Here is a 229606-nt window from a genome sequence, read left to right on the forward strand (position 1 = left end):
CTCCAGTAGCGCCCCAGGCAGCGGCCGTTGATCCAGACGACACCCTGGCCCCAGCCGGACATGTCGAGGAAGGTGTCGCCCGTCTGGGTGACATCAAAGCCGCCGCGCCAGAACGCCGCGCCTTGCGTGCGGCCGGTCTTCCACGTCAGCGGCGGCAGCACGCCGTCGGCGTCGAAGTCGATGGCGCGGATTTCCCAATTCTCCAGCGGCTTGCCATTGAGCTGCACCGGTCCATGCAGGCCCTTGCGGTCATGGATCTCGACGCCGAAGTTCACGCGGGCGATGGTGTACAGCAGGATTTCAAGCGTCGCCGGCTTGCTGCGCGCCGGCAGGTCGACGCTGAAGCGGCGATGGCGCGTGTCCATGGTGCCGACTTGCTTGCCGTCGATGCTGACCCACGCGAGGTCGCGCACCTTGGCCGCTTCCAGCGTGCCGGCCGGGCCGGCGGGCAGGGTGACGCGGTAGGAGACCAGGCCGCGGCTGATGTCGTACTGCTCGATCGGCTGCGGCGACACCGCGCGGATCACGTTTGCCGGCAGCGCGTCTGCCACGGCGCAGGACTCCTTCAGCGCGAATGGCTTGATGGCGATCAGCGGATTCGGTGCGGGCGCGGGCGGCAGCGTTTCGCCGGCCTGCAGGAAGGGCTTGATGCCCTCACGGTAGGCGGCGAACTTCTCGCCGGTCCATCCGGCTTCGCTGATCGGCGCGTCGTAGTCGTAGCTGCTGGTGTCCGGACGGAAGGGGCGGTCGCAACCGCCCCACAGGCCGAAGCTGGTGCCGCCGTGCGCCATGTACAGCGAGAACGAGCCGTTCATCTTCAGCATGGTCTGGATGTCGGCCACCGCGCCGGCCGCCGATCCGCGGCGGTGCGGCGCGCCCCAGGTGTCGAACCAGCCGGAGTAGTATTCGCCGCACATGCGCGGGCCCTTCTGCACCTGGTCCAGGGCCTTGAAGCCGGTCAGCGGATCACTGCCGAAGTTGGCCACGTTGAACAAGCCGTCGATGTGCGACTTGACCACGGCGTTGGTCGGGTTGCACTGGAACAGCGGCACGTCGAAGCCCGCGTCCTGCACCATGGCGCGCATCTCGCGCATGTACGACAGGTCTTCGCCGAAGAAGCCATACTCGTTCTCGACCTGCACCATCAGTATCGGGCCGCCGTGGGTGATCTGCTGCGGGCCGAGCACGCGGCCCACTTCCTTCAGATAGCGGCGCGCCGGCTGCACGAAGTTGGCGTCGCGCGTGCGCAGGAAGGCGTCGCCCGGCTTTTTCAGCAGCCACCATGGCAGGCCGCCCATTTCCCACTCGGCGCAGGCGTACGGGCCGGGACGCAGGATGACCCACAGGCCTTCCTGCTGCGCGAGCTTGCAGAACTCCGCCGCGTCGCGCTGGCCTTGCCAGTCGAAGCGGCCTTCGCGCCATTCATGGTAATTCCAGAACAGGTAGGCGCAAACGGTGTTCAGGCCCATGGCCTTGATGGCCTTCAGGCGGTGCTGCCAGTACTCGCGCGGCACGCGCGCGAAGTGCATTTCGCCGCAGCGGATTTGCAGGCGCTGGCCGTCCAGCAGGAAGTCGGTATCGCTGATGGTGAAGCGTGCGGCGGCTTGCGCGGACAGTGGCAGCATCAGGCTGCCGACGGATGCGGCGGCCGCTGCGCCAGCGCCGCGCAGCATGCGGCGACGGGATGCGGAAGTAATCGTCATTAGTAGTTCACCGGGTAGTCTTTAGGGAAGCGGGCGCCCGCGAAGGCTTTTTTCTGGGTCCAGTCCTGCGCTGGCGCGGTCCAGTAGCTGTCGTTTGGCGGCAGGCCAAGCGGCAGCAGGCTGGCGGAGGCGATGTACATGCTGCCGTTGTTGGAATACCAGTCGCCCAGCTCCGGTTGATGGCCGACGAAGCCGATGGTCAAGTAGCCGTCCTTGGTGAAGTTGGACGGCGCCGACCACACGGCCTTGTGCACGGCGTGCATGGCGGCGCGGATCTGGCCTTCCGGCAGGCTTTGCGGCAGTTGCTTGCGCAGCGCCAGCAGCGCCAGCGGCTGGAACGCGGCGGTGCGGTAGGTGAGCGAGCGGCCGATCGGCGGGAAGCTGCCGTCGGTGGAGATGAAGCGCTCCAGGTGCTCGCCGTAGCGCTGCATGCGCTTGATGGCTTGCGCGCGCAGCTCTTCCGGCTTGCCGTTCCAGAACGCGCCTTTTTTCGCATCCAGCACGTCGAGGATTTCGACCAGCATCGGGTGCATGACGAAGGCGTTGTAGTAGTCGAAGTGGAAGGCGTCGCCGTCCTTGATCCAGCCGTCGCCGACGTACCATTCGTTGATCTTGCGGATGGCGACGTTCATGCGCATCGGGTCGAATTCCTCGCCGATGGACATCAGCCACGCCTCGTTCATGGCGGCGAACAGCATCCAGTTGATGTAGGGCGGCTCGATGCGGCGCAGCGATTTGATCTCGGCGATGATGCGCTGCTTGGTCCTGGCGTCCAGCGGCTCCCACAAGGCTTGCGGCGCGCGCATCAGGGCGTTGGTGAAGTAGGCCGAATCGACCAGCGTCTGGCCGGGGCCTTTCCACAGCAGGTAGTCCGGGCTGGCCGGGTCGACCGAGTTGGTGTAGCTTTGCAGCGCCAGTTGGTGCAGGCGCTTGCGGGTGCGGCCTTCGGGCGTGCCGTCGTCGGGCAGGGCCAGCCATGGCGCGATGCCGGCGATCAGGCGGCCGAAGCATTCAAGGTAGGTCACGCCCTTGTCGCGGCCATCCCAGGTGGGGCTGACTTCGAGCGCGAAGTTTTTTTTCAGGGTGCCGGCGGCCATGTTGGTGAGCACCGGCTCGGACATTTTCTGCGCCAGCGCCGCCAGTTGGGCGCGCGCTTCGGCGCCGCTGGCGCCTGCGTTGGCTGCGGTGGCTGCATTGGCGGTTGCTGCAGCGGCGCCTTGGCTCGCCGCGATGCCGCCGGCTGCGGCGCCGGCGGCCAGTGCCTGGATAAAGTTACGTCGTTCCATTCAGTCTCCGTTGTTATTGACGCAGCAGGCGCACCAGCTCGGAGGACGCCAGCAAGTAGGCGCCCACGCCGAACGCCGTGGTCGAATTCTGGTCCACCACCTGTCCCGGTATGGCGCGGTCGCCGATCGGCTGCACGTAGCCGACCTTGCCGTCCGGCTGCAGGGCGGTGGTGCTCAGGTAGCGCCAGCCCTTGCGCACCACCGGCAGGTATTCGGCACGGTCCAGCAAGCCGTTGTTGATGCCCCACAGGTAGCCGTAGACGAAGAAGGCGGTGCCGCTGGTCTCCGGTCCTGGCGCGTGCTGCGGATCGAGTAGGCTGCGGGTCCAGTAGCCTTCCTCCGTTTGCGCTGCCTTCAGCGCCTGCGCCATCTGCTGATACTTGACCAGGAAATCGGTGCGGTGCGGATCGTCCAGAGGCAGGTCCTGCAGCACCTTGGCCAGGCCGGCGAACACCCAGCCATCACCGCGCGACCAGAAGTCCTTCTTGCCGTTCACGCTCTGGTGCTTGGGATAGACGTAGCGCGCGTCACGGTAGTACAGCTGCGCGTCCTTGTCCCACATGATGCTGTTGGAGTAGTCGAAATACTCGTACAGCTTGGAGAGGTATTGCTTGTTGCCGGTGATTTTGTACATCTTGGTCATCACCGGCATCACCATGTAAAGGCCGTCCGACCACCACCAGTAATCCTTGTTCGGAGTGCTCATCTGATACTCCATCACCTCGCGCGCGCGGGCGATTTTTTTCGGATCTTTATCGAGCTGGTACAAGTCGGCATAGGTTTGGAAGCAGATCTGCCAGTCGCCGAACAGCACATGCTCGTCGGTCTCGCCGTACTGGTACTTCCATTTGCTCTTGTCGGTGGATTTGGCGCCTTGCCAATCGTTGTGGGCGGCCCAGTCCTGCGAGTACTTCAGCCAGGCCTTGTTGCCGGTGATGCGGTAGGCTTCGATGTTGCCGGTGTGGTAGGCGGCGATGTCCCAGAACGCCCACTTCTGCGCCGGCTCGCGCTGCTGCCAGTAGTTGTTAACCTTGTTCATAATGCCGACAACCTCCTGTTCGGAGGTGTCGACCGCCGGCGGCGCCGAAGCGCAGCCGGCCAGGCTAGCCGCCAGCAAGCCGGCGGCGTAGAGTCGTTTCATCATAGTTTAGAGTTTCCCCCGGATGCCGATTTTGATCGTGCGGCCATCATACTTCGCATAGTCCATGCGCGTCTTCTTGCCGCTGCCGTATTTGCCGCTGGCGTCTTCGAAGTAATCGTACGCCAGCGTGTTGCTCAGGTTGAGCGCATCCAGACGCAGTTCCAGCTTGTCGTTGATCTTGTAGCTGATGTTGGCGTCCAGGTAGCCGCGGCCTGCGCGCCAGCGGATCAGGTCATCACCGAGGTTGCGCGGGCTGTCCGGATGCAGCGACTTGTCCTTGTAGTTGTAGGACATGCGCGCGGCCCATGGGCCCTGCTCGAAGTAGACGGTGGTGCTGTAGGCGTACTTCGGCACGGAGTTCACATCGATCACCTTGCCGGCGTTGGTCACCCAGGGCACGCTGTTGAAGGGATTGATGTGGGTGTAGCTGGCCAGCGCACCGAGGCCGTTCCATGGCGCCGGCAGGAAGCTGAAGGCCTGCTGGTAGGCCAGCTCGTAGCCCTTCAGCGTTTGCTCGCCGGCGTTGGTGTAGGTGCGCAGCGTCATCGCCAGGTTAGGATCGACGTGGCCGTTGGCGTCCTGGAACAGCGGGCCGAGCGCCGTATCCGGCAGGCCCAGCGAACCGAAGGTCACCACGCGGGTGTTGGCCACGGTGGCGTCGGTCAGCTTTTTCTGGAACACGGCGGCCGACAGCATGCTGCCCGGCTGGAAGTACCATTCCAGGCTGGTGTCCAGGTTCTTCGACTGCTGCGGACGCAGGTTCGGATTGCCCGAGGTGGCGGTGGTGTCGAACTGGTTCGGGATCACGGTCTGCGCGGCGATGATGGACAGCGAGGCGCGGGTGATGGTCTTGCCCCACGAGGCGCGCCACATCAGGTTGTCCGTCACGTCGAAGGCGCTGCTGATGGCCGGCAGCACGTTGCTGTAGGAGCCTTGCTCGTGATTCGGCGAGTAGACCAGGCTGGTGCCCTTTTGCTTGAAGTTGTCGATCTTGGTCTCGGTCTTGGAGAAGCGCACGCCGGCGTTGATGCGCAGCTCGTGGCCGGCGATCTCGCCCTTGAAGTCGGACTGCGCGAACGCCGTCTTCACGTCCTCCTCGGCCGCGAAGCTTTGCGACGGCGTGAAGGTGGAGTCCGGGTTGTACACGTTCGGATCGAACTGCGAGTAGAAGTAGCTGCTGTTCCAGGTGGCCCAGCTGTGCGGCCAGCCGGCGCCGAAGTCGAGGTTGTCGATCGGCAGCTGCGAGGTCATGGCGCTGCGCAGGCCGGCCGCGCCGATGCTGTTCAACTTGGCCGTGGCCAGCGCGGTGCCGTTGCGCTTGTCGACGCCCTTGATGGTGGCCACGTAGGACAGGCCGGTCTTCAGGTGGCCGGTCCAGCCGCCGGGCAGGTCGTAGTCGTAATCGGCGCTCACGCGCGCCTGCTTGCCCTTGTCGGTTTCCTTGGTGCGGCCGCTGCTGATGGTGAAGCCGCTCCAGCTGTTGGGATCGGTGTAGCTGGTGGGCGAGGAGATCGATGGGTAGACGTGGTCGTCGCCGTAGTCGATGGTCGAGGTGGCGCCATAGATGTAGCCGGACAGCTGGCCGGTGGCGCTGGTGGCGGTGCTCTGGTTCAGGCTGGCCTGGCCGCTCAGGGTCAGTTTCGGGCTGGCCTTCCAGCTGGCGTTCAGGGCGCCGTAGCCGAACTTGGTCTCGTCCTCGGTGTAGCCGGCGCCGGCGTTGTAGGTGGTGTTGCCGAAGGTGCCGGTCAGCAGGTTGGTGGCCGGGTCGATCTTCACGTTCAGCGGGATCAGGCCGTTGTTGCCGGACGCGCCCACCGGGGCGTTGCGGTTGGTGGTGGCGGTGCTGCGGATCAGGATGCCGAACAGCTGCTCCTTGCGGGTGTTCTCCAGCTTGGAGTACATGGTGTCCAGGCTGACGTTCAGGGTCGAGGTTTTCCACTGCACAGACGACACCAGGCCGTCACGCGTGCGCTCGTTTTCCGAACCGTAGAAGCGATAGATGCGCGGCAGGAAGGCGTTCGCCACCTGGGCGCGGGTGTAGCTGCCGAGGTTGGCCAGCGGGCTGTCGAAGTCCAGCGCCAGGGCGAAGTTGCCCTTGACCGGGCTGGAGCTGCCGTTGGCCGAGCTGTTGTAGCCGCCGGTCGCCTCGAAGCCGGAACGGGTGTTGACGTTGCCCGAGTGCGAGGCGCCGATCAGGAAGCCCAGGTTGTCCCAGGTGTTCGAGTACAGCACGAAGCCGTTCGGGTCGTTGTGCTTGGAGGCGGTGTTGTAGGTGTCGGTCAGGCCGTAGCGGATGGTGCGCTTCGGATTGTCGAACGGGCGCGGGGTCTGCAGGTCGACCACGCCGCCCAGGCCGCCTTCGGTCAGCTCGGCCAGCGGCGACTTGTAGAAGTCCACGCGGCCGAACAGCTCGGAGGCGAACACGTCGTAGTTGAAGCCGCGCGCGGCCGAGCCGATGGTGGCGGTGGAGGTGGTGTTGACCGGCGCGCCGTTCAGGGTGGTGACCGAGTATTCGGTCGGCAGGCCGCGGATCGAGATGCGCTGGCCCTCGCCGGACGACTCGTCGCGGTTCAGGATCACGCCCGGCACGCGCTGCAGCGATTCGGCCACGTTAGCCTCGGGGAATTTGCCGATGTCCTCCGCCACGATGGAGTCGCGCACGCCGATGGCCTGCTGCTTGAGGTTCAGCGCCTTTTGCAGGCTGGAGCGGAAGCCGGTCACCACCACGGTGGTGGTGGTGGCGGAGTCGTCGGCGGCGGCCGGAGCCGGGGCGGGAGCTTGTTCCTTGGTGGTGTCCTGCGCCAGCGCCGCAGGTGCATACATGGCCGCCAGTGCGAGCGGAACCAGAGTCTCCAGTATTTTCTTTTTCATGTCTTCCTCAGTGATTAGTTCTGGGATGGTGCAGGTTGTCTGATGACCTGTCAGAAGCAAGACTAAACACTTCGCGTTGCGTGAGCAATACGATTAGAAAACGTTTTATTGCGGTGTTGGAATGGACGCAAACGGGCGGCAAGGCCCGGTTTATCTATGAACGAGGGTTTTCCGACTATATGGTGAAAGTGGAAACGCTCAAGATGGTGATTATTTAAACGTTCTGGTATGCCGACATCGTATAGACCAATGCAAAATTTCTATACGATTTGTGGAAAAAAACCTACGAGGGCAGGGGGCGGACGTTGATCACGCGGGTGGTGGAAACAGTTTCCAGCTCATAGGGAATACGGACGTTCGGTCCTTTGAAATCCTTTGTGTTGCGGGTAACGACAAGAAGGCGATACGCTTGCGCAGTCGCCATGATGATGGCGTCAGGAAGGGCAATTTTGCGCCGTTTGCGTACGCTAGCATGCCTGAGTGACGTTGCAAGCATCATGATCAGGTCGTCTGTGTGAATCACTTCAAAACCAAAGTGGTTCATGAATTTTTGGATCCGAAGCGCCTCGCGGGGAGTGGTGCCTGCATAAACCTCAGCAAAAGTGATGACGCTGATCGTCGGCGTCCCCCATGCTGAAAGTTCGTCGAAGGCTTCCTGATGCGAGTGAAGCGCATCGATCAGGATGTTGGTATCGAACAGGACTATTCCCATTCTTCCCTCATCATGCGTTGATACTCAAGGCCGTCATTAGGAATGTCGTTGCGCCCTGTCCACAATCCAAATATCTCTTTCAGTGCTGCTATTCGACGGATGCGGTTAGTCTCGTAGTCAGGATCCTTTTTCATCTCCCGCACGATCATAGCCAAGTCTTCAGAAGATATTTCGTCTTGGACTGGATCAGGCCAGTCCCATGGTTCAGGTCGGTCGTTCATGATGTACCTCCTTGGAGAGGGACATTATCGCGCCGCCGATCTGCGATTTGATTGATCCAAAACGAAAAAGCCGCAAATCACACGCGTGATTTGCGGCTTCCGGATCTGGTGGTGATAGGTGGACTTGAACCACCGACCCTAGCATTATGAATGCTATGCTCTAACCAACTGAGCTATATCACCGAAACTGTCGCTGAAACAAAATGGCCTGTGCCGTCGCCGGTCAGGCCATTCGTCATGAAATTCTGTGGTGGTGATAGGTGGACTTGAACCACCGACCCTAGCATTATGAATGCTATGCTCTAACCAACTGAGCTATATCACCTGCAACGCCCGATATTATCGGGGGTGATGTCCGCAGTGTCAAGGAACCAGCCCCACTTTTTTCAAAAAAGTGACCCCCTATCGTGCTAATGCCGTTCAGTTTGCGCTTAATTCGTCATTCCGGCGCAAGCGGACGGTCCGGCGATGCGGTCCATACAAAGCATGCGTTACCAGAGTATATGCGTTCTATGGGTTCCGGCCTTCGCCGGAACGACGCCGTTTAACTGAACGACATGACCGCTATCGTGCGGCTGTCGTCAAAACCTTGGCATATTGGTATTCTGCCGTGTGAGCAGAATTTTAACGGGGGCGACATGGCGACCAATATCTTTGTGAACCTGCCGGTGCGCGATTTGCAGAAATCGATCAAGTTCTTCACGCATCTGGGCTACAGCTTCAACCAGCATTACACGGACGAGTCCGCCACTTGCATGATCGTGGCCGAGAATATTTACGTGATGCTGCTGACCGAAACCCGCTTCAGGGAGTTCACGCCCAAGCCGGTGAGCGACGCGCGCACGTCAACCGAGGTGCTGACCTGCCTGCAGCTGGAGTCGCGCCAGGCGGTGATCGACATGGTGGCCAAGGCGGTGGAGGCCGGCGGCCGCGCCTACAAGGACCCGCAAGACCACGGCTTCATGTACGGCCACGGCTACGAGGACCCCGACGGCCACCTGTGGGAACTGGTGCACATGAGCGGCGAGCCGTCCAAGCACTGACGTTTCTGCGGACTAAGCCAGCCGTTCGGCAATCTGCGCCAGCATGGCGCCGGCCGGATTCGGGCCGAGGCAGTCCAGCACCACCCGCTCCGGCATCGAGCGCAGCCACGTCAGCTGCCGCTTGGCCAGCTGGCGCGTGGCGATGATGCCGGTCTCGCGCATGGTTTGATAGTCGATGCTGCCGTCCAGGTATTCCCACGCCTGCCGGTAGCCCACGCAGCGGATCGACGGCAGCCCGAGGTGCAGGTCGCCACGCCTGCGCAAGGCCTCCACCTCGGTGATGAGGTTACCCTGCGGGCTTTCTTCCAGCATGATGTCGAAACGGCGCGCGATGCGCTGGTGCAGCACCGCGCGATCGGACGGCTCCAGCGCGAACGACAGCAGCTCGAACGGCAGTTCGGTTTGCTCACGCTGCGCCAGCAGTTCGGACATGGGCTTGCCGCTCAGCGTGTGGATTTCCAGCGCGCGCTGGATGCGTTGCGAGTCGGCCGGCGCCAGCCGCGCGGCGGTTTCCGGGTCGACCGCGGCCAGGCGCGCGTGCATGGCCGGCCAGCCGAACCGGGCCGCTTCCTCATCCAGCGCGGCGCGCACGGCGGGATCGGCGCCGGGCAGGTCGTCCAGCCCATCGGCCAGGCCCTTGAAGTACAGCATGGTGCCGCCGACCAGCAACGGCAGTTTGCCGCGCGCGTTGATCTCATCGACCAGGCGCAGCGTGTCCTTGCGAAATTGCGCCACCGAGTAGGAATCCAGCGGGTCGATGATGTCGATCAGGTGGTGCGGCACGGCGGCCAGTTCTTCCCTGGTCGGCTTGGCGGTGCCGATGTCCATGCCGCGATACACCAGCGCGGAATCGACCGAGATGATCTCCGACGGGATGCGCTCCGCGATCGCCAGGGCGGAGGCGGTTTTGCCCGACGCCGTCGGACCCATGATGGCGACGGCCAGTGGTTTGGTGCTCATGATTATTGGCCGCGCAGGAACAGCTTATCCAACGCGCCGATCTCGACCTGCACCCACGTCGGGCGGCCGTGGTTGCACTGGTCGGCGCGCTCGGTGCTTTCCATGTGGCGCAGCAGGGCGTTCATTTCCTGCAGCGAGAGGATGCGGTTGGCGCGCACGGCGGTGTGGCAGGCCAGGGTGCCGAGCAGTTCGTTCTGGCGTTCGATCAGCACGCGCGAGCCGCCGAATTCGCGCACGTCGCGCAGCACGTCGCGCGCCAGCGTCTGGGCGTCGGCGTTTTTCAGCAGGACCGGGACCGAGCGCACCGCCAGCGTGGTGGGCGAGAGGACGGCGATGTCGAAGCCCAGCGCCCGCAGGGTGTCCTGATGCTCTTCGGCGGTGCCGACTTCCACCGCGTCCGCGTAGAACGTGACGGGGATGAGCAGCGGTTGCACCTGCATTTCCTCGCCGGCCACGCGGCTGTTCAAGGCGGTTTTCAATTGTTCGTACAGGATGCGCTCGTGGGCGGCGTGCATGTCGACCAGCACCAGGCCCTTGGCGTTCTGCGCCAGGATGTAGATGCCGTGCAGCTGCGCCAGCGCGAAGCCGAGCGGGAATTCTTCCTGCGCCATGGCGGCGGCGGAGACGGTGAAGCTGCTGGCCTGCGGCAGGGCCAGGTCGGATTCGTTGCGCGCGGGCGGGGCAGGGCGGTCGTCGGCGCGGAACATGGCGCCGTAATTTTCAAGGCTCTGCGCGACGCCGCCTTCAGCGGTGAAGCGTGGCGGCGTGTAGGAGGTGCTGACACTGCCGGTGTCCGCGCCGCGCGAGCCGAACGGCGATGGCGAGAAGGTCGGCGTGTAGTCCGGCGCCAGCAGGGAGCCGAACGAGGTTTGCTCGCCGCGCCAGGCCGGGGTGGCGTTCAGGCTGTCGGCGGCGGGCAGCGGCGAGGGCACGCTGCCGTGCGCGGTGGCCGAGGTTTGCGCCAGCGCGCGCTGCACGGCATGGAACACGCACTGGTGCACCGCGCGTCCATCGCGGAAGCGCACCTCGATTTTCGAGGGGTGCACGTTGACGTCCACCAGCGCCGGGTCCATGTCCAGCGACAGCACGTACGAAGGGAAGCGGTCGCCATGCAGCACGTCCTGGTAGGCCGCCTTCACGGCGTGCACCAGCACCTTGTCGCGCACGAAGCGCCCGTTCACGTAGAAGAACTGGCCGTCCGCGCGCGCCTTGGAGGCGGTCGGCAAGCCGATGTAGCCGTGCAGGCGCAATGGCCCCACCGTCTCGTCCACCGGCAGGCGCGCCTCGGCGAAGCCATCGCCCAGGATCTGCGCGCTGCGCCTGGCGATTTCGCTCACGTTCCAGTGGTCGACCGTGCGGCCGTTGTGGGTGAGCGAGAACGACACGTCCGGCCGCGCCAGCGCGATGCGGCGCACCACTTCCGCGCAGTGGCCGTATTCGGTCTGCTCGGATTTCAGGAACTTGCGGCGCGCCGGCGTGTTGTAGTACAGGTCCTTGACGTCGATGGTGGTGCCCAGCGCGCCCGAGGACGGGGTGGGCGTGGCGTTGTGCGAGCCTTCGATTTCCCACGCGTGGGCGGCATCGGCGGTACGCGAGGTGATGGTCACCTGCGCCACCGAGGCGATGGAGGCCAGCGCCTCGCCCCGGAAGCCCAGGGTGCCGACATTTTCCAGATCGTGCAGCGAGGCGATCTTGGAGGTGGCGTGGCGCGCCAGCGCCAACGGCATCTGCTCGTGCGGGATGCCGCGGCCGTTGTCGGTGATGCAAATGCGTTTGACGCCGCCTTCCTCCAGCCGCACCGTGATCTGGGTGGCGCCGGCGTCCAGCGCGTTCTCCAGCAGCTCCTTGACCACCGCCGACGGCCGTTCCACCACCTCGCCGGCGGCGATCTGGGAAATCAGCTGGTCAGGCAGGGCCTGGATAGGGCGTGGGGCGTGGGCGGAGGTGTCTGGCGCGTTCATCCCGGGATTATAACTTGCCCGCTTCCCGCACCGGGATGGCGGCGTTGCACAGCTCCACGTAGTTGGCCGCGTATTTATTCCACGGGCCGCCGCGATTGCGCTGCGCCTCGATCACTTTCTGGTAGATCGGCGCCTCGCTGCGCATCACTTCCAGATGGCTGCGTTCCGTCTCCGGCACATCGGCCGCCAGCCGCACCGAGATGATAGGCGTGCGCGCCTCCTTGGGCCCGTAGAAGCCCATGGTCTCGCCGCCGCGCGGCAGGGTGGCCAGCAGCGGCATGCCCGATACCACCCGTCCCACCACGGTGATGTTGCGGTCCAGGTGGCGCGGCGCGTGGCCGTTCACCGCGTACAGCTCGGCGCCGGTGCCGCTGTCGGTGTCGTTGTCGCGGCCCACGCCCACCATGCCGTAGCAATGCGCCAGCCAGGTGGTGCCGGCCTTGGGATCGCGCCCCACCGGGAAACCGTTGGAGTGGCCGATCTGCGGCGCGTAGCCGTCGAAATCCTTCTGGCGCACGAAGCGCTTGTCGTTCGACATCGGCACCGTGAACTCGCCCGGCACCTTGGTTTTGGCCGAACCGAGGGACTTGGGATTGGTTTCCGCGTTCGGGTCGCCCCACTGCGCCACGTAGTTGTCCTGCGAGCGGTTCACCGCCAGCCCGTCGAAATAGCGTTCCTTCACCAGCGTCTTGATGTTGGCGATGGCTTGCGGCGCGAAATCCGGCGCCAGCTCGATCACCACGCGTCCGCCCGGCAGCTCCATGTACAGGGTGTTTTGCGGGTCCAGCGGGCGCCAGTCCGACGGTTGGGAGGTCTTGACGATTTCGCCGGCGCTCGGGCGCACCGGCAGGTCGGCGGCGGTGGCGGCCAGGGTCGCGGCCAGTGCCGGCAGGGATAAAACGCGTAAGCTGCGGAATAAAGTCATGCAAACTCTCCTAGGTGGGGCCAACCATTGTAAACTACGTCCGCCGGGCCGCAGGTGGTGTATGATTCTGGCGCTCACTTTATGGGAAGAATATGGATTTTATGCAATTTTTTGACATGATTCTTCATGTCGACAAAACACTGGAAGTGCTGATCCAGCAATACGGAACGCTGATCTACGTCGTACTGTTCGCCATCATCTTCGCCGAGACCGGCCTGGTCGTTCTGTTCTTCTTCCCCGGCGACACGCTGCTGTTCATCGCCGGCGCCCTGTGCGCGGTGGGCGAAATGAACCTGCCGCTGCTGATGTTCCTGCTGACCACCGCCGCCATCACCGGCAACACCTGCAATTACTGGATAGGCGAGAAGGTCGGGCAAAAGGTGTTCACCCACGATTACCGCTGGATCAACAAGGACGCCCTGAAGAAGACCCACGATTTCTTCGAAAAGCACGGCGGCAAGACCATTGTGCTGGCGCGCTTCGTGCCGGTGGTGCGTACCTTCGCCCCGTTCGTGGCCGGCGTGTCGGACATGACCTTCGCCCGCTTCCAGCTGTACAACTTCGCTGGCGCGATCCTGTGGGTGGTGCTGCTGACCACCGCCGGCTACTTCTTCGGCAACATCCCTATCGTGCGCGAGCACCTGACCGAGATCGTGCTGGTCGGCGTGGGCGTGGCGGTGGTGCCGATGGCCATCGGCGGCGTGTACAAGCTGTCGCGCCGTCTGCAAAGCCGCTGAAACCCGCATGCAGTCACGCTGCGCCGGCGCCGCAGCGTGACGTTTTGACAGTTTCCCCGCGCCTCACCCTCAAGTTTTTCCCTAAAGCATCCGTATACCAGACTGTAATTGTCATCTCTGGATACTCATGCGCTCTCTTGCCCTCACCCTGATTGCCTGCTGCTGCGTTGCGAATGCGGCCGGCGGCGCAAACGACCCGCTCATTTCGCCATCGACGAAATCGGCGGTGGGCGGTGTGGCGGGCGCGCTGTCGTCGTCGGCCTCCGGTTCCTCCTCCTCGGCCCCTGCCCGCAAGCTGACCGAGCGCGAAAAGGAAGCGCAGGCGGAAGCCGACCTGTCGGCCCGCATCCAGGAGCGGCTGGCCATCATGCGCGCCAACCAGGCGGCGCGGGTGGCGGCGGCGGCCAAGGCCAGGAAGGCCGCCGAGAGCAAGGCGGCGGTGGAGGCGGCCAGGCCCAAGGTGTACAGCAATGAATGGTCGTACGAGGGCGAGAACGGCCCGGCCAACTGGGGCAAGATCAATCCCGCGTGGGCCAAGTGCGGCAGCGGCAACCGCCAGTCGCCGATCGACATCCGCGACGGCATGAAGGTGGAGCTGGAGCAGATCGCGTTCGACTACCATCCCTCGTCGTTCAATGTGACGGACAACGGCAAGACGGTGCAGGTGATGGTCGGCGGCGGCAACTTCATCACCGTCGGCAACCGCATGTATGAGCTGATCCAGTTCCATTTCCATCGCCCGTCGGAGGAGCGCATCAACGGCAAGGGCTACGAAATGGTGGTGCACATGGTGCACAAGGACGGCGAGGGCCGCATCGCCATGCTGGCGCTGCTGCTGGAGCGCGGCAAGTCGCAGCCGGTGATCCAGACCGTGTGGAACAACCTGCCGCTGGAAAAATACGACACGGCCGCGCCGTCGACCGTGCTTGATCCGATGGAACTGCTGCCGGGGCGGCGCGACTACTACACCTTCATGGGCTCCATGACCACGCCGCCATGCCAGGAGGGCGTGCTGTGGATCGTGATGAAGGAGCCGGTGCAGGCCTCGCCGCAGCAGATGGCGCTGTTCAGCCGTCTCTATCCGCTGAACGCGCGGCCGGTGCAGCCGGGCTCCGGCCGCATCATCAAAGAATCGAATTAAACGCTGATCTGGTGCTTGCCGGTCCAGGTGGCGCCGGCCTCCAGCGGACGCTGGTCGATGCGCGCCGGTTCGATGCAGACAAAGCGCAGATACTCCTCGTCCGCCAGGTCCACCAGCGCCCTGGCATCTTCCCGGCCCGGATTCCACACCACCCATTCGCTGAAGCCCTGCTGCTCCAGGCGCAGGGTGGCGTCGGCCGTGTTCAAGGTCAGCGACGGCGTCGACTTGTACAGGCGGTCGTGCTTCTCGGTGAAGTGCAGCGCGGGGTACTCCTGCGTCAGCGTGTTGAGGTGATGGTCGGTGTATTGCTGGTGCTGCAGGCCGCTGATGCTGGTGGCGTCCAGGTGGCCGACGTCGTAATAAGTGTGCAGCGCGACGCCGAACGGGAAGGCCTGCTGGCCGCTGTTGTGCACCGTGTAGTCGAATGCCAGCGCGTCGCCGTGCAGCGTGAAGCGCAGGGCCAGGTCGAACGCGTGCGGCCACGCCTCGGTGTGCTCAGGTGACAGGTCGTCCTGATTCAGGCGGAATTCGAGGAAGGAGCTGCCGCCATCGCCGCCGCTGCCGTCCAGGCGCCAGGTGTTCACGCGCGCGAAGCCGTGGCGCAGGCCGGGGCCGCGCACGTTAAACTGCGGGAAGATGACCGGCACGCCGCCGCGTATGGCCTTGCTGCCGTCCAGCGGGGTTTGCGCGCTGACGAACAGGCGTTCCTTGCCATCGGCGGTTTTCCACGACAGCAGGTGGGCGCCAAACAGGGATACGGTGATTTGCGCGCCATCGGCGGCGGTCAGGCTAACGGCGGGCAGGGCGCCGTATTCGGTCATCGTTACTACAGCCATGTCTCTCTCTTAGGTAAGCCGGTTCTTCGCCAGCGGTGGATTTTTCGCGAAATAGCGGCGGATGCCGGTGACGATGGCATCGGCCAGCTTGTTCTGGTAGCCGTCGTCCAGCAATTTGGCCTCCTCCTCGGGGTTGGAGATGAAGGCTGTCTCGATCAGGATCGAGGGGATGTCGGGCGCCTTGAGCACCGCGAAGCCGGCCTGCTCGACCGAGCCTTTGTGCAGGCGGTTGATGCCGCCGATCTCGCCCAGCACGGAGCGGCCCAGCTTCATGCTGTCGTTGATCTGCGCCGTGGTGGACAGGTCGAACAGCACGCTGGCCAGCTGCTTGTCGTGGCTCTTGACGTTGACGCCGCCGATGGTGTCGGCCAGGTTCTCCTTGTCCGCCAGCCAGCGCGCCGCCGACGAGCTGGCGCCTTTTTCCGACAGCACGAACACCGACGAGCCGCGCGCGGTCGGCTGCACGAAGGCGTCGGCGTGGATCGAGACGAACAAATCGGCCTGCACCTTGCGCGCCTTTTCCACCCGCGTGCCGAGCGGCACGAAGTAGTCGCCGTCGCGCGTGAGCATCACGCGCATGTTGGGCAGGTCTTCCAGCTTGGCCTTCAGGCGCTTGGCGATCGCCAGCACAATGTCCTTTTCGCGGCTGCCGTTCTTGCCGGAGGCACCGGGATCCTCGCCGCCATGGCCGGGATCGAGGGCGATGGTGATCATGCGTACCAGCTTGCCGTTCTTGTCGACCTTGTCGGCGGCCTTGGTTTGCGCCTCGGCGGTTTTGAGCTCGTTCTTCAGCTCCTCGCGCGGCTCGGCCTTGAGGTCGGGCTTGAGTTCGGCCAGCTGCTCCTTCGGTGTCGCTGAGGGCGCGGGCGCGGGATCGGACCAGTCGCCCTTTTCAATCATGGCGGCGATCGGGTCGACCTGCCTGACCGGGTACAGGTCGAAGATCAGGCGGTGCTTGTAATTGCCGGCCGGCGGCAGCGTGAACACCTGCGGCGTGACTTCCTCTTTCAGGTCGAACACCAGCCGCACCACGTTCGGGCGGTTCTGGCCCACGCGCACCTGTTTGATGTACGGGTCGTTCGACTGGATCTTGGCGACCAGCGATTTCAGCGTCGGATTCAGCTCCAGGCCTTCGATGTCGACCACCATCCGTTCCGGATCCTTCACGATGAAGTGGGTGGCCTTGAGGTCGGTGTCGTTTTCCAGCGTGACGCGGGTGTAGTCCTCGGCCGGCCATACGCGCACGGCCAGGATCTGCGCCGCGTTGGCGCGCAGCGGCGCGGTGACCGACAGCAGCAGGGTGGCGCCGGCCTTCAGGACCGTGCGGCGGCTCACATGTTGGGCGCGAATTTGAGGCGTTGAAGGCATGAGTTACCCAAGGCGGTGGACGCCTGCAATTCTACATCACGACCGAGCCCGGCCACAGTCAAAAACACGTTCAGGTCAGGCGGCGGCAGCACGCCGTCGGCCTTTTCCGGCCATTCGACGATGCAGATGTTGTCGCCGTTGAAGTCCTCGCGGAAGCCGGCGTCGAGGAATTCCTCGGCGCTGGCCATGCGGTACAGGTCGAAATGGATCACGCTGACGGCGCGGCCGTCGAGCTGGATGCTGTACGGTTCGGACAGGGTGTAGGTCGGGCTTTTCACGGTGCCGGTGTGGCCGGCCGCGTGCAGCAGGGCGCGGGTGAGGGCGGTCTTGCCGGCGCCAAGGTCGCCGTGCAGGTGGATCGCCAGGCCTGGCGCGAGCGCGCGCGCCAGCGCCGCGCCCAGGGCGGCTGTGCCTTCTTCGTCATGGAGATGGGCTGTGAAGTGCTGCATCAATTAAAATGTCGTATGGTTGGAACGCCAGCCATTGTACCTTTTAGCCCGCGCCGATGTCCCTCAATGAAACCAATTTAGCCGAACTTGCCCTCAGCATCAAGCGCTGGGGCGTGGAGCTGGGCTTTGCCGAAATCCGCATCACCGACGTCGACCTCAGTCACGCCGAGGCCGGCCTGCAGGCCTGGCTGGACGCCGGCATGCATGGCGAAATGGATTACATGGCGGCCCACGGCATGAAGCGCGCCCGTCCCGCCGAGCTGGTGCCGGGCACCATCCGCGTGGTCAGCGCCCGCATGAACTACCTGCCGAGGGACACGGAAAACGACTGGCGCGAGCGCGAACAGGCGCGTCTGGCCGATCCCGGCGCCGCCGTCATCTCGATCTACGCGCGCGGCCGCGACTATCACAAGGTGCTGCGCGCCCGCCTGCAGCAGCTGGCCGACAAGGTGAAGGCGGAGATCGGCGATTTCGGCTACCGCGTGTTCACCGATTCGGCGCCGGTGATGGAGCTGCCGCTGGCCGAAAAGGCCGGCCTGGGGTGGCGCGGCAAGCACACCTTGCTGCTGTCGCGCGACGCCGGCTCGATGTTCTTCATGGGGGAGTTCCTGGTCGACCTGCCGCTGCCGGTGGATGAGCCGACCGGCGCGCACTGCGGCCAGTGCGCGTCCTGCATCACGGCCTGTCCGACGCAAGCCATCCTCGGGCCGGGGCGGCTGGACGCGCGCCGCTGCATCTCCTACCTCACCATCGAACTGAAAAACGCCATTCCGCTGGAGCTGCGCCCCCTGATCGGCAACCGCGTCTACGGCTGCGACGATTGCCAGACCGCCTGCCCGTGGAACAAGTTCGCCCAGCGCGCCGTGCTGCCGGACTTCGACGAGCGCCATGGCCTGGGCCAGGCCTCGATGGTGGAACTGTTCGCCTGGACCGAGGATGAGTTCAACCGCAAGATGGAGGGCAGCCCGATACGCCGCATCGGCCATGAGCGCTGGCTGCGCAACCTGGCGGTGGGGCTGGGCAACGCGGCGGCGGCCGGCGCCAGGGGCGACGCCGCCATCGTGGCGGCGTTGTTGGCGCGGCGCGACGATCCCTCGCCGCTGGTGCGCGAACACGTGGAGTGGGCGCTGGCCTGTCATTTCGTCCAGGACAAAGTGATATAATTGGCAAGACATCAAGGGGAAGATTAAGGGGGGATCTTGTCCAAGCCTGACGCCGAAGTGCAACCATACCGCGAATTATCGCCCTTGCGCCTGTGGCGCGGCGGCAGCCGCCGCCAGCAAGCCTGCCTGTTCGGCGGCTGGCTGGCGGCGCTCGCCCTGTGCGTCGGGCTGGGCGTGGGCATGGTGGTCTGGCGCTGGTCCGGCATTCCCTTCGAATTTGGCGGCGTGGCCATCTACCTCACGGTCTACCCGCCGCTGTGGATTTGCCTGCTGCTGACGCTCGCGCTGGGCTGGTGGTGGGGCGCCATTCCGGCCTACTGCGCCACCCTGGCGCTGGGGCTTTACTCCGGCATGCCGCTGCCGTGGGCGCTGCTGTTCGGTCTCGCCAATCCGCTCGGCTTCGCGGTGATGGTGATCGGCTACCAGGCCATCTCCATGCGGCGCGACCTGCGCGGCCTGAGCGCCTTGCTCTTCTACGTGCAGCAGTCCTTCGTGGCCAGCGTGTTCAGTTCCAGCGGAGCGCTGATCTGGAGCTACACCAACGACTATGACCGCACCGCGCTGCTGCCGGTGTGGCAGGGCTGGTGGCTGGGCGCCTTCCTGCAAAGCGTGTTGATCGTCGGTCCGCTGATGGCGATGCTGTGGCCGCGCGCCGAGCGCTGGCTGGCCGCTCACCCGCAACTGATGCGCGATACCCCGGCGCGGTCGCGCGTGTCGCTGCTTGGGCTGCTCGCCTCGATCACGCTGGGGGTGGTGGTGTACGGCTACGCCACCTTCAGCCTGGCCGAGGCGCAACTCAACCACGACGCGCTGCGCCAGACCATGTGGATCTTCTACTGGGTGTTCGTGGCCATCGTGCTGTTCATGGCGTTCTTCGGCTACCAGCTGTTCACGCATTGGCAGAAGTCGCAGGACGTGCTGCTGGAGGCCCTGCAAAAGCTGGCCACCACAGACGCGCTGACCGGCTTGCTGAACCGGCGCGAGGCCGACCGCCGCCTCGCCGCCGAATGGGAGCGCACGCGGCGCTCGGGCCACAGCACGGCCATGCTGCTGCTCGATATCGATCACTTCAAGCAGATCAACGACCGCTATGGCCACCCGGCCGGCGATGCCGCCCTGCGCCAGCTGGCCAATGTGATGCGGTCGGTGATGCGCAAGGTCGATTTCGGCGCGCGCTACGGCGGCGAGGAATTCCTGATCGTGCTGCCGGAGTCGGGCCAGCGCGGCGCGCACGCGTTCGCGGAGCGCCTGCGGCAGGAGGTGGAGGAGGCCGTGGTGCGGCATGAGCAGCTGAGTTTCCAGATGCGGGTCAGCATCGGCGTGGCGATCGTGCGGCAGGACGAGGCCAGTTACGAGCGCTGGTTCGCGCGCGCGGACCAGGCTCTGTACCGCGCCAAGCAGGGCGGGCGCAATCGCACCGAACTCGATCGGCCGGCGGTTGAGAAGCTGGCCTGAGTGGGCTACACTCGTTGGGTTCTTTCCTCACAAAGGCCCAAGTAATGCAAACTTCAATTAGATTCATATCGCTGCTGGCCGGCGCATCGATGACCCTCGCCGCGCACGCCGTTTCCTTCGACGATTGGGCCGACAAGGTCGCCAACGCCAAGGTGCGCAACGATCCGGAGCAGGCCACCCAGAAGCAGTACTTCGAGGGCAAGGAGCAGGATGCGCTCGACCGCAAGCTGACGCCGAACACGGTGGTGTTCCGCGCGGCCGAAGTGGCGGCCGCCAAGAAGTCGCTGGCGCAGCTGGCGAAGATCGACCAGTCCGCGCTGACGCCGCAGCAGCGCGCCAGCGCCGCCACCATCGCCTGGAGTTTGCAGGGCACGGTGGACGCGTATCCGTACCGCGACTATAACTTCGTGTTCAACCAGTTCACCGGCCTGCACGTGCAGATCGTGAACTTCCTGTCGCAGCAGCATCCGATCCGCAACCGCCGCGACATCGAGAACTACCTGGTGCGCCTGAAGGCGGTGGCGGGCAAGATGGACACCGGCATCGTGCAGGCGCGCGGCGCGGCGGCCAACGGCATCCTGATGCCAACCTTTATCACCCAAGCGTCGATCGGCCAGCTCGATCGCTTCCTCGACGGCGCGCCGGACGGCAATGTGCTGGTGGCCTCGCTGGTGCAGCGCATGGGCGCCGTGAAGGACCTGCCGGCGGCGGACCAGGCCAAATTCGCGGCCGATGCCACCGCCATCGTCAAGCAATCGATCATCCCGGTGTTCCAGCGCACCCGCGCGCTGCTGCAGGAGCAGCTGCCGCGCACCAACAACGACGCCGGCTTGTGGCGCCTGCCGCATGGCGACCAGGCCTACGCCGTCGTGCTGCGCCAGATGACCTCCACCGACTACACGCCGCAGCAGATCCACGAGATCGGCCTGCGCGAAGTGGCGCGCATCGAGAAGGAGATGAACGGCCTGCTGGTGTCGATCGGCTACAGCGAGGGCAGCATCAAGGAGCGCATGGCCAAGCTGGAAAAGGATCAGCAGCCGAAGGAGGCGGACCCGCGTCCGCAGCTGCTGGCGCGCTACGACGCCATCATGCGCGACGCCGAGGCGCGCGCGAAGGAATTGTTCGACATCGTGCCGAAGGCGCCGGTGGTGGTGAAGCGCGAGCCGCCCTTCACCGAGAAGACGGCGGCGGCGCACTACACCGGTCCGGCCAAGGATGGCACGCGTCCGGGCATCTTCTGGGCGCCGCTGCCGGGGCCTGAGTTCCGCATCGTCGGCATGCGCACCCTGGTGTACCACGAGGCCGTGCCGGGCCACCACTTCCAGGTCGCGCTGCAGCAGGAGAACACCGGCCTGCCGCGCTATCGCCGCGACCGCGTGTTCGGTGTCGGTTCGGCCTATGGCGAGGGCTGGGCGCTGTACGCCGAGCAGCTGGCGGCGGAAAACGGCTGGTATGGCGACGACGTGGTGGGCCGCCTGGGCCAGCTGGACGCGGAACTGTTCCGCGCGCGCCGGCTGGTGGTGGACACCGGCCTGCACGCGATGAAGTGGACGCGCCAGCAGGGCATCGACTACGGCATTCCGCCGGCCGAGGTGGACCGCTACGTGGTGATGCCGGGCCAGGCCTGCGCCTACAAGATCGGCATGATCCGCATCCTCGACCTGCGCGCCAAGGCGCAGAAGGCGCTGGGCGACAAGTTCAACATCAAAGGCTTCCACAACACCGTGCTGGAAACCGGCAACGTGCCGCTGTCGGTGCTGGAAAAGGTGGTGGACGAGTGGATCGCCAAGCAGAAGGGCTGATGCCTGCCATGGTTCAGAAGAGGGTTTTTCTTGGGAGCCCTAGGCTTCAAGCTCTTTAGAAAGTTTCACTGCATGCCGCTTGCCGTGGATTCTCCACAATGGATCTTGATGTGGATGGCCGCCAGGGTATGTGACGATGCCGCTTGATAAGTATGCTTTCACCTCTTCCTCATTGTTGGGGTTATATGGGCTGTCTGGGTCGTAGACGTATTCAGGGGCCGCTGCGATTGCTGCTTCAATTTGCTCTTTAGTAAAGGATGGATTTGAAATATTTTTGGGTGTCATAACGATCTCCATATCTGCAAGAAATAATTCGCGCATCATCACCAACCGGCGTCCAAATCAGGAGGACAACGCGGCCATGTAGTAATCCCAAGCTGCGGATGCGAAATTCTGTATGGTGGGCCGACCTGTCTTCTTCAGAATTCATCGCATGATCAAAAACAGAATCAAGGTTTGCAAAGTCAATGCCATGACGTTTCAGATTCTGGACCCTCTTGTTTTCATCCCAGGTAAGCATGGGACGATGTTGTCACTTCATGGTAGGCCGCCGTTTGAGGCGAATCAAGCGGGGTGAGGTGCGATTTATTGTTTGCGGGATAGCAAGAGGAGAGTGACGGGGGCCATACTAACAAGGCGCCGGCACCAGCAAACTGTTGCCAGCACTCTGCGAACCACCGATCTTATTTCAGCAGGCCGGCCAGCTCCACGGCGGTTTTGACCTGCATTTTGTCGAAGATGTGGGCGCGGTGGACTTCCACCGTGCGCATGCTGATGCCCAGCTGGTCGGCCACCACCTTGTTCATCTTGCCGGCCAGGATCAGGTCCAGCACCTCGCGCTCGCGCGTCGACAGCGTGGCCAGGCGGGCGTGGACGGCGGCGGTTTCGCCGGCGCGGCGCGAGGTGGCCAGCGCTTCCTGCACGCGGTCCATCAGCTGGTTGTCGTTGAAGGGTTTTTCGAAGAAGTCGAAGGCGCCGCGTTTCAGCGTGTCGACCGCCATCGGCACGTCGCCGTGGCCGGTCAGGAAGATCACCGGCATGCGCTGCGCCAGGCCGCGCGCCAGCAGCTGGTCGAACACCGCGACGCCGTTCATGTCGGGCATGCGCACGTCCAGCAGCACGCAGTCGCCGTCGGCGTCGAGCGCGCCGCCGCCGGTATGTTCAAGGAAGCGCGCGCCCGATTCGTAGGCGCGCGCCGGGATCGCCCGCGAAGTGGCCAGCCAGGTCAGTGCGTCGCGCACGACCGCTTCGTCGTCGACGATATGCAGCATTGCTTGGTCTCCTGTGCCGTTGCCAGCGGCTAGGCCGCTGGCACGAAACGTTAATATCGGTCCCGCCAGGGCGGGCCGGCACGGAAACGCTCCGCGCCAGAGCGCATTTTAGCGCAGTCCGGCGCAGGGATCGGCGGCCGCCCGTTCAGTCGCTGACCTCGAAGGCGGCCGGATCGAGTTCGCTCAGCCTGGCCGGGGCGCCGTCGCGCGGCGGCTGCAAGGCCTGCTGGCTCAGGCGCGCGCGCAACTGGGCCAGGTAGTCGGCGCGGCAGCGGCGCAACACGTAGTCGCGGAAGTTGTCCTGTTCGAGGTCGCGCCAGGCCCGTTCGCGCCCCGCGTCCGAGCGCGCCACGGCCGCGTTGCGCTGCGCGGCCGACAGGTCGGCGTCGCCGGCCGCCAGGCGGGTGTAGCCATAGCGGTCCATGTAGTCGCCGGTCAGCGTTTCAATCACGTTGATCTCGTCGGCCGACAGCTGCTGCCGGAACTTGTCGATGTTGGCCACGATCGGCGGGTAGCAGTTGGACGACCACAGCGCCGACAGCTGGGCGATCTGGCGCGCCTCCTGCGAGGCGCCGATGTCGAGCATCTGCGGCAGGAAGTCGATGTCGAGGAAGCCGCACAGCGCCTCCAGGGTGGCGCGCTGCTGCGACAGGAAGTCCTCGTAGCGGATGGTCAGCACGCGCTGCGGGTAGCGCTGCATCACGCGGTCGGCGGCGCGCTGCGCGGCCACCCAGGTTTCCGCGTTCAGGCGTGTGTCGAAGTCGTGGATGATGGCGCGGTTCATCGACGCCACCTGGGCGCGCGGATCGCGCACCACGTTGATGAACTGCATGTCGGGCAGCAGCTGCATCAGCTCGTCCGCGTAATGGACGTTGTCGAGCGACTTGTCCATCACCACGCGCGCGCCCTGATGCTCGCCGGCGCGCAGCAGCAGTTCCCAGTGGATGCGGTGGATGCTGCGCGGCTGGTGGCGCAGGGCCTCGAAGATCTCCACCGGGTCGAACACCATGCCCGGCCATTTGACCATGCTGACCGCCTGCAGCCCGCACAGGTCGGTCACCAGGCGGAAGTAATGGCGGTCGTCGCCGAGGTCGCCATACAGGGGCAGCAGCGGCATGAAATCGACGATGTGCAGCGGATACGGCGAATAGAATTGCGGCGCCATGTTCAGCCGCAGGCGCAGCGCGTGGCTGCCGCAGCGGCGCAGCGGGATCATCATCACGGGGCGCGGGCGCGCGCCGGCCGCGGTGGTGGCGGGGGTGTTGGGGGTCATGCTTGTCTCCTCAGAAAAATAGCCAGCCGCCCAATGCGGCGGCCAGCACGATCAGGGCGGCGTCCAGCCGCAGGCGCAGCAGCGCGAACAGCGCGGCCGCGCACCACGCGACGGCCAGTGGTTGCACGGGATGGGCGTTGCCGATGGTGAAGGCGGCCGCGAACACCATGCCGGCCAGCGCGGCGCGCATGCCGCTCAGCGCGGCCTGCACCGAGACGCTGGCGCGCACCCGCTGCATGGCGCCGCTGGCGGCGATCATCAGCACGGCGCTGGGCACGAACATGCCGATGGTGGCCGCCGCCGCGCCCGCCAGGCCGGCCACCTTGAGGCCGACCAGCGCCGAGCTGATCATGGCGGGGCCGGGGCTCAGCTGGGTGATCGCCAGCGCGTCGACGAATTCGCGCGGCGTCAGCCAGTGGTAGGCGTCGACCACGGTGTGCTGCAGCAGCGGGATGAACACATAGCCGCCGCCGAAGGCCAGCAGGCTCATGCTTGAGAACACGCCCAGCAACTGCAGCAGGATGGGCGAGGCGCTCAGCACCGCCAGCGCGCCCAGCGGCAGCACCAGCAGGGCGGCCAGCCGCTGCGGTCCGCGCCGGCGGCCGGCCGGCGCCATGGGCGACATGGACGACAATGGAGCGGCGCTGGCCGCGGTGCCGGCGCTGGCGGCCGGCGTGTGCGCCGGGGAGCCATAGCAGCGGTAACCGATGGCGGCGGCGATGGCCATCACGGCCAGCGTGGTGGCCAGCCCGGGCAGCGCCACCATCACCACGGCGGCGGCCACGCCCAGCGCGGCCTGGCGGCGGTCGCGCACCGCGCTTTGCCACAGGCGCCAGCCGGCGGCCAGCACGATGGCCACGATGGCCGGCGCGATGCCGCGAAACACCGGGCCCAGCGCCGCCATGCCGCCGTAGCGCAGGTAGAGCGAGCCCAGCGCCACCATGCACAAAAACGCCGGCAGCACGGCGCACACGATGGCGATGGCGGCGCCGGCCACGCCGCGCAGGCGGTAGCCGGCGTAGGCGGCCACGTTCACCGCCACCGGGCCGGGCAGCACGGACGCCAGCGCCAGGCCATCCAGCAGTTCGGCCGGCGCCAGCAGGCGGCGCCGCTCGCACAGCACCTGCTGGGTGACCGAGACCATGGCCATGAAGCCGCCAACGCTGGTGCAGCCGATGCGCAGGAACAGCAGCGCCAGCATGGCCAGGCTGACTGGCGCGGCGGCCGTCAGCGCGGACGGCGGCGCCTGCAGGGTGAGGGGATCAGGACGCATGGCGGGGCGGCGCGTCCGGCGCGAAATAGGCGCCGAAGCGGCCGATGAACTGCGCCAGCTCGGCGGCCGGCAGGCGGTTGATGCCGGCCGCCGCCTTGCGGCCGCCGCCGCTGTCGAATTGCTGGCACAGCATGCAGGCGCTGCGCGCCAGCGGCTGGCCGGAGCGCACGCTGATCAGGTAATCGCCGTCGCTGCGGGTCAGCACCACGGCGAACGCGGCCTGCGGCGCCGCCGCCGCCAGCCGGTTGGCCAGCACGCCGCTGCCGCGCCGCGCCCAGGGCGCCGCCGGCAGCAGGTAGACCGCGTTGCCGTCCTGCTGCCAGTGCGGTTGCAGTTCCTGCAGCCGCGCGCAGTCGGCGCGGTAGGCCGCGTGCAGCTCGCGGTACAGCGGGGTTTGCATGAATTCGAACGGGTCCTCATACGCGTGCAGCGCCTGGTACAGCGCGGCCGGGGCGATGTGCAGGTCGGCCTCGGATTCGCCGTAGGCGTTGTAGTTGAGCGTCTGGCCCAGCTCGGCCAGCGCGGCGGTGCTGGCCGCATCGAGCGCCATGCTGTCGGCCAGCGCCCGCGCGGCGGCCGCCAGGTTGTCGCCAAACGCGGCCGCCACCGCCCACGGCCGGTAGCGGCCGCCGAGCTGGCGGTCCACCAGGATGCTGGTGCAAACCTCGGGCGCGCCGTCGCAATGCAGTTCCAGCCGGGGATGCTCGGAGGCGCAATCGGCCGCGTGGTGGTCGAACCAGGTGACGCGGGCGCCATCGTCCAGCAGGCGCCGCAGTTCGCCGGCGTTGGCGTCCAGCGATATGTCGAGCACCAGCAGCGCGCTGCCGGCGCCGTCCGGAACGCGGCGCAGCAGTTCGATGTCGCGCTTGGCGCCGGTGATCAGCGTGCGTTGCGCCGGCGTGTGCAGGCGCAACATATGCAGCGCGCACAGGCCATCGGCGTCGCCGTTGAAGATGTCGTAGTCCATGGTTTCAGCGCAGGCGTGGGGCCAGGTGGCGCCGCAGTTCGGTGCAGGCCTGTTCGATGCTCAGCTGGGCCGTGTCCAGCGCCAGCGCCGGCGCCGTTGGCACCTCGTACGGCGCCGAAATGCCGGTGAACTCCGGGATCAGGCCGGCGCGGGCTTTCTGGTACAGGCCCTTGGGGTCGCGCTCCTCGCACACCGCGCAGGCGGTGCTCACATAGGTCTCGATGAAGTTGTCGGCGCCGATGATGGTGCGGGCCAGCTCGCGGTCGCTGCGCAGCGGCGAGATGAACGCGCAGATCACGATCAGGCCGGCGTCGTTCAGCAGCCGCGCCACCTCGGCGCTGCGGCGGATGTTCTCGCGGCGGTCGCCGCTGCTGAAGCCGAGGTCGCTGTTCAGGTGGTGGCGCAGGTTGTCGCCGTCCAGCACGTAGGCCAGCCGGCCCTCGCTGCACAGGCGCCGCTCCAGCGCGTAGGCCAGGGTCGACTTGCCGGCCCCGCTGAGGCCGGTCAGCCAGACCGTGGCGGCCTGCTGGCCCAGTTGCTGCAGGCGCTCGTGGGATGTGACGGCGCCAGTGTGCCAGAAGACCTGGGGTAAGGTCTGCAGTTGTTCAATGCTGCCCATGTAAGCTCCCGGAGAGTATCAGGTATCAGACTTGTTCCCAGGCGTCGGCTGGCGCCTGCTGCGATTTGGTGGCGCCGTGCGTCAGGCGCGGCGCCGGCTTGTTGCGGCCCAGCGCGGCGACGCTGGCCGGGCGCTGCGCGACAGTGCTGAGGCGGAAGGTGCTGACCACGTCGTTCAGGCTGTTGACCTGGTCCTGCATCGCTTGCGCGGCGGCCGCCGCCTCCTCGACCAGCGCGGCGTTCTGCTGGGTGACGTCGTCCATCTGGGTCACGGCGTCGTTGATCTGCTCGATGCCGGCCGTCTGCTCCTGGCTGGCCATCATGATTTCCGACATGATGTCGGTCACGCGCTTGACGCTGGACACCACCTCGTCCATGGTGGCGCCGGCCTGCTCGACCAGCCGGTTGCCGGCCTGCACCTTGTCGACCGAGTCGCCGATCAGTTCCTTGATTTCCTTGGCGGCGGCGGCGCTGCGCTGGGCCAGCGTGCGCACCTCGGTGGCGACCACGGCGAAGCCGCGTCCCTGTTCGCCGGCGCGCGCCGCCTCCACCGCCGCGTTCAGCGCCAGGATGTTGGTCTGGAACGCGATGCCGTCGATCACGGCGATGATGTCGACAATCTTGTGGGCCGAGGTGTCGATGGCGGCCATGGTGTCGACCACCTGGGCCACCACCGCGCCGCCCTTGGCCGCCACGTTGGAGGCCGACGCCGCCAGCCCGTTGGCCTGGCGCGCGCGGTCGGTATTCAGGCGCACGGTGCTGGTCAGCTCCTCCATCGAGGAGGCGGTTTCCTCCAGCGTGCTGGCCTGCTGTTCGGTGCGCGAGGACAGGTCGAGGTTGCCGTTGGCGATCTGGCCGGCGGCGCTGGCGATGGTTTCGGTGCTGACGTACACCTGGCCGACGATGCGGGTCAGGCCGTCGCGCATGTCCTGCATCGCGTGCAGCAGGCTGTGTTCGTCGCCGCGGCGCGTGTGGATCGGCACGGTCAGGTTGCCGGCCGCGATTTCCGCCGCGATGGCGGCCGCCTGCTCGGGTTCGCAGCCGAGCTGGCGCACCACGCTGCGGGTGATCAGCCAGGCCGCCGCCACGCTGCACAGCAGGGCCAGCGAGCCGGCGATCAGCATCTGGTTGCGGGCGCGCTCATACGCCGCCTCCGCCTGCGCCACCGCCTCGGTGTTCTGCTTTTCCTCCAGCGCGATCAGCTCGCGGATCATTTCCCACCATTTCTTCTGCACGGGGCGGAATTTGTAGCGCAACAGCTGATAGGCCTCGTCCTGCTGCTGGCCCAGCGCCAGTTCCTGCGCCTGCTTGTAGAACGGCGCCGCCAGTTCGGCCTGCTGGCGGATTTGCTCCAGCAGTTGTTTTTCCTCGGCGGTGGTGATGCTGCCGTCGCCAAACATGCGCGTCATGGTGGCGACGGCGTCGGCGAATTTCTTTTCCTGGTCGCCAATGCGCTTGATCTCGATCTGGATTTCCTTCTCTTCCTTCAGCAGGATCAGGTTGCGCAGCGCCAGCGCGCGCTCGGTGACGGTGAGGTCCATGGTCTGCGCCAGCCTGGTTTCCACATCGTTCACCTTGGTAATTTCGATCATGCGGTCCTGGATCTGCCGCATGCTGGTCAAGCCCAGCAAAATGACCACCAGCAGCAGCGCCGACACCAGGCCGAAGCCCACACCCAGCCGCTTGGCTACCGTCATGTTTTGTAACTTCATGTTTTTCCCCTAACTCAAAATACATTTGCTGCATACACATATGCGCAATTCGCATATGACATCTTAGGGGGTGTTTTCGTTTGAATTGTCTCCATTAATCACTTTTAGCGCGGGCGCAACAAAAGAAATAACCGGAAAAGGTATTGACGTTTCTGTGTGGAAACTGTATATAGCGGGGCGTGCAACGTGAGCGAAGTGTTAACTATCGGTTACTTTTATGTGTGAAGTGTGGAAGGGAACATAAGGACGCGGATTCAGGCGGCGTCGGCGGCCGCCGGCAGCTGGAAGGTGAAAATGGTGCCACCTTGCGGGTTGGCGCGGGGCGTTCTAGCGCGGTTGCGTGGCCAGGTGTCTCCGGGAGCATCAGAATGGTCCCATCCGGTGCGGTCTGGTTCAAAATGATCCAGGTACGCGAGAATTTCTTATCATTCGATACCAAGCCCAAGCCCCAGTAGCCACTGGCAGACATTCTGGCCAGATTGCGGTCCGGCCGATGCTCATGCTTTCGCTGACGTTCCGGACGCTCAGGCCCTGTTCTGTGATCATCCGCTTCGCCGTGTGCACCGCTCCGCGCCACGCCGATCGCACACAGATCCAATGCCCCCTCGGTACGTCCTGATGTTGTCCTATCGCCGCGCTCGCCGGTTGCGGTCAACCGACCAGTTACTCACTCTGCTAACTCGTTGCAAAGAACCGGGCCATGCAAGACGGTATCTGACCCCGTGCGCCCGTGCATGGGCACCGGCCCGGCTGGTTTGATAGTCGAACACAACGATGGGTGGGCCGGCGTCGTGCACGCCGGAGCGGTAAGCCCACAGATAGGCGTGTTTGGTTTTTCCGCTACCGGGATCGGGTTGGCGCACCGGTGTTTCGTCGGCAGGCACGCCTGTTGCCGCAATAGTTCGGCGAGCCGGTCGGCCAGCGGCTGGAGGGCCACGCCGATGCGCCCGATCCATTCGGCCAGCGTCGAGCGCGCCAGCGGCACGCCCTGGCGCGCGGCGATCTGCTCGATCCGGTACAGCGGCAGGTGATCGAGATATTTGCAGGCCGTGATCCACGCCAGCAGGCCGGTGGCGGCCGGCGGGATAGTCGTGGCCGTCACCGTCTCGCACGGACGGCACGCGTACTGCGGGCGGATGTGGCGATGCACGAAGAAGCGCGCCAGCTCCACGTCCAGTTGCTCGCTGACGTCCTCGCCTATCTTGACCAGGTCGGCGCCGTAGCCAAAGTGGCGGTGCTGGTCGTTGGCGACCGTGCTCCATGTGCTCAGCCGGTTGCTCTGGCTGTCCATCACCAGGTTGAAGTTGCCGGCGCCGCTGTTGTGCGAGGTGCGGTTGCCCACCAGGTCCGCCGTCGTGCTTTCAGACAGCGGTTGAGCGCATCATGCCCCAATCGCCCCTCGGTCCCTGCAACAGCGGGCCGCGCCCTGTTGAACGGCTCGCTATGCGATATGGTGTGCTTTTAGAATTGCCATACTTAATGCTTTCCGCCAGCAGCCAGCACTGCATCTTCCGCTCGCTTTGCGGCGACAGGATCGGTTTTGCTTATTTCCTGAATTAACCGCCTGATCTCCTCCCTGTGCGCTGGATCTTGATCACCCATCAATAAGGCGATCAATTCTAGCTTGGGATTCGTCTCCGGACATTTGGCCGCCTGACGAAACCAGCGGATTGCATCCTCTGATTTAAGCGTGAAATTGCTGTGGTATCTGGCCAACTGATAAGCAGCTTGGCAGTCCCCACCGCGTGCGCGCGCTTCTAGGCCCGCGATGTCTCGCGGAGATAAATTGAATTCCGCACTCGGACTTACGGCCATCGCATCACGCTCCTTTTCCAGAAGCCCATATCCGGCCCACAGGGCAAACAGAAGGCAGATAACCACAGCAAGTGTTTTCATTGGCGTGTAGGCGAGAACGATTTCCAAGGTCCAGGCACGCCTTGAGAAGGTCCGCTTGGATAAGGACCCGCCCCACGCAAACCTGACAAGTCATACCATGTGAAATCCATGGGGGCGGTAACATCGACTCCAAGTTTATCAGCCAACTGCTGCGCAAATGCCGGTTTCCCATTGCGTGATAGTCCCGTATTACATGCGCCAAGAATGACAGGCCGACCATTCCAGTTGGGATCATTGCGAATCATTTGTGCGAGATCGCTGGGAAAAATCGGCTTGATACCATCCCGTCGATCCTCCATATTTCCAGGATTGCCATGGCCTGCCACAGTGTAGGCCCAAGGTACAGACCATGCATTCCCTCCCGGATAAGTAACAGCGTCATGAAAAAGGCCTTGGGGATTGAACAGGTTCATATTCGCAAGACCCAGTGGATCGATATTGCTGAGCGGGTTGCCGCCGACATACGCATAGGTGTTAATGCCACCAGCTAGTCCGATCGGATCGCTTTGGATGTAACGCCCCAGCGTCGCGTCGTAATACCGATGCCAGTTATACCACAACCCTGACTCCGCGTCGTACTGCTGGCCCGGGAAGCCGATGTTCAGTGGCACGGTGTTGACCGTGACGGCGCGGTCGAACGCGCTGTTGTTGGCGCGCCAGACCACGTTGCCGGCACTGTCGGAGAGCGCCTCCGGACGACCAACCTGGTCGTTGTGGCTGGCGTAGAACTGCCCACCGCGGGCGATGCCCAGCAGTTCGCCGCCCAGCCACACATACTCGGTGGCCCCCGGGCCGGTTTCGGCCAGCAGTTGGCCCGTCGGGCTGTACACGTAGCGCGAGACGCCGGCCGCCGCCGTCTTCTCCACCCGCAGGTCGAGCGCGTTGTACTTGTAGCTGCCCAGCGCCGCGCCGTTCTGCCGGAAGGCGCTCATGCGGCCGAACAGGTCGTAGTCGTAGCCAATGGTCGACAGCACGGCGCCGTTCTTGCGCTGTTCCGTGGCCAGGTTGCCGACGTTGTCGTAGACGCTGAAGTTACGGTAGCGGTCGCCGCTGGCGGAGGCCCAGTACTGCAGACGGTTGCTGGCGGTGTCGTTGGTGTAGTTGAACGCGCCGGCCGGCCCGGTGTGCGAGGTGCGGTTGCCCACCAGGTCCCAGCTGAACAATTCGCCGCCGGCGGTGCGCGCGGCCGAGGTCACCCGGTCGGCGCTGTCGTAGCCGTAGGTGTCCGACTTGCCCGCGTCCAAGCCGTCAGCGCGGGTCTTGAGACGGTCGGCCAGGTCGTAGCCCAACTGTAATTTCTGCACCGTCAGGCTGTCGATTGTGGCCAGCCGCCCGTCGTTGTCCAGCGTCAGCAGGCGCGGCTTGTTGTTGCCGAAGCGCCAGGCATATCGGCTACCGTTGACCGGCTGGTACTGGAACGAGTCGGCCAGCGTGCTCCAGAGTCCGGCCAGGCTGCTGGTCACACTCGCCAGCCTGCCAGTGGCGGTGTAACCGTAGGTCAGCTTGAGGCCGGACGGGTAGGTCAGGGTCCGCAGCCGCCCCACCGTGTCGTAGGTCCATCCGGTCGAGTAGGTTTGCCCCGTGATCGTCGCGGTCTGCGTGCTCAGTTCGCCCGCTGCCGTGTAGGTGTAGCTGGTCTGGCCGCTCGCGTTGCTGATGCCGGTCAGGTGACCGATGCCGTAAGTGCCCTGGTCATAGGTCAGGGTTTCCGTGGTGGTGCCGACGGTGCGCGAGGTCAGGCGTCCGAGACCATCCCAAGCATATTGAATGAGGGGGCCGTTGGCCCGCTGTTCGGTCGCCGTGCGGCCGCCCTGGTCGTAGGTGTAGATGGTGGTCCCGCTGTCGGGGCTGGCCACGGTCAGTACCTCGCCGAAGGCGTTGTAGGTGTAGTTGGTCTGCACCCCCCTGGCGTCGCGGATCCAGTCGCGGTTGCCGGCGGCATTGTAATGGAACTGCGTGGCGCTGCCTTCGGGCAGCACGGTGGCTTTGGACAGGCGCCGCTGGGCGTCATACTCAAAGCTCTGCGAGTTGCCGTTGGCGTCGGACAGCGACAGCAAATTGCCGTTCTTGTCGTAGCGGTAGTTCCAGGACTGGCCATTGTTGCCGGTCTTCGTGTACAGCCGGCCCAGCGAGTCGTCCTTGGCGGTGGCGACGAAATTGCCGTTCGCCACGGCCGAGGTGGCACTGCCCGTCCAGCCGGGCGTCTGGCGCGCCGAGCTGGTGGTGGTGGTCAGCGTCGGCACGTTGTAGGCAATCGTGGCGAAATTGTTCGCGGCGTCGCCCACCTGCTGCAAGCGGCCGCTGGCCGTGTAGCGATAGCGGCTGGCGCTGCCGTCCGGGTACAGGATGTCCGTGACCTGGCGATCGCCGTTGTAGCTATATGCGGTGAGGCGATTGCCGGTGGATAGGTTGTCGGTGCGCGACTTCAGGGTGGTGTTCAGGTTGTACGCCAGCGTATGGCTGATGCCGTTCAGATCCACCGCCGTTGCTGGCCTGCCCAGCTTGTCGTGGCCGCTGAACGACACCGGCTGTCCCAGCCGGTTGGTCACGCGGATCAGGTTGCCGAACGCGTCATATGCGCTGATCTCGGTCTGGTTGCCGGACGCCAAATAGTAGGTTGTGGTTTGGGTCGCCAGCAGGCCGTCGGGATGGTAGGTATAGGTGTAACCGACTTTGCGCTGCTCGCCGCTGATCAGGTCATTATCGGTCACGGTGTCGAGCAGCCCGTAGTCCGGCACGGCGCCGTCGTTCTTGTAGCTATAGTCGATGCGGCGGAAGGTACTGCCGTTGGCGTCACGGAATTCTGTCGAGGTGAGGCGGTTGTTGGGCCCCCAGTTGTTAAACTTGGTCAGCGCGTTGGCCGTGCCCGCTGCTGTCGTGACGCTGACCAGCGCCTTGGTGGCGTCGAAAAAGTATTGTGTCTTGTTGCCTTCCCAGTCCAAGGTGTAGTCGATGTCGCCGTTCACCGTATAGTAGGTCGAGGCCACCGACGCCGGGCAACTGGCGGTCAGGCTGCGCGATTGCGAGGCGATGCGCTTCTCGGTACGGTACGCGGTGTAGCTATAACGCGTGGTCTGGCCGCGCGCGTCCGTGACATCGGTGTAGTTGCTGCCATATACAAAGGATTCGAATTCCTCGCGGCCCGCCAGCGCGCTGTCGGTTACCCGCTTGCTGGCATCGTACTGGTAGGTGCTGTAGCGCACGCCGTTGATCTTGATGCCGGTGAGCAGGGTCGGGTCGCGGCCGTCCTCGTACACATACTCGCGGGAGTCAGCCGGCAGGCCGCTGGCCGCGTCCACCGGGGCGGTAACCTTCACCAGCATGTTGTTGCCGTCGTAGGCGTATTTCCAGCTTTGTCCGTTCGGGTCGGTCAACTGCGTCACCCGGTTGTTCACCCAGGTGAACTGGATCGATTGCCCGGCGGCGTTGGTGATCGACCCCACTTGCGTGGTTCCGTTCCAGTTATATTGGAGCAGGATGGCGCCGGTGCTGGCGATGAGCTTGTCAAACCGGCCGTCGGCAAAATAGCTGGCCCGCTGATTATTCTTGTATAGCGTGTACTTGTTCTGGGCGACGTCGAAGGTTAAATAGCCGACCGACGCCGGACCGGGATACAGCCTGAGCCCAGGCGGATAGCCGGGCGGCGAGGTCACCTTGTTCAGGACGTGCTCCGCCCCGGTCGAGTCAATCACGGTGACCGAATCGGGAACGCCATTGGTAAAGCTGTAAAACACCAGGTTCGGCTGTTCGATGCCGGCCAACCAGTTGGGACCGAACAGACGGCCCGCCTTGTGCATGCTGCGATAGGTGCGCTCCATCGACAGCCCCGACGGCGACTCGGCAACAAAATCCGTCTCCAGCTTGAACTTTTCACCGGTGGCGATCACCACAGGATTCGGCGTGGTCGGACTGGTGGTGGGGATGGCGTTTTCTCCCGGGCATAAGGGGTCAGTCAGCCCGCTATCGTTCTGCGCGTTGGGCAGCATGTTTTGAAAGGACGGGAGCCTGAGCGACGGCAGGTCCACTGGCGCCGACGGCCTGGACCAGCCGGGACTCTTGTCAGGGCCATCGCCTTTTATTTCGACCGTAGGGATGTCCGGGGCCGGGGGCGGCACTACCTGGGGAACATCGTTTTGCGCGGAGGTGCTCAGGCTCCCGGTGGTCAAAACCAAAGCGATGGCGGCGTGGTGCAGACGCGGATGCGGTGTCATGGATTTCCTCATTATGCCTTCCCGGATGCGGCCGGGACGGACCGTGTTACTTTTGTGGTTTAGGCCGTTTCACCATGACCTTCTGTCCACCCTGCTTGACGCAGCTGTCACGAGGCACATACTGGAATTCCGTGCCATCCTTGGGTTTCTTTTCGGATGCCTTGCAGTCATCCGAATTCGCGTCAGCCACGCATTCCTTTGGCTTGGCGTCAGGCAGTCCGAAGCACTTTTCCAGCTTCGCCTGAACGCCGACGGTCAGGAAGTAAGGCATCTCCTCGGCGGCGACCGACGGCGTTTCCTGGGATACTGCGGCAGCGGTGATCTGAACCAGGAATAGCAGCAAGCATCCCGTGGCGCACGTAGTCTTTCTTACCATCGATCGTTCCTTGTTCGGCTGTTAATGATGGCAAAACCGGCGGCGCGCAAGGGCGCGGCCGGAATGTCCTGCTGCGCAGTCTGGCATAACTTAAAAACAATCTTTCTATCCGATTGTCACAATTTGTTTTTTATTTATTCGGAACAGTGACCGGCAACTGGAAGGTGAAAATGGTGCCGCCTTGCGGGTTGGCGCGGAAGGTCAGGGCGCCGCCATGGAACTCGATCGCCGTGCGGCAGATGTTGAGCCCCATGCCCATGCCCTCGGCCTTGGTCGAGAAGAACGGCGAGAACAGGCGCTGCGCGACGTCGTCCGGAATGCCGTGGCCGTGGTCGATCACCGCCACGCTGACCTGCGCCGTGGCTTCGTCGTGGGACGCCACCACCTTGAGGATGCGGCGCTGCGGCGGCACCTGCGACATGGCCTCGATGCCGTTGCGGGTGAGGTTGAGCAGCACCTGCTCGATCATCACGCGGTCGGCGCGCACCGGCGGCAGGTCGGCCGGAATCTCCGTACGGAAGGAAACATAGCTCTGGCGCGCCTGCAGTTCGATCAGCGTGTGGATGCCGTCCAGCAGCGAGCCGATGGCCACCTCCTGGCGCAGCGGTTCGCGCTTCTTGACGAACTCGTGCACGCTGCGGATGATCTGGCCGGCGCGCTGCGCCTGCGCGCCGGCCTGCTCCAGCGCCGGCTTGAGGATGCCGCAATCGACCGTGTCGCCGCGCTCCAGCAGGTTGAGAGCGCCGGTGGTGTAGCTGGAGATGGCGGCCAGCGGCTGATTCAGCTCGTGCGCCAGCATCGACGCCAGCTCGCCCATGGTGGCCAGGCGCGCCGAGGCCTGCAGCTTTTCCTGCTGCTGGCGGTTGACCTCTTCGATGCGCTTGCGGTCGGAGATGTCGAGGATGGAGCCCATCCAGCCGGTCTGCTTGCCGTGGTTGTCCACCAGCGGCGCCTCGAACACCAGCACCGGCACGCGCTCGCCGTCGGGGCGCTGGAAGATGGTCTCGAACTGCGGCGTGACCTTGCCCGCCAGGACCGAGGCGAAGCGCGCCTCGTACTCGCTCATCGCCTCCGGCGCCCAGTAGGGCATGGGCGGCAGCTTGCCGACGATTTCCTCGGCCGGATAGCCGACGATCTGGCAGAAGGCCGGATTCACGTAGGTGATGCGGCCTTCCAGGTCGCGCGCGCGCAGGCCGGTCACCAGCGAGTTCTCCATCGCCGTGCGGAACGACATCTGCTGGCGCAGCGCGCCTTCGGCCGCCAGCCGTTTCGAGATGTGGCCCCACAGCGCGAGCAGGCTCCATAACAGGCCGAGCGACAGCACGATCACCGAACCGACCAGGAGATTCGGCAGCAGCTGCGGCTCGCTCTTGACGCTGTCCGTCACCAGCGTGACCGAGGCGCCCGGCAAATCGAGCGCGCGCTTGTGGGTGTAGACGCCGTGTCCCGGACCGGCGGCCGCGCGCCGCGCCAGCACCTTGTCGTCGCGGTCCACCAGCGTGACCTGGTTGTCCTGCGCGAACCACCACGGCACCATTTCGTCGAGCAGGGCGCTGGTCTGGTAGGTGGCGACCAGGTCGCCCAGGTATTCATTGCCGCGGAAGAGCGGCACGTGGTAATCCATCAGCACCGCCGACGGCGCGGCGGAGGGGACGTGGGTCTGCGCCTCCGGCTGGGTGTACATCGGGCGGCGCGTCTTGCGCGTGATTTCGGCGGTGGCCTTGGAGGCGGCCGACAGCTCCACCGGCGTGGCCAGCGGATCGCTGCTGCCGGCCAGTTGCCCGTCCGGCTTGATCCACACCACGCGCAGCAGCTCGTGGCCGTTCTTCAACAGGCGCGCCATGCGCTCGTGCAGCTGCGATGGCGCCAGGTGGCCGGCGGACAGTTCCACCGCCAGCGCGCGCAGGCTTTCCTCGTCGCGGGCCAGCTGGAAGCGGATGGTTTGCTCGACCCACAGGGTGTCGGCGATCAGCTGCTCCTGCCGCTCGTTGCTCTCCATCTGGCGCGCCTGCCAGGGCAGCCATATTAATATCGCCAGAAAAAACAACACCAGCACGATCGGCAGCAGCCAGCGCAGCGCGGTGCTGGAATGGAGGCGGCGGCGCGCGGCGGGCGCTGTGGCGGCGTTTGAGCTCATGGAGTCCGAGGTTAAGCTGGTCAAAAAGACGGGGGCATTGTGGTTTTCCACAGTTGTCACGCTTGCCGCATTTGATAAGAATCGACCAAAATAGAATAAGTTTAACTCGTTCCATCACATCAGGAGACTTCATGAAACTGAAACACGCCCTGCTCGTCCTGAGCGCGGCTCTGAGCTTCAACGCCTATGCTCAAGCGCCTATCGTCATTAAATTCAGCCACGTGGTGGCCACCGACACGCCGAAAGGCCAGGCTGCGGAGCGTTTCAAGCAACTGGCCGAGAAAGCCACCAACGGCCGCGTGAAGGTCGAGGTGTATCCGAACAGCCAGCTGTATAAGGACAAGGAAGAGCTGGAGGCGCTGCAACTGGGCGCGGTGCAGATGCTGGCGCCGTCGCTGGCCAAATTCGGCCCGCTGGGCGTGAAGGAGTTCGAGGCGTTCGATCTGCCGTACATCTTCCCGTCCAAGACCGCGCTGTACAACGTGACCGAGGGTGAGATCGGCAAGTCGCTGCTGAAGAAGCTGGAGCCGAAGGGCATCACCGGCCTGGCGTTCTGGGACAACGGCTTCAAGGTCATGTCGGCCAACAAGCCGCTGCGCGCGCCGGCCGACTTCAAGGGCCTGAAGATGCGTATCCAGTCGTCCAAGGTGCTGGACGCGCAGATGCGCGCGCTGGGCGCCAACCCGCAGGTGCTGGCGTTCTCCGAGGTGTACCAGGCGCTGCAGACCGGCGTGGTGGACGGCACCGAGAACCCGCCATCCAATATGTACACCCAGAAGATGCACGAGGTGCAGAAGTACGTGACCGTGTCCAACCACGGCTACCTGGGCTACGCCGTGATCGTCAACAAGAAGTTCTGGGATGGCCTGCCGGCCGATATCCGCACCGCGCTGGACAAGGCGATGAAGGACGCCACCACCTTCGAGAAGGCGATCGCGCAGCGCGACAACGACATGGCGCTGGACGCCATCAAGAAGACCGGCAAGACCGAGATCTACACGCTCAGCGTGAAAGAGCAGGCAGAGTGGCGCAAGGCGCTGCTGCCGGTGCACCAGCAGATGGAAGGCCGGATCGGCAAAGACCTGATCTCGGCCATCAATAAAGAAGCAGCCAAGTAAGGCTGCCGGCGGGGCGGCGCAAGGCCGCCCCGTTTTTTTTTCCTCCTTGGAGATAATATGAGATTCCTCGATAAACTCGAAGAATGGCTGATCGCGTCCCTAATGGGCGCGGCCACCGTGCTGATCTTCGTGGCGGTGGTGCACCGCTACCTGTCCGGCCTGCCGATTCCGGGCGTGCAGGATTACATGATCCAGCTAAACACCAGCTGGGCGCAGGAAGCCTGTATCTATATGTTCGTCTGGATGGCCAAGTTCGGCGCCGCCTACGGCGTGCGTACCGGCATCCACGTCGGGGTGGACGTGCTGATCAACCGCATGAACACGCCGTGGCGCAACAAGTTCATCGTCTTCGGCCTGCTGGCCGGCGCCCTGTTCACCGGCATCGTCGGCACCTTGGGCGCCAGCTTTGTGTGGGAAATCGCCCACACCGACCAGACCTCGGCCGACCTGGAAATGCCGATGTGGATCGTGTACCTGGCGGTGCCGGTCGGTTCCTATCTGATGTGCTTCCGCTTCCTGCAGGTGATGGTGGCGTTCATCCGCACCGGCGCCCTGCCCAAGCATGACCACTCGCATGTCGACGGCCTGGAAGACGAGCTGTCGGCGCAACAAAAAGGAGCGCATCCATGAACTCCCTGATTATCTTTGTCCTGCTGCTGGGGCTGATGCTGACCGGCATGCCGATCTCGATCTCGCTGGGCCTGACGGTGCTGACCTTCCTGTTCACCATGACGCAGGTGCCGATCGAGTCGGTGGCGCTCAAGCTGTTCACCGGCATCGAGAAGTTCGAGATCATGGCGATTCCGTTCTTCATCCTGGCCGGCAACTTCCTGACCCACGGTGGCGTGGCGCGGCGCATGATCAACTTCGCCAGCTCGATGGTGGGCCACTGGCATGGCGGCCTGGCGCTGGCCGGCGTGCTGGCGTGCGCGCTGTTCGCGGCGGTGTCCGGCTCGTCGCCGGCCACGGTGGTGGCGATCGGTTCCATCATCCTGCCGGCCATGGTGCGCCAGGGCTATCCGAAAAGCTTCGGCGCCGGCGTGATCACCACCTCGGGCGCGCTCGGCATCCTGATCCCGCCGTCGATCGTGATGGTGATGTACTCGGTCACCACCAACACCTCGGTGGGCAAGCTGTTCATGGCCGGCGTGGTGCCGGGCGTGATGCTGGCCTTCTTCCTCGGCCTGACCACCTGGTGGCTGGCGCGCAAGCACAACTATCCACGCATGGCCAAGGCCAGCTGGGGCGAGCGCTGGCGCACCTTCCGCAAGAGCGCGTGGGGCTTGGCGCTGATCATCGTGGTGATGGGCGGTATCTACACCGGTACCTTCACCCCGACCGAGGCGGCGGCGATGGCGGCGGTGTACGCCTTCATCATCGCGGTGTTCGTCTACAAGGACCTCAAGCTGCGGCAGGTGGGCAAGGTGTTGCTGGACTCGGCGGCGATGTCGGCCATGCTGCTGTACATCATCACCAACGCCGTGCTGTTCTCGTTCCTGATGACCAGTGAGAACATCCCGCAGGCCATGGCCGAATGGATCACCGGCCAGGGCCTGGGCGTGGTGACGTTCCTGCTGGTGGTGAACATCCTGCTGCTTTTGGCCGGCAATATCATGGAACCATCGTCGATCGTGCTGATCATGGCGCCTATCCTGTTCCCGGTGGCGATGAAGCTGGGGATCGATCCGGTGCACTTCGGCATCCTGATCGTGGTGAACATGGAGGTCGGCATGTGCCATCCGCCGGTGGGCCTGAACCTGTATGTGGCGTCCGGCATCACCAAGATGGGCATCACCGAACTGACCGTGGCGGTGTGGCCGTGGCTGCTCACCATGCTCGGTTTCCTGGTGCTGGTCACCTACATACCACAAATTTCCTTGTGGTTGCCAAATTTGATTTACTCTTAAAGCAGTTCGCTCCGGGCCGCAAAAAAATTTGCGAAAAAGCGTAATGGATACGTTATGATGGCGTCGCTCTCAGGGAAACGTGCATAACGATATGCAGCCCGGTAGCAAAGAATTGTAAGTGGGGAGTGTGTATAGAAACGGTACTCAATACCGGCACTAGATCGAGGAGACACACGTTTTACAGAATGTCGCTGTTATAGGGTCTGCAAGCCGCCACAAGCGCGCTACGGAACCAGGCAAGCGACCGGGAACGTGAAGCAGGATTTGAAAACGCACCGAACGGTGCGTTTTTTTTTGCCCGCGCCCTTTACAATGCATCCGGTGTGGCTTTTTTGCTGTAGCAGAGATGCAACATAATGGTGCGTACGAACAACTTTTTGGTGCATGCAACTGTGATGAAAATACAACAGGGTGGCGAGCTGTTTTCCGTGGTGGCGACACTACCGTTTGGCAAGCTGGGGGTGCGCACGGCCAACGGGGTGATCGTCGAGATGAGCTACCTGCCGCCCCATTTTGATGCAAAGGCGCCACAGGACGCGACCGCCGAGTTGGCGCTGCATCAGCTCGAAAAATACTGCGCGGACGCCGACTACCAATTCACCCTGCCGCTCAAGCGCGCCGGCACGGCGTTCCAGCAGAAGGTGTGGGACGCCATCAGCTCGATTCCGCGCGGCAGCGTGCGCACCTATGGCGAGCTGGCCAGGCACCTGGGCTCGGCGCCGCGCGCGGTGGGACAGGCCTGTGGCGCCAACTGGTTCCCGATCGTCGTGCCGTGCCACCGGGTCACCGCCGCCAGCGGCCTGGGCGGCTTCTCCAACAGCGACGACCCCAACGGCTATCTGCTGGGCGTGAAGCGCTGGCTGCTGGCGCATGAAGGTTCCAGCGAATACGCATGGCAGCAGACAACCTTGCTTTGATCGACGAGTTCTGCGACAGCCTGTGGCTGGAGGACGGGCTGTCCAAGAACACGCTGGAGGCGTACCGGCGCGACATGCGCCTGTTCGTGCAATGGCTGGAGAGCCAGCGCGCGCAGGTTGACGGCCTGCTGGCCGTGAAGGGGCACGATATCGAAAGCTATATCGCCGCCCGCCACGCCCAGGGCAAGCCGACCTCGTCCAACCGGCGGCTGTCGGTCATCAAGCGCTTCTACCAGATGATGCTGCGCCAGCGGCGCATCGACGACGATCCCAGCCTGAAGCTGGCCTCGGCCAGGCAGCCGCAGCGCGCGGTCAACACGCTGAGCGAGGCGCAGGTCGAGGCCCTGCTGGCCGCGCCGGATGTGAATACGCCGCTCGGCCTGCGCGAGCGCACCATGCTGGAGCTGATGTACGCCAGCGGCCTGCGGGTGTCGGAGCTGGTGGCGCTCAAGCTGCTGGAGCTGAGCCTGAACGACGGCGTGCTGCGCGTCACCGGCAAGGGCGCCAAGACGCGGCTGGTGCCGTTCGGCCAGCAGGCGCGCGCGTGGCTGGAGCGCTACCTGAAGGAGGCGCGCGGCGTGATCCTCAACGGCCAGCAGGACGACGCCCTGTTCGTCACCGGGCGCGGCGCCGGCATGACGCGGCAGATGTTCTGGGTGTTGATCAAAAAGCACGCCCTGAAGGCGGGCATCACGGCGCCGCTGTCGCCGCACACGCTGCGCCACGCGTTCGCCACCCATCTGCTGAACCACGGCGCCGACCTGCGTGTTGTGCAATTGCTATTGGGGCATTCCGATATTTCCACCACCCAGATCTATACCCATGTCGCAAGGGAGCGTTTGAAGCATCTGCATGCGCAACATCATCCTCGTGGTTGAGCAACTTGCGTCATAATGAAGACAGGGCAACGCTTTCTTTAGAAGGAGTGGCAAATGGCCAAAACGAACTTCGCGTATGAAAAGCGGCAGCGGGAACTGGAAAAGAAGAAAAAGCAGGAAGAGAAAGCCCGGCGCAAGGCCGAGCTGAAGAACAATCCGGGCCTGGCCCAGGAGAGTGAGGAAGACCTGGCCGAGGGCGAGACCTCCGGCCTCGCCCCCGACGACGATTAAGCGACTTCCGCCGCGTCCTTGCGCACCTCGTGCAGCGCCGGCTCCTCTTCGTGGCGGCCCTTGAAGAAGCGCGCGCAGCGTTTGCCGAGGTTGTCGAGATAGGTGTAGGCCACCGGCACCACCACCAGCGTCAGCAGGGTCGAGGTCAGCACGCCGCCGATCACCGCGCGGCCCATCGGCGCCTGGGTCTCGCCGCCTTCACCCATGCCGATCGCCATCGGCAGCATGCCGAACACCATGGCCAGCGTGGTCATCAGGATGGGGCGCAGGCGCACCTGGCCGGCCGTCATCAGCGCCTCGTGCTGGCTCTGGCCTTCCTTCTGCGCGTGGTTGGTGAAGTCCACCAGCAAGATCGCGTTCTTGGTCACCAGGCCCATCAGCATGATGAAGCCGATCACCGAGAAGATGTTGAGCGTGGTGTGGGTCACCAGCAGCGCCACCAGCACGCCGATCAGCGACAGCGGCAGCGACATCATGATGGCCACCGGCTGCAGGAAGCTGCCGAACTGCGAGGCCAGCACCAGGTAGATGAAGATGATGGCAATGCCCAGCGCGATCATGGCCGAGGTCATCGACTGCTCCATCTCCTGCGCGTTGCCGCCGACGTCGAAGCGCACGCCGGACGGCAGCTCGATTTCCTTCATGGCCTTCTTGACGTCGCTGTCGACGTCGCCGCCGGGACGGCCCTCGGTGCTGGCGTACACCGCCACCCGGCGCTGCAGCGCCTGGCGCTTGAGCACCTGCGGGCTGAAGGCCGGCACGAAGTCCACCACCTGGCGCAGCGGCACCATCACCGGACGGCCGTCCGGGCCCAGCTTGCTCGACGCCAGCGACAGGTCGGCCAGGTCGGTCACCTTCTGGCGGCCCGATTTCGGCAGCTGCACGTTGACCTCGTAGTTCTGGCCATCGGCGGCCAGGAAGTGCGAGGTGGTGTCGCCCGCCACGAACGGACGCAGCGCGCTGCCGATCTGCTGCGTGGTCAGGCCGAGGTCGCTGGCCAGCTCGTTGTTGATCTTGATGTTGGTCGACGGGTTGGCGCCTTCCTGGCTGTATTCCAGGTCGACCAGGCCCTTGATCTTGCGCATCTTGTCCATCAGGCGGTGCGCCACGTCGTCCAGCTTGGCCTCGTCGGTGCCGAGGATGGCGATGAAGATCGGCTTCATGCCGGCCGTCAGCGTGATGCCGGCGATCTGGTTCAGGCGCGCGCGGATCGCCGCCTCCATCTGCTGCTGTGAGCGGCGGTGATGGAATTTGCGGTCCTTGAGCTTGATGTCGATCTGCGCGGTGTTGCGGCCATCCCAGGTGCCGACCACGGCGATCACGCTTTCGATCTCCGGGAAGGCCTTGAGCGCCGCCTCGACCTGGTGCACCTTGTTGTCGGTGTAATCCAGGCTGGAGCCGACCGGGGTCTTGACCAGGAAGTTGACCCAGCCGTTATCCTGCTCCGGCATCATCTCGCCGCCGATCATCGGCACCAGCATGATGGAGCCGGCGAACAGCGCGAAGGCCAGGGCCAGCGTCATCTTCTTCCAGCGCAGCGCCAGCGCCAGCACCTTGCCGTACACCTTGTGCAGCCATTCCACGCCGCCCTCCAGCCAGTGCATGAGGCGGCCCAGCCACGGCAGGTATTTGAAGCGGTCCTGCACCGGGTCCGGCCACACCGACGACAGCATCGGGTCCAGCGTGAACGAGACGAACAGCGACACCAGCACCGCCACCGCCACCGTGATGCCGAACTGCAGGAAGAAGCGGCCGATGATGCCGTCCATGAAGGCCACCGGAATGAACACCGCCACGATGGCGAAGGTGGTGGCCATCACGGCCAGGCCGATCTCGTTGGTGCCGTCCTCGGCCGCCTTGCGGTGGTTCTTGCCCATGCCGAGGTGGCGCACGATGTTCTCGCGCACCACGATGGCGTCGTCGATCAGCAGGCCGATGCACAGCGACAGCGCCATCAGCGTCAGGAAATTGAGCGTGAAGCCGAAGGCCTTCATGGCGATGAAGCTGGCCAGCACCGAGATCGGCAGCGTCAGGCCGGTGATGATGGTCGAGCGCCACGAGTGCAGGAAGAAGAACACGATCACCATGGTCAGCACCGCGCCCTCGATGATGGTTTTCTTGACGTTGTCCAGCTGCGCCTGCACCTTCAGCGATTCATCGTTCAGCACCGCCACCTTGATGTCGGCCGGCAGGGATTTCCGCAGGTCGGCGGCGACCTGCTGGATGCGGCGGCCCACTTCCACCACGTTGGCATCCTGCACCTTGGTGATGTCGAGCGTGACGGCACGCTGGCCGTCGATGCGCGAGATCGACAGCTCCTCCTGCGCGCCATCCTCCACGGTGGCGACCTGCTCCAGATAGACCGGGCCGTTGGCGCGGCGCGCAACGATGATCTTGTTGAAGTCGCGCGGGTCCTTCATCTTGCCCTCCACCCGCACCAGGCGCTCGCTGGCGCCATAGCTGATGAAGCCGGCCGGCAGGTTGGTGTTGGTGTTCTGGATGGCGTTCAACACCTCGTCCACGCCGACCGCCTGCGCGGTCAGGTCGTTGGGGCGCAGCTGGATCAGGATCTGGCGCGCGGTCATGCCGTTGACGCGCACCTGGCCGACGCCCGCCACGCCCTGGAAGCGCTTGGCGATGATCTGGTCGGCCATGGTGGACAGCTCGCGCAGCGAGTGGTCGCTGGCGGTCAGGCCGATCTGCGCGATGGGGCGCGCGTTCTCGCCCTCGAAGCGGACGATGAACGGGTCCTTGGCCTCGCGCGGGAAGCGCGGCCGCACCTGCGCCACCTTGTCGCGCAAGTCCTGCATGGCGCGGTCCATGTCGGTCGACAGTTCAAAGTCGACGTAGACGCCGGCGCGGCCCTCCCACGAGTTCGAGCGCAGCGTCTTGATGCCGCTGACGGTGTTGACCGCCTCCTCGATCGGGCGGGTGATGTCGTTCTCCACCGCTTCCGGCGAGGCGCCCGGATACTGCACCTCGATGGCGGCGCCGGGAATGTCGACGTTGGGCATGGCCTCCAGGCCGAGGCCGCGATACGAGAACAGGCCCAGCACCATCAACCCCACCATCACCATGGTGGCGAACACTGGATTCCGAATGCTGACTTTGGTAATCCACATGATCAGCCCTTCGACGCTTCAGCGGCCTTGGCTTGCGCCGTCGGCGGCAGCTTGACCAGGGCGCCGGGCTTCAGGCTGTCCAGGCGCGAGACGATGACGTGCGCGCCTTGCGCCAGGCCTTCATGCACCTCGGCGTAGCCTTCCTCCTCATTGCGCAGGCCGATCCTGACCGGCTGCGCCAGCAGCTTGCCCTGTTCGACCTTGTAGACGATCTGCTGGCCGTCCTTGTCGTTGCGGATGGCGGCCAGCGGCACCACCGGCGCCACCGGCGAACGGTCGGTGACGATGCTGCCCTTGGCGAACATGCCGGCGCGCAGCGCGCTGTCCTCGTTCCTGACCGAGATATAGACCAGCATCGCGCGCGAGCCGGCCTCGGTCGATGGATTGATGCGCGCCACCTTGCCATGGAAGTCGCGCTGGGCGAAACCATCGACGCGGAACTTCACGTCCTGGCCGACCTTCACGCGCGGGATTTCCGAGGCCGGCACCTGCGCCTCCAGCGTCAGCTCGGACAGGTTGACGATGCTGTACACCGGCATGTCCGGCGCCAGCTTCTCACCGGCCTGCACGTGGCGCTTGCTGATCACGCCGTCGATCGGCGCCTTGATCACGCCATCGTTGAGGGCGATGCGGGCGATGTCCACCATGGCCGCCGCCGACTTCACGGCGGCGCGCGCCAGGTCGACCGTGTTCTGGGTGGAGTCGTAGGCGTTTTGCGAGATGTATTTCTGCTTGAGCAGGGCCTGGCTGTTGGCTTCGTTCTTGGTAGCCATGGCCAGCTTGGCCTGGGCCTCATCCAGCATGGCCTGCTGCTGTTGCAGGCGCGCGCGCAGGTCGGCCTGGTCGATACGGGCCAGCACCTGGCCGGCGTGCACCGCCATGCCTTCCTGCAGCGTGGTGGCTTCTACCACGCCCGAGACCTTGGACTTGATGGTGGCCGAACTCAGGGGCGCCAGCGAGCCCGACAGGGGCAAGCTGACCGCCAATGAACGGGCGTCGACGGCGGCGATGTCGCCGCTCGATAATTCGAAGACCTCTTTCTTTTCCTTGGCCGCCGCCGGGGCCGCGGCCGGTGCTGCCTCCTGCTTGCCGCGCAGGACGGTCCAGCCGCCACCGGCCAGCGCAATCACGACCAGGGCGATGGCCGGCTTGCGCCAGCGTTGTTTGCGCACGGTGGGCTGGGTGTACGGGGGGAGGGTTTCAAGTTTCATATCGTTCTTCTAATCAGGATGGCGCATGGTGTCACTTTAGGCCGTTGCAAGAGTGACAGCCAGTGAAATGCGATGGGCGGTGTAAAACCGCGCCTGAAATGCAGAAAAACGAGATTGGCGGTGTGTTTTAGTGCAAGCGCAGCCGCACCAGCACCTGGCCGTGATCGGAAGCGCCCGGCTGCTGAGGCTGCAGGTGCTGGTTGAGGTAGCTGACCTGCACCACCTCGCCCAGCGCGTGGCGCGAGGCCGGGTGGAACTCCTCCGACACCAGCACGTGGTCGATGGTGGCGTGGCGCCCTTCGTGGGTGATGGTGTAGCCGCCATCGCCGCGCTGCTCCTCGCCGGATTGCAGGTGGCGGCAATCGAACAGCTGGCCGCGCAGCTCCTCGCCCGGCTCGCAGGCGGCGCCGGCGCCCATGACGATGGTGGTGGTGACCGCGTCGACCGTATCGTTGAAGTCGCCCAGCACCACGCGCGGGCGGCGCTGCACCTTGTCCATGGCGCTCAGCAGGGCGCGCAGCGCCACCGCCTCGGTGCCGCGCCGGATCAGCGAGCGCAGGTTGGCCTGGGCGTGCAGCATGGGGATGTCGCCGGCATCGCCGCTGTGTTCATTGCGGTAGTCGGGGCGCTTGGATTTCAGGTGGACCACGATGACGTCGACGATTTGCTCATTCGGCAGCACCACTTGCGCGTGCAGGGGCGCGCGGGCGAAGCGGTCGGCGTCGCGACTGCCCTCGGGCAGGGCCACGCCGTCGGGAAACATGATGTAGGCCTGGGCCGGGGCGGCCAGCGGCAGGCGGGTGATCAGCGCCACCTCCGGCGTCAGGCGCGGCGCGCCCGTGACGGGATCGGGCGGCGGCTCGAAGCCGGCCAGGGTGGCGTCGCGGTAGCGCTGGCTGCGGGCCAGCACGTCGCGCAGGGCGGCCAGGGAAAAGATTTCCTGCAGGCCGATGACGTCGGCGTCCAGGGCGTCCAGCTGCCGCGCGGTCCAGGCGACCTTCGCTTCGTACTCGGCCTCGGTCAGGGGCGCCAGATTGTCGTACAATTTCGCCCCAGGCTGGGAAAGATTGCATACATTGAAAGTGGCAAAGCGAATTTCCTGCTGCATAATGGACAACTCCCCCAGATACTCACCATGGCGAAAAAAGAGCATATCTCCGAAACCCCGGCCACCCAGATGCTGCGCAAGCACAAGGTGGCGTTCACCGAGCACCCGTACGACTACGAGGAGCACGGCGGCACCAGCGTGTCCTCGCGCGAGCTGGGCGTCGACGAGCACCACGTGGTCAAGACGCTGGTGATGCAGGACGAAGCCGCCAAACCTTTAATTGTGCTGATGCACGGCGATTGCAAGGTCTCGACCAAGAATCTCGCCCGCAACATCGGCTGCAAGTCCGTCGAACCGTGCAAGCCGGAGGTGGCGTCGCGCCACAGCGGCTACATGATCGGCGGCACCTCGCCATTCGGCACCAAGAAAAGCATGCCGGTGTACGTGGAGGATAGCATCCTTGCGCTGGAAACGATTTATATCAATGGCGGCAGGCGCGGTTATCTGGTCGGCATCCAGCCGCGGGTGCTGACCGAGCTGCTGAACGCCAGGCCGGTGCATTGCGCGCTGGCCGAATAAGGCTGTATATTCAGCGGCCCCGCGCGCGGGCACAGAACGATAAATAGAGGAAAAAGATGAATACAGTTTGGATGACCGTGGCCGCCTACCTGATCGGCTCGATCTCGTTTGCCGTCGTCAGCAGCAAGTTGTTCGGCCTGGCCGATCCCCGCACCTATGGTTCGAAAAATCCGGGCGCCACCAATGTGTTGCGAAGCGGCAACAAGGGCGCGGCCATCGCCACCCTGATCGGCGACGCGCTCAAGGGCTGGATCGCGGTATGGCTGGCGATCCGCTTCCAGGAGCAGCTGCGGATCGGCGACGCCACCATCGCGCTGGTGGCGATCGCCGTCTTCCTCGGCCACCTGTGGCCGGTGTTCTTCCGCTTCGTCGGCGGCAAGGGCGTGGCGACCGCGGCCGGCGTGCTGCTGGGCTTGAATCCTTGGCTGGGCGTCGCCACCTTGGTGACCTGGCTGGCGGTGGCATTCGCCTTCCGCTACTCGTCGCTGGCGGCGTTGGTGGCGGCGGTGTTTGCCCCGTTCTATTATGGATTATTGTTTGGCGTGGAACCGCAGCTGGCCGCCGTGGCCGCCATGAGCGCGCTGCTGGTGTTCCGCCATTCGAAGAATATCTCCAACCTGATCGCAGGCAAGGAGAGCCGCATCGGCAGCAAAGCGAAAGGCAAGTAAAAAAAATGGCAACTCCCCTGAAAATCGATTTCGTCTCGGACGTCTCCTGCCCCTGGTGCGCCATCGGCCTGGCCTCGCTGAACAAGGCGCTGGACGCCATCGGCGACGAGGCCGAAGTGAGCATCCACTTCCAGCCCTTCGAGCTGAACGCCAACATGCCGCCGGAAGGCCAGGACATCGGCGAGCACCTGACCGAGAAATACGGCTCGACCGCCGAGCAGCAGCAACAGGCGCGCGAGATGATACGCGCGCGCGGCGCCGAGGTCGGCTTCGAGTTCGCCATGGACAAGCGCGGCCGCATCTACAACACCTTCGACGCCCACCGCCTGCTGCACTGGGCCGGGCTGCAGGGCAAGCAGAAGGAACTGAAACAGGCACTGTTCAAGGCCTATTTCACGCAGGGCCTGGACCCGAGCGCGCACGAGGTGCTGATCTACCTGGCCGGCGAAGTGGGGCTGGACAAGGACGCCGCGCGCCAGGTGCTGCACACCGGCGAGTACGGCGCGGAGGTGCGCGAGGCCGAGCAATTCTTCCAGCGCCACGGCATCAACTCGGTGCCGGCCGTTATCATCAACGAGCGCCACCTGATCTCCGGCGGCCAGCCAGCGGCGGTGTTCGAGCGCGCGCTGCGCGAGATTATGGCCAAGGCATAAAAAGTAGCATTCACAGCGCTTGTTTTGCTATAAACTCCCCGGGTAAAAACGATAAGATTCTTGTCACTCTACTCAGGGAGGCCCATGCTGGCCGTAGAAAAAGTACACACGCTGCGTACCGCGCGTCCACCGGCGGACCAATTCCGGCTCGCCGCGCTGCATCGTTACCACATCCTCGACACGCCCGCCTGCGCCGACTTCAGCTTCCTGACCGAGTTGGCCGCCAAGGTGTGCGAAGTGCCTTACGCCTTCATCTCGCTGGTCGACGCCGACCGCGTATGGATCAAATCCTGCGCCGGCATGCAAATCGGCGAACTGCCGCGCGGCGAAAGCTACTGCTCGCTGGCCGTGCTGGGCGAGGCCGCCACCGAAATCCCCGACCTGAGCGCCGACCCGCGCACCGCGCACATGACGCTGACCGTGGGCGAGCCGCACATGCGCATGTACAGCAGCGTGGCGCTGACGTCCTCGGACGGCCACGCCATCGGCACGCTGTGCGTGATGGACACCAGGCCGGGGCGCCTGAGCGACGACCAGCGCGCCATGTTGGTCAAGCTGGCGCGCCAGGTGATGGCGCTGATCGAGCTGCGCGCCAACGAGCGCAATCTGGAGGCGGCGGTGCGCGAGCTGGAACTGCTGGCCACCACCGACGACCTCACCGGATTGCACAACCGCCGCTCGCTGCTGCACCGGCTGAAGTTCGAGGTGGCGCGCGCGCGCCGTTTCCGCGCGCCGCTGTCGGCGCTGATGATCGACCTCGATCACTTCAAGAAAATCAACGATGAATACGGCCACGTGGTCGGCGACCAGGTGCTTGCCGACGTCGGCCGCCTGCTGCGCGAGAACGTGCGCGTGATCGACATGCCGAGCCGCTACGGCGGCGAGGAACTGTGCGTGATCCTGCCGAACACGCCGGCGGAAGGCGCGCGCAAGCTGGCCGAGACGCTGCGCGCCAGGATCGAGGCGCAGCCGCACGCGGCGGGCGCGCGTCAATTCCGGGTCACGGCCAGCATCGGCGTGGGCTCGTTCAATCATATGGAAATCGACGATGCGGAAAGCCTGCTCAAGCAGGCTGACGACGCGCTGTACCGCGCCAAGCGCGCCGGCCGCAATCGTGTGGAGCATGGATCCGACTGAAAGGAGAATGGTTATGCCGACTGCCAGCTGGAACGGTGTCGTCATCGCGCAGGCGAATGATGACGAGGTCGAAATCGTGGAGAACAACGTCTACTTCCCGCCGTCGAGCGTGAAGCGGGAATATCTGCAGCCCAGCAGCCACACCTCGCGCTGCCCGTGGAAGGGGCTGGCCAGCTATTACTCGCTGAACGTCGACGGCAAGATCAACGAAAACGCCGCGTGGTACTACCCGGAGCCTTCCGAAAAGGCCGCGCAGATCAAGGACCACGTGGCCTTTTGGCGCGGCGTCGAGGTGCGGCGCTAGTTGGACAATCTCACCCACAGCATCATCGGCTTCGGCGTTGGCGAGGTGGTGCACCGCGGCTTGCCGGCGGAGCCCGGGACGCTGGCGCAGCGGGTGCGGCATCGGCTGTTGCTGGTGTCGTGCGCGCTGGCCAGCAATTTCCCCGACCTCGACCTGTTCCTGACCAGGTTGTTGCCCGATCCCCTGGGTTACCTGCTCAATCATCGCGGCCACACGCACACGGTGTTGTGGGCGGTGCCGCAGGCCGTGCTGCTGGCGGCCTTGCTGTGGCTATGCTGGCCGGCGGCGCGTGCGCTGTTGCGCGACAGCCGCGCCGCGCGGCTGGGGCTGGCGATCAGCGTCAGCGTCGGCCTGGCGCTGCATCTGCTGATGGACTTCACCAACTCGTATGGCGTGCATCCCTGGTATCCGTTCGACGGACGCTGGTTGTATGGCGACATGGTGTTCATCATCGAGCCGCTGTTCTGGGTGGCGATCGGGGTGCCGATGGCGCTCATCATGCGCTGGCGCTGGTTGCGTGTCACCGGCTTGCTGGCCTTGTTCGCGGCGCTGGTGTTGTTCGCGGCGCGCGGCTATATCGGTTGGATGTCGTTCGCGGCGCTGCTGCTGATCGCCGCGGTGTGCGGCGCGGCGCAGTGGCGCGCGGGCGAGCGGGGACGTGGAGGGCTGCTGCTGGCGCTGGGCGTCAGCGTCGGATTCATCGCGGTGCAGGGCGTGGCCTCGCATAAGGGCAGGGCCTGGCTGACGGAGGAGTTGGAGCGCGCCGACCCCGCGTCGCGGGTGCTGGATGTGGCGATGACCGCGTTCCCTTCGCAGCCTCTGTGCTGGGCCTACGTCAGCATCGAAAGCAATGGGACGCGGTACCGCTTGCGGCGTGGCGTCCTGCCGCTGGGGGCGGTGGCGTGCCCGGCAGGCCTGAGCGCGGCGCCGGAGACGGTCAGCGGCAGTGTGCAGGAGCTGCGCGCGCTGAAAGCGTCCGACTGCCAGGTCGACGCCTGGCTGCGCTTTGGACGCATGCCTATCCTGGCGAACGGCGAGCTGTCCGACTACCGCTTCGCCACCACGCCGCGCGGCAACTTCACCACCTTGCGCATCGGCCCCGCCGCCTCCTGCCCGCAAGGCATCCCCGCATGGGGCTATCCCCGCGCCGATTTATTCGGGGTCAGCTCTGACATTCGGACAAAAGGGAACTAATCAAAAAGTTTTTAGTTCCCTAATGTCCGAATGTCAGAGCTGACCCCGAAGTTTAGACCCCGAAGGTTAGGCGGCTTTTTTCAGCACGTCGTCGTGGTCGGTGGAGAGGGCGACGTCCAGCCATTCGGCCATTTCTTTTTCCACGAACTGGTTTTTGGCGCGTACGCGTTGGACGGTGTCGGAGCCGAGTTGCAGGCGCACCGGCGGGGTGGCGCTGTCGGCCAGTCGCAGCAGGGCGCTGGCCAGCTTGACCGGGTCGCCGGGCTGCGCGTGGTTGACGTCGGCCGCGAAGTCACGCATCGCGCCAACGGTGGCGGCGTAGGAGGCTATGCGGTCGCGCGTGGCGACCAGCGACGTCGCGTCAAGGAAGTCGGTGCGGAAGAAGCCTGGTTCCACCACCGTCACTTTGATGCCCAGCGGTTCCAGTTCGATCGCCATCGCTTCGCTCAGGCCTTCCACCGCGAACTTGGTGGAGCCGTACACGCCCCAGCCGGCATACGAGGAGTAGCCGCCCACCGAGGAGATGTTGATCACGTGGCCGCTGCCTTGCCTGCGCATCACCGGCAGCACGGCGCGGCTGACGTTCAGCAGGCCGAATACATTGGTTTCATACAGTGCCCGCACTTCTTCGGCGTTGGCTTCCTCTACCGCGCCCAGCAAGCCGTAACCGGCGTTGTTGACCAGCACGTCGATGCGGCCGAAGCGCGCCACCGCCTGCTGCGCGGCGACCACGGCTTGCGCTTCCAGTTTCACGTCCAGCCGCAGCGCCAGCAGGTTGGGATGTTCGCCCAGCGCCGCGATCACTGCCTGCGGATCGCGCGCGGTCGCCACGACGAAGTCGCCCCGCTCCAGCGCCTGTTGCGCCGTCAGTACGCCAAAGCCACGCGATGCGCCGGTGATGAACCATACTTTTTTCATGATGATTTTCCTTTCGAGGTGAGTTGATGGAGTCCAGTTTAGGCCGCCTCAACCTGCTACACTAGCCATAGGAAAGCTGTTTGATTTTCATCTATTGGTTGATAATATGGATAAAGCCCGGGTCATCAGTCTGTTCATCGGCGTGGTGCGCGCCAAAAGCTTCAGTCAGGCGGCGGTGGATGCCGGCCTGACGCCGCAGGCGGTCAGCAAGGCGGTGCGGCAGCTGGAGGAGCATTTGGGCGTGCGCCTGTTTCACCGCACCACGCGCAGCCTGAGCCTGACCGACGAGGGCACGCGCCTGTTCGAGCTGGCCAACCCCGGCTTGCGCCTGCTGGATGAGGCGCTGGAGCAGATCCAGAGCAGCCGGCTGGAGGTGGATGGCCTGATCCGCGTGGCCGCGCCGATGTCGATCGGCACCGCCATCATCGTGCCGCTGCTGCAGGAGTTTCAGCAGCGCTATCCCGGCGCGCATTTCGACATGCAGCTGGACGATCATTTCGTCGATCTGGTGGAAAACAAGATCGATGTCGGCTTCCGCGCCGGCAGTCCGCCCGAGCGCAATCTCATCTCGCGCAAGCTGGGCGAAATCACGCTGCTGACCTGCGCCGCGCCGTCCTATCTCGAACGCCACGGCACGCCGCGCAAGGTGGCCGATCTGGCCGGACACCGCTGCACCGGTTTCCGCCAGCCCAACACCGGCCGCCTGCTGCCGTGGGAATTCCACGTCGACGGCGCCACGGTGTATCAGGAGGTGCCGGTGGTGGCCAGCTTCAATACGGTGGAAGGGGAGTTGACGGCGGTGCTGAACGGCATGGGCATCGGTCAGATGCCGGTGTTCATGATCGAGCGCGAGCTGGCCAGCGGCGCACTGGTGCCGCTGCTAACGCCGACCGTCACGGCCAACAATGGCGTATTCATGTATTACCAGCAACGAACGCAGATGCCGCTGCGGGTGCGGCATTTCATCGATTTCGCAGCCGAGCAGGCGCCGTTGCGGCTACAGGCGCAGCGCAAGGCTGTCAATGCCGCCAAGGGAAGATAAGCCAGTTTAAGGTGCGTGTGTGCACGGTTTCGGCACCTGATGCGTTATATCGTGTGGCTACTTCGCCACAAAAGCGCCTAGAATCAAGCTGTATAGGCCGCTTTCTGCCTATTTGGTTGGCACAACAATTGCATTGCCCTCCAGAAAGGACGATGATCGATTTACATGGAGGCTGTTATGAATACCGTAACTGATAAAGATAACAAAACCGCAGTACATCACGAGTCGCCGGCCGATGAGCATCGCCTGCGCAGCGAACGCATTGCCGCCCGCGGCGTCAGCCTGGGCAACGGCAAGGCCAAGTACCTGATCCCGCTGGTCGGTCTGGCCGTGCTGGCGGGCATGGCGTTCGCGTCGAATTAAACGACCTTGAGCTCGTCGAGCGGCCAGCGCGGCCGCACATTGAACGAGTAATCCTTCTTCGCCGCGTCCGGGTTGATCATCAGGCGCATCGCGCCGGCGAAGGCGATCATGGCGCCGTTATCGGTGCAAAACTCCAGTTCCGGGTAGTAGACCTTGAACTTCTTCTTGGCCGCCGCCGCGTTTAACGAGGCGCGTAGCTGCGTGTTCGCGCCCACGCCGCCGGCGATCACCAGCCGTTTCAGGCCAGTGTGCTTGATCGCCGACACGCATTTCGCGGTCAGCACGTCGACGATGGCGTCGACGAAGCCGCGCGCGATGTTGGCCTTGTCCTGTTCGCAGATGTTGGCGACGACCTTTTCCTCGTGGTTCTTCACTACCGTCAGCACCGCCGTTTTCAGGCCGGAGAAGCTGAAGTTGAAATCCTTGGTGTGCTTCATCGGACGCGGCAGCTGGTAGGCGTCCGGATCGCCAAATTCGGCCAGGCGCGAGATGGCCGGCCCGCCCGGGTAGCCCAGACCCAGCAGCTTGGCCGACTTGTCGAAGGCTTCGCCGGCGGCGTCGTCCAGGGTTTCGCCCAGCAGGGTGTACTGGCCGACGCCGTCCACCCGCATCAGCTGGGTGTGACCGCCCGAGACCAGCAGGGCGATGAAGGGGAATTCCGGCGGCTGCGAGGCCAGCAGCGGCGACAGCAGATGGCCTTCCAGGTGGTGCACGCCCAGCACCGGCTTGTCCAGCGCCAGCCCGAGGCTGCATGCCACCGACGAGCCGACCAGCAGCGCGCCGGCCAGGCCAGGCCCTTGGGTGTAGGCGATGGCGTCGATGTCTTGCGGCGTCTTGCCGGCTTTTTCCAGCGTCTGCGTCAGCAGCGGGATGGCGCGGCGGATGTGGTCGCGCGAGGCCAGCTCGGGCACCACGCCGCCGTATTCCTCGTGCATGGCCACCTGCGAGTGCAGGGCATGGGACAGCAGGCCGTGTTGCGTGTCGTACAACGCCAGGCCGGTTTCGTCACAGGAGGATTCAACGCCAAGAACGATCATGGAAGCAGCAGATTTCAAAAGGGGAATCCGCCATTGTAATGGAAATGGCGTGCAAGCATGCACCAGCGCAGTTCCGGCCTGCACCCGCGGGGTGCGCATTTTTGCCAAATGGTCAGGGTTTCGATGGCATCGCTTTTGCTTGAACAGGGCCGGGAGGGTAGGCCATGGACAGGCAATGGAAGCTGATATGCAAATTGAAGGATGTACCGCTGGGCGGTGGCGTGCGCCTGGTGCCGCGCGGGCTGGCGTGGCAGGAGTTGCCGGGCGTGGCGTTGTTCCGCACGGGTGAGGAGAGCGTGCATGCCGTGCTGGCCTGCGATAGCGCGCGCCGTTACTCGGTGAAGGTGGAGGGCATGAAGGTCTATCTCGACCTGGAGGAACTGAGTGCGCCCGCCAGCCAGGCCGAGGCGGCGCTGGCGGGGCAGTTTGGCGTGGCCACCAGCATGGTGGCTTACTGCTACTAGCGTGTCATTCCCGCGCAGGCGGGAATCCATGCTGAGCAAGCGTTCCATGGGTCCCCGCCTTCGCGGGGACGACGGGTCAGGGGCGGTTTTTTAGCTGCTGGTGCGCGTCGCGCAGCATCTTTTCTGTGGTGTCCCAGTCGATGCAGCCGTCGGTCACCGAGCAGCCGTACACCAGCTGGCTCAGGTCGGCCGGGATCTTCTGGTTGCCGCCGACGATGTTGGACTCGATCATCACGCCCACCAGCGACTTGTTGCCCTGCACGATCTGGTGGATGACGTCGGCCATCACCAGCGGTTGCAGCTCGGGCTTCTTGTAGCTGTTGGCGTGCGAGCAGTCGACCACCAGATTGGCCGGCAGCTTGGCCTTGGCCAGCGCCTGCTCGGCGATCGCGATCGACACCGAATCGTAGTTCGGACGGCCATCGCCGCCGCGCAGCACCACGTGGCCGTAGGCGTTGCCGCGGGTACGCACGATCGACACATTGCCCTGCGCGTTGATGCCCAGGAAGGAGTGCGGATGCGCCGACGACAGGATGGCGTTGATGGCGATGCCGATATCGCCATCGGTGCCGTTCTTGAAGCCGACCGGGGTCGACAGGCCGGACGACATTTCGCGGTGGGTCTGCGATTCGGTGGTGCGGGCGCCGATGGCGGTCCAGGCGATCAGGTCGCCCAGGTATTGCGGCGAGATCGGGTCGAGCGCCTCGGTGGCGGTCGGCAGGCCCAGCTCGCACACGTCCAGCAGGAACTGGCGCGCCTTTTCCATGCCGACGTTGACGCGGAAGGAGTCGTCCATGTCCGGATCATTGATATAACCCTTCCAGCCGGTGGTGGTGCGCGGCTTTTCGAAATACACGCGCATCACTAGCAGCATGGTGTCGGCCACCTCGGCCTGCAGCGCCTTGAGGCGGCTTGCATAGTCGAGGCCGGCTACCGGATCGTGGATCGAGCAGGGGCCGACCACCACGAACAGGCGCTTGTCCTTGCGGTCGATGATGTTGCGCAGGGCTTCGCGGCCCTTCATCACGGTCTCGGAGGCGGCGTCGGTCAGCGGCAGCTTGCTGTGCAAGGCTTCCGGCGACGGCATCGGCGCGAACGAGGTGACGTTGACGTTTTCAATGTCTGGGGAAATCATGATCTTTACACTGGTTTCATTTTCGGGAGCCAGATAGTGTAGCCGAAATGCGCCGTAGTGGTTTAAGCTGCTGCCATGACTACAACACATGAACCATTCCCGGCCGCGCGTTTCATCAAGGAAATCGGACGCGGCAAGAACGGCGCCCGCAGCATGACGCGCGATGACGCCCATGATCTTTATGAAGCCATGCTGAATGGCCGCGTCTCCGATCTGGAGCTGGGCGGCATCCTGCTGTCGATGCGCATCAAGGGCGAGTCGGTGGAGGAGATTGCCGGCTTCCTCGACGCGGCCGAGGCCAGCTTCGAGCCGTTCAACGCGCCGCCGGGCCAGTTCGCGCCGGTGGTGATCCCGACCTATAACGGCGCGCGCAAGATGGCCAACCTGACGCCGCTGCTGGCCATGCTGCTGGCGCGCGAGGGTGTGCCGGTGCTGGTGCACGGCGTGGCGACCGACCTGGGCCGTGTCGCCACGGCGGAGGTGTTTGCCGAGCTGGGCGTGGTGGCGGCGCGCCATCGCTCGGAGGCGGAGGAGTCCATGTCGCAGGGCAAGCCGGCCTTCATCACCATCGAGACCATGGCGCCCAAGCTGGCGCATATGCTGTCCTTGCGGCGCATTCTGGGCGTGCGCAATTCCACCCATACGTTGGTGAAGATCATGCAGCCGTTCGCCGGTCCCGCGCTGCGGCTGGTGTCGTACACGCATCCGGAGTATCTGGAGATGCTGGGCGAGTATTTCACCACCGCCGCCCTGCACGAGCGCGGCGATGCGTTCCTGATGCGCGGCACGGAAGGCGAGACGGTGGCCAATGCCAACAAGGCGCAGCAGATTGACTGGTTCCATGGCGGGCTGCGGACCACGCTGGTGCCCAAGCAGACTCTGGTGGGCGAGTTGCCGCTGCTGCCGGAGGATAAGAGCGCGGCGGCCACGGCGGGGTGGATACAGTCGGTGCTGAAAGGCGAGGTGGCGGTGCCGCCGCCGATCGCGGAACAGGTGGCGCAGTGTCTGCTGGTTTCGCGGACCGTGGCCTCGCGCCAGCATGTGAGCGAGCCGATAGCGTAGAATCTCGCCCTTTCGCGTCGCACGTCATTCCGGCGAAGGCCGGAATCCATAGAATGCATGCTCAGCATGGATTCCGGCTTTCGCCGGAATGACGGAGCAGCGGTGGCGATTTGAATCTGACGGGAACAACATGGCAAAGTTTGATGTGGCGGTAATCGGCGCGGGCGCGGCCGGGATGATGTGCGCGGCCACGGCCGCCCAGCGCGGCCTGCGCGTGGTGCTGATCGACCACGCCGCCAAGCTGGCCGAGAAAATCCGCATCTCGGGCGGCGGCCGCTGCAACTTCACCAACATCAACGCCGGCCCGGCCAACTTCCTGTCCGAGAACCCGCACTTCTGCAAGAGCGCCCTGTCGCGCTGCACCCCGCAGGACTTCCTGGCGCTGGTGAAAAAGCACCGCATCGGCTACCACGAGAAGCACAAAGGCCAACTGTTCTGCGACGACTCCGCCGAACAGATCATCGACATGCTCAAAGACGAGTGCGCCGCCGGCGACGTCCATTGGCGCATGCCGTGCAAGGTCGAGTCGCTGGAGCAGGGCGCCGAAGGTTTCGTCCTGCAAACCGACAGCGGCACCATCGAAGCCCCCAGCGTGGTGATCGCCACCGGCGGCCTGTCGATCCCGAAGATCGGCGCCACCGATTTCGGCTACCGTATCGCAAAACAATTCGACCTGCGCCTGGTCGAGCCGCGCCCGGCGCTGGTGCCGTTGACTTTCGACCCGCAACAGTGGGCGCCCTTCGTTGAAATGGCCGGCATCGCGCTGGAAGTGGACGTGGAAACCGGCTCGCTGAAAGGCCGCAACCCGAGCGGCGCGCGCTTCCGCGAAGACTTGCTGTTCACCCACCGCGGCCTGTCCGGCCCGGCGATCCTGCAGATTTCGTCCTACTGGCAGCCGGGTACGCCGATCGTGATCAACCTGCTGCCGGAACTGGATCTGGCCGCCACGCTCATCGAAGGCAAGAACACCATCAAGAAACAGCTGGGCAACGTGCTGTCCCAGTGGCTGCCGGCGCGGCTGGCCGAAGGTTTGCTGCTGGCCCACGGTTTCGCGCTCGACGCCCGCCTGGCCGACATGCCCGACGCCCAGCTGCGCAAGCTGGGCGCCGCCATCAACCAGTGGACCCTGACCCCCAACGGTTCCGAAGGCTACAAGAAAGCCGAAGTCACGCGCGGCGGCGTCGATACCCGCGAACTGTCGCAGCAAACCATGATGGCCACCAAGGTGCCGGGTCTGTATTTCATCGGTGAAACGGTCGACGTGACGGGGTGGCTGGGAGGCTACAACTTCCAGTGGGCATGGGCCTCGGGTGTGGCGGCGGGCCAGGCGGTTTGATATACTGGCGGTCTGCACGTTGTTGTTTTTCCTATGAAAGCCGCATGGCAGGCTGTGTTCAACGGCCTCGGGCTTCCATTTTCCGGAAAAAGATGCTATAGTCTCTGTCTCCCTATAACCTCCAACGGTTTGAATTTTTACATGACCACTATTCGCCTTAAAGAAAACGAGCCGTTCGAAGTCGCAATGCGTCGCTTCAAACGCACCATCGAAAAAACCGGTCTGCTGACCGAACTGCGCGCGCGCGAGTTCTACGAAAAGCCAACCGCGGAGCGCAAGCGCAAGCTGGCTGCTGCCGTTAAGCGTCACTACAAGCGTATCCGCAGCCAACAGCTGCCGAAAAAACTCTTCTAAGATCGCTTACGCAGGACAACCTGGCCTTGCCGGTTGTGTTTAGCGGCATCTAAGAGATACCCGCTCCAGCTTTTTAGCTGCGGCGGGTTTTCGCATTTTTACTCCACTATTTTCTGAAAGAAACGCCATGGGCTTGAAAGCACAGATTACCGAAGACATGAAAACCGCCATGCGCGCCAAGGAAGCCGGCCGCTTGGCGACCATCCGCCTGATCCTGGCGGAAATCAAGCGCAAGGAAGTGGATGAGCAGATCGAGGTCGACGATGCCCAGACCGTGGCCATCGTGGAAAAAATGATCAAGCAGCGCAAGGATTCCATCACCCAGTTCGAGGCCGGCGGCCGCGCCGACCTGGCCGACATCGAAAAAGCCGAACTGGCCGTGCTGAGCGCCTACATGCCCGCCGGCCTGTCGGACGAGGAAATCGCCGCCGAAGTGGCCGCCGCCGTGGCGGCCTCGGGCGCCGCCGGTCCGCAGGACATGGGCAAGGTCATGGGCATCGTCAAGCCGAAGCTGGCCGGCCGCGCCGACATGACCGTGGTGTCCGCGCTGGTGAAGAAAGCGCTGTCCCCGGCAGCCTAAGCAAGTCCGCCGCCGCGGCTTGATGTGCGTCAAAGCACATTGGCCGCGGCGGTATAGTCTGATCTACAACAAGACCGTTCAGCCCCCTGTGATCCCACAAACTTTTATCGCCGATTTGTTGAACCGCGTCGATATCGTCGACGTTGTCGGACGTTATGTGCAGCTGAAAAAAGGCGGCGCGAATTACATGGGCTTGTGCCCGTTCCACAATGAAAAGTCGCCCAGCTTCACGGTCAGTCCGACCAAGCAGTTTTACCACTGCTTCGGCTGCGGCGCGCATGGCACCTCGATTGGTTTCATGATCGAATACTCCGGCATGGGCTTTGTCGATGCCGTCAAAGAGCTGGCGCAAAGCGTCGGCATGGTGGTGCCCGAGCAGGACGACAAGATTCCGCCGGCGCAGCGCGCGCAGATGCAGGCCCAGACCATGGCCCTGACCGACGCCATGACGCGCGCCAGCGACTTCTTCAAGCTGCAGCTGCGCAGCGCGCCGAACGCCATCGCCTACCTGAAAAACCGTGGCCTGACCGGCGAGATCGCCGCCCGTTTCGGGCTGGGCTATGCGCCGCCGGGCTGGGACAATCTGCGTTCGGTGTTCCCCGACTACGACGCCACCGTGCTGGCCGAGTCCGGCCTGGTGATCGACCGCGTGGACGAGGATGGCGGCAACAAGAAACGCTACGACCGCTTCCGCGAGCGCGTCATGTTCCCCATCAAAAACACCAAGGGCCAGGTGATCGCCTTCGGCGGCCGGGTGCTGGATCAGGGCGAACCTAAGTACTTGAATTCCCCGGAAACGCCTTTATTTTCAAAGGGCTTCGAGCTGTATGGCTTGTTCGAGGCGCGCCAGGCGATCCGCGATGCGGGTTACGTGCTGGTGACGGAAGGCTATATGGACGTGGTGGCGCTGGCACAGATGGGTTTCCCGCAAGCGGTGGCGACCCTCGGCACGGCTTGCACCACCCACCATGTGCAGAAGCTGTTGCGTCAGACCGACACGGTGATCTTCAGTTTCGACGGCGACAAGGCCGGCCGCCGCGCCGCACGGCGCGCGCTGGAGGCCTGCCTGCCGCACGTGACGGACAACAAGACCATCAAGTTCCTGTTCCTTCCCACCGAGCACGATCCGGACAGCTATGTGCGCGCCTACGGCAAGGAAGCGTTCGAGCGGGAAATCCAGGAAGCCATGCCGCTGTCGCAGTTCCTGATCAAGGAAGCGGTGGGCGAGCATGACATGAGCAGCCCGGAAGGCCGGGCGCGCGCGCAGTTCGACGCCAAGCCGATGCTGCAGGCGATGACGCCAACCGCGTTGCGCCTGCAAATCGTGCACGCGCTGGCGCAGGTGACCATGACCTCGACCTACGAGATCGAATCGTTGTTCGAGTTGTCCCGCCCGGTGGCGCCGGCCAAGATCGCGCCGCCGAAAAGCGGGCGGCCGCAGCCGAAAGGGCTGGAGTTGCAGATCGTGCGCCTGCTGGTGGCGCACCCGTCGCTGGCGCTGGACGTCGACGCGGCGGCGCTGGCGGCCTTCCAGTTCTTCGGCGCGGAACCGGCCGAGCGGCTGGCGCAGCTGGTGGCATCGGCGCAAATGCTGGGGGAAGGCGGCAATTTCGCGGCATTTGCGCAGCATTTGAAGTCGCAGGGCGACGAGTACGACGGCATCATCGCGGAAATCGTCAAGGACCCGGAGTCGGAGCGCGACACCGAGCGGCTGGTGCTGCGGGCGGCGATCCGCCAGGTCAAGCACGACGCGCTCAAGCAGGAGTTGAGCCAGTTGTTCGCCTCCGGCCTGACGTCCGACGAGATCGGCGTGCGCTACCGCGAGCTGACCGCCCAGCAGGACCAGCTGCTGCGCGAGGCCCAGGCGGAATTGCCGAACCGATAAGTGTTGTTGTACGGTTTGTGACGTAATGTTTCTGTCATCATTCCAGCGGCGGACGTGGCGGTCTTCCCTCTGGAAATTGAAAAGTGACGTGCTATAATAAAACGCTAAGTGTTGTAATTTTTGGCATCGTTTTTCTGTTCAGAGTGTGTTTGTTTTCAGTGAGTTAGGCTCTTGATCGACGCGGAAGGACGGGTGTCGGCGGCCAGGGCCAGCCACGGTTGAGCAACGAGTCTGTTTGCTACCTAACCGAGTCGCGGTTTCTTGCCCCCACGCACGTGTCCGATGCAGTAGAATTCCTTGGAATTCTCTATAGACTCGGTCGGCCTGACCCAGGTGTAAGTAAGTCGTAGTATTGTCGGACTTGTGTAGTCGGCAAGTTCGAAGACGTAGTGATCCCGGAGGGATCGAAACTTTATCCGTAATCGAAAGCGCCTGTGCCAATCAAGAAACCTGAATCCAAAGCGGCTGAAAAGCCGACTAAAGTGAGCGCCAAATCCGCCAAGACAGCGGACAAGCCGGAGACGCGCGTTGCCAGCAAACCGCCAGCGGTCAGCCAGACCACGGACGCGGCCGCGCTGGCGGCGATCGACACGTCGGGTTACGTGCTGCCCACGGTCAAAGTGCCGGGCCGGCGCGGGCGCAAACCGAAAGAATTCCAGCCTGAGAACGACGAAGTCGCCGCGCTGAACGCGGTCGAGCGCGCCGAGCTCAAGGCCGTCGACAAGGCCAAGGCCAAGGACCGCAAGGCCAAGGAGAAGGCCCTGCTCAAGGACGCCTTCTCGTCCGACACCGAGGCCACCGAGGAAGAGCTCGAACGCCGCCGCCAGAAACTCAAGACCCTGATCAAGTTCGGCAAGGAGCGCGGCTTCCTGACCTACGCCGAGATCAACGACCACCTGCCGGACAACATCGTCGATCCGGAGGCGATCGAAGGCATCATCGGCACCTTCAACGACATGGGCATCGCCGTGTACGAGCACGCGCCCGACGCCGAGACGCTGCTGCTGTCCGACAATGTCGCCACCGTCACCAGCGATGACGAAGCCGAGGCGGCCGCCGAGGCGGCGCTGTCCACCGTCGACTCCGATTTCGGCCGCACCACCGACCCGGTCCGCATGTACATGCGCGAGATGGGCTCGGTCGAGCTGCTGACGCGCGAGGGCGAGATCGAGATCGCCAAGCGCATCGAGGATGGCCTGAAAGACATGATCCAGGCGATTTCCGCCTGCCCGGTGACGATCGCGGAAATCATCGCCGCCTCCGACCGCATCCGCGCCGACGAGATCAAGATCGACGAGATCGTCGACGGCCTGGTCGACGAAAACGAAGATGCCGCCGCGCCGGCGCCGACCGCCGCGTCGGACGAGGAAGAGGAAGAAGAGGACGAGGAAGAAGAGGAAGAAGAGGAAGAGGAAGAAGCCAGCCCTTCGGGCGCCGCGGCCGGCTACTCGGCCGAACAGCTGGAAGCCATGAAAGCGGCCTCGCTGGAAAAATTCGACGTCATCTCCCTGCAGTTCGACAAGATGCGCCGCGCCTTCGAGAAGGAGGGCTACAACTCCAAGGCCTACGTCAAGGCGCAGGAAGCGATCTCGGCCGAGCTGCTCGGCATCCGCTTCACCGCCAAGGTGGTCGAGAAGCTGTGCGACACCCTGCGCGGCCAGGTGGACGAGGTGCGCCACATCGAGAAGCAGATTCTGGACGTGGCCGTGAACAAGTGCGGCATGCCGCGCGCGCACTTCATCAAGGTCTTCCCCGGCAACGAAACCAATCTGGACTGGGTGGATGGCGAAGTGGCCGCCGGTCACGCCTACAGCGCCATCCTGGGCCGCAACATCCCGACCATCAAGGAGCTGCAACAGCGCCTGATCGACCTGCAGGCACGCGTGGTGCTGCCGCTGCCGGACCTGCGCAACATCAACCGCCAGATGGCGGCCGGTGAAATGAAGGCGCGCAAGGCCAAGCGTGAGATGACCGAGGCCAACCTGCGCCTGGTGATTTCGATCGCCAAGAAATACACCAACCGCGGCCTGCAGTTCCTCGACCTGATCCAGGAAGGCAACATCGGCCTGATGAAGGCGGTGGACAAGTTCGAATACCGTCGCGGCTACAAGTTCTCGACCTACGCCACGTGGTGGATCCGTCAGGCCATCACGCGCTCGATCGCCGACCAGGCACGCACCATCCGGATTCCGGTGCACATGATCGAGACCATCAACAAGATGAACCGCATCTCGCGCCAGATCCTGCAAGAGACCGGCGCCGAGCCGGACCCGGCAACGCTGGCCATCAAGATGGAAATGCCAGAGGACAAGATCCGCAAGATCATGAAGATCGCCAAGGAACCGATATCGATGGAGACGCCGATTGGCGACGACGATGATTCGCATCTGGGCGACTTCATCGAGGACAACAACACCCTGGCGCCGTCGGACGCGGCGCTGCACGCCTCGATGCGCGGCGTGGTGAAAGACGTGCTCGATTCGCTGACGCCGCGCGAAGCCAAGGTGCTGCGCATGCGCTTCGGCATCGAGATGTCGACCGACCACACGCTGGAAGAGGTGGGCAAGCAGTTCGACGTGACGCGCGAGCGCATCCGCCAGATCGAGGCCAAAGCCTTGCGCAAGCTGCGTCACCCGAGCCGTTCCGACAAGCTGAAGAGTTTCCTGGAAGGTAACTAAGGCTTGACTGGGGTAGGGGGAGCCTATATGCTCCCGTGTTCTTCGGGCCCTTAGCTCATGCTTGGTTAGAGCAGAGGACTCATAATCCTTTGGTGCGCGGTTCGACTCCGCGAGGGCCTACCAATTTGCTTAAAGCTTGAAATCAAGCCCTTACGAGAAATCGTGAGGGCTTTTTTTTCGCTTTCATATTCCGTCTGTTAGGGTTTGAGATGTCGTCGTTGTAGCATGGCTTCCAGATCCCGGCTGGTATGGCAAACCAAAGGGATGGTGAACGCTGTGGGTGTCTGTTCGAAAATTATTCTGTGAGGACCGGCGAGTAGCTCACGGTACGTGTTGATGTTTAAATCGGCCAGCTTGAATGGGAAATTCTTTGTTCCTTGATGGGCTGTGTTGCCACTACTTCGCTGCTGCCTAAGGTAGTCATGGATTTCACGGACGTCTTCCTTGGCGGCGTCAGTCCAGTAGATTTTCATCTGCTGGATTTCCGGTCTTCCTCCGCCAGCTCGGCAAAGAAGTCATCGTGATCGGTGATTTTTCCTTCTTCGATTTCTCTTTGGCCGTGTGCAAGTATGCGCAGTTGGAAGTCAGGAAGCTGACTGGATGAGAGTTGGGCTGTGAGCTCATGTTTGGCACCTCTGATGCAGAATGGTTTGTCAATCGTAGCACTGTTTTTTCCGGCTCCGCATGATGCAGGGCAGCGTATTGATAAAGCCCAGTCATGTGACTGTAATGCCGTTCAGTTAGCGCTTAATTCGTCATTCCGGCGAAAGCCGGAATCCATAGAACGCATGCGTAACCACAGCGCATGCGTTCTATGGGCCGCGCCGGCGGACCGTCCGCCTTCGCCGGAACGACGCCGTTTAACTGAACGGCATTCCAGTCATGTGACTGGGCTTTGTTTTATCGAGTCACTTTGACTGGGTCGGGCTGTCGGTAGCGGCGCTCTTGGTCCCGCCGTTGGCGGAGCCGTTGCCCGACGCCGAGCCGCTGGCATTGAACGATGGCTGTACTGCGCTTGCCGCGTCGGTGGTGTCGCGCGCGCCGCTGACGGCGGATTGTTTGCTGCCCTTGGCGGTGTCCGATGCGGTGGCCACGCTTGACTGGGCGTAGCCGCGGGTGTTGTCGGCCTGGGTTTTGACGCCGTCGCGAACCGGTGCGGCGGTGCCGCGCGCGCCTTGCAGGGCGCTGCCTGCCACTTGGCCGATGCCGCCACTGTCCGCGTTGGCCGAGGCTTGGGCGTTGCCGCTGCCACTACCGCTACCGGTGACGCCGCTCAGCAAGCCGCCTTGCGCTGGCGTAGGCGCCGACGTCGCGGCAGGCGTCGGCGTGACCGATTGCGCATTGCCGCTTGCTGCGTTACTGTTTGTCTTGTTGGCGTTGCGCGTCGCGCGCAGGTCGTCGGTGTTGATCGCGCTGGTGGCGGAGCGGCTGCGGTCCAGCAGGGCGCTGTTGCCGCCGATGTTGCTCATGCCGCTGAGCTGGCCGCCGAAATTGCCGGCGCCGCCGATCATGCCGCCGACCGCGCCGCCGCGACCCAGCAGTTGTGCGTGGGCCGAGCAGGCCACACCGATGGACAGGGCGATCAGCAGGTGTTTGGCGATGGTGGTGTTTTTCATGATGTTCTCCTTGATGTCCGCCGCAGACCATCTGCGGCGCTTGTAAGGAAAACGCGTGGGCTCAACGGTTTAATCCATCGTCCTGAAAAAAATTTTTGAATTAACGGAATGCCGAGGGATCGGCGCGGTATTTCGCGCCCAGCACGCCATAGCCGACCTCGGGATTTTGCATGCCGGACGCGTTGCCCGATGCGCTTTTCACCGCGTCGGCAATTGCCCGCTTGGCGCCATCAAGCGAAGGTTGGCGCAAGTCGTTGGCCAACAGCGCCGCCACGATGGGCGACGCGAACGAGGTTCCGCGCACGGTGCGGTAAGGCGGGCTGCCGATGGCGGCGCTGACCATCTGGTTGCCCGGCGCGGCAAACATGACTTGCGGACCGCGCGCCGCTTCCGGCAATGGCTGGCCGCGCTTGTCGACGCCGCTGACGCCCACCACGCCCGGATAACTGGCCGGATACAGCGGCGCCGCCGCCGGCCCGTCATTGCCGACCGCCGCCACCAGCAGGTGGCCGCGCTTGACCATGCCGGCCACCACCCGTTCCAGTATCTGGTTGGGCGGACCCACCAGACTCAGATTGATCACCGCCACCTGCTCGCGGGCCATCCAGTCCAGCGCCGCCGCGATGCGCGCGGCTGAACCACCGGTCGCGCTGTCGCAATAGATATCCGCCGCGTACAAGGCCGCCTGCGGCGCCACGCCGCGAAATCGATCGGAGCGCCCGACCATTAGCGCCGCCACCGCCGTGCCGTGCGCGCTGGGATGATCCTTGCCGTCGCAGCCCCATGGCAGGATGCGGGCGTCCGAGAACACCTCATGCTCACGCGCGATGCCGCTGTCGACCAGCCCGACCTTGAGGGCGTTGGCCGCGCGCGGCAGGGGCTGTGGCGCGCCGGATGATGGCTGCTCCATCGGCTGCGCCGCGCTGCCGGTGTAGACGTGGTTGAAGTCGTACACGCCCTCCGGATCGAGCTGACGCAAGCGCTCCAGCATGGCGGCGGTATCGATCTGGCCGGGCACGCGCAGCACCACGGTGGATGCTCCCGCCTCCGCTTCGACCACGATCAACCCGGCGGCGCGGGCCGCGGCCAGGCTGGCGTCGCTGGGCGACCACGCAAGTATTTCGTGGCGCACCACCGGCTCGCCACGCGGGTCGGGTTCCAGCACGTCGCGATGCTGGCGCAACAGGTTGGCGACCTGTTTCAGGCGCGCGGCGCCGAGGTCGCCGATGTCGGTGCGGTCCAGCAGGCGGCCGCTGTCGCGCAACAGTGGATTGAGTGTATCGGTCACGCGAGGCAATTGCGGCAGCTGCACGTTCGGCAAGCGCAGCTGGGCGCTGGCGTCGGCGGCGCCCAGCAGGCATATGGCGGCAACAAGTAGCGTTCGTATCGGCATGATGACGGATGATAGTATAAGCATGGGACTGCATGATGAATAAACGTTTGAGACAGGGATTAAAATCCCTCGCGCCGTCGTTAACCAGATAACCATGATCCAACAAGAGATTGCCGCCTTGCTGCCGCGCCTGCGCCGCTTCGCCCGCACCATCACCTATAACCGTGAGGATGCGGACGATCTGGTACAGATCGCGCTGGAGCGGGGCCTGGGCCGCAGCGAGCAATGGGAACCAGGCACGCGCCTGGACAGCTGGCTGTTCCGCATCATGAAGAATGCGTGGATAGATGAGGTGCGCTCGCGCATGCGGCGCGACGCGGTGTTCGAGCCGGAGGAGGCCGGCGAGCATGTGGGCGACGATTACGCCGAGGCGCACCAGCAGCGCATGGCCATCCAGCAGGCGGTCAGCCGCCTGTCGGACGAGCACCGGATGGTGGTGGCGCTGGTGCTGGTCGATGGCTTGCCGTACAAGGAGGCGGCCGAGGTGCTGGAGATCCCCATCGGCACCTTGACCAGCCGCCTGGTGCGCGCCCGCGCGGCGCTGCAGGAACTGTTATCCGATCAAGCAAGGAAGGTGTGATGAAATTTTCCGACGAAACCCTGATGGCCTACGCCGACGGCGAACTGGACGGCGCCGAGCGCGCCGAGATCGAACGCGCGCTGGAGGCCGATCCGGCGCTGGCCGAGCGCGTGGCGCAGCATCAGTCCTTGCGCTCGGATGTGTTCGCGGCGTTCGCGCCCATCCTCGACGAACCGGTGCCGCCCGCGCTGACGGCGGCGGCGTTGCCGGGCAAGGTGGCCGACCTGAACGCGGCGCGCGCCGCGCGCGAGGAACGGGCCGCGCCGGCGCCGCGTCGCTGGTCGTGGCCGGAGTGGGGCGCGATCGCGGCCACGCTGGCGGTTGGCGTGCTGGTCGGCGGCATGATGGGCGGTACCGGCGGCGGCACCGCTTTGACGGTGGCGCAGGGCGCCGGCGGCAAGCTGGTGGCCCAGGGGCCGCTGGCGATCGCCCTGTCGCAACAACTGGCGGCCGGCGAAGGCGCGGTGCGCATCGGCGTCAGTTTCGCCGCCAAGGATGGCTCGCTGTGCCGCAGCTTCATCATGAACGGCACGGCGGGACTGGCCTGCCGCAACGGCGACGCGTGGCAGGTGCCGGTCATCGCCGAGGCGGCCGGCGCCGCGGCCGGCGATTACCGGCAGGCCGGCAGCGCCATGCCATCGGCGGTGCTGGACGCCATCGACGCCCGGATCGCCGGCCCCGCGCTCGATGCGAATGGTGAGCAGGAGGCCTTGCGGCGTGGCTGGCACGCCAAGTCCGCGCAATGATTCATGATTCTGATTGCGCGGGCCGGCTTTTTCGGTTGCGGATACATTAAAATTGCCGATATGAGCACTACAACCAAAGGAGACAGGAATGATCAACAGGAATCGACGGGATCTTGCAATCGCCGCTGGTAGCGCTATCACTATGGCGGCCATGGGCTTGCCGGTGATGGCGGCCACGCCGGGACGCAAGCTGGGCTATGCGATAGTCGGGCTGGGCGGGTACGGGCTGGGCGTGATCATTCCGCAGTTCAAAAACTGCCAGCACAGCAAGCTGGTGGCGCTGGTCAGCGGCGATCCGGCCAAGGCCAAGCGCGTGGCCGCCGAGTATGGCGTGCCGGAACGTGGCATCTACAATTACCAGAATTTCGACAGCATCAAGGACAATCCGGACATCGACATCGTCTACGTCTGCCTGCCGGTGTCGATGCACGCCGAGTACACCATCCGCGCCGCCGCCGCCGGCAAGCATGTGATGTGCGAGAAGCCGATGGCGGTGTCCTCGGCCGAGTGCGAGGCCATGATCGCCGCCTGCAAGAAGGCCGGCAAGAAACTGATGATCGGCTATCGCTGCCATTTCGAGGCCTACAACCTGGAAGCGGTGCGCCGCGCCCGCGCCGGCGAGATCGGCAAGCTGCGCTATTTCCGCTCCGAGCACGGTTTCACCATGAACAACCCCAACGCCTGGCGTTTGAAGAAGGCGCTGTCTGGCGGCGGTTCGCTGATGGATATCGGCATTTACGCGCTGAACGCGGCACGTTACATGACGGGCGAGGAGCCGGTCTCGGTCTACGCCAAGGAGACCACCGACCGCAACGATCCACGCTTCCGCGAGGTGGAGGACATGATCGAGTTCCAGCTGGAGTTCCCGTCGGGGGTGATCGGTTCCTGCATGTCGATGTACAGCGCCAACCAGAACCATATCCTGCTGATGGGCGACAAGGGCCGCATCGACATGGAGCCGGGCACGCGCTACGACGGCAACCGGCTGTGGGTGGGCCAGGATCGCAGCAACGAGATCAAGCCGGCGCCAGGGCCGGGCGCCACCCAGTGGGCGGCCCAGCTGGACCACCTGTCGCTGTGCGTGATCAACAACCGCGAGCCGATCGTGGCCGGCGAGGAGGGCCTGCGCGACATCCGCATCATCGAGGCGGTGTATCGCTCGGCGCGCGAGCAGAAGCGCATCGCGCTGGGATAAGCCGTCAGGCGGCGCTTTCCTCCGCCGCCCGCACGTCCACCATGGCGACCACCAGGTCCGCCGTGGTCAGGAACTCTTTCAGCGGGAAGCCATCTTCCAGCGCCACCACGGCGCCGTCGGCGATGGCGGCGTCGCCCTCGATCTTGTTGGCGCTGTAGGGCATGTAGGCAAACTGCGGGAAGCGGGCCTGGCCGCGCTTGGCGATGTCGGCCACGGTGCGCGGCGCCGCGCGCAGCAGGCCGTTGCGCACGCGCCGCTGGCGCTCGTCGCGGCGCTGCTTGAGCTGTTCGGTCAGGCGCGGGATCTCCTCGCTCAGCCGGTCGGCCTCCGCTTGCTGGCTTTGCAATTCCTCATCGCTCAGCGCTTCTTCCCATTGCGTCAGCTTCAGCAGGCCGCGCTTGTGCATGGTTTGGCGCTGCAGGTCGATTTCCAGCGTGGACAGGCGCGTCTTGTGCTGCTCGAGCATTTGCAGCACGCCGGCGTCGCCGTTGGCGCGGTGCCATTTGTCGTTGAAATCGAACACCAGGCCGTCGAAGTAAAAATACATCGGCAGTGCGCGCGGGGATTCCAGCACCTGCTGCGGGCTCATGTTCCAGCGCTCGGCCAGTTCGGCCAGCGTGAGAGTCAGTGGTTCTATGGTAGGCATGGCGGTATTTTCGCACCTGAGACAGTAAAATGTCACTCTTGCCGCAAGGAGTGATCGAAGATGATGTTTTTAAAAGTGCCGTTCGCGGAAAAAGATGAAGCCAAGGCGCTGGGCGCACGCTGGAACAATGAGCGCAAATCGTGGTACGTGCCGGACGGCAAGCCAGTCGAGGCGTTCGAGCGCTGGCTGCCGCCGGGCGGCGCCGATTTCGTGCCGGCCGTGGCCAAGCCTTCCATCAAGTCACGCCCGGTGATGACGGATTCGTACGCCGGCAAGCCGGTGATTGGCCGCTATTACGTGGAGTTGCAGCACGATTGCGATCCGTTCGAGGTTTGTCCGGTATGCGCGCCGAAACTGGCCAGTTCCGGCTGGCAAGGCCACTACGATGATGTTGCAAAGATGCTAAAGCCGTTGCGGCCGGCATAGGCTTCCTTTATTCTCGTGCCATGGATAGCACGAGCCTGCAACCGACTTTTCGTACCGGCAACCGCCCGGCCGCGCCGGTCCAGCGCTTCCGGCATCCGGCCGATATCTTCGAAGCGCTGTTCCAGAGCGTGCAGGGCGGCGAATCGCATGCGCGCCCGACGCTGGACCTGAATCCCGACTCGCCGTTCCTGCCGTTCCTGGAAATCGGCTACGCGCTGCGCGCCTGCCTGGAAAAACCGGCCCGCCACGATTATCTGTTGCAGCGGCTGCGTCCCCACCTGAGCGTGATGATCGGCACGCTGCCCGCCAGCATCCTGCCGATGGGCATGCTGCCCAAGCTGGCGCCGCTGCCGGGCTTCCGCAAGCTCGAAGAGATCGCCGATGAGGAAATACGCGATTGGCTGATCCAGGAAGGTGGTCTGATCTACGGCGAAATGCAGCGCTTCGAGCTGGAAAACTACTTTGACGCGGTCAAGCCGTTCTTGCCGCCGGGCGGTGTGATGGTCGACCTCGGCAGCGGTCTCGGCAAGGTGGTCATGACTGCCGCGCTGACCTTGCCGTTCACCCGCTGCATCGGCGTGGAGTTGCTGAACTATCGCCACCGGCTGGCGCAGGAACGGCTGGTGCGGCTGCTGACGCTGGCGCGGCAAGGCCTGGAATCGCTGCCGGAGCCGCTCACCCTTGAAACTCCGTTGCAACTGCCATCCGGCGTGATGGCGAGCGGCCGTCACCTGCTGGACCTCGGTTCGCGCATCCTGTTCCTGGAAAACGATATGTTCAAGGTGGATGTGCGTGGCGCCAGTCTGGTGTTCCTGTACAGCACCTGTTTTGGCCCGCTGATGGACGCCATCAGCGACAAGCTCGCGCGCGAATTGCCGGAAGGCGCGTTGGTCAGCACCACCACTTATCCCATCAAGCATCCAGCCTTCCGCCTGCTGCAATCACACGCGCCCGGAACGCTGTCGTGGACCAGCGTGATGATTTACCAGCGTATTGGGCCGGAAATGGCCGAACCCGCATCGGAAACACGCTATTTGCACCAGCCGGACGCCAATGACTGGGAAGCGCGGGCACGCGCGGATTTGGCCGCGATGACGGGCTAAAGCAGCCATTTGCGTGCCGTAGCGATCAAGTTATCCGATAAAGCCCGCGTGAACGGGGTCTGGATGTCCCACACATGCCATAGCAGCGGCACGTCCAGCCACTTGCCGGGCGCCAGGTCGATCAGCGTGCCTTGCTTGAGTTGCCGCTCGCATTGCTGGATCGGCAGCATGCCGTAACCCAATCCCGCCTCGATAAAGCGCACGTAGCCGTCCGAGCTGGACAGGGCATGATGCGGATAGCGTCCGGTGTAGCCGGTGTGTTGGGCGATAAAACGGGTCTGCAGCATGTCCTTGCGGTCGAAATTCATCACCGGCGCGTGCTGTACCGCCTGCGCGGTCATGCCGTCCGGGAACCAGCGGGCGGCAAACGCCGGCGAGGCGACGCAAAAATAACGCATCGCGCCCAGCGCGGTGACGGTGGTGCCGGCCACCTGCGCGGTCTCGCTGGTCACGCAGCCGAAGACCCGGCCTTCGCGCAGCATGGTCAGGGTGTGGTCCTGGTCGTCCAGGCGGATCTGCAGCATGCAGTCGCCGTTGCTCATGAGCGGAGTGACGGCCTCCTGCAGCCAGGTCGCTGCGCTGTCGGCGTTGACCGCGATGGCGATTTCGGGCCGGGCATCGGCGTCGCCGGGACGCTTGTCCAGCGCCGCCTCCAGCAGGCGGACCTGGCGGTAATGGGCGATCAGGCGCTGTCCGGCCTCGGTCGGGGAGGGCGGCTGGCTGCGCACGATGAGCAATTCGCCGGCGCTGTTTTCCAGCATCCGGATGCGCTGCGACACCGCCGATTGGGTGATCGCCAGCGCCGCGGCGGCCTTGTCAAAGCTACCATAATCGATCACGGCGTCCAGCGCCGCCAGCCCGCGATAGTCCACCCGGCTCATTAGCTTACCTAATATTTGGCAAATAATATTAATTATACTTATCTTCGAGCGGGCCGTAACCTGACGTTTTTTTGCACGGGGAAGGCCATGGAAGTCACCGCTTTTTTGAAAGGCATCGGGCTGGGCGGCAGCCTGATAGTTGCTATTGGTTCACAAAATGCCTATTTGCTGAGGCAAGCCCTGAAGCGCGAATTCGTGCTCACTTGCATTGCGATTTGTATTTTGTGCGACGTGGTTTTAATCGCCGCTGGCGTTGCCGGTATGGGCCGGCTGATTATGGAGGCGCCGGCGCTTTTATTCTGGATAAAAATCGCCGGCGCCGGATTTTTATTCTGGTACGGATTACGGGCGGCCCGTTCCGCGTTAAATCCTTCCGCCATGGTGAATGAGCAGAATAATGCCGCGCCGGATCGCCGCGCGGTAATTGCCGCCATGCTGGCATTCAGTTTATTAAATCCCCATGTTTATCTTGATACCGTGGTTTTATTAGGATCGATAGGCGGGCAGCAAGCGGGAAATGGCCGCCTGTATTTCGCCTTGGGCGCAATGCTGGCGTCGGTCATATGGTTTAGCAGCTTGGGGCTGGGCGCGCGTTATTTGACGCCGGTATTCTCGCGGCCGGGCGCGTGGCGCATCCTGGACATCATTATCACCTTGATCATGTGGACGCTCGCGATCTCGCTGTTTCTGTAGCGCCCAAGCTCAAAACTGGCAAGTACGTGCCAATTTTTAGCATGAATTGCCGGGTTCGGCATACAATGACACCAGTCAGCGTGCAAGAGCGCCTCCGGGCGCCGGACCTCAATGAGCATAGACCCCGGTTATCTCACAGCGATGGTGGTGGAGTTTTCCGCCGACGCCATTTTGAGCGCAATATTAATTTTCCTTTGGCTGATGCAGCGCAAGGAAAAACATGCGCTATTCTGGGGCGCGGGCCAGTTGGCCATTATGTGCGGCAGCATTATATGGTTGGCTGGAGATTATGTATTGCCGCCATTCTGGCGTCTTTATTTTTGCGCCTTGTGCCTGGCGATCGGCATGTGGGGGTATTGGGCCGGCACGCAGTTCTTTATCGGTAAACTCGATGCGCCGGATATGCGCCGGGTGACGCTCGGTATTCTTTTGGCCAGCGGTTTATTCAGCCTGTTGTGGCATGCGAATAATAGCTGGCTGGCGCCGGCCAGCGCGATGGCGATTGGCGTCATTATGTTGTGGTCCGGTTCTCGCCTGATTCCGGTTGAAAGCCGATATCGGCTGCTGGGCATGACGCTGATGCTGCGCGGCGGTTTTAATATACTGGCCGCCGCCACCCTTAATCCCGATATGTACGTGGTGTGGTTCGTCGGCACCACCGTGCTCAAGATACTGTCCATGCTGGGGTTGGTGTACGCCGTGCAAGATGAAATCCAGCAGCGTTACGCGCGCACCATCGACAGCCTCAGCCACGGTTTTCTGATCCGCGACCGGCGCGGTTATGTCCACGTCGCCAATGAACGCTGTGCAAAGTTGCTGGGTTTTAATAGCGCGCAGGAGTTGATCGGTTTGCATGTGTGCGACCTGCTGCCCAACCTCACGCGCGAGATGGCCGACCAATATTTCCGCCGCTTCGAAGCCGAGGGCGTGCAATACCCGCTGTCCGACACCGCCGTCATGCGTTTGCGAAATGGCAACAGCCTGCCGGTCGAGTTGCTGGGGTCGCCGTACATCGAACGCGGCCGGATGTACTGTCTGGTTCAACTGCTGGACATCAGCGAGCGTAAAAAGAAGGACGATTTGCTGTACCAGGCGGCCCGCATCGATCCCGTCACCGGCTTCTTCAACCGCCACGCGCTGTCGCTGCGGCTGGCGCAGGAGGTGGCGCACGCGGCGGCCGCCGGACGCGAGTGCGCCGTGCTGTTCATCGACCTCGACAAGTTCAAGCGCGTCAACGATTCCTTCGGCCACGCCGCCGGCGACGAGCTGCTGCGCACCGCCGCCAACCGCCTGCACGGCCTGTTGCGCCCGTGCGACGTGCTGGCGCGCTTCGGCGGCGACGAATTCATCGTCATCATCCCCGATCTTGCACCCAACAGCGCCGAACAGATGGCCGGCGACTGCGCCGACGCCATCATCGCCGCGATGGGCAGGGGGTTCGAGCTGTCTTATCACGCGATCAGCGTCACCGCCAGCGTGGGTATCGCTTGCTATCCAAACCACGGCACCGATAGCGACACGCTGATCCGCTGTGCCGATATCGCCATGTACGAGGCCAAGAAGGCCGGGCGCGGCGAGCGGCGCGTGTTCAACGACGCCATGAACGCCGCCGCCAAGGATGGCCTGGTGATCGATGGCGCACTGGCCGGCGCGGTCGAGGCCAACGAGTTTTACCTGGTGTACCAGGCCATCGTCAATGCCCACACCGGCAAGCTGACCAAGGTCGAGGCGCTGCTGCGCTGGAACAGCCCGCTGCTGGGGCCGGTGTCGCCGGACCGCTTCATTCCGGTGGCGGAGGACAGCGGCATGATCATCCCGCTCGGCACCTGGGTGCTGGAGCAGGCCTGCCGGCAGGTGGCGGCGTGGAAGCGGAGCGCGCTGGACGACGTCACCATCAGCATCAATGTCTCGGCCTGGCAGCTGGCCGACCCGGATTTCCTCAAGCTGGTGTCGCAGGCGCTGATCGGCAACGGCCTGTCGCCGCACCAGCTGGAGCTGGAGCTGACCGAGCGCGTGCTGATCGAGGACGCCGCCAACGTGCAAGCCGTGCTGGCCCAGCTGCGCGCGCTGGGTGTGGGCGTTTCGCTGGACGACTTCGGCACCGGCTATTCCTCGCTCAGCTACTTGACTCAGTTCCATCTGAACACCCTGAAGATCGACCGCGCCTTCGTGATGGACATCGAGCACAGCGAGCGCAGCCATAACCTGGTGCACGCCATCATCGCCATGGGCCACAGCCTCGGGCTGCAACTGGTGGCGGAGGGCGTGGAGACGGCCGGCCAGGCCGCCATCCTGGAAAAAATGGGATGTCACTACCTGCAGGGCTACCACATCTCGCGCCCGATCCCGCCGGACGAGCTGCTGCGGTTTGCCGATGCGCGCCGCAGCCTGGCGCCGGCGGTCAACAGCGATTTCTCTATTTAGCCGCCTCGGCGGCGGTCGGCAGCTTTTGCGCCGCCTCCTCGGCGCTGAGAATCCAGATGCGGTCGATATAGCCCATGCCGTCGACCGTGTAGTTCACCACCAGGTCCTTGCCGCGCACGGCGGCCGGCATCTCGATGCGGTTGTCCTCGTTGAAAATGCGCGCGGCCGGCGCCAGCTGGCGCGGCTTGCCGTCCAGCGTGATGTCGGGGAAGTAGCCGGGCGTGAACTTGCCGCGCAGCGTGTGGGCGGGGAAGGGACGATCGATCGCCAGCGCCGGCAGGGCGGTCACGGCGGCCAGCAGCAGGGCAAGTAGTTGTCGCATCGCGGCTCCGACGGAAAACCCCAGCTTACCCCAGCGTGGCGAACATCGCCACTACCGCCAGCGCCATCAGGCCGGTGCACAGCCAGCCCAGCACGCGCAGGCGCGGCGGAATCACCAGCGTGCCCATCACCGAGCGGCGCGCGCCCAGCAACATCACCACCACCATCACCGGCACGGCGATCACGCCATTCAGCACGGCGCTCCAGTACAGCGCCCGCATCGGGTCGATGCCGGTGAAGCACAGCGCCGTGCCGGCCAGCGTGGCGCCGATGATGATGGCGTAGAACTTCCTGGCGCCGGTCAGCTGCAGTTCCAGGCTGTTGCGCCAGCGCATGGCGCCGGCGATGGCGTAGGCCGCCGAGCCGGCCAGCACCGGCACCGCCAACAGCCCGGTGCCGACGATGCCGATGCTGAACAGGGCGAACGCGAAGTCGCCGGCGATCGGGCGCAGCGCCTCGGCGGCCTGGGCCGAGGATTCGATCTGGGTGACGCCGTGCGCGCCCAGCGTGGCGGCGGTGGTCAGCATGATGAACATCGCCACCAGGTTGGAAAAGCCCATGCCGGTCACGGTGTCGATCTTGATGCGCCGGAGTTGCGCGCCGGCTTGCTGGCGCGCGTGCTTGAGCGGTTGCGCGGCCGGGTCGGCGCGCAGCTCCTCCACTTCCTGCGAGGCTTGCCAGAAGAACAGATAGGGGCTGATGGTGGTGCCGAAAATCGCCACCACGGTGGTGATGTAGTCCGGCTGCCACGACAGCTTGGGCAGCAGCGCCGCGTGCAGGATCCGGCCCCAGGGCAGGTTGAGCGTGAGCGCGGTGGCGACGTAGGCCAGCAGGGCCAGCGTCAGCCACTTGAGCACCCGCACGTAGCGCTGGTAGGGCAGCGTCACCTGCAGCAGCACCGACAGTATGCCGGCCCCGGCGGCGTACCAGTGCGCGCGGCCGCCCGCCACCAGGCTGGCGGCCTGGCCCATGGCGGCGATGTCGGCCGCGATATTGATGACGTTGGCCACCAGCAGCAGCGCGACGATGGTGTACAGCAGCCACGGCGGGAAGTGGCGGCGGATATTGGTGGCCAGGCCATGGCCGCTGACCCGGCCGATGCGGGCGCTGACGGCCTGGATGCCCACCATCAGCGGATAGGTCAGCAACAGCGTCCACAGCATGCCGTAGCCGAATTGCGCCCCGGCCTGCGAGTAGGTGGCGATGCCGCTGGGATCGTCGTCGGCGGCGCCGGTGATCAGGCCCGGGCCTAGCTTGTTGAGCCAGCCTTTGTCCATGATGTCTCCTTATGTCCGCCATGGTAGAGCCAGGCTCGGCCGGCTTCCGTACGCGAGCGAACCTTGTCATCAAGATGTCACGGCGGCGTCATCGCATGGTCATATCGGCTTCCTACAATCTTGCCAGTTTATTTTCCAATAACCTAGCAAGAAAGAAAACCACCATGCGACAGCGCTTCCCTCTGAAACCTTTGTGCCTGCTCGTCCTGCAAGCGCTGGCCTGCCACGCCTACGCCGCCGAGGCGGCCGATGCTGCGGCCGACGACAGCGCCGCCGTGGGCGCGCTGGCCGGCCCGATCCAGTCGATCGAAATCACCGGCCGCGGCCAGTCGCGCCAGGTGCAGAACATCAACAAGGCCGACCTGGCCGAGGCGCTGCCGGGCACCAGCCCGTTGAAGGTGCTGGAAAAACTGCCGGGCGTGAACTTCCAGTCGGCCGATCCGTTTGGCGCCTACGAGTGGTCGACCCGCTTCAGCATCCGCGGCTTCAACCAGAACCAGCTGGGCTTCACGCTGGACGGCATCCCGCTGGGCGACATGACCTACGGTAACAACAACGGCCTGCACATCAGCCGCGCCATCTCGTCGGAAAACATCGGCAGCGTTTCGGTGTCGCAGGGCGCGGGCGCGCTGGGCACCGCCTCCACCAGCAACCTGGGCGGCACGGTGCAGTTCTTCACGCTGGCGCCAAGCGACGAGCGCGGCCTGACCTTCGCGCAGACCTTCGGCAGCGACTCCACCTCGCGCACCTTCGCCCGCGTCGACACCGGCCTGATCAACGGCGTGTTCAAGGCCTACATCAGCGGCACCCGCCAGCGCACCGAGAAAACCAAGGGCGCCGGCGACCAGGACCAGGATCAGCTGAACTCGCGCTTCGTGTTCAACTTCGGCGACAACAGCCTGACCGGCTTCATCAACTACTCCGACCGCAAGGAAGTCGATTATCAGGACATGTCGCTGGAGATGATCCGCCGCCTCGGCTACAACTGGGACAACTACCAGCCGGACTGGAACCGCGCGGTCAACGCCGCCAAGGGCATCTTCACCGGCGGCGTCACCAGCCTGGACGACGCCTACTACTCGGCCGGCGGCCTGCGCAAGGACACCCTCGGCGGCCTGACGCTGGACCTGCACCTGACCAGCAACGTCGACCTGAAAACCACCATCTACCACCACGACAACGAAGGCCAGGGCCACTGGTACACGCCGTACGTGCCGACCAACGCCAGCAACCCGATCTCGCTGCGCACCACCGAGTACACCATCGGCCGCGACGGCGTGATCAGCGACCTGACCTGGGAGATCGGCGACCACACCATCAGCGCCGGCCTGTGGGGCGAGCGCAACAACCACACGGCCAGCCGCAACTACTACGCCGTGACCGGCCCGGCCGACACCATGTACTACCTGTCCAAGCCGTTCGCCACCGACTGGAAGCAGAACTTCATCACCACCACCTCGCAGTACTACCTGCAGGACACGCTGGCGCTGATGGACGGCAAGCTGAAGCTGAACGCCGGCTTCAAGGCGATGGACGTCAACATCAAGGCCATCAACCTGGTCGGCACCCGCGCCGCCGGCGAGCTGAGCGCCGACAAGAAGTTCCTGCCGCAGGCCGGCTTCAACTACGCCGTCACCAGCGACGACGAGGTGTTCGGCTCGGCCTCGAAAAACATGCGCGCCCACCAGCCGGGCGTGACCGGCCCGTTCTCGCAGACCCAGGCCGCCTACAACGCCGGCGTCGGCAACCTCAAGCCGGAGACCTCGACCAACATCGACCTCGGCTACCGCTTCAAGCGCGCCAACCTGCAGGGCTCGCTGGCGGTGTACAGCGCGCGCTTCGACGACCGCCAACTGAGCGTGGCCACCTGCGCCGGCATCCTGGGTTGCCCGTCGACCCTGGTCAACGTCGGCAAGGTCGACACCAAGGGCTTGGAAGCGATCGCCGTGTGGAAGTTCAACCGCGAGATCAGCTGGTTCAACTCCTACACCTTCAACGATTCCAAGTACAAGTCCAACTACATGGACGGCACCACCCTGGTGCCGGTCAGCGGCAAGACCGTGGTCGACGCGCCGCGTCAGCTGTTCAACACCGAGGTGTCGTACGAGAGCGGCAGCTGGTTCGCGCGCGCCGGCGGCAAGTACACCGGCAAGCGCTACTACACCTACCTGAACGACAACGGCGTGCCATCGTTCTGGCTGGCCAACCTGGCGGCCGGCTATAAGATGAAATCCTTGGGCTGGGTGAAAGATTTGTCGCTGCAAGTCAACGTCACCAACCTGTTCGACAAGCAGTACATCAGCTCGATCGGCACCAACGGCTTCCAGGCCAGCGATCCGAACGGCACGGCCCAGACCCTGCTGACGGGCGCGCCGCGCCAGGTGTTCATCACGCTGAACGGCAAGCTGTAAGCCCGCCGGCGCGCGCGCTGTTGCTGGGAAAACACAGGGGCGGCGCGGCGCTGGCATGGCGCTCCCGATCGTTGCATACTGGACAGCCCAGCGCAGCGATCAGGAGATGAGCCATGAAATGGTTTTATGATCTGAAAATAGCCACAAAACTGATTGTCTCATTCGGTGTCGTGATGTTGTTGACGCTGGTGCTGGGCGTCAGCAACATCGTGTCGATGAACCGCGTCAACCAGGCCTCCAGCGACCTGGCGCAGGACTGGATGCCCAGCGTGCGCGCGGTGATGGAGCTGCGCACCGACCTGGGCGAGGTGCGGCGCTGGGAACTGTCCCATATGCTGAACGACAAGCCGGACCAGATCGCCATGTATGAAAAGCGCCTCGACGACTCGCTCGGCGGTCTCAGGAAGCACAGGGAGGCCTACGAAAAGCTCATCTCCAGCCCCGAGGAAAAAGCGCTCGCCAGCGAGTTCGACAAGAACCTGGCCGCCTTCCTGACCGACCACGAGAAGATGATCGCGCTCTCGCGCGAGGGCAAGAAGCAGGAGGCGCGCGACTTGGCCGCCGGCACCTCGGCCAAGTCGCTGGGGCTGATGACCGATAACGTCAACCAGCTGGTGAAGATGAACATCGATGGCGGCGACAAGGCCAGCGACGACGCCACGGCGACCTTCCAGAACGCGCGCATGACGTCCATCGTGCTGCTGGTGGCGAACATCGGCATCGGCATGGTGCTGGCCATATGGGTGGCGCGCATCGTGGCCACGCCCCTGCAGGAGGCGGTGTCGCTGGCGCGCGATGTGGCCGACGGCGACCTGACCCGCCCGATCGACGTGAAAAGCGCGTGCGAGACCGGGCAGCTGATGCAGGCCCTGAAGGACATGACCGGCAACCTGCAGACCCTGGTCAGCCAGGTGCGCCATGGCACGGACACCATCGCCACCGCCTCGTCCGAGATCGCCAGCGGCAACCAGGATTTGTCGTCGCGCACCGAGCAGCAGGCCAGCTCGCTGGAGGAGACAGCCTCGTCGATGGAGCAGCTGACCAGCACCGTCAAGCAGAACGCCGACAACGCGCGCCAGGCCAACCAGCTGGCGCAGTCGGCCTCCGGCATCGCGCTCAAGGGCGGCGACGTGGTGGGGCAGGTGGTGGGCACCATGGCCTCGATCAACGAATCATCGCGCAAGATCGTCGACATCATCTCGGTGATCGACGGCATCGCGTTCCAGACCAATATCCTGGCGCTCAACGCGGCGGTGGAGGCCGCGCGCGCGGGCGAGCAGGGCCGCGGCTTCGCGGTGGTGGCCAGCGAGGTGCGCAACCTGGCGCACCGCTCGGCGGCGGCGGCCAAGGACATCAAGCTGCTGATCAGCGATTCGGTGGAGAAGGTCGAGAACGGCTCGGCGCTGGTCAACCAGGCCGGCGAGACCATGAGCGAGATCGTCGCCAGCATCACGCGCGTGACCGACATCATGAGCGAGATCACCTCGGCCAGCGTGGAGCAGAGCGCCGGCATCGAGCAGGTCAACACCGCCATCGTGCAGATGGATCAGGTGACGCAGCAGAACGCGGCGCTGGTGGAGCAGGCCGCGGCGGCGGCGGAATCGATGCAGGAGCAGGCCGCGCGCCTGAGCGAGGTGGTGGGCGTGTTCAAGCTGCTGGCCACGACCCAGCCCGCGCCGCGCGCGGCGGCGCCGCGCAAGCCCGCCGTGCCGCCAGCGGTGGTGGCCAGCGCGCGGGCGCCAGTGGTGGCGCGGCCGGCGCTGAAGAAGCCGGTCAAGGAGGCGGTCGGCGGCGACGAGTGGGAGGCGTTCTAGCGTCATTCCGGCGCAGGCCGGAATCCATGCCGGGCATGCGCCGTCGCTGGCGTTCTATGGATGCCGGCTTGCGCCGGCATGACTGTGGCGGGCCTGCCAGGCGGCCAACTCGGCGCGGTACTTGTCCAGCGCCTCCTGATACAGGTCGTCCACACAGTAAGTGCAGCCGCTGTGGCAGCAATCGTCCGGTCCCGGCGGTTCCGGCGGCTGCGGTTTTGGATCGTCGTCGTTCATCGCTTGCTCACATCGGCGGCATGGCCAGCAGCGCCATGTTGCGCCCTTTCTCCTTGGCGCGGTACAGCGCCCGGTCGGCGGCCCGCACCAGGTCCTGCGGCGAGCTGTCCTCGGTCGGCATCATCACCGCCACGCCTATACTGATGGTCATGATACCAAACGGCGACTGCTCGTGCGGCAGGCGGCGCCGCGCCAGCTCGGCGCAGATTTCCTCCGCCACGCCGAACGCGTCGGCCGGATCGGTGGCGGCCGCCAGCAGCGCGAACTCCTCGCCGCCGTAGCGCGCCACCAGGTCGCTGGTGCGGCGGCCGTGGGTGGTGATCAGCTCGGCCACCGCGCGCAGCGCGGCGTCGCCGGCAAGGTGGCCGTAGTGGTCGTTGTACTTCTTGAAGTAATCGACGTCCAGCATCGACAGCGCCAGCGTCTGGCCGGTGCGCGCCGCGCGCCGCCATTCGGCCTCCAGCGCCAGGTCGAAGCCGCGCCGGTTGCTGACGCCGGTCAGGCCGTCGGTGGTGCTGAGCGCGGCCAGCTTGCGGTTGGATTCCTCCAGCTCGGCCGTGCGCGCCGCCACCGTGTGCTCCAGCTCGGCCTGGTGGCGCGTGAGGCGGTTGATGCGGGTCTTGTAGGCCAGCGCCAGCGTGCCCACCACCAGCGCCGCCAGCGCCGAGCGGAACCACCATTGCTGCCAGAACGGCGGCGTGATGGTGATGTGCAGCGTGGCCGGCTGCTCGTTCCACACCCCCATGTGGTTGGCGGCCTTGACCCGGAACACGTACTTGCCCGGGTTGAGGTTGGTGTAGCTGGCGGTGCGGTGGGTGGCGTCGGCCTCCACCCAGTCGCGGTCGAAGCCCTGCAGCTGGTAGGCGTAGCGGTTGCCGGACGGCTCGGTGTAGTGCAGCGCGGCGAACTCCAGCGCGAACACCGAGGCCTGCGACGACAGCGTGAGCGCGGTGGGCGCGGTCACCGGGCCCTCGGCCTTGACGTTCTCGGCCGGCTGGCCGTTCTGCAGCGAGTGGTTGAACACGGTGATGTCGGTGATCGCCACCTGCGGCGGCACCGAGCTGGTCTTCACCTTGGCCGGCACCACGGCGGTCATGCCGTGCACACCGCCGAAGAACAGCGTGCCGTCGGCGCCGTAGGCCGAGGAGTTGACCGTGAAGCCCTCGGTCAGGCCATCGGACGAGGTGTACAGCGTGGCCTTGCCGCTGTCCGGGTCCAGCCGGTACAGGCCGGCGATGGTGCTGCACCAGATCTTGCCCTCGCCGTCGTGCTGGATGGCCAGGATCTTGGCCGCGCGCATGGCCGCCGCGTACGACTTGAAGGCGATCGCGCCGTCGGCCTTGAACTCGACCAGGTTCAGGCCCTTGCCGGTGCCGACCCAGATGCGGCCCTGCGCGTCCTCGTGCAGGCTGGCGATGTTGTCGTCGCTGAGGCCGTCGATGGCCTTGCTGGCGTAGCGGAAGTGGCGGAACTTGCCGCTGGCCGGGTCCAGCAGGTCGAGCCCGCCGCCATTCCATTCGGAGCCGGCCCACACCCGGCCCTGGCGGTCCTCCAGCACCGCCGAGGTGCCGTTGACGCTGCGCGTGCTCGGGTCCTGCGGATCGTTGTAGTAGATCTTGCGGGCGTCGGTCCTGGTGTCGTAGCGGATCAGGCTGTTGCCGGTGGCCAGCCACAGCACGCCGCCGGCGCCGGGCGCGATGGCGTTGATGTAGTCGCTGGCGGTGTTGCCGAAGTGGATCACCTGGAACGGGCTGTCCGGCGTGTCCAGGCGGTTCAGGCCGTTCGAGGTGCCCAGCCACAGCGGGCCCTTGCCCTCGTCGTCCTGGTACATGCTGTAGATGATGGCGTGCGACAGCTTGCCGGGCGTTTTGTCGTCGGCGCGGTAGCTGCGCAGCACGGTGCTGGTGGCCGGATCGTACAAGCTCATGCCGACGTTGCCGCCCAGCCAGATCTTGCCGCCCGGCGCACGGGCCAGGCTGAGCAGGGCGTTGCTGGCCGGCGCCGAGCGGCTGTCGATGCGGAACGGCACGTGGCGGGTGAAGCCCTCGCTGGACAGGTTGGCCAGCGCGATGCCGTCGGTGAAGGAGGCGATCCACAGCATGCCGCCGCGGTCCTGCATCACCGCGCGCAGGTTGTCGCCGGGCAGGCTGTAGGGGTCGTCGGCGGCGTGCACGAACTGGTCGAACTCGCCGTTGGCCTCGTTCCAGCGCAGCAGGCCGGCGGACAAGGTGGTGCCCCACAGCACGCCCTTGTTGTCGAGGCCGAAGTTGGTGATGCGGCTGTACGGTGAGCGGATCGCCACCCGCGTGCCCCAGTCGCTCTTGCCGTCCCAGCGGATCACGCCGGACTCGGTGCCGATCCACAGCGCGCCGTTGCGGTCGAACTGCAGCGCGCGCACGATGTTGACGCGGGCGTCCGGCTTGGGCGCCGGGTCGACCTGGTGGTGCCGGAACACCCTGGCGCCGGGCGCCAGGTAATCCATGCCGCCCGGCCAGGTGCCGATCCACAGGCCGCCCCTGGCGTCCAGCGCCAGCGCGTTCAGGTCGTTGCTGGCCAGGCTGTCGGGATTGTTCTCGTCGTGGGCGTAGATGGCGTCGAAGGTGCCGCTGTTGGGGTCGAAGTGCTGCAGGCCGCCCCAGGTGCCGATCCACAGCCCGTCCTTGCCGTCCGAAATGATGTTCTTGACGATGCGGTGGTTCTTGGGCGCCTTGTCGGTGGTGAAGGTGGTGAAGTTGTTGGTTTCCGGATTGAAGCGCGCCAGGCCGTTCTGGGTGGCGGCCCAGATGCGGCCCTTGTTGTCCTCGAAGATGGCGGAGACGCGGTCGTGCGGCAGGCTGTTCGGATCGGACGGGTTGTTGATGTACTTGACCGCGTGGTAGCCGTTGTAGCGGTACAGGCCGTTGGTGTGGGTGCCGACCCAGATGAAGCCCTTGCGGTCCTGCATCAGCGACAGCATGGACGGCTCGTCGCCGCCCAGGGGGCCGAGTTTCTTGAAGCGCAGCGAGGGGGCCGGCGCGGCGCTGGCCAGGCTGACGGCCAGCAAAATGCAAAGCAATACGACGCGGCGCAGGGCCGTTAGCGGGACATGCATGGGGGAGTGGGTTTCGACTGGTTCCGATCAGAAAGGCTATTATACATGCCAATGATGCAATGGTTTCGTGATAAAAGCTGCCGTTTTTTAGCGCAGTTGCCAGAAATTAGGGTATAGTTTACGGCGCTTCACCATCCGTCCAGATTATGTCCGATACCGAGATCACCACCCCGTCCCTTCCCGAGCAGGCCGCAGCCGCCGCTCCCGCCCCCGTTCGTTTCGCCGATTTCGGCCTGTCGCCGGCCATCCTGCGCGCCCTGAACGAGCAGGGCTACGAGCACCCGACGCCGATCCAGGCCCAGGCCATCCCGGTGCTGCTGCGGGGGCGCGACGTGATGGGCGCGGCCCAGACCGGCACCGGCAAGACCGCCAGCTTCGCGCTGCCGATCATCCAGATGCTGCTGCCGCACGCCAGCGCCAGCACCTCGCCGGCGCGCCACCCGGTGCGCGCGCTGATCCTGGCGCCGACCCGCGAACTGGCGGTGCAGGTGGCCGAGAACGTCAAGGCCTACTGCAAGCACACGCCGCTGCGCGCCACCGAGGTGTTCGGCGGCATGGACATGAAGCCGCAGACCGTGATCCTGAAGGCCGGCGTGGAGATCGTCATCGCCACCCCGGGCCGCCTGCTGGACCACGTCGAGCAGAAAAACATCAGCCTGGGCCAGGTGCAGATGCTGGTCATGGACGAAGCCGACCGCATGCTGGACATGGGCTTCCTGCCGGACCTGCAGCGCATCATCAACCTGCTGCCGAAGAAGCGCCAGAACCTGATGTTCTCGGCCACCTTCTCGCCGGAAATCAAGAAGCTGGCCAACACCTTCCTGAGCGACCCGGTCACCATCGAGGTGGCGCGCGCCAACAAGACCGCCGACACCGTCACCCAGGTGGTGTACAAGATCGCCGAGAACCAGAAGCACGCGCTGATCGCGCACCTGCTGCGCCAGCGCGAGCTCAAGCAGGTGATCGTGTTCTCCAACACCAAGCTGGGCGCCTCGCGCCTGGCGCGCGAGCTGGAGCGGGAGGGCATGAAGGCGGTCGCCATCCACGGCGACCGCAGCCAGCAGGAGCGCATGGCCGCGCTGGACGCGTTCAAGAAGAACGAGATCGACATCCTGGTGGCCACCGACGTCGCCGCGCGCGGCCTCGACATCTCCGACCTGCCGTGCGTGATCAACTACGACCTGCCGTACAACGCCGAGGACTATGTGCACCGCATCGGCCGCACCGGCCGCGCCGGCGCCTCGGGCGACGCCATCTCGCTCTACTCCGACAAGGACGAGCGCCTGCTGGCCGACATCGAAAAGCTGATCAAGCAGACCATCAAGCGGGTTGAACCGGAAGGCTTCAACCCGGCGCCGACCTTCGCCGACGAGCGCGGCGAACGTCGTCCGCGCCGCAGCGAGGACCTCGGCCGCGGCCCGGCCGGCCGCGCGCCCGACCGCGCCCCGCGCTCGCTGGGCGGCGGCGGGGCGCCGCGGCGCGAGAAGGTCGATCCGTGGTTCCTCAAGCCCTACGAGCCGAGCAAGGCCGCCGCGCCGGCCCCGGCCGCGCCGGCCGCCGCCAGCTCCATCACCAAGGCCAAGCCCAAGCTGGCCTTCCTGCTGGGCGGCGCGCCCAAGGGCGGTTCGCTGTAACCAGCTGTAAGCCGCGTTTGTACGCGGCGGTTTGGGCGGTATAATGCGGCCGCCTTGCCAACCTGGCAAGGCGGCGGGGCGGCCATGCCCGGCCTTTCAAAAAGCAGTTCTAAGCGACCATACCAACGTGAGCATACTCAGCAACCAGCGGATCGCGGTCATCGTGCCGTGCTATAACGAAGCCCTGACCATCGGCAACATCGTGCGCGATTTCAATGCCTGCCTGCCGCAGGCGGCGGTCTACGTGTTCGACAACAATTCCAGCGACGCCACCATCGCCGTGGCCCGGCAGGCCGGCGCCATCGTGCGCAGCGTGCCGCTGCAGGGCAAGGGCAACGTGATCCGCCGCATGTTCGCCGACGTCGACGCCGACCTCTACATCATGGTCGACGGCGACGACACCTACGACGCCAGCGTGGCGCCGCAGCTGGCCGAAAAACTGCTGGCCGAGGGGCTGGACATGGTGGTCGGCACCCGCGTCACCGACGAGCAGGAGGCCTACCGCTTCGGCCACCGCTTCGGCAACAAGCTGCTGACCGGCTGTGTCAGCGTCGTGTTCGGCAATACCTTCACCGACATGCTGTCGGGCTACCGCATCTTCTCGCGCCGCTACGCCAAGTCGTTCGCCGCGCACGCGGCCGGCTTTGAAACCGAAACCGAACTGACCGTGCACGCGCTGGAGTTGCGCATGCCGGTGGCGGAGGTGGCCACCACCTACAAATCGCGTCCGGAAGGCTCGGTCAGCAAGCTGAACACCTACCGCGACGGCATCCGCATCCTGTGGATGATCACCAAGCTGTTCAAGAACGAAAAGCCGCTGTACTTCTTCTCGCTGCTGGCGGGCCTGTGTGTGCTGAGCGCCGGCGCCCTGGCGCTGCCGCTGATCGAGACCTTCCTGCGCACCGGCCTGGTGCCGCGCCTGCCGACCGCCGTGCTGTGCACCGGCCTGGCGCTGCTGGGCGTGGTGTTGCCGTCGTGCGGCCTGATCCTCGATACCGTCACCAAGGGCCGCATCGAACAGAAGCGCTTTGCTTACCTGGCGGTGCCGGGGCCGGTCGGCCATGGCGCCTAAGACGCGGCGCGCGGTGGCGCTGTTCGCCCTGGCCGGCATCGGCGGCCTGGGCGTCGACACGCTGGTGTGCTACGCCGGCCTGGCGCTTGGCCTGCCTTTTTACCTGGCACGCCTGGTCTCCTTCCTGTGCGCCGTTTACTTCACCTGGCAAGTGAACCGCCGCTGGACCTTCGCCGCCGAGACGGTGGCGCCTGCCACCTGGATGGAGTGGTGGCGCTACCTCGGCGCCATGCTGGGGGGCGGGGCGGTCAACTATCTCGTCTCGGCGGTGGCGGTCCATCTGCTGCCGGCCTGGCCGCTGACGCCCCTGCTGGCGGTGGCGGCCGGTTCGCTGGCCGGCATGTCGCTCAACTTCATCAGCGCCAAGCTGCTGGTCTTCAAACGTTCCTGAACCCCTCCATGAATTTGCTCCAACGCCCCCTGATCGCCCTGGAACGTGCCGTTGCGGCGGCCTGGCAAGGACTGGACCGGCCCGCCATGCTGGCGCGCGCGCTGCTGCTGGTGCCGCTGCTGTTCGGCGTGCTGTCTGTGTTGTACGGCCAGGATGACAACTGGGACTTGCACAACTACCACCTGTATAACCCGTATGCCCTGTTGAACGGCAAGATCGGTTACGACCTGGCGCCCGGCCAGTGGCAAAGCTACTTCAATCCGACGATCGACCTCTTGTACTATGGCCTCAACCAGACGCTGCCGGCGCCGGCGGCCGGCTTTGTCATGGGGTGGCTGCATGGCCTGAACTTCGTGCTGCTGGCCGCCATCGGCCGTCAGCTGCTGCCGGCGCCGGGGCACCGCGCGGCGCTGCTGCTGGCGCTGGCCGGCAGCCTGGGGCCGGGCTTCCTGTCCGAACTGGGCAACACCATGGGCGACAACCTGGTCGCCCTGACCGTGCTGGGCGCCTTGCTGCTGGTGCTGCGTGCCTGGCCGCAGCTGCTGCGCGGCGGCGCGCCGGCCTGGCGGACGGTGGCGCTGGCCGGCCTGCTGGCCGGCTTCGGCACCGGCCTCAAACTGACCAACGCCATGTACGCCCTGGCGCTGTGCCTGGCGCTGCTGGGCGTGCCGGCGGCCGCCTGGCTGCGCTTGCGGCTGGCGGTGATGTTCGGTGTGGGCACCCTGGCCGGTATCGGCCTCAGCGCGGGCCACTGGTACTGGCGCATGTGGCACACCTTCGGCAATCCGCTGTTCCCGCAATTCAACAACATCTTCAAGGGCCCGCTGGCGGCCATCATCGGCATCGGCGATACCGGCTGGATTCCCAAGGGCATCGTGGAAAAGCTGCTGTGGCCCTTCATCTTCATTCAAAACCCCAAGCGGGTGATCGAGATCAACATCACCCCGCTGATCTGGCCGATGCTCTACCTGGCCGGCGTGGCGCTGGTGCTGCGCCTGCTGCGCGACGCCATCCTGGCCCAGCGCCCGGCGGCGGCGCTGACGCGCCCGGCCGGCCTGATGCTGCTGTTTTTCGGCATCGCCTACCTGATCTGGCTGAACTTGTTCGGCATCTACCGCTACCTGGTGCCGCTGGAGCTGCTGACGCCGCTGGCGCTGTGGCTGGCCGCGCAACGCCTGATGCAGCCGGCGGTGGGCCGCCAGGTGGCCAGTTGGACCTTGCTGCTGACCACCGTCGCCAGCCTGCCGGGCGCCTCCTGGGGGCATGCCGGCTGGGCGCGCCAGTCCACCACGGTGGAACTGCCGCCGCTGCCATCGCCGGCGCAAAACCTCGTGTTCACAGTGCACGGCGACCCGCCGATGAGCTGGCTGGTGCCGTCGTTCCCGCGCCAGCTGGCATTCGTGGCGCTGGGGGGCGGTTTTCCGGAATCGCCAGCCTATGCCGCCAGGGCGGCGGCGATGATGGCCGCGCGCAGCGGCCCGTTCTATGTGATGATGCAGGCCGAGGGCGACAACCAGAAGATCTGGCCGGCGGCGCAGGAGGTGCTGGGCCGTTACGGCATCCGCTTCGATCCGGCCGACTGCGTGAAGTACCACGCGGCCGTCGGCCGCAACGCTCATCCTTACCAGTTGTGTCCGGTGCAGCCGCCTAGAACTGGAAGTAAATAAACGGATTGAAACCGCCTTCCACCACCGCCATGCAGGACAGCAGGTAGAGGGCGAGGCAGTAGACCGTCATCACCGGCGTGGCGCCGAGACGGAAGCTGTGCTGGTACAAGCGGCGCAGCGGGCGGTCCGGCAGCAGGCACACCAGCGCCGCCAGCGCCAGCACAAACGACACCTTCGGATCGGCCAGCATGCGGTCATGCGGCAGCGCCAGCGGCGCGCCGCCGGCCATGGCGTGCAGCAGGCGGCCGGCCTGCTCGAGGCTGGTGGCGCGGAACGGCACCCACAGCAGGGTGGCCAGCACGAACACCGGCAGGCTGCCGAGGCGCAGCTTGTCCAGTTTCAGCCAGCCGGCGCGTTCCAGCACCAGCAGCAGGCCATGGCCGACACCCCACGCCAGGAAGGTGTAGGCGGCGCCGTGCCACAGCGCGCACAGCACAAACACCACCATCAGGTTGCGGTAGGTGCGCCATGGGCTGCCGCGGTTGCCGCCCAGCGGGATGTAGACGTAGTCGCGGAAGAAGCGCGACAGCGTCATGTGCCAGCGCTGCCAGAACTCGGTGATGCTGTGGGCCGCGTACGGGCGGTTGAAGTTGCGCGGGAAGCGGAAGCCCATGATGCGCGCCAGGCCGATGGCCATGTCGGTGTAGCCGGAAAAATCGAAGTAGATCTGGAACGAATAGCAGATCGCCCCGAGCCAGGCCGAGTAAGTGCTCAGTTCGACGCCGGGACGGTAGATGCCGTCCGCCACCACGCCCAGTGGATCGGCGATCAGCAGCTTTTTCGACAGGCCGACGATAAAGATCAGCAGGCCCCAGAACAGCGCCCGGCCCAGCGTGGCGCGGTGGCGGATGTGCAGCTGTTCGCGCACCTCGGCGTAGCGCACCACCGGTCCGGCGATCAGGTGCGGGAACAGGAAAATATAGATGGCGAACTTCTGCAGGCTGCGCTCGGGCGCGATGCGGCCGGCGTGCACGTCCAGCAGGTAGGACAGGAAGTGGAACACATAGAACGAAATCCCCAGCGGCAGCACAATGCCCAGTTCGCGCACCGGCACGGTGGCTTGCCAGCCGCTGAGGTCCTGTACCAGCTGCGCCAGGAACAGCAGGTATTTGAAGAACACCAGCGGCAGCAGGTTGAGCAGGATGCCGGCCGTCAGCAGCCGGCGCGCCAGGGACGGCTGCTGTTCGCGGCGCGCGCCGATCACGCCGGCCAGCAGCCAGTTGGCCAGCAGCAGCACCAGCGCCACCGCGGTCAGGGCGCCGGCGCCCAGCGCATAGAACACAAAGCTGGCCAGCAGGATGTAGCTGTTGCGCCAGCCGCGCGGCAGCACAAAGTACAGCAGGTAGAACAGCGGGAAGAACAGGAACAAAAAGCCTGGCGAGGAAAAGACCATGGTGTTGTCGTTGGGTTATGGGGCCGGCGCCAGCGAGGCCCAGCGGTCGGTCTGGATGTCCAGCACCTGCACGATCAGGTAGCGGCACTGGCCGTGCAGCAGGGCCGGCACTTGCGTCAGCGGCAGGGTGCGGCTCAATTTGTGGAACTGGCGGAAGTGCTCGGTCAGGCCGGCGCGCAGCATGCCGTCGCTGAAGCTGTTGCCGTACATGCAGGTGGCGGGCAGCAGCGATGGATCGTCGAGCGCGTCGGTGCTGAATTCCCAGCCGCTGTTGGCGGCCGCCGGCGTGTCGTGGTGGCGCGCGGTCCAGGTCTGCTTGAGCTGCGGCTCGATCACCTGTTCCTTCAGGTTGAGGCGGGCGGCAAAGCGCGCTTCCGAGCCGACGAAGGGCTGGTAGTCGGGCTGCATGGCGTGACGCCAGCGCAGCCGGCTGCCCTCCAGTTTGGCGATGCTGTCGGTGACGTCGGCCGCCACCACCATCGCGCTCAGGTCGGTCCAGTGGAAGTCTTGCTTGTAGAAGATAGGGAACTTGTCGCGGTTCTCGTCCAGGTGGCGCTTGACGTCGATGAAGTGCAGCTGCGGCGCCGCCTTCAGGCGCTGGTATAGCGCCAGGAAGTGCGAATCGTCCGGCACTTGCGGCGCAAAGGCCGGCAGGCGCTCGCGCGTGTAGTACTGCTTCTGGATCGGCGCCACCAGCAGCATGGTCACGCCTTGCCGGCGCAACTGCTCGCTGAACGCCAGCACGCCGTCGTACACCGCCTGCGCGCGCTCCGGGTCGGCCAGCAGCCGCTCGGTGGCCGGCATTTCATTGTCGATCAGGTTGCGGCCGTACAGCTCGCCATCCTTGCCGAAGTAGACCCGGGTGGAGGAGTTGAACAGGCGGTAATCGAGCTCGTTCTTGGCCCGTATCATCAGGTTGCGCCAGCCGAGGTGGTCGCTGAACCAGCGCTCGAAGCGGCTGTAGTAGCGCTCGACCGGCCACCAGTCCTTGGCCTCGGGCAGGGCCGCCAGCGGACGCAGTTCTTCCACCGGCGGTACGTGGGCGCGGTAGATGCGCACCCAGTGGCGGTCGGCGCTGTGGCGCTCAAGCCAGGCGTCGGCCTTGGGCGACATGCTGATGCCAGCCAGCAGCGCCGGGGCGATGCTGAGCGCCAGCAGCGACAGTGGCAGGATCAGGCGGCTGGCGCGCAGGGTCTGGCGCAGTTGGCGGCGGCGGCGTGGCGTGGGCAACGCGGCACGCGGACGGGGCTGGGGCTGGGGCTGGTTCATGCCTGGTCTTTGTCGTTGATGATGGCCAGCAGGGCCAGCGCGTTGTCGCGCCAGCTCATCCAGCGCATCGCGTGCGAGCCCGGATGGCAGCCCTGCGCGTACAGCGCCAGCCAGTCCGCCACGGCGCGCGCCAGACTGGCGCCGTCCATGCCGCTGAAGTAGCTGGCGTTGGCGCCCGCCACCTCGCGGAACACCGGGATGTCGCGCACCAGCAGCGGCAGGCCATGGCTGACCGCTTCGATCAGCGGCAGGCCGAAGCCTTCGCCTTCGCTCGGTTGCAGCAGGCAGCTGCTGGCGCGGTAGACCTGTTGCAGCGCCTGGTCGTCCAGGCCTTGCAGCCAGTGCAGCTGCTGGCCCCCCTGCGGATGGCTGCGCAGGCGCTCGACGATGGCCGGGATGGTGCGGCGCTCGCTGGCCGGCAGCGCTTTCCAGCCTTCGTTGCCGACGATGACCAGGTGTACCTTGACGCCGTCGCGCCACAGCTGGTCGAATGCTTCCAGCGCTTGCAGATGGCCTTTGCGCGGCTCGATGGTGCCGACCATCAGGAAGATCGGCGTGCCGGCCAGTTGGCGCAGCAGCGGCAGTTCTGGTGCGGGCGCATCGGTCGTTGCGGCGTGCGCGCCGGCCGCCAGGTCGGCGCCATGGTGCAGCACCGCCAACGGCGGGATGCGCGGGGCGTGTTCCGCCGCCAGCCAGTCACGCAGCTCGTCGGCCACCGCGGCCGAGATGCAGATCATGCGATCGGCCATGCCGGCCGCGCAGTGCAGCCAGGCGCCATGCACGGCGTCGGCGCCGACCGGGAAGAATTCCGGCCGCAGCACCGGCAGCAGGTCGTGCACCAGGAAATTCAGGCGCACGCCGCGCGCGCGCAGCGCGGCGTACACGCCTTCGCGGGCGGCAGCCATCACTGCGTGCGGCGCGTAATCGGCGCTGTAATAGACGTCGCCGGCCTGCACGTCCAGCAGCGGATCGGGACCATGCAGCGTGTCGGCAATGCCCAGCAGGCCGGCCACGTAGTTGCGCGCGTAGCGGTAGCGATAGCGGCCGTCCTCGTTGCTCAGGCAGACCGGTTCCACGCGCCAACCGCTGGCCTGCAGTTGCAGCAGCTCCAGCAGCTGGTTGCGCACCACCCGCTCGATGCCGGTTTTCAGGTCATGGCGGGCGATGGAGGTGACGTCCACCAGCAACTGGCGCGGCGCCAGCGCGTCCGGCGCGTTGCCGATGCAGCGCGCCAGCTGTTGCAGCATCAGCTCGTTTTCCGCCGGCTGCGCGCTGTCGGCCAGGCCGGGCGTGGCCAGCAGGGCTTGCGCCAGGGCGCCGCGGCTGCGGGCGCGGCGCTGGCCGTCGCGTTGCAGGGCTTCGTAATACATGCGGCCGACGCGCTCGGAACTGTTGCGCGTGCGCATCAGGTCCTGGCCGGTGCGGCCCAGTTCGGCGCGGCGGGCGCCGTCGTGGCGCAGGGTTTCCAGCGCCGCGACCAGCTCGCTTTGCGCGAACTGGTCGGGCAGCCGCCATACCGCGTGCGGCGGGAATTCCGCCATCGCGCCGTTGGCGTTGATGATGGTCGGCAGCTGGTAGACCAGGCAGTCCAGCACGGTGGCGGAAGTTTCGCCGCGCGAGGTGGTGCGCAGCTGCACGCCGACGTCGGCGGCCTGCAGGTAATGCACGTAGTCCTGCTCCGAAATCCAGCCCGAGATGCGCACCTGCTGCTGGGCCTTGGCGGCGGCAATCGTGTCGGTGATGCGCAGGCCATAGTCGCCGCCGTGGTTGGCGCCGACAAAGATCAGCTGGCACTGGCGGTCCTGGTGCAGGCTGGAGCGCAGCCAGGCCTGCAGCAGTTCCAGGCACTGCTTGCTGGGGCCGATGAAGCCGAAATTGCACACCACGAAGGCGTCGGCGGCGATGCCCAGCGCGGCGCGGGCGGCCGCGCGGTCGTTGACCGAAGGCACCGCGCGCGGCAGGTGCGCCAGGCTCCAGTCGCGCCCCGCCTCCGGGCCGTACCACTCGGCCGCCAGCTGGCGCGCATAGTCGGAGTGGACGATCACGTGGCTGGCCTGCTGCAGGATCTGCAGATTGCACGGCCAGCGGTCGCGCGCGGCCTGCATGCCGTCCGGCTGCAGGCTGTCGCGCAGCGCGGCGTAGCCGTGCGCGTGCAGCGCGGCGCTGCTCCACACGCCGGGCATGGCGCCATTGACCTGTTCGTAGGACAGCATGCTGCTCAGGAAGAAGTCGTGCAGCGCCACCACCCCCGGATGGTCTTGCAGCAGCGGCAGCATGTAGCTGTGGTAAGGGCTGTTGCCGATCTGGTAGACGATGTGCTGGTAGTCGTGCGCGTGGGCGCGCAGCCAGGCGGCGTCATACCATTTGACGTGCGCGGTTTCCGGCGGCAGCGCGACCTTGGGCTGGTTGACGATCAGGTCGACGTCGTAGTAGGGCAGCAGCGCGCTCAGCAGGCGGCTGGCGTGGTCGGCCACGCCGGTTTGCTCGGGCGGCATCGGCGACACCAGCGCGATGCGCGGCCGGGCGGCGCCCGGCTGGGCGGCCGCGGCCACGGCGCCCTCGGCCGCGGCGGCGCGGCGCGCGTGTTCGGCTTCCAGCGCGCGCAGGGCGCGGCGGGCGCTGTGGTCCCAGCTGAACTTGGCGGCCTGCACACGGCCGTGCGCGCGCAGGCGCGCGCGCAGCGCGTCGTCGCTGACCACGGCGGCGATCTTGGCGGCGATGGCGGCCGGGTCGAGCGCGTCGAACAGCGCCTCCTCGCAGCCGATCACTTCCGGAATGCTGGTGTTGTTGGCGCCGATCACCAGCGCGCCGCACGCCATCGCCTCCAGCGCCGGCAGGCCGAAGCCTTCGTGCTTGGACGGGAAGATGAACAGCGCGGCCGCGCGGTACAGGGCGATCAGGGTGTCGTTGTCGACATAGCCGGTGATGATCAGTTCGTCCGCCGCCAGGCCGCATTGGCGGGCGTGGGCTTCCAGCTGCTGGCGCTCGTGCTGGTCGCACTTGCTGGCGATCAGCAGCTGGTGGCGCGCGCGCACCTCCGCCGGCAGCAGGCTGAAGGCGGTGACCAGGCCGTCGATATTCTTGCGGGCGTCAAAGCCGCCCGGCGCGTACATCAGCATCTCGCGCGTGACGCCGAAGCGCGCGCGCAGCGCCGCCACGGCGCTGGCGTCCGTGGCGGCCGGCTGGAACATGTCGTCCACCGCGGTGGAGATCGACACCACCTGGTCCGGCGCCAGCGCCAGCGCGTCGATGGCTTCCTGGCGCGAGTAGTCGGAAATGGCCAGCAGCAGCCCGGCCTGGCGCAGCGAGGCGATCTTGCGCTCGTAGTAGGCGGCTTGCGACGGCTGCGCCAGATAGGCGGCCGGATTCAGGAACGGGATCAGGTCGTACTGCACCACGGCGGTGAAGCTGGCGCGGTCGAAGCGGCCGACCGACACCAGCGCGTCGTCGACATAGCCCTCGAACAGGCTGGTGACCAGCACCGCGTCCGGCCGCAGCTGCGCCAGCGCGTATTCGCGCAGCAGTTCGCCGGCGCGCGCGCGCGGGCCGTGCGCCGGCGTCTGTTCGGCGCTGGGCGCCGGCGCGTCGAACAGGCGGATGCGTTCCGGCGGCACCAGGCCGGCGAAGGCGGCGCGCAGATCGGCGATGGAGGCGCTCAGGCCGGCGTTCAGCAGCAGCCAGACTTCATGCTCGCCGGCGTTGCGGGCCACGCCCAGGGCCAGCGCCAGCGAGTAGCGGCCGATGCCGCGGAAACGGCTCTCCGATTGAGCGCCTTGCAAATCGATGACTATACGCACAGCTTATTCCTTGCTGGCGGCTTGTTGCGCCGCCCTGGTCAGTTCCTGGTAGGCGCGCGCGGCGCGCGGCGACAGCACGCCGGCCTCTTCCTGGCGCAGCGGCGCCGGGGTGGCGGCGCTGGCGTGCAGCATGCTGCGCAGCAGGCGCGCCTGCAGGCGCGGCGCCAGGCGCGTCAGCGCGGCGCGCAGCACGCGCTTGAGGCGCGGATGGCGCAGCACCCAGCGGCCGCCGGCCAGCACGGCGCCGCGCGCCTTGCGCCTGGCCCAGCCGCGCGCGCGCTGGCCGAAGGTGACGGCGGCGCGCAGCGGCGCGGTGATGCGCCACGAGGTGCTGGCCAGCAGGTCGGCGGCCAGCTGGCCCATGGCGTCGGCTTTGTGGGTGGTTTCCTGCAGCAGCACCGAGGCGTGGTGCAGGTGCCGCTGGGTTTCATGCAGGTGCTCGGCGGTCTGCCGCAGGCGTTGCTCCAGCTGTTGCTGCTGCTGCTCCAGTTGCCGCAGGCGCCGGGCGCCGGCGGCCTGCTCGGCCTGGTGGCGCGCGTGCTCGGCGTCGAGGCGTTCGGCCTGGCGCCCCAGCGCGCGGTGCAGTTCGGCGTTCTCGTGCGCCAGCTGCTGGTCGTAGCGCTGCGCCAGCGGCGCCAGCGCGATGCCGTACTCGGTGGCGAAGGCGGCGTCCAGCGCGGCCATTTGCCGCGCCGGCGCGGCCTTCTGCGCCACCACGCTGTAGTCCGGGCTCGGGCCTTCCAGCACGCTGATCATGCCGATGCGGGCGTCGGTGTGCAGCTGCGCGGCTTCCTGCAGGCGCACGATCTGGTGGCGCGCGAAGCCGGCGTGTTCGGCGGCGAAGGCCAGCAGCGGCGGCGGGATCGGCCGCAGGTGCGAGGGGTCCATGTAAAAGCTGGACGCCCCCACCACCAGGTTTTCCGGGTTCGGCGTTTCCAGGATCAGCAGGCCGCCCGGACGCAGCGCGCGCAGCGCCTCGGCGATCAGCGCGCGCACCATGTCGAACGGGATGTGCTCGACCAGGTGGAACGCCGACACCAGCGCCAGGCTGTCATCCGGGACGGCGCGCAGCGCGGCCAGCGCGTCCCCGGTCTCGACCTGCAGGCCGCGTTCGCGGCAGGCGGCCAGCATGTCGTCGTCGAGGTCGACGCCGCGCGCGCGCAGGCCGTAGTCGCCCAGCAGTTCCAGCCACTCGCCGCGGCCGCAGCCGAGATCGAGCGCGTCGGCCCGCCCCTCGGCGGCCAGCGGCGCCACAAACGGCTGGTAGGCGCGCAGGCGCCCGGTGATGGTGGCGCGGCTGCCGCGGTAACGGTCTTCGAAGGCCCGGTAAAAACTCATCGCACTATCTCCACTTCGGGTTCCAGCCAGCTGCTGCCGACGAACTCGCGCCGGTTCATGTTCATGACGATGAACAGGTGCGCCAGGTCGCGCCACTCGTAGTTGTCGGCCAGGTGGGTTTCGTTGCTGGTCAGGGCGGTGGTGATCGAATAGCTGCCGGGGCCCAGGTTGAGCGGGAAGCGGAAGCGGTATTCGATGGTCTCGCCGGCCCGGACCTGCTCCAGCGCCTGCCGCATGTGGTGGGTGTTGGTGCCGTACATCGGCTGGCCCAGGCGGTCCTTGATCATATAGCCCAGCACCAGGCGCGGCAGCGGCGCGTGCACCCGGACCCGCACTTTCAGCGTCACCGGCGTGCCGACGTTGACCACCTCCAGCGGCGCGCCGTCCTGGCTTTCCAGCGTGATGGCGGTGACGCTGGCCTGGCCGGTGCCGGACGTGGTTTGCACGCGGCCCTCGGCGGTGCGCACCTGCTCGACGGTGGCGCCTTCGCGCTCGGCGATCAGGGCGTTGTAGTAGTCCATCACCTCCTCCGGCGTGCCCTGCAGCGCCAGGCGGCCGCGGTCGAGCAGGATGGCGCGGTCGCAGATCGATTGCATGGCGGCGCGGTCGTGGCTGACGATCAGCAGGGTGGTGCCCTGCTGGCGGTAGGCGCGGATGCGCTCGAAGCTCTTGTGCTGGAAATAGGCGTCGCCCACCGACAGCGCCTCGTCGACGATCAGCACGTCGGGGCGGCGCGCGGTGGCCACGCTGAAGGCCAGCCGCATCTGCATGCCGGACGAGTACACCCGCACCGGCTGGTCGATGTAGTCGCCGATTTCGGCAAACGCCTCGATTTCCGGCATCAGCGCGTGCAGCTCGTCCACGGACAGGCCCAGCAGCTGGCCCGCCATGTAGACGTTCTGGCGGCCGCTGAAGTCCGGATGGAAGCCCATGCCCAGTTCCAGCAGCGCGGCCACGCGGCCGCTGATGCTGACGCGGCCGGTGGTCGGCTGGGTGGTGCCGGTGATCAGCTTGAGCAGGGTGCTCTTGCCGGCGCCGTTGATGCCGATGATGCCGACCGCCTCGCCCGGCGCCAGCGTGAAGTTGATGTCCTGCAGCACCCACTTGAGCTGGTGGCGCGGGCCGCGCCATGGCAGCAACCATTCGCCCAGCCGGCTCCAGCGGTGCGCATATTGTTTGTAGGCCTTGCCCAGGCCGTGTACGAGGATGCTGCCCATTACAGTTCGTCCACCATTTCGCCGGCGCGCTTGCGGAACAGTTGCAGGCCCAGCGCGCAGCACAGCAGGGCCAGCGCGGTCACCGGCAGCAGGCTGCGCCACTGCGGCAGCTGGCCGTTGACCAGGATGGTCTGGCAGGCGCCGACCACCGCCACCATCGGGTTCCAGCCCAGCAGGGCGCGGATCTCGGGCGGCAGCGCGCTGGCCGGATAGACGATGGGCGTGAACCAGAACCAGAACTGCAGCAGGATGGTGTAGAACTGGCCGACGTCGCGGAAGAACACGTTGAACACGCCGAGGATCATGCCGATGCCGATGGCGAACAGCACCATCACCAGCAGCACCGGCGCCAGCGCCAGGTAGACCCAGCCGGGGAAGGTGCCCGACACCACCAGGAAGGCGGTGAACAGGCCGAAGATGATGGCGAAGTTGACGCCGGCGTTCAGCACCACGATGATCGGCAGGCAGATGCGGGGAAACTGCAGTTTCTTGATCAGGTTGGCGTTTTCAATGAACACGCCCTGGCTGCGCGAGGTGATCTCGGCAAACAGGCCCCAGGTCAGGGCGCCGGCGCACAGGTAGACGCTGTAGGCGAACGGCGTGTCGACCCCCTGCAGGCGGCTGTGCATGACCTGGGAAAAGATGACGGTGTAGACCACGATCATGGCCAGCGGGTTGAGCACGGTCCAGGCCGCGCCCAGCAGGGAGTTGCGGTAGCGGCCCTGGAATTCGCGGCGCACGCTGCCGGCGATGAAGCCGCGGTAGCGCCACACGCCGCCCAGCATGGCGGCCATCATGGGCGGCTCCCGTCGCCGGGGGCGGCCGCTGGTTGGATTGCAGTGTCGATCATCTGGGCAAGACCCGGCGGCGCGGCCAGCGACCGTGCGCGGCACCGCTTCAGGCGCTCGCCGGAGAGTAAAAAAGGCGCCGATTATACCATGGTGATAAAGGCAATCCCGGCCGTGTTACAAGTGGTTGCACACGGGCCGCCGGCTCACGGCTGGGCCAGTTTTTGCAGCGCTTCCGGATCGACGATGATCAGGCGGTGCGTGCCTTTCTTGATGATGCCCTGCTGGGTCAGGGTGAGCAGCGCCCGGGTCACGGTCTCGCGGCTGGTGTTGATCATGTTGGCGATGTCCTGGTGGGTCGGCAGGTTCTCCACCACGTGCAGGTCGCCCTCCTTCTTTTCCTTGAGCAGGTCGATGAAGGTGTAGATGCGGCGCGAGGTGTTGTGGATGCTGAGCAGGGCGCGGAATTCCGAATCGCGCTGCACCTTGGCGGCCAGGAAGCGCAGCATGTGGTTGGCCACCGACGGCGAGTGGGCGAACAGGTGCAGCGCGGTCTGGCGCGGCAGCAGCGCCACCAGCACCGGCGTCAGCGCCACCACCGAGGCCGAGCGCATGGAGCCGTTGATGACGGCGATCTCGCCGAAGAAGTCGCCCGGCGCCAGCATGCGCAGGCCGATCGCGCGGCCGTCCTCGGTGATGTCCACCACCTGCAGCGAACCGCTCAGCAGGAACAGCAGGCTGTCGCCGGAGGCGCCTTTTTGCAGCACCACCTCGCGCTTGGCGTATTGGCGGATGCGCATGTCGGCCTTGACGCGCTGCATTTCCTCCTCGCTCAGCTCGGCCAGCAGGGGGATCTTGCGCAGGTGCACCTGCAGATTGACCTGGCCCGGTTCCAGGGCCGGGTCGGCGCCCGCCGGGCCCGGCGGGGCGGTGGTCACCAGTTCGTCGGCAATAGCCTCGGCTTGTTTTTTCTTGGTCGTGGTCATGGGGTCGGCGGTCGCGCGCGGCAGGGCGGTCAGAAATTATCCCAGCGCAAGCTCAGTTGCAGCGCGCGGCTATTATATTCGAACAGCGAGATATTCTCGCGGTTGCGCACCAGCCGGCCCTCCAGGTGCAGGCTGACATTCTGGCGGAAATACCACTGCAGCGCGGCGCGCGCGCTGGTGGTGTGCTGGCGCCGCACGATGTCCACCAGGTCGGGCGCATACACGCTGCTGCCGCGCCAGGACTGCTGGCTCAGCGCCGCCTCGCCGTACAGGTCGCGTCCCAGCACGGTGTACCACTGGGCGCTGGCGTACCAGCCGTCGCGGTTGCCGCCGGGCCGTTCGCTGCTGCCGTTGTCGTGCAGCTTGCTGACGATGAACTGGCCCTGGTCGGCCTTGCCGCGGTAGCTCAGCACCCCGCCCAGCTCGACGGTGTTGCCGTCGTAGGCCGGGCGTGAGGGATAGTTGACGTGGCTGAGGTTGAGCATGGCCGCGAAATCGAGCTTGTCCGGCAGCGTGAGCGGCGGCGAGGCGCGCAGCTGCGCCTGCTCCTGGCGCTGGTACAGCTTGCCGTCCAGGGTGATGGCGCTGTAGGCGCCGGTGGCGCGCGCGCGCCAGCGGCCCAGCGTCCACGCATGCTCGATCCCGGCCAGCGCGGAGGCGCTGTCCTGGCCGTGCTCGTGGTCATTGCGGCGGTCGTACAACTGGACGATGGCCATGGTGCCGACCGCGTTCAGCGGGCGCACGTAGGACGCGCTCAGCACCTGGTAGCTGTCCGGATGGGGCAGGAATTCGGGCGTCAGCTCGCCCGGCGCGCCACCGATGGAGAAGCTGGAGTTGTAGGTGCCCTGGTTGACGTTGCTGTCGTGGCCGCGGCCGAGCGCCAGCTGCCACGAGGCCGGGCGCACGCTTTCCAGGCGCTGGCAGCCGCGCGCGCGGTGGTTGGCGATCACCTCCAGGATGCCGGGCGGCGGGTTGAAGCGCTGCTCGATCTGGCGGAACAGGCGTTCCGCCTCGTCGGCGTTGCCGAGGTCGCATTGGGTGATGGCCAGCTCCAGCCAGGCGCCGGCGTGGCGCGGCTGCTGCTCGATCAGGCGCGACAGCATTTCGGTGGCCTCGTTGGGGCGGCCCTCGGCCAGCGCGCGCAAGGCGGCCTGGTACAGCTCCTCCTGCGCCGCGGGGGCGTCCGCGGCGGCGTCGCGGTCCGCGGCCGCGGTCGTGCCTGCCGCCAGCGCAAGCAGCAGGGCCGGCAGCAGCGGGCGCCAGCGCGCGCTCACGCGGCCGCCTCCGGCGCCAGCGTGTACAGCTGCAGCGCTTTTTCCTTGCCGCGCAGGTGGTGCTCGCCCAGCGCGATGAAGCGGTGGCGGCGCGCTTGCGCCACCGTGCCGGCGCCGATGATGACGTCGTGCGGGAAGTCGCGCGCGGCCTGCTCCAGGCGCGCGGCCGTGTTGACGCTGTCGCCCACCGCCGTGTAGATGCTGCGCGCGCTGGTGCCATAGTCGCCGGCCATGGCGGCCCCGCTTTCAATGCCGATGCGCACCCGCAGCGGCGCCAGGCCGCGCTGCGCGCGCCGGGCGCTGAAGCGCGCCACTTCCTGCAGGATCTGGCGGGCCGCGTCCAGCGCCAGGTCGGCGTGCTCGGGGTTGGGCAGCGGCGCGCCCCAGAACGCCACCAGGCCGTCGCCGGTGTATTTGTCGAGCGTGCCGTGCATGGCCAGCACCGGGCGCGTCAGGCAGTCGAGGAAGTCGGTGGTCAGGCGGGCGGCCTCGTCCAGCGAGAGCGATTCCACCTGGCCGGTGTAGCCCTGCATGTCGGCGATCAGGGTGGTCACCTGCAGCAGGCGCGGCGCCAGCGGGTCCTGCAGGTCGCTGCGCAACAGCTCGTCCACCACGTCCTTGGCCACATACTGGCGCAGGGTGCCCAGCAGCTGGCGCGAGCGTTGCTGCGCCTGCTGCCAGTGGAAGGGCACGGCCAGCGTCAGCAGCAACAGGATGGACAGCAGCGGCGCGGCCGGCGCCAGCAGCGGGTCGTGCGGGGTGATCAGGTAGGCCAGCCCCAGCCACAGCAGCGCGCCGCCCATCAGCAGCGCGGTGTTGGCCGCCGCCGACAGGCGCGGCAGCGCGTAGCTGACGCCCAGCACCACGCCCAGCGTGTACAGCACGGCCAGCAGGCGGCCCGGCCAGGGGGCGGGCGCCAGCCCGGCCTGGGCGTCCAGTTGGGCGCTCAGCATGGCCGCGTGCACCGCCAGGCCGGGCATGGATTCATCCAGCGGCGTGGCCACGCGGTCGCCGATGCTGAGCGAGGAGGAGCCGATCAGCACCAGGCGGCCGGCCACGTCGGCCGGCGCCAGCGCGCCGTTCAGCACCTCGCGCGCGCTGGCCACGTCGTAGGCGGCCAGGCTGCGGCGGTAGGGCACGCGCATCGGCCCGGCCGGGGGCGGCAGGGCCGGGCCGCCGGCGCAGCAGTCGAGCAGGGCGCGCGACAGGGTGGGGTAGCTGCGGCCCTGGAACCAGGTGCTCATCGGCACCCGCCGCAGCATGCCGTCCGGGTCGGGCACAAAGCCGATGTTGCCGATGTGCCGGGCGCCGGCCAGGCCGGCATGGTTGGCCAGGTAGCCGCTGGCCACCAGCGCCGCGCCCGGCGTGGGCGCGGGCTGGCCGCCGCCCAGCTGGCCGGCCGCCAGCGGGTGGCGGCGCGGCACGTAGTCGAACATTTGCGCCAGCACCAGCGGGCCGTGCCGGGCCAGCATGGCCAGCCGCGCGTCGCCGCCCGGGTCGCCCGGTTTTTCCTGCAGGATGTCGAGCGCCACGCCCCTGGCGCCGGCGCCCAGCAGCAGTTCGATCAGGTCCGCCAGGCGGCCGCGCGGCCACGGCCACGGCTGCTCGGCCAGGCTGGCTTCGTCGATGTCGACCACCAGGATGCGGTTGTCGGGCTGGGTGCTGGCCTGCAGGCGCAGGAAGCGGTCGCGCAGCCACTCGTCGCCGGCGTGCCACCAGGCGGGCGCGGCGGGCAACTGCGGCAGCAGGCACAGCGCGATGGCCGCGCCGGCAATCAGGCTGCGCAATAGCAGGGTGGTGAGTCTGGCGCTGTGGTGGACCGGTCTTGTCATGGGCAAAGATGAAAACCGGCACGCCGGAGGGGATTGCTGCTATAAATACAACATGCCTAAAAGCACTAGTATAACCGCATCGGCGCGGCGGGAGTAGCCTGTCTCCCCGCCTTTGTAACAGACTGTAATAGTTGTAATATGTGACGCCGATCACGGAATTATGCCGGATTCAGCGGACAATACGGCATAAGGAGAAATTTATGTTACGCAACTATACCATCGGCGCCACCCTGCTGTTGTCCGCTAGCCTGGCCTTCGCGGCCGAGGCCGGACGGGTGGTGTTCGTCACCGGGCAAACCCAGGTTGGCGGGCGCGCGGCTGTGCTGGACGCCGCCGTGCAGGAAGGCGACGACCTGACCACCGGCGCGGATGGCTATATCTATGTCAAGACGGTCGACAGCGGCTTCCTGATCCTGCGCCCCAACAGCAAGGCGCGGGTGGTGGCGTATCAGATCGATCAGCGAAATCCCGGCAATACCCGCGTCAAGCTCGAATTGTCGCAGGGGGTGGCGCGCGCCATTTCCGGCCACGGCGTCAAGCAGGCGCGCCAGAATTTCCGCTTCAACACCCCGGTGGCCGCCATCGGCGTGCGCGGCACCGACTTCGTGGTGTACACCGACAGCCAGACCTCGCGCGTGCAGGTGATGTCCGGCGGCGTGGTGATGAGCCCGTTCTCGGACAGCTGCGTGGCGTCCGGCGTCGGCCCGTGCGAGGGCCGGGCCAGCCGCGAACTGTTCGCCGGCCAGGCCGGGCTGCTGCTGCAGGTGCAGCGCGGCCAGCAGACGCCGCAATTGCTGAACAATCCGGCGCTGGCGCCCGACCAGAGCGAGAAGCCGCGCGCGGACGAGCCGGTCGGCAAGGTCACCCAGGCGGCCGTGCTGGCCCCGGCCCAGGTCAACCTCGATCCGCGCCGTTCGGACCTGTCGCTGGACGCGCTGCGGCCGGCCGGCCAGTCCACCGGTAATAACGGTGTCGACAGTGCGCTGCCGCCGCCGGTGGTGGTGACGCCGCCGGTGGTCGAGCCGCCGGTCGTGACGCCACCCGTGGTAGTGGAGCCGCCGCCGCCCGCGCCGCTGCCGCCCAAGGCGCAGGAAGTGTTCTGGGGGCGCTGGACCAGCGTGGCCGGTGCCGCCGTGATGCCGGCGGCGATCAAGAATAACAATGTCGAAACGCCAATCTTCGTCGGCGACTATGCCATTGCCCGCAGCAATGGGGCGACGCTGGTGATGCCGACCGAAGGCACGGTGGCGTTTAATCTGGCCAATAGCGAAGCCTATGTGCAGAAGCCCGGCGCGGCACAAATGCGCGCGGTGGTCGACACTGGCAAGCTGAGTATTAACTTTGTGGATCGCTCATTTACCACCGATCTGGGGATATCGTCCGGCGCCGATAAATACGATATTTCCGGCCGCGGCGTGGTCGACTACAAGGGCGTGATGAGCAACAGCGCCAGCTCGGCCACCCAGATCCGCGGCTTCCTCTCGGGCCCGAATGTGGAGGAGGCGGCCTATATATTCAAGAACACCACCTATCCGAATACCACGGTGATTGGCGCGACCTCGTGGAAAAGATAATAAGCAGATGCGTTAATTAAATAAGGGATTTAAAAACGCAGGCTTTTTGCCTGCGTTTTGTTTTTTAAATGTCCCGATTTTAGCCGGGTCAATTCTCACCAAAAATTGCGTTTACCACGAATTTGCACATTATTTGAGCAAGGCACTTGCAACATTGTGTAAAAAACCGTGGTTTCCGGCACAAAAAACTGCGTTTTGTGACGCCCGTCACAACATCGTATCCCTAGTATGGCAATATACTTCGCACTTCTGCAAAAAAGGTGCCCACGTTGCAGACAGCGCTGTTTGTTTCATGGGCGGCAGAATTTTCGGTTTAAACCATACTTAAAGGATTACAAATCATGGCAGCACAAGACTACGCAGCAGTGGTACAACAGCTGTACGTTGCATACTTCGGCCGTCCAGCCGATTACTTCGGTCTGCAAAACTTCGAAGCCCAGCTGGATGCAATGGGTGCACCGAAGACCATCACCGAACTGAATGCCGCTGTGCAATCGGGTAGCAATCCTGCTCTGAACGCGCTGATCAACAGCTTCTCGTCGTCGGCCGAATCGACCGCCCTGTACGGTACCGACAACAGCCCAATCGGCATTTCGAAATTCCTGGTAGCGGTATTCCAGAACGTGATCGGCCGCACCCCAGATCTGGGCCCAGGCTGGGACTTCTGGTACAACGCCCTGGCAACCGGCGCCCTGAGCCGCGCCAACGCCGCGCTGGCCATCGCTGAAGGCGCCCTGAGCAACACCTCGGCCCAAGGCCTGCTGGACGCGCAAGCCGTGCTGAACAAGCAAAAAGTGGCAACCGCCTTCACCACCGCCCTGGACACCCCAGAAAAAATCAACGCTTACTCGACCGCTGCTGCCGTTGCCACCGCAACCGGCCTGCTGAAGGACGTGACCGCTTCGACCGACGTGGCTGCTTACCAGACCACCGTGCTGGCCGCAGTCAGCACCGTTCTGACCGGCTCGATCGGCGGCACCACCGCCAACCTGACCGTCGCGGTTGAAACCGTCGCCGGCACCAACGGCAACGACACCTTCAACGGTACCTACACCCAGGGCGGCGCCACCGGCGACACCCTGAACGCGCTGGATTCGATCGACGGCGGCGCAGGCACCGACACCCTGAACGTGCTGGCGCTGGACGCCCTGACCTCGCTGCCAGGCGGCCTGGTCATCAAGAATGTTGAGAACCTGTCGTTCCGCGGCGCTGCTGGCATCACCTTCGACCAGACCGCGGCCACCGGCATCACCGGCCTGACCAACATCGCCGTGACCCAGGCGACCACCGCCACCATCACCGCTGCCGCCACCACCGCCGTGTCGGTGACCGGCGCGACCGGCGACATCGCCATCGACGGCGGCTCGACCCAGTCGGTCACCACCGCCGGCGGCACCGGCGTGGACATCACCCTGGGCGCCACCACCGGTGCCAAGGGCGCGATCTCGGTGAACGACGCCAAGCAATCGACCGGCAACATCGCCGTTGACGGCGGCACCACCGTGTCGGTCACCGCTTCGGGCGCTGGCACTGGCACCATCGACATCGGCCAGGTGACCAAAGCCACCGGCGCGGTGAACGTGACCTCGATCGGCGCTGCTGCCGCTGGCGCTGACGCGACCCTGGGCGCGATCACCATCGATGGCGGCTCGACCGTCACCGTGATCCAGACCGCGACCTCGGACGCGACCGCTGCCGCGACCGACACCACCGGCCACACCATCACCCAGAGCGCCGTGGACATCGGCGGCGGCAAGGCAACCGCCGTGACCGTGGTGCAAACCGCTGCTGCGACCGCCGTCGGCGCCGTTGACGCCGTGGCTGCTGTCAAGCAAACCACCGAAGTGACCTTCGCTGCCATGACCGCCGGCCAGACCGTGATCATCGACGGCCTGACCTTCACCGCCTCGAAAGCCCTGACCGCGGCGCAAGTCGCTGCCGCCTTCGCTAGCATCGCTGCTGGCGCTGGTCAAGGTTCGGCTGCCGCCGGCAACGGTATCTACACCGGCGCACTGACCAACTTCTCGTCGGGCGCGGTTGTCACCAGCGGCACCACCTCGAAAGTGGTGTTCACCGAGAAAACCGCCGGCACCAACGCCACCATCGACGTTGACAACGGCACCGCCACCGCGCCTACCGTTGGCACCACCGTGGCCGGCACCGCCGCCATTGACGCCGTTGCAGGCGTGCTGGGCGTGGTTGGCGGCGCAGTGACCATCAACGACGACGCTGGCGGCAAGCTGACCACCGTTACCTTGGATGGCACCGGCGCGGCTTCGATCACCTCGGACAAGCTGACCACCCTGAACGTGGCCAACACCGACCAGAACGTGACCGTCGTCAACACCGCGGCCACCACCCTGGGCCTGACCGTGGACAACCTGGGCGTGGACGCCGCTGGCACCATCGCTCTGGGCGCCGCCTACACCACCCTGAACCTGACCGCTACCTCGGATTCGGCCTTCGTGCTGACCGGCGCTGGCGTGACCACCCTGGCCGTGTCGGGTGCTGGCGTGGCTGACCTGGGTGCGACCACCCTGGGCGCGCTGAAAACCGTTACCGTGTCCGGCTCGGCTGGCCTGAACCTGATCACCGCTACCGCAACCAGCGTGAACACCTCGGCTACCACCGGCGACAGCAGCATCGGCATCGACAGCACCGTCGGCACCTTCACCGGCGGCGCCGGCAAGGACACCGTGACCGTGTCGAGCACCACCGTGACCAAAGCCATCGCCCTGGGCGCCGGCGACGACACCCTGGACCTGACCGCATTCACCGCCGCCACCCTGGGCGCGAATGTGTCGGGCGGCGACGGCACCGACACCCTGGTGCTGGACTCGGGCGTTGCTGCTACCAACTCGACCACCAACACCTTCGCAACCAAGTTCGACGGCTTCGAGAAGCTGGGCCTGAACCAGGCTGCCGCCGACCTGACCGTTGACCTGGCCAACCTGGACAACATCAGCTACGTCATCTCGGCTGGTGCCGCTGCTGGCGTGACCGAAACCCTGAAGAACCTGGCTGCCGCCGGCACCGTTGAGCTGACCACCGCCGCTGGCGACGCAGCCAGCACGGTCGACGTGCAACTGGCTGACGCTACCGGTACCGCTGACGTGCTGAACGTGGTACTGAAAAACGGCGCCAACACCGACTTCGGTATCCTGAAAGCTGCGGACGTTGAAACCATCAACATCACCGCAACCGACACCACCGCGTCGACCATCAACACCCACACCCTGAGCCTGGACGCTGACTCGGTCAAGTCGGTGGTTGTGACCGGCAACGCCAACGTCACCCTGACCGGTGCGGCAGCGGAAGTCGCGCTGACCTCGCTGGACGCGTCGACCCTGACCGGCAAGCTGGTCGCTTCGACCAACGGCACCGTGGCTGAAACCATCAAAGGTGGTACCGCTGCTGACACCCTGACCGCGGCCGGCAATGGCGACACCCTGAACGGTGGCGCTGGCGCCGACACCCTGATCGTGGGCGGCAACCTGGCTACCCTGACCGGCGGCGCTGGCAACGACACGTTCAACGTGGCCGCTGCCACCACCAACGTCAACAGCTACGCCACCATCACCGACCTGACCGCCGGCGACATCATCAAGTTTGCTGCCTCGGCAGTTGACTTCAATGCGTCGAAAGTCTCGCTGGCTGATACCGCTGTGTTCCAGGATTACGCCAACGCCGCTATCGCTTCGACCGACACCGGTGACGTATCGTGGTTCCAAGTGGGTGGCAACACCTACGTGATCGACAACGTGAGCAACAATGCCTCGGCCTTCGTCAACGGCAGCGACATCATCGTCAAGATCACCGGTCTGGTTGACCTGAGCCACTCGTCGTTCAGCGCCACCAACAACACCCTGGTCATCGTTTCGTAATCGACCCCGGTGTCCTCTCGCCCGGCCTTGGCCGGGCAGGGGGGATGGTAAAAAACCCCCTGCACTCCGGTGCCGGGGGTTTTTTACTTTTAGGCTGAAAAGTGTGGCGCCGCTAAAAATTTGTGACGTACATCACATTTCTTGAGCGAATTGAGGGATAATGTCTCGTCTTTCTGAAAAGAAGCTCTTTGTGCGGCCTTGCCGCCCCTTCATTTGCCCAAGCTATGAAAACACTCGTGAATGCCAAGAACGAGATCCAGACGATCTTGTCCAGTTTTAAACGGACCTTCTATACCATCGGCGTGTTCAGCGCCATCATCAACCTGCTGGCGCTGGTGCCGTCCATCTACATGTTGCAGGTGTACGACCGCGTCCTGAACAGCCGCAACGAAATCACCCTGCTGATGCTGACCATCCTGATGATGTGCGGCTACGCCTTCATGGCGGTGCTGGAGCTGGTGCGGTCCTTCGTGCTGGTGCGGGTCGGCGCCAAGTTCGACATGGAAATGAACAAGCGCGTCTACACCGCCGCCTTCGAGCAAAACCTCAAGGCGGCCGGCGGCAACGCCGGCCAGTCGCTGGCGGACCTGACCAATCTGCGTCAATTCCTGACCGGCAATGCCCTGTTTGCCTTCTTTGACGCCCCATGGTTCCCGATCTACCTGGCGGTGATCTTTGTGTTCGAGCCGAGCCTGGGCGTGTTCTCGGTGTGCGGCACGCTGATCCTGATCGGGCTGGCCTACGTCAACGAACGCGCCACCAAGGAGCCGCTGGCGGAAGCCAACACCATGGCCATCACGGCCGGCAATCTGGCCACCAACAATCTGCGCAACGCCGAGGTGATCGAGTCGATGGGCATGCTGCCCAACCTGATGAACCGCTGGTTCAAGCTGCATTCGCGCTTCCTCAACCTGCAGGCCAAGGCCAGCGAGAAGGCCGGCATCATCAATGCCGTCACCAAGTTTGTGCAATCGTCGCAACAGTCGCTGGTGCTGGGCTTTGGCGCCTTGCTGGTGCTGGAAGGCAAGCTGACCCCGGGCATGATGATCGCTGCCTCGATCCTGGTGGGCAAGGCGCTGGCGCCGGTGCAGCAGGTGATCGCCACCTGGAAAAGCTGGTCCTCGACCCGCAGCGCTTATGAGCGCTTGAGCACCCTGCTGGAAAAAAATCCTGCCCGTCCGGCCGGCATGGAACTGCCCACGCCGAAGGGCAATCTGTCGGTGGAAAACGTCAGCGCTTCGCCGCCGGGCGTCACCGTGCCGGTGCTGCGCGGTGTGCATTTTGCCATCCAGGCCGGCGACGTGCTGGGCGTGATTGGCCCCAGCGGTTCCGGCAAGTCGACCCTGGCGCGCCTGATGGTGGGCGTGTGGCCGGCGGTGATGGGCAAGGTGCGCCTGGATGGCGCCGACATCTATCAGTGGAACAAGGGGGAGTTGGGGCCGAACCTCGGCTACCTGCCGCAGGATATCGAACTGTTCGCCGGCACGGTGTCGGACAACATTGCCCGTTTTGGCGAGGTCGATGCCGAGAAAGTGGTGGAGGCGGCCAAGCGCGCCGGTGTGCATGACATGATCCTGCACCTGCCGAAAGGCTACGACACCTTGCTGGCCGATGGCGGCGGCGGCCTGTCGGGCGGCCAGAAACAGCGCCTCGGCCTGGCCCGCGCCATGTATGGCGACCCGGCGCTGCTGGTGCTGGACGAACCGAATTCCAACCTCGACGACGCCGGCGAGGCGGCGCTGGTGGCGGCCGTGCAAGGCATGCGCCAGCGCGGCAAGACGGTGGTGCTGATCACCCACCGCACCAGCATCATTGGCGCCACCACCAAGCTGCTGTTCCTGCGCGATGGCGCGGTGGCCGCCTTCGGCCCGACCCAGGAAGTGTTGCAGGGCTTGCAGGCCCAGCAGCAGAAACAGGTGGCTGCCCAGCAGGCCGCGCAACAGCAGGCCGCCCAGCAAGCCGCACAAGCAGCTCAGGCCGCACAAGCGGCGCAGCAGGCCGCCCAGACTGGCGCTTCTGGCGCCGCGACGAATCAGGAGTAAATCATGGCAGGCAATCTCATTAAAAAGCCGGAGCAGCCGGCAACCGATGTCATTTCGCATGACGTCACGCCACTGGAAGTGAATACCGACGCCGGCGCCTACGCCAAGGTCGGCTGGACCGTGGTGCTGGGCGGCGTGCTGGGCTTCCTGTTGTGGGCCAGCTTCGCGCCGCTGGACAAGGGCGTGCCCCTGTCCGGCTTCGTATCCAAGGAAACCAACCGCAAGACGGTGCAGTACCTGAGCGCCGGCACGGTGCAGGACATCCTGGTGCGCGACGGCGACGTGGTCAAGGCCGGCCAGGTGCTGGTGCGCATGAACGATGTGCAGGCCAGCTCGGCCATGAACACCACGCTGGCGCAGTACATCGTCAGCCGCGCCGCCGAAGCGCGCCTGACGACCGAGCTGAAAGGCGGCAAGACGGTGCCGTTCCCGCCGGAACTGGAACCGTACAAGAACGATCCGCGCGTGCAGGAAAACATGGAACTGCAACGCCAGCTGCTGAGCTCGCGTCAACTGGCGCTGGAAAGCGAACTGGCCGCCATGAGCGAAAACGCCGCCGGCCTGAGCGCGCAAATCCAGGGGCTGGACGAATCGCGCGAAAGCAAGAAGGCCCAGCTGAGCTTCCTGAAGGAAGAACTGGACAACAGCCGCGACCTGGCCAAGGAAGGCTACATCCCGCGCTCGCGCCTGCTGGAACTGGAGCGTACTTACGCCCAGGTCAGCGGCGCCATCTCGGAAGACGTCGGCAACCTGGCGCGCGCCCGCCGCCAGGTGGCGGAAAGCAATCTGCGCCGCACCCAGCGCCTGCAGGAGTACCAGAAGGAAGTGCGCAGCCAGCTGTCGGACGTGCACAAGGAGGCCGAATCGCTGGCCGGCCGTTTGCAGGGCCAGCAGTATGAGGTGGCCGCGGTGGAAGTCAAGTCGCCGGTCGATGGCGTGGTGGTGGGCAGCAATGTGTTCACCAAGGGCGGCGTGGTCTCGCCAGGCGCCAAGATGATGGAAATCGTGCCGACCGGGGACGCGCTGGTGGTGGAAGGCCAGCTGGCGGTCAATCTGGTGGACCGCGTGCACGTGGGCCTGCCGGCCGAGCTGATCTTCTCGGCCTTCAATACCAACAAGACGCCGCACATCCCGGGCGAGATCATCCAGGTGGCCGCCGACCGCACCGTGGACGAGCGCAACGGCCAGCCCTACTACAAGGTGCGCGCGCGCGTGACGCCCGAAGGCGCCAAGCTGATTGCCGCGCACAAGCTGAACATCGTGCCCGGCATGCCGGTGGAACTGTTCGTGAAGACCGGCGAACGCACCATGATGAGCTATCTGCTGAAGCCGGTCTTCGACCGCGCCAAAACGTCGATGTCGGAGGACTAAGTGTTCAAGCCATCCAAACTGTTGCCGCTGGCGGCGGGCTGCATGCTGTTGTGCGCCAACGCCTCGGCCATGAGCCTGATGCAGGCCTATGAAGCCGCGCTGAAAAACGATCCGGTCTACCGCTCCGCCTTCTATCAGGCGGAGGGCGGCAAGGAAAACCGCATCCTCGGCCGTTCGTCGCTGTTGCCGAGCGTGTCGATCAACTACAGCGGCAGTCAGAACCGCAATACCATCGAGTATTTCGGCAAGACCCAGGCGCAGGACTACAACTCGCGCAACGCCACGGTGCAGGTGCGCCAGCCGCTGTTCAGCGTGGATGCCTGGTCGCGCTACAAGCAGGGCAAGGCGCAAAGCGAACAGGCCGAGGCGCAGTTCGCCTCGCAGAACCAGGAAGTCATCATGCGCGTGGTCAGTTCCTACCTGGAGGCGCTGCTCAAGGAAGACCAGCTGGCGCTGGCCCGCACCGAGCGCGACATGTACGCCGAGCAGATGAAGGTCAACGCCCTGCTGTACAAAAAAGGCGAGGGCACCCGCACCGACGAGCTGGAAACGCGTTCCCGCCTGGACCTGGCCGAGGCCTCGGTGCTGGAAGCGGAAGACGCGCTCAAGACGGCGCTGGATACGCTGTCTGGCGTAGTGGGCGAGGATGTGAAGGGACTGGACCACCTGCGTCCCGGCTATCAGGTGTCCAATGCCGACCTGCAGCCTTACGAGGAGTGGAAAAAAACCGCGCTGGCGCAGAATCCCGACATCCAGGCCCTGGCCAAGGGCGTGGAGGTGGCCAGCCAGGAAATCAACAAGCAGCGCGCCGGCCACTTTCCGCGCCTGGACCTGACCGCCACCTATGGCAAGCTCGATTCCGACACCACCAGCACGATTGATGAAAAAACCAAGGTGCGCAGCGTCGGCTTCCAGTTGACGATTCCGCTGTACCAGGGCGGCGCGGTGAGCGCGGCCACGCGCCAGGCGGCCGCCAACCGCGGCAAGGCGCAGGCTGATCTCGAGGCTGAAATCGACAAGAGCCTGGTGGAATTGCGCCGCAATTACAACCAGGTGACCAGCAGCGTGGCGCGCATCAATGCCTTGCTGCGGGCGGTGGAATCGGCCAAGCTGCTGATCACCGCCACCGAGCAGAGCATCAAGGGCGGCGTGCGCATCAACCTCGACCTGCTGACCGCGCAACGCCAGCTGGTCACCGCCCAGCGCGACCTGGCGCAAGCCCGCTATACCTACATGCTGGCCGCGTTGCGCCTGCGGTCCGAAGCAGGGGTGCTGTCGGCGGAAGACGTGCGCCTGCTGGCGGCGCATTTCGAATAAGGCCGCGATGCAGCCCGCGCGCCAGAGCAAACTGCTGGGACTGGAAATCCTGCGTTTCATTTCCGCGATCGCGGTGTTGTTCTGGCATTACCAGCACTTCGCCTTCGTGGCCGACAAGCCGGTGGATTTCGTCACCGAGGCGCAGCCGCTGTACGGGCTGTTCCTGGTGTTCTACCGCTACGGCTTTTACGGCGTGCAGGTGTTCTGGTGCATCAGCGGCTTCATCTTCTTCTGGAAATACCGCACGGCGATCGCCGACGGTGCGATCGGCGCGGGCAAATTCTTTGTGCTGCGCTTTTCGCGCCTGTATCCGCTGCATTTCGCCACCATGATCCTGGTGGGCTTGCTGCAACTGATGTACTTCGCCCAACGCGGCTACTACTTCGTCTACCAGCACAACGACCTCAAGCACCTGATCCTGAACCTGTTCCTGGCCAGCCATTGGGGCTTGCAGGATGGTTACAGCTTCAACGCGCCGATCTGGTCGATCTCGGTGGAAGTGCTGGTGTACCTGCTGTTCTTTGTGGTGCTGCGCCTGCTCGGCCGTTCGGTGTGGGTGAGCGCGGCTGTGCTGCTGGCCTGCACGCTGGCCAAATGGCAGTGGGGCAACCAGGTGCTGCCTGCGGTGGACGCGGTGGCGTATTTCTTCGCCGGCGGCATGGCGGCGATGGCCTATGGCCGCTGGTGGTCGTCGCGCGCGCTGAATTATGCGTTGCTGGGTGTGGTGCTGGCCGCGCCGGTGGGTTTGTATCTGGCCAATCGTCCGCACGACCAGGTCGCACCGATGTTCCTGCTGGCCTATTTGCCGCTGCTGCTGTTCCTGCTTGCGCGTGACCTGCGCGTGCCGCCGCGCTGGCAGCAGGGGATCGAAGCGGCCGGCAATATGACCTATTCCAGCTACCTGATCCACTTCCCCATCCAGCTGGCGCTGGCGCTGGCGTGCAATGCGCGCGGCGTGGCGATTCCTTATCGCAGCGTGGGTTTCTTTGCCCTGTTCATGAGCCTCACCCTGGTGGCCGCCTATTTCCTGTATCGCTGGTTCGAACTGCCGGCGCAGGAGCGCCTGCGCCGGCAAATGCTTTAGTTCTTCTTGCCGTAGCAGTGCGGGCACGATTCGCCCACCACATACTCCGGCGACAGTTGCTGGCGCGGGGTGACCACGGCGCGGCAGTTGAAGCACTGGGCGGTCTCGGTCGGCTCCAGTTTCGGATTGAGGGCGGTGCGGTAGTCGAACACGAAGCAGTCGCCGGTGTAGTGGTCGCCGCCGACCTCCTCGAAGTACTTGAGGATGCCGCCCTCGAGCTGGTAGACGTTGTCGTAGCCGATGTTCTGCATGTGGATCGCGGCTTTTTCGCAGCGGATGCCGCCGGTGCAGAAGGTCACCACGGTCTTGCCGGCGAAGTCGTCCTTGTGGGCGGCGATCACTTCCGGGAATTCGGTGAACTTCTTGATGCGGTAGTCGACCGTGTTGTCGAAGGTGCCGACGTCCACTTCGAAATCGTTGCGGGTGTCGACCATGACCACCGGCTTGCCGTTGTCGTCGACGCCGTTGTCGAGCCAGCGCTTGAGGGTCTTGGCTTCCACGAACGGCGCGCGGCCTTCTTCCGGCTTGATCAGCGGCATGCGCATGGTGATGATTTCTTTTTTGATCTTGACCAGCATGCGCTTGTGCGATTGCTCGGCCGAGAAACTTTCCTTCACTTCCAGGTCGGCAAAGCGGGCGTCGCTGCGCACCCAGGCCATGAACTCGTCGATATTTGCGCGCGGACCGGACAGGAACATATTGATGCCCTCCGGGGTCAGCAGGATGGTGCCCTTCAGGCCCAGGCGGTTGCAGATGTCCTGGTATTGCGGGCGCATCTCTTCGGTGTTGTCGAAGGTGACGAATTTGTAGGCGGCGATGTTGACGTGCGGAGCAACGCCAGCATGCGCTTCAGCTTGTAAAGCAGTATTAGCTTGCATGATGGTGAGGAACAAAAAAGGGAAAGGCGACATTATACGCGTTCCAGTGCTAAGATTCTTACCACAATTGTGGTAATCGGAGGCAGCGATGGCGGGAAGTACCTCGATCCGTATCAGCCAAGAGCTGTATGAGCAAGCCAGGCAGGATGCTGCTATAGAGCATCGCTCCATCGCGGGGCAAATCGAATTCTGGGCAAGAGTGGGGCGCGCCGCGCTCGACAATCCGGATTTGCCCGTGACGTTCATTGCGGAGTCACTGGCTTCGATGTCCGAGCCAAGGGAGGACGCCCAGCCCTTTTGTGCCGCGCAGTAGCCGGCGCAAATAATGTGGTAAGTCCGGCTATGAAGCGTGGGGGCTGAATCAGATTGATCGGTATGGCCGGCTGCGCGGTAAAATAGGGGGTTATTGATCCAGTATTGAACCCGCCTATGAACATGGTAGCAAACCAACAAGAAATGACCCGCACTGCAGTCGTACCCGCGGGACCGTCTTTCGTCCATTTGCGGGTGCACTCGGAATATTCCATCGTCGACGGCCTGGTGCGCATCGACGACCTGGTCAAACAGGCCGCCAAGGACCAGCAGGGCGCGCTGGCGGTGACCGACCTGGCCAATATGTTCGGCATGGTGAAGTTCTACAAGGCCGCGCGCGGCAAGGGCATCAAGCCGGTGGTGGGCGTCGACTGCTGGATCACCAACGACGAGAACCGCGACAAGCCATCGCGCCTGATGCTGTTCGCCAAGAACCGCATGGGCTATCTGCAGCTGTGCGAGCTGCTGTCGCAGGCCTGGCTCACCAACCAGTACAAGGGCCGCGCGGAGATCCGCACCGAGTGGCTGCAGGAACTGACCGCCAAAAGCTACCCGCTGCTGCCGGACGACTCGCCCGCCAACGGCCTGATCGCGCTGTCCGGCGCCCACTTCGGCGACATCGGCATGGCCATCGAGAACGGCAACCCGGCGCTGGCCGAGGCCAACGCGCGCAAGTGGGCGCAGCTGTTCCCCGGCCATTTCTACATCGAGATCCAGCGCGCCGGCCAGCCCAACCAGGAGATGCAGGTGCGCCACTCGGTGGCGCTGGCGTCCAAGCTGGGCCTGCCGGTGGTGGCGACCCACCCGGTGCAGTTCATCTCGCGAAACGAGTACATCGCCCACGAGGCGCGCGTGTGTATCGCCGAGGGCGAGATGCTGGCCAACGCCAAGCGCGTCAAGCGCTTCAACGAGCAGATGCGCTTCCTCACCCAGGCCGAGATGGGCGAGCTGTTCCACGACCTGCCGGCCGCGCTGCAAAACTCGGTGGAGATCGCCAAGCGCTGCAACCTGACCCTGACGCTGGGCAAGCCGCAGCTGCCGAACTTCCCGACCCCGGGCATGACCATCGATGAATTCCTGGTGGCCGAGACCAAGAAGGGCCTGGAGGAGCGCTTGATCCAGCTGTTCCCCGATCCCGAGCGGCGCGAGAAGGAACGCCCGCGCTACGAGGCGCGCCTGGAATTCGAGAACAACACCATCATCAAGATGAAGTTCCCGGGCTACTTCCTGATCGTGGCGGAGTTCATCCAGTGGGGCAAGAACAATGGCGTGCCGATCGGCCCGGGCCGGGGTTCGGGCGCCGGCTCGCTGGTGGCGTACGCGCTGAAGATCACCGACCTCGACCCGCTCAAATACAATCTGCTGTTCGAGCGTTTCCTGAACCCGGAACGGGTCTCGATGCCCGACTTCGACATCGACTTCTGCCAGGAGAAGCGCGAGCTGGTGATCCAGCACGTGAAGGACCTGTACGGCCGCGACGCGGTGTCGCAGATCGCCACCTTCGGCACCATGGCGGCCAAGGGCGCGATCCGCGACGTCGGCCGCGTGATGGACTTCGGCTACAACTTCTGCGACGGCGTCTCCAAGCTGATCCCGTTCAAGCCGGGCAAGCCGGTGTCGATCGCCGAGGCGATCGAGGAGGAGCCGATGCTGAAGGAGCGCCAGCAGAACGAGGAGGAAGTGGCGCAGCTGCTGGACCTGGCGCAGCAGGTGGAGGGCATCACCCGCAACATCGGCATGCACGCCGGCGGCGTGCTGATCGCGCCGGGCAAGCTGACCGACTTCTGTCCGCTGTACACCCAGTCCGGCGATTCCGGCGTGGTGTCGCAGTACGACAAGGACGACGTCGAAGCCGTCGGCCTGGTGAAGTTCGACTTCCTGGGCCTGACCACGCTGACCATCCTCGACCGCGCGGTGCGCTACATCAAGGCGCTCGATCCGGCCGAGGCCGACTTCGACCTGGCCAAGCTGCCGCTGACCGACCGCCCGTCCTACGACCTGCTGACCAAGGCCAAGACGGTCGCCGTGTTCCAGCTGGAGTCGCGCGGCATGCAGGGCATGCTGAAGGACGCGCGCCCCGACCGCTTCGAGGACATCATCGCGCTGGTGGCGCTGTACCGTCCGGGGCCGATGGACCTGATCCCGGACTTCTGCAAGCGCAAGCACGGCGAGAAGTTCGACTATCCCGATCCGCGCACCGAGTCGATTCTGTCCGAAACCTACGGCATCATGGTGTACCAGGAGCAGGTGATGCAGATGGCGCAGATCGTCGGCGGCTACTCGCTGGGCGGCGCCGACATGCTGCGTCGCGCCATGGGCAAGAAGAAGGCCGAGGAGATGGCCGAGCACCGCGCCATCTTCCGCGCCGGCGCCGCCAAGGACGGCCTGTCGACCGAGAAGGCCGACGAGATCTTCGACTTGATGGAGAAGTTCGCCGGCTACGGCTTCAACAAGTCGCACGCGGCCGCCTACGCGCTGCTGTCGTACCACACGGCCTACCTGAAGGCGCACCATCCGGCCGCGTTCATGGCGGCCAATATGTCGCTGGCCATGGAGGACACCGAGAAGGTCAAGATCCTGGTCGAGGACGCGATCGACGTGTGCGGCCTGACCATCCTGCCGCCGGACATCAACAAGTCCGACTTCCGCTTCGTGCCGGACGGCCCGCCGCCCTCGGTCAGCGGCAAGAAGGTGACGCAGATCCGCTATGGCCTGGGCGCCTGCAAGGGCGCCGGCCAGAACGCGATCGAGGCCATCATCGCCGCGCGCACGGCGGGCGGGCCGTTCACCAGCCTGTTCGACTTCTGCAAGCGGGTGGACAAGAAACAGATCAACCGCCGCACCATCGAGTCGCTGATCCGCGCCGGCGCCTTCGACTGCTTCGGCGTCGACCGCGCGGTGCTGCTGGCCTCGGTCGGCTTCGCCATGGAATACGCCGACCAGCAGGCCAAATCGGCCAACCAGGTCAGCCTGTTCGGCGGCGACGACAGCGATCTCGAGCCGCCGCCCGATTATGTCAAGGCGGCGCCGTTCACCGACCGCCAGAAGCTGGCCGAGGAGAAGATCGCGCTCGGCTTCTACCTGTCCGGCCACATGTTCGATTCCTTTGCCGGCGAGGCGCGCCGCTTCGCCCGCACCAAGCTGGCCGATCTGGAGCCGTCGCGCGATCCGCGCATCCTGTGCGGCGTGATCACCGGCATCCGTCCGCAGATGACCCAGCGCGGCAAGCTGCTGATCGTCACGCTGGACGACAAGAGCGCGGTGGTGGAGGTGACCGTGTACGCCGAGGTGTTCGAGGAACACAAGCACATGTTCAAGGAGGATGAATTCCTGGCGGTGATCGGCAAGGTGTCGGAGGACCGCTTCTCGGGCGGCCTGCGGATCTCGGCGGAGAAGGTGTTCGACATCATCAGCTCGCGCGTCAAGCACGGCAAGCAGCTGGCCATGGCCCTGCCGACCACGGTCGACGCGAAAAAGGTGGCCGAGGTGCTGGCGCCGTACCGCCAGGCCGACGGCCTGCCGATTTCCGCGCGCATCCAGCCGCAAGGCGTCAGCTGCGTGCTGCAGCTGGGCGAGGCGTGGCGGGTGGCGCCGTCGGACGAGTTGCAGCTGGCGCTGCGGCAGGTGCTGGGCGCGAAGGAAGTCGCGGTCGAATACTAGCGTCGTCCCGGCGCAAGCCGGGACCCATGCCGGGTCGGCGTTCCACGGGCCCCGGCTTGCGCCGGAGCGCCGGCGGCGCGTCAGAACTGCGCGCCGACGCCGGTGATGGCGTAGCCCTTGGCGCCGATCTGCGCCAGCGGCCGTTCGATATGGTATTTGGGGAGTTCGTCGCGGTCGTCGTCGACTTCCACGTGCTGGGCCTCGGCGTGCCAGTCGGTGTTGGTGGCCTCCTCCGGTATCGGCTTGCCTTCCGGTACCGCCAGGTAGCTGTGCTTGCCCTGTGCTTCATCTCGGCAATAAATATCCACGCGCATGGTATTTCTCCTCGGACGAAAAGCCCATGGTACCGGATTTCTTTACGCTAGTGCGTACTTATCCGCGTCCACCGCCGCCGCCGGCGCCAGCCTGGGCACGGCCGCCATGCGCGGCGCGTGCAGGCTGACCGCCAGCGCCTGGGCCAGCTCGCACAGCGTCTCGTGGCGCTTGCGTGCCTCCGAGCGCTTCCTGGAGGCGATCGCCTCCAGGTCCGGTTCGCGGATCGGCTCGCTGGCGAGCTGGTAATCGCCGTCGGCGCGCGGCGTCGCGCCCAGTTCCCGCCACAGGCAGTCGTAGTCCGCGTGCACCTTGCCCTGGCGGGTGGCGCCGCACACCACGCGGTTGCGGTTGCTCACCAGCCGCAGCGCCACGCAGCCGTGGTCGTGGGCGATCTGGCTCAGCAATTTCACCATCAGGTTCTTCGGGCGCAGGCCGTGCAGTTCGCGCGTGGCGTCCTTGATCAGTCGCAGGCCGTGTTCGCCGCGCGGGCCCTGCATGCAGCCTATGCCCAGCAGCATGCCCTGTTCGCCGTCGACGAAGGAGAACGCGCAGCTGTACACCAAGTCGCTTCCCTGCAGCAATTGCAGCACCAGCTCGCCCTCGCGCTCCATCGGCTCGATCGCGCGCAGCTGCAGGCGGTAGGGCAGGCCGCCCTTGCCGGCGACGCTGGCCAGCGGCACGGGGGCGCGCGCGGCGCGCACGGTCAGCGGGCCCAGTCCCAGGCGCAACACGTGACGGTAGTGCGCGCGCAGCAGGGCCACCCGTTCGCGGCAGGGCATGGTGTTACTCAGGTAGGGGCGGTAGATCTTGTACACCAGGCGCGGGCGGGTTTGCATCAGCTCGCCGAACATGGGGTGCGAATTCAGCAGTTGCAGCCAGGCGCAGGTGGCGCGGCGGTGCAGGGCGGCGCGCAGCGCCAGTTTGAGCGTCTCGCGCAGGTGCTTGAGGCCGGTAAAGCCCGCCGCGCCGGCGCGGATGGTGATGGACTGCGACATTGGAACTCTTCCAAAAGGTGGCCTTGTGGGCGAGCCGCGAGTGTAGTGTTCATGTAACGCAATGTAAATTGGGGTAAAGATCTACGGATTTCCCGTAATAATTGCCGCTTAGATAATTCGACTGTTGTATAGAGGGGATGCGGTGGCGCTAAGGGTTACTCGTACTGCGAAAAGCAATGCAAGATGAGCTGGGGCAACGCATAATGATACATTGCGATACAAGCCGGCCCCTATGACAGCCTCGCCCCAGCCCCGTTACCTGGTATTCCCGGCGTTCGTCGCCCTGTACCTGCTGTTTGACTGGGCCACCTACATCGATCCGCTGTACGGCTTGAACATCACGCCGTGGAACCCGGACCCCGCGCTGGGCCTGGTGTGCTGGCTGGCGTACGGCTGGCGCGCGGCGCTGCCGTGGTGGATCGCGCTGGTGCTGGCCGAGATGGTGGTGCGCGGCATGCCGGCCGGCCTGCCGCTGACCCTGCTGCTGTCGCTGTGGCTGACGGTGGGCTACGGCCTGATCGGCGAGGTGCTGCGCCGCACCTTCGGCGGCGGCGGCGTGTTCGACAGCCGCAAGAGCCTGTTCCGGTGGGTGTTGATCCTGACCGTGGGGGCGCTGCTGAACGACGTGGTGTACATGTCGCTGCTGTCGCTGGCCGGGCTGATCCCGCCGGGCGAGTGGGCGGCGGTGGTGCTGCGTTTCGGCATCGGCGACATGGTGGGCATGCTGGTGTCGATGCCGCTGGTGTGGATGCTGTCCAGCGCGCAGGGGCGGCGGCGCCTGCGGGCCGCGGTGTGGCGCTACGAGACGCTGGGCTACCTGGCGCTGGCGATCGTCGTGCTGACGCTGGTGTTCGGCACCATCGCCACCTCGGAGTTCAAGCATTTCTACTTCCTGTTCCTGCCGGTGATCTGGGCGGCCTCGCGCCAGGGCGTGTATGGCACGGCGCTGATGGTGTTCGCGCTGCAGCTGGGCATCGGCGCGCTGGTCAAGTGGAACCACGCGGTCAACATCGAGGTGCCGGAGCTGCAGATGCTGGACGCCATGCTGGCGCTGGTGGGCTTCTCGATCGGCATCGTGGTGGACGAGTTGCGCCAGGTGTCGAACGATTTGAGGCAGTCGCTGCGGCTGGCGGCGGCCGGCGAGATGGCGGCCGCGCTCGCGCACGAGCTGAACCAGCCGCTGACGGCGCTGGGCGCGTACGGCAAGGCCTGCGAATTCCTGCTCGAGCGCCACGATCCGGGGCCGGACGGCGCGCTGCTGAAGAACGCCATCCAGCGCATGATCGCCGAATCGGGGCGGGCTGCCGACGTGGTGCGGCGGCTGCGCGACTTCTTCCGCACCGGCGCCATGAAGCTGGAGCCGGTCGACGCGGCGCAGCTGGTGTCCGGCGTCGGCCAGCAGTTTTACGTGCAGCTGCGCGCGCACGGCGTGACGCTGCGGGTGGAGGACATGCCGCCGCTGGCGGTGCTGGCCGACCGCCTGCAGCTCGAGCTGGTGCTGCGCAACCTGCTGGCCAACGCGCTGGACGCGGTGCAGGAGCGGCCCGAGGGCGCGCGCCGCATCACGGTGTCGGCCCAGCGGCTCGACAGCAAGCGCCACGGCAAGGGCGGCTGCCTGCAGCTGACGGTGGAGGACAGCGGCCGGGGCGTGTCGGACGAGCTGGCGGCGCGCCTGTTCGAACCGTTCGTCTCGTCCAAGGCCAGCGGCATGGGACTGGGCCTGGTGCTGAGCCGGGCCATCATGGAAGCGCACGGCGGCTCGCTCTGGGCCGAGGTGGGCGATCACGGCATATTCAGGATGGCGCTGCCGTTGGCGCGCCCCGTAGTGGAAGGGCAGGAGAACTATGTTGCAGCATGATCTAACCGTATTCATTGTCGACGACGACCCGGCCGTGCGCGACGCGCTGGGGCTGTTGCTGGGCGTGCGCGGCTACCGCACCGCCGTGTTCGCGAGCGCCGAGGCCTATCTGCAGGGCTGGCAGGCCGGCTGGAGCGGTTGCCTGCTGGTCGACATCCGCATGTCGGGCATGGACGGGCTGAGCCTGCAGCGCGAGCTGCGCGCGCGCGGCTGCCGCATGCCGGTGGTGGTGATGAGCGGCCATGGCGACGTCAGCATGGCGCGCGCGGCGTTCAAGGCCGACGCCGTGGACTTCCTGGAAAAGCCGTTCGACGACGCCAAGCTGATCGCGGCGATCGACGAGGCCTTGGCGCGCGCGCGCGCCAACCAGAGCGAGCAGCAGCGGCGCACCCGCAGCGCCAACCTGCTGAGCGAGCTGACGCCGCGCGAGCGCGAGGTGATGGAGCTGGTGGTGCTGGGGCGCCACAACCGCGACATCGGTCCGGCGCTGGGGATCAGCGTGCGCACGGTGGAAGTGCACAAGGCGCGCCTGATGAGCAAGCTCGGGGTCGACAACGTGGCCGACCTCGTGCGCATCAGCATGCTGGAATAATCCGGGGTCAGGTCCTCCATTTCTACACGAGCCCAACCGTAGCCGAAGCTACGGTTGGGCTCGTGTAGAAATGGAGGACCTGACCCCGGAGTTCAGCGCGGCAGGGCGCGCGTGCGCGCGAGCCGCTGCCACAGCTTGAGCTTGCGCACCGCGCTTTGCTGGAGGTGGAACCAGCGGCTGCCGTCCAGCGCGCGCCGCACCTGGCGCGCGGTGCGGGCGTCGTGTCGGCCGGCGCCGGCCATGTCGGCCAGTACCTGCCGCGGCGGCGCGAACAGGCTGTCGAGGAAGATGGCGCGCACCTTGCCGCGCACGGCGTCGCCCTTGGCCGCCGGCAGCTGGTAGGAGTTCTTCACCAGGCCGATGTAGAAGTGGCACGCCGCCACGTCGAACTGCGCGCGCACCGCCGCGCTCACGCCGGCGCGCTCGAAGTGCGGCTTGACCGCCGCCAGCGCCGAGGCGAAATCCACGCACCACTGCTCGCTGATCACGCGCGTGATGCTGACCGGGTGCTGGCGGTACGCCAGCAGCACGTGCGGCAGATACACCAGGCTGCGGCAGCGCTGCAGCAGCCGCGGCACCACCGCCACGTCCTCGAACAGCCGGCGCGACGGGAACAGCGGCATCGCCTCCTGCGCGTAGATCGCGCGCCGGAACACCTTGCACCACACGTACATGTGGCGGTCGCGGAAGAAGGCGGTCAGGATCGCGTCCTGACAGGTGATGGTCTGCTCCGGCGCGTAGCTCATGTAGACGTCGCGGTCCTTGTCCGGCGCGTCCGGGTGCCAGAAGCGCAGCGCGGTGGCGATCACGTCCGGATGGCGCTCGGCGATCACCCGCTCCAGCGCCTCCAGCGAGCGCGGCAACAGGCGGTCGTCGCTGTCGACGAACAGGATGTACTCGCCCCGCGCCTCCCGCAGCGCGCGGTTGCGGGCGTCGGCGATGCCCTGGTTGGCCTGCTCCACCAGCCGGATCCGCAGCCGCGGATGGGCCGCCTGCACCGCCCGCACGCGCGCCACGGTGGCGTCGGTGGAGCCGTCGTCCACCACGATCAGCTCGTGGCGCGCGTGCATCTGGGCGACGATGTGCTTGAGGCAGTCGGTGATGAAGCGCTCGACGTTGTAGCCCGGCACCAGGATGCTCAGCAGCGGCGCCTCCGCCGGCCGCGGCGTCATGCGCGCAGCCCCTTCACCGCCAGCACGGTGCGGTCGGCCGCGCGCCGCAGCACGGTGGCGCGGTTGCTGCTTTCCTGGTCGCGCGCGTTCTCGCGGTGCCACAGGTGGATCACCTCGGTGGCGTAGGCGCCGTCCTTGCGCATCACGCCGGCGTTGAACAGGCGCACCACCAGGTCGGAATCCTCGTGGCCCCAGCCGAGGAAGCTCTCGTCGAAGCCGTTGACCAGCTCGAGGTCCGAACGCCACACGGCCAGGTTGCAGCTCTTGATGCGGCGCCAGGTGAAGCGGCGGCTGGTGCGCCCCACGTCCGGCAGCGTGAACAGCAGCGGCAGCACCTTGTTGAGGGCGCCGCTGCGGCGCCACGCCAGCTTGTCGGCCAGGCTCAGCGCCTGCAGGTCGAGGCGCTGGCCCAGCACGCGCGCCGTGGCTTGTTCGCTGAGCAAGATGCGGCTGCCCTGCACCAGGTGGCCGCGTTGCGCCAGCTTGCGGTGCTGGCTGATAAAATTCCGCTGCGGCACGCAATCGCCGTCGAGGAAGATGATGTACTCGCCGCGCGCGTCCAGCGTGCCCAGGTTGCGCGCGCGCGCGGCGCGGAAGCCCAGGTCCTCCTGCCACACATGGCGCAGCGGCACCGGCGCGCGCGCCCGCAGCGCGGCCACGGCCTGCCGCGTGTTGTGGCCGGAGCCGTCATCAGCGATAATGATTTCGAACCCGAGGTCGTCCTGCGCAAAGCAGGCCTCCACGACGGCGGTCAGCGCGTCCGGCCGGTTGTAGGTGGTGATGACGACGGATATGAGAACGGATGACATAGCGAACGGTAGCGGATTGCTCTTTTGCAATAAATGATAAGATGAATGAATAATACCTCACCCCAGTCCCCCGCCAGCACTGTCTTTATCTACAGCCTGATCTTCGCGTTCCCCTTCCTGCTGCTGATCACCAACTTCGGGGTCGGCCTGTGCAGTTTCGCGTTCCTGGTCACGGCGCTGGTGTACCGCCGCCAGGGCTGGCCGGTCCTGCTGCGCCATCTTACCGAGATCCGCGGCGTATTGGTAGCGTTCGCCTCGGTGCTGCTGCTGGCCTTGCTGCTGGGCTTGCTCAGCGGCGACGGCCGCCTGCGCGACCTCGAGAAACCGTTCCGCATGCTGGCGGCCAGCACCGTGATGCTGACCGTGCTGGCCTGCCGCCCCAGCCGCAAGGCGCTGTGGTGGGGGCTGATCGCCGGCGCGCTGGCCGGCGCCGTGTTCGTCGCCTACCAGCGCTGGGGCCTGGGGGTCGAGCGTCCGGGCGGCCTGATCAACTCGATCACCTTCGGCGACATCATGCTGTGCATGGGCCTGATGTGCCTGGCCGGCACGCTGGACTTCACCGGCCGCGGCGCGCTGTGGCCGGCGCTGGGGGCGCTGGCCGGCTTCACCGGCTCGATCGCCAGCGGCACCCGCGGCGGCTGGGTCGCCATCGCCTTTTCCATGGTGCTGCTGGTGCGCTACGGCCACGTGCTGCGCGGGCGCTTCCGCAAGGGGCTGGCGGTGCTGGCGCTGGGGCTGGTGGTGAGCACCTATTTCATTCCGCAGACCGGCGCCCGCGAGCGCGTCGACGAGGGCATCAGCGACGTCCAGCAATACTTCAACGGCGGCCCGACCTACACCAGCGTCGGCATCCGGCTCGAGCTGTGGCGCAGCGCGCTGCAGCTGATCGAACGCCATCCGCTGCTGGGCGCCAGCATCCCCACCGTCAGGGCCGAGCTGCGGGAACTGGTCGACAGCGGCCGCGTCCATCCCTACGTGCTGCAGTTCGAGCACTTCCACAACGACATCCTGCAGGCGCTGGTGTACGGCGGCGTGGCCGGCCTGCTGGCGTGGGGCGCCACGCTGGTGGTGCCGTTCCAGTTTTTCCGCCGCCAGATGCACAGCGGCGGCGACCACTTGAACGCGCCGGCGCTGGCCGGCATGCTGCTGGTGTTGTGTTACTTTAGCTTCGGCCTGACGGAGGTGATCTTCTGGTCGGTGCGCAGCAATATGTTTTACGCGATGATGCTGTTCCTGCTGGCGGGACTGTGCCTGAACGCGAAGGAGAAAGCACAGTGAGTGAGTTGCGTACCCTGATCATTTCCCCCAACTGGATCGGCGACGCCGTCATGGCGCAGCCGCTGCTGCAGTTGCTGCGCGCGGCCCATCCGGAACGGCCGATCGACGTGCTGGCGCCGCCAGCGGTGGCGGCGGTGTGGCGGCAGGTGGCCGAGGTGGACGAGGTGCTGGAGACGCCGTTCCGCCACGGCGCGCTGCAGCTGAAGCAGCGTTGGAAGTTCGCGCGCCTGCTGCGCAAGCGCGGCTACGCCGACGCCTACGTGCTTCCCAACACCATCAAGTACGCGCTGATCCCGTGGCTGGCGGGGATCCGGCGGCGGGTCGGCTACAAGGGCGAAAGCCGCTACGGCATGATCAACGTGATGCACCACGACGAAGTGCCGCCGCGGCCGATGGTGGCGTTTTACGCGGCGCTGGCCAAACCGCCGGTGACGGTGCTGGGGCCGGGCCTGCGCGCGGCGCTGCCGCGGCCGCGGCTGGTGGCCAGCGAGGCGCAGATCGCCGCCGTCCACGCGCGCCACGCGCTCGATCCGGCGCGGCCGCTGGTGGCGATGGCGCCCGGCGCCGAATTCGGCGGCGCCAAGCGCTGGCCGGCGCGCCATTTCGCCGGCCTGGCGCGCGAGGTGCTGGCGCGCGATCCATCCACCCAGATCGCGCTGCTCGGTTCTCCGAAAGACCAGGAGGCTTGCGCCGAAGTGGCGGCAGCCTTGCCGGCCGACGCGGCGGTGTTCAACCTGGCCGGCGCCACCAGCCTGCCGGAAGCGATCGCCCTGATCGCGCGCGCGGCCGCCGTGGTGGCCAACGATTCCGGCCTGCTGCACATCGCCTCGGCCCTCAACCGTCCTGTGCTGGCGCTGTACGGCCCGACCGATCCCGATCACGCGCCGCCGTTTTCCGACATGGCGGCATCGTTGTCATTGCGTCTTGATTGCGCGCCGTGCAAGCAGCGCGAATGCCCGCTCGGCCACCAGGATTGCATGGTCAAGTTGACGCCGGACCTGGCGTGGCAAAAACTGCAACCCATGCTGTCCCCGCGCTGAGCGTTACAGCCGCGCTGTTTTGCGGTATAAAGCAGGGAGTGCCACGCCCCGTATAGAGCTATGTTCAAGCGCTTTTCCATCACCTTCTGGGCCACGGTGTTCGTCAGCGTGGTTTGCCTGTCGCTGGTCGTGATCGACGTCTGGCGCAGCGTGAATGCGCGCAGCAGCCAGCTGCAGGAGATGGAGCGGCTCGGGACCAACGTGGCGCGCGCCATGGCGCAGCAGGCCGACGACACCATCAAGGCCGCCGACACCGCGCTGGCCGACCTCGTCGAGCGCATCGAGACCGACGGCCAGGACGCGCGCGCGCTGGCGCGCCTGCAAAAGCAGATGGCGGCGCAGGTGGCGAATCTGCCACAGCTGATCGGCCTGTTCGTGTACGACGAGCAGGGACGCTGGATCGTCAATTCACGCGGGCTGCTCAGCCAGGCCTACAACAACGCCGACCGCGAATACTTCATCCATCACCGCACCCACCCGGAGCGCACGCCGCACGTGGGCGAGCCGGTGATCAGCCGTTCCACCGGCAAGTGGATCATGCCGGTGTCGCGCCGCCTGAACAAGCCCGATGGCAGCTTCGGCGGCGTGGTGCTGGCCACGCTGGACATCGAATACTTCCGCCGCTTCTACCAGAGCTTCGACGTCGGCACGCGCGGCGCGCTGGCGCTGGTGGGCAACAACGGGGTGCTCATGCTGCGCAAGCCGTTCGACGCCGAACGTGTCGGCAGCAGCATGCGCGACAGCGAGCTGTATCGCCACTACGCGCGCATGGGCGGCGACCTGCGCGCCGGCAGCGCCTTTTTCCAGTCCTTCCATGACGGCGAGACCCGGCTGCATAATTTCCGCTCGCTCGAGCACTATCCGCTGTTCGTCACGGCCGGCATTTCGCGCGAGGAGATGCTGGAGCGCTGGCGGCGCGACACCTTCGCGCGCTCGGTCGGGGTGGCGGTGCTGGCGGCGTTGATCGGCTTCTTCGGCAAGCGGCTGGTGGGGCAGATCAAGCTGCGCGGCCAGGCCGAGGCCGAGCTGCGCAAGGCGCGCGACGCGCTGGAAAGCGCCAACCGCACGCTGGAGCGGCAAGCCATGCAGGACGGCCTGACCGGGCTGGCCAACCGGCGCCAGTTCGACGTCACGCTGGGCAATGAGTTCAGCCGCGCCACGCGCCACGCCGACACGCTGGCCTTCATCATGATCGATGTCGATTACTTCAAGCAGTACAACGACGTGTATGGCCACAGCGCCGGCGACGAGGTGCTGCGCGCGGTCAGCAAGTTGATTCGCGCGCTCACGCCCAGGCGGCCGGGCGACCTGAGCGCGCGCTACGGCGGCGAGGAGATCGGCATTCTGCTGCCGAACACCGAGATCAACGGCGCGCAGGCGGTGGCGGAACGGATACGCGAGGCGGTGGAGCATCTGCGGCTGCCGCACAATGGCAGTCCGCTGGGCCATGTGACGCTGAGCGCGGGCGTGGCCACCATCTCGCCCCAGCGCGGTGTGCACCTGGCCAGCATGCTAGTGGAGGCGGCCGACAAGGCGCTGTACGTGGCCAAGTCGGAAGGGCGCAACCGCGTTAGTTTAGCCACATCCTGAACGACGTCATTCCGGCGAAGGCCGGAATCCATGCTGCGCTGGCAGGCACGCGGCCTATGGATTCCGGCCTTCGCCGGAATGACGTCAGTCTTCGAGCCGGTGCAGGGCGGCGCGCGCGATCGGCGGCGAGACGATGTGGGCGCCCTCGAACTCCTCGTAAGCCACGTCATATCCTTCTTGCGCCAGCCGCTGCGCGATGGCGTGCGCGCGCTGCACCGGCAGCACCTTGTCGTCCTTGCCGTGCGAGACGAACACACGCGGCAGCCCTTCGCGCCGCAACGGCGCCATGAAGCCGGGCGAGAACGCCAGGATGTCGTTGAAGATATGCCCGTTCATCAAACCCACCGACAGCGCATAGGACGCGCCATCCGAAAAGCCGGCGATGGCCATGGCCTGCTCGTCCACCTCGTAGCGCTGCATGGTCCACAACAGCGCGCGGTCGATGAAGGCCAGGTCCGGGCCGAAGCCGCCGCGCAGGAAATCCCAGCTGCTGCCCTGCGCGTCGGGGATCAGCAACAGCGCGCCATGGCGGATCGCATGCGCCAGCGCGATATGATCGCCGCCGCCATGCTGGCCGCCGGCGCCGTGCAGCAACAGCACCAGATGCAGCAGCCGCCCCGCCGCGTTGGCGTCCGGCGGCACGTGCAGCACGGCCTTGCGGCCATCGGCGAACGACAGCTGATGGGTGCCCGCCTCCAGCGGCTGCTGGCGCTGGTGCGCCACCTGCCGCAGCACATCCGGCCGCGCGTGCAGGCGGCCGTCGGCGTAGGGGGAGGGCGCTTGCTCCATGGCCGCCTCCGTCAATCCGTCACCGGGAAGCTGAAGCGCGACACCGTGCCGTTGGGCGTGGTGATGGTGATCGTCAGCGTGCCGCTGGCTATGGTGTTGGTGCAGTTGAGTGCCGCGTCCTGCGCCGCATCGCTCAACATGGAAACGCTGTAAACCCACGCGCTGGAATCGGCGCTGTTGGTGTTCTGCACCGTGTAGGTCGTGCCGCCCAGGATCGCGCCGTTGGAGGTGCTGAACTGGATGGTGGTGCCGGCCGGTAGCGGATTACCCGGACGGTCGGCCAGCCACAGCGGATCGCCGGCATGGGCCGAAGCGCGGTTGGGCGCGAACACGGTCGGGTTGTTGTCGCGGATGGCGAAGCTGAAGCTGCGCGTGTCGTTGACGAAGGTGCTGCCGGCGCTGCAATGCGCCAGCGCCAGCGTGCCGCTGCCGGTCGGGCTGCTCAGCAGGCTGACCGCCGGCGTGCTGCTCGACAGCACCATCACCAGCGACTGCCGCACGTGCACGGTGCCGAGGCTGGGCGTGGCCTGCAGCACGCCGTTGTACACGCTGTTGCCGCCCTGGTCCCAGCTGCCGTTGCCGTTGGAGTCGATGTACTGCTCGCCGGCGAAGCGCATGGCGTTGCTGATGGTGTAGAGGTCATCGATGCCGTTTGCATTGGCGTCGCTGACCGCGCGGTCGTTGCGGAACGGGTCGCCCAGATCGGTGAAGGCTTCGCCGGCGTCGTAGCGATTATTGCCGTTGGTGTCGACGAAGCTCTCCTCGCCCAGCGCGTAAGCGAGGATGGTGACGCGGCCATCGGCCGGACGCGGGTTGCCGGCGCAGAAACGCACGCTGCATTCGCCCGGCGTGCCCTTGCCGGTGACCACGCTGCCATCGGGCTGGGTGGTTTGCGTCAGGCCGGTCAGGCAGGAGGCGTCGATGCTGCCGCCTTCGGCGGTGAAGCTGACCGCCGTGCCGTCCGGCGCCGGGTTGTGGAAGTGGTCCGCCAGGCGCGCGGTGATCAGGGTGCCGGCCGGCGCCGGGCAGCCGTTGAACTGCCCGCCCTCGATGTTCTTGATGACGGCGCTGAGCGAGAAGCTGTTCTGTTCCGGCACGCCGGTCGACACCACCAGCTGGTCGGACAGCGTGGTGGCGCCGCCGCCGGCCAGCGTGGCGGTCACGCGCACCGGCGTGTTGACGCTGCCCGAAGCCACTGTGGTGCTGACCAGGCCACCGGTGCCGCTGGTGGCGCTGGCCGCGCTGAGCGTGATGCCGCCCACCGTGGTGTTGAGCGCGAAGTTGACCTGCCGCCCCACTACCGGATTGCCGGCGGCGTCCAGCACCTTGAAGGTGACGGTGGCGCTTTCCTGGCGCCCGGCGCCACCGGTGCCCTTGAGCGCGATGGTCTGCGGCAGCGCCGAGACGAACGTCAGCTGGCTGGCGGTGGCGCCCGGCCCGGCGCCGACGCTGTAGTTGGCGCTGGCCGACAGCGCGCTGCCGGCGACGCTGGCGCTGGCGGTGATCACGTAGTTGCCGGCGGTGCTGGCCGCGCCGGGGCTGAGCTGTACCACCGCCTTGCCGGCGCCGTCCGACACCACGCTGCCGCCGGCGGCCGAGAACACGGCGTTCTTGTCGGTGCTGCTGAAGGTCACCACCGCGTTGGGCACGGCGGCGTTGCCGGCATCCTTCAGCGTGGCGGTGAGGGTGGCGCTGGCGCCCGGCGCCAGCGTGGTGACCGCGGCGCCGGCGGCATCCGTCATGGTCAGCGTGATGGCGGGCTTGGTGGTTGGCGTGGTGGTGCCGCCGCAGCCGGGCAGGTTGGGGGCGCGGTTGGGATCGATGGTGGTGCAGCCGCCGCCACTGCCGCCGCCGCAGGCGGCTAGCAGCATGGCGCATGACAGGGCAAGCAGGGAGCAGGTCAGGCGGTCGATCCAGCGCAAGGTCATGGTGTCTCCTGAGGGGTCAATTGGTGCCGGCCATGGCGGGCAGCAGGTTGCGGTACAGGTTGAGCATCGCGGGGCCCAGCAGCACCACCAGCAAGCTGGGGAAGATGAAGAAGATCAGCGGGAACAGCAGCTTGAGCGAAATCTTGGCCGCATGCTCCTCGGCGCGCTGGCGGCGCTTGGTGCGCAGCTGTTCCGATTGCACGCGCAGCGAGTCGGCGATGCTGGTGCCGAAGCGATCGGCCTGAATCAGCATCGTCACCAGCGCGTCCACGTCCTCCACACCGGTGCGCAGGGCCAGATTGCGCAAGGCCTTGTCCTTGGCGCTGCCGGCGCGCAGTTCCAGCGTCACCAGCTGCATCTCCTCGGCCAGCACCACGCTTTTCAGGCCGATCTCGTTGGCCACGCGCGCCAGCGCGGCGTCCATCGCCAGGCCGGCTTCCACGCACACCGTCATCAAGTCCAGCGCATCGGGGAAGGATTCGAAGATGTCGCGCTGGCGCGTCTTCACCACGTGGTTGAGCACCACGTTGGGCAGGTAGTAGCCGATGCCGCCGGCGACCACCATCCAGAACATCTTGACGTTGCCGTCGGTGGCCACGGCCTTGCTGCTCAGGTACAGGAACACGATCAGCGGCAGCAGCACCGCCAGCCCGGTTTTCCCGGCAAAGAACAACGCCGGCGTGGACGGCGTGCGCCAGCCGGCGTTGATGAAGCGCATGCGCACCGGCGAGTTTTCCCAACCCTCGGTCGGCAGCGACAACTTGGCCAGCGGCGCCGCCAGATTGACGATGGCCTCGATCCAGACGGCGCTCTTGCGCGTGACCTGGCTGCGGTCGTGCAGTGCTTCCAGCCGGTCCTTGACCGGGTTGGCGGTGAACAGGCGGATCGCCAGTACAACGCCGCCGAAGACGGCGATGAACACCACCAGCAGGAACATGATTTGGATGATGGTCATGGCCGCGCCCTCACACCCGGATGGTGGTGATGCGGCGGATGGCGATCATGCCGATCACCATCAGCGTGGCCGCCACGCCCAGCATCTTGCGCCCGCCCGGATCGGTGAACAGCACCTCCAGCGAGCCGGGATTGACCACCGAGACCAGCGCGCCCACCGCGAACGGCATCAGTCCCAGCACCCAGGCCGACATGCGGCCCTCGGCCGACATCACCTTCACCTGTCCCAGCAGCTTGAGGCGGTCGCGGATGATGGCGCTGATCGACGCCAGCAGGTCGGTCAGGTTGCCGCCGGTCTCGCGCTGGATCAGCACCGCGATCACGAAGTAGCGCAGGTCGGTGCTGGGCACGCGCAGCGCGAGGTTCATCAGCGCGTCCGGCATGGAGACGCCGAAGTTGACCTCGTCGAACACGATGCGGAATTCCGCCCCCAGCGGATCGGGGATCTCCTCGCCCACCATCTTCAGCGCGGTGGGGAAGGCGTGGCCGGCGCGCATGGCGCGGCCCATCATGTCCAGCGCGTCGGGCAGCAGCGACTCGATGCGCAGGATGCGCTTGCGCTTGGCGCGGTTGGCCTCCAGCACCGGCAGCGCGGCCGCCGTCGTGCCCATCATCAGGAGCCCGAACCACGGCAGCCGCAGCGAACTGGCGAGGATGAAGCCTATCATGAAGCAGCCGGCCATCAACGACACCAGCTGCGCCGCGTTCATGCCGCGCCCGGTCTGCAGCAGCAGCCGGTCGAGCTTCTGGATGCCGGGCAGCTTGAGCAGGAACCGCTGCATGCCGGGATCGTGCGCCAGCGTGCGCTCCTTGGTGATCGACACCGCCAGCTCGCTGCCGCTGTCGCCGATGGCGTTGCGCAGGCGGCGCGCGATGCGTTCGGCCTCGGGGCCGCGCGCGTTGTTCCAGCCGGTGTAGGCGCCCCACACCAGCAGCGCCACGGCGGCGAAGATCAGGATGATGAACAGCAGCAGCCGCAAGTCCATGATCAGTGTCCCGACGGGTCGAACACGGTGGAGCCGATGTTGACGCCGAAGTTGCGCAGCCGCTCGATGAAGCGTGGGCGGATGCCGGTGGCCGTGTGGTGGCCCAGCACGCGGCCATCGTCGGCCAGGCCGGTCTGCTTGAAGGCGAAGATCTCCTGCATGGTGATGATCTCGCCCTCCATGCCGGTGACTTCCTGGATCGACATCACCTTGCGCTTGCCGTCGGTCAGGCGCGAAACCTGGATCACCACGCCCACCGCGCTGCTGATCTGCTGGCGCATGGCCTTGGTGGGCAGGTTGGCGGCGGCCATCGACACCATGTTCTCCAGCCGCGTCAGGGCGTCGCGCGGGGTGTTGGCGTGGATGGTGGCCATCGAGCCCTCGTGGCCGGTGTTCATGGCGCCCAGCATGTCGAGCGCCTCGGCGCCGCGCACTTCGCCCAGGATGATGCGGTCCGGCCGCATGCGCAGCGCATTGCGCACCAGCGCGCGCTGCGTGACCTCGCCCTTGCCCTCGATATTCGGCGGCCGCGTTTCCAGCCGCACCACGTGCGGCTGCTGCAGCTGCAGCTCGGCCGCGTCCTCGATGGTGACGATGCGCTCCGTGGGGCTGATGAAGCCGGAGATCACATTCAGCATGGTGGTCTTGCCGGAGCCGGTGCCGCCCGAGATGACGATGTTGACCTTGGCCTTGCCCAGCCCTTGCAGCACCTCGGCCATGTCGGCGGTCATCGAGCCGTAGGCCACCAGGTCGGCCAGCCGCAACGGGTCGGCGGAAAAACGCCGGATCGACATGATGGGACCATCGATGGCCAGCGGCGGGATGATGGCGTTGACGCGCGAGCCATCCGGCAGGCGCGCGTCCACCATCGGGCTGGATTCATCGATGCGGCGGCCCACGCGCGAGACGATCTTGTCGATGATCTTCATCAGGTGGGCGTCGTCGCTGAAGGTGACGTCGGTCAGTTCCAGCTTGCCGCGCCGCTCGACGTAGATCTGGCGGTAGGTGTTGACCAGGATGTCGGAGACGGTGGGGTCCTCCAGCAGCGGCTCCAGCGGGCCGAAGCCCAGCATCTCGTTCTGGATGTCGCGCGTGAGGGTCTTGCGCTCGGCATCGTTGATGACCACCGCGTCCTCCTCCAGCAGCTTCTCGACCAGATTGCGCAGTTCGACGCGGATCTGGTCCGGCGTCAGGCGCTGCATGCTCTCCAGGTCCACCCGGTCCAGCAGCGCCGCGTGCAGGCGCTGCTTGAGCTTCTGGTAGGCACGGTTGTCGATGCCGCCCTGCGCGCGCTGGCCGGAGCCGCGCGCGTCGGTGCTTTCCAGTCGTTCGCGCAGGGAGATGGCGGGGGTGTTCATGATGCGTTCCTTTTTTATTTACGCAGGCCCAGCTTGCCGAGCCAGCCGCCGCCCTGCTGCACCGGCGCCGCCTCGCCGGTCAGCTTGCGCGCCAGCTCGGCCAGCGACTGGCTGATCGGTGCGTTGGGCGCCAGCTGCAGCACCGGCACGCCCTGGTTGACCGAGGCGGCGGCGGCGTCGTAGTTGTTGGGGATGGTGAAGGCGATTTCCGCGTCGAACGCGCTCTCCAGGTCCTTCAGGCGGATCTCGCTGTTCTTGTCGTGGCGGTTGACGATCAGCTGGATTTTCTCCTTGCCGTATTCCAGCGAGCGGAACACGTTGAGCAGGCGCTTGCTGTCGCGGATGTAGGGCAGCGTGGTTTGCAGGATGGGGAAAATCATGTCCGAGTGGTCGAGCGCGCGGATGCTGACCGCGTCCAGGCTGCGGCCCACGTCCAGCAGCACGTAGTCGTACTGGCGGCGCGCCAGCTTGAGGATGGCGTCGATGTGGTCCGGCTTCACGTCGTTGGCGTGCGCCGGGTCGGACGGCGCGGCCAGCACGCCGTAGTTGGGCGTGATGCTGAGCATGGAGGACGCCAGGAAGGACGGGTCGAGGCGGTGGATCTGCTGCGCCACGTCGCTCAGCGTGGCCAGCGGCTTGTGGTCGGAGACGAACAGCGAGGCGTCGCCGAACTGCAGGTTGATGTCGATCAGCGCCACCTTCTGCTTGCCGCTGGCGGCCAGCGCGTAGGCCAGGTTGGTGGCCAGGAAGGTGGCGCCGCTGCCGCCCTTGCAGGAGATGAAGGCCAGCACCTTGCCGCTGGTCTGGCCGCGCCGCTCCAGTTTTTCCGCGATGCGTTCCATGGCCGGATACAGCGCGCCGCTGGCGACCGGCGACGGCAGCACCTCGCGCACGCCGGCGCGCATGGCTTGCAGCAGGAATTGAGGCTCCTGGTCGACGCACAGCGCCACGCAGGCGATGTTGGGATGCTGGGCCGAGAAGCGCTCCAGCTGTTCGAGATCGTCGTCGGCGCTTTGCGGACGGTCGATGATGAGCACGTCCGGCAGGTGTTCCTCGGTCAGCGCCGAGGTGCGCGCCACGCCGCCGACCAGATGGTCGATCTCATCGGATTGCGAGCGCGCGCGCAGCAGGCGCATCAGGTCGGCCAACTGGCGTTCGTCGCGGGATATGACGGTGATCTTCAAGTGGGCTGCTCCTGTCCTAGCGCTTGCTGCCGACGCCGATGGTAAAGCCGTTGCTCTGTTCGTCCCTGGTGATGAAGGACTGCTGGTAGTTCTGGTAGGCGGCGCCGGCCGCCTGCGCGTCGAGGCCGTTGACCGGACGCGGCGCGCGGCCGGCTTCCGGATTCAGCGTCTGCTGGGCGCGCGCCAGGCGCAGGCTGTTGCCGAATTCGCGGTCCAGGCGCGGACTGTTGGCGCAGGCGCTGAGCAGGACGGCAAACATCATGATGAGTATGCGCATGGCGCCTCCTAGTGGTTGCCGCCGGGCGGCGCGGCGGCCGGCGGCGCGGGCGGGGCCGCGCCTTCCAGTTTGCCGTTCAGGAAGAAATCGGCACGGCTCGGCTGCACGTAGTCGTCGGTCGGCAGCTTGTGGTCGGCCGGCAGCGGCTGCGCCAGGTGCGGCGTGACGATGAACACCAGCTCGGTGCGGTCGTTCTGGAAGTCGCTGCTGCGGAACAGCGCGCCCAGGATGGGAATCTCGCCCAGGCCGGGGAAGGCCTTGATGCTGCTGGTGACGTTGTTCTTGATCAGCCCGCCAATCGCGAAGCTCTGGCCGTCGAACAGCTGCACCGTGGTGCTGGCGCGGCGCGTGGTGAACGAGGGCAGGATGGCGGTGGCGGTGCTGCCGGTGGCGCTGACGCCGATGCCTTCCCGGTTCAGCTCGGACACCTCGGGCGACACCCGCAGGTTGATGCGGCCATTGTCCAGCACGGTGGGGGTGAAGCGCACGGCGATGCCGTATTCCTTTTCCTCGAGCGTGATTTGCGGCGTGCCGCCGGTGTTGCTTTGCGAGACGGGGATGAAGATCTTGCCGCCGGCCAGGAAGCTGGCCTCCTGGCCGCTGATGGCCATCACGGTCGGCTCGGCCAGCACCTTGATCAGGCCGTCGTTCTTTTGCGCGTCCAGCGTGAGGAACTTGCCGTTCTTGTTGTTGAAGGCGTCGAGCTTGTTCGGGTTGCCGCTCAGCAGATTGGACAGCATGGTGTAGGTCCAGCTGCCGCGCGAGCCGTTCAGGCCGACGCTGGCGCCGAGCTGGTCGACCAGCGTTTTCGACACCTCGGCGATTTTCACCTCCAGCATCACCTGCTGCGGCGCCGCCACCGACAGCATGTTGACCACGCGCCCGCCGCCGTTGCCGCCCTGCGACAGGCCGGACATCGGGTCCATGGCCGCCTGGAAGGCAGCGCCAGCGGCGGCGCCGGAAGCGGCCGTGGGCGCGCCGCCGCCGGCCGCGGCCTGTGCCGCTTGTGCGGCCGCGTCCGGCGCGGCGGCCGTTCCCTGGTTGCCGCCGCGCGCGCCGCGCTGCAGGTAGGCCGTGGCCACCGCCACCACCTGCGCGGCGCGCACGGCGTCGGCCACGCTGCCGTGCAGGATCAGCGAGTTGCCGGAGACGGTGATGCGGATTTCGCGCTCGTTGGGGAACAGCTCGCTGAATTGCTGGCGCAGCGCGGCGGTGTCCAGCCCGACCGTGATGTCGATCACGCTGGCCTGGTTGGCGCGGTTCCAGACGATCAGGTTGGTGGCGCCGGTGGCCTTGCCCAGCATGTAGATCTCGCTCGGGTTGAGCAGGATGACGTCGGCGATTTTGGCGTCGCCCACGGCCACGCGCGCGGCCGGGTAGGGCAGGCGCAGCAGCGAGGACTTGCCGGCCGAGAGCGTGAGCTCGCGCGCCAGTTCCAGGCCGGGCGCGGCGGCGCCGGTCGCCGCCGGCGAGGCGCTGGCGGCGACCGGCTTGTCGCGCTTGGCGGCCTGCGTGGCGTGGGTGGCCGGCGCGGCGACGCTCAGCAGGACCGCAGCGGCCAGCAGCCGCAGCGGCGCGAAATGGAATGGCGCTGAAGATACCTTGCTCAAGTCGCGTTCTCCCATGCTTAAAATTGTTGTGAACTACGCTCCAGACCCTTGATGACTTCCACCTTGTCGATCGCGCGCGGCGCCGGTGCCGGACGCGGCGCCGGTGGCGCGGCGGCCACGGCCGGCGGGGCCGCCGGCGGCGATGGTTCGTTGCGTGCCACCGGCGCGGCGGACGGCGGCACGCCATCCAGCAGGCTGCTCTTGGTGGCGCCCTCGGTGTTGGCCGATTTGGGATCGATCTGGTTGCGCAGCACCAGCGACAAGGTGCCGACGCTGCGCGCCAGGTCCAGCTTTTCCACCTGTTCCGGGGTCAGCTCCAGCGTCACCGCGTTCACCACCTTGGGCTTGGTGTCGTCGCGGTTGGATTCCTGCGCGATCGCCAGCACCAGGATGCGTTCCAGCACGATCTTGGAGATCGGCTGCTCGCGCACCGTGTGGTCGCCGCCGCTGTCGCTTTGCATGTTGACCAGGATGTCGACGTAGTTGCCGGGCAGCGCGAAGCCGGCCACGCCCACCACGTCGTTGACGCGCACGGTCATGGCGCGCTTGCCCTCGGCCACCACCGCCGACAGGCCGCCCGAGGTGCCGGCCGGCGCCAGCTTGCCCTCGGTGATCGGTTCGCCGCGCTGGATGTTGCTGCGCGTGATGCGGCCCTCCAGCGCCTTGGGATCGGTCATCGCGCCCGGCGGCACCGAGCTGGCCGGCCAGTCCACCATGTGCACCAGTTCCGGCGTGATGCGCGCGCCCATGCTGATGTCGAGCAGGGCCACGGCCACCCGGTTGCTGTTGCTGGCCGACTGGCCGGCGATCCACTGCGCCGCCACCACCACGGCGGCCAGCGCCAGGAACAGCGCCACCCCTATCATTGTCAGAGCACGAGTGTTTCTCATCCGAGTCGTCCCTCGTTATGCGGTATCGTCTGGTCGCGGCGTTCGCGTTCCTTCTTGTGCTGCTCGGCGGCGACGCGACGGGCGCCGGCGCCGGCGAAGTAGTTGTGCCAGGCCCAGTCCAGCGAGCGCTGGCTCAACGCGGGCGGCGTGCTTTCGTAACGGGCCAGGTCGCGCACCTGGCGGATCAGGTCGCGCGGATAGCAGGCCAGCAACGGCGTCTCATCCTTGGCATGCAGGCCGCTCAACAGGTAGTCGAAGGCGGCGGCGTCAAACGCAATGCCGTACTGCGCGCAGGCCTGGCGGAACAGCTTCTCATATTCGGCGGGCGAATGCGGCGGTACTTCGATCTTGTATCCGAGCCGGCGGAGGAAGGCGCCATCCGATAATCGTTCCGGCAGGAAGTTCGACGAGAATACCACGACCACATCGAAAGGCACTTGAAAAACCAGTCCGGTGTGCAAGGAAAGATAATCGACGCCACGGTCCATCGGCACGATCCAGCGGTTCATCAATTCCAGCGGCGAGCAGCGTTGCCGGCCGAGATCGTCGATGATGAAGATGCCGTTGTTGGCTTTCAAATGAGGAGGCGCCTGATACAGCCGCGTGTTGGGATCGAAGCGCAGGTCCAGCATCTCCAGCGTGAGCTCGCCGCCGGTCAGCGCGGTCGGGCGTTGCAGGCCGCGCACCCAGCGCGCGTCGAGGGTGCGCAGCAGGTCGGCGCCGTCCTCGGCCGGCGTGCCGCCGGCGATCGGGCGATGCTGCACCGGGTCGTGGAACGGCACCACCTCGCCGTCGATCATGATGGCGTAGGGCACGGCGATGGCGCCGTGCAGCAGGGCGCACAGGCGCTCGGCCAGGAAGGTCTTGCCGCTGCCGGCCTGGCCGTAGATGAAGATCGCGCGGCCGGAGTTCATGGCCGCGCCCATCTGGTCCAGCACCAGCGGGCTGGCCACCACGTCGCGGAAGGCGGCCTGCACGTCGGCGCGCGTGACGTGCAGGTGGCGCACGCTTTGCGCCGCCATCTGCGCCACGTAGGCGGCCAGCGTGACCGGCGCCGGGCCGGCGTAGGAATTGCGGTTGAGGCAGGCGATGGCGCGCTGCATGCCGGCCTCGGTCAGGTGGTAGGTGAGGTCGGCGTCGGTGCCGCTGTTGCCGCTGCGCGTGACTTCGCACAGCTTCTCGTTGCGCAGGTGGGTGACCAGCGGCGTGATCACGCTGACGCTGAGTTTCAGATGGCTAGCCAGTTCAGGCAGACGGACTTGTCCGCGCTGGAACAAGACCTTGGACAGCAGCTCGACCAGGAAGAGGAAGGGCAGGCCGGTTTCTTCCGTGGTGCGCGGCGCGCGCGCTTCGGCGGGGGATTCTGTCGTCTGCTGGGCGGTCATGGCTTCCTTCAGAAGAACAGGCTGCGCCCGCTGGTGGCGCCGACGATCAGGTAGGGCGCGGCGCCGGCGGCGATCGCCACCGCGTACGGCAGGCGGCCGCTGGCGGCGGCCGGCGCGTCCATCTTCGGCACCTCGCCCGCGAGCGAGCGCAGCATGCTGTACTTGATCATGTGCCAGGTGTTGTGGACCATCACGCGCAGGCGGCCGTTGAAGCCGGCCACCACCAGCGCCAGCACGCCGCCGGCCAGCAACGTCAGTAGCGTGATGCCAGCCACGGCGCCGGGACCGACGAAGGCGCCGATCATGGCCATCAGCTTGACGTCGCCGGCGCCCAGCGCGCGCATGGCGTACATGGGCAACAGCAGGCACAGGCCGACGGCCAGGCCGGCCAGCGCCTTGAGCAGGCCGATGCCGCCAAACACTTGTATGAAGAGACCGTCTCCCGCGGGCAACGCCGCGTTCAACAGCAGGCCCAGCAACGCGCCGCCGAACACCAGCGAGTTGGGGATGCGGCGTGTGCGCAAATCGTTCCAGACAGCCAGTGCCAGCAAGACGCACAGGATGAGCAGGGGCAGGAAGGTCATGGGTCGCCTTACGAAAAGGGAACAGACCAGCTTAGTGTATAGAAAATTTCCGGAACGGCGTGTACCGTTCCGGAAATTTTGTTGTTGCGATGTCGCTCAGGACGATTTGATCAGGCCGGAGATGTAGGTCAGCGAAGCGGTGATCTTGGGGCCCAGGATGGCCAGGCCGGCGGTGATGGCGGCGGCGATGGCGGCCGCCATCAGGGCGTATTCGATGGCGGTGATACCGTCTTCTTCGCGAATGAAGTTTTTGATTGCTTGCATGATGAGCCTCGTTAAAGTTGGTTGAGTAAGGGGTTACTGCGTCAACTAAAACGGGGTTCGGGTTTTAGGTCCTGCTGTACTGCCGATGTAAGTCATTGTGCGCACGGCGCCGGGTTCGCGCAGCGGACAAACGTCACGATCTGGCGTGACATTTGTCACGGTGATTCAGGTCTTGGCACCCAGCACGGCCAGCACGGCGATGATGATGATGACCGAGGCCAGGGCGGCGATCAGCGCATACTCCAGCAGCGTGGCGCCGTCGTCGTCGCGGACGAGGCGGGCGGCGCGGGGAAGGAAGGGGATACGCATTTGTTGTTCCTGGCTAGGTGCTGTGACTCGAATGGACATTGTAGGGAGCCGCCGGCGCGTGCGCATCGGACAAACGTCATGTCGTGTAGTGACATTTGTCATGATTTTTATTTAGACAAAAAAAATCCGGGACCAGGTCCCGGATCAAGACTACTTAGGAGCTTACAACGAGGAGACTGGAAATCAGGACGACTTGATCAGGCCGGAGATGTAGGTCAGCGAGGCGGTGATCTTGGGGCCGAGGATGGCCAGGCCGGCGGTGATGGCGGCGGCGATGGCGGCGGCCATCAGGGCGTATTCGATGGCGGTGATGCCGTCTTCGTCGCGGAGGAAATTCTGGATTGCGTTCATGGTGAACTCCGTAAAAGTTGGTTGAGTGAGAGGTGCTGCTTCAACTAAAACGGGGTTCGGGTTTTAGGTACTGCCGATGAAAGTCATTCTACGCACGGCGCCGCGTTTGCGCAGCGGACAAACGTCACGATCTGCCGTGACATTTGTCACCACGTGGCGCGATGCGCTATTTAAAAACCTGCTTCAATGATTGCGCCGACGCCATGGCATCGGTCCAGGCCTGCACTTGCGCCAGATCGGCCTTGGCCAGCTTGTTGCTGACCGTTTTCGGCAAGGGCCCGAAACGCTGTGCCAGCAGCCGCTCCAACAGCGCGGCCGCGCCTTCCTTGCGTCCTTGTTCCAACCCGCGCTCCAGCCCTTGCTCAAGCCCTATCTTGATCCCATCATTGATCAACATCTGCTCTAACGGGTTAAATAATTTCTTCATCTCCCCTCCCTTTGCCAGCCGGATGACTTCCTGCACGTAGCGCCGCTCATAGGGCTCGGGCAAGGGCATCATCCAGTTAATCACGTCGAGTAAAAAACGATTATGCGCCGCTCCCGCCAGCCATGCTGGAAGCCGGCCGCCAATGCGGATGTTCGTCTGCCAGCGGCGTCAGGCTGATGACCGGCATGCCGTAGGTCTCCCTGATGCGATGGTAATAGTCGCGCATGCGGCGTGCCAGGGCGGCGGTGGCGGACATCCGCCCAGTGTGCGGCCAGTCCGCATGCCGCCGTATGACGCAATGCAAGGGGGCGCTGAATGCGTGGGCAAAAAAAATCCGGGACCAGGTCCCGGATGAAATGTTACCAGGAGGTTTACAACGAGGAGACTGAGATCAGGACGATTTGATCAGGCCCGAGATGTAGGTCAGCGAGGCGGTGATCTTGGGGCCGAGGATGGCGAGGCCGGCGGTGATGGCGGCGGCGATGGCGGCGGCCATCAGGGCGTATTCGATGGCGGTGATGCCGTCTTCGTCGCGGATGAAATTCTGGATTGCGTTCATGGTGAGCCTCGTAAAAGTTGATTGATTGGAGAAACTGTTTCAACTAAAACGGGGTCCGGGTTTTAGGTACTGCTGATGTAAGTCATTCTACGCGGCGCCATGTCACGCCGCAGCGGACAAACGTCACGATTTGCCGTGACATTTGTCACCGCTGGTCACGCCATGCCATGCTTGGTGGCGTAGACGTACAGCTCCAGCCGGTTGGCCACGCCCAGCTTCTGGTAGATGGTGGTCAGGTTGTTGCGCAGCGTCGGCTCGGCGATGAACAGCCTGGACGCCAGCTCCTTGTTGGGCGCGCCGTTGCCTTCCACCACCACCGCGACGATCTTGCGCTCCTTGGGCGTGAGCGAGGCGATGCGCGCCGCCTCCGGATCGGCCTTGGCCGCCGGCGCCGACCACTGGCCCAGCAGCGCGTTCATCAGCGCCGGATCGAGACAGGTCTCGCCGCGGTGCACGCTGCGGATGCCGTTCAGCACCACCTCGGCCGGCGCCTCCTTGCCGACCACGCCGCGCGCGCCCAGCCGCACCGCCTGGGTCAGCAAGCCCTGGTCGCGGTTGCCGGACAGGATCATCACGCGCGCGCCGCCGCTGTCCTGCAGCAGCCGCGGCAGGATCTCGATCGCGCTGCGGCCCTCGAGGTCGAGGTCGAGCACGATCACGTCCGGCTTGAGCGCGGCCGCCTGCTGCAGCGCGCTGTCGTTGTTGTGGGCGGTGCCGACCAGCCGCAGGTCGTCGCCGCCGCCCTCGATCAGTTTTTCCAGGCCCCACAGCATGGTCTTGTGGTCGTCGACCAGCATGATGCGGATGGGTGTGCTCATGGTCTTGCCTCGGTGGGTTAAACCGGGATGGCGATGCTGACGGCGGTCACGCCGTCGGCGCCGTGCTCGACGGCGATGGTGCCGCCCAGCGCGGCGGTGCGCTCGGCCAGCGATCCGGGCAGGAATGGGGCCGGCGGACCTTCCGGTGTCTCGTTCTGGATGCGGATCCGCAGCTGGCCGTCAGCGTTGCTCAGGCTGACCGACCCGGTGCGGGCGCGCGTGTGTTTGCGTATATTGTGCATGCCTTCATTCACGATCTGGAACACCTCGGCGGCCAGGCGGTCGCTGATGGACAGGCCATCCTCGGCCTGTATCGTAATCTGGATGTCGTAGAACTGTTGCACCTGCTGCGCCTGCCGACGCAACGCCACCAGCAGCTCGGCCTCGGTCTGCGCCACCCCCTGCCGCACGCTGCGGGTGAACTGGCGCATGTCGCCGATGACCTGGGTGGTCATGTCGAGCAGTTTATCAAGTTCGGCCGCGACAGGGTGATCCGATTGCAAGCGTTGCCGCACCGCGCTGATGCCGTGGCGCAGGCCGATGTAGGGCTGGATGGTGGTGTCGTGCAGGTCGCGCGCGATCTTCTGGCGCTCGCGGAAGGCGGCGTCCGAGGCCAGCCGGTCGAGCAGCACGATGTTCTCGATCACGGGGAACACCTGCGCCGCCAGCTGTTGCAGAAACACCGCGTCGGCGCGGCTGAAGCGGAGCCGGTCCGACACCACGTAGATGCGGCCCTCGCCCTTGCGCAGCGGCAGCGGCGCGCTGACGAAGGAACTCGCGTCGAGCAAGTCGATCAGTTGCTCGAGCTGTTGCGGCGCCAGCGGCCGCCAGCGCGCCTCGCCCGGCGCGCGGCTGCGCGCCTCCAGCGAGCCGGGCCAGCGCGGATGCAGCGCCGCCGCGTACTGCACCAGCGCCTGCGGCGCGAACACCAGCAGCGGCGCGGCCGCCGCCTGCGGCAGGCGCGCCAGCGAGGCGCGGCCGCCGGGCGCGCCCGCCGAGTGCAGCTGCCACAGCTCGTCGCCGCTGTCGCGCATCAGCAGCAGGCAGTTGCTCGCATGGTAGAAGTCGCGCGTCTGCCGCAGCATGGTGGCGATGGTCTGGTTCACGCCGAAGCGCGGATTGGACAGGCGGCTGACGTCGCGCAGCAGGCGCAGGCGCCGCCGCTGCGCCACCCCCATGCCGCCCCAGTAGGCGATCATGTAGCCGAGCGCCAGCACGAAGGCGGTGCGCAGCAGCAGGTGGCCGTGGTTGATGCTGCTGTCGGTCAGCCAGGTGGCCAGCGCCAGCGCGAAGGTGGCGCCCAGCGTGATGCGCGCGCCCTCGTCGAAGCCCCACTGGAACGAGGCGGTCAGGATCACGAAGAAGAAGAACGGGAAGAAGAAGCTGTTGCCGCCGCCGGTGCAGTACACCATCAGCGCGAACCAGCCGAGGTCGATCCAGTACACGGCCTTGCCATGCCAGAACGGGTTGCGGTGGCGGCGCGCCGCCAGCCACAGGGTCAGGCTGTGCAGCAGGTAGCCGCCGAAGATGAGCGAGCTGAGCAGGGTGCGCTCGCCATGGCGGTTGCCCAGGTCGCCCGGCGCCACGAACAGCGTCAGGATGGCGGTCAGCGCCAGCACCACGCGCATGACGAACACCATCGAGGCGCCGGCGGCGTCGCCACGGGCATGGGCGGTGCTGGAGTTGGGACTCTCTGCTATCACTGCCGCGTCTCCTGACTGCATACAAGCAAACTAAACGAAATAGCGTTTCGATAGTTGTTGCTAACACAATCGAGTCTACGCATACGAGGCTGCCATGTCCAGCCGGAGCGTGCTACGCTGAACGCGTGGTTCACGGGTGTTTAATGCTTTCGACGAACATTAAATAACTAGGCGAAACAAAATGAATCAAGCTAGAATGGCTCACCGTCACCCCGATCTTGTGGCGCCGCCACCGGCCGATCGCGCGCCGGCCCTGGCTGGCTACAGTCCCGCGCCGTCCGCGCCCCCGCCTGTGCACTCCCCACCGTACCACGGACGCAACACCATGCACACACCCGCACCCCGGCGCCGCCAGCGCGGCTCGGCCGTCGTTGAAATGGCCATCGTCGCGCCGATCGCCTTCCTGCTGCTGATCGGCGTGATCGAATACAGTATCCTGTTCTACACCACGCTGACCATGCAGTACGCGGTGCGCGAGGGCGCGCGCTACGCGATCACCGGGCGCACCGACCGCGACCCGGCCGCCAGCAACCAGCAGCGCTACCTGGCGGTGGTGCAGCAGATCAAAAACACCTCGATGGGCATGTACGACACGGTCAACCCGGTGATCTCGGTCAACAACACCACCTACGCCAGCACCAACGCCTACAACGCCAATATGTTCGGCAGCCCGGGCGACATCGTGGTGCTGCGCCTCGACTGCACCTGGAAGCTGGCGACGCCGCTGCTGGCGGTGTTCTTTCCGAACGGCGAATACAAGTTCAGCGTGGCGGCCACCATGCAGAACGAGGCTTTCTGATGCGCGCCCGCGGCCAGGCCGGCATCGCGGCGGTGGAGTTCGCGCTGCTGCTGCCCATCCTGCTGGTGCTGTTCATCGCGCTGATCGACGTGGGGCGCGCGCTGCAGGCCAACATGATCATCATCAACCTCGGCCGCGAGGGCGCCAACCTGGCCTCGCGCGGCAAGCTGCAGCTGTCGGAGAACGCCCAGGCCATCATCGGCCAGGTGGCGGCGTCGGCGCCGCCGCTCGACATGAGCAAGCTGGGCATGATCTACATCACGCGCATCATGGGCTCGACCGCCAACGGCGTCACCAAGAGCATCGTGCTGGAGCAGTACCGCTGGGACGACAGCGTCAACAACCGCGGCTACCGCGTCAGCGGCTACGCGCCGGCCAGCAAGATCTGGACCTGCGGCAACTGGGCCAGCACCACGGCCGGCAGTTGCGTGGTCCCGGGCGGCAACAGTGCGCCGGTGGTGTCCATGATGAGCGGACAATTGCTCGACGGCGAAGTGATCTACGTGGTCGAGGTGTTCTACAAGTTCAACATGCTGTTCAAGAGCTTCACCTTCGGCGGCTTCAGCACGCCCACGCTGGGGCCGGACTTTTATTCGATGACGGTATTCTGACCATGCGCACCCCGCACCGACTGAAACGGCAGCGCGGCGGCATCACCGTGATGGTGGTGATCTCGCTGACCACCTTGCTGGCCGTGGTGGGGCTGGCCTTCAGCGCCGGCCTGAGCTACATGGTCAAGGCCAAGCTCAACGCCGCCACCGACGCCGCCGGGCTGGCGGCCGCGCGCGCCATCAGCAACGGCAAGAACCAGACCGAGCAGATCGCCAACGCCAAGGCGGCCGCGCAGCGCTTCTTCGCCGCCAACTTCCCGCCCAACTACCTGATGTCGACCGCCACGCTGAACGACGTCAACGTGGCCTTCAACACCAGCGAGGTGACCATCACCGTGAGCGCCTCGGCCACCATGCCGACCGCGTTGTTCGGCGGCTTCAGCACCGGGCCGATGTCGCCGGGCGTGCTGACCGAGACCAAGCGCAAGGACCTGGACATGGTGGTGGTGCTGGACACCTCGGGCTCGCTGTCGGGCTCGGCGGCCAATGTGCGCAGCTCGGCCAAGACCTTTCTCAACCAGTTCAACGTCGAGCGCGACCGCGTCGGCCTGCTGCACTTCTCGTATGGCGCGGTGGTGGACGATCCGATCCGGCAGACCGCGCGCGGCTTCGACCGCGCCAGCATGCTGGACAACATCACCAGCTACAGCTTCAGCGGCTCGACCGCCTCGCCGGAGGGCATGTACGCGGCGCGCGCGCAAATCAACAGCGTGCCCACCACCAACAACAACCGCTCCAGCCTGCGCGTGATCGTGTTCTTCTCGGACGGCGCGCCGAACTCGTTCGGCACCACGCTCAAGTGGAACAACAGCGGCGACTGCAAGGATGTGAACAATCTGCCACGCGCCGGCACCATCGCCACCGACGACGATGGTTCCGGCACGCCGACCGGGCTGTTCGAGCTGGACCAGCAGTCGGACGACATGGGCGGCAGCTGCACGCCCTCCAACATCACCACCAAGGCCTCGGCCTTGCCGGATTGGTACAACGCCCATAATCAGCCGCAATCCAACATCTGGAACGACCCGGCGGCGCCGCGCGAGTTCCCGATCGTGACCAACTCGCCGCGCGTGGTGACCAGCGACATCACCTACCGGAACGTCAACCGCGCCGCGCGCAACCTGGTGGAGGCGATGGCGGCCAAGTCGCGCGACGAGGGCATCTATGTGTTCACGCTGGGGCTGGGCGCGGCGCTGAAGAGCGGCACCGGCGCCGACGGCGAAAAGGGCGAGGACACGCTGAAATGCATGGCCAACTCGACCGACGCGCCGGCGCGCTGCTTCAACGCGGCCAAGCCGGTCGGGGTGTACTGCCACGCGGCCACCCAGGCCGACCTGACGCCGTGCTTCTCCAAGCTGGCGTCGGCCATCCTGCGCATCTCGAAATGACTTACTGCTTGCGCACGTAGGTGGTCAGTTCCCACATGTCGCGGTTGTACAGGCGGCCCTGCCAGTCGGTGTCGCGGTAGTCGAGCTTGACGAAGTTGTTGAGCTCGGGGACGAACCAGACCGTCTCGGTCAGCTGGCCGCCGCCGTTCCTGGTGAACGCGTCGTCGGCGCTGTAGGTGGCCTCGACCACGATCTTCAGCGCCTCGAACTCGCCGGCCGGCACCTTGACCTTTTCCCAGTCCAGCACCTTGCCCTTGATGTGGTAGCGCCAGTTCTTGCCCTGCTTGGGGTTGTTGCCGGTGGCGTCGCTGCTCCATTCCTTGCCCGGCGCCAGCGGGAAGGCGTAGCGCGCGAACGAGGGCGCGAAGTGCATGCTGCCGCGGTCGATGGGGTTCATCTCGGGGCTGAACAACTGCTCCGTCAGCAGCGCGCCGCTGGCCGCGCGCTTGATCGCCACGTGGATGCCGGCGTCGTCGATGGCCGCCACCTCCATGCGGTTGACGTTGCCCTTGGCGCCCTTCCAGACGTCGGTGTACTGGTAGGTCCACGAATCCCCGACCGCCGGCGCCGGCGGCGGCACCGATTCGCGGCTGCCCGCCAGCGCCGACAGGCAAGGCAGGATGAAACAGAGCGCTGCAAACGAACGGTTGATGGTCATGCTGTCTCCTTTGTTGTGATTTGTGCATTGACTATATAACCAACGTTGAACGAATGCTAGCGGCAGCGCAGCATGGAATATGTTCCGGCCTTGGGACGAAACGGGTGACTACCTCGGCATGAGAAAAATCGTTTCATATCGTGGGATGCGGCATGGCGGACTGCCGCATCTTTTTTCTCATTTTTTGAAAAGGCGTTTCATATCTCGAGAATTGATGGATATCCTATTGAAAATAAACGAATAAATTTAAGTTATATGTCTTATATAAGACTTTGTGCGACGCATCAGAATGGCCTACTATTTAGTCATGCGGTTTAGCTTATTCGTGTTTAATCCTTAGGAGATCAAAATGTCCCAATATCAAGACGACATCAAGGCAGTGGCAAAGCTGAAAGAGCAACAAGGCGCGGCCTGGAACGCCATCAATCCCGAATCGGCGGCCCGCATGCGCTCGCAGAACAGGTTCAAGACCGGCCTGGACATCGCCAAGTACACCGCCAAGATCATGCGCGCGGACATGGAGGCCTATGACAAGGATCCATCGAAATACACGCAGTCGCTGGGCTGCTGGCACGGTTTCATCGGCCAGCAAAAAATGATCTCGATCAAGAAGCACTTCAACAGCACCGACCGCCGCTACCTCTACCTGTCGGGCTGGATGGTGGCCGCGCTGCGTTCCGAGTTCGGCCCGCTGCCGGACCAGTCGATGCACGAAAAAACCGCCGTCTCGGCGCTGATCAGGGAGCTGTACACCTTCCTGCGCCAGGCCGATGCGCGCGAGCTGGGCGGCCTGTTCCGCCAGCTGGACGCCGCCGGCAGCGCCGCTGAAAAAGCCGCCATCCAGGACAAGATCGACAACCACGTCACCCACGTCGTGCCCATCATCGCCGACATCGACGCCGGTTTCGGCAACGCCGAGGCGACCTACCTGCTGGCCAAGCAATTCATCGAGGCGGGCGCCTGCTGCATCCAGATCGAGAACCAGGTGTCGGACGAGAAGCAGTGCGGCCACCAGGATGGCAAAGTGACGGTGCCGCACGAGGACTTCCTGGCCAAGATCCGCGCCATCCGCTACGCCTTCCTGGAGCTGGGCGTGGACGACGGCATCATCGTGGCCCGCACCGACTCGCTGGGCGCCGGCCTGACCAAGCAGATCGCCGTCACCAGCCAGCCCGGCGACCTGGGCGACCAGTACAACTCCTTCCTGGACTGCGACGAGGTCTCGGCCGACGCGCTGGGCAACGGCGACGTGATCATCAAGCGCGACGGCAAGCTGCTGCGTCCCAAGCGCCTGCCGAGCAACCTGTTCCAGTTCCGCCCCGGCACCGGCGAGGCGCGCTGCGTGCTCGACTGCATCACCTCGCTGCAAAACGGCGCCGACCTGCTGTGGATCGAAACCGAGAAACCGCACATCGGCCAGATCGGCGGCATGGTCAGCGAAATCCGCAAGGTCATCCCGAACGCCAAGCTGGTGTACAACAACAGCCCATCGTTCAACTGGACCCTGAACTTCCGCCAGCAGGTGTACGACGCGATGAAGGCCGCCGGCGAGGACGTCTCGGCCTACGAGCGCGGCCAGCTGATGAGCGTGGAATACGACACGACCGAACTGGCCAAGCGCGCCGACGAGAAGATCCGCACCTTCCAGGCCGACGCAGCGCGCGAAGCGGGCATCTTCCACCACCTGATCACGCTGCCGACCTACCACACGGCGGCGCTGTCGACCGACAACCTGGCCAAGGAATACTTCGGCGACCAGGGCATGCTGGGCTACGTGGCCGGCGTGCAGCGCAAGGAAATCCGCCAGGGCATCGCCTGCGTCAAGCACCAGAACATGTCCGGCTCGGACATCGGCGACGACCACAAGGACTACTTCAGCGGCGAGGCGGCGCTGAAGGCGGCCGGCAAGGACAACACCATGAACCAGTTCTAAAACTGGCGCCGTAGCACGCTGAAGCCCGCCTCGCGCGGGCTTTTTTCATTGAGCGGCGCCGCTTACATCAGGATCACGTCGTACTGCTCCTGGTGATAGGCGTTCTCCACCTGCAGGGAGATCTTCTTGCCGATGAAGTCGCCAAGCATGGCCAGGTGCTGGGATTCCTCCTCGAGGAACATGTCGACCACCTCCTGCGAGGCGAGGATGCGGAATTCGCGCGGGTTGAACTGCTTGGCCTCGCGCAGCAGCTCGCGCAGGATTTCATAGCAGATGGTGCGCGAGGTCTTGACCTGGCCGCGGCCGTTGCAGGCGGGGCAGGGCTCGCACAGGATGTGGGCCAGCGACTCGCGCGTGCGCTTGCGCGTCATCTCCACCAGCCCCAGCGCCGAGAAGCCGCTGACCGACACCTTGGTGCGGTCGCGCGACAGCGCCTTCTTCAACTCGGCCAGCACGGCGTTGCGGTGCTCGGTGTTCTCCATGTCGATGAAGTCGAGGATGATGATGCCGCCCAGGTTGCGCAGGCGCAGCTGGCGCGCGATCGCGTGCGCCGCCTCCAGGTTGGTCTTGAAGATGGTGTCGGCGAAATTGCGCCCGCCGACGAAACCGCCGGTGTTGACGTCGATGGTGGTCATGGCCTCGGTCTGGTCGACGATCAGGTAGCCGCCCGACTTGAGGTCCACGCGCCGCCCCAGCGCGCGCAGGATTTCCTCCTCCACGCCGTACAGGTCGAACAGCGGGCGCTCGCCGGTGTAGTGGTGCAGCCGCGGCAGCACGCCCGGGGTGTAGGCCTTGCCGAATTCCTGCAGGTTCAGGTAGTTCTCGCGCGAGTCGACCTGGATGGTGGCGGTCTCGTCGTGCACGAAGTCGCGCAGCACGCGCTGGGCCAGGCTCAAGTCCTGGTGCAGCAGGGTGGTGGCCGGCTTGGTGCGGGCGCCGTGGGTGATGGCGGCCCAGGTCTTGCGCAGGTATTCGATGTCGGCGGCGATGTCGGAGTCGGACGCGTCCTCAGCCTGGGTGCGCACGATGTAGCCGCCTTTCTCCTCCGCCGGCAGCAGGCTTTGCAAGCGCGCGCGCAGCGCCTCGCGGTCGGCCTCCTTTTCGATTTTCTGCGAGATGCCGATATGCCCGTCCTGCGGCAGGTAGACCAGCATGCGGCCGGCGATCGAGATCTGGGTCGACAGGCGCGCGCCCTTGGTGCCGATCGGGTCCTTGATGACCTGCACCGTCAGCACCTGGCCGTCGAACAGCAGTTTCTCGATCGGCGTCGGCGCCGCGTTGGGGCCGCCGTCGTGCGGGCGCGCCTCCCAGATGTCGGCCACGTGCAGGAAGGCCGCGCGTTCCAGGCCGATGTCGATGAAGGCCGACTGCATGCCGGGCAGCACGCGCACCACCTTGCCGGAATAGACGTTGCCGGCCAGGCCGCGCGTGAGGGTGCGTTCGATGTGGAGTTCCTGCACGGCGCCCTGCACGATGAGGGCGACGCGGGTTTCCTGCGGCGTGATATTGATCAGGATATCTTCATTCATGCCCCGATGATACACGGCCGAAGTCCGGCACGCCACAAAGGTGGCTAGGGGAGCGGCAAACCCGCCTGACGCAGGAGTTGCACGGTCTCGTAGATGGGCAGGCCCATGATGCCGGAATGGCTGCCGGAGATGTGCTCGATGAATTGCGCGGCCGGGCCCTGGATGCCGTAGCCGCCGGCCTTGTCGTACGGCTCGGCCGAGGCGCAATACGCGGCGATCGCCGCCGGCGACAGCACGCCGAAGCGCACGTCGGACACCTGCGTGACCTGGCCCGCGAAGTCGGCCGAGGCCACCGCGATGGAGGTCAGCACCTGGTGCGTACGGCCCGACAGCTGCCGCAGCATGGCGGTGGCCTCGGCCGGGTTGGCCGGCTTGCCGAGGATGGCGCCATCGATGGTGACGGTGGTGTCGGCCGACAGCACGGGACGCGGCGCCATGCGGCGCCTGGTCACCAGGTCGGATGCAAATTTGGCTTTTTCCAGCGCCACCCGCGCGACGTAGTCGAGCGGCGCCTCGCCGGGCAGCACTTCCTCGGTCACGTCCGGGCCGCGCGGGCCGTCGCTGCGCAGCAGCAGCAGTTCGAAGTCGATGCCGACCTGGCGCAGCAGCTCGCGCCGCCGCGGGCTTTTCGAGGCGAGGTAAATCTTCTTGTCGACCGGTTTCATATGGTTGTTGTTAGACGCGGTGATAAGGGTGGTTCTGGGTAATGGTCCAGGCGCGGTATAGCTGCTCGGCCAGCATCACCCGCACCATACCATGCGGCAGCGTCATGCTGGAGATCCGTATCAAGCCTTCCGCGCGCGCCTTCAGGGCCGGATCGAGACCGTCGGCGCCGCCGATCAGGAAGGCCGTGTCGCGGCCATCCTGCTGCCACGCCTCCAGCTGCTGCGACAGGCCCACCGAGGTGAGGTCCTTGCCGCGTTCATCGAGGGCGATGATGCGCACCGATTTCGGCAGCGCCGCCTCGATGCGCTCGCGTTCCAGCGCCATCGCGGTGGCGGCGGTCTTGCTGCCGGAACGCTCGACCGGCTTGATCTCCTTCAGCACGATCTTCAGTTCCGGCGGCATGCGCTTCACATACTCGGCGTAGCCGGTTTCTATCCAGGCCGGCATCTTGTGGCCGACCGCAGCGATGATCAGCTGCATACGGGATTACTCGGCCGCTTTTTTGATGCGCTTGATGACGGTCTTGGCCGGTGCTTCCTCCGCTTTCGGCTTGGCGGCGCGCGGCTTCGGCGCGGCCTTCAACGCCTTGACGGCGGCGACGGTGGCCTTCGGCGCGCCGACCTTGATCTTCTTGCCGGCCGGGACGGCGGCTGCCGGCTTGTCGGCGGCGGTTTTTTTCACGGCAGGTGCTTTCTTGGCGGCGGCCGGCTTGCGGGCGGCGGTCTTCTTCTCGACCACGGCTTCGGCGGCGACGGCCTTCTTGCCGGCGGCCAGGTGGCTGCTGATCTTCTTCGGTTCGGCTTCTTCCGCTTCCTTGGTGCCCTTGCGCTTGGCGGCGCCCAGTTTCACCGGCTTGTCGCCCCAGATCTCTTCCAGGCGGTAGTAGGCGCGGATCGGCGCCTGCATGATGTGGACGATGATGTCACCCAGGTCGACCAGCACCCATTCGCCGGTGTCCTCGCCTTCCATGCCGTAGACCTCGCCGCCGGCTTCCTTGACCTTGTCGCGCACCGAGGCGGCCAGCGCCTTGGTCTGGCGGTTGGAGGTACCGGAGGCAATCGCGATGCGGTCGAACAGGCTGGTGAGGTGGGTCGTGTCGAACAGGACGATATCTTGGGCCTTAACGTCTTCGAGGGCGTCAACGACCAGGGTTTGCAGTTTTTTGATGTCCATTAGCTTTTGTAGAGATGGTGTTGTTCAATATAGTCTAGCACTAGCGGCGGGATAAGCGAGTTTGCCTGCTCCCCCCGTTGTAATGCCGCACGTATCTGGGTGGCGGAGATATCCACCGCGAAGTCCTGTGCCAGATAAGTCAGACCATGCGGCGTGTTGCGGATTTGTTCAGACGTCCCCAAACGGCGGGAAAACGCCTCGGCCACGGCCGGCGGCAGGCCGGCGGTGGCGATGTCATAGCCGGGGCGGGCCGCTACGCAGATATGGGCGTAGTCGAACAGCGCCTGCCATTGATGCCAGGTGTCGAGCCGCTGCAGCTGGTCGGCGCCCATCAAAAAGGCCACCGAGGCCTGCGGCCCCAATTCGTCGCGCACATTGCGCAGCGTATCGATGGTGTAGGTCGGCAGTCCCTGGGCGCCGCGCGCGATCTCCTGCATGTCCACCGCCACGCTGAACGGCCGGCCGGCGAAGGCCAGCGCCACCATGTCGGCGCGCTGCTGCGACGACGCCTTCAGCGAGGCTTTTTGCCACGGCAGTCCGGTCGGGATCACGCGCAACTGGTCGACTTGCAGCAGATTGGCGAAGTATTCGCCCAACGCGACGTGACCTAGATGCACCGGATCGTAGCTGCCTCCCAGCAGTGCGATGCGGTAGGCCATCGTTATGCGCCGAGCCAGTCGCGATGCGGCAGGAAGTCGGTGTACAGCGCCGCTTCCGGCGTGCCGTCCTCGGGTTCCCAGCGATAGCGCCATTTGACGATGGGCGGCATCGACATCAGGATCGCCTCGGTGCGCCCGCCCGACTGCAGGCCGAACAGCGTGCCGCGGTCGAATACCAGATTGAATTCGACATAGCGGCCGCGCCGGTAGGCCTGGAAGTCGCGTTCGCGCTCGCCGTAGGGCGTGTCCTTGCGCGACTTCAGGATGGGCAGGTAAGCCTTGAGGAAGGCGTCGCCCACGCTTTGGGTCATGGCGAAGCTATGCTCGAAGCTTTCGGCGTTGTAGTCATCAAAGAAGATGCCGCCGACGCCGCGCGCTTCCTGACGGTGCTTCAGGTAGAAATACTCGTCGCACCATTTTTTAAACTTGGCGTGCAGGTCCGCGCCGAACGGGGCGAGGGCGTCATGGCAGGTCTGGTGGAAGTGTTTGACGTCTTCCTTGTCGCCGTAATACGGCGTCAGGTCCATGCCGCCGCCGAACCACCAAACCGGCTCGCCGGCCGCGTTGGTGGTGCTGAAGAAGCGCACGTTCATGTGCACGGTCGGCGCGTACGGATTGCGCGGATGGATCACCAGCGACACGCCCATGGCTTCCCATGGCTTGCCGCCGATGTCCGGGCGGTGCGCCGACGCCGACGGCGGCAGCCTGGCGCCCAGCACGTGCGAGAAGTTCACCCCGCCGCGCTCGATCACATTGCCTTCTTCGACCAGGCGCGAAATCCCGCCGCCGCCTTCGGCGCGCTGCCACTCATCGCGCAGGAAGGCTTTGCCGTCAACGGCCTCCAACGCTTGCACGATGTTGTTTTGCAGCGCGAGCAGCCAGGCTTTGACTGCCGCGGGATTCGGCGCGGTCATTAGTGTTTCAGCCCGCGCCAGCCGATGTCGCGGCGGCACTGCATGCCTTCGAAGCTGATCTGGTCGACCGCCTCGTAAGCTTGTTTCTGCGCCAGCTTGATGCTGTCGCCCAGGCCGACCACGCACAGCACGCGGCCGCCGGTCACCTGCAGCTGGCCGTTGACGTCGGCGGTGCCGGCGTGGAAGGTCACCGCTTCCGGCGTTTCGGCCGGGATGCCTTCGATCACGGCGCCTTTCAGCGGCGCGTCCGGGTAGCCGGCGGCGGCCAGCACCACGCCCACGGCGGTGCGGCGGTCCCATTCCAGCTCCACCTGATCCAGCGTGCCGTTGACGGCGTGTTCCATCACGCTCACCAGGTCGGTCTTCAGGCGCGACATGATAGGTTGGGTTTCAGGATCGCCCATGCGGCAGTTGAATTCCAGCGTGCGCGGGTTGCCGGCGGCGTCGATCATCAGGCCGGCGTACAGGAAGCCGGTGAACACGATGCCGTCCTTGGCCATGCCGGCGATGGTCGGGTTGATGATCTCGCGCATCACGCGCGCGTGCATGGCGGGCGTGACGATCGGGGCCGGCGAGTAGGCGCCCATGCCGCCGGTGTTCGGGCCTTCGTCGTTGTCCTTGAGGCGCTTGTGATCCTGGCTGGTGGCCAGCGGCAGGATGTTTTTGCCGTCGCACATGACGATGAAGCTGGCTTCCTCGCCGGCCAGGAATTCCTCGATCACGATGCGCGCGCCGGCGTCGCCGAAGCGGTTATCGGCCAGCATGTCGTCCACCGCGCGGTGCGCCTCTTCCAGCGACATGGCCACCACCACGCCCTTGCCGGCGGCCAGGCCGTCGGCCTTGATGACGATAGGCGCGCCGTTGGCGTCGATGTAGGCGTGGGCTTGCGCCACGTCCGAGAAGGTCTGGTATTTGGCGGTCGGGATGCCGTGGCGTTGCATGAAGGCCTTGGCGAAGTCCTTGGACGACTCCAGCTGCGCCGCCTCTTTCGTCGGGCCGAAGACCTTGAGGCCACGGGCGCGGAACAGGTTGACGATGCCGCCGGCCAGCGGGGTCTCCGGGCCGACCACGGTCAGGCTGATGCCTTCGCTCTCGACGAAGTTGGCCAGTTCGTGCAGGTCGGTGATGTTGACGTTGACCAGGCGCGCGTCGCGCGCGGTGCCGCCGTTGCCGGGGGCCACGTACACCATCTGAATGCGCTCGGATTGCGCCAGTTTCCATGCCAGCGCGTGTTCACGGCCGCCGGAGCCGACTACCAAAATTTTCATAAGTCCTCAGTCTTCGATTTCTACGTTCGAATACACTTCCTGCACGTCGTCCAGTGCTTCCAGCGCGTCCAGCAGTTTCTGCATCTTGATCGCGTTGTCGCCGGTGACGGAAGTGACGGCGTCCGGCTTCATGATGATTTCGGCCACCTCGGCCTTGAAGCCCTTGGCTTCCAGCGCGTCTTTCACGCCGGCGAAGTCGTGCGGGCCGCAGATGACTTCAATGCCGCCTTCCTCGTCGGTGACCACGTCCTCGGCGCCGGCTTCCAGCGCCGCCTCCATCAGCGCGTCCTCATTGGTGCCGGGCGCGAACAGGAACTGGCCGCAGTGCTTGAACATGAAGGCCACCGAACCCTCGGTGCCCATGTTGCCGCCGTTCTTGTTGAAGGCGTTGCGGACTTCGGCCACGGTGCGCACGCGGTTGTCGGTCATGCAGTCGACGATGATGGCGGCGCCGCCGATGCCGTAGCCCTCGTAGCGGACCTCCTCGTAGCTGGCGCCGTCCTCGCCGCCGGTGCCGCGGGTGATGGCGCGCTGCACGTTATCCTTGGGCATGTTGGCGTCGGCGGCCTTGTCCATCGCCAGGCGCAGGCGCGGGTTGGCGGCTGGGTCGCCCCCGCCCATGCGCGCAGCAACGGTGATTTCCTTGATCAGGCGAGTCCAGATCTTGCCGCGTTTCGCGTCAGTTGCTGCCTTTTTGTGCTTGATGTTGGCCCATTTGCTGTGTCCAGCCATGTTTGGTCTTCCTTTGGCGGTGAGTCATGTGTGTGCGGTGAGGGCGGTATTCTAGCATAAGAGGCCAGCCAGAAACCGCCGCCAGCCCCTCGCCGCGGCGCCGGTGATTAATTGGTGGTGACATCTAACGCACGTTTGAGCGCGGTTGCTATGGCGCGCAAATGCGCAGGCGGTGGCGGGGGCTTCGCCTCCAGAAGTTCCTGAAGCGCTACACCTGTCATCGACAAGGAATCCGACAATGGATTAAATCCGACCGTGCCCAGGACCAATACGCGCAATAACTCCTGCGCCACGGGATATTCTTCGTTACCGAGGGTCTCATCAACCTCTGCCAGCAAGGCTTTCACGAAAGCTCGTTCGCGTTTTAATCGCTCAATGATCCCAATATCATAATTTTGTGTCAGCTCCATAGCGCATCTCCTTTACCCGACTTCTTTCGCAGCTTGTATTCGTCATGCAACAGCTTGGCCCGCGTGATGTCTATCTGCTGATGTTTTTTGGTGCCGCCGCCAAATAGAATGACAAGGTCCAAGCCGTCGCGCGCTAGATAAATGCGATAGCCCGGCCCCCAGTCGATGACATATTCTCCTATGCCGGCGAACCATTTAACGTTTGAGAGATTTCCCTTTTCGATCCGGGCAAGTGCTGTTTGAACTTTCACCGCTGCCTCCGGACGCAAATGATCAAACCATTGCTGGAATGGTACTGATTGATCAGCTTTAACATATCGTTGGACTCGTGTTTGCATCCAAAGATGCTTGCACAGCCTATCACCAATCAGATTGATACGTCTCAAAGCCAGGGCTGCAAGCGGGGTTTCGGTTTAGGTCGTACAATCTTGCATATGGACAAAAGCACCACACACGGCGGGCTCACGCGGGCCGCCTTTCTCAGCGGGCTGGGCATCGCCGTCGGCGGGTCGGTTTTGTTTTCCACCAAGGCCATCGTCGCCAAGCTGCTGTACCGCTACCACATCGACGCGGTCACCGTGATCGCCTTCCGCATGCTGTTCTCGCTGCCGGTGTTCGCCGCCGTCGCGCTCTGGAAGATGCGCGCCGGCACGCCGCTCCAGCCCGATGACCGCTGGCGCATCCTCGGCCTCGGCCTGGTCGGCTACTACCTGTCCAGCTTTCTCGACTTCCTCGGCCTGCAATACATCTCGGTCGGCCTGGAGCGCCTGATCCTGTTCCTCACGCCCACCTTCGTGCTGCTGATCAGCTCGACCTTCCTCAAGCAGCACATCAGCCGCAGGCAGTGGCTGGCGCTGCTCACGTCCTACCTCGGCATCGTGCTGGTGTTCGTGCACGACCTGCGGGGCGGCAGCAACGTGGCGCTGGGCGCCGCGCTGGTCACCGGCTCGGCCGCCGCCTACGCCGCCTACCTGCTGCTGTCCGGCGAGATGGTCAAGCGGCTGGGCTCGCTCAAGCTGGTGTCGTACGCGATGTGCGTGTCCACCGTCGCCTGTGTCGGCCAGTTCTTCCTGCTGCGCCCGGCCTCGGGCCTGCTGCAGCCGTTGCCGGTGTACGGCCTGTCGCTGGTCAACGGCCTGCTGTGCACGGTGGCGCCGGTGTTCATGACCATGATCGCGGTCGAGCGCATCGGCGCCGGCACCGCCTCGCAGGCTGGTATGATCGGCCCGGTTTCAACGCTGTTCCTGGGCGCGCTGCTGCTGGGCGAGCCCGTCACCTCCTGGCAGCTGGGCGGCACCGCGCTCGTGCTGGCAGGGATCTATCTGCTGTCCAAAAAATAAATAGGATCAAGACATGAAGACCCGCATCGCCCTGATTGCCCACGACAAGAAAAAAGACGACATGATCGCCCTGGCCACCGAGTACAAGGCCTACCTCGCGACCTGCCAGCTGGTGGCCACCGGCACCACCGGCGGCCGCCTGATCAACGAGGTGGGGCTGGCGGTCGACCGCAAGCACTCGGGCCCGTTCGGCGGCGACCTGCAGATCGGTTCCCTGCTGGTGGAGGGCGAGATCGACGCCGTGATCTTCCTGCGCGACCCGATGACCCCGCAACCGCACGAGCCGGACATCAACGCCCTGGTGCGCGCCTGCGACGTGCACAATACGCCGTGCGCGACCAACGTGGCGTCGGCACATCTGGTACTGTCTCAGCTTCAGCAAATCCAGCAAGCAGCGCAATAAAGGAGAACGATGATGGTCAAGGCGATCCGCATGAGCCGCGTGGGCGGCCCCGAGGTGATGGAACTGGTGGAGGTCGACCTGCCGCCGCCCGGCCCGGGCGAGGTGCGGATGCGCCACGAGGCCATCGGCCTCAATTACATCGACGTATACCACCGCACCGGCCTGTATCCGCAGCCGCTGCCCGGCGCGCTGGGCGTGGAGGGCGCCGGCGTGGTGGAGCAGGTGGGCGAGGGCGTGACCGAGTTCCAGCCGGGCGACCGCGTGGCCTACGGCGGCCGCCCGCTCGGCGCCTACGCCGAGGCGCGCAACATCCCGGCCTCGCAGATCCTGCTGCTGCCCAAGCAGATCGAGTTCGACACCGCCGCCGCCATGATGCTGCAGGGCCTGACGGTGCAATACCTGTTCCACCGCACGGTGGCGCTGAAGGCCGGCGACACCGTGCTGTTCCACGCGGCCGCCGGCGGCGTCGGCCTGATCGCCTGCCAGTGGGCGCGCGTGATGGGCGTCAACCTGATCGGCACCGTCGGCTCGGACGAGAAGGCCGCGCTGGCGATCGAGAACGGCGCCAGCCACGTGATCAACTACAACAAGGAAAACTTCACCGAGCGCGTCAAGGAGCTCACCGGCGGCAAGGGCGTGTCGGTGGTGTACGACTCGATCGGCAAGGACACCTTCACCGGCTCGCTGGACTGCCTGCAGCCGCTGGGCATGATGGTCAGCTTCGGCAACGCCTCCGGCCCGGTGCCGCCGTTCGGCCTGAACGAGCTGGCCAGCCGCGGCTCGCTGTTCATCACCCGGCCCTCGCTGATGGCCTACATGGCCAGGCGTGAGGATCTGGAGGCGTCGGCCAGGTCGCTGTTCGGCGTGGTCAGCAGCGGCGAGGTCAAGATCGACATCCGCCAGCGCTACGCCCTGGCCGACGTGCGGCAGGCCCACATCGACCTGGAGGCGCGCAAGACCACCGGCTCGAGCATCCTGCTGCCATGAGCGAGCCGCGCGACTACGACGCCGAAGAGCGCGAGGATGGCGATTTCTCCGACATGCTGAGCGAGATGCGCATCCTGCTGCCGGGCGCGCAGATGCTGTCGGCGTTCCTGGTGATCCTGCCGTTCAACTCGGGTTTCGCGCAGATCGTGCATGTGGAGAAGCAGCTGTTCCTGGCGACCTTCTTCTTCGCGCTGACCAGCCTGGTGCTGCTGAGCGCGCCGGCGATCCAGCATCGCTTGATGCGTCCGCTGAAGGACCGTGTGCGCTTCAAGCGCGTGGCCACGCGCCAGATCGTCGCCGGGGCGTTTGCGCTGGCGATCGCCCTGGTGCTGGGGACGGTGCTGGTGATTTCGGAGGTGTTTGGCACCACCGTCGGCCTGATCATGGCGGTGGTGATGGCGCTGCTGATTGTGGGCGTGTGGTGGCTGCTGCCGATGTACCTGAAGCGCGCCATGCGTCATTCCCGCGAAGGCGGGAATCCATAGAACGCACGCGTTAACCCGGTGCCAGCGTTCCATGGATTCCCGCCTTCGCGGGAATGACGGTCAGTTGGCCTTGGGGGCGGGCGCGGCCGCCTGCATGGTCTCCATCTTCGGATCGATGGTGATGTCGATGGTGCGCGGCACCCCGTTCTGGCCCGGGAAGCCGGTGAACGCACTCTGCACCAGCGCCGGCATCACATGCGGCGTGGCCTGCACACCGCTGGTGTTCTGCACCGTCACGTCATACAGCTTGCGGCCCGACTTGTCGTTGATGGTCACGCGCAGCTGGCGCTGGTACTGGTGCTTGACGCGCTCCTCGACCCGGGTCGGACCATAGAAGAACGGATCGTAGAAGAACGGACGATAGGCCCAGCGCGAATAGCCCCAGCCATAACGGCCATAGTAACGGCCGTAGTACGGGCCGCCCCAGTACGGGCCCATGAACGGGTCCTCGGTCTGCAACACGCGCACCGGATGGTCGATGGTGAAGAACTTCATACCAACGAGTAATTTCGGCTGCTGGCCGTCGCTCACCTGGTGGAAGCCCAGCTTGCTCAGCTCATTGGCAACCAGCACCTGGTAGTTGCGGTATTCCAGCGTATCGTCGGCGCCTTGCGGTGCTTCAAACGCGTAAGCTTTGTCCTGAATATCGGCCGGCCAATCATTGAAGGCGGTCACGTTGCTGCTGATGGTGGTGGCGCAGCCGCTCAACAGCAGGACAGCGGCTGTGGCCAGGGTGGCGAGAAATTTCATGATGACCTCTCAGGTAAGACGGTATTTTCCAGAGCTAAGTTTATGACGCTCACTCGGACCTTGCATGATTATTACAGAATGTTACCGCATCGTGGAAAGCGGCAACTTACAAGTCGGTAACACTGGCTGAAATGACAATTCCGCGCCTCGGCCGACGCCGGTATTGGTAAAATAAGCCTTTGCCTCCGTCCACTCAGAGCCGACCAATGCGCACAGACAGCAGCCCCACGACGATTTACCGCAAAGATTACACCCCGCCCGCCTACCTGGTAGACACCGTAGAACTGGGCTTCGACCTGGCCCCGGCGCGCACCGTGGTGGCCAACCGCATCACGCTGCGCCAGAACCCGGACGCCGTCAGCCACGACATCGTGCTGCACGGCGAGGAGATCGAACTGGTGCGGCTGCGCCTGAACGGCAAGCCGCTGGGCGAGGGCGACTACGAGCTCAGCCACGCCACCCTGACCATCCGCAACGCCCCGGCCGAGGTGGTGCTGGAGATCGAAACCACCTGCGCGCCGGTGGAGAACACCACGCTGTCGGGCCTGTACGTTTCGAACGGCAACTTCTTCACCCAATGCGAGGCCGAGGGCTTCCGCCGCATCACCTTCTTCCCCGACCGTCCGGACGTGATGGCCAAGTACACCGTGATGCTGCGCGCCGACAAGGCCGCCTACCCGGTGCTGCTGTCCAACGGCAACCTGGTGGAGCAGGGCGACCTCGGCGACGGCCGCCACTACGCCAAGTGGGAAGATCCGTTCAAGAAGCCGTCCTACCTGTTCGCCCTGGTCGCCGCCAAGCTGGTGTGCCAGGAGGAGAAATTCAAGCTGGCCGATGGCCGCGAGGTGCTGCTGCAGGTGTGGGTGGAAGAGGGCAACCTCGACAAGACCGACTACGCCATGCAGTCGCTCAAGAACTCCATCCGCTGGGACGAGGAACGCTTCGGCCTGGAGCTGGACCTGGACCGCTTCATGATCGTCGCCGTGGGCGACTTCAACATGGGCGCGATGGAGAACAAGGGCCTGAACATCTTCAACACCAAGTTCGTGCTGGCCAACCCGCGCACCGCCACCGACGTCGACTACGCCGGCATCGAGGCGGTGGTCGGCCACGAATACTTCCACAACTGGACCGGCAACCGCGTCACCTGCCGCGACTGGTTCCAGCTGTCGCTGAAGGAAGGCCTGACCGTGTTCCGCGACCAGGAGTTCAGCGCCGACATGATCGGCACCGACTCCGGCCGCGCCGTCACCCGCATCGACCAGGTGCGCACGCTGCGCCAGGCCCAGTTCCCCGAGGACGCCGGCCCGATGTCGCACCCGGTGCGTCCCGACTCCTTCGTCGAGATCAACAACTTCTACACCGTCACCGTGTACGAGAAGGGCGCCGAAGTGGTGCGCATGTACCAGACCCTGCTGGGCCGCGACGGCTTCCGCAAGGGCATGGACCTGTACTTCGACCGCCACGACGGCCAGGCCGTCACCTGCGACGACTTCCGCGCCGCCATGGCCGACGCCAACGGCCGCGACCTGACCCAGTTCGAGCGCTGGTACGCGCAGGCCGGCACGCCGGTGGTGAGCGCGCGCACCCGCTACGACGCCGTCAAGCGCAACTTCGACATCATCCTGTCGCAGCGCGGCCAGCCGGGGCAGCAGCCGTTCCACATCCCGGTGGCGGTGGGCCTGCTGGGCGCCAACGGCAAGGACCTGGCGCTGACGCTGGAGAACGGCAAGCACGCCAAGGGCGCCACCACGGTGGTGCTGGAGCTGACCGAGCAGGAGCAGATCTTCCGCTTCCGCAACGTCGACGAGCGGCCAACGCCGTCCATCCTGCGCGACTTCTCGGCGCCGGTGATCCTGGAATACGACTACACCGACGACGAACTGCTGCACCTGTTCAGCCACGACAGCGACCCGGTCAACCGCTGGGAAGCGGGCCAGCGCCTGGCGATGGAACGCCTGCTCAAGCTGACCAAGCAGGTGGCCACGCACGGCGCCGCCAACCTCAAGCTGGACAACACCTTCATCGACGCCATGCGCGCCGTGCTGACCGACGAAACGCTGGACGCGGCCTTCCGCGAACTGGCGCTGATCCTGCCATCGGAAACCATCATCGCCGAGCAGATGGACGTGGTCGACCCGCAGGCGATCCACGCCGCGCGCCAGTTCATGCGCCGCACCATCGGCGCCGCGTTGAAAACCGAACTCCTCGCGCAATACCACGCCAACCAGACGCCGGGCGACTACAGCCCGGACGCGCTGTCGGCCGGCAAGCGCGCGCTGAAGAACCTGTGCCTGTCCTACCTGATGGTGGCGCCGGAACTGGCCGAGCTCAAGCTCGCGCAGCAGCAGTTCGAGAACGCCAGCAACATGACCGACCGCTCGGCCGCGCTGGTGGCCATGATCCACAGCGGCGCCGAGACCGGACCCTACCTGAAGGCCTTCTACGACGACTTCGAAAACGAAGCGCTGGTGATCGACAAATGGTTCGCCATGCAGGCCTCGGCGCCCACCACCGACGTGGCGGCCGTGCGCAAGCTGATGCAGCATCCGGCCTTCACGCTGAAAACGCCGAACCGGGCGCGCGCGCTGATCTTCAACTTCACCAGCGCCAACCCGTCGCAATTCCACGCCGCCGACGGCAGCGCCTACGAATTCTGGGCCGAATACGTGATCAAGCTGGACGCCATCAACCCGCAGGTGGCGGCGCGCCTGGCGCGCGCCATGGACCGCTGGCGCCGTTACGCGCCGGCGCTGCAGGCCAAGATGAAACAGGCGCTGGAAAAAGTCGCCAAGCGCAAGCTCTCGAATGACGTTGCCGAAGTCATCACCAAAGCGCTCGCCAACTAATTACAATCAACCAAGGGTACACATGAAACGAGTCAGTCTTACGCAATACCTGGTGGAGGAGCAGCGCCTCCACAACACCATCCCAGCCGAGCTGCGCCTGCTGATCGAAGTGGTCGCGCGCGCGTGCAAAACCATCAGCCACTCGGTGGGCAAAGGCGCGCTGGGCGAGGTGCTCGGCTCGGCCGACACCGAAAACGTCCAGGGCGAGGTGCAGAAGAAGCTGGACATCATCTCCAACGAAATCCTGCTCGAGGCGAACGAATGGGGCGGCCACCTGGCGGCCATGGCGTCGGAAGAGATGGAGTCGATCCACCCGATCCCGAACCGCTATCCCAAGGGCGAATACATGCTGCTGTTCGATCCGCTGGACGGCTCCTCGAACATCGACGTCAACGTCTCGATCGGCACCATCTTCTCCGTGCTGAAGGCGCCCGAGGGCATGGCCCAGCCGAGCGAGGCCGACTTCATGCAGGCCGGCTCGAAACAGGTGGCGGCCGGCTACGCGGTGTACGGCCCGCAGACCATGCTGGTGCTCACCACCGGCAACGGCGTCAACTGCTTCACGCTGGACCGCGAGATGGGCTCGTGGGTGCTGACCCAGCGCGGCATGCAGATCCCGGCCAAGACCAAGGAATTCGCGATCAACATGTCGAACCAGCGCCACTGGCACCCGCCGGTGCAGCGCTACATCGGCGAACTGCTGGCCGGCGACACCGGCCCGCGCGGCACCAACTTCAACATGCGCTGGATCGCCTCGATGGTGGCGGACGTGCACCGCATCCTGAATCGCGGCGGCATCTTCATGTACCCGGCCGACCTGCGCGACACCTCGATGCCGGGCAAGCTGCGCCTGATGTATGAGGCGAATCCGATGGCCTTCATCGTCGAGCAGGCGGGCGGCGCGGCCACCGACGGCAAGACGCGCATCCTAGACATCCAGCCGACCAAGCTGCACCAGCGCGTGCCGGTGTTCCTGGGATCGCGCGACGAGGTGGCGGTGGTGACCAGCTACCACCAGGAAGCCTGATTCGCAGAAAGCAATGTGAAAATTGCAACCAGGGCCAAAAATTATCGTTTTAGGGCTGGTTGCAGTGCAGGTTCTTTGTTAGAATGCGGGTCGTCGCCGCTGTAGCTCAGTCGGTAGAGCAGCGCATTCGTAATGCGAAGGTCACCAGTTCGATTCCGGTCAGCGGCACCAGAACTCAGCAGCAAAATCCCTCAAAAGATCTCAAAACCCGCTTTTCTCATAGGAGAAGCGGGTTTTTTGTTGTCCCTTAAAATTTGAAGGCGTATCATAAAATCTACGGATTTTGAGGGATAAAAATCGCGCCAGATCCCTCACATACAACGTTGGTCCCTCAAATCGGCGCCAGGTCCCTACGGGAGGCCACATGCCACTGACCGATCTTTTTATCCGGAAACTCAAATATTCCGGCAAACCCAGCGGTGATAAATACAGCGACGGCCGCGCGCTGTACCTGCTGGTTAGGGAATCCAACAAATACTGGCGGATGAACTACCGCTACGAGGGACGGCACCGGACACTGGTGTTCGGCACCTATCCCGAGGTATCGCTGGCCGAGGCGCGCGCGCTGTGCTCCGAGGCGCACAAACTGCTGCGCGCTGGTACCGATCCCAAGCCGAGGAAGAAACCCATCGCGCCTGAGCCCGAGCAAAATACCTTTGGAACATTGGCGCTGGAGTGGCTCTCCAAGATGGCTGTCACGCGTAGCGAGGTCACGCAAAAGAAGTCGCTGGGCTGGCTGCAGCACGACATCCTGCCAGTGATCGGCGCGATGCCGGTGGCCTCCATCAAGCCCCGCGATATCCTGGCTGTGATTCAGCGCGTCGAAGCGCGCGGCGCCATCGACTCGGCCCACCGCATGAAACAGCTATGCGGCCAGATCCTGCGCTACGGCGTAGCGATCGGCTGGACTGAGCGCGATGTGACGCCGGACCTGCGCGGCGCCTTGGTGGCGATCCCACGCACCAACTTCGCCGCTATCACCGAACCCAAACACCTCGCACTGCTGCTGCGCTCCATCGATGCCTACGAAGGCCATATCGTGGCTGTATCGGCGTTGAAGCTCACACCCTTGCTGTTTGTCCGTCCCGGCGAATTGCGCGCCGCGGAGTGGTCGGAATTCGATCTGGACGCCGCCGAATGGCGCATCCCGGCCGCCAAGATGAAGATGAAGACCGAACACATGGTGCCGCTGGCCACGCAGGCGGTGACGATCCTGCGCGAGCTCTATCGCGTGACTGGCCACGGCAAGTTTGTTTTCCCAAGCCTGCGCACCGAACAAGCCTGCATGAGCGAGAACACCATCAACGCCGCCTTGCGCAGCATGGGCTTCGCGAAAGACGTGATGACGGCGCACGGCTTCCGCGCGAGCGCGCGCACGATCTTGGACGAAGTGCTGAATGAACGTGTGGACCTGATCGAGCACCAGTTGGCGCACCGCGTCATCGATCCAAACGGGCGTGCCTATAATCGCACCGCGCACCTGCCAGCGCGCCGGCTGATGATGCAGCGCTGGGCCGACTATCTCGATAAGCTGCGCGCCGGCGCCGACATCATTCCGATTCGTCCCTTGCCTGGCGGCGGCCAGCTTTGAGCGCTACTCCGCGCTTGGTATCTTGATGCTCGATCTGCGCGTTTGCCTGATAGGCCGGGCCACGCTGCGCGACGCGCGCGTCCAGCCATTGCATCACGTCGTCCTGTAGCCAGCCCACGGAACGTGCGGAAAGCTTCACCGGCGCGGGGAAGGTGTGCAGCTTGATCTCGCGGTATAGCGTCGCGCGCGAGAAGCCGCATAGTCGCAGCACTTCACGTAAGCGCATCAGGCGGCATGTGCCAGGGATGGTTTTGTTGGTCTCCATGTGCTCCCCTTTATCGACAACTCTTTTCGATAGGGTAAAGCGTTTGCTGTCTATGGCCTTTGAGGTATCGCTATGGACGATGGAGCGGTGCGAGAAAAAGAAGAGCAACGCTTGGCAGGTCGGGAGAGAATTGAGATATACCGTTTAGCTAATTTAGGTCTAGGGAGTGGCGCCTGGGCTCGTGGCGCTTGATATTATCAAGAACAGTGTAGCGAAGTGGCGATTGCAGGATAGGCTTTCGCCGGTAAAAGTGCTCCGCTTTGTTTATGCAAATTATCGTTGCCCTACAGCTTCTACTCACCCATGCGTTGATCACTGAATTGTTTGCTGTAAAAGGGGCTTCAGACTGATTGTCATAGCGTTGATAATCAAGCCGTAATTGCAGATTATTCCGCTTTCACCCAAGTAACCACCTCACGAATCCTGCAAAACATCACGTTTGTTCCTTCCTTTTTATTGCTGCGACGTACGCGGCGCAGGCGCAGAGCAGCGCAGCAATTTAAAACAAATTTATGCGACTACAAGAGCTAGGTTATGAAGATTGGATGGCCGTGTGGCAGCGTTTTTCAGGCCGTGGAAGGCGGAGTAAACCGAGTGGTTCAATTCATCGAACAAACTAACGTTGTCAGTTAGATACATTGTGGTCTTGGCCCATACCATTTGTATGCAAAAAGTCATTACCTTGCTACTATTTATCATCCTCTAACCGTCTATCCCAATGGCAATAGATCAATCTGACCTTCGACGTGCGGCTCAAAGACAGACATTTCGCAAGTCGCTACTCCGCGCTCACGGGCAACGTACTGCATTTCTTTGTCATAGCCATAAGGACCGAGAGTTAGCTGAGGGCCTACAAGTTTTGTTGGCCGAAAAGGGAGTCGAGTTGTATATCGACTGGCAAGACACGGCTATGCCTGACAAGCCCAACGAAGAAACGGCTGGGCGTATTAAGCTGAAGATCAAAAATTGCGACTGGTTTCTGTTTCTCGCGACTGCCAACTCGATGAGCTCTCGTTGGTGCCCATGGGAGCTCGGTTATGCTGATGGGAGTAAGCCATTAGAGCGTATAGCAATCGTACCGACAATGGATGGACTGTCTACACATGGGAATGAATACGTGGGGATTTATCGGCGTATTTACTCTCACGGTGGCGAACTGTTTTGGATGTCGACAGACAACAAGCAAGCGACGGTCGTTCGCGTAATTCCGTTTTTATAGAAGGGCTTACTGTGCTCTATCAATGCCTTCTACTTGGCGCACCAACCGGCCAGCAAAAAGAGTCGTTCTCTAGGACGTTCAGTGAGTGCCTCTCTCATTTTGGACTAAAGCTTGGTCACGACTACACTCTCGATGAGGGAATTCAATCCCATTTCAGTGAAGTGACGGCGACGGTAGCAGTCTTCTTTGGTGCCGATGGGGTAGAGAATCCCGATGCAGCCGCATTAAGTCGACTAGGAGTTCCGGTCGTTCCGCTCGTCTCAGCTGCAACGCGGGTGGAGCTCGAACTTCCTCAATCGCTTCGCAGTATCAATGCTTTGATTTTAGATCCAGCTGATACTAACCTGCGGCAAGCAGTCAGCGCAGCTTTGCAATGTTTGGGGCTTTTGCCCACACAACGCCGGGTGTTTGTTAGCTACAGACGCGACGAATCCGCAGACGTAGCCTTACAATTGTACGAAGCCTTGTCCGCTAGGCAGTTCGACGTGTTTCTCGATACGCATTCTGTCGCCGTCGCAGCAGAGTTTCAAGCGACGCTATGGCATCGCCTTTGTGATTCGGACGTTTTGATCATGCTCGATACGCCCAAATACTTTGAAAGCCGTTGGACGAGCGCCGAGTGGGGACGAGCTGTCGCAAAACACATTTCAATGCTCCAACTGATTTGGCCTGGACATACTCCATCACGTCATTCGCGATTAGCGACATCAAGGCAGCTTAATGTTGACGATTTCAGCGGCTTGCGACTGCATGGCGCGGCTGTCAACTCCATTGCCCTGGAGCTTGAGTATGTACGTAGTCGCAGTGTGGCGCTTCGTCATTCAAATATGGTCGGCACATTGCGGACTGCTATCGAAGATCTGGGCGGCGTCGTCGAAGGCGTCGGTTTAAAACGATCTGTACTTTTGAAATTCCCTTCAGGAAGCCCATTGATCGTTTACCCGGTGGTCGGCGTACCAACCTCTATGGACGTTCACGAGTGCATCGACCTGAGTGACACCCGCGCAGTTGCAGTTGTCTATGATCATGTTGGAATCAGTGATGACTGGGTTCGGCACATGAATTGGCTGGCTCAAAAGGTGGGGGCTGTCAGGTGGATTAAAAGCAGAGAAGCGGATTGGCAGTTAGCGGACATGGAACTGTAAACATGGGGGCCATATTTCTTTCCGCCAGCGTACCTACAAGACCGCCTTTCGATTCAGATTCTCGGCCACAAGAAATTCAGGCTGCGATAAACGCACTCGCTCAAGTGGTTTTGGGAAGGAAGAAACTGGTTTGGGGAGGGCATCCTGCAATCACCCCTTTGCTATGGGCTGCGGCACAGTCAGTTGGAATCGAGTATGCACTGGCCGTCGAGCTCTTTCAAAGCCGATTCTTTGAAGAGGAAGACTTCCCCAAGGAAAATCAAAATTTTGCGAATGTCACTTATGTCGCTCCGGTATCTGGGAATTTAAGTGAAAGCCTGAAAGCAATGCGCCTTGCGATGATTACTTCGACAGAATTCGACGCTGCGGTGTTCATCGGAGGAATGGATGGCATACGCGATGAATATGATCTGTTCAAAGCAGCTTGGCCAGAAGCAGTCTGCATTCCAATAGCACAAACCGGCGGTGCGGCCAGCGCACTGGCCATCGATATTAAATATTTTCCGCCCGTTGATATAGCACCGCTCGATTTTGTCACGCTGTTTTATAGAGAATTAAATATACAACCTCGCCAAAAGCGAGAATCCAAATAATCTCAAAGGAAATATCCATGGCTAGAGTACCTGTTTTTTATAGCTTTCATTTTGCTAATGATGTAATGCGAGTTCAGCAAATTCGCAACATGGGCATGATCGACGGTAACGAACCAGTATCTAAGAATGATTGGGAAACCGTGAAGAAAAATGGTGATGCTGCGATCAAAAAATGGATCGACGACAATATGAAGTATAAACGCTGCGTAGTCGTGCTAATAGGAACCGATACACATGCACGTCCATGGGTAAAGCATGAAATTAAGAAAGCTTGGGAAGATGACCGAGCTCTGCTAGGTATTCACATCCATAACCTCAATTGCCCGAACAACGGCACTTGCACAAAGGGGACGAACCCCTTTGATCAATTCACCTTCAAAAAGGGCAACGGTAGTATTTTCGTTCCACCGGTTTATAATCCTCCGGCGGACAATGCATACAACCATATAAAGAATAATCTGGCGTCGTGGGTTGATAACGCTATAGCGATGCTCAAATGATGGAAACTTCCAATAAACACAAACATCTTGAGTTTATCCAGGCATCTATAAACAGGATGTCTGGTAATCTTTTTTTGCTCAAAGGATGGAGCATCACATTAATTGCAGCGCTCTTCGCGTTAGCCGCAAAGGATACAAACAAAGCTTACATTCTCATCGCATTCTTCCCACTGTTCATTTTCTGGACCCTTGATGGCTACTTTCTGTGTCAGGAACGTAGATTTCGGGCACTCTACGAGCACGTCCGTCAGCTAAAGGAAAACGACATTGATTTTTCCATGGATACTCGTGCTTTCCGCAGTGCGCCTCGGGCAACATGGCTTTCGGCGACAATGTCGCGTACATTGCTCGTGTATTACGCGGGCCTTGCTCTGATTATGTTGGCATTAGCCCAATTTATTCGATAATATTTACGTTCTTGATTTCATCTAAGCTCTGCATCAGAAAGGCGAAGAATGCGTATCTTCATAAGCTATAGCCGCCTTGACTCAGAGGTTGCGGACAAAATCTCTTTAGCGCTGAAAGGCGCCGGCCATAAGATTTGGAAATGGGACGAAACTCTAAAGCCCGGCGACAACATAGCCAAGAAGACATCTGAAGGCATCGAAGGGGCAGATGCATTCGTACTAATCGTTAGTTCGAACTCACTAGCTTCTAAATCGGTTATGCACGAATTTTCTGCTCTGGCACTAAGCGAGATATCTAAACGGGAATTAAAGATTATTCCTGTTTTGATCGATCAAACTCCTGTACCGAGTTATCTGTCAAGCTACCTTTATCTGGATATTTCACAGAATATAGATCAAGGTGTCATGACACTCGTAGACTCTCTGGTTCAGCCTGAGCGAGCATCCTTGAGTAAGCCAGTCGAGCCAACTGGTACCTCGTCTACAGCTCAGACTTTGGCACTAGCGAAGGCGCTTCAAACCGGAAGGTTAACGCTTGTCTGCGGCGCTGGCATTTCTGTAGATGCCGGAATTCCGATGTGGAGTGATTTGTTGCTTTCACTTCTGGATGGCATGGTCGAAAAACTCTCAAAAGAGCATTCTATTGGAATAGCTACCGATGCTGCAAAGGAGTTTCATAAGCGCTATGGCGGCTCTTCACTAATTATTGGAAAATATCTCAAGAACTCATTGGGGAAAGACTTCTCAAAGATGGTTCGAGACTCGCTATACGTTAAGAGTTCTAAAAGCTCGGACATGATCGACGCCATCATTGAGCTTGCTCGCCCTAGAAGAGAAGGGAAAGCGCTAGATTCAATTATTACGTTCAATTTCGACGCGCTAGTTGAAGAGAATTTGTCGGTAGCAAAAATTCTCAACACTCCAATTTACACCGAGGCGGTGAAATTCCAGCCCAGTGAGCTGCCGATCTACCATGTTCATGGCTATCTTCCCAGACGGGGAAGGGTTAGCGAAACCTCAGACATCGTATTTAGTGAGGATGCATACCACGGTCAATTTTTAGACCCGTTCAGTTGGTCGAACCTGATTCAGCTCGCTAAATTCTCGCAGAACACTTGTTTGTTTGTTGGTGTGAGCTTGACTGATCCGAATCTGCGACGTCTTCTTGATGTCGCTTGGAGGAAGAGCACCGACAAGAAACAGAATCATTACATCATTAAGAAGTTTCCAGAAATCGATGGCCCAGAGGAGACCCAGCGCCTTGCACGTCTACTTGAAGAACAAGATGCAAATCTACTGGGACTAAACGTTATTTGGGTTAGAAAGTATGATGAAATTCCTAAAATACTTCGCTTAGTGGCTGCGACTGGAGTCTAAAGATACTGAGTATTTAGGTTAATTGAGTTCGGATGTCGTCGCTTTAATGTAACGAGTTTTTCCCGGGGGGCGCGTTCTCCCACGAGTGATGTCGCTTTGGGACTTTTTCACCTGAGCTTACGTAATAGGCTCATCATCAATGACGCCTTAGAGTTGTTGAGCATCCTATCGCGTCGCAGCACAATGACGAAAGGAAAGCAATGGCACGATGCACTGCCCCGGTTCGAGGACACAGTTCCGCAGCCGCACGAGCGAATTGTCCGGCATGTGGTTCAGGATATAGTGGTTACAGCGGCAGCTATGGCTACGGTGGCGGCTACAGCTCGTCTTACCCATCCAGCGGTAGCAGCTATAGTAGCGGTGGCCGATCAGTTGGGAGCAGCGGTTCACGGCCCCGCTGGTCCCGAGTCGGCTCGTCTGTTTCATACACACCAGACCAAGTCGTATCGCTCACCCCGGTACGTGAGGCTGTTGAGGCTCAGACTGCGGCAAAGCCAGATCTCCGAGATTGTTTTCTCTGCCATGCTTGGGATGACCGGCAAGGAGCCGCCAAGGAGCTGCACGACTTGCTGGAAGCGGCAGGTGTTAAGGTTTGGTTCAGTGAGAAGGATCTAGGCCTTGGCGTTCCGATGATGCGCGCGATCGATAAGGGCTTGGCAGCTTCAAAAATCGGGCTCGTCCTCGTAACTCCTGCGTTGCTCGCTCGTCTTCCAAAAGAAGGCGTAGCCGATAAAGAACTCTCGACTCTTTTACAGGGGAACCGGCTTGTGCCGATAGTACATGGTACGACGTACACCGCACTCCGAGATGTGAGCCCGATGCTCGCTTCGCGGAGCGGATTAGACACATCCGAAGAATCAATGACTGTGATTGCAACCAAGATTGCCGAGCTAGTCGCTATTTGGAGCTGACGAGCAAAGGAGGGCGGATCTGCGTTTTCCGCAGCTTTAAGTGGCTCATTGAATTGCACCGTAGTGTCTCCGATCGTTGGGGGAAATAGACGGGAAGAGATTCATCGAGAAGCGCCGTTTTATTGGCAGCAGCGTGCCCGGGTTCGGCGGAGAGGGCATGATGGGGGGCGATTGAGTTATGGGAAATCGAAACCCGGTATTACTGCGGCTTCTCGCTAAAGATGGGAATCCCTTCTAGTCTTGGCGTTATATAAGTTGTGCGCCCCCGTCGCTATCAGCGGCAACCAATTGCGCGCCAGCGGAAAATTTTTTGTGCTGTAATAGGTTGTTTGTCGGAAGAACGGAACCGAACGGGTGAACTGCGTCTAAAACTGCGGGACATAGGAGGGACATTTGATTTTCGAGCCCTTCTTCATAGGGCATTCGATTCCGGTCAGCGCACCAAGGAATAATCAGAAACCCGTTTTTCTCGTTGAGGAAAGCGGGTTTTTTGTTACCCGCCCGTCGTTCCCGCGAAGGCGCACTGCTGTCCGGAATAATTTTGTTGACATGGTTTCAAAAGAGTGAAGGTTGCAGTTGTGCGAATTCCTCCATCTGGCGTCGTCGTCGTCGGTATCCCGATATTTCAGTCTCGGCGCGCTGAAATAAGGTGGCGCGCACAACGCACAAGCATTCCCACATGCTTTGCTGGGGAGAACGCCGTTGGCGATGCAGTTCGACGAGTAGGTAGCTAATGAGGGCTGTGAGCATTTGGATGCGGACGGCGTTTTCGCTGCGCCCCAGGAACCGTTTGATCTTGAGGTGAATCGCCACCATCCCCCTAGACACTCCGCAGCCGTAGAAAATGCCGCTTTTCGAACTCGATTGGCGACAGCCTTTCATTGAATCCGTGACGACGCTTCGGATTGTAGAACATCTCGATATAGTCGAAGACATCCTGCCTGGCCTCGTCTCGGGTTGAATAGATTTTGCGTCGTATGCGCCCCCGCTTCAGAAGCTGGAAGAAGCTCTCGGCCACGGCATTGTCGTGGCAGTTCCCGCGCCGGCTCATGCTTTGAACAAGCCCATGTGAAGTAAGGAAGTCGCGCCAGTCATAGCTACTGAACTGACTGCCCTGATCTGAATGAACCATGACTTCGTCAGTTGGCTGGCGGCGCCACACTGCCATGAGTAAAGCGTTCATTGCCAGGTCACGATCAATCCTTGAACTCATCGACCAACCGATCACCTGCCGCGAGAACAGATCCAAAACGACGGCAAGGTAGAGCCAGCCTTCATACGTGCGCAAATATGTGATGTCAGTGACCCATACCTTGTTTGGCTCGGCCACATCAAACTCCCGCTGCAGATGGTTGGGCGCAATCACTGACGGCGCGCCGCCGCGCTTCCACTTCCGCTTGGCATAGCCCGTCTGGGAACGAATCCCTTCGGCGCGCATCAGACGATGAACCCGGTTAATCCCGCACTGTTCTCCAAGCTCCTGCAAATCGTCGTAGACCTTACGGTAGCCATAGACAGCTCCGCTTTCCAGCCATGATTGCTTGATGTGGCCCAGCAGTCGCTTGTTCTCCTTTGTGCGCGGGCTTTCCGGGCTAATGCACCAAGCATAGTAGCCGCTGGAGTGAACCCCGACCATCTTGCACAGGCGTCGGATTGAATACATAGCCTGGTGCTCGAAAATGAAGGCGTACTTTACCCGGACGTCTTGGCAAAGTACGCCGCGGCCTTTCGCAAAATATCGCGCTCCTCAGTGACGCGCTTAAGCTCGGCCTTCAGGCGCCGCATTTCCTCGGCCTGTGCATCGTTGGCCTTACGCTCGGAATCAGGAACGCCGTAACGCTTGATCCATGCGTACATGCTGTGAACGCTCACGCCAAGGCGCTCTGCCACCTCTGCTGCAGGATGGCCGCGATCAATCACCTGCTTGACGGCCGCTACCTTAAATTCTTCCGTGTACCGCTTTCCACTCATGATGACTCCTTTGCCTAGAATTATGGCTTAGAAGTGTCTAGTGGTATGGTGGCGATTCAGCGGCCGGTGTCGTTACAGGTGAAAAAACGAGCAAACCTCCAGAGGTTTAAAGCTTTCGTTAATGCTGAGGCAGCAAAAACTTGGCCTGCGGATATCGCGCCTTTGTCGGGAAATTTGAGAGTAACGTTAATCTATCTGGCAACAGAAGACGCGGCCGACGTCGACAACATCATCAAGCCGATTCTGGATGCTCTTGTTGGGTTGGTCTACTCCGACGACGACTGTGTCTGTGATATTGATTGTCACCGTCGATATTTATCCGAGCCAATCGACGTCACAGACTTTCCGCCGCTTTTGCAGGCTGCGGTGACGAAACCCGAAGAGTCCGTCTACGTTCGGGTATCGCATGCTTCTGAATTAAAGGACTACCTATGAACACGCCCAGCAACCGCACAGAATATGACGCGCAGGTCCAGCAGCTAAAGAAAAAATTCGAAAGCGATGGATATGAGGTCATCATTGATCCTCAAAGCCCTGAGCTTCCATTTGAGCTCCCAGACTACTCGCCGGACTTAGTCGTTAAGAAGCCGGATGGCGGCGGCTTCATCGTAGAAGTCAAGACTACTCATACCAGAACATCGGCTGAACGCTATCAGTCCATCGCGAATATCGTCCGCCAGAATCATGGATGGAGATTCCTTCTGGTAACGATCGACGATCTGAACATACCAGCCTTTGCCGAAAATATTATCGGGTGGGACGAATTGGAAGAAAAGCTCAAGACTACTCGTTCCCTGATCGATAGCAACCATGCGGAAGCGGCGGTCTTGTATCTGTGGTCGATATTCGAAGCTGCCATGCGTAAGCTCGCCATCACCGAGGCGATGCCGATAGAGCGGCTGCCTGCCGTAAAGATGCTCAATCAGCTCTACACGGTGGGATACATTTCGGTAGACGAATTTTCGACTGTGAAGACGTTCCTCAACATGAGAAATGGCATTACACATGGCTTCGGCACTTCACCTGACGGTCCGTTACTGGAATCTTTTTTCCGTATCGTATCCGCGCTCATCGCAGAGTGGAAAGTTTATAGTTCGGAACCTTCCTTGGACGCTAGCTGCTAGGCTGGCATTTTCAGAATATTTCTCTGCTCTCAGTTTGCGCTGCCAGCAAGCCTGCATGAGCGAGCACACCATCAACGCCGCCTTGTGCAGCGTGGGGGCATGAAAGACGGATGACTGCGCACCGCGTCATCTATCCCTGGCCCACATCGCATCAGCCAGCTGCCGGCTAAACCTTGTTCGCACCGCCTAGCACGCTTCGCAGTGTGGCGAAGGCGGCGATGCCGAATCGCTCGGACCCCGCGTCTTCGTCACTCAACCAAGCCTCGATTGACAGCTTGAGCATGCCGATCGCAACGGCAGCGGTGACTCGGCAAGCAAGATCGTTGTCGGGGAGGCCCTTGTGATCGGCTAGCGCTTTGATGAGCATATGCTCGACCTTTTCGTATTTGGCTTGCTCGCCGGCGCGCAACGTGGGCGTGTCGTGGATCAGGCGAGCAAGGTCGCTCGCCTGTGGCGATTGATAGTGGGCAGACATATCGCGCAGCGCATTCTCGACCATGTCGAGCAGGGGTTCGTCAACGGGCCGCTGGCGCATATAACGGGCCGCCTGGGCCGGGCAAGATCGAGCCGCACGCGCTCGATGGCGCGGTGGCCGCAAAGCTGTGGGCGGCGTCGGAGGCACTGATTGGTGTCTCATTTGGCTAGTCAGTCCGATTGATCACTGATTCTGAATGGAATCCAGATCCAGTCGGACCATCGAAAACAGGTCCCCATCGGGTAAGCCTCAACCTCGCGCTGTGAAACGCAGCGTAGAGTTTAGCCAGCAACCACAATCTCCTGCTGCGCCGCCCACGCCGTCAGATCCTGCTTCTTGATCGCGGCCGCCATCAGGTCAGGGAACTTGTCCGGTGTGCAGGCGAAGCACGGTATGCCCAGACTGGCGAAGTGGGCTGCGTGGCGATGGTCGTAGCTGGGCGCGCCGTTGTCGTCCAGCGCGAGCAGGGCGATCATTTGCACGCCGCTTTCCACCAGCGCCGCCGCGCGGGCCAGCATCTGCGCCGCATTGCCGCCCTCGTACAAATCGCTGATTAGCACGAAGATGGTTTCCTGCGGACGCTTGACCAGTCCCTGACAGTACGCCAGCGCGCGGTCGATGTCGGTGCCGCCACCGAGCTGCGTGCCGAACAGGACGTCCACCGGATCGGCCAGCAAGGGCGTGAGGTCGACCACCGCGGTGTCGAACACCACCACCTGCGTGCTGACCGCCTTGATACTGGCCAGCACCGCCGCAAACATGCTGGCGTACACCACCGACGGCGCCATGGATCCGCTCTGGTCCACGCACAGTACGATGTCGCGCAGGCTTTGCGTCTTGCGGGCGAAGCCGATGCGGCGTTCGGGGATGATGGTCTGGTACTCGGCTTGATAGTGCCGCAGGTTGGCGCGGATGGTGCGTATCCAGTCGATTTCGTTGTGCCGCGGCCGATGATTGCGCGCGGCCCGATTCAAGCTGCCGCTCACGGCCTGGCGCAACGGATTGGCCAGCTTGCGTTCCAGTTGCTCCACCACGGCACGCACCACCTGGCGCGCCGTCTCTTTGGTCTTGCTCGGCATCAGACGGTTCAGCGACAGCAGCGTCGCCACCAGATGCACATCCGGCTGCACGCTGCGCAGCATTTCCGGCTCCAGCAGCATTTGCTGCAAGCCCAGACGCTCCATGGCGTCTTTTTGCATGACTTGCACGACGCTGGCCGGGAAATACTCGCGGATGTCGCCAAGCCAGCGTGCGACGTTGGGCGCGGAGCCTTGCAGTCCTCCTCGGCCTTCCTGTTTGTCGTAGAGCGCGCCGAGGGTGCGTTCCAGTGTGGCGTCGGATGGCGCCAAGGTCAGGTTGTCGGCGTCGCTGCCCAGCATCAGGCGCCAGCGGCGCTCGAGCGCGGACTGGTTGATTTTCTCGGCACTCATGCGGTTTCTCCGATGAGCAGTGACAGCACCGGCAGCACCAGCGCGGCCCGCTCATGATTGGTGGCGCTGACGACGTTCGCGGCCAGCGTGACTTCGCCGTTGCTCACACGCTCGCCCAGCTGTCGCCGCTCTGGCGCTTCAAAGGTGGCGAAGGTGCGGCGCAGTAGCGGCAGCAGTTCGGTGAAGGCTTCCTCGGGCAGAGAGGCGACCCAGCCGTTGAGTATCCGCCACAGCGGATCGTTCACTACCAGCAGCAGGCCGCTGCCGCGCAGGAAGCCCTCCAGCCACTCGGCCGTGGCCAGTGGATCAATCGGATTGCTGCATGCCAGCGACAGCGCGGTGGCGCTTTGTTCGACATTCCAGTGTTCCTGTTCAAACAAGATGCGAACCGCGCGCCCTGCGATCAGCGGCTGCACTTGCGTTTGCGCGCACTGTTCCAGCGCCGCATGCCAGACGGCTTGGTGTTCGGCGTTCTGCAACAGGCGAATGGCCTGGTCGGCCTGAATGACTTGTGCCAGCAGTATTTGCGCCGCTTCCTCGTTGATGCCGCGCGCGGCGACGGGCAGGGCGATGCTGGCGCGCCGCACCAGGCCATCCAGCACGGCGCCGACGCTGGCGGTGTCGGTGCCGCGCGCGTTGCCGTAGCGGAGAACGTTGGCCAGGGGCGCCAGTGCCGCCAGCAGTACACCCGCGTCCTGCGTGCCGGCGGCCAGCTCCTGCATGCGCGCCATCAGCACTGGCACGGCGTTGCGCACGTCGGCCAGCAGCATTTGTTCGACCAGCGCCGTCAGTTCAGGCAGTTGCTGAATCTGTTGCGCCTGATGTTTCAGGTTGGATTCGCACGCCAGTTCCAGCGTCGCGCCCCAGACGTTGGCTTCGATGAGTTTGAGTTCAAACTCCGGCTCCCACGCCAGCAGCCATTGTTCGTGGAAGCTGCCGCTCTTGCCGCGCACGGCGCGCGTTCTGCCCCAGCGGATGCCGAGCAGGATCAGGCGATGCAGGAAGATGCTCTTTTCCAGATGCGCGGGCTGGCGCAGGTCGAGATCCAGCTCCACCTGGTCTGCGCGCGGCGCCATGCGGTAGCGCTTTTGCAGTTGACGCACGTCTTGCGGCAGCGGCAAGGCGGGCGTTTCGTCCGGCACGCCGCCAAGACGGTCATTGACCAGCAGTTCGCGCTGGATCAGGCGCAATGGCGCGTCGCTGTCGCCGAATAGTGTGCTTTGCAGTGCCTCCAGCAGTTCGCCCAGGCCGGCGCGCGAACGGTCGCGCAGGCTGGCGAGGCTGTCGGATAGCCGCAGCGCTTCAATCACGTGTGCCGACGAGGCTTCGAGGCCGTGCTTGCGCAGCAGGTGGACGGCATCGGTCAGCCAGTACAGCGGCGCTTTGTGCGGCGTGTGCCACAGGTGGTGATACCAGCCCGGCGCCTGCACGCCCGCGCCATAGCCGCTGCTGAAACTCAGACGGCCGTAGCTCCAGGGCGTCCATGTCGCCGCCACTTTGGCTTTGGGCAGATCGCTGAGCAGGTCTTTGTCGTGCTTTGCGGTGGGCATGTCGCGCAGCGCCGGCACGTGCCATGCGCCGCAAATGACGGCGATGTTCTGGTGTCCCTGCTTGGTCGCCAGCCGTATCATCTGGCGCATGTAGGCTTCACGCCGCGCCTCGCGCGTGTCCAGCACTTGCGCCACTTCCTGCCTTGCGGCGGTCATCATTTCTTCGATGGCGGCAAACAGTTCCAGGCTATCCTGGCGCTGTTCGACCAGATGGTCCCACCAGGTTTCGGTATCGGCGAAGCCGGCGGCTTGCGCCAGTTCGGCCAGCACGTCACCGGGGCGGCTTGCCGGTGCTGGCTCGCCTTCTTCGGCCATGGTCATCTGGTCGGCCAGTACATGCGCCAAGGGCAGGTCGATGAAGCGGGTTGGTACTGCGTGCCGTTGTCCGTGCAGGATGGCCTGCCACTCCGGCGAAAATTCCGCGAACGGGTAATAGACCGCGTGCTGTGGCATGGCTGGCGCGTAGATCAGCAATGCGACCGGCGGCCGCATGTGTTCATGTGCCGCGAGCGTGAGCAGTTCGTCGGCCTCGGGCGGGCCTTCGATCAAAATCAGGTCCGGCCGCAGCTGCGCCAGCGCTTGCGCTACGCTGCGCGCGCAACCGGGGCCGTGATGCCGGATGCCGAAGAAGTGAATGCTCACAGTACCTCGCGGCAGGCGCGGTACAGGTCCTTCCAGCCGTCGCGTTCCTTGACCACGGTCTCCAGGTATTCCAGCATCACCAGGCGGTCCTGCACCGGGTCCTTGACCACGGCGCCGATCACGGACGATGCCATGTCGGCCCCGCGCAGCATGCCATCGCCGAAGTGCGCGGCCAGCGACATGCCGTTGGTGACCACCGATATCGCTTCCGCCGTGCTCATGCTGGCCGATGGGGACTTGAGTTTGATCTTGCCGTCGTCGGTCTGGCCGGCGCGAAGTTCGCGGAAGATGGTGACGATACGGCGGATCTCCTGCAGCGCCGGCTTTTCGATCGGCAGCTCCAGCGCGCGGCCCAGGCTGGCGACGCGGGCTTCGACAATCGAGACTTCTTCGTCGGCGCTGTCCGGCAGCGGCAGCACGACGGTGTTGAAGCGGCGCTTGAGCGCGCTGGATAGTTCGTTGACGCCGCGGTCGCGGTCATTGGCGGTGGCGATGACGTTGAAGCCTTTTGCGGCCTGCACGTATTCGTCCAGTTCCGGTATCGGCAGAATTTTTTCGGACAGCAGGCTGATAAAGCTGTCCTGCACTTCGGCCGGGATGCGCGTCAGTTCTTCGATGCGGGCGATTTTACCGGTGCGCATGGCGCGCATCACCGGGCTGGGGACGACGGCGTCGGTGCTGGGGCCCTTGGCCAGCAACTGCGCGTAGTTCCAGCCGTAGCGGATGGTTTCCTCGGCGGTGCCGGCCGTGCCTTGCACCACCAGTGTGGAATTGCCGCTGATCGCGGCGGCCAGATGTTCGGATACCCAGGACTTGGCGGTGCCGGGGACGCCCAGCAGCAGCAAGGCGCGGTCGGTGGCCAGGGTGGCGACGGCGATCTCGATGATGCGGCGTTTGCCGATGTACTTGGGCGTGATTTCGACACCGTTATCCAGTTTACCGCCCAGCAGATAGGTCGCCACGGCCCACGGCGACAGTTCCCAGTTTGGTGGACGCTGGCGCTGGTCCAGCTCTTTCAGCGCGTTCAATTCGTGCGCGTATTGCTGTTCGGCGTGCTGTCTCAGGACATTCAGATTGCTCATGCGTGGGTCTCCAAAAAACTGGCTTGCATCGTGGTGCGGAATTGCAGCGTTTCGATCAGGTCATCAACTTGCTGGCGCCATTGCGGCCAGTGTTCCCAGTCGCCGGCGGGCCAGCCGGTTTGAGCTTCGGCCAGCACGGTGGTGTCGAGTACCTTGGCCAGCACGGTGAACACGTAGCGGTGATGGTAGCTCGCCGCAGGTTCGGTTTTGAGTTGGCGCTGCAGGGCGTTCAGCATCAGGCGTGATAGTTCCGGCGTCAACGTGGCGCCGGAGCTGGTGAAGCGTTGTTCGGCCCATTCCAGCGTGTAGGCATTGCTGCGTTGTTCGAGCCAGTGTTTGACGATGCGCTCCTGCTGGTCCTGCGGCAAGCGGCGCATCTCGGGCAGCAGCGTGTTGGTGATATTCAGGTCCTTGATGGTTGCCGCGCCGTCGGTCATCAGCATGACGAACCAATCGGTATCCGCTGTGCGTGCGGTGGCTTGCACCACGCCGTTGATCAGGGCGGCGTGGAATTCCTGTCTGGCCAGCACGTCGAGTACCTGGCGCGGTGTCAGCTGCCATTCGCCGCTCCAGTGCGACGGCGGGACGTTGCGCATCAGGTCCAGCAGCCAGCCGGCTTTCTCGCCCAGGCCGCGATGTGTTTCGGCGCCGATGCCGTCGCGCTTCATGCCGGCATCGATGGCGGATGGCAGGTCGAGTTTGAGTTCCGGCAGGCCGCCGCCCAGCATGGCGCCGAGGCGCGCGGCCAGGCCGGTTTTGCGCTCGAGCGTGAAGATCGCGGTCAGGCGCGTTTTGCAGCGTTCGGACAACTGGGAGCCGGGCAGTGTGGCCAGCAGTTGCTGGGCGATGGTGCGGACTTCCTTGCGTTTGTCATCGAGTGCGCGGTCGAGGAAGTCTTCGTCCTGCAGGCTGAGACCGGTGGCCAGGCAGGGGAGCAGGGCGATGCGGTTTTCCACGGTTTCTTGCGGCCAGTCGTTTTCCAAAGCGGTCAGTGCGGCGGCGGGAGACTGCCGGCGCATTGCCAGCAGCGCGGCGCGGCGTTGGTCGAGTGTACCGTGCTGCCAGTGCGTTTCGGGCGCCTCGTCCGCAGTGCCGTATTTTTCGGACCAGACAGGATGCTGCGTGATCAGCCATCGTCCGCGTTGGCCGATCAGTGGCGTGATGCGGGCGCGCAGGGACGGCTTCTGTATGCCTTGGTCCAGCAGTGGCACGAGGGCGGCGTGAGGGATGCTCATGCCGAGGCTACGGGCGAGCGCCAACCAGCTGTCCAGTTGTTCGGCGTGGATGCCGCGCAGGATCTGGAGCAGCACTTGTTCCGCGGCGCGTGGGCAGGTCGGCCCGTCTTCGCAGGGTGGCTGTGGTTCGATGGTTTGCGGCTGGAAGCCGGCGCGCTGCCACAGGTCGATGGCGGCGACGGTTTGCCATAGGCGCATGGGCTCCGCAACGCCTGCCAGCAGATCTTGCAAAGGCGCGGCCGCGCTGTCGGCCGCGAGCGGAGCGCGCGCGGTGCCGGCCAGCAGGCATTTGTGCAGGATAGGTGAAAAGCTCACGATACAGATTCTCCCTCCAGCACGTACAGCCGGTGGCCGGTGGTGATGGTGAGCGGCAGGAAGTCGTAGCCGCTCCACAGACCGAAGATGTCGGCCGGAGCGCCGCCGGCCAACGCGTGCAGGTGCCAGCCGTGGCGGAAGGCGCTTGATACCGGCAGCGCTTCGCTGCTGGCGGCTCGCAGGATCAGTTGGCCGTTTTCCATTTGTGGTGTGACCTGCGCCAGTTGCATGGGGAAATGTTCGATGAACGGCTGCGCGGCCACCGCGTTGGCGTAATCGTTGAGCAAAGTACCCACCTCCGTGCGATTGATGGGCGGTGGCGTTGGCGCGACTGGCGGCATGCGCCAGTCAGCGCCCTGCGTGGCGCGTAGCGGCCAGGCGCTGGGATAGAAATGCAGGGTGCCTTGATACCAGGTCCCGGTCAGCAATGGCGGCGGCAGTGGCTGATTCCCCGCCGAGAATTGCAGCAGCAGCGCCCAGCGTCCACTGTCGCGGCCGCGCAGATAGCAGGTGCGGCGGGCAATGCGGCCGTCGTCCTGTGTTTGGTTACCGCAGATCAGCCAATGATCGCTGACGCCAGCTTCGGCCAGTACTTCGTCCTGATTCATGGTCCAGCCGATGGCGCTGCGCACATCGTGCTGCAAGCCCGGTGGCAGACTGGCGAGGCGGCGGTAGCTCTGGCTTAGCAAGGCCAGTTGCGCCAGTTCGCGCGCCACCGGCAGTTCCCATCCGGCCGTGCTGGATGCATAGATCATCAGGCCGGTGCGGCGCAGACGCGCGGCCAGGCCGGGGGCTTGTGTGTCGACCAGGCGCGCGGCCATCGCATCCCAATCCTTGGCAGACTTGGCGCGCAGGGCCGCCAGGCCGTCGTGGGCGAGGTCGGCCAGCCAGGTATCGAGCACATCGAGACCCGCTTCGACGTTGCCCTCGCGTTTCTCCTGGCGTTTTTGCTGGCGTTGTTCTTTGGCGGCGATTGCTTCAGGCGTCTGTTCCTCGGCCTGTTTGGCGATTTTCTTTTCCGCGCGCTGCTCACGGCTTTGGAGCCAGTCCTGGACCCACGCTGGCGCGTCCGTTTCCGCGAAGGCCGAGGCGTCGCGGGCGTACAGCAGATAGAGCCCCAGTCCGTGCTTGCAAGGGAATTTGCGGCTGGGGCAGGTGCATTTGAAGGCCGGGCCGGCCAGCTCGATCTGCGCGCGGTAGGGATCCTTGCCGCTGCCCTGGCACAGTCCCCACAGCGCCTGTGCGTGACCGCCGAGTCCCGACCACTTGGCGGGACTGGCCTGCGCGCTGCCTGCCTTGGCGGATGCAGCATCCGGTGCGAGTGCCAAAATTTGATCTGCCGTCAGTGCCATCGTCAGGTTGCAAAAAGAGATGGCGGATTCTATCACCTTACAAAGTTTACAATCTATCCAATGATTGCATTTTTTGTTCACTCCTGTCGCGAAGGTTAGGCTGGCAGGCCACACGGTGGTGCAGCTTGTGTCAGAGTACCGCGCGCTCCGTGCGAGCAGTGACGGCCTATGACGAAACGCGCGCGGCCTTCCGGCCCAGCAGCGCGGCCGCCGTCAGTGCGCCGAGGATGCCCAGCGTCCAGGCGGCGGTGCTGCCGGAGAAGCCGATGGCGGTGTCGAGCGCCAGCTTGCCCGCCTTGGGGCCGACCAGTTCTACGCGGCGCCGGGTCATTTCCGCGCCCAGTTCGCTCAGCCTGTCCTTGCTCAGCAGGCGTTCCGCGTGCGGCAGCAGCACGGTTTCCTCGTCGGCCACGTGGTGGATGACATCGCGCATCAGTTGTTGCAGCAACTGGTCGTGGCGCACGTCGCCGGCCGGGGTGCCGCGCAGTTCGCTGATGAGGCGACGCATTTCATTGTGCTCGGGCACGCTCTTCAGCAGCACCGGCTCGCCATTATCGATGCCGCGCATGGCGGGGTAGAAGATTTCCTCCTCCAGCGTGGCGTGGATCTCCAGTGCGCTGGCGATGGTGTCGGCCAGCGCTTTCTTGACCTTGGGCGTGGCGTCAGCCGTGTATTGGTGGAAAGTGACCAGCACGTGCGAGTGGTCGAAGCGGATCATGTCGGTAATGGTCGGGCTGAGCTTTTTGAGCGCAAACATACGGATCTCCTGGCGGGTTGACTGCTGGGAGTTCCATCTTATCGGCGCCACCCGCCGGAGGGCGTAGGAGGACGCCGATTTGTTTGTCAGACCGCGACGCGTGTGTCGGCCGTCAACCCGGCCAGCTCGCGCGCGCGCAGGCATTGTTCGGAGCCGGCCTCGCATTCGCGGCAGGTGGTGGAGCGCAGCGGATAGATGTTGCAGCTGACGGATTGGCCGACTTCGCCCTCCAGGCACACGCAGCGCACCGGCGACTGCAGGGTGCCGTTCATCGCCACGTGGTGGGGCGACACCGGGGTGACGAGTTCGCGTGGTACGCGGCCTTGTGGATGCAGCGTGGATTCGCTCCAGTAGAAGCTGACCCGAAATACTGAACAGCAAGCGCCGCAGGACTGGCAATCCAAGGACATGGGGTGAACTTGAGTGTGATCGACGCCGCGATTCTAACCTTATTTGCGCAGGCGATCCATCAGCGGCCACAGGGTCAGCGTCGCCGCCACGGCGATGGCGCTGCCGAGCAGGTTGTTCTCCAGCCGCGCCAGCGCGTAGTTGTATTCGATGGCCGGCATGGCGTAGTCGGCCACCAGCACGAACGAGGGGGTGAGGAAGGCGACGAACACGCTGTAGCCGACCGGGCGCAGCGCCATCGTCAGGCCGATCAGCGGGAACACCGCCAGCGCGATTTCCAGCGGGGTTTGCGCCAGCGCGCCGATGGCGACCGCGATCAAGGTGCCGATCACGGTGCCGACCGCGCGCTCCAGGCTGCGCGGCAGGGTGCCGGCCGCCGACGGCTGAAGTATCAGCAGCACGGCCATGGTGGCCCAGTAGCCGCAGGGCAGCGCCAGTTTATGCACCGCGAGGTAAGCAGCCGTGGTGGCGATGCCGAGACGCAGCGCGAAGTGGACGCCATCGCTGCTCAGGGAGGCGTGCGCGTGCAGCTGGCGCAGGGCGTCGCGCACGCTGTGCGCGGCCGCATGGTGCCAGCGCTGGCTGTGCAGTTCCGGCGCCGATGGGCGCAGCTGCCAGATCGCCATGCTGAGCGCGGTGGCGAACAGGCAGCCCAGCAGGTACAGGCCGAGGTAGGCGTAGCCGCCGGCGCCGCCGGCCGCCGGGTGGTCCACCATCACCACGCAGGCGGTGGCGGCCAAAATCGCGACCTGGTACGGCGCCTCGCCCCAGATGCGGGTCAGGCCGGCCAGCGTGACGAAGCCGAGGATGGTCAGCGCGCCGGCGGTGGCGCCCAAGCCGGCCGCCCAGGTGGTGAGCAGGCCGCCCAGCGTCGACAGCGCGGCGAACGACAGCATGGAGGCCAGCCGCTTGCGCGTGCCGTGCGGCGCGGTGGCGAGCGAGGTCCAGAAGGCGCCGATGGCGGCCCAGGAGAAATCCGGCACCTGCAGCACGCAGCCCACCAGCAGCATCAGGGCCGAGGCCGAGGCGGCGCGCATGCCGTCCATCAGGTTGGCTTTGGCGGCGGTGGTGGTGAGCAGGGTCTTGAACATGATGAAGATAGTTTAAAAAAGCGCGGGCCGCGAATCCAATATTTCGTGGTAGTCTCTTTAAGACGAAAAAGATATCGAAACGGGTTTCGATAACGTATTTTGAGATGAAGGGATGACGATGGAATTTCGCCAGTTGCGCTACTTCCTGGCGGTGGCCGAGCATTTGCACTTCACCGTGGCGGCGGAGCGGCTGGGCATCGCGCAGCCGCCCCTGAGCCAGCAGATCATCAAGCTGGAACGGGAGATCGGCACCAAGCTGTTCGTGCGCCACCCGCGCCGGGTGGAGCTGACCGAGGCCGGCGTGATCTTCCGCGAGCGCGCGCAGCGCGTGCTGGACGACGCCAACGACGCGCTGGAACATGTGAAGATGGCCGCGCGCGGCGAGAGCGGCAACCTGTCGATCGGCTTCGCCGGTTCCACCGTGTTCCATCCGGCGGTGGCGCGGCTGCTGCGCCGCTTCCGCGAGGCCTATCCTGGCGTGAAGATCCGCACCGAGGAGAGCAACAGCGTGGCGCTGCTCGGCAAGCTGGCCGACGCGCAGGTCGATTGCGCCATGGTGCGCCTGCCGCTCGATTGTGGTGAGATGCGGGTGACGCCGCTGGTGCAGGAGAAGATGATCGCGGTGCTGCCCAGCGGCCACGCGCTGGGGCGGCGCCGCAATATCGACTTGAAGCAGCTGGCCGCCGATCCCTTCATCCTGTATCCGCGCGCGATCAATCCCGAGCTGCACGACGCCATCATCAGCGCCTGCCGCGCGGCCGGCTTCTCGCCGCGGATCGAGATGGAGTCGCCGCAGATTTCGTCCAGCGTCAACATGGCGGCGGCGGGCTTCGGCGTGGCCATCATCCCGGAGTCGATCGCGCAGTTCCGCGCCGAGGGCGTGACCTACCAGGACATTAGCAACAAGGACCTGGGCACGGCGATTGCTTTGATTACCCGGCCGCGTGACAAGTCGGTCACCGTGCAGCACTTTACGGAACTGGTCCGGCAATTCCACCGGCGTTAATCGTATCCATGGGGGAGACAGGCAATGAATGAATTTCAGGCGAACCGGCGCAAGCTGTTGGGCGCGGCGGCGGGGTTGACGGCATTGGCGGCGCCGGCCGCGCACGGCGCCCCGGCCACCGACGCCGATTGGGAGCGCATCGCCCAGAGCTATGACGTCGCCAGTGATTTCATCAACCTGGAGAACGGCTATTACGGCGTCATGGCGCGGCCGGTGGCGGAGGAGTTCAAGCGCAACATCGATTACCTGAACCGTTACAGCTCCTTCCACCTGCGCCGCCAGTTCGACAACGAGGGCATGGAGCAGATCCGCGCCCAGCTCGCGCTGCACACCGGCGTGGCGGCCGACGAGCTGGCGATCACGCGCGGCGCCACCGAGTCGCTGCAAAACCTGATCTGCAATTATCGCCTGCTCAAGCGCGGCGACACCATCATGTACTGCAATCTCGATTACGACGCCATGCAGTACGCGATGAACGACCTGGCGCGCCGGCACGACGCCAAGCTGGCGCTGGTGCGGATACCGGAGCCGGTGTCGCGCCAGGCCGCCATCGACGTGTATGAGCAGGCGATGCGCCGGCATCCGCGCACCCGGCTGCTGCTGCTCACCCACATCAACCACCGCACCGGCTTCGTGCTGCCGGTGGCGGAGATCGTCAAGATCGCCAAGGCGCGCGGCGTCGACGTGATAGTCGATGTGGCGCAGTCGTGGGGGCAGCTCGATTACAAGCTGCCCGACCTGGGCGCGGATTTTGTCGGCGCCAATTTGCACAAGTGGGTTGGGGCGCCTTTAGGGACGGGCTTCCTGTATATCCGCAAGGAGCGGCTGGGGGCGATTGGCGTGGAGCGCGGCGACGAGGATTACGCGGCCACCGACATCCGCTCGCGCGTGCATTCGGGGACGGTGAATTCGGCCGCGCTGATGACGATACCGGCGGCGCTCAAGCTGCACGCGGACATCGGCGTGGCCAATCGCGGCGGCCGCCTGCGCGCCTTGCGCGACCACTGGGTGCGCCAGGTGCGCGACCTGCCCAACATCGAGGTCCTGACGCCGGACGACGCCGGCAGCTACGGCGCGGTGACCTCGTTCCGCGTGCGCGGCCACACCACGCCGGAGGCCAACGCCGCGCTGGTGAACCGCCTGCTGGAGCGATACGGCATCTTCACCGTGATGCGCAGAGGACCGGTCGGCGGCGCCTGCATCCGCGTCACCCCCGGCCTGTACACCCGCACCGCCGACCTCGACAAACTCGTCACCGCCCTGCGCGACGTCGCCGGCGGATAATTGTCAGTAATCCGCCAGCCTGGCCCGGTCGACTTCGACCAGCTGGTCCAGACGCAGGGTTTCGCCGGTGCTGAGGGTGAGGTAGTCGGCGCCGTCCTTGGCGTAGACGTCGGTGATGACCGCGCGGCGCGTTTGCAGCTGGCCGTCGGCGTCGCGGAACTGGAGGTCGGTCGCCTGCCGCTTGGTGGCGTGCACTTCCAGCAGGTCGTGGAAGTCACAGCTGATGGGTTGGTAGTCGCTGGTCATGCTGTCCTCTTACGGATGAGTAGTGCGCGGCGATATTTCCAGATGATGTAAATTAATTTTATAACATCATTGAAGGGGTATGTGCCGATGAAATATAACACCACCGTCGCGGCCATGATGCTGGCCGCCTTGCTGTCCGCCTGCCACAAGAAGGAAAAGACCGAGGAGCCGGCTGCGGCCGCGCCCGCGCCTGCGGCCGCCGCCGCGACACCCGCGCCCGCCGCGACGGCGCCCGCGCCCGCGCCATCCGCCGAGCCCACGCCCGAGCAGCAAAAGCTGGCCGAGAAGAAGGCCCTGCTCGATTACGGCGTGATGGAGGACAAATACATCAACGACCCGCGCGCGCAATGGGCCACGGACGCCAAGGCCAGCTCGGTGTTCGGCGACGAGAACGGCCGCAAGCCGAGCGAATCCAATATGCCGGCCCGGGCCACCGGTCCCGCCGATGGCAATCAGTGGACCAACAACAGCACCGACCGCGGCTTCGACTGGCTGGAGCTGAGCTACGCCACGCCGGTCAACGCCACCGAGGTGCGGGTGGTGATCGGCGGCGGGCAGGGCGTGGAGGCCATCAACAAGGTCGAGCTGCAGGACACCGACGGCAAGTGGAACACGGTCTGGGAAGGCCTCAGCGACACCAAGCGCGACCAGCGCGGCAACCGCACCTGGTTCGTGCGCACCTTCGACAAGACCGCGTACAAGGCCAAGGGCGTGAAGATCACGTTCGCCAACAATGTGCAGCGCGATTACAAGGTGGTTGATGCGGTGCAACTGGTCGGCGACAAGTAAGCGCGCTATCATCGCGGCATGAACAAGAAACTGTTTGCCGTCGCCGCCGTGGCGGTGGTGTTTGCCGCCCTCAATCTCGCCAGCCGCGCCGCCCAGGAGGGACCGGCGCGCGCGCCGCTGCAGGCGCTGGTCACTCCGGCCACTTGCCTGCAGCCGCAATGGCCGGCCGAGGCGCGCCGCTACGAAATCGAAGGTCTCACCACCATCAGCTTCGGCATCGGCGCCGACGGCGCGGTGGTGCGTCCCGCCATCGTGCGCGGCAGTGGCTGGCGGATTCTCGACGAGGCCGCGATCCACAGCATCTCCCAATGCCGCTTCGCGCCGGATCTGCCAGCCGCGCGCGACGGCACGGCTTTCCCGCTGCAGTACGTGTGGAAGCTGGACGGCGCGCCGCCGGTGCGGCCGCTGCTGGTGGCCGGCAGTTGCCAGCCGTCGCAACGCTTCGCCGCCTTCCGCGAGGCCGATCCGCGCCCCAGCGGCAAGGACGGCATCCTGCTGCGCTTCCTGCTCAACGCCGAGGGCGCGCCGGTGCGGGTGGTGGCCGAGGCCGGCGGCCAGCCGCAGGAATTGGTGGCCGAGGCGGTGGCCTATCTGCAAACTTGCCGCTTCGCCTACGATCCGGCGCGGACCGGCGAGCGCACCGACACAGCCTACGGCCGCGTGCTGCTGCAGGCGCCTGCAATCTAGACAAGCCGGCATCGCCCTGATGCGCAAATCCAACGCGGTGGCGGTATTTTTGCGTGTTGCCGTACAAAAACATCGAGCTCTTCGGTAGAATCGGAATTGCTTTACAGAAATCCCGTCTTCCCCCGGTGACGCTCAATCCTCGCGCACCCGTCTCCCGCAGCCCCGCTCCTTGCTGCCCCATCTCCAGCTGGTTTTACAGGTCGCCATAAGGCGGCGCCGTCCCGGCTACATCGTGCAGGGTAGTGTCATGAACCGAATTTTCAGAGTGGTGTGGAATGCCGCCCAAGGCGTTTGGCAGGTGTGCTCGGAACTGGGCGGCGCGCGTGGCAAGGCCACCAGCGGCCGCGCGCTGCGGCGCGCGCTGATGGCGGCGGCCGCCGCGGGACTGGCGCAGGCGACGGCGTACGCGGCGGACCTGCCGGCCGGCGGCGTGGTCACGGCCGGCCAGGCCGCCATCAGCCAGCAGGGGAACACCATGACGATCAGCCAGTCGGGCGCCAAGGTGGCGATCGACTGGAACAGCTTCTCCATCGGCAAGGACAACGCCGTGCACTTCGTCCAGCCCTCGGCCAGCGCGGTGGCGCTGAACCGCGTGGTGGGCAGCGACGTGTCGCAGATCCAGGGCGCGCTCAAGGCCAATGGCCAGGTGTTCCTGCTCAACCCCAACGGCGTGCTGTTCTCGCCCACCGCGCAGGTGGACGTCGGCGGGCTGCTGGCGTCGACGCTGGCGATGAGCAACCAGGACTTCATGGCCGGCAACCTCAGCCTGCGGGGCGCCAGCGCCAACGCGATCATCAACCAGGGCAATCTCCGCGCCGCGCAGGGCGGCACGGTGGCGCTGGTGGCCGCGCGCATCATCAACAGCGGCGAGATCTCGGCCGAGCGCGGCAACGCGCTGCTGGGCGCCGGCAGCGAGGTGCAGCTCGACCTCGGCGGCCCGGTCAAGCTGCAGGTGCGGCGCGCCGCGCTGGAGGCCTTGATCGACAACAGCGGCGCGGTGCGCGCCGACGGCGGCCATGTGCTGATGAGCGCCCGGGCCGCCGGCGACCTGATCAGCACGGTCATCAACAACACCGGCGTGGTGCAGGCGCGCACGCTGGCCACCGGCGAGCAGGGCCAGATCCTGCTGCTGGGCGACATGCACAACGGCCGCGTGGACGTGGCCGGCACGCTGGACGCCAGCGCCGCGCAGGGCGGCGACGGCGGCTTCATCGAGACCTCGGCCGCCGAGGTGGCCACCGCGCGCGCGCTGCGCGTGGACGCCGGCGCCGCGCGCGGCCAGGGCGGCCAGTGGCTGATCGATCCGTACGACTACACCATCAACGCCACCGCCGCCGGCAACATCAACAGCGCGCTCAACACCGGCACCAGCGTCACGGTCACCACCCAAAGCAACAACGCCGGCTATGGCGCCACCGGCAGCGGCAGCGGCGACATCACGGTCGCCAGCGCCATCAGCAAGACCGCCGGCGGCGCCGCCACCCTGACCCTGCGCGCCGACCGCGGCATCACCGTTAACAGCGATATCGGCGCCACCTCGGGCAAGCTGGGCATCACCCTGAGCGCGGCCAACGCGGCCGGCGCCACCCGGGGCGGCGTCGACATCAACGCCAACCTCAGCTCCAACGGCGGCAACATCCTGATCGGCGGCGCCAACGGCGCGCCCACCAACGGCATCGGCTACGCGCTCAACTACAGCAACAGCGCGGCCGCCGTCACCATCGAGGGCAACCGCAGCATCCTGTCGCAGGGCGGCAATATCGTCATCAACGGCAAGTCGTCGGTCGGCGCCAACAACGGCAGCCTGTCGGGCGAGACCGGCGGCGTCTACATCAAATCGGGCGCGACCGTGCTGTCCGGCACCGGCAACCTGTTCATCACCGGCGTCAGCAGCGGCGGCATCAAGACCTTCGGGGTCGCCTTCGAGGGCAACTCCGGCACCGTGACCACGGTGGGCAGCGCCACCGGCGGCGGCGGCACCTTGCTCAACGCGGTCAACGCCACCGCCGGCGCCACCGCCGCGCAGAAGGACGAGGGCGCGATCGGCCTGGTGTCGTACGGCAGCCGCGAGCGCGTGGTGTTCAAGGGCCCCTCGGTGGCCAGCTGGCTGGTGTTCGTCAACGGCGCGCCGCAGTTGTCGGCCTACACCCAGTCGCCGCAGTTGGCCACCGAATGCGCGTCGCCGTTTCCGAACTGCGGCACGCTGGTGATTCCGGGCTCGAACAACAGCTACATCTACGCCACCTACCAGGCGGTGAGCATGTCGACCCAGCCGATCTACGTGATCCAGAGCGGCGCCGGCAGCAAGACCTATGACGGCAGCAATGTCGCCACCGGCCTGAGCTTCACCACGCTGGGCGGCCCGGGCGGCTTCACGGTGTCGTCGTTGTCGCCGGCGGTCAGCTACACCACCGCCAGCAAGAACGCCGGCAGCTACGCCAGCCTGACGCCGGGCGCCTCCAACCCGGCCAGCTACGCCAACGGCGGCACCACCTACGCGGTCGGCTACTTCAACACCGGCAGCTACACCATCACGCCCAAGACCCTGACCCCGGTCGCGACCGACAAGGTCTACGACGGCACCACCACGGCGGCGGTGAGCGCCACCGGCGTGGTGAGCGGCGACGCGGTCACGCTGAGCGGCAGCGGCGCGTTCGCCAGCAAGAACGTCGGCAACTACACGGTCAATATCAGCGGCATCACGCTGGGGGGCGCCGACGCCGGCAACTACACGCTGGCCAGCAGCAGCGCCAGCGCGGCGGCCAGCATCACGGCTCGCACCGTCACGCTGAACGCCAGCAAGGTGTACGACGGTTCGGCGGACCTGAGCGGCGTCGTCACGCTCGGCAACCTGGTGGCGGGCGAGGATCTGTCGTACAGCGGCGCCACCGCCAACAGCGCGCACGTCAACGGCGCCACGCATGTGAACGCGATCACGCTGGGCGATGGCGCCAGCGGGCTGGCGGCCAACTACACGCTGCCGGGCTTGTCCTCGGCCGGCGCGGCCAACGCGGCCGCGGTGACTCCCAAGGCCTTGACGCTGACCGGCATGAGCGCCGGCGACAAGACCTATGACGGCAATACGACCGCCGTGCTGAGCGGGGGCGCGCTGGGCGGACTGGTGGGCTCGGAGAGCGTGAGCTTCTCCGGCCAGACCGGCACGTTTGCGGATAAAAACGCCGGCGCAGGCAAGGCGGTGACGATCACCGGCGTGGCGCTGGTTGACGGCACGGGTCTGGCTTCTGACTACAGCGTCGCCAATCCGGCCGGCGTGACGGCCGCCATTACGCCGCGCGCGGTGAGTGTGTCTGGCATCACGGCGACCGATAAGACCTATGACGCCAGTGCCACCGCTCCGCTCGATACCAGCGGCGTGGTGCTGGCCAACCTGGTGAGCGGCGACCATGTGAGCGTGAGCGCCACCGGCACGTATGCCGACGCCAACGCCGGCAGCGGCAAGGTGGCGACCATCAGCAGCACTTATGGTGGCGCGGATGCCGGTAATTATGTTTTCACGGACCAGGTCAGTGCGCTGGGCAATATCACGCAGAAGTTGCTGGGCGTGGTCGGTGTCGCGGCGGCGAACAAGGTGGAGGATGGCACCACGACCGCGACCCTCACGAGCAGCGGCACGGTCACCGGGATCGGTGCGGATGATGTGCATCTCGACGGCAGCGCCGCGTCCGCGGATTTTGTGCAGGCCACGGCGGGGACTTCGATTCATGTGAATGTCACTGGCTTGGCGCTGAGCGGGAATGATGCGCATAACTACAGCATTGCGGGAACGGCGGTAACCAGCGCGGACATTATCGCGGCAACGCCAACGCCAACGCCGACGCCAACGCCAACGCCAACGCCAACGCCGACGCCGACGCCGACGCCAACGCCGACGCCAGCGCCAACGCCAACGCCAACGCCGACGCCAGCGCCAACGCCAACGCCAACGCCGACGCCAACGCCAACGCCAACGCCGACGCCAGCGCCAACGCCGACGCCAGCGCCAACGCCGACGCCAACGCCGACGCCAGCGCCAACGCCGACGCCAACGCCAACGCCGACGCCAGCTCCAACGCCAACGCCGACGCCAACGCCGACGCCGACGCCGACGCCGACGCCGACGCCAACGCCAACGCCAACGCCAACGCCGGCGCCAACGCCGGCGCCAACGCCGACGCCAACGCCGGCGCCAACGCCAACGCCAACGCCAACGCCAACGCCGGTCCCGACGCCGGTGGTCGAGGTGACGCCGACGCCCGTGGTTACGCCAACGCCGACCCCAGCCCCAACGCCGGTGGTCGAGGCGACGCCGACGCCCGTAGTTACGCCAACGCCAACGGTACAGCCAACGCCGGTCGTGCAGGCGCAGGCGGCACCGTTGCCGGCGGCGGTGTCGGTGCAGGCCGCGACTCCTATCGTGCAAGGCGGCGTGACGCCAGCGCTGCCGTCGCTGAGCGTGGGCGGTCTTAATTACACGGCGGTGGGCGAAAGCGCCGAGACCTCCGGCAGCGCCAACAGCAACCGCCTGCCCGCCACGCAGGCGCTGACGGCCGGGCGTGACGTCAAGTTCCTGAGCGTGTTCGTGGTCTCGGGTGGCATCCAGATGCCGCGCGCCGCCGCGCCGGACATCAGCACGGCATCCGCAGCGACAAGCGAGCAAAAGTAACGCTACAATTCATTCCTATCAGACAGCGTTGAAAGCCGACATGAAACCAGCTTTGACTTTTCTGACCACCGCCACCCTCCTCAGCATCGGCGCCCCGGTGCTGGCGCAACAGCGGCCCGATGCCGGGCTGCTGTTGCAGGAAAACGGCCCGCGCGCACTGCGCGAGCCGGCGCCCGCCGCGCCTTTGCCGATCCCGACGCCGGCGCCGCCACCCCAGGCCGCGCCGGGCGGCGTGACTGTCACCTTGAAACAGATCACCATCACCGGCAACACCCTGATCGCGCAGGAGGAGCTGTTGCGCGCGATCGGCCCGGCGCTGGGCAAGACCTACGACTTCGCCGGCCTGAGCGCGCTGGCGGACAGCATATCGACGTACTACCGCGCGGCCGGCTATCCGTTCGCGCGCGCCTATCTGCCGCAGCAGGACTTGCAGCAGGGCGCGTTGCGCATCGAGGTGCTTGAAGGCCGCTACGGCCAGATCACCGCCCACGGCGACGCCGACCTGAGCGCGCCGGGCCAGCGCTTCCTGTCGCCGCTGCGGCCGGGCAGCGTGATTGAAAGCAGCGCACTGGAACGCGTGACCTTGATCCTGGACGACCAGCCCGGCATCAAGAGCATCCCGGTGGTGCGCCCCGGCCGCGAAGTGGGCACCGGCGACCTCGCCGTCGAGGTGCGGCGCGACCACCGCTACGCCGGCGAGATCGGCGTCGACAACGACGGCAACCGCTACACCGGCCGCAACCGCGTGCACGTCAACCTCGACGTCGACAGCCCGTTCACGCTGGGCGACCAGCTGGTGATGCAGGGCATGTACACTAACGAGCGGATGTGGTTCGGCGCGCTCAGCTACGCGCTGCCGCTGAACGCCCACGGCCTGCGCGGCCGCGTCGGCTATACCCACTCCTACTACACGCTGGCCGACAGCTTCGCCGCGCTGGATGCCACCGGCACCGCCGATGTCGGCAGCGCCGGCCTCAGTTATCCGCTGGTGCGCTCGCAGCGCTACAACCTCACCCTGTCCGGCACGCTGGAGCACAAGCGCCTGCATGACCGCCAGGGCGCCACCGACAGCAGCAGCGACAAATCCAGCAACAGCCTGCCGCTGGCGCTCAACTTCGACCTGCGCGACACCCTGCTGGGCGGCGGCGTGACCTACGGCGCCATCAGCTGGACGCCGGGCCGCCTGCAACTCGATGCCGACCTGGTGCCGAACGACGCGCTGACCGCGCGCACCGCCGGCCACTTTTCGAAATGGAATCTGGACCTGGCGCGCATCCAGTCGCTGACGTCCGGGCTGGACCTGTACGGGCGCGTGTCCGCCCAGTGGGCCGACAAGAACCTCGATTCATCGCAAAAATTCGGGCTGGGAGGACGCAATGGCGTGCGCGCCTATCCGAGCGGGGAAGGGTATGGCGACAGCGGCGCGCTGGCACAGCTCGAGCTGCGCTACGCGGTTGGCGCCTTCGTGCCGTATGTGTTCTTCGACACTGGCCGGGTCAGCGTCAACCGCGCGCCGTGGACCGCGGACGCCAACCACCGCACGCTGGCCGGCGGCGGCGCCGGTCTGCGCTATGCCAACCGCGCCATCAGCGCCTCGGTGCTGCTGGCGTGGCGTACGCGCGGCGGGGCGCCGCGCTCGGAGCCGCGCGACGGCCAGCCCGTGGTCTGGGCCAACGCCGCCTACCGGTTCTGAATGGCCTAGCGGAGGTCGGCCGCGCGCCGCTTGTCCGGCTCGCTCAAGACACGGGCGATGACCGGCAGCGGCACCCCCGCGTCCATTAAAAATTCGGCCGCCGCCTCGCGGCCTTTTTCTTGCGCCATGGCGATGCCGGCGTTGACCGCGACCGCTTTCACGCGGTCGGGGCGAGTGCGTCGTTCCATCATGATGACACCTCCTGTCTGGTACAGGACAGTATCATACCTGCGTTACGGGGCGGCTGCCGCCAGCAGTTGCTCGCGTTTTTCCATGGCGTGGCGCACGGCCGCGAGAATGCGCTCGAGGTTGGCCGGCTTGATGACGTGGTCATCGAAACCGGTGTCGATCACGCGCTGGCGCGTCACCACGTCGCCCCAGGCGGTGAAGGCGATCAGCGCCACCTGGTCGAAATCGGGCACGGCGCGCAGGGCGGCGGCCACCTGGTAGCCGTCCATGCCGGGCATGCCCAGGTCGAGCAGGATGGCGTCCGGCTGGAAGGTGCGCGCCGCCTCCAGGCCGGGCAGGCCGGCATAGGCGACGGCGGTTTGATAGCCGTGCAGTTCCAGCAGCTCGGCGGAAATGTCGGCGGCCTCGGAGTTGTCGTCGACAACTAAAATACGCTTGTTGGTGGTCTGGTCCATAATATTGAACGAAGGAATAACGTGACGTTCGGCTGGGTCCAGGCCGGCGGAATGGGACGCGGCATTGCAAGGGCGCGCGCGGCGGGAAGTCAGGGATTTCCCAAACTCAATTATAGTTGGATTTGCCCAGCTTGCTTGAATAATTCCGTGTTTGTCTCCAAATTGCCTACAGACATCTAAAAAAGGAAGCGACAATGACGACGATCACCGAGAAAGCCATCCTGGCCGGCGGCTGTTTCTGGGGCATGCAGGACCTGATCCGCAAGATGCCCGGCGTGAAGAGCACGCGCGTGGGTTACAGCGGCGGCGACGTGCCCAACGCCACCTACCGCAACCACGGCAGCCATGCCGAGGCGATCGAGATCGTCTTCGATCCGGCGCAACTGAGCTACCGCAAGATCCTGGAATTCTTCTTCCAGATCCACGATCCGAGCACCCGCAACCGCCAGGGCAACGACATCGGCACGAGCTATCGCTCGGCAATTTTCTATACTAATGAGCAACAAAAGGCGACGGCCGAGGACACCATCGCCGACGTCGACGCGTCCGGCCTGTGGCCCGGCAAGGTGGTCACCGAACTGGCCCCGGCCGGCCCCTTCTGGGAGGCCGAAGCGGAGCATCAGGACTATCTGGAGCGCATTCCGAATGGCTACACCTGCCATTACGTGCGGCCCGGCTGGGTTCTGCCCAAGCGATAAAGTCCCGTGTAATCAGTGACTTAGCATACGGAAGGTATTCGGAAGGAAAGTTTGGCGCCGCACCCCTAGAGTGAAGGCCTTGTTACCGCTTTCACGTTAGGAATGTCATGAGCCAGTTATTTGCCGCCGTCTACGAAATCTCCAGCGCCACCGCCGGCCGCCCCTTCTTGCGCCTCAACCTGGTGGTCAACCGCGACAACGCCAGCGTGGTGGGCGCCGCCACGCTGGAGACCGTCACCGGCGAGTTGCACGAGATGCCGGTGCGCGGCCACCACATGGAAATCGAGGGCGACGAGCCGCTGGAGGCCATCGTGCTGGCCGGCACGCCGCCGGTGTTCGCCGTGCTGGACGAGCAACCGTCGTCGTTCCAGCTGTTGATGGTGTTGCCGACCGCGTGGAAGGAAGGGCAGGCTTGCTACAAGATGAGCCTGGGCAAGGTGTACCCGCGCGTGATCGACGTGCGCGACGGCCGCGCGAGCGCGGTGCTGCCGGAGGTGGCCTACTAGCGGTCTACTAGCGGCCGCGTCTCTCCTGTACACTAGTCGCATGACAAACTGGTGGGAAGGGTGGCGTAACCATGAGTGCCGTGCCGCGAGTGGAAATCAATGATGCATGGCGGGGCTGGATCGCCGAGAACCTGATCCTGGGCGCCCACCCGCACACCCTGGTCGGCGTCATGATGCAGTCCGGCATCGCCGAGCGGGCGGCGCGCACCGAGCTGGAGGCGGCCGCGCGTAGCCCCTACCTGCGCGGCGCCGCGCGCATGCACAACCGGGTGGCCAAGCGCGACTGGCTGCTGGGCATCCAGTCGCGGCTGAACAAGCTGGAGCCGTTCGAGGTGCCGCGGCGCGAACGGCTGCCGGGCGAGGTGTTTCTGGAGGAGCATTACCGCCGCAACCAACCGGTCATCATCACCGGCATGCTGGAGGATTGCCCGGCGCGCGAGAAATGGACCTTCGACTACCTGGCCGGCCAGCTCGGCGGGCGCGAGGTTGAGGTGCAGTTCGGCCGCGACGCCGATCCCGACTATGAATTGAACAGCGCCACCCACAAGCGCCGCATGCGGTTCGGCGACTACGTGGCGATGGTGCGCGAGGCCGGCGTCACCAACGATTTCTACATGACTGCCAACAACGACGGCCACAACAAGTCCGCGCTGGCGGAGTTGATGCGCGACCTGCCGCCGCTGGACCAGTACCTGCAGCCGGGCAGCGGCGGCTTTTTCTGGTTCGGCCCGGCCGGCACCATCACCCCGTTCCACCACGACCTGACCAACAACTTCATGATCCAGATCGCCGGCCGCAAGCGGGTGCGCCTGATCGCGCCGTGCGAGACGCCCAAGCTGTACAACCAGCGCCACTGCTTCACGCCGGTGGACGGCCGCGCCATCGACCTGCAACGCTTCCCGCTGATGGCCGACGTGCCGGTGATCGACTGCGTGCTGGCGCCGGGCGAGATCCTGTTCCTGCCGGTCGGCTGGTGGCACTTCGTCGAGGCGCTGGACGTCACCATCACCATCTCCACCACCCACTTCAAGTGGGACAACGACTTTTACAGCTGGTATCCGCACAACCGCGACTTCTGAGCCTTCCCATGCCCCTGCATTATCTGCGGACCTACGCCAGCCCCGAGCGCAGCGACATCAGCAACCGCCGCCTGGGGCGCTCGCTGGCCTTCGTGGCCGGCGCCGTCAACGCCGGCGGCTTCTTCGCGGTGGGGCAGTACACCTCGCACATGTCGGGCGTGGTGTCGGCGCTGGCGGACCACCTGGCGCTGGGCGAGGGCGCGCTGCTGCTGGCCGGGCTGGCCGCGCTGGGCGCCTTCTTCTGCGGCGCCGCCACCTCGGCGGTGCTGATCAACTGGGGGCGGCGGCGCGACGCGCACAGCCGCTACGCGCTGCCGCTGCTGCTGGAGGCCGCGCTGCTGCTGGCGTTCGGCCTGCTGGGGGTGCGGATGGCGGAGCAGGGGCAGATCGGCGCCATCGTGGCGCTGCTGTGTTTTGTGATGGGGCTGCAGAACGCCATCATCACCAAGGCCTCGCGCGCGGAGATCCGCACCACCCACGTGACGGGGCTGGTGACCGACATCGGCATCGAGCTGGGCAAGCTGTGCTACTGGAACCGCGACCGGTCCGCCGCGCCGGTGACGGCGGACCGGCGCCGGCTGGCGCTGCTATGCTCGCTGCTGGCGATGTTTTTCCTGGGTGGGGTGGCCGGCGCGGTGGGTTTCAAGTACCTGGGCTTCGTCAGCTGCGTGCCGCTGGCGCTGGTGTTGCTGCTGCTGGCGGTGGTGCCGCTGGCCGACGACCTGCGCGCCGCCTGGTAGCGGCCCGGTCATTCCGGCGCAGGCCGGAATCCATGGAACGTCCGCTCGGTAGCGACGCCGTCATTCCGGCGCAGGCCGGAATCCATGGAACGCCCGCTCAGCATGGATTCCGGCCTTCGCCGGAATGACGGGCCTCCGGTCAGTAGGTGGTCAGCGGCGCCGGCTGGCCGCCCTTGAAGGTGAAGATGGTCACCGGCGACTGCTTCATGTCGCCCTTGGCGTCGAACGCGTAGGTGCCGGCCACGCCCTGATACGAACCGGCGCTGATCACCGCCTGCACCTTTTGCGCGTCGATGGTGTTGGCCTTCTGCATCGCTTGGGCGTACATCATGACGGCGTCGTAATAGGCGGCCGCGTAGACGTCGGCCTCCTGCTTGAAGCGGGCCTTGAACTTGGCCTTGAAGGCCGGGCCGGTCGAGGCCTTGTCGAGGATGGCGCCGCCCTGCGAGCACAGCACGTTGTCGCCCACGGCGTCGCCGCCCAGCTTGCCCATCTCGGCGGTGCAGATGGTGTCGCCGCCCAGCAGCTTGGCGTTGATGCCCAGCTGCTTCATCTGGCGCGCCATCGGCGCCGCCTGCGGCGCGTAGCCGCCGAAGAAGATCGCCTCCACCTTCTTGGTTTTCAGCTTGGTCAGGATGGAGGTGAAGTCGAACGCCTTGTCGTTGGTGAACTCGTGGCCGGCCACGGTCATGCCGGCGGCCTTGGCCTGCTTCTTGAACTCCTCGGCCACGCCCTGGCCGAAGGCGGTGCGGTCGTCGATCACGGCCACGTTCTTCAGTTTCAGTTCATTGGCCGCGTACAGCGCCATCTTGGAGCCCAGCTGGGTGTCGCTGGCGTTCACGCGGAACAGGCCCTTGTAGCCTTGCTGGGTGAGCTTGGGGTTGGTGGCCACGGTGGCGACCAGCGCGCCGGCGTCGTTGTAGGCGCGCGAGGCGGGGATGGCCACGCCCGAGTTGTACGGGCCGACGATGTAGCGCACGCCGGCGTCGACCAGCTTCTGCGCGGCCGCCACGCCGGCTTTCGGGTCGCCCTGGTCGTCCTCCGACAGCAGTTCGAATTTCAGCTTTTTGCCGCCCACGGTGATCGGCTTGGCGTTGAGCTCCTCCACCGCCAGGCGCGCGCCGCTTTCGTTGTCCTTGCCGGAGAAGGACTGGGAGCCCGACAGCGGGCCGCTGTGGCCGATCTTGACGACGGTGTCCTGCGCGTGGGCGCCGAAGGCGGTCAACAGCGCGAGGGCGGCGGCGGTGTGCTTCAATTTCATGCGATCTCCTGATTCGAACAGCGGTTTGGAATAGTCCGGTGATTATCGCCAAAAACGCAAAATATTATCGTGCGAGTTGGGGCTGTAAACGGCTCCGCCTCAGAATTTAATTCGGCGCGCGCTGCTGGATGCGGGCCAGCGCGGCGTTGATGCGGTCGATGAGGCCGTCGTCCTTGTGGCGGGCGATGGCGAAAAACACGCCGGCGTCGGTGGCCAGCGGCTTGGGCAGCACGGTGAAGCCGGCGTTGGCGGCGGCGCCGATGGCGCGCAGGCGCGGCGCCATGAAGGCGTTGATCTCGGCTTCGACGTCGCGCGCGCTCTGCGGGCTGGGCTGGAACAGCAACACCGCGTCCACCCGCTTGAGCATCAGGCGGGTGAGGCGGGTGCCGCGCGAGGCGATGTCCTCGTCGGCGCGAAACAGCTTGCCGGCGCGCGCCCGGTCCACCGCCTCGCCGTAGTGGTAGCCGCGCACCAGGCCGATCGTCTTGCCGCGCAGGTCCTCGATGCCGTTGAAGCGGAAGGTGGCGTCGCTGCGGGTGACGATCCACAGGTTGTTGTAGGCAGCGACGTCGGAGTAGCGCAGCGCGTGCAGGCGGTCGGCGCTCTTGGGCAGGCCGAAGATCAGGCCGGCGCCGTCGAGGGCGTAGCGCTCGGCGCGCGCCCACGGGTACATATGCAGCTCGAAGGTGACGCCCAGTTCGCGCTCGAGCGCATCCAGCAGCTTGCGCTTGATGGGGCTGAGGGGCTTGGGCTTGCCATGCTCGTCCAGCGTGTCGCCGATGATCAGGTGGATGGTTTGCGGTCCGGCCACGGCGCGCGGCGCGACGCCCCAGCATAGCAGGGCGGCGAGCAGGATGCCCGTGAGGAGCTGGCGCAGCGGCGGCGTGGAGGTCGGCATGCACCGATTATTGCAGAAAATGCCAGTCCTGCCGAGAAAATGGCGGCGTGCTGGCGGGGCGGGGCGGCGTAGCGCCGAGGCGCCGCGCCGCCGCTGGCCGGCCGCGCCATCCCGCAGGACGCGCACCGCGCGCGGCGCGTATGGACGTCGTGCGCGGGCTGATGGCCGGGGTCGCGCAGCTGGCCCGCCGCCGATTAAGGCGCGTTGCTGATGGTGCGGGCCGGGGCGGTGGCGTTCACCGCGCCGACAGGCGGGATGACGGCGGTGGCCGATTGCGCTGCGCGGGCGTTGGTGCCTGCCACGTCGTTGATGTTGTAGGCGGCGATCGCGGCGGCCAGGGCGGGGTTGGCGCGCAGCGGATCGGTCGGCGCGTTGGCCGCGTTGCGGGCGGCAGCCGCCTGCGCCGCGCTGACTTGCTCGGCTGCGGCGGCCTGTTGCGCGGCGGCGGCTTGTTGAGCCGCGTTGGCCGCCGCCGCTGCCTGCTGAGCCGCATTGGCGGCTGCGGCGTTGGCGGCCGCCAGGCTGGACGCGGTTTCGCGCGCGGCCGCCGCCTGCTGGGCCGCCACGGTGGCGGCGGTGGCGGCGGCATCGGCGGTGCCGGCGTTGTTCTGGGCCGCGCGGGCTTGTGCCGCGGCCGCGTTGGCGGCGGCGTTCTGCGCGGCCATGGCGTCAGCGGCGTTCTGGGCCGCCTGGGCCTGCACGGCGGCGGCCTGCGCGGCGGAATTGGCGATGGCCACTTGCACCGCCGCGTTTTGCGCCGCCTCGGCTTGCTGCGCGGCGCTGGCGTTGGCGGGGATGACCACGCTTTGTGCGGCGTTCTGCGCGGCCACCGCCTGCTGCTGCGCCACCTGGGCGGCGACGTTGGCCGCGTTCACGGTGCTGGTGGCCTGCTGTTGCACGGTCTGCGCCTGCGCGGTGGCCCGCGCCTGTTCGGCGCTCGACTGCGCGTTGTTGGCCTCTTGCGCCTCGGCGTTGGCGTCCTGCTGGTCGGCGTTGGCGTCTTGCGTCTGTTGCGCCTGTTGTGTTTGCTGCGCCTGCTGGGTCTGCTGTGCTTGCTGTGCTTGCTGTGCCTGTTGCGTTGCGTCGGCTTGCTGCGTTTGTTCGGTGGCGGATTGTGCCTGAGCCTGCCGCGCCTGCTCAGCGGCGGCCTGGTTGGCGGCCAGCGTCTGCTGCAGGGCCGACGCTTGCGCGGCCTGCGCCTGCTGCGCGTTTTGCAGTTGTCCCGCAGCAGCCTGGACTTGCGCCTGCTGGGCGGCCTGGGCCTGGTCAAGCTGCGTCTGCTGGTTCAGCGCCGCCTGTGCTTGTTGCGCCGTCTGCGCTTGCTGTGCCGCTTGTGCCTGCTGCGCCGCCTGAGCCTGCTGCGCGGTTTGCGCTTGCTGGCTCTGTTGTGCCCTCTGCGCCTGTTGCGCTTGCAGCGCTTGCTGGGCGTTCAGCGTTTGCTGTGCCTGCTGAGCAGCCTGCGCCCGCTGTGCGTTCTGGAATTGCAGCGCCGTCTGCAATTGCTGGGCGTTTTGTGTCTGCTGGAAGTTGCCACGCTGCAGCTGCTGGTTGAGCGCGGCCTGGTTCTGCTGGGCCACCTGCTGGTTGCCTTGCTGCGCCAGCTGCTGATTCACGATCGGCGATGGGATCTGCTGTTGCTGCGCGTTATTGGCCTGCTCCAGTTGCGCGCGCTGCGCCGCCAGCCGGTCGGCGGCGGTGGCCGGCAGCGGATTCTGCGCCAGATTATCGAGCGCGGCCCGCGCCAGGTCGAGCCGCGCGTTGGCGACCAGATCCTCCTGCGTCAACGCCGGCTGCTGCTCCGGATTCAGGCCAGGAATCTGCGAGCTGCCGGCGGAACTCAGCTGCTCGGCGAAATCGGTGGCAATCTGGCGGAACGTGTTCAGCGTGTTTTGCAGCGTGGACGTGGTCCGCTCGTTATCGGCGTTGACGGCCGCGCGCAGTACCTCCGGCTCCAACGACAGCCCGCCGGTCAGGTCCGACAACAGCGGCGGCTGCAAGGTCACGCCCAGCCGCGCCAGATTCTGCGCCTGCGAATTGCCGCCATCATTGTTGCCTTGATTCAGGCTGCTGACCAGATTGTTGAGCAACGACGCCTGCTGCGCCCCCTGATCGAAATCCACCGAAGGCAACAGGTTGAACGCGTCCACCACATCCTGCACTGCCGCGTTGACCGCGTCGGCCCGCTGCGCCGCCGTGCCCTGCGTGCCGGATAACTGCTCCTGCGCATTACTCACTGACAGCAGGAAACTGGCCACGGGAGACAGATCCACCTCCACCGAACCGGCCACCGGCGCATCGGTCGCCGTGCCCACCGCGTTAATGCCGACATTGTTGACCGCCGACGTCTCCGTCGCCCGCCCCACCGGTTGCAATTCCGGCGCCGCCGACGAAGTCAAGGATGAGATAGGAAACATGCCGTTCTCCAAAGTAGATATGCGTCACCTTTATCATGCGCCGCAAGGGCTGCCGCGTCCGTGTGCCAATTCACATAGTGGGGCATTTTTATGATTGTTAGCTTCCGCACGGTAAAGCGCGCCTGATGGGCCTATCGTGGCAATTCCTACCCTGCACACACAACGAGAGGACCCCATCATGGAAAACAGCATCGACAGCAAACTCGACACCAAAATCAACAACACCCGCGACGGTGTTACCCAGATCGGCAAAGACCTGCGCGCCGATGCCCACGCCACCATCGACAAAATCGCCGATCAGGTGCCGCCGGCCACCGAGCGCCTGAAAGCCCAGGCCCACACCGGCGTCGACAAAGTGGCCGACGGTGTCGAGAGCACCTCCGAGCGCCTGGCCGCGCGCGGCAAGCAACTGGCCGCCAGCTGCCGCAACCTGACCGAATCGAGCCGCGAACACGTGCGCGCCAGCCCGGTGATCTCGGTGCTGGTGGCCGCCGCCGCCGGCTACGGCATCTCCAAGCTGCTGGGCGCCCGCGGCAGCAAATAAATCCCCCTGGCCCGGCCGACAGCGCTGCCGGGCGAACGGCGGCACCGCAGGCCGGGCGTCGTTCGTCCACAGCGTCTAGAGGATATCCATGGCTAACAAGAAGAATTCACCGGCCTCCGTCATGGGGGCCGGTTCCGTATTGAGCAGCGTTTCGGGACCATCGTCGGCACACACGCCCGACAGTTTGGGAGGCGCCAGCCCGCGGGAGCAGGTCTTGATCGACAAGGTGGCCGGCGGCCAGCAACTGGCGGCCGGCATGCCGTTCAACGCCAACAAGGAGGGGGAGCATGGCGACGCCGCGCGCGCGCCGCAGCCCGGCCGCACCTGTCCGGTCCCGCATCCCGCCGCCACCGGCAGCACCGCCAGCGAAAACAACGCCTCGCCCAAGGTGGGCAATGGCGCGCCGCCAGTCGGCGCCTGCCCGGCCGGGCATCTGGACCGCGTGCGCGCCGACGGCGGCGAGCAGCGCCTCACTACCAACCAGGGCGTGCCGGTGGCGGACAACCAGAACTCGCTCAAGGTCGGCCTGCGCGGGCCGACCGCCATGGAAGACTTCATCCTGCGCGAAAAACTCACGCACTTCGATCACGAGCGCATTCCGGAGCGCGTGGTGCACGCGCGCGGCTCGGCGGCGCATGGTTATTTCGAGAGCTATCAGGACCTGAGCGCCCTCACGCGCGCGGCGCCGTTCGCCGCCGCCGGCAAACGCACGCCGGTGTTTGTGCGCTTCTCCACCGTGGCCGGCGAGCGCGGCTCGGCCGACACCGTGCGCGACGTGCGCGGCTTCGCCGTCAAGTTCTACACCGACGAAGGCAACTGGGACCTGGTCGGCAATAACATGCCGGTGTTCTTCATCCAGGACGCGATGAAGTTCCCCGACCTGGTGCACGCGGTCAAGCCCGAGCCGCACCACGCCATGCCGCAGGCGTCGAGCGCGCACGACACCTTCTGGGACTTCGTCTCGCTGATGCCGGAATCGACCCACATGCTGCTGTGGCAGATGTCCGACCGCGCCATCCCGCGCAGCTACCGCAGCATGCAGGGCTTCGGCGTGCACACCTTCCGGCTGGTGAACGCGCAGGGCGAATCGGTGTTCTGCAAATTCCACTGGAACCCGGTGGCCGGCACCCACTCGCTGGTGTGGGACGAGGCGGCGCGCATCGTCGGCGCCGATCCGGACTTCCACCGGCGCGACCTGTGGGAGGCCATCGAGGCCGGCGCTTATCCGGAATGGGAGCTGGGCCTGCAGATCTTCACCGAGGAGGAGGCGGAGTCGTTCCCGTTCGACGTGCTCGATCCGACCAAGATCGTGCCGGAGGAGCTGGCGCCGGTGCGCGTGGTCGGCAAGATGACGCTGAACCGCAATCCGGACAACTTCTTCGCCGAGACCGAGCAGGTGGCGTTCTGCACCGCCCACATCGTGCCCGGCATCGACTTCTCCAACGACCCGTTGCTGCAGGGGCGCATCCACTCCTATCTGGACACGCAGATCAGCCGCCTGGGCGGCCCCAACTTCCACGAGATCCCGGTCAACGCGCCGCTGGCGCGCGTGCACAACAACCAGCGCGACGGCATGCACCGCCAGGCTGTGCATCGCGGCCGCGTGGCGTACGAGCCGAATTCGCTGGGCGGCGGCTGCCCGTTCCAGGCCGGCATGGCCGGCTTCACCACCACCTTCCACCAGCATCCGCAGCCGCCGGAGGACAAGGTGCGCGGCAAGCCAGAACTGTTCGCCGAACACTATGCGCAAGCGCGCCTGTTCTGGATCAGCCAGACGCCGGCCGAGCAGGCGCACATCGTCAACGCCTTCCGCTTTGAATTGAGCCGGGTGCAAACGCCGGCGGTGCGCGTGCGCCTGCTGTCGATGCTGGCCAATGTCGATCCGATCCTGGTGGAGGGCGTGGCGCAGGGGCTGGGCATGGAGGTGCCGCAGGCCATGCCGCTGGCCAGCGCCGCGCCGTCGCCGCATTACGCACCATCGCCGGCGCTGTCGCTGCTGGCGCGGCCGGGCGAGATCGGCGTCAAGACGCGCAAGGTGGCCATCCTCGCCGGCCATGGCGTGGAGGCGGCCAGCCTGAAGGCGATCTACGCCGACCTGCTGGCCGCCGGCGCGGTGCCGCGCGTGGTGGCGCCGCAGTTGGGGCAACTGGTGGCCGCCGACGGCAGCCGGATCGACGTCGAAATCTCGATCGAGGCCGGACCGGCGGTGCTGTACGACGCCGTGATCGTGGCCGACGGCGCCGCCAGCGCTGCCATGCTGGCCGGCGACGCCGATGCGCGCGAATTCGTGCGCCTGCAATACCGCCATTGCAAGCCGCTGCTGGCGGTGGGGGCGGGCGAGAAGTTGCTGGCGGCGGCCGGCGTGCCGGCTGCGTTGCAGGACGGCTCGCCCGATCCCGCCCTGTGGCTGGCGGCGGCCGGTGCGCTGGATGGCGCGCTGGCCGAATTCAAGCAAGCCCTGGCCACGCATCGCGACTTCCGGCGCGAATCCGACGCCGCCCCGCTGTAACCCCGTCCTATACCAACGAAGTATTCAACAATGGGGAGCATAGTGATATGCTCCCCATAACGCCTTTCGCCCCTCTCCCAACATGGACGTTTACGCCCCCCAAGTCTGGCAGCCGCACGAGCGTCCCACCTTGCCCGGATCGCCGTCCAATCCCCATCATCCGTTCGAAAAGCGCATCGCCTTCCTGGTGGTGGGCTTTATCGTGGCGATCACCGGCGGCCTGGGAAACGCGCTGGTGTCGGTCAATCTGCCTTATCTGCAAGGATCGCTGGGCGTTTACTCGGCCGAGATCCAGTGGCTGCCGGCCGCTTACGTGATGGCGAATGTCTCCATGAACCTGTTGCTGGTCAAGTTCCGCCAGCAGTACGGTTTGCGGCTGTTCACGGAATTGTTTTTGGTGCTGTACGCGGTGGCCACGGTGGCGCACCTGTTCGTGCACGGATTGGGATCGGCCATCGCGGTGCGCGCGGCGCACGGCATGAGCGGCGCGGCGCTGACCACCTTGGGCCTGTATTACACGCTGCAGGCTTTTCCGGCCGAGCACCGGCTCAAGGGCGCGGTGCTGGGCATCGGTTTCTCGCAGCTGGCCACGCCGATGGCGCGGCTGTTCTCGTCGGAGCTGATGGAGATCGCCGAATGGCGCGGGCTGTATTTCTTCGAGTTGGGGCTGGCGCTGGTGTCGTTGGGCTGTGTGCTGTTCCTCAAGCTGCCGCACGGCGACCGCGTCAAGGCGTTCGAGAAAATGGACTTCGTCACCTTCGGCCTGTTCGCGCCCGGTGTGGCGCTGCTGTCGGCGGTGCTGGCGCTTGGCCGCACGGTGTGGTGGCTGGAGTCGCGCTGGCTTGGCTATTGCCTGGCGGGCGCCATCGTGCTGATCGCGGCGGCGCTGGCGATCGAGCATAATCGCGCGCGCCCGCTGCTCAGCACGCGCTGGCTGAGCAACGCCAATATGGCGCGGCTGGCGTTGTCGGTGCTGCTGATCCGCGTGGTGCAGTCGGAGGCCAGCGGCACGGTGGGCTTCCTGCAGGCGCTGGGCCTGAACAACGACCAGATGCTGACGCTGTGGTGGATTGTGATGTTTGGCGCCTTTGCCGGCATGGTGGTCAGCGCGATGACGATCACGCCGGCGCGCGTGCCGGGGCAGCTGATTTTTTCGCTGGCGGTGATGGCGCTGGGGGCGTACCTGGATTCCGACGCGACCAATCTCACGCGGCCGTCGGATTTGTATGTCTCGCAGTTCCTGCTGGGGTTTGGCGGCGCGCTGTTTGTGGGGCCGACGTTTATCTCCGGCTTTGGCGCGGTGATCGCGGCGCCGAATAATCTGATCAGCTTCTCGGTCATGTTCAGCATCACGCAAACGCTGGGCAGCCTGCTGGGCACGGCCTTGACCGGCACTTTCCAGGTGTGGCGCGAGAAGTATCACTCCAGCATTCTGGTCGAGCATCTGACGCTGCTCGATCCGCAGGTGGCGGCGCGCATCCAGTCCGGCGGCCTGGCGTCGCTGGGCGGCGTGGCCACGCGCGAGGCCAACATCCTCGCATATAACGATGTGTTCCTGGCGATCACGGTGCTGGCGCTGCTGACCATGGCGTGGCTGCTGGCGCACTATCTGTGGACGATATGCGTGGTGTGCCAGCCGAAGGCTGCGCACAATGCGCAAACCGGCATGGCCAATGTCTCTCTTAACAATTCGGGATCTCGCTGAATATGGCAAACAACAACACTCCAGACAATGCATCTTCCTCCGAGAGCCGCGTAGCGGCGGTCGCCGCAGCGGCCGCGGCGGCAGCGGTTGCGGCGGCGGCGCCCAGCGCGCCGGCGCCGGACCGGCGGGCGCAGATTATTTCGGCGTTGTTGTTTTCGCTGGTGGCGCTGGTGGGCGTGTTGATCGTGCTGTACGCGTGGCGGCTGCCGCCGTTCAGCAGCGCCATCGTCTCGACCGAGAACGCGCTGGTGCGCGGGCAGGTGACCCTGATCGGCACGCAGTTGCCCGGTTATGTGGTGGATGTGAAGGTGCAGGATTTCCAGTACGTGAAGCAGGGCGATTTGCTGGCGCAGATCGATGACCGCATTTATCAGCAGCGTTACGAGCAGGCGCAGGCGCAGCTGGCGGCGCAGAAGGCGGCGCTGGACAACTGGGCGCAGGCGCATCGCACGGCGGAAGCGGGCGTGGTGCTGAATCAGGCCACGCTGGCGAACGCCGAGGCGCAGGCGGCCAAGGCGCTGGCGGATTTGAAGCGGGTCGATTCGCTGGCGACCGATGGCTCGCTGTCCTTGCGCGAGCAGGACTCGTCGCGCGCGGCGCGGGCGCAGACAACGGCGGCGGTGTCGCAGGCGCGCGCGAGTCTGGAGATCGCCAGGCAGCAGGTGCGAACGGTGGCGGTGAACAAGCAGTCGCTGGAGGCGGCGGTGGCGGCGGCGGAAGCGGCGCTGAAGGCGGCCAAGGTGGATCTGGAGAACACGCGCATCACGGCGCCGGAAGATGGCCAGCTCGGGCAGGTCACGGTGCGCAAGGGCGCGTACGTGAACACCGGCGCGCAGTTGATGGGATTGGTGCCCAAGCAGCTGTGGGTGATCGCCAACCTGAAAGAGACGCAGATGAACAATGTGCAGGTGGGGCAGCCGGCCACCTTCAAGGTCGATGCGCTGGATGGCGCGCAACTGACCGGCGTGGTGGAGCGGATCTCGCCGGCCACCGGCTCGGAGTTCAGCGTGCTGCCGGCCGATAACGCGACCGGCAACTACGTCAAGATCGCGCAGCGCATCCCGGTGCGGATCAGGATCGACGGCGGCCAGGCCAAGGCGCGCCGGCTGGCGCCCGGCATGTCGGTCATCGTCAGCATCGACACCTCGGTGCGGGTGCGCGACAACGAGCAGGCGCCGCCCCCCGCGCGCGCGGCCGCCGGAGCGCAGCCATGATGTGGCGCGGGAGCAGGGCGGCGGTGGTGGCCGCCGCCTGCCTGCTGGCCGGGTGCGCGGCGACGGTGGCGCTGCCGCCGGCTTCTTCGTTGCAGACGCCGGCGGCGTGGCGCAGCGCCGTGCAAGGGCAGGCCGGCACGCCGGTGGCGCGCGAATGGTGGCAGCGTTTCGGCGATCCGGCGCTGACGGCGCTGGTCAACAAGGCGTTGGAGAATAACGGCGACCTGCGCATCGCCCGCGCGCGCGTGGCGCAGTATCGCGCGCAGGTAGGTGTCACCGCCGCCGGCCAGAAAGCCAACGTCATCGTCGACAGCGCGCCGACGCGCACGCGCCAGCTGGCCTACAACGGCGTGCCTTATGTGACCAATGTCTACCAGGCCGAATTCCAGGCCAGTTATGAAGTCGATGTGTGGGGCCGCCTGGCCGCGCTGACCGACGCCGCCACCGCCACCTATCAGGCCGAGCAGGCCAATGCCGACGCGGCCGCGCTGTCGATCGCCGCCACCGTGGCCTCGGGCTACCTCAACCTGCGCGGCCTCGATGCGCAACTGGCGCTGACCGAGGCCACGCTCAAGCTGCGCGAGGAATCGGCCCGGCTGGCGCAGAAGCAGTTCGAGGTCGGCTACAGCTCGCGGCTGGAATGGCTGCAGGCGCAGGCCGAATACCAGACCACGGCGGAACAGGTGCCGCAACTGCGGCGCGCCATCTTCGAGCAGGAAAACGCGCTGTCCATCCTCGCCGGCGGCAACCCCGGTCCGATCACGCGCGGCGTCGAACTGGCGCAGCTGGAAGCGCCCGAGGTGCCGGCCGGGCTTCCGTCCGAACTGCTGCGCCGCCGTCCCGATATCGCGCGCGCCGAGTACAACCTGATCGCCGTCAACGCCAACCTGCAAGCCACGCGCGACCAGTTGCTGCCGTCGTTCAAACTGACGGCGGTGGGCGGCGTGCAGAACCTGAAATGGCATGACTTCGTGAACGCGCCGACCGCGTTGTGGCGGCTGACCGGCGCCGTCGCCGCTCCCGTGTTCGAGGGCGACCGCGTGCAGCACCAAACCGACGCGGTGGCGGCGCAGCGCGACCAGGCCATCTATGCGTATGAAAATGCGGTGCGCACCGCGTTTGCGGAAACCGACAACAGCCTTGGCGCCATCGTGCGTTTGAAGGAACAGGCGGTGCAGAACGATGCGCGCCGCGCCACGGCGGCCGAAACCCTGCGTATCGCGCACAACCGCTATCGCAACGGCTACGCTTCGTATCTGGAGGAGCTGGACGCCCAACGCACGCTGTTCACAGCGGACGTCGGGCGCTTGCAGTTGAAGACGCGGATACTGGTGGCCTCGGTGGACCTGTACCGCGCCATGGGAGGCGGCTGGACTAAGCCTTGACCGGAATGCAGAGTTCCGAGGTGAAGACGCCGGTGTCCGGGTCCATGGCGTAATCGGCCGGATAGCGCTCGAAGCAGACGCCTTCGGCGGCCTTGCCTTCGGCCTGCAGCTGGCCGAAGAATTCGCCCCATGCCGCCGGCACCTGGTCGGCCGTGCCCTTGAACTGGGCCACGGCGTAGCGGCCGGCCGGAATGCTGCCCAGCTGCGCCGGCGGCTTGGCCTCGTAATCGGCCGACACTTCCACGCAGGCGTCGTAACGGCACTCGCTGGCCGGCGTGGTGGATGGATCATCCTGCGCCACGCCGTACGTCACCTTGCCCACCAGGCCGTAGGCCTTCTGCCACGGCGTGAACACCTCTTTCCAGAATTCGCCGATGCCGGCGCCGAACGGGCCCTTGTAGCGCAGGTAGGCCACGCGGACTTCAGGCAGTTCTTTTATCTCGTATTTCATGTAAGTCTCCTTGTTTGGGCGGCGCTTCCTTGCGCAGCTTGCGCATCATGCGCTTCATCCAGTGTTCCAGGTCGTCGACGTAGGTGAACACCGCCGGCACCACCAACAGGCTCAGTAGCGTCGAGGTGATCAGGCCGCCGATCACCGTGATCGCCATCGGTGAGCGGAAGCTCGGATCGGCGCCCCAGCCCAGGGCCAGCGGCATCATGCCCGCGCCCATGGCGATGGTGGTCATCAGGATAGGCCGGCTACGCTTGTGGCAGGCATCGACCAGCGCCTCGAATCGACCCATGCCATCCCGACGCGCCAGAATAGCATAATCAACTAACAAGATTGAGTTTTTGGTCACGATACCCATCAGCATGATCAGACCGATCATGGACGGCATGGACAACGCGCTGTTGGTCACCAGCAGCGCCACGAAGGCGCCGCCGATCGACAGCGGCAGCGCCGCCAGGATCGTGGCCGGCTGCATGAAGTCCTTGAACAGCAGCACCAGCACGCAGTAGATGCACAACACGCCGATCAGCATGGCGATGCCGAAGCTGGCGAACAGCGCGGCCATCTCCTGGGTGTCGCCCAGTTCCGCGATCTTCACCGACGGCGGCAGGTTCTTAAGCGACGGCAGCGCGCGCGCTTCCTCGTTCACCTCACCCAGCGCGCGCTTGCCCAGCTCCACCTCCAGCGTGACGTTGCGGCTGCGGTTCAGGCGATTGATCTGTGCCGGGCCGCTTTCCATGGTGATCTCGGCCACGGTGGCCAGCAGCACCGGGCCGTTCTTGCCCGGCACCGTCAGGCGGCCGATGGCGTCCAGGTCGGCGCGCACGGCGTCCGGCAGCTTGACGCGGATCGGCACCTGGCGCTCCGGCAGGTTCATCTTGGTCAGGTCGGTGTCGTAGTCGCCGGCGGTGGCCACGCGCACCGTCTGGCCGATCGAGGCGGCCGTCACGCCCAGGTCCGCCGCCTTGGCGAAGTCCGGCTTGACGATGATCTCCGGACGCACCAGCGAGGCGGTCGAGCGCACATTGCCCACGCCCTTCAGGGTGCGCAGCTCACGCTCGGCCTTTTGCGCCGCTTCCTTCAGCGCCACCGGGTCCTCGGAGCGCAGCACCAACTGCATCTTGACGCCGTTGTCGGCCGGGCCGACCTTGAAGCGGGCGCCTGGAATGGCGTCCATCTTGTGGCGGATGGCTTCCTCGATGTCGGCCATCGATTCCTTGCGGTCGGTGCGGTGGGCGGTGGTCAGGGTCAGCACGGCGCTGCGCGCCTCGGCCGCCGCGCCGGGCGCGAAGGCGTCGCCGCTGGAACCGCCGCCGATGGAGCTGAATACCGACTTCACGCCCTTGACCTCCATCGCGGCCTGGCGCGCGCGCTCGGCGATGATGCTGGTCTCGGCCAGGGTGGAGCCGGGCGGCAGTTCCAGGTTGATCTGGGTCTGCGCGCGGTCGGCGGCCGGCACGAAGCCGGTCGGCAGCAGGCCCACCAGCATGATCGAGCAGACGAAGAACACGCCGGCCGCGATCGCGGTGACCAAGCGGTGCTTCAGGCACCAGCGCATGACGGCGATGTAGCGCGCCATGACCGGGCCATCCTTCTCTTCCTTGTGCGCGGCCGGCTTGAGGATGTAGGCGGCCATCATCGGCGTCAGCAGACGCGCCACCACCAGCGACGCCAGCACCGCGATCACGGCGGTCCAGCCGAACTGCTTGAAGAACAGGCCGGGGATGCCGCTCATGAAGGCGGTCGGCAGGAACACGGCCACCAGCGCGAAGGTGGTGGCGATCACCGCCATGCCGATTTCGTCAGCCGCTTCCAGCGCCGCCTCCATCGGGGTTTTACCCATGCGCAGGTGGCGCTCGATGTTTTCGATTTCGACGATGGCGTCGTCCACCAGCACGCCGACCACCAGGGCCAGCGACAGCAGCGTCACGGTGTTGAGCGTGTAGCCGAACAGGTAGATGCCGAGGAAGGCCGGCAGCACTGACAGCGGCAGCGCGGCCGCCGCCACCACGGTGGCGCGCCAGTCGCGCAGGAACCACCACACCACCAGCACGGCCAGGATGGCGCCTTCGTACAGCAGCTCCATCGAGCCCTCGAAGTTCTCCTCGACCGGATGGGCGTTGTCGATCACCTGTTTCAGTTCGACTTTTGGATTGGCTTTTTGCAGTTCCTCGACGGCGGCGCGCGCGCCCTTGGCGACCGCAGTTTCGCTGGCGCCCTTGGTGCGGAAGATTTCGAAGCCGATCACCGGCTTGCCGTCCTGCAGGGCGATGGCGCGCGGTTCGGACACGGTGTCGGTCACGCTGGCCGCCTGGTCGAGCCGCACGCGGCGGCCGTCCGGCAGCGGCAGATCGATGGCGGCCAGCTCGGCGGCCGTCTTCACGGTGGCGATGGTGCGCACCGATTGTTCGGCGCCACTGACGTCTCCGCGTCCGCCCGGCGCTTCCTTCTGCACCTGGCGCAGCTGGCGCGAGACGTCCAGCGCGGACACGCGCAGCGCCGCCATGCGGGCGTCGTCCAGCTCCACGCGGATCTCGCGATACACGCCGCCCACGCGCTTGACCGCGCCCACGCCGGGTACCGCCAGCAGGCGCTTGGCGACGGTGTTGTCGACGAACCAGCTGACCTCCTGCGCGTCCATTTTCTCGCCCGGGCCGTCGGCGGCCGCCGCGGTGAAGGTGAGCACCACGCGGCCGGCGGTGGAGGCCTTGGTCACGCTGGGGTCGCGCAGCTCGGCCGGCATGTCGGCCTTGACGCGGGCCACGGCGTCGCGCACGTCGTTCACCGCGTCGGAGATGTTCTTCTCCAGGATGAATTCGACGGTGGTGGTGGAGACGCCATCGAGCACGGTGGTGTAGATGTTCTTCACGCCTTGCAGGGTGGCGACCGAGTCCTCGATCTTGCGCGAGACCTCGGTTTCCAGCTGCGCCGGCGCGCTGCCGTCCAGCGTGGCGGTGACGGTCACGATGGGCAGTTCGATGTCCGGGAAGTCCTGCACCGGATTGGCCTTGTAGGCCATGAAGCCCGCCAGCGACAGCAATGCGAACAGCATGATCGCCGGGATCGGGTTTTTGATGGAAAGGGCGGAAAAGTTCATGAGGCGTCCTTATTTGGCGCGCGCCGGCGCGGCCGCGCTGGCGAGGTTGTCCGCCACGATGTGCACCAAGTCGCCGTCGTTGAGGAAGCCGGCGCCGCGCACCACGATCTGCGTGTCCGGGGTGAGGCCGCCCAGCACCTCGATGCGGTCGCCCAGGCGGCGGCCCGGCTGCACCTTGATCTGGCTGACGTGCTTGTCGGCGTTGAGGCGGAACACGAAGCTGAAGCCGTCGCGCACCACGATGGCCTGCTGCGGCACCGTCATGGCCGACGAGGCGCCCAGCTCGAACTGGCCGCTGGCGAACATGCCGGCCTTGAATGGCGCGTCCTTGCTGCCGGCGTTGAGCGGCAGGTCGACGTAGACCAGCGCGGAGCGGGTTTGCGGATCGACCGTGGGCGCGATCATGCGCACCTTGCCGATGACCTCGCTGCCGTTGGCGGCCTTCACCGTGGCGCTGACGCCGGGCTTGAGGTTGCGCAGGTCGGCCGCCACCACTTCGGCGCGCCATTCGAGGCGGCCCTGGCGGATCATGCGGAACAGTTCCGTGCCGGCGTTGGACACCGCGCCCACGGTGGCGCTGCGGGCGGAGATGACGCCGCTGTCCGGCGCCACCACTCTGGTGTATTTCAGGCGCAGTTGCTGGCTCGCCAGCGCCGCCTTGGCCGAGGCGATGCGGGCGTTGGCGGTTTGCTCGGCGGTGTTGTACTGGCTGATCTGCTGGGCGCTCAGGGCGCCCGAGTTTTGCAGCGTGCGGGCGCGCGCGGCGTTGGCGGCGGCGTCGGCGGCGTTGGCCTCGGCCTCGTGCAGGGCGGCTTGCGCCTGCGCCAGGTCGGCGTTGACGGTGTCGGCGGAGAACACGGCCAGCACCTCGCCGGCCTTCACCACGTCGCCGACGTTGACGCGCACCTCGGTCAGGCGCAGGCCGTTCGATTCGCTGCTCACGCTGGCCTCCTGCCAGGCGGCGACGTTGCCGTTGGCGGCCAGCTTGATCGGCAGGCTGGCGTTGGAGGGCTTGGTGGTGGTGACGGTGAGGGCGGCCTTGGGCGCCTCGGCCTTTTTGTCGTCGGCCGCCTGCGTGGCGGGGGCGTAGGCGGCGATGCCGGCGGCGGCCAGCGCGAAGGCGGCTGCCAGGAGATAGGCGAGTGGTTTGAGTTTGGTTTTCATGATGGGCTGTGCTGATTAGTTGGCGGCGATGGCGGCGGGCGCGTTCCAGCCGCCGCCGGCGGCGCGGTAGAGGGCGACCCAGGCGGCGCTGCGCTCGCGTTGCAGGTTGATGACGGTTTGTTCGGCGGCCAGGCGCGTGCGGCGCGCGTCCTCCAGTTCGAACAGGCTGGCCATGCCGTTCTTGTAGCGGTCCTCGACGGCGGTGTAGTTGGCGCGGTAGCCTTCCAGCGAGGTTTGCGCGTCGCCGGCGCGGGCGGCGGTGCTGTCGAGGTTGACCAGCGCCTGTTCGACCTCGCTCACGGCGTTGCGCACGGTGGCGCGGTAGCTGGAGACGGCGGCGTCGTAGCGCGCGCTGGCCGCGTCGACGTTGGCGCGGCGGCGGCCGGCGTCGAACACCGGCACCGAGATGGCCACCGGGCCGATGGTCCAGGTGTCGGTTTTGGTGTTGTCGCCGGCGGCGCGGAAGTTGGCCACGCCGACGGAGCCGGACAGCGTCAGGCGCGGATAACGCTGCGCCTGGGCGTTGCCGACGTCCGCGCTCGATGCCGCCACTTCGCGTTCGGCGCTGAACACGTCCGGCCGCTGGCTCAGGATCTGCGCCGGCAGCGCCGCAATCGGCATCGACGGCGCGGCGAAGACGGCGTAGCCAGCGGCTCCCGGCGTGGCGCCGCCGTTTGGCCCGGCCGCGCCGGCGCCGGCGGCTTGCGCGCTGGCGGCGAGTTTCTGGCGCAGGTCTGGCTCGGCTATCGCGGTCAGGGCCGACAGCACTTTGACGTCGACGTCGCAGGCCGCGCGTTGGGCGATGTAGCGGCTGTTGCCCTCGGCGGCGCTGGCGCGCGCCAGCGACAGGCTGGCGGGCGACTGGAAGCCGGCCGAGGCGCTGAGTTCGGTCAGCCTGGCCGTGTCGGCGCGCGACACGGCATCCTGCTTCGCCACCGCCAACAGCTGCTCGCAGGCGCGCAAGCCGTAGTACTGGTTCGCCACCTCGGCCGCCACCGACACGCGGGCGTCATGCCATCCCGCGTGCGCGCTGTCGAGGCGCGCCTGCGCCGCGTCGCGCGCCGCGCGGTTGGCGCCGAACACGTCGATCTCCCACGACGCGTTCAAGGCCGCCTGCGAGGTGGTCCCCATCGGCAGCGCCGACTGCTGGTTGGAGCGGTTGACGCTGGCCGCCGCGTCCAGGTTCGGCGCCAGCGCGGCGCCGGCCGCGACCCGTTCGGAACGCGACTGCGCGATGCGCGAGGCCGCCGACGCCACGCTCGGACTGACCGTCTGCGCCGACTCGATCAACTCCACCAGCAAGCCGTCGGACTGGCCGCGCCACCAGGTGGCGAGATCGGCCTGGCTGCCGTTGTGCGGCAACGGCGCCTGCCACTGCTGGGGCGCCAGCGAATCCACCTGCTTCGCCGGGCCCTGCACGGCGCAGGCGCTCAGCGTCGCCGCGACAGCCAATACTGTCGCGCGTAAAAAGATACTCATGCTTTCCCTTGTTGAAGTTTGGTTTTTTCCGCATTGACCAAGGCCTCGGCGAACACCGTCAGATGCGAGGCCCACTCGGCCACCGCCGCCGGCGACGCCATCATGTGCGGCGTGATCGCCGCCACGATGTCGCGTCCGATCAGCATCTGCACGCACATGGAGGCGATCGCATAGGCGAGACGGTGCACGCCGTCGTCCGGCTTCTTCTTGCCCAGGTGGCGGCACAGCACCCCCACCAGCGCCATGTGCTCCGGCTTGATGTTGTTCTCGATCTCCTGCTGCCAGATGCCGGTCGGCTCCAGCATCTCGCGGTAGAACAGGCGCAGCATCACGTCGGCGTCGCCGCCCGCCAGCAGCGGCTCGATCATCTGCCGGTAATAGCCCTGCAGCGATTCGCGCAGCGTGAAGTGGGGCTGGTCGAACATGGCGATGTTGTTCTCGACCGGGGTGCAGATGGCCGTGAAGCAGGCCTGGTACAAGCCGGCCTTGTCGCCAAAGTAGTAGCTGATCGCCGCCACGTTGGCGTTGGCCGCCTGCGCGATCTCGCGCGTCGAGGTCTTGGAGAAGCCCTGTTCGCCGAACAGGCGCATGGCCGCTTGCAGCAGTCGCTCGCGCGACTGCTCACCGTCCGAACGGGGCTTGCGCGCGTCTTCGGCTGGCTGGCTGGAATCGTGTTGGAGTGGTTTAGCGTTCATGGCCGGCATTACATCACATAATTCAAACAAATGATATAACTAAATCGATTGTTTAATTTATTGTTGGGTGGTCTTGTCCCTGTGTAGACGCGCGCCGGCCTGCAATATTGCAGCATTTGAAAATTTTTTTAGCGGGGGAGGGGCGTCAGGCCAGGCGGGCGGCGGCGGGCGGCGGCACGTCCTCGCCGTACACGCTCAGGCGGTTGCGGCCGTGGCGCTTGGCGTGGTACAGCGCCTGGTCGGCGCGGCGCAGGGCCTCGTCCCATTGCAGGTCGTCGGCCAGGCAGGCGGCCGCGCCCAGGCTGACGGTCAGCGTCAGGCGCTGGCCGTCGATCAGCAGCGGCGTGGTTTCGATCAGCGCGCGCAGGCGTTCGCCGGCCTGGCGGGCGTGGCCGGCGCCGGCGATCAGCACGGCGAACTCCTCGCCGCCGATGCGGAAGCGCGCGTCATAGCCGCGCAGCGCCTGCGCCGCGACGTTGGTCACGTGGCGGATGGCGGCGTCGCCCACGGCGTGGCCGTGCTGGTCGTTGATGGTCTTGAAGTGGTCGATGTCGAAGGTGAGGAAGTGCAGCGGCGCGCCGCCACGGCGGTGGCGCTGGAACTCGCGCTCGGCCATGTCGAGCAGGGCGCGGCGGTTGAACCAGCCGGTCAGGCTGTCGGTCAGCGAGGCGCTGCGCAGCGCCAGCTCCTGGTGGCGGATCACGATCAGCGCGCAGCACATGGTGGCCAGCGACAGGAAGGCCAGCACCGCCAGCGAGCCGCCGGTCTGCCAGATCTGGTTGCCGAGGAAGGTCAGTCGCGGCGGCTCGCCCAGGGCCAGGAACAGGGCGCGCAGCGACATCTGCGTCATGAAGGCGGCCTCCACCAGCAGCAGCGGCAGGCAGGCGCCGCGCATGGCGGCCTCGGGATGGCGCGCCAGCAGCCACACCACGCTGGCGTTGATGCCCACCACGAACGGGGTCAGCAGCAACAGGCGCTGGCTGACCGGGCCATGGGCATAGTCGCTCGCGTGCAGCGCCAGCACGGCCAGCGCCAGCGCCGCCAGCCAGTCGTAGCGCGGGCGCAGGCCGAGATGGCGGCGCACCCCGGCCAGGATCAGGTAATGGCCGCCGATGTAGAACACGTTGGCGACGCCGGGCGCCAGCGCGAACGGCAGCGCGCTACGCATGGCCAGCAGGGCGATGGCGTTGGAGGCGAGGAAGGACAGGCCGGCCGCCGACCAGTCCAGCAGGCAGGGCGCGCGCCGGCTGGCGCGATGCAGGAGATACATCGTGGCCGCCATGATGGTGCTGGCCAGCGCCGACACGATGACCAGGGTGAAGGAGTCCATGCACGCGAGTATAAATGTTTGCGGCGCGGAAAATATCACCAATTCCCACGCGGCGCGGCGCGCCGGCAAAAAAAAACCCGCGACCACACGGTGCGGGTTGAATTCCAATGTTCAGCGAACGGTTGGAGGAGACAGTTCCCACTATACCCCTCTTTATGTTGCGGCGCAATACCGTAAAACTACGTTGTTCATCCCTCCATGGAGGTAGATTTTCACGCAAGTCTTGCTGCGATGCACATGCTTTCAAGTAACTAGTTACGCGGCAGCGCCAGGGTGAAGGTGCTGCCGTGGCCGAAGTCGCTCTTGAAGAACAGCGAGCCGCCGATCAGGTTGGCCAGGTTCTGGCACAGGTACAGGCCCAGGCCGGCGCCCTCGGCGTGGCGGGTGGAGGTCGAGTCGAGTTGCGAGAAGGCCTGGAACAGCTTGGCCTGGTCCTCCTCGCGGATGCCGGCGCCGCTGTCGGCCACCGAGAAGTCGATGATGCGCTTGCCGCCCTCGGCGGGGCGCTCGGTCAGCGTCACGCGCACGGTGCCGGTCTCGGTGAACTTGATGGCGTTGTTGCCGAGGTTGAGCAGGATCTGCGTCAGCGCGCGGCGGTCGGTCTCCAGCACGATGGCCGGATCGGCCAGCTCCATCTCCAGCGCCAGGTTCTTTTGCAGCGCCAGCGGGCGCAGCGTGTCGACCACGTCCCTGACCACCTCCTGGCACTGCACCGTCTCCAGCTCCAGCGTGACCTTGCCGGCCTCGATCTTGGCGACGTCGAGGATGTCGTTGATCAGCGACAGCAGGTGGCGCGCGCTGGTGCGGATGGTGTTGAGCTGCTTGTCCTGCTCCGGCGTCAGCGGGCCGGGCAGCTTCATCAGCAGCGCGCCGGTGAAGCCGATGATGGCGTTGAGCGGGGTGCGCAGCTCGTGCGACATGTTGGCGATGAAGGCCGACTTCATGCGGCTGGCCTCGGCCAGCTCGAGGTTCTTCAGCGCGATCTCGCGGTTGATGGTTTCCAGCTCGCCGGCGTGGTGCGCCAGCCGCATGTTGAGCTCGATCACCTGGCGCTCGCGCGCCTGCAGCTCGGCGTTGACCTGCACCGCCTGCTCGTAGGTGGAGATCAGCAGGTCGAGGATTTGCTGGCGGTCGGCGTTGATGAAGTGCTTCTGCTCGCCCAGGTAGAGCGCGATGCCGATCTCCATGTTCTGGTTCTTGCGCAACTTCTGGTTCATCAGCATGTGGCCGATGCGGTTGAGCAAGTAGTCCTCGGCGTAGGGCTTGCGGATGAAGTTGTCGGCGCCGCATTCGATGCCGCGGATGATGTCCTTGGGGTCCATCAGCGAGGTCACCAGGATCACCGGGATGTCGCGCAGCTCGTCGTCGGTCTTGATGGCGCGGCACAGCGCGTAGCCATCCATCTCCGGCATCACGATGTCGGACAGCACCAGGTGCGGCTTGCGCTCGCGGATCGCCTCCTGCGCCAGCTTGCCGTTGGGCGCCACGCGCGCGCCATAGCGCATCGACTGGATCAAGCGGCGCAGCCGCTCGGCCTGGGTGGGGCTGTCCTCGACGATCAGGATTTCGATTTCATCGGGCTGTATTTCGTAGCTGGTGTCCACGGACCACCCTCCTGGTGCATAGTTAGCTGAAGAGACTATATCGGATTAGCCCCTCAAGTGGAAGTTTCCTGTCCCTGGAACGCGCCGGCGCGCCAGGTCAGCACCAGCGTGTCGCGGTGGCCGTGCGCGGCCAGCGGCTGGATCGGGGTGGATTCATGGATGACAGTGGCGTCGTCCAGCAGCAGCAGGGTCCATGGCTCGGTCATGGTGAACCGCTTGCCGTTGGGGCCGTCGGCCTCGAACACGCGCGTCTCGCCGCCCTTGATGCCCTCGCGCGCGACCAGCAGCACGGCCACGAAGTCGACGCCGTCGCGGTGCGCGCCCTCGGGCGTGGGGCGGCCGATGCCGTCGGTGGTGTCGATGCGGAACTGGTGCGCCTCGACGTACCATGGCGCGGCGGGATCGCGCTCGCCGCGCGCCGCGCCGCACAGCTGGCCGATGGCGGCGATCAGCGCCGGCCAGGCCGGTTGCGCCACCGTGGCCGGCAGCACCGGCTCGAACAGGCGGTGCATGCCGCCGTGCAGGGCGTTGTATTCGAGCGGCTGCCAGTGCGCGCGGTGCGCGGTCTGGGTCAGCTGGCGCCCCTGCTGCACGAAGCACGAGTGGCGGCGCCGGCGGTAGCGGCCGCCGTCCTTGAGGTAATTGTCGAGCGCCAGCGTGTCCCAGCTCGGGGCCAGGTCGTTCAGCGCGGCCAGCGGCACGCCGGCCAGCGCCGCCACGTCCCGCGCGCACAGCAGCGCGTAGCCATCGCGCCGCAACGCCGCGGCGGCCTCGGCCAGCGGCGTGTAGAGAGGTGTCGTCATGATCTTAGGCGGCGGAAGCCATCAGGCTGGCGCGCAGTTCGTCGAGTTGTTTTTTCATGTCCACCACCTGGTCCAGCGTGCAGCGCGTGGCCTGCAGGATGGACGGCGGCAGCTTGGCGGCCTCGTGGCGCAGGGCGTCGCCGTGCGGGGTCAGCTTGATGATCACCTGGCGCTCGTCGTTGGCGGCGCGGGTGCGGGTCAGCAGCTCGGCCGCCTCCATGCGCTTCAGCAGCGGGGTCAGCGTGGCCGAGTCGAGGAACAGGCGTTCGCCCACCTCCGAGACGGTCAGTTCGTTCTTCTCCCACAGCACCATCATCACGAGGTACTGGGAATAGGTGAGCCCGAGACCGCGCAACAGCTTGCGGTACAGCTTGCTCATGGCCAGCGAGGTCGAATACAGCGCAAAGCAGAGCTGCGCGTCGAGCTGCGGGACGGTCGAGGGGGGAGGGGTGTGCGTGTCCATGTCCGCAGTATAGGTAGTGTGCTATATAATTGCAAGCTAGGCGGGGAAAAATAGTTTTGGCGGGCAATTCCGCTGCGGTTATGATGGTGGGGAGAACACAGGGGGGAGTGGCGGCAGATGAATGTCAAAAAGGCCATCGTGCTGATCGTCGATGAGGCTACGGACCAGCTGATCCAGATGAACGGCATGCTCGAGGATCAGTACGAGGTCCGGCTGGCCAACAGCGGCCGCGCCGCGCTGGACATCATGCAACACGTGCCGCGCCCGCACCTGGTGGTGGCCGACGCCGACCTGGCCGGCGTGGACGGCTACAGCCTGTGCCAGCAGCTCAAGTCCAGCCCGGACACGGCCGACATTCCCGTGATCCTGCTGCAACGCGCGGCCGACGCCCAGCGCGCGCTGGACGCCTGCGCCGCCGACGTGGTGCCCAAGCCGGTGCCGGCCGGGGTGTTGCGCGCGCGCGTCGACACCCACCTGCAGCTGCGCCACTCGCGCGAGCTGCTCAAGCAGCAGCGCAACCTGCTGGAGCACGTGGTGGAAGAGGTCACGCTGGAGCTGAGCCAGATGCTGGACGCCATGATCTGGGCCATGGCCTCGCTGGCCGAGACGCGCGAGTACGAAACCGCCAACCACCTGCGCCGCGTGCAGCACTACATCGCCGCGCTGGCGCGCCAGCTGCGACACCACAAGCGCTTCGAGGAGGAGCTGAGCGACGCCAACATCAAGGCGCTGTTCAAGGCGGCGCCGCTGCACGACATCGGCAAGGTGTCGATCCCGGACGCCATCCTGCTCAAGCCGGACCGCCTGACCGACGCCGAGTTCGAGATCATGAAGAAGCACACGGTGTACGGCCGCGACGCCATCGTCAACGTCGAGCACGCGCTGGGCTACACCAACACCTTCCTGCGCTACGCGCGCGAGATCACCTACTCGCACCAGGAAAAATATGACGGCTCGGGCTATCCGGAGGGCCTGGCCGGCGACGCCATCCCGATGTCGGCGCGCCTGATGGCGGTGGCCGACGTGTACGACGCGCTGATTTCCAAGCGCGTCTACAAGCCGGCGTTCACCCACGAGACCGCGATGGAGATGATACGGCAGGGAAGCGGCGAACACTTCGACCCCGACGTGGTGGACGCCATGCTGACGGTGGAGGAGGAGTTCATGGCCATCGCCGAACGCTACAGCGACCCGGCCGCCTGATCATGGTGCGCGGGCGCGGCTACCTGGCTTTCTTTGTCGGGATCTGCCTGACGGCCTGGACCTGCTATTTCGTGCTGGAGGAGCAGCAGAAGCTGCAGGTGCGCGCCAGCTTCCAGCACGACACCGAGAAGGTGGCGCGCGACACCCAGAACCGCCTGCAGATCTACTTCGACACGCTGCACGGTATGAAGGGCCTGTACGCGGTCGACGACAGCATCGACCGCCTGCACTTCCACCGCTTCATCGAGGAGCTGAAGGTCGAGCGGCGCTATCCCGGCTTCCAGGCGCTGCAGTTCGTGCGCATGGTGCCGGAGGCGCAGCTGCCGGCCTTCGTCGAGCGCGTCAGGCGCGACACCGCGCTGGCGCCGGACGGCTATCCCGGCTTCCACGTCCACCCGGCCAACCGCCGCGCGGTGCATTACATCATCGAATATACCGAGCCGCTCAAGGGCAACGAGAACGCCTTCGGGCTCGACCTGTCGGCGCTGCCGCCGCACCTGAAGGCGCTGGAGCTGGGGCGCGACAGCGGCGAGATCGTCGCCACCGAGCGCATCACGCTGGTGCAGGACGCCAGCGGCGAGCCGGGCTTCGTGGCGCGCGCGCCGGTGTACCGCAACGGCATGCCGCTCGACACCACGGCGCAGCGGCGCGAGGCGCTGGTCGGCTTCGTGGCCATCGTGTTCCGCGTGAACACCCTGATGCGCGAGGTGATCGACAGCGCCCTGCTGCAGCACCTGCACGTGCGCATCGAGGATGGCGGCTTCCAGAACGGCAAGCCGCCGGGGCCCGGCGTCGACACCCTGCTGTACGACAGCGACGGCCGGGTCGAAGGCCACCAGGAGCGCGCCGACGCGGTGCCGGGGCTGACGGCCAGCACCGTGATGCCGGTCGGGCAGCGCAACTGGATCATCAAGTTCGAGGGCCGCTCCGGCGGGCGCTATGGACGCTCGCAGCTGCCGGTGGTGCTGATCGCCGTCGTCGGCGTCATCATCAGCGCGCTGATCGCCTTGCTGCTGGTGGCCAACCGGCGCGAGTCGGACGCGCGCCACGGGCTCGAGTTCAGCCTCAAGGAACTGGAGCTGCAGAAGAACAACGTGGAGATGGCGCGCAACGACCTGGCGCGCGTGGTGGCCACGCTCAAGCAGGCGCAAAGCAATCTGCAGACCTCGGAGAAGATGGCGTCGCTGGGGGCGCTGGTGGCCGGCGTGGCGCACGAGTTGAACACGCCGATCGGCAACAGCCTGCTGACCGCCAGCGCGCTGGGCGACATGGTGCGCGACTTCGAGCGCCGGCTGAGGGAGGACGGCGGCCTGAAACGCTCGGCGCTGGAGGCGCACCTGAACGACGCGCGCAAGGCCTGCGACATCATGAACAACTCGCTGACGCGGGCGGCCGACCTGATCACCTCCTTCAAGCAGGTGGCGGTGGACCAGGCCAGCGGCCAGCGGCGCCGCTTCCGCCTGGACGAGGTGGTGCACGACACGCTGGCCACCTACGCGGCGCAGCTGCGGCGCGCCGCCTGCGCGGTGACGGTGGACGTGCCGCCGGACATCGTGTTCGACTCCTACCCCGGCAGCCTGAGCCAGGTCATCAGCAACCTGATCGGCAACGCCCTGCTGCACGGCTTCGATGGCCGCGAGAGCGGCGCGCTGGCCATCATCGCGCGGCGCGAGGGGGAGGACCTGGCCATGCTGCAGCTGCGGGACAACGGCATCGGCATGACCGACGTGGTGCTGCACAAGATCTTCGATCCCTTCTTCACCACCAAGATGGGGCAGGGCGGTTCCGGGCTGGGGATGAATATCGTTTATAACATTGTGACCGGGGTGTTGAAGGGCACCATCCGGGTGGAGTCGGTGCCGGCGGAGGGCACCAGCGTGACGCTGGTGCTGCCGCTGTGGCTGCCGGAGGAGGCCGCGGTTCAGGCGGCGTAGCGCTGGCGCAGCAGGGCCAGCATGGCCACGTTCAGCTCCCACGCGTTCGATACTTCCTTTTGCGTGTAGGGCAGGGTCTGGGTGTACGGGACCGGGCCGAATTCCGGCGTCAGCGTCATGCGCGCCGCGCCGGCCGCCTTGCGCAGGCGGATCACCTCGTCCCACCACGACAGGTGCGCCTCCAGCGCGGCCCGCGCTTCCGGCGCGCGGAAGTCGGCCACCTGCGGGCCCTGCGCATGGCCGACGCGGGCGTGGATGTGGCGCACGTGCGGCAGGGTCGCGGCCAGCGTCCGCGGCTGGTCTTCCAGCAGCGACTCGCAGGCGCAGCACCAGTGCGACAGGTCGGCGGTGAGCTCCAGCTCCGGCATCTGCCGCAGGTAGGGCAGCAGCAGCATCGGGTGGCCGCTGAAGC

Annotated in this window: 201 protein-coding genes, 4 tRNA genes and 1 pseudogene (2 of these 206 running past the window's edge); 92 read left to right on the forward strand and 114 right to left on the reverse strand. The window is 65.3% G+C overall.

All coding sequences use genetic code 11. From position 1 onward, the window contains the following. The 8 genes from FHW83_RS04010 to FHW83_RS04045 form a co-directional block, all read right to left on the reverse strand. A protein-coding gene (locus tag FHW83_RS04010) for a beta-galactosidase (protein ID WP_176645082.1) crosses the window boundary here: on the reverse strand, positions 1-1703 show its 5' portion. 658 nt of this gene lie to the left of the window's left edge; the window shows 1703 of its 2361 coding nt (coding positions 1-1703); it begins with the start codon at positions 1701-1703; its stop codon lies off the left edge, out of view. Continuing rightward, positions 1703-2989: a DUF2264 domain-containing protein gene (locus FHW83_RS04015; RefSeq protein ID WP_176645083.1), complete on the reverse strand. Its 1287-nt coding sequence runs from the start codon at positions 2987-2989 to the stop codon at positions 1703-1705. Before FHW83_RS04015 ends, FHW83_RS04010 begins: the two co-directional genes overlap by 1 nt. A gap of 13 nt (positions 2990-3002) precedes the next feature. Beyond that, a complete protein-coding gene (locus FHW83_RS04020) occupies positions 3003-4133 on the reverse strand; it encodes a glycoside hydrolase family 88 protein (protein ID WP_229224012.1) in 1131 nt (376 codons plus the stop codon). Positions 4134-4136: 3 nt separating this feature from the next. Then, the gene (locus FHW83_RS04025) at positions 4137-7001 is read right to left on the reverse strand and encodes a TonB-dependent receptor (RefSeq protein WP_176645084.1); all 2865 of its coding nucleotides are present in this window, start codon (positions 6999-7001) and stop codon (positions 4137-4139) included. Positions 7002-7284: 283 nt separating this feature from the next. Continuing rightward, positions 7285-7713, reverse strand: a complete 429-nt coding sequence (locus FHW83_RS04030; protein WP_176645085.1) for a PIN domain-containing protein — start codon at positions 7711-7713, stop codon at positions 7285-7287. Then, a complete protein-coding gene (locus tag FHW83_RS04035) occupies positions 7704-7934 on the reverse strand; it encodes a hypothetical protein (protein WP_176645086.1) in 231 nt (76 codons plus the stop codon). Before FHW83_RS04035 ends, FHW83_RS04030 begins: the two co-directional genes overlap by 10 nt. Positions 7935-8040: 106 nt before the next feature. Continuing rightward, positions 8041-8117 (reverse strand) — tRNA-Met (locus tag FHW83_RS04040). A 65-nt stretch (positions 8118-8182) separates the two neighbouring features. Beyond that, a tRNA-Met gene (locus FHW83_RS04045) sits at positions 8183-8259 on the reverse strand. A gap of 313 nt (positions 8260-8572) precedes the next feature. Here FHW83_RS04045 and FHW83_RS04050 point away from each other — a divergent pair. Then, complete coding sequence (locus FHW83_RS04050; RefSeq protein WP_176645087.1) at positions 8573-8977, forward strand: VOC family protein; 405 nt, start codon at positions 8573-8575, stop codon at positions 8975-8977. Between the two features lie 12 nt (positions 8978-8989). Here FHW83_RS04050 and miaA read toward each other — a convergent pair whose 3' ends face one another. The 3 genes from miaA to FHW83_RS04065 are packed head-to-tail and all read right to left on the reverse strand — an operon-like array spanning position 8990 to position 12823. After that, the gene (gene miaA / locus FHW83_RS04055) at positions 8990-9937 is read right to left on the reverse strand and encodes a tRNA (adenosine(37)-N6)-dimethylallyltransferase MiaA (RefSeq protein ID WP_176645088.1); all 948 of its coding nucleotides are present in this window, start codon (positions 9935-9937) and stop codon (positions 8990-8992) included. Between the two features lie 2 nt (positions 9938-9939). Further along, positions 9940-11898, reverse strand: coding sequence for a DNA mismatch repair endonuclease MutL (gene mutL, locus FHW83_RS04060; RefSeq protein ID WP_176645089.1), 1959 nt, complete (start codon positions 11896-11898; stop codon positions 9940-9942). 7 nt (positions 11899-11905) lie between these two features. Continuing rightward, positions 11906-12823, reverse strand: coding sequence for a peptidylprolyl isomerase (locus FHW83_RS04065; protein ID WP_176645090.1), 918 nt, complete (start codon positions 12821-12823; stop codon positions 11906-11908). Between the two features lie 92 nt (positions 12824-12915). Between FHW83_RS04065 and FHW83_RS04070 the strand changes: the two genes are divergently transcribed. Both FHW83_RS04070 and FHW83_RS04075 read left to right on the forward strand, forming a co-directional pair. Beyond that, the gene (locus FHW83_RS04070) at positions 12916-13560 is read left to right on the forward strand and encodes a VTT domain-containing protein (protein ID WP_176645091.1); all 645 of its coding nucleotides are present in this window, start codon (positions 12916-12918) and stop codon (positions 13558-13560) included. Positions 13561-13687: 127 nt separating this feature from the next. Continuing rightward, complete coding sequence (locus FHW83_RS04075) at positions 13688-14701, forward strand: carbonic anhydrase (protein WP_176645092.1); 1014 nt, start codon at positions 13688-13690, stop codon at positions 14699-14701. Here the strand turns inward: FHW83_RS04075 and FHW83_RS04080 are convergent. Genes FHW83_RS04080 through tsaE form a run of 3 tightly spaced genes read right to left on the reverse strand, consistent with a single transcriptional unit; the run spans position 14698 to position 17354 of the window. Continuing rightward, the gene (locus FHW83_RS04080) at positions 14698-15537 is read right to left on the reverse strand and encodes a D-hexose-6-phosphate mutarotase (RefSeq protein ID WP_176645093.1); all 840 of its coding nucleotides are present in this window, start codon (positions 15535-15537) and stop codon (positions 14698-14700) included. The genes FHW83_RS04075 and FHW83_RS04080 overlap by 4 nt on opposite strands. Positions 15538-15546: 9 nt before the next feature. Beyond that, positions 15547-16905: an N-acetylmuramoyl-L-alanine amidase gene (locus FHW83_RS04085; RefSeq protein WP_176645094.1), complete on the reverse strand. Its 1359-nt coding sequence runs from the start codon at positions 16903-16905 to the stop codon at positions 15547-15549. Beyond that, a complete protein-coding gene (tsaE, locus tag FHW83_RS04090; RefSeq protein WP_176645095.1) occupies positions 16869-17354 on the reverse strand; it encodes a tRNA (adenosine(37)-N6)-threonylcarbamoyltransferase complex ATPase subunit type 1 TsaE in 486 nt (161 codons plus the stop codon). Before tsaE ends, FHW83_RS04085 begins: the two co-directional genes overlap by 37 nt. Before the next feature lie 56 nt (positions 17355-17410). Between tsaE and queG the strand changes: the two genes are divergently transcribed. The 3 genes from queG (at position 17411) to FHW83_RS04105 (ending at position 21774) form a co-directional block, all read left to right on the forward strand. Beyond that, positions 17411-18517 (forward strand): tRNA epoxyqueuosine(34) reductase QueG, encoded by a 1107-nt coding sequence (queG, locus tag FHW83_RS04095; RefSeq protein ID WP_176645096.1) that lies wholly within the window; start codon positions 17411-17413, stop codon positions 18515-18517. A 36-nt stretch (positions 18518-18553) separates the two neighbouring features. Further along, complete coding sequence (locus FHW83_RS04100) at positions 18554-19972, forward strand: diguanylate cyclase (RefSeq protein WP_218106094.1); 1419 nt, start codon at positions 18554-18556, stop codon at positions 19970-19972. An 89-nt stretch (positions 19973-20061) separates the two neighbouring features. Further along, a complete protein-coding gene (locus FHW83_RS04105) occupies positions 20062-21774 on the forward strand; it encodes a DUF885 family protein (protein WP_229224013.1) in 1713 nt (570 codons plus the stop codon). A gap of 39 nt (positions 21775-21813) precedes the next feature. Here the strand turns inward: FHW83_RS04105 and FHW83_RS04110 are convergent, their stop codons facing one another. The 13 genes and pseudogenes from FHW83_RS04110 to FHW83_RS04170 form a co-directional block, all read right to left on the reverse strand. Next, the gene (locus FHW83_RS04110) at positions 21814-22101 is read right to left on the reverse strand and encodes a hypothetical protein (protein WP_176644981.1); all 288 of its coding nucleotides are present in this window, start codon (positions 22099-22101) and stop codon (positions 21814-21816) included. Then, positions 22022-22294 carry a BrnT family toxin gene (locus tag FHW83_RS31265; RefSeq protein WP_176645098.1) on the reverse strand — a complete coding sequence of 91 codons (273 nt, stop codon included), beginning with the start codon at positions 22292-22294 and terminating at the stop codon, positions 22022-22024. Before FHW83_RS31265 ends, FHW83_RS04110 begins: the two co-directional genes overlap by 80 nt. A 163-nt stretch (positions 22295-22457) precedes the next feature. Next, complete coding sequence (locus tag FHW83_RS04120; protein WP_176645099.1) at positions 22458-23045, reverse strand: response regulator transcription factor; 588 nt, start codon at positions 23043-23045, stop codon at positions 22458-22460. 145 nt (positions 23046-23190) lie between these two features. After that, positions 23191-24318: a sulfotransferase gene (locus tag FHW83_RS04125; protein WP_176645100.1), complete on the reverse strand. Its 1128-nt coding sequence runs from the start codon at positions 24316-24318 to the stop codon at positions 23191-23193. A 10-nt stretch (positions 24319-24328) separates the two neighbouring features. Then, positions 24329-25591: a chromate efflux transporter gene (gene chrA / locus FHW83_RS04130; protein ID WP_229224014.1), complete on the reverse strand. Its 1263-nt coding sequence runs from the start codon at positions 25589-25591 to the stop codon at positions 24329-24331. After that, the gene (locus tag FHW83_RS04135; RefSeq protein WP_176645101.1) at positions 25581-26558 is read right to left on the reverse strand and encodes a hypothetical protein; all 978 of its coding nucleotides are present in this window, start codon (positions 26556-26558) and stop codon (positions 25581-25583) included. The genes chrA and FHW83_RS04135 overlap by 11 nt, the downstream gene beginning before the upstream one ends. Before the next feature lie 4 nt (positions 26559-26562). After that, the gene (gene cysC, locus FHW83_RS04140; RefSeq protein ID WP_176645102.1) at positions 26563-27177 is read right to left on the reverse strand and encodes an adenylyl-sulfate kinase; all 615 of its coding nucleotides are present in this window, start codon (positions 27175-27177) and stop codon (positions 26563-26565) included. A gap of 25 nt (positions 27178-27202) precedes the next feature. Beyond that, on the reverse strand, positions 27203-28888 hold the full coding sequence (locus FHW83_RS04145; RefSeq protein ID WP_176645103.1) for a methyl-accepting chemotaxis protein: 1686 nt from the start codon (positions 28886-28888) through the stop codon (positions 27203-27205). A 686-nt stretch (positions 28889-29574) separates the two neighbouring features. Next, positions 29575-30128, reverse strand: a pseudogene (locus FHW83_RS04150) (transposase); the annotation flags it as partial. A 236-nt stretch (positions 30129-30364) separates the two neighbouring features. Next, complete coding sequence (locus FHW83_RS04155) at positions 30365-30811, reverse strand: hypothetical protein (RefSeq protein ID WP_176645104.1); 447 nt, start codon at positions 30809-30811, stop codon at positions 30365-30367. Then, positions 30781-34995: an RHS repeat-associated core domain-containing protein gene (locus FHW83_RS04160; protein ID WP_176645105.1), complete on the reverse strand. Its 4215-nt coding sequence runs from the start codon at positions 34993-34995 to the stop codon at positions 30781-30783. The genes FHW83_RS04155 and FHW83_RS04160 overlap by 31 nt, the downstream gene beginning before the upstream one ends. A 46-nt stretch (positions 34996-35041) precedes the next feature. Beyond that, positions 35042-35338: a DUF2282 domain-containing protein gene (locus tag FHW83_RS04165; RefSeq protein ID WP_176645106.1), complete on the reverse strand. Its 297-nt coding sequence runs from the start codon at positions 35336-35338 to the stop codon at positions 35042-35044. Positions 35339-35501: 163 nt separating this feature from the next. Beyond that, positions 35502-37508, reverse strand: coding sequence for a PAS domain S-box protein (locus FHW83_RS04170; protein WP_176645107.1), 2007 nt, complete (start codon positions 37506-37508; stop codon positions 35502-35504). Positions 37509-37639: 131 nt separating this feature from the next. Here FHW83_RS04170 and FHW83_RS04175 point away from each other — a divergent pair, with 131 nt between their 5' ends. The 6 genes from FHW83_RS04175 to FHW83_RS04200 all read left to right on the forward strand — a co-directional run bounded on the left by FHW83_RS04175 (position 37640) and on the right by FHW83_RS04200 (position 42559). Then, positions 37640-38626: a TRAP transporter substrate-binding protein gene (locus FHW83_RS04175; RefSeq protein WP_176645108.1), complete on the forward strand. Its 987-nt coding sequence runs from the start codon at positions 37640-37642 to the stop codon at positions 38624-38626. Positions 38627-38683: 57 nt separating this feature from the next. Continuing rightward, positions 38684-39256 (forward strand): TRAP transporter small permease, encoded by a 573-nt coding sequence (locus tag FHW83_RS04180; RefSeq protein ID WP_176645109.1) that lies wholly within the window; start codon positions 38684-38686, stop codon positions 39254-39256. Continuing rightward, entirely contained in the window at positions 39253-40533 is a 1281-nt protein-coding gene (locus tag FHW83_RS04185; protein WP_176645110.1) for a TRAP transporter large permease, read from the forward strand. Before FHW83_RS04180 ends, FHW83_RS04185 begins: the two co-directional genes overlap by 4 nt. Positions 40534-40928: 395 nt before the next feature. Then, positions 40929-41450: a methylated-DNA--[protein]-cysteine S-methyltransferase gene (locus FHW83_RS04190; protein ID WP_176645111.1), complete on the forward strand. Its 522-nt coding sequence runs from the start codon at positions 40929-40931 to the stop codon at positions 41448-41450. Next, positions 41426-42328, forward strand: coding sequence for a site-specific tyrosine recombinase XerD (xerD, locus tag FHW83_RS04195; protein ID WP_176645112.1), 903 nt, complete (start codon positions 41426-41428; stop codon positions 42326-42328). Before FHW83_RS04190 ends, xerD begins: the two co-directional genes overlap by 25 nt. Positions 42329-42382: 54 nt before the next feature. After that, positions 42383-42559 (forward strand): hypothetical protein, encoded by a 177-nt coding sequence (locus FHW83_RS04200; protein ID WP_176645113.1) that lies wholly within the window; start codon positions 42383-42385, stop codon positions 42557-42559. Here the strand turns inward: FHW83_RS04200 and FHW83_RS04205 are convergent. The 3 genes from FHW83_RS04205 to FHW83_RS04215 all read right to left on the reverse strand — a co-directional run bounded on the left by FHW83_RS04205 (position 42556) and on the right by FHW83_RS04215 (position 48000). Continuing rightward, complete coding sequence (locus tag FHW83_RS04205; protein ID WP_176645114.1) at positions 42556-45681, reverse strand: efflux RND transporter permease subunit; 3126 nt, start codon at positions 45679-45681, stop codon at positions 42556-42558. The two genes, FHW83_RS04200 and FHW83_RS04205, sit on opposite strands and share 4 nt — an antisense overlap. A gap of 2 nt (positions 45682-45683) precedes the next feature. Beyond that, positions 45684-46892: an efflux RND transporter periplasmic adaptor subunit gene (locus tag FHW83_RS04210; protein ID WP_176645115.1), complete on the reverse strand. Its 1209-nt coding sequence runs from the start codon at positions 46890-46892 to the stop codon at positions 45684-45686. 127 nt (positions 46893-47019) lie between these two features. Continuing rightward, positions 47020-48000, reverse strand: coding sequence for an endonuclease/exonuclease/phosphatase family protein (locus FHW83_RS04215; protein WP_176645116.1), 981 nt, complete (start codon positions 47998-48000; stop codon positions 47020-47022). A 27-nt stretch (positions 48001-48027) separates the two neighbouring features. Here FHW83_RS04215 and ybaK point away from each other — a divergent pair, with 27 nt between their 5' ends. The 6 genes from ybaK (at position 48028) to FHW83_RS04245 (ending at position 52475) form a co-directional block, all read left to right on the forward strand. After that, positions 48028-48519, forward strand: a complete 492-nt coding sequence (gene ybaK / locus FHW83_RS04220) for a Cys-tRNA(Pro) deacylase (RefSeq protein ID WP_176645117.1) — start codon at positions 48028-48030, stop codon at positions 48517-48519. A gap of 56 nt (positions 48520-48575) precedes the next feature. After that, a complete protein-coding gene (plsY, locus tag FHW83_RS04225) occupies positions 48576-49187 on the forward strand; it encodes a glycerol-3-phosphate 1-O-acyltransferase PlsY (RefSeq protein WP_176645118.1) in 612 nt (203 codons plus the stop codon). A 5-nt stretch (positions 49188-49192) separates the two neighbouring features. Next, complete coding sequence (locus FHW83_RS04230) at positions 49193-49840, forward strand: DsbA family oxidoreductase (RefSeq protein WP_176645119.1); 648 nt, start codon at positions 49193-49195, stop codon at positions 49838-49840. 84 nt (positions 49841-49924) lie between these two features. Then, positions 49925-50977 carry a sensor domain-containing diguanylate cyclase gene (locus FHW83_RS04235; RefSeq protein ID WP_176645120.1) on the forward strand — a complete coding sequence of 351 codons (1053 nt, stop codon included), beginning with the start codon at positions 49925-49927 and terminating at the stop codon, positions 50975-50977. A 13-nt stretch (positions 50978-50990) separates the two neighbouring features. Further along, positions 50991-51281: a DUF427 domain-containing protein gene (locus FHW83_RS04240; RefSeq protein ID WP_176645121.1), complete on the forward strand. Its 291-nt coding sequence runs from the start codon at positions 50991-50993 to the stop codon at positions 51279-51281. Continuing rightward, complete coding sequence (locus FHW83_RS04245) at positions 51282-52475, forward strand: metal-dependent hydrolase (RefSeq protein WP_176645122.1); 1194 nt, start codon at positions 51282-51284, stop codon at positions 52473-52475. A 66-nt stretch (positions 52476-52541) separates the two neighbouring features. Here FHW83_RS04245 and FHW83_RS04250 read toward each other — a convergent pair whose 3' ends face one another. Next, on the reverse strand, positions 52542-53393 hold the full coding sequence (locus FHW83_RS04250) for an oxidoreductase (protein ID WP_176645123.1): 852 nt from the start codon (positions 53391-53393) through the stop codon (positions 52542-52544). A gap of 106 nt (positions 53394-53499) precedes the next feature. On the opposite strand from FHW83_RS04250, the gene FHW83_RS04255 reads away from it, so the two are divergent. Together FHW83_RS04255 and FHW83_RS04260 are read left to right on the forward strand one after the other, a co-directional pair. Next, positions 53500-54435: a LysR family transcriptional regulator gene (locus FHW83_RS04255; protein WP_176645124.1), complete on the forward strand. Its 936-nt coding sequence runs from the start codon at positions 53500-53502 to the stop codon at positions 54433-54435. Positions 54436-54612: 177 nt separating this feature from the next. Continuing rightward, positions 54613-54798, forward strand: a complete 186-nt coding sequence (locus FHW83_RS04260; RefSeq protein ID WP_176645125.1) for a hypothetical protein — start codon at positions 54613-54615, stop codon at positions 54796-54798. On the opposite strand, the gene tsaD is transcribed toward FHW83_RS04260, so the two are convergent. Beyond that, on the reverse strand, positions 54795-55835 hold the full coding sequence (tsaD, locus tag FHW83_RS04265) for a tRNA (adenosine(37)-N6)-threonylcarbamoyltransferase complex transferase subunit TsaD (RefSeq protein ID WP_176645559.1): 1041 nt from the start codon (positions 55833-55835) through the stop codon (positions 54795-54797). The genes FHW83_RS04260 and tsaD overlap by 4 nt on opposite strands. A 164-nt stretch (positions 55836-55999) precedes the next feature. Between tsaD and FHW83_RS04270 the strand changes: the two genes are divergently transcribed. Next, positions 56000-56299, forward strand: a complete 300-nt coding sequence (locus FHW83_RS04270; protein WP_176645126.1) for a hypothetical protein — start codon at positions 56000-56002, stop codon at positions 56297-56299. Positions 56300-56375: 76 nt separating this feature from the next. On the opposite strand, the gene FHW83_RS04275 is transcribed toward FHW83_RS04270, so the two are convergent. Continuing rightward, positions 56376-57434, reverse strand: a complete 1059-nt coding sequence (locus FHW83_RS04275) for a 3-deoxy-7-phosphoheptulonate synthase (RefSeq protein WP_176645127.1) — start codon at positions 57432-57434, stop codon at positions 56376-56378. A gap of 75 nt (positions 57435-57509) precedes the next feature. Here FHW83_RS04275 and ybiB point away from each other — a divergent pair, with 75 nt between their 5' ends. The 7 genes from ybiB to FHW83_RS04310 all read left to right on the forward strand — a co-directional run bounded on the left by ybiB (position 57510) and on the right by FHW83_RS04310 (position 65452). Beyond that, positions 57510-58496 (forward strand): DNA-binding protein YbiB, encoded by a 987-nt coding sequence (gene ybiB, locus FHW83_RS04280; RefSeq protein WP_176645128.1) that lies wholly within the window; start codon positions 57510-57512, stop codon positions 58494-58496. A 130-nt stretch (positions 58497-58626) separates the two neighbouring features. After that, complete coding sequence (locus FHW83_RS04285; RefSeq protein WP_176645129.1) at positions 58627-59832, forward strand: NAD(P)/FAD-dependent oxidoreductase; 1206 nt, start codon at positions 58627-58629, stop codon at positions 59830-59832. 141 nt (positions 59833-59973) lie between these two features. Further along, positions 59974-60186 (forward strand): 30S ribosomal protein S21, encoded by a 213-nt coding sequence (gene rpsU, locus FHW83_RS04290; RefSeq protein ID WP_008451879.1) that lies wholly within the window; start codon positions 59974-59976, stop codon positions 60184-60186. 127 nt (positions 60187-60313) lie between these two features. Further along, positions 60314-60766: a GatB/YqeY domain-containing protein gene (locus tag FHW83_RS04295; protein ID WP_176645130.1), complete on the forward strand. Its 453-nt coding sequence runs from the start codon at positions 60314-60316 to the stop codon at positions 60764-60766. Positions 60767-60854: 88 nt separating this feature from the next. Then, entirely contained in the window at positions 60855-62651 is a 1797-nt protein-coding gene (gene dnaG, locus FHW83_RS04300) for a DNA primase (RefSeq protein ID WP_373997162.1), read from the forward strand. Between the two features lie 482 nt (positions 62652-63133). Then, positions 63134-65329, forward strand: coding sequence for an RNA polymerase sigma factor RpoD (gene rpoD, locus FHW83_RS04305; protein ID WP_373997163.1), 2196 nt, complete (start codon positions 63134-63136; stop codon positions 65327-65329). 44 nt (positions 65330-65373) lie between these two features. Continuing rightward, positions 65374-65452, forward strand: a tRNA-Ile gene (locus tag FHW83_RS04310). Positions 65453-65526: 74 nt separating this feature from the next. On the opposite strand, the gene FHW83_RS04315 is transcribed toward FHW83_RS04310, so the two are convergent. The 3 genes from FHW83_RS04315 to FHW83_RS04325 form a co-directional block, all read right to left on the reverse strand. Next, positions 65527-65802, reverse strand: a complete 276-nt coding sequence (locus tag FHW83_RS04315) for a type II toxin-antitoxin system RelE/ParE family toxin (RefSeq protein ID WP_176645133.1) — start codon at positions 65800-65802, stop codon at positions 65527-65529. Positions 65803-66237: 435 nt separating this feature from the next. Then, positions 66238-66945: a hypothetical protein gene (locus FHW83_RS04320; protein ID WP_176645134.1), complete on the reverse strand. Its 708-nt coding sequence runs from the start codon at positions 66943-66945 to the stop codon at positions 66238-66240. A gap of 100 nt (positions 66946-67045) precedes the next feature. After that, positions 67046-68338 carry a S8 family serine peptidase gene (locus tag FHW83_RS04325; RefSeq protein ID WP_176645135.1) on the reverse strand — a complete coding sequence of 431 codons (1293 nt, stop codon included), beginning with the start codon at positions 68336-68338 and terminating at the stop codon, positions 67046-67048. Positions 68339-68432: 94 nt separating this feature from the next. Here FHW83_RS04325 and FHW83_RS04330 point away from each other — a divergent pair, with 94 nt between their 5' ends. The 3 genes from FHW83_RS04330 to FHW83_RS04340 all read left to right on the forward strand — a co-directional run bounded on the left by FHW83_RS04330 (position 68433) and on the right by FHW83_RS04340 (position 70859). Continuing rightward, on the forward strand, positions 68433-68918 hold the full coding sequence (locus FHW83_RS04330; RefSeq protein WP_176645136.1) for an RNA polymerase sigma factor: 486 nt from the start codon (positions 68433-68435) through the stop codon (positions 68916-68918). Next, entirely contained in the window at positions 68918-69664 is a 747-nt protein-coding gene (locus FHW83_RS04335) for an anti-sigma factor (RefSeq protein WP_176645137.1), read from the forward strand. Before FHW83_RS04330 ends, FHW83_RS04335 begins: the two co-directional genes overlap by 1 nt. A gap of 142 nt (positions 69665-69806) precedes the next feature. Then, positions 69807-70859, forward strand: coding sequence for a Gfo/Idh/MocA family protein (locus FHW83_RS04340; protein ID WP_229224015.1), 1053 nt, complete (start codon positions 69807-69809; stop codon positions 70857-70859). A 4-nt stretch (positions 70860-70863) separates the two neighbouring features. Here the strand turns inward: FHW83_RS04340 and FHW83_RS04345 are convergent, their stop codons facing one another. Then, positions 70864-71505 (reverse strand): hypothetical protein, encoded by a 642-nt coding sequence (locus FHW83_RS04345; RefSeq protein WP_176645139.1) that lies wholly within the window; start codon positions 71503-71505, stop codon positions 70864-70866. A gap of 60 nt (positions 71506-71565) precedes the next feature. On the opposite strand from FHW83_RS04345, the gene FHW83_RS04350 reads away from it, so the two are divergent. Together FHW83_RS04350 and FHW83_RS04355 are read left to right on the forward strand one after the other, a co-directional pair. After that, entirely contained in the window at positions 71566-71931 is a 366-nt protein-coding gene (locus tag FHW83_RS04350) for a DUF5710 domain-containing protein (RefSeq protein WP_176645140.1), read from the forward strand. Between the two features lie 20 nt (positions 71932-71951). Continuing rightward, positions 71952-73034 carry a histone methylation protein DOT1-like protein gene (locus tag FHW83_RS04355; RefSeq protein ID WP_176645141.1) on the forward strand — a complete coding sequence of 361 codons (1083 nt, stop codon included), beginning with the start codon at positions 71952-71954 and terminating at the stop codon, positions 73032-73034. On the opposite strand, the gene FHW83_RS04360 is transcribed toward FHW83_RS04355, so the two are convergent. Beyond that, on the reverse strand, positions 73031-73915 hold the full coding sequence (locus FHW83_RS04360; protein ID WP_176645142.1) for a LysR family transcriptional regulator ArgP: 885 nt from the start codon (positions 73913-73915) through the stop codon (positions 73031-73033). The two genes, FHW83_RS04355 and FHW83_RS04360, sit on opposite strands and share 4 nt — an antisense overlap. Before the next feature lie 87 nt (positions 73916-74002). On the opposite strand from FHW83_RS04360, the gene FHW83_RS04365 reads away from it, so the two are divergent. Together FHW83_RS04365 and FHW83_RS04370 are read left to right on the forward strand one after the other, a co-directional pair. Then, the gene (locus tag FHW83_RS04365; RefSeq protein WP_176645143.1) at positions 74003-74608 is read left to right on the forward strand and encodes a LysE/ArgO family amino acid transporter; all 606 of its coding nucleotides are present in this window, start codon (positions 74003-74005) and stop codon (positions 74606-74608) included. A 345-nt stretch (positions 74609-74953) separates the two neighbouring features. After that, on the forward strand, positions 74954-77032 hold the full coding sequence (locus FHW83_RS04370; protein ID WP_229224016.1) for a bifunctional diguanylate cyclase/phosphodiesterase: 2079 nt from the start codon (positions 74954-74956) through the stop codon (positions 77030-77032). Here the strand turns inward: FHW83_RS04370 and FHW83_RS04375 are convergent. Beyond that, positions 77025-77354 carry a hypothetical protein gene (locus FHW83_RS04375; RefSeq protein ID WP_176645144.1) on the reverse strand — a complete coding sequence of 110 codons (330 nt, stop codon included), beginning with the start codon at positions 77352-77354 and terminating at the stop codon, positions 77025-77027. The genes FHW83_RS04370 and FHW83_RS04375 overlap by 8 nt on opposite strands. Before the next feature lie 25 nt (positions 77355-77379). Continuing rightward, positions 77380-78630, reverse strand: coding sequence for an NRAMP family divalent metal transporter (locus tag FHW83_RS04380; RefSeq protein WP_176645145.1), 1251 nt, complete (start codon positions 78628-78630; stop codon positions 77380-77382). Positions 78631-78794: 164 nt separating this feature from the next. Between FHW83_RS04380 and FHW83_RS04385 the strand changes: the two genes are divergently transcribed. Next, positions 78795-81041, forward strand: coding sequence for a TonB-dependent receptor (locus FHW83_RS04385; protein WP_176645146.1), 2247 nt, complete (start codon positions 78795-78797; stop codon positions 81039-81041). Between the two features lie 113 nt (positions 81042-81154). After that, positions 81155-82855, forward strand: coding sequence for a methyl-accepting chemotaxis protein (locus FHW83_RS04390; protein ID WP_176645147.1), 1701 nt, complete (start codon positions 81155-81157; stop codon positions 82853-82855). Positions 82856-82909: 54 nt separating this feature from the next. Here the strand turns inward: FHW83_RS04390 and FHW83_RS04395 are convergent, their stop codons facing one another. Together FHW83_RS04395 and FHW83_RS04400 are read right to left on the reverse strand one after the other, a co-directional pair. After that, the gene (locus tag FHW83_RS04395; protein WP_176645148.1) at positions 82910-83089 is read right to left on the reverse strand and encodes an oxidoreductase-like domain-containing protein; all 180 of its coding nucleotides are present in this window, start codon (positions 83087-83089) and stop codon (positions 82910-82912) included. Between the two features lie 7 nt (positions 83090-83096). Next, a complete protein-coding gene (locus FHW83_RS04400) occupies positions 83097-86180 on the reverse strand; it encodes a diguanylate cyclase (protein ID WP_176645149.1) in 3084 nt (1027 codons plus the stop codon). A gap of 146 nt (positions 86181-86326) precedes the next feature. Between FHW83_RS04400 and FHW83_RS04405 the strand changes: the two genes are divergently transcribed. From FHW83_RS04405 to FHW83_RS04420, 4 genes are all read left to right on the forward strand, one after another. Further along, the gene (locus FHW83_RS04405; RefSeq protein ID WP_176645150.1) at positions 86327-87814 is read left to right on the forward strand and encodes a DEAD/DEAH box helicase; all 1488 of its coding nucleotides are present in this window, start codon (positions 86327-86329) and stop codon (positions 87812-87814) included. A 127-nt stretch (positions 87815-87941) separates the two neighbouring features. Beyond that, positions 87942-88886 carry a glycosyltransferase family 2 protein gene (locus FHW83_RS04410; RefSeq protein ID WP_373997164.1) on the forward strand — a complete coding sequence of 315 codons (945 nt, stop codon included), beginning with the start codon at positions 87942-87944 and terminating at the stop codon, positions 88884-88886. Further along, positions 88876-89277, forward strand: a complete 402-nt coding sequence (locus FHW83_RS04415; protein ID WP_176645152.1) for a GtrA family protein — start codon at positions 88876-88878, stop codon at positions 89275-89277. Before FHW83_RS04410 ends, FHW83_RS04415 begins: the two co-directional genes overlap by 11 nt. Before the next feature lie 8 nt (positions 89278-89285). Next, entirely contained in the window at positions 89286-90944 is a 1659-nt protein-coding gene (locus FHW83_RS04420) for a hypothetical protein (RefSeq protein ID WP_176645153.1), read from the forward strand. On the opposite strand, the gene FHW83_RS04425 is transcribed toward FHW83_RS04420, so the two are convergent. From FHW83_RS04425 to FHW83_RS04465, 9 genes are all read right to left on the reverse strand, one after another. Next, complete coding sequence (locus tag FHW83_RS04425) at positions 90925-92337, reverse strand: MBOAT family protein (RefSeq protein ID WP_176645154.1); 1413 nt, start codon at positions 92335-92337, stop codon at positions 90925-90927. The genes FHW83_RS04420 and FHW83_RS04425 overlap by 20 nt on opposite strands. 15 nt (positions 92338-92352) lie before the next feature. Next, positions 92353-93606 carry a hypothetical protein gene (locus FHW83_RS04430; RefSeq protein WP_218106096.1) on the reverse strand — a complete coding sequence of 418 codons (1254 nt, stop codon included), beginning with the start codon at positions 93604-93606 and terminating at the stop codon, positions 92353-92355. Continuing rightward, positions 93603-97403: a glycosyltransferase gene (locus FHW83_RS04435; protein ID WP_176645155.1), complete on the reverse strand. Its 3801-nt coding sequence runs from the start codon at positions 97401-97403 to the stop codon at positions 93603-93605. The genes FHW83_RS04430 and FHW83_RS04435 overlap by 4 nt, the downstream gene beginning before the upstream one ends. Before the next feature lie 3 nt (positions 97404-97406). Then, positions 97407-98741, reverse strand: a complete 1335-nt coding sequence (locus tag FHW83_RS04440) for a class I SAM-dependent methyltransferase (protein WP_176645156.1) — start codon at positions 98739-98741, stop codon at positions 97407-97409. Next, positions 98738-99958 (reverse strand): ABC transporter ATP-binding protein, encoded by a 1221-nt coding sequence (locus FHW83_RS04445; RefSeq protein ID WP_176645157.1) that lies wholly within the window; start codon positions 99956-99958, stop codon positions 98738-98740. Before FHW83_RS04445 ends, FHW83_RS04440 begins: the two co-directional genes overlap by 4 nt. After that, positions 99958-100752, reverse strand: coding sequence for an ABC transporter permease (locus FHW83_RS04450; protein WP_176645562.1), 795 nt, complete (start codon positions 100750-100752; stop codon positions 99958-99960). The genes FHW83_RS04445 and FHW83_RS04450 overlap by 1 nt, the downstream gene beginning before the upstream one ends. A 200-nt stretch (positions 100753-100952) precedes the next feature. Then, positions 100953-101732 (reverse strand): Crp/Fnr family transcriptional regulator, encoded by a 780-nt coding sequence (locus FHW83_RS04455; RefSeq protein ID WP_176645158.1) that lies wholly within the window; start codon positions 101730-101732, stop codon positions 100953-100955. Between the two features lie 29 nt (positions 101733-101761). Next, positions 101762-103006 (reverse strand): tetratricopeptide repeat protein, encoded by a 1245-nt coding sequence (locus FHW83_RS04460; RefSeq protein WP_176645159.1) that lies wholly within the window; start codon positions 103004-103006, stop codon positions 101762-101764. Beyond that, positions 103003-104838, reverse strand: a complete 1836-nt coding sequence (locus tag FHW83_RS04465; protein ID WP_176645160.1) for a CHASE2 domain-containing protein — start codon at positions 104836-104838, stop codon at positions 103003-103005. The genes FHW83_RS04460 and FHW83_RS04465 overlap by 4 nt, the downstream gene beginning before the upstream one ends. A 200-nt stretch (positions 104839-105038) precedes the next feature. Between FHW83_RS04465 and FHW83_RS04470 the strand changes: the two genes are divergently transcribed. The 6 genes from FHW83_RS04470 to FHW83_RS04495 all read left to right on the forward strand — a co-directional run bounded on the left by FHW83_RS04470 (position 105039) and on the right by FHW83_RS04495 (position 116110). Beyond that, positions 105039-106412, forward strand: coding sequence for a FecR domain-containing protein (locus FHW83_RS04470; protein ID WP_176645161.1), 1374 nt, complete (start codon positions 105039-105041; stop codon positions 106410-106412). A 341-nt stretch (positions 106413-106753) separates the two neighbouring features. Continuing rightward, positions 106754-110296 carry a DUF4214 domain-containing protein gene (locus tag FHW83_RS04475; protein ID WP_176645162.1) on the forward strand — a complete coding sequence of 1181 codons (3543 nt, stop codon included), beginning with the start codon at positions 106754-106756 and terminating at the stop codon, positions 110294-110296. Between the two features lie 224 nt (positions 110297-110520). Continuing rightward, positions 110521-112338 (forward strand): type I secretion system permease/ATPase, encoded by a 1818-nt coding sequence (locus FHW83_RS04480; protein ID WP_176645163.1) that lies wholly within the window; start codon positions 110521-110523, stop codon positions 112336-112338. A gap of 3 nt (positions 112339-112341) precedes the next feature. Next, entirely contained in the window at positions 112342-113709 is a 1368-nt protein-coding gene (locus FHW83_RS04485) for an HlyD family type I secretion periplasmic adaptor subunit (protein WP_176645164.1), read from the forward strand. Further along, positions 113710-115026: a TolC family outer membrane protein gene (locus tag FHW83_RS04490; RefSeq protein ID WP_373997165.1), complete on the forward strand. Its 1317-nt coding sequence runs from the start codon at positions 113710-113712 to the stop codon at positions 115024-115026. A gap of 7 nt (positions 115027-115033) precedes the next feature. Continuing rightward, complete coding sequence (locus tag FHW83_RS04495) at positions 115034-116110, forward strand: acyltransferase (protein ID WP_176645165.1); 1077 nt, start codon at positions 115034-115036, stop codon at positions 116108-116110. On the opposite strand, the gene FHW83_RS04500 is transcribed toward FHW83_RS04495, so the two are convergent. Next, positions 116107-116988, reverse strand: a complete 882-nt coding sequence (locus FHW83_RS04500; RefSeq protein ID WP_176645166.1) for a sulfurtransferase — start codon at positions 116986-116988, stop codon at positions 116107-116109. The two genes, FHW83_RS04495 and FHW83_RS04500, sit on opposite strands and share 4 nt — an antisense overlap. An 88-nt stretch (positions 116989-117076) precedes the next feature. Here FHW83_RS04500 and FHW83_RS04505 point away from each other — a divergent pair, with 88 nt between their 5' ends. Together FHW83_RS04505 and dnaE are read left to right on the forward strand one after the other, a co-directional pair. Beyond that, entirely contained in the window at positions 117077-117301 is a 225-nt protein-coding gene (locus FHW83_RS04505) for a ParD-like family protein (protein WP_176645167.1), read from the forward strand. Between the two features lie 116 nt (positions 117302-117417). Beyond that, complete coding sequence (dnaE, locus tag FHW83_RS04510; protein ID WP_176645168.1) at positions 117418-120960, forward strand: DNA polymerase III subunit alpha; 3543 nt, start codon at positions 117418-117420, stop codon at positions 120958-120960. 80 nt (positions 120961-121040) lie between these two features. Here the strand turns inward: dnaE and FHW83_RS04515 are convergent, their stop codons facing one another. Then, positions 121041-121274 carry a DUF6139 family protein gene (locus tag FHW83_RS04515; RefSeq protein ID WP_176645169.1) on the reverse strand — a complete coding sequence of 78 codons (234 nt, stop codon included), beginning with the start codon at positions 121272-121274 and terminating at the stop codon, positions 121041-121043. Between the two features lie 42 nt (positions 121275-121316). Further along, positions 121317-122270 carry a VirK/YbjX family protein gene (locus FHW83_RS04520; RefSeq protein WP_176645170.1) on the reverse strand — a complete coding sequence of 318 codons (954 nt, stop codon included), beginning with the start codon at positions 122268-122270 and terminating at the stop codon, positions 121317-121319. Positions 122271-122502: 232 nt separating this feature from the next. On the opposite strand from FHW83_RS04520, the gene FHW83_RS04525 reads away from it, so the two are divergent. Together FHW83_RS04525 and FHW83_RS04530 are read left to right on the forward strand one after the other, a co-directional pair. Next, complete coding sequence (locus FHW83_RS04525; RefSeq protein ID WP_176645171.1) at positions 122503-124128, forward strand: ATP-binding protein; 1626 nt, start codon at positions 122503-122505, stop codon at positions 124126-124128. Continuing rightward, a complete protein-coding gene (locus tag FHW83_RS04530; RefSeq protein WP_229224018.1) occupies positions 124115-124720 on the forward strand; it encodes a response regulator transcription factor in 606 nt (201 codons plus the stop codon). The genes FHW83_RS04525 and FHW83_RS04530 overlap by 14 nt, the downstream gene beginning before the upstream one ends. A gap of 92 nt (positions 124721-124812) precedes the next feature. Here the strand turns inward: FHW83_RS04530 and FHW83_RS04535 are convergent, their stop codons facing one another. Beyond that, the gene (locus FHW83_RS04535) at positions 124813-125892 is read right to left on the reverse strand and encodes a glycosyltransferase family A protein (RefSeq protein ID WP_176645172.1); all 1080 of its coding nucleotides are present in this window, start codon (positions 125890-125892) and stop codon (positions 124813-124815) included. After that, positions 125889-126701, reverse strand: a complete 813-nt coding sequence (locus FHW83_RS04540; protein ID WP_176645173.1) for a glycosyltransferase family 2 protein — start codon at positions 126699-126701, stop codon at positions 125889-125891. The genes FHW83_RS04535 and FHW83_RS04540 overlap by 4 nt, the downstream gene beginning before the upstream one ends. A gap of 45 nt (positions 126702-126746) precedes the next feature. Here FHW83_RS04540 and FHW83_RS04545 point away from each other — a divergent pair, with 45 nt between their 5' ends. Genes FHW83_RS04545 through FHW83_RS04555 form a run of 3 tightly spaced genes read left to right on the forward strand, consistent with a single transcriptional unit; the run spans position 126747 to position 130609 of the window. Further along, complete coding sequence (locus FHW83_RS04545; RefSeq protein ID WP_176645174.1) at positions 126747-127979, forward strand: O-antigen ligase; 1233 nt, start codon at positions 126747-126749, stop codon at positions 127977-127979. After that, positions 127976-129019, forward strand: coding sequence for a lipopolysaccharide heptosyltransferase II (gene waaF / locus FHW83_RS04550; protein WP_176645175.1), 1044 nt, complete (start codon positions 127976-127978; stop codon positions 129017-129019). The genes FHW83_RS04545 and waaF overlap by 4 nt, the downstream gene beginning before the upstream one ends. A 60-nt stretch (positions 129020-129079) precedes the next feature. Then, positions 129080-130609 (forward strand): sensor domain-containing diguanylate cyclase, encoded by a 1530-nt coding sequence (locus tag FHW83_RS04555; protein WP_176645176.1) that lies wholly within the window; start codon positions 129080-129082, stop codon positions 130607-130609. Between the two features lie 84 nt (positions 130610-130693). On the opposite strand, the gene FHW83_RS04560 is transcribed toward FHW83_RS04555, so the two are convergent. The 19 genes from FHW83_RS04560 to FHW83_RS31205 all read right to left on the reverse strand — a co-directional run bounded on the left by FHW83_RS04560 (position 130694) and on the right by FHW83_RS31205 (position 146985). Next, on the reverse strand, positions 130694-131398 hold the full coding sequence (locus FHW83_RS04560) for an alpha/beta hydrolase (RefSeq protein WP_176645177.1): 705 nt from the start codon (positions 131396-131398) through the stop codon (positions 130694-130696). A gap of 11 nt (positions 131399-131409) precedes the next feature. Further along, entirely contained in the window at positions 131410-133326 is a 1917-nt protein-coding gene (locus FHW83_RS04565; RefSeq protein WP_176645178.1) for a hypothetical protein, read from the reverse strand. A 16-nt stretch (positions 133327-133342) separates the two neighbouring features. Next, positions 133343-134281, reverse strand: a complete 939-nt coding sequence (locus FHW83_RS04570) for a type II secretion system F family protein (RefSeq protein WP_176645179.1) — start codon at positions 134279-134281, stop codon at positions 133343-133345. A gap of 10 nt (positions 134282-134291) precedes the next feature. Then, complete coding sequence (locus FHW83_RS04575) at positions 134292-135266, reverse strand: type II secretion system F family protein (RefSeq protein WP_176645180.1); 975 nt, start codon at positions 135264-135266, stop codon at positions 134292-134294. Between the two features lie 2 nt (positions 135267-135268). Further along, positions 135269-136624 carry a CpaF family protein gene (locus FHW83_RS04580; protein ID WP_176645181.1) on the reverse strand — a complete coding sequence of 452 codons (1356 nt, stop codon included), beginning with the start codon at positions 136622-136624 and terminating at the stop codon, positions 135269-135271. Positions 136625-136638: 14 nt separating this feature from the next. After that, positions 136639-137808, reverse strand: a complete 1170-nt coding sequence (locus FHW83_RS04585) for an AAA family ATPase (protein WP_176645182.1) — start codon at positions 137806-137808, stop codon at positions 136639-136641. Between the two features lie 16 nt (positions 137809-137824). Next, positions 137825-138085 carry a hypothetical protein gene (locus tag FHW83_RS04590; RefSeq protein ID WP_176645183.1) on the reverse strand — a complete coding sequence of 87 codons (261 nt, stop codon included), beginning with the start codon at positions 138083-138085 and terminating at the stop codon, positions 137825-137827. Between the two features lie 8 nt (positions 138086-138093). Continuing rightward, positions 138094-139695: a type II and III secretion system protein family protein gene (locus FHW83_RS04595; RefSeq protein ID WP_229224019.1), complete on the reverse strand. Its 1602-nt coding sequence runs from the start codon at positions 139693-139695 to the stop codon at positions 138094-138096. Between the two features lie 17 nt (positions 139696-139712). Beyond that, a complete protein-coding gene (gene cpaB, locus FHW83_RS04600) occupies positions 139713-140585 on the reverse strand; it encodes a Flp pilus assembly protein CpaB (RefSeq protein ID WP_176645185.1) in 873 nt (290 codons plus the stop codon). Beyond that, entirely contained in the window at positions 140582-141970 is a 1389-nt protein-coding gene (locus FHW83_RS04605; RefSeq protein ID WP_176645186.1) for an ATP-binding protein, read from the reverse strand. Before FHW83_RS04605 ends, cpaB begins: the two co-directional genes overlap by 4 nt. 8 nt (positions 141971-141978) lie before the next feature. Continuing rightward, positions 141979-142554: a prepilin peptidase gene (locus tag FHW83_RS04610; RefSeq protein ID WP_176645187.1), complete on the reverse strand. Its 576-nt coding sequence runs from the start codon at positions 142552-142554 to the stop codon at positions 141979-141981. Between the two features lie 96 nt (positions 142555-142650). Continuing rightward, positions 142651-142818, reverse strand: a complete 168-nt coding sequence (locus tag FHW83_RS04615; RefSeq protein WP_176645188.1) for a Flp family type IVb pilin — start codon at positions 142816-142818, stop codon at positions 142651-142653. 165 nt (positions 142819-142983) lie between these two features. Continuing rightward, positions 142984-143127 carry a Flp family type IVb pilin gene (locus tag FHW83_RS04620; RefSeq protein ID WP_176645189.1) on the reverse strand — a complete coding sequence of 48 codons (144 nt, stop codon included), beginning with the start codon at positions 143125-143127 and terminating at the stop codon, positions 142984-142986. A gap of 183 nt (positions 143128-143310) precedes the next feature. Beyond that, positions 143311-143478: a Flp family type IVb pilin gene (locus FHW83_RS04625; RefSeq protein WP_176645190.1), complete on the reverse strand. Its 168-nt coding sequence runs from the start codon at positions 143476-143478 to the stop codon at positions 143311-143313. 166 nt (positions 143479-143644) lie between these two features. Beyond that, entirely contained in the window at positions 143645-143968 is a 324-nt protein-coding gene (locus FHW83_RS04630) for a hypothetical protein (protein ID WP_176645191.1), read from the reverse strand. A gap of 37 nt (positions 143969-144005) precedes the next feature. Beyond that, positions 144006-144161, reverse strand: a complete 156-nt coding sequence (locus FHW83_RS04635) for a hypothetical protein (RefSeq protein ID WP_176645192.1) — start codon at positions 144159-144161, stop codon at positions 144006-144008. 135 nt (positions 144162-144296) lie between these two features. Beyond that, the gene (locus tag FHW83_RS04640; protein WP_176645193.1) at positions 144297-144464 is read right to left on the reverse strand and encodes a Flp family type IVb pilin; all 168 of its coding nucleotides are present in this window, start codon (positions 144462-144464) and stop codon (positions 144297-144299) included. Positions 144465-144619: 155 nt separating this feature from the next. Continuing rightward, on the reverse strand, positions 144620-145282 hold the full coding sequence (locus FHW83_RS04645; protein ID WP_229224020.1) for a response regulator transcription factor: 663 nt from the start codon (positions 145280-145282) through the stop codon (positions 144620-144622). A 17-nt stretch (positions 145283-145299) separates the two neighbouring features. Next, complete coding sequence (locus FHW83_RS31205) at positions 145300-146985, reverse strand: histidine kinase (protein ID WP_176645194.1); 1686 nt, start codon at positions 146983-146985, stop codon at positions 145300-145302. A gap of 325 nt (positions 146986-147310) precedes the next feature. Here FHW83_RS31205 and FHW83_RS04655 point away from each other — a divergent pair, with 325 nt between their 5' ends. Genes FHW83_RS04655 through FHW83_RS04665 form a run of 3 tightly spaced genes read left to right on the forward strand, consistent with a single transcriptional unit; the run spans position 147311 to position 149783 of the window. After that, positions 147311-147784, forward strand: coding sequence for a TadE/TadG family type IV pilus assembly protein (locus tag FHW83_RS04655; RefSeq protein ID WP_176645195.1), 474 nt, complete (start codon positions 147311-147313; stop codon positions 147782-147784). Next, entirely contained in the window at positions 147784-148395 is a 612-nt protein-coding gene (locus tag FHW83_RS04660; protein WP_176645196.1) for a TadE/TadG family type IV pilus assembly protein, read from the forward strand. Before FHW83_RS04655 ends, FHW83_RS04660 begins: the two co-directional genes overlap by 1 nt. Before the next feature lie 2 nt (positions 148396-148397). Next, positions 148398-149783: a vWA domain-containing protein gene (locus FHW83_RS04665; RefSeq protein WP_176645197.1), complete on the forward strand. Its 1386-nt coding sequence runs from the start codon at positions 148398-148400 to the stop codon at positions 149781-149783. Between the two features lies 1 nt (position 149784). Here the strand turns inward: FHW83_RS04665 and FHW83_RS04670 are convergent, their stop codons facing one another. After that, positions 149785-150441, reverse strand: a complete 657-nt coding sequence (locus FHW83_RS04670) for a hypothetical protein (protein WP_176645198.1) — start codon at positions 150439-150441, stop codon at positions 149785-149787. Positions 150442-150790: 349 nt separating this feature from the next. Between FHW83_RS04670 and FHW83_RS04675 the strand changes: the two genes are divergently transcribed. Further along, positions 150791-152374, forward strand: coding sequence for an isocitrate lyase (locus FHW83_RS04675; RefSeq protein WP_176645199.1), 1584 nt, complete (start codon positions 150791-150793; stop codon positions 152372-152374). Positions 152375-152436: 62 nt separating this feature from the next. Here FHW83_RS04675 and rng read toward each other — a convergent pair whose 3' ends face one another. From rng to FHW83_RS04725, 10 genes are all read right to left on the reverse strand, one after another. Then, the gene (gene rng / locus FHW83_RS04680) at positions 152437-153903 is read right to left on the reverse strand and encodes a ribonuclease G (protein ID WP_176645200.1); all 1467 of its coding nucleotides are present in this window, start codon (positions 153901-153903) and stop codon (positions 152437-152439) included. A gap of 44 nt (positions 153904-153947) precedes the next feature. Continuing rightward, positions 153948-154568, reverse strand: coding sequence for a nucleoside triphosphate pyrophosphatase (locus tag FHW83_RS04685; protein WP_176645201.1), 621 nt, complete (start codon positions 154566-154568; stop codon positions 153948-153950). A 10-nt stretch (positions 154569-154578) separates the two neighbouring features. Then, positions 154579-155049: a 23S rRNA (pseudouridine(1915)-N(3))-methyltransferase RlmH gene (rlmH, locus tag FHW83_RS04690; protein WP_072789839.1), complete on the reverse strand. Its 471-nt coding sequence runs from the start codon at positions 155047-155049 to the stop codon at positions 154579-154581. A 6-nt stretch (positions 155050-155055) separates the two neighbouring features. Beyond that, positions 155056-155742 (reverse strand): ribosome silencing factor, encoded by a 687-nt coding sequence (rsfS, locus tag FHW83_RS04695; protein ID WP_176645202.1) that lies wholly within the window; start codon positions 155740-155742, stop codon positions 155056-155058. Next, positions 155742-156401: a nicotinate-nucleotide adenylyltransferase gene (locus tag FHW83_RS04700; protein WP_229224021.1), complete on the reverse strand. Its 660-nt coding sequence runs from the start codon at positions 156399-156401 to the stop codon at positions 155742-155744. Before FHW83_RS04700 ends, rsfS begins: the two co-directional genes overlap by 1 nt. A 2-nt stretch (positions 156402-156403) precedes the next feature. After that, positions 156404-157315 (reverse strand): oxygen-dependent coproporphyrinogen oxidase, encoded by a 912-nt coding sequence (hemF, locus tag FHW83_RS04705; protein WP_176645204.1) that lies wholly within the window; start codon positions 157313-157315, stop codon positions 156404-156406. Then, the gene (gene purD / locus FHW83_RS04710; RefSeq protein WP_176645205.1) at positions 157315-158583 is read right to left on the reverse strand and encodes a phosphoribosylamine--glycine ligase; all 1269 of its coding nucleotides are present in this window, start codon (positions 158581-158583) and stop codon (positions 157315-157317) included. The genes hemF and purD overlap by 1 nt, the downstream gene beginning before the upstream one ends. 6 nt (positions 158584-158589) lie before the next feature. Then, positions 158590-159315 (reverse strand): YebC/PmpR family DNA-binding transcriptional regulator, encoded by a 726-nt coding sequence (locus tag FHW83_RS04715; RefSeq protein ID WP_176645206.1) that lies wholly within the window; start codon positions 159313-159315, stop codon positions 158590-158592. Positions 159316-159422: 107 nt separating this feature from the next. After that, positions 159423-159725, reverse strand: coding sequence for a hypothetical protein (locus tag FHW83_RS04720; protein WP_176645207.1), 303 nt, complete (start codon positions 159723-159725; stop codon positions 159423-159425). Next, positions 159716-160063 carry a type II toxin-antitoxin system RelE/ParE family toxin gene (locus tag FHW83_RS04725; RefSeq protein ID WP_176645208.1) on the reverse strand — a complete coding sequence of 116 codons (348 nt, stop codon included), beginning with the start codon at positions 160061-160063 and terminating at the stop codon, positions 159716-159718. The genes FHW83_RS04720 and FHW83_RS04725 overlap by 10 nt, the downstream gene beginning before the upstream one ends. Positions 160064-160159: 96 nt before the next feature. Between FHW83_RS04725 and FHW83_RS04730 the strand changes: the two genes are divergently transcribed. From FHW83_RS04730 to FHW83_RS04745, 4 genes are read left to right on the forward strand one after another with little or no spacing between them, the layout of a single operon-like run. Then, complete coding sequence (locus tag FHW83_RS04730) at positions 160160-161065, forward strand: DMT family transporter (protein ID WP_176645209.1); 906 nt, start codon at positions 160160-160162, stop codon at positions 161063-161065. A 13-nt stretch (positions 161066-161078) separates the two neighbouring features. Then, positions 161079-161468, forward strand: coding sequence for a methylglyoxal synthase (locus FHW83_RS04735; protein WP_176645210.1), 390 nt, complete (start codon positions 161079-161081; stop codon positions 161466-161468). A 12-nt stretch (positions 161469-161480) separates the two neighbouring features. Further along, the gene (locus tag FHW83_RS04740) at positions 161481-162455 is read left to right on the forward strand and encodes a quinone oxidoreductase (RefSeq protein ID WP_176645566.1); all 975 of its coding nucleotides are present in this window, start codon (positions 161481-161483) and stop codon (positions 162453-162455) included. Then, complete coding sequence (locus tag FHW83_RS04745) at positions 162452-162940, forward strand: DUF6328 family protein (protein WP_176645211.1); 489 nt, start codon at positions 162452-162454, stop codon at positions 162938-162940. Before FHW83_RS04740 ends, FHW83_RS04745 begins: the two co-directional genes overlap by 4 nt. 60 nt (positions 162941-163000) lie before the next feature. Here FHW83_RS04745 and FHW83_RS04750 read toward each other — a convergent pair whose 3' ends face one another. Next, on the reverse strand, positions 163001-163690 hold the full coding sequence (locus FHW83_RS04750) for a DUF4136 domain-containing protein (protein ID WP_176645212.1): 690 nt from the start codon (positions 163688-163690) through the stop codon (positions 163001-163003). Between the two features lie 206 nt (positions 163691-163896). Between FHW83_RS04750 and pepN the strand changes: the two genes are divergently transcribed. The 4 genes from pepN (at position 163897) to FHW83_RS04770 (ending at position 169157) form a co-directional block, all read left to right on the forward strand. Beyond that, complete coding sequence (gene pepN, locus FHW83_RS04755) at positions 163897-166539, forward strand: aminopeptidase N (protein ID WP_176645213.1); 2643 nt, start codon at positions 163897-163899, stop codon at positions 166537-166539. Positions 166540-166561: 22 nt separating this feature from the next. After that, entirely contained in the window at positions 166562-167566 is a 1005-nt protein-coding gene (locus FHW83_RS04760; protein ID WP_176645214.1) for a class 1 fructose-bisphosphatase, read from the forward strand. Positions 167567-167661: 95 nt separating this feature from the next. Further along, positions 167662-167737 (forward strand) — tRNA-Thr (locus tag FHW83_RS04765). A 193-nt stretch (positions 167738-167930) separates the two neighbouring features. Next, complete coding sequence (locus FHW83_RS04770; protein WP_176645215.1) at positions 167931-169157, forward strand: integrase arm-type DNA-binding domain-containing protein; 1227 nt, start codon at positions 167931-167933, stop codon at positions 169155-169157. On the opposite strand, the gene FHW83_RS04775 is transcribed toward FHW83_RS04770, so the two are convergent. After that, positions 169117-169422 carry an AlpA family transcriptional regulator gene (locus tag FHW83_RS04775; protein ID WP_176645216.1) on the reverse strand — a complete coding sequence of 102 codons (306 nt, stop codon included), beginning with the start codon at positions 169420-169422 and terminating at the stop codon, positions 169117-169119. The genes FHW83_RS04770 and FHW83_RS04775 overlap by 41 nt on opposite strands. A gap of 718 nt (positions 169423-170140) precedes the next feature. Here FHW83_RS04775 and FHW83_RS31270 point away from each other — a divergent pair. The 7 genes from FHW83_RS31270 (at position 170141) to FHW83_RS31025 (ending at position 175574) form a co-directional block, all read left to right on the forward strand. Then, positions 170141-170641 carry a toll/interleukin-1 receptor domain-containing protein gene (locus FHW83_RS31270; RefSeq protein WP_176645217.1) on the forward strand — a complete coding sequence of 167 codons (501 nt, stop codon included), beginning with the start codon at positions 170141-170143 and terminating at the stop codon, positions 170639-170641. Next, positions 170584-171786 carry a toll/interleukin-1 receptor domain-containing protein gene (locus FHW83_RS04785; RefSeq protein WP_218106098.1) on the forward strand — a complete coding sequence of 401 codons (1203 nt, stop codon included), beginning with the start codon at positions 170584-170586 and terminating at the stop codon, positions 171784-171786. The genes FHW83_RS31270 and FHW83_RS04785 overlap by 58 nt, the downstream gene beginning before the upstream one ends. Positions 171787-171788: 2 nt before the next feature. Further along, a complete protein-coding gene (locus FHW83_RS04790; protein WP_176645218.1) occupies positions 171789-172379 on the forward strand; it encodes a hypothetical protein in 591 nt (196 codons plus the stop codon). Positions 172380-172396: 17 nt separating this feature from the next. Next, positions 172397-172879: a TIR domain-containing protein gene (locus FHW83_RS04795; RefSeq protein ID WP_176645219.1), complete on the forward strand. Its 483-nt coding sequence runs from the start codon at positions 172397-172399 to the stop codon at positions 172877-172879. After that, positions 172876-173286 carry a hypothetical protein gene (locus FHW83_RS04800; protein ID WP_176645220.1) on the forward strand — a complete coding sequence of 137 codons (411 nt, stop codon included), beginning with the start codon at positions 172876-172878 and terminating at the stop codon, positions 173284-173286. The genes FHW83_RS04795 and FHW83_RS04800 overlap by 4 nt, the downstream gene beginning before the upstream one ends. A 48-nt stretch (positions 173287-173334) precedes the next feature. Further along, on the forward strand, positions 173335-174663 hold the full coding sequence (locus FHW83_RS04805) for a TIR domain-containing protein (RefSeq protein ID WP_176645221.1): 1329 nt from the start codon (positions 173335-173337) through the stop codon (positions 174661-174663). A 200-nt stretch (positions 174664-174863) separates the two neighbouring features. Beyond that, positions 174864-175574: a toll/interleukin-1 receptor domain-containing protein gene (locus FHW83_RS31025; protein WP_176645222.1), complete on the forward strand. Its 711-nt coding sequence runs from the start codon at positions 174864-174866 to the stop codon at positions 175572-175574. 820 nt (positions 175575-176394) lie between these two features. On the opposite strand, the gene FHW83_RS04815 is transcribed toward FHW83_RS31025, so the two are convergent. Next, positions 176395-177545 (reverse strand): IS3 family transposase gene (locus tag FHW83_RS04815; protein ID WP_176645223.1). Its coding sequence is split into 2 segments (ribosomal slippage): positions 176395-177302 and positions 177302-177545, totalling 1152 coding nucleotides; the frame shifts between segments, so codons are not numbered across the junction. A gap of 45 nt (positions 177546-177590) precedes the next feature. Between FHW83_RS04815 and FHW83_RS04820 the strand changes: the two genes are divergently transcribed. After that, positions 177591-177980 (forward strand): RusA family crossover junction endodeoxyribonuclease, encoded by a 390-nt coding sequence (locus FHW83_RS04820; RefSeq protein WP_176645224.1) that lies wholly within the window; start codon positions 177591-177593, stop codon positions 177978-177980. Beyond that, positions 177977-178669, forward strand: coding sequence for a hypothetical protein (locus FHW83_RS04825; protein WP_176645225.1), 693 nt, complete (start codon positions 177977-177979; stop codon positions 178667-178669). The genes FHW83_RS04820 and FHW83_RS04825 overlap by 4 nt, the downstream gene beginning before the upstream one ends. Positions 178670-178835: 166 nt before the next feature. Here FHW83_RS04825 and FHW83_RS04830 read toward each other — a convergent pair whose 3' ends face one another. The 9 genes from FHW83_RS04830 to FHW83_RS04870 form a co-directional block, all read right to left on the reverse strand. Continuing rightward, positions 178836-179204, reverse strand: coding sequence for a hypothetical protein (locus FHW83_RS04830; RefSeq protein WP_218106100.1), 369 nt, complete (start codon positions 179202-179204; stop codon positions 178836-178838). Positions 179205-179425: 221 nt separating this feature from the next. Beyond that, complete coding sequence (locus FHW83_RS04835) at positions 179426-180574, reverse strand: VWA domain-containing protein (protein WP_176645227.1); 1149 nt, start codon at positions 180572-180574, stop codon at positions 179426-179428. Beyond that, on the reverse strand, positions 180571-182766 hold the full coding sequence (locus tag FHW83_RS04840) for a DUF5682 family protein (RefSeq protein WP_176645228.1): 2196 nt from the start codon (positions 182764-182766) through the stop codon (positions 180571-180573). The genes FHW83_RS04835 and FHW83_RS04840 overlap by 4 nt, the downstream gene beginning before the upstream one ends. After that, a complete protein-coding gene (locus FHW83_RS04845; protein WP_176645229.1) occupies positions 182763-183848 on the reverse strand; it encodes an AAA family ATPase in 1086 nt (361 codons plus the stop codon). Before FHW83_RS04845 ends, FHW83_RS04840 begins: the two co-directional genes overlap by 4 nt. Next, positions 183845-185398, reverse strand: a complete 1554-nt coding sequence (locus FHW83_RS04850) for a DUF5691 domain-containing protein (protein ID WP_176645230.1) — start codon at positions 185396-185398, stop codon at positions 183845-183847. The genes FHW83_RS04845 and FHW83_RS04850 overlap by 4 nt, the downstream gene beginning before the upstream one ends. After that, entirely contained in the window at positions 185395-186726 is a 1332-nt protein-coding gene (locus FHW83_RS04855) for an SWIM zinc finger family protein (RefSeq protein ID WP_176645231.1), read from the reverse strand. The genes FHW83_RS04850 and FHW83_RS04855 overlap by 4 nt, the downstream gene beginning before the upstream one ends. 190 nt (positions 186727-186916) lie before the next feature. Next, complete coding sequence (locus FHW83_RS04860) at positions 186917-187507, reverse strand: hemerythrin domain-containing protein (RefSeq protein ID WP_176645232.1); 591 nt, start codon at positions 187505-187507, stop codon at positions 186917-186919. 86 nt (positions 187508-187593) lie between these two features. After that, on the reverse strand, positions 187594-187917 hold the full coding sequence (locus FHW83_RS04865; RefSeq protein WP_176645233.1) for a YkgJ family cysteine cluster protein: 324 nt from the start codon (positions 187915-187917) through the stop codon (positions 187594-187596). Positions 187918-187956: 39 nt separating this feature from the next. Beyond that, a complete protein-coding gene (locus tag FHW83_RS04870; protein WP_176645234.1) occupies positions 187957-189006 on the reverse strand; it encodes an FUSC family protein in 1050 nt (349 codons plus the stop codon). Positions 189007-189118: 112 nt separating this feature from the next. Here FHW83_RS04870 and FHW83_RS04875 point away from each other — a divergent pair, with 112 nt between their 5' ends. Together FHW83_RS04875 and FHW83_RS04880 are read left to right on the forward strand one after the other, a co-directional pair. Next, on the forward strand, positions 189119-190012 hold the full coding sequence (locus FHW83_RS04875; RefSeq protein WP_373997166.1) for a LysR family transcriptional regulator: 894 nt from the start codon (positions 189119-189121) through the stop codon (positions 190010-190012). Between the two features lie 24 nt (positions 190013-190036). Further along, complete coding sequence (locus FHW83_RS04880; protein ID WP_176645235.1) at positions 190037-191296, forward strand: aminotransferase class V-fold PLP-dependent enzyme; 1260 nt, start codon at positions 190037-190039, stop codon at positions 191294-191296. Positions 191297-191299: 3 nt separating this feature from the next. On the opposite strand, the gene FHW83_RS04885 is transcribed toward FHW83_RS04880, so the two are convergent. Next, positions 191300-191542, reverse strand: coding sequence for a hypothetical protein (locus FHW83_RS04885; protein ID WP_176645236.1), 243 nt, complete (start codon positions 191540-191542; stop codon positions 191300-191302). A gap of 87 nt (positions 191543-191629) precedes the next feature. Here FHW83_RS04885 and FHW83_RS04890 point away from each other — a divergent pair, with 87 nt between their 5' ends. The 4 genes from FHW83_RS04890 (at position 191630) to FHW83_RS04905 (ending at position 199374) form a co-directional block, all read left to right on the forward strand. Beyond that, positions 191630-192331 carry a hypothetical protein gene (locus FHW83_RS04890; protein WP_176645237.1) on the forward strand — a complete coding sequence of 234 codons (702 nt, stop codon included), beginning with the start codon at positions 191630-191632 and terminating at the stop codon, positions 192329-192331. 18 nt (positions 192332-192349) lie between these two features. Continuing rightward, positions 192350-193018, forward strand: a complete 669-nt coding sequence (locus FHW83_RS04895) for an energy transducer TonB (RefSeq protein WP_176645238.1) — start codon at positions 192350-192352, stop codon at positions 193016-193018. A 247-nt stretch (positions 193019-193265) separates the two neighbouring features. Continuing rightward, on the forward strand, positions 193266-197681 hold the full coding sequence (locus tag FHW83_RS04900) for a YDG domain-containing protein (protein ID WP_176645239.1): 4416 nt from the start codon (positions 193266-193268) through the stop codon (positions 197679-197681). A gap of 40 nt (positions 197682-197721) precedes the next feature. Further along, the gene (locus FHW83_RS04905) at positions 197722-199374 is read left to right on the forward strand and encodes a ShlB/FhaC/HecB family hemolysin secretion/activation protein (protein ID WP_176645240.1); all 1653 of its coding nucleotides are present in this window, start codon (positions 197722-197724) and stop codon (positions 199372-199374) included. A 5-nt stretch (positions 199375-199379) separates the two neighbouring features. Here FHW83_RS04905 and FHW83_RS04910 read toward each other — a convergent pair whose 3' ends face one another. Both FHW83_RS04910 and FHW83_RS04915 read right to left on the reverse strand, forming a co-directional pair. Beyond that, entirely contained in the window at positions 199380-199565 is a 186-nt protein-coding gene (locus FHW83_RS04910) for a hypothetical protein (RefSeq protein ID WP_218106106.1), read from the reverse strand. 42 nt (positions 199566-199607) lie between these two features. Next, a complete protein-coding gene (locus FHW83_RS04915) occupies positions 199608-200018 on the reverse strand; it encodes a response regulator (RefSeq protein ID WP_176645241.1) in 411 nt (136 codons plus the stop codon). A gap of 194 nt (positions 200019-200212) precedes the next feature. On the opposite strand from FHW83_RS04915, the gene msrA reads away from it, so the two are divergent. The 4 genes from msrA to FHW83_RS04935 all read left to right on the forward strand — a co-directional run bounded on the left by msrA (position 200213) and on the right by FHW83_RS04935 (position 203041). Continuing rightward, complete coding sequence (gene msrA / locus FHW83_RS04920) at positions 200213-200716, forward strand: peptide-methionine (S)-S-oxide reductase MsrA (protein ID WP_176645242.1); 504 nt, start codon at positions 200213-200215, stop codon at positions 200714-200716. 107 nt (positions 200717-200823) lie between these two features. Further along, a complete protein-coding gene (locus tag FHW83_RS04925; RefSeq protein WP_176645243.1) occupies positions 200824-201222 on the forward strand; it encodes a DUF1842 domain-containing protein in 399 nt (132 codons plus the stop codon). Between the two features lie 71 nt (positions 201223-201293). Next, positions 201294-202301, forward strand: coding sequence for a cupin-like domain-containing protein (locus tag FHW83_RS04930; protein WP_176645244.1), 1008 nt, complete (start codon positions 201294-201296; stop codon positions 202299-202301). Positions 202302-202309: 8 nt separating this feature from the next. Then, on the forward strand, positions 202310-203041 hold the full coding sequence (locus tag FHW83_RS04935; RefSeq protein ID WP_176645245.1) for a YoaK family protein: 732 nt from the start codon (positions 202310-202312) through the stop codon (positions 203039-203041). 139 nt (positions 203042-203180) lie between these two features. On the opposite strand, the gene FHW83_RS04940 is transcribed toward FHW83_RS04935, so the two are convergent. From FHW83_RS04940 to FHW83_RS04950, 3 genes are all read right to left on the reverse strand, one after another. After that, on the reverse strand, positions 203181-204302 hold the full coding sequence (locus tag FHW83_RS04940; protein ID WP_176645246.1) for a branched-chain amino acid ABC transporter substrate-binding protein: 1122 nt from the start codon (positions 204300-204302) through the stop codon (positions 203181-203183). Positions 204303-204408: 106 nt separating this feature from the next. Beyond that, positions 204409-205200: an ABC transporter substrate-binding protein gene (locus FHW83_RS04945; protein WP_176645247.1), complete on the reverse strand. Its 792-nt coding sequence runs from the start codon at positions 205198-205200 to the stop codon at positions 204409-204411. A gap of 194 nt (positions 205201-205394) precedes the next feature. Beyond that, positions 205395-207614: a hypothetical protein gene (locus FHW83_RS04950; RefSeq protein WP_176645248.1), complete on the reverse strand. Its 2220-nt coding sequence runs from the start codon at positions 207612-207614 to the stop codon at positions 205395-205397. A gap of 178 nt (positions 207615-207792) precedes the next feature. Here FHW83_RS04950 and FHW83_RS04955 point away from each other — a divergent pair, with 178 nt between their 5' ends. From FHW83_RS04955 to FHW83_RS04975, 5 genes are all read left to right on the forward strand, one after another. Continuing rightward, complete coding sequence (locus FHW83_RS04955) at positions 207793-208158, forward strand: hypothetical protein (protein WP_176645249.1); 366 nt, start codon at positions 207793-207795, stop codon at positions 208156-208158. Between the two features lie 88 nt (positions 208159-208246). After that, positions 208247-210667, forward strand: a complete 2421-nt coding sequence (locus FHW83_RS04960; RefSeq protein ID WP_176645250.1) for a catalase — start codon at positions 208247-208249, stop codon at positions 210665-210667. Between the two features lie 82 nt (positions 210668-210749). Further along, positions 210750-212372: an MFS transporter gene (locus FHW83_RS04965; RefSeq protein WP_176645251.1), complete on the forward strand. Its 1623-nt coding sequence runs from the start codon at positions 210750-210752 to the stop codon at positions 212370-212372. Positions 212373-212374: 2 nt separating this feature from the next. Next, the gene (locus FHW83_RS04970; protein WP_176645252.1) at positions 212375-213586 is read left to right on the forward strand and encodes an HlyD family secretion protein; all 1212 of its coding nucleotides are present in this window, start codon (positions 212375-212377) and stop codon (positions 213584-213586) included. Continuing rightward, positions 213583-214971, forward strand: a complete 1389-nt coding sequence (locus FHW83_RS04975) for an efflux transporter outer membrane subunit (protein ID WP_229224023.1) — start codon at positions 213583-213585, stop codon at positions 214969-214971. The genes FHW83_RS04970 and FHW83_RS04975 overlap by 4 nt, the downstream gene beginning before the upstream one ends. On the opposite strand, the gene FHW83_RS04980 is transcribed toward FHW83_RS04975, so the two are convergent. From FHW83_RS04980 to FHW83_RS05020, 9 genes are all read right to left on the reverse strand, one after another. After that, the gene (locus tag FHW83_RS04980) at positions 214961-215422 is read right to left on the reverse strand and encodes a GyrI-like domain-containing protein (protein ID WP_176645253.1); all 462 of its coding nucleotides are present in this window, start codon (positions 215420-215422) and stop codon (positions 214961-214963) included. The genes FHW83_RS04975 and FHW83_RS04980 overlap by 11 nt on opposite strands. After that, entirely contained in the window at positions 215394-218519 is a 3126-nt protein-coding gene (locus FHW83_RS04985) for an efflux RND transporter permease subunit (RefSeq protein WP_176645254.1), read from the reverse strand. The genes FHW83_RS04980 and FHW83_RS04985 overlap by 29 nt, the downstream gene beginning before the upstream one ends. A 9-nt stretch (positions 218520-218528) precedes the next feature. Beyond that, on the reverse strand, positions 218529-219683 hold the full coding sequence (locus FHW83_RS04990) for an efflux RND transporter periplasmic adaptor subunit (protein WP_176645255.1): 1155 nt from the start codon (positions 219681-219683) through the stop codon (positions 218529-218531). 15 nt (positions 219684-219698) lie between these two features. Further along, entirely contained in the window at positions 219699-221162 is a 1464-nt protein-coding gene (locus FHW83_RS04995) for an efflux transporter outer membrane subunit (protein WP_176645256.1), read from the reverse strand. Further along, a complete protein-coding gene (locus FHW83_RS05000) occupies positions 221159-221857 on the reverse strand; it encodes a CerR family C-terminal domain-containing protein (RefSeq protein WP_176645257.1) in 699 nt (232 codons plus the stop codon). Before FHW83_RS05000 ends, FHW83_RS04995 begins: the two co-directional genes overlap by 4 nt. Before the next feature lie 145 nt (positions 221858-222002). Then, a complete protein-coding gene (locus FHW83_RS05005; protein WP_176645258.1) occupies positions 222003-223187 on the reverse strand; it encodes a diguanylate cyclase in 1185 nt (394 codons plus the stop codon). 251 nt (positions 223188-223438) lie between these two features. After that, the gene (locus FHW83_RS05010; RefSeq protein ID WP_176645259.1) at positions 223439-224791 is read right to left on the reverse strand and encodes a response regulator; all 1353 of its coding nucleotides are present in this window, start codon (positions 224789-224791) and stop codon (positions 223439-223441) included. 53 nt (positions 224792-224844) lie between these two features. Continuing rightward, entirely contained in the window at positions 224845-225594 is a 750-nt protein-coding gene (locus FHW83_RS05015) for a 2OG-Fe dioxygenase family protein (RefSeq protein ID WP_176645260.1), read from the reverse strand. A gap of 4 nt (positions 225595-225598) precedes the next feature. Beyond that, entirely contained in the window at positions 225599-226057 is a 459-nt protein-coding gene (locus FHW83_RS05020; RefSeq protein ID WP_176645261.1) for a MarR family winged helix-turn-helix transcriptional regulator, read from the reverse strand. A gap of 117 nt (positions 226058-226174) precedes the next feature. Here FHW83_RS05020 and FHW83_RS05025 point away from each other — a divergent pair, with 117 nt between their 5' ends. Both FHW83_RS05025 and FHW83_RS05030 read left to right on the forward strand, forming a co-directional pair. Further along, complete coding sequence (locus FHW83_RS05025; protein WP_176645262.1) at positions 226175-227260, forward strand: HD-GYP domain-containing protein; 1086 nt, start codon at positions 226175-226177, stop codon at positions 227258-227260. Positions 227261-227262: 2 nt separating this feature from the next. Continuing rightward, a complete protein-coding gene (locus tag FHW83_RS05030; RefSeq protein WP_176645263.1) occupies positions 227263-229194 on the forward strand; it encodes a CHASE domain-containing protein in 1932 nt (643 codons plus the stop codon). Here FHW83_RS05030 and FHW83_RS05035 read toward each other — a convergent pair. Beyond that, on the reverse strand, positions 229182-229606 hold the 3' portion of the coding sequence (locus FHW83_RS05035) for a sugar phosphate isomerase/epimerase (protein ID WP_176645264.1). It continues 394 nt past the right edge of the window; the window shows 425 of its 819 coding nt (coding positions 395-819); its start codon lies beyond the right edge, outside the window; the stop codon is at positions 229182-229184. The genes FHW83_RS05030 and FHW83_RS05035 overlap by 13 nt on opposite strands.

Origin of the sequence: Duganella sp. SG902 (genome assembly GCF_013376005.1) — a bacterium.
GTDB lineage: Bacteria > Pseudomonadota > Gammaproteobacteria > Burkholderiales > Burkholderiaceae_D > Rugamonas.

Coding starts and splice junctions, on each gene's coding strand:
- FHW83_RS04015 (WP_176645083.1), bottom strand. CDS start 2,989: ATGGAACGACGTAACTTTATCCAGGCACTGGCCGCCGGCGCCGCAGCC.
- FHW83_RS04020 (WP_229224012.1), bottom strand. CDS start 4,133: ATGATGAAACGACTCTACGCCGCCGGCTTGCTGGCGGCTAGCCTGGCC.
- FHW83_RS04025 (WP_176645084.1), bottom strand. CDS start 7,001: ATGAAAAAGAAAATACTGGAGACTCTGGTTCCGCTCGCACTGGCGGCC.
- FHW83_RS04030 (WP_176645085.1), bottom strand. CDS start 7,713: ATGGGAATAGTCCTGTTCGATACCAACATCCTGATCGATGCGCTTCAC.
- FHW83_RS04035 (WP_176645086.1), bottom strand. CDS start 7,934: ATGAACGACCGACCTGAACCATGGGACTGGCCTGATCCAGTCCAAGAC.
- FHW83_RS04050 (WP_176645087.1), top strand. CDS start 8,573: ATGGCGACCAATATCTTTGTGAACCTGCCGGTGCGCGATTTGCAGAAA.
- miaA (WP_176645088.1), bottom strand. CDS start 9,937: ATGAGCACCAAACCACTGGCCGTCGCCATCATGGGTCCGACGGCGTCG.
- mutL (WP_176645089.1), bottom strand. CDS start 11,898: ATGAACGCGCCAGACACCTCCGCCCACGCCCCACGCCCTATCCAGGCC.
- FHW83_RS04065 (WP_176645090.1), bottom strand. CDS start 12,823: ATGACTTTATTCCGCAGCTTACGCGTTTTATCCCTGCCGGCACTGGCC.
- FHW83_RS04070 (WP_176645091.1), top strand. CDS start 12,916: ATGGATTTTATGCAATTTTTTGACATGATTCTTCATGTCGACAAAACA.
- FHW83_RS04075 (WP_176645092.1), top strand. CDS start 13,688: ATGCGCTCTCTTGCCCTCACCCTGATTGCCTGCTGCTGCGTTGCGAAT.
- FHW83_RS04080 (WP_176645093.1), bottom strand. CDS start 15,537: ATGGCTGTAGTAACGATGACCGAATACGGCGCCCTGCCCGCCGTTAGC.
- FHW83_RS04085 (WP_176645094.1), bottom strand. CDS start 16,905: ATGCCTTCAACGCCTCAAATTCGCGCCCAACATGTGAGCCGCCGCACG.
- tsaE (WP_176645095.1), bottom strand. CDS start 17,354: ATGCAGCACTTCACAGCCCATCTCCATGACGAAGAAGGCACAGCCGCC.
- queG (WP_176645096.1), top strand. CDS start 17,411: ATGTCCCTCAATGAAACCAATTTAGCCGAACTTGCCCTCAGCATCAAG.
- FHW83_RS04105 (WP_229224013.1), top strand. CDS start 20,062: ATGACCCTCGCCGCGCACGCCGTTTCCTTCGACGATTGGGCCGACAAG.
- FHW83_RS31265 (WP_176645098.1), bottom strand. CDS start 22,294: ATGCTTACCTGGGATGAAAACAAGAGGGTCCAGAATCTGAAACGTCAT.
- FHW83_RS04120 (WP_176645099.1), bottom strand. CDS start 23,045: ATGCTGCATATCGTCGACGACGAAGCGGTCGTGCGCGACGCACTGACC.
- FHW83_RS04125 (WP_176645100.1), bottom strand. CDS start 24,318: ATGACCCCCAACACCCCCGCCACCACCGCGGCCGGCGCGCGCCCGCGC.
- chrA (WP_229224014.1), bottom strand. CDS start 25,591: ATGCGTCCTGATCCCCTCACCCTGCAGGCGCCGCCGTCCGCGCTGACG.
- FHW83_RS04135 (WP_176645101.1), bottom strand. CDS start 26,558: ATGGACTACGACATCTTCAACGGCGACGCCGATGGCCTGTGCGCGCTG.
- cysC (WP_176645102.1), bottom strand. CDS start 27,177: ATGGGCAGCATTGAACAACTGCAGACCTTACCCCAGGTCTTCTGGCAC.
- FHW83_RS04145 (WP_176645103.1), bottom strand. CDS start 28,888: ATGAAGTTACAAAACATGACGGTAGCCAAGCGGCTGGGTGTGGGCTTC.
- FHW83_RS04160 (WP_176645105.1), bottom strand. CDS start 34,995: ATGACACCGCATCCGCGTCTGCACCACGCCGCCATCGCTTTGGTTTTG.
- FHW83_RS04170 (WP_176645107.1), bottom strand. CDS start 37,508: ATGAGCTCAAACGCCGCCACAGCGCCCGCCGCGCGCCGCCGCCTCCAT.
- FHW83_RS04175 (WP_176645108.1), top strand. CDS start 37,640: ATGAAACTGAAACACGCCCTGCTCGTCCTGAGCGCGGCTCTGAGCTTC.
- FHW83_RS04180 (WP_176645109.1), top strand. CDS start 38,684: ATGAGATTCCTCGATAAACTCGAAGAATGGCTGATCGCGTCCCTAATG.
- FHW83_RS04185 (WP_176645110.1), top strand. CDS start 39,253: ATGAACTCCCTGATTATCTTTGTCCTGCTGCTGGGGCTGATGCTGACC.
- FHW83_RS04190 (WP_176645111.1), top strand. CDS start 40,929: ATGAAAATACAACAGGGTGGCGAGCTGTTTTCCGTGGTGGCGACACTA.
- xerD (WP_176645112.1), top strand. CDS start 41,426: ATGGCAGCAGACAACCTTGCTTTGATCGACGAGTTCTGCGACAGCCTG.
- FHW83_RS04200 (WP_176645113.1), top strand. CDS start 42,383: ATGGCCAAAACGAACTTCGCGTATGAAAAGCGGCAGCGGGAACTGGAA.
- FHW83_RS04205 (WP_176645114.1), bottom strand. CDS start 45,681: ATGTGGATTACCAAAGTCAGCATTCGGAATCCAGTGTTCGCCACCATG.
- FHW83_RS04210 (WP_176645115.1), bottom strand. CDS start 46,892: ATGAAACTTGAAACCCTCCCCCCGTACACCCAGCCCACCGTGCGCAAA.
- FHW83_RS04215 (WP_176645116.1), bottom strand. CDS start 48,000: ATGCAGCAGGAAATTCGCTTTGCCACTTTCAATGTATGCAATCTTTCC.
- ybaK (WP_176645117.1), top strand. CDS start 48,028: ATGGCGAAAAAAGAGCATATCTCCGAAACCCCGGCCACCCAGATGCTG.
- plsY (WP_176645118.1), top strand. CDS start 48,576: ATGAATACAGTTTGGATGACCGTGGCCGCCTACCTGATCGGCTCGATC.
- FHW83_RS04230 (WP_176645119.1), top strand. CDS start 49,193: ATGGCAACTCCCCTGAAAATCGATTTCGTCTCGGACGTCTCCTGCCCC.
- FHW83_RS04235 (WP_176645120.1), top strand. CDS start 49,925: ATGCTGGCCGTAGAAAAAGTACACACGCTGCGTACCGCGCGTCCACCG.
- FHW83_RS04240 (WP_176645121.1), top strand. CDS start 50,991: ATGCCGACTGCCAGCTGGAACGGTGTCGTCATCGCGCAGGCGAATGAT.
- FHW83_RS04250 (WP_176645123.1), bottom strand. CDS start 53,393: ATGAAAAAAGTATGGTTCATCACCGGCGCATCGCGTGGCTTTGGCGTA.
- FHW83_RS04255 (WP_176645124.1), top strand. CDS start 53,500: ATGGATAAAGCCCGGGTCATCAGTCTGTTCATCGGCGTGGTGCGCGCC.
- FHW83_RS04260 (WP_176645125.1), top strand. CDS start 54,613: ATGAATACCGTAACTGATAAAGATAACAAAACCGCAGTACATCACGAG.
- tsaD (WP_176645559.1), bottom strand. CDS start 55,835: ATGATCGTTCTTGGCGTTGAATCCTCCTGTGACGAAACCGGCCTGGCG.
- FHW83_RS04270 (WP_176645126.1), top strand. CDS start 56,000: ATGGACAGGCAATGGAAGCTGATATGCAAATTGAAGGATGTACCGCTG.
- FHW83_RS04275 (WP_176645127.1), bottom strand. CDS start 57,434: ATGATTTCCCCAGACATTGAAAACGTCAACGTCACCTCGTTCGCGCCG.
- ybiB (WP_176645128.1), top strand. CDS start 57,510: ATGACTACAACACATGAACCATTCCCGGCCGCGCGTTTCATCAAGGAA.
- FHW83_RS04285 (WP_176645129.1), top strand. CDS start 58,627: ATGGCAAAGTTTGATGTGGCGGTAATCGGCGCGGGCGCGGCCGGGATG.
- rpsU (WP_008451879.1), top strand. CDS start 59,974: ATGACCACTATTCGCCTTAAAGAAAACGAGCCGTTCGAAGTCGCAATG.
- FHW83_RS04295 (WP_176645130.1), top strand. CDS start 60,314: ATGGGCTTGAAAGCACAGATTACCGAAGACATGAAAACCGCCATGCGC.
- FHW83_RS04315 (WP_176645133.1), bottom strand. CDS start 65,802: ATGAAAATCTACTGGACTGACGCCGCCAAGGAAGACGTCCGTGAAATC.
- FHW83_RS04320 (WP_176645134.1), bottom strand. CDS start 66,945: ATGAAAAACACCACCATCGCCAAACACCTGCTGATCGCCCTGTCCATC.
- FHW83_RS04325 (WP_176645135.1), bottom strand. CDS start 68,338: ATGCCGATACGAACGCTACTTGTTGCCGCCATATGCCTGCTGGGCGCC.
- FHW83_RS04330 (WP_176645136.1), top strand. CDS start 68,433: ATGATCCAACAAGAGATTGCCGCCTTGCTGCCGCGCCTGCGCCGCTTC.
- FHW83_RS04335 (WP_176645137.1), top strand. CDS start 68,918: ATGAAATTTTCCGACGAAACCCTGATGGCCTACGCCGACGGCGAACTG.
- FHW83_RS04340 (WP_229224015.1), top strand. CDS start 69,807: ATGGCGGCCATGGGCTTGCCGGTGATGGCGGCCACGCCGGGACGCAAG.
- FHW83_RS04345 (WP_176645139.1), bottom strand. CDS start 71,505: ATGCCTACCATAGAACCACTGACTCTCACGCTGGCCGAACTGGCCGAG.
- FHW83_RS04350 (WP_176645140.1), top strand. CDS start 71,566: ATGATGTTTTTAAAAGTGCCGTTCGCGGAAAAAGATGAAGCCAAGGCG.
- FHW83_RS04355 (WP_176645141.1), top strand. CDS start 71,952: ATGGATAGCACGAGCCTGCAACCGACTTTTCGTACCGGCAACCGCCCG.
- FHW83_RS04360 (WP_176645142.1), bottom strand. CDS start 73,915: ATGAGCCGGGTGGACTATCGCGGGCTGGCGGCGCTGGACGCCGTGATC.
- FHW83_RS04365 (WP_176645143.1), top strand. CDS start 74,003: ATGGAAGTCACCGCTTTTTTGAAAGGCATCGGGCTGGGCGGCAGCCTG.
- FHW83_RS04370 (WP_229224016.1), top strand. CDS start 74,954: ATGTGGGGGTATTGGGCCGGCACGCAGTTCTTTATCGGTAAACTCGAT.
- FHW83_RS04375 (WP_176645144.1), bottom strand. CDS start 77,354: ATGCGACAACTACTTGCCCTGCTGCTGGCCGCCGTGACCGCCCTGCCG.
- FHW83_RS04380 (WP_176645145.1), bottom strand. CDS start 78,630: ATGGACAAAGGCTGGCTCAACAAGCTAGGCCCGGGCCTGATCACCGGC.
- FHW83_RS04385 (WP_176645146.1), top strand. CDS start 78,795: ATGCGACAGCGCTTCCCTCTGAAACCTTTGTGCCTGCTCGTCCTGCAA.
- FHW83_RS04390 (WP_176645147.1), top strand. CDS start 81,155: ATGAAATGGTTTTATGATCTGAAAATAGCCACAAAACTGATTGTCTCA.
- FHW83_RS04395 (WP_176645148.1), bottom strand. CDS start 83,089: ATGAACGACGACGATCCAAAACCGCAGCCGCCGGAACCGCCGGGACCG.
- FHW83_RS04400 (WP_176645149.1), bottom strand. CDS start 86,180: ATGCATGTCCCGCTAACGGCCCTGCGCCGCGTCGTATTGCTTTGCATT.
- FHW83_RS04405 (WP_176645150.1), top strand. CDS start 86,327: ATGTCCGATACCGAGATCACCACCCCGTCCCTTCCCGAGCAGGCCGCA.
- FHW83_RS04415 (WP_176645152.1), top strand. CDS start 88,876: ATGGCGCCTAAGACGCGGCGCGCGGTGGCGCTGTTCGCCCTGGCCGGC.
- FHW83_RS04420 (WP_176645153.1), top strand. CDS start 89,286: ATGAATTTGCTCCAACGCCCCCTGATCGCCCTGGAACGTGCCGTTGCG.
- FHW83_RS04425 (WP_176645154.1), bottom strand. CDS start 92,337: ATGGTCTTTTCCTCGCCAGGCTTTTTGTTCCTGTTCTTCCCGCTGTTC.
- FHW83_RS04430 (WP_218106096.1), bottom strand. CDS start 93,606: ATGAACCAGCCCCAGCCCCAGCCCCGTCCGCGTGCCGCGTTGCCCACG.
- FHW83_RS04440 (WP_176645156.1), bottom strand. CDS start 98,741: ATGAGTTTTTACCGGGCCTTCGAAGACCGTTACCGCGGCAGCCGCGCC.
- FHW83_RS04445 (WP_176645157.1), bottom strand. CDS start 99,958: ATGGGCAGCATCCTCGTACACGGCCTGGGCAAGGCCTACAAACAATAT.
- FHW83_RS04450 (WP_176645562.1), bottom strand. CDS start 100,752: ATGGCCGCCATGCTGGGCGGCGTGTGGCGCTACCGCGGCTTCATCGCC.
- FHW83_RS04455 (WP_176645158.1), bottom strand. CDS start 101,732: ATGACCACGACCAAGAAAAAACAAGCCGAGGCTATTGCCGACGAACTG.
- FHW83_RS04465 (WP_176645160.1), bottom strand. CDS start 104,838: ATGACAAGACCGGTCCACCACAGCGCCAGACTCACCACCCTGCTATTG.
- FHW83_RS04470 (WP_176645161.1), top strand. CDS start 105,039: ATGTTACGCAACTATACCATCGGCGCCACCCTGCTGTTGTCCGCTAGC.
- FHW83_RS04475 (WP_176645162.1), top strand. CDS start 106,754: ATGGCAGCACAAGACTACGCAGCAGTGGTACAACAGCTGTACGTTGCA.
- FHW83_RS04480 (WP_176645163.1), top strand. CDS start 110,521: ATGAAAACACTCGTGAATGCCAAGAACGAGATCCAGACGATCTTGTCC.
- FHW83_RS04485 (WP_176645164.1), top strand. CDS start 112,342: ATGGCAGGCAATCTCATTAAAAAGCCGGAGCAGCCGGCAACCGATGTC.
- FHW83_RS04495 (WP_176645165.1), top strand. CDS start 115,034: ATGCAGCCCGCGCGCCAGAGCAAACTGCTGGGACTGGAAATCCTGCGT.
- FHW83_RS04500 (WP_176645166.1), bottom strand. CDS start 116,988: ATGCAAGCTAATACTGCTTTACAAGCTGAAGCGCATGCTGGCGTTGCT.
- FHW83_RS04505 (WP_176645167.1), top strand. CDS start 117,077: ATGGCGGGAAGTACCTCGATCCGTATCAGCCAAGAGCTGTATGAGCAA.
- dnaE (WP_176645168.1), top strand. CDS start 117,418: ATGAACATGGTAGCAAACCAACAAGAAATGACCCGCACTGCAGTCGTA.
- FHW83_RS04515 (WP_176645169.1), bottom strand. CDS start 121,274: ATGCGCGTGGATATTTATTGCCGAGATGAAGCACAGGGCAAGCACAGC.
- FHW83_RS04520 (WP_176645170.1), bottom strand. CDS start 122,270: ATGTCGCAGTCCATCACCATCCGCGCCGGCGCGGCGGGCTTTACCGGC.
- FHW83_RS04525 (WP_176645171.1), top strand. CDS start 122,503: ATGACAGCCTCGCCCCAGCCCCGTTACCTGGTATTCCCGGCGTTCGTC.
- FHW83_RS04530 (WP_229224018.1), top strand. CDS start 124,115: ATGTTGCAGCATGATCTAACCGTATTCATTGTCGACGACGACCCGGCC.
- FHW83_RS04535 (WP_176645172.1), bottom strand. CDS start 125,892: ATGACGCCGCGGCCGGCGGAGGCGCCGCTGCTGAGCATCCTGGTGCCG.
- FHW83_RS04540 (WP_176645173.1), bottom strand. CDS start 126,701: ATGTCATCCGTTCTCATATCCGTCGTCATCACCACCTACAACCGGCCG.
- FHW83_RS04545 (WP_176645174.1), top strand. CDS start 126,747: ATGAATAATACCTCACCCCAGTCCCCCGCCAGCACTGTCTTTATCTAC.
- FHW83_RS04555 (WP_176645176.1), top strand. CDS start 129,080: ATGTTCAAGCGCTTTTCCATCACCTTCTGGGCCACGGTGTTCGTCAGC.
- FHW83_RS04560 (WP_176645177.1), bottom strand. CDS start 131,398: ATGGAGCAAGCGCCCTCCCCCTACGCCGACGGCCGCCTGCACGCGCGG.
- FHW83_RS04565 (WP_176645178.1), bottom strand. CDS start 133,326: ATGACCTTGCGCTGGATCGACCGCCTGACCTGCTCCCTGCTTGCCCTG.
- FHW83_RS04570 (WP_176645179.1), bottom strand. CDS start 134,281: ATGACCATCATCCAAATCATGTTCCTGCTGGTGGTGTTCATCGCCGTC.
- FHW83_RS04575 (WP_176645180.1), bottom strand. CDS start 135,266: ATGGACTTGCGGCTGCTGCTGTTCATCATCCTGATCTTCGCCGCCGTG.
- FHW83_RS04580 (WP_176645181.1), bottom strand. CDS start 136,624: ATGAACACCCCCGCCATCTCCCTGCGCGAACGACTGGAAAGCACCGAC.
- FHW83_RS04590 (WP_176645183.1), bottom strand. CDS start 138,085: ATGCGCATACTCATCATGATGTTTGCCGTCCTGCTCAGCGCCTGCGCC.
- cpaB (WP_176645185.1), bottom strand. CDS start 140,585: ATGAGAAACACTCGTGCTCTGACAATGATAGGGGTGGCGCTGTTCCTG.
- FHW83_RS04605 (WP_176645186.1), bottom strand. CDS start 141,970: ATGACCGCCCAGCAGACGACAGAATCCCCCGCCGAAGCGCGCGCGCCG.
- FHW83_RS04610 (WP_176645187.1), bottom strand. CDS start 142,554: ATGACCTTCCTGCCCCTGCTCATCCTGTGCGTCTTGCTGGCACTGGCT.
- FHW83_RS04615 (WP_176645188.1), bottom strand. CDS start 142,818: ATGCAAGCAATCAAAAACTTCATTCGCGAAGAAGACGGTATCACCGCC.
- FHW83_RS04620 (WP_176645189.1), bottom strand. CDS start 143,127: ATGCGTATCCCCTTCCTTCCCCGCGCCGCCCGCCTCGTCCGCGACGAC.
- FHW83_RS04625 (WP_176645190.1), bottom strand. CDS start 143,478: ATGAACGCAATCCAGAATTTCCTCCGCGACGAAGACGGCATCACCGCC.
- FHW83_RS04635 (WP_176645192.1), bottom strand. CDS start 144,161: ATGTCCGCCACCGCCGCCCTGGCACGCCGCATGCGCGACTATTACCAT.
- FHW83_RS04640 (WP_176645193.1), bottom strand. CDS start 144,464: ATGAACGCAATCCAGAATTTCATCCGCGACGAAGACGGCATCACCGCC.
- FHW83_RS04645 (WP_229224020.1), bottom strand. CDS start 145,282: ATGAGCACACCCATCCGCATCATGCTGGTCGACGACCACAAGACCATG.
- FHW83_RS04655 (WP_176645195.1), top strand. CDS start 147,311: ATGCACACACCCGCACCCCGGCGCCGCCAGCGCGGCTCGGCCGTCGTT.
- FHW83_RS04660 (WP_176645196.1), top strand. CDS start 147,784: ATGCGCGCCCGCGGCCAGGCCGGCATCGCGGCGGTGGAGTTCGCGCTG.
- FHW83_RS04665 (WP_176645197.1), top strand. CDS start 148,398: ATGCGCACCCCGCACCGACTGAAACGGCAGCGCGGCGGCATCACCGTG.
- FHW83_RS04670 (WP_176645198.1), bottom strand. CDS start 150,441: ATGACCATCAACCGTTCGTTTGCAGCGCTCTGTTTCATCCTGCCTTGC.
- FHW83_RS04675 (WP_176645199.1), top strand. CDS start 150,791: ATGTCCCAATATCAAGACGACATCAAGGCAGTGGCAAAGCTGAAAGAG.
- rng (WP_176645200.1), bottom strand. CDS start 153,903: ATGAATGAAGATATCCTGATCAATATCACGCCGCAGGAAACCCGCGTC.
- FHW83_RS04685 (WP_176645201.1), bottom strand. CDS start 154,568: ATGAAACCGGTCGACAAGAAGATTTACCTCGCCTCGAAAAGCCCGCGG.
- rlmH (WP_072789839.1), bottom strand. CDS start 155,049: ATGCAGCTGATCATCGCTGCGGTCGGCCACAAGATGCCGGCCTGGATA.
- rsfS (WP_176645202.1), bottom strand. CDS start 155,742: ATGGACATCAAAAAACTGCAAACCCTGGTCGTTGACGCCCTCGAAGAC.
- FHW83_RS04700 (WP_229224021.1), bottom strand. CDS start 156,401: ATGGCCTACCGCATCGCACTGCTGGGAGGCAGCTACGATCCGGTGCAT.
- hemF (WP_176645204.1), bottom strand. CDS start 157,315: ATGACCGCGCCGAATCCCGCGGCAGTCAAAGCCTGGCTGCTCGCGCTG.
- purD (WP_176645205.1), bottom strand. CDS start 158,583: ATGAAAATTTTGGTAGTCGGCTCCGGCGGCCGTGAACACGCGCTGGCA.
- FHW83_RS04715 (WP_176645206.1), bottom strand. CDS start 159,315: ATGGCTGGACACAGCAAATGGGCCAACATCAAGCACAAAAAGGCAGCA.
- FHW83_RS04720 (WP_176645207.1), bottom strand. CDS start 159,725: ATGGAGCTGACACAAAATTATGATATTGGGATCATTGAGCGATTAAAA.
- FHW83_RS04725 (WP_176645208.1), bottom strand. CDS start 160,063: ATGCAAACACGAGTCCAACGATATGTTAAAGCTGATCAATCAGTACCA.
- FHW83_RS04730 (WP_176645209.1), top strand. CDS start 160,160: ATGGACAAAAGCACCACACACGGCGGGCTCACGCGGGCCGCCTTTCTC.
- FHW83_RS04735 (WP_176645210.1), top strand. CDS start 161,079: ATGAAGACCCGCATCGCCCTGATTGCCCACGACAAGAAAAAAGACGAC.
- FHW83_RS04740 (WP_176645566.1), top strand. CDS start 161,481: ATGGTCAAGGCGATCCGCATGAGCCGCGTGGGCGGCCCCGAGGTGATG.
- FHW83_RS04745 (WP_176645211.1), top strand. CDS start 162,452: ATGAGCGAGCCGCGCGACTACGACGCCGAAGAGCGCGAGGATGGCGAT.
- FHW83_RS04750 (WP_176645212.1), bottom strand. CDS start 163,690: ATGAAATTTCTCGCCACCCTGGCCACAGCCGCTGTCCTGCTGTTGAGC.
- pepN (WP_176645213.1), top strand. CDS start 163,897: ATGCGCACAGACAGCAGCCCCACGACGATTTACCGCAAAGATTACACC.
- FHW83_RS04760 (WP_176645214.1), top strand. CDS start 166,562: ATGAAACGAGTCAGTCTTACGCAATACCTGGTGGAGGAGCAGCGCCTC.
- FHW83_RS04770 (WP_176645215.1), top strand. CDS start 167,931: ATGCCACTGACCGATCTTTTTATCCGGAAACTCAAATATTCCGGCAAA.
- FHW83_RS04775 (WP_176645216.1), bottom strand. CDS start 169,422: ATGGAGACCAACAAAACCATCCCTGGCACATGCCGCCTGATGCGCTTA.
- FHW83_RS31270 (WP_176645217.1), top strand. CDS start 170,141: ATGGCAATAGATCAATCTGACCTTCGACGTGCGGCTCAAAGACAGACA.
- FHW83_RS04790 (WP_176645218.1), top strand. CDS start 171,789: ATGGGGGCCATATTTCTTTCCGCCAGCGTACCTACAAGACCGCCTTTC.
- FHW83_RS04795 (WP_176645219.1), top strand. CDS start 172,397: ATGGCTAGAGTACCTGTTTTTTATAGCTTTCATTTTGCTAATGATGTA.
- FHW83_RS04800 (WP_176645220.1), top strand. CDS start 172,876: ATGATGGAAACTTCCAATAAACACAAACATCTTGAGTTTATCCAGGCA.
- FHW83_RS04805 (WP_176645221.1), top strand. CDS start 173,335: ATGCGTATCTTCATAAGCTATAGCCGCCTTGACTCAGAGGTTGCGGAC.
- FHW83_RS31025 (WP_176645222.1), top strand. CDS start 174,864: ATGGCACGATGCACTGCCCCGGTTCGAGGACACAGTTCCGCAGCCGCA.
- FHW83_RS04820 (WP_176645224.1), top strand. CDS start 177,591: ATGGTGGCGATTCAGCGGCCGGTGTCGTTACAGGTGAAAAAACGAGCA.
- FHW83_RS04825 (WP_176645225.1), top strand. CDS start 177,977: ATGAACACGCCCAGCAACCGCACAGAATATGACGCGCAGGTCCAGCAG.
- FHW83_RS04830 (WP_218106100.1), bottom strand. CDS start 179,204: ATGCGCCAGCGGCCCGTTGACGAACCCCTGCTCGACATGGTCGAGAAT.
- FHW83_RS04835 (WP_176645227.1), bottom strand. CDS start 180,574: ATGAGTGCCGAGAAAATCAACCAGTCCGCGCTCGAGCGCCGCTGGCGC.
- FHW83_RS04845 (WP_176645229.1), bottom strand. CDS start 183,848: ATGAGCAATCTGAATGTCCTGAGACAGCACGCCGAACAGCAATACGCG.
- FHW83_RS04860 (WP_176645232.1), bottom strand. CDS start 187,507: ATGTTTGCGCTCAAAAAGCTCAGCCCGACCATTACCGACATGATCCGC.
- FHW83_RS04865 (WP_176645233.1), bottom strand. CDS start 187,917: ATGTCCTTGGATTGCCAGTCCTGCGGCGCTTGCTGTTCAGTATTTCGG.
- FHW83_RS04870 (WP_176645234.1), bottom strand. CDS start 189,006: ATGTTCAAGACCCTGCTCACCACCACCGCCGCCAAAGCCAACCTGATG.
- FHW83_RS04875 (WP_373997166.1), top strand. CDS start 189,119: ATGACGATGGAATTTCGCCAGTTGCGCTACTTCCTGGCGGTGGCCGAG.
- FHW83_RS04880 (WP_176645235.1), top strand. CDS start 190,037: ATGAATGAATTTCAGGCGAACCGGCGCAAGCTGTTGGGCGCGGCGGCG.
- FHW83_RS04885 (WP_176645236.1), bottom strand. CDS start 191,542: ATGACCAGCGACTACCAACCCATCAGCTGTGACTTCCACGACCTGCTG.
- FHW83_RS04890 (WP_176645237.1), top strand. CDS start 191,630: ATGAAATATAACACCACCGTCGCGGCCATGATGCTGGCCGCCTTGCTG.
- FHW83_RS04895 (WP_176645238.1), top strand. CDS start 192,350: ATGAACAAGAAACTGTTTGCCGTCGCCGCCGTGGCGGTGGTGTTTGCC.
- FHW83_RS04900 (WP_176645239.1), top strand. CDS start 193,266: ATGAACCGAATTTTCAGAGTGGTGTGGAATGCCGCCCAAGGCGTTTGG.
- FHW83_RS04905 (WP_176645240.1), top strand. CDS start 197,722: ATGAAACCAGCTTTGACTTTTCTGACCACCGCCACCCTCCTCAGCATC.
- FHW83_RS04910 (WP_218106106.1), bottom strand. CDS start 199,565: ATGATGGAACGACGCACTCGCCCCGACCGCGTGAAAGCGGTCGCGGTC.
- FHW83_RS04915 (WP_176645241.1), bottom strand. CDS start 200,018: ATGGACCAGACCACCAACAAGCGTATTTTAGTTGTCGACGACAACTCC.
- msrA (WP_176645242.1), top strand. CDS start 200,213: ATGACGACGATCACCGAGAAAGCCATCCTGGCCGGCGGCTGTTTCTGG.
- FHW83_RS04925 (WP_176645243.1), top strand. CDS start 200,824: ATGAGCCAGTTATTTGCCGCCGTCTACGAAATCTCCAGCGCCACCGCC.
- FHW83_RS04930 (WP_176645244.1), top strand. CDS start 201,294: ATGAGTGCCGTGCCGCGAGTGGAAATCAATGATGCATGGCGGGGCTGG.
- FHW83_RS04935 (WP_176645245.1), top strand. CDS start 202,310: ATGCCCCTGCATTATCTGCGGACCTACGCCAGCCCCGAGCGCAGCGAC.
- FHW83_RS04940 (WP_176645246.1), bottom strand. CDS start 204,302: ATGAAATTGAAGCACACCGCCGCCGCCCTCGCGCTGTTGACCGCCTTC.
- FHW83_RS04945 (WP_176645247.1), bottom strand. CDS start 205,200: ATGCCGACCTCCACGCCGCCGCTGCGCCAGCTCCTCACGGGCATCCTG.
- FHW83_RS04950 (WP_176645248.1), bottom strand. CDS start 207,614: ATGTTTCCTATCTCATCCTTGACTTCGTCGGCGGCGCCGGAATTGCAA.
- FHW83_RS04955 (WP_176645249.1), top strand. CDS start 207,793: ATGGAAAACAGCATCGACAGCAAACTCGACACCAAAATCAACAACACC.
- FHW83_RS04960 (WP_176645250.1), top strand. CDS start 208,247: ATGGCTAACAAGAAGAATTCACCGGCCTCCGTCATGGGGGCCGGTTCC.
- FHW83_RS04965 (WP_176645251.1), top strand. CDS start 210,750: ATGGACGTTTACGCCCCCCAAGTCTGGCAGCCGCACGAGCGTCCCACC.
- FHW83_RS04970 (WP_176645252.1), top strand. CDS start 212,375: ATGGCAAACAACAACACTCCAGACAATGCATCTTCCTCCGAGAGCCGC.
- FHW83_RS04975 (WP_229224023.1), top strand. CDS start 213,583: ATGATGTGGCGCGGGAGCAGGGCGGCGGTGGTGGCCGCCGCCTGCCTG.
- FHW83_RS04980 (WP_176645253.1), bottom strand. CDS start 215,422: ATGAAATACGAGATAAAAGAACTGCCTGAAGTCCGCGTGGCCTACCTG.
- FHW83_RS04985 (WP_176645254.1), bottom strand. CDS start 218,519: ATGAACTTTTCCGCCCTTTCCATCAAAAACCCGATCCCGGCGATCATG.
- FHW83_RS04990 (WP_176645255.1), bottom strand. CDS start 219,683: ATGAAAACCAAACTCAAACCACTCGCCTATCTCCTGGCAGCCGCCTTC.
- FHW83_RS04995 (WP_176645256.1), bottom strand. CDS start 221,162: ATGAGTATCTTTTTACGCGCGACAGTATTGGCTGTCGCGGCGACGCTG.
- FHW83_RS05000 (WP_176645257.1), bottom strand. CDS start 221,857: ATGAACGCTAAACCACTCCAACACGATTCCAGCCAGCCAGCCGAAGAC.
- FHW83_RS05005 (WP_176645258.1), bottom strand. CDS start 223,187: ATGGACTCCTTCACCCTGGTCATCGTGTCGGCGCTGGCCAGCACCATC.
- FHW83_RS05015 (WP_176645260.1), bottom strand. CDS start 225,594: ATGACGACACCTCTCTACACGCCGCTGGCCGAGGCCGCCGCGGCGTTG.
- FHW83_RS05020 (WP_176645261.1), bottom strand. CDS start 226,057: ATGGACACGCACACCCCTCCCCCCTCGACCGTCCCGCAGCTCGACGCG.
- FHW83_RS05025 (WP_176645262.1), top strand. CDS start 226,175: ATGAATGTCAAAAAGGCCATCGTGCTGATCGTCGATGAGGCTACGGAC.
- FHW83_RS05030 (WP_176645263.1), top strand. CDS start 227,263: ATGGTGCGCGGGCGCGGCTACCTGGCTTTCTTTGTCGGGATCTGCCTG.